Source organism: Escherichia sp. R1 (assembly GCF_003000935.1).
GTDB classification, from domain to species: Bacteria; Pseudomonadota; Gammaproteobacteria; order Enterobacterales; family Enterobacteriaceae; genus Escherichia; species Escherichia coli.
Window position 1 is genome coordinate 1 of record NZ_PSRU01000005.1, and the last position, 230,686, is coordinate 230,686.

Here is a 230,686-nt window from a genome sequence, read left to right on the forward strand (position 1 = left end):
AGGTGTGGTGCGGTGATGTGACCTATATCTGGACGGGTAAGCGCTGGGCGTACCTCGCCGTTGTTCTCGACCTGTTCGCAAGAAAACCAGTGGGCTGGGCCATGTCGTTCTCGCCGGACAGCAGGCTTACCATGAAAGCACTGGAAATGGCATGGGAAACCCGTGGTAAGCCCGTCGGGGTGATGTTCCAAGCGATCAAGGCAGTCATTATACGAGCAGGCAGTTCCGGCAGTTACTGTGGCGATACCGGATCAGGCAGAGTATGAGTCGGCGTGGAAACTGCTGGGATAACAGCCCAATGGAGCGCTTCTTCAGGAGTCTGAAGAACGAATGGGTGCCAGCGACGGGCTATGTAAGCTTCAGCGATGCAGCTCACGCAATAACGGACTATATCGTTGGATATTACAGCGCACTAAGACCGCACGAATATAATGGTGGGTTACCACCAAACGAATCAGAAAACCGATACTGGAAAAACTCTAACGCGGAGGCCAGTTTTAGTTGACCACAACAGACTACCTGAAGGGAGCCGCGGTCGCCTGGCAGTTGCAGTAGCAGGAGATCATCCAGCCGCAGTACAGGTCACGATGACTCTGGTTAATGATACCGGCTTTGACCCCGTATTTTCCGGCTCTATCGCTGAATCATGGCGTCAGCAGCCGTGCACACCATCCTATTGTTGTGACTGGGAGGCTGCCACCATGCTTCGCGCTTTCCCTCTGGCGAAAAAGGGAGAAGGACGGGCCCGTCTGCCTTCACTTTATGCCAGCTTCGGTAAGCTGGGTGAGACACCGACTCATGAAGATATCATTGATAACAATCGATCCATCAACTGGCCTGTATAACGTGGCTGCCGGTGATTAAGAAAGCTGCACCTACCTAAGTAGTAGCAAACGCACACTTTTTAGAAAAATCGATGGTCAGAAACTGGATTAGCAATTCCGTTCCAGGGTTGCTTTTGATTTACGTTGGCGTCTGATCATTGATTTATCCTCAAAAGCCCAACCTCATTGGTAATGAACCAGCTCCGTGAATGTCCGCTCTGGCACAGAGCGAAATTTTTTGATCTCCCCCCTGAAATCTAAACTTAGTCATGTCACGTTTTTGGGTTTCTAAAATTTTAACTTCGCGTTTTTCGTTGCCGTAAGGGTTATACAGAAATGTCCGTTAAGCAGAGTTCAAAATTGATTGCCGTGATCACGACTGGTTTGAAAGCCGCGCCCAAGCCTGTACAGCTCTGGTTTGCGTTGATTATGAACCTGTCAGCCTAAAGCAAGCGGATGGACGATGAGTATTGGTAATCTTTCAGAGTCCGGAAAAGTTCAGCCCCAGTCTGAACAGGCTTGCTGGCGCCAGTCCAGTTTCATTCAGTCGTGGTTTGGTTCTTACGGCCTGTGCAATCTACCTCATTAGGCACATCGGCCTGCCAGATACCGGCTCGGGGTGTATTTCCGCTTCCACGCTGAATACTGTTCTCAGCAATCCTGGGGTCATCACCTCTTCTGGTGTGCCTTGCGCCATAACATGTCCGTTTGCCATTACCACCAGTTGATCGCAGTACCGGCTAGCCTGATTAAGGTCGTGCAGCACAGCGACCACCGTTTTCCCCTGAGTCCGGAGTTCGCCCATCAACCGCATCAGGTCCACCTGGTGATTGATATCAAGATAGGTGGTTGGCTCATCAAGTAATACAACGGGCGTATTCTGGGCCAGGACCATTGCCAGAAATGCGCGCTGGCGCTGACCGCCGGAAAGCTCGGTTAACCGACGAACGGCAAGATGATTGATCCGGGTCTGGTTCATGGCGACATTAACTCGTGCATTGTCTTCAGCGGAGAGACGCCCCCAGAGTGACAGCCAGGGATTACGACCATACGAAACCAGCTCCTGGACTGTGATCCCCTCTGGCGTTAAATGGTGCTGAGGCAGCAGCGAAAGCCTGCGGGCCAACTGGCGCGATGAGAGCATATTTATGGGATTATCGCCGAGAAATACGGTGCCAGACTGCGGCATTAAAAGCCGCGAAAAACAGTTTAACAGCGTCGATTTCCCGCAACCGTTAGGACCGATCAGGGCGGTGATCTTCCCCGTTGGCAGTGAGAGTGAAACGTCGTTAAGTACCTTGTCTGTCCCGTAACTGACCGTCAGATTTTCAGTTCGTAAAGTCATTTATCGCATTCTCACAAGCAACCAGACAAACCACGGCGCACCGATAATGGCGGTCAGCACGCCAACCGGGAGCTCCAGTGGGGGATGAATAATTCTCGCCAGCAGATCGGCAACCACCAACAGCAACGCACCTGTCAGGGCCGAAACAGGCAGCAGTCTGCGGTGACGTCCACCGGTGATGCTACGCATCATATGCGGCACCACGAGACCAATAAAGCTAATCGGGCCGCAGGCGGCCACGCCGGTAGATGTCATGGCGACAGCTAGTAACAAAGCCCAGAATCGGGTATGGGGCACCGACACACCGAGCGTGGTGGCGCGCGCATCGCCGAGTGCAAGGAGGTCGAGATCGCGGCAAAAACTCAGGCTCAGCGGCAGAAATAAAATCATCAGCGGGATGGCAATCTTCACAAAGCTCCAGTCACGGCCCCATAAGCTGCCGGTCAGCCACAGCAGGGCGTTGTTCACATCCTGCGGGCGCGAGAGCATCAGATAATCCGTCAGGCTGGCCCAGCATGCAGAAAGCGCCACGCCGGTGAGCGCCAGCTTCATCGGCTGGTGGGTCTTTGCCAGCATCTTCAGCAATATCAACCCCGCCATGCCGCCCGCAAAGGCCAGCAGCGGCAGCACCATCACGGGCAGTGACGGCATAAGAAGTAGAGCCCCCACAGAGGCCAGGCTGGCGGCATGGTTAACACCGAGAATATCCGGTGATGCCAGAGGGTTGCGCACAATCCCCTGTATCAGCACGCCCGCCACGGCGAGGGCTGCACCGACAAACAGTGCCAGCAGCAAGCGCGGCAGTCGGTACTCCATCAATACATAATAATGCTCGCGTCCGGCCTGCCAGTCGGTCAGCAGCGCGCGCCACGGCACGGGGATCACTCCCATATGGAGTGATAACAGCGCACAGCCCGCCAGGGCAAGGGTGATGAAAATAACCAGCGCAATTTTCATCCTCGCCTCCTCACAAGCCAGACAAAGCAAGGGCTGCCAATCAGCGCCAGCACTGCGCCTGCGGGCAGATCTCCGGGGAAGGCCAGTGCGCGTGCGAGTACATCTGCCAGCAGCATCAGCGTGGCCCCCAGCAGCATGCTCACTGGCAGTACGTTGCGCTGATCGAAGCCTGCCCAGAAGCGCGCCAGATGTGGCACCAGCAGACCGATAAACGCCACCGGACCTGCCACGCTGACGCACGCACCAACCAGAAGCAGCACTAACATATTGATGACCAAACGTAGCCTCGTCAGGTTCACTCCCAGCGTATGGGCGGTGCTGTCGCTGAGGTTGAGCAGGTTCAGTTGATTCGCCAGCAGCAACACGACAGGGACTGCAGTGACCACCACCGGCAAGAGCTGCCAGACATCCTGCCAGCGGGCGTGGGACACTCCGCCTGCCAGCCAGTAAAAGATGCCGTAAGCATGATCTTCGGCCAGCAGCAGGGTGATGCGGGTAAGGCCCATACAAAAGGCCGACAGCGCGATACCCGCGAGGATCAGTTTGTTTCTGTCATGGGTATGACGAAATCCGCCTCCTGCGGTCATGACCAGCAGCCAGCTCACGCCGCCCCCGCATGCCGCGATGAACGACAGAGAATAGCCTGCAATCGGCGTCGGACTCAGCGCGCTGGTAAGCGCCATAGCCAGCGCCGCGCCGCTGTTAATGCCGAGCAGTGAAGGAGAGGCCATTGGGTTGTGGGTCAGGGTTTGCAGCAGCGTGCCCGCGAGCGCCAGGCTTGCGCCGATCAGAACGGCGACCAGGCTTCGTGGCAAACGAAGGTTTTGCACCAGCGCTTCTGGTAGCGTTGGCGTGTGTCCAGGCAGCAGGGCGCGGGTTGCATCTGCTCCGGAAACAGGAATGGCCGAGTAGCAAAACAGACTCAGCCAGAAAATAATAATAAGTGCTGCAACGGGAAGCCCCCACAGCAGCACCGGGTGTTTTATCGCGGTCATTTCACAACGGTAAGCGGCTGATGGTGGAAGATTTTTACCGTGTCAGCGGCAATACGCTCTGCAGCAAAAATACCGCGCATCCGCGCCCAGGTGTTACTGTCGACCGAAGCAACCTGCTGCTTCTGCGCGGCGGTTAACATCTGCCAGAGCGGATCTTGTTGCCAGCGTTTAACAATGCTCTCTTCGCGATAGTGGGCAACCAGCAGCCAGGCAGGATTGACCGCCAGCAGTTGCTCCAGGCCGATGGACGGCATGGACGCACCCGCCATCGCAGCGGGAACGTTCAGCCCCAGAGAGGCCAGCACGCTGCCGGTCCAGGTCTCCTGAGTATGCAGGTTGAATTGCTGTTCGCGTGATGTGCCAAAGGCCACGCGTGTCCCTTTGGGAAGCTGGCTGGCCCACTGCGCCATCCTCTCTTTATGTTGTTCCAGGCGTGCCTGCATCTCTCGCTTTTTACCCACCATTTCGCCGATGATAGCCGCAGATTGCAAATTTTCAGCGTAGGTTTCGTTGCGGGACTTAAGCAGCAGTACCGGCGCGATTTGCTGCAAGGCGATGTAAACCCCCGCATGGCGACTGCTGTCGGCAATGATCAGGTCTGGTTTCAGAGCGGCAATGGCTTCCAGGCTCGGCTGCGCGCGCGTTCCGACGGACTGCCACGGTTTCAGGTGCGCACGCACTTCGGGCAGGATGCGTTTTGCATCGTTATCGTCGGCAATACCGATCGGGCTGACGTCCACGGCGGCCAGCGCATCGGCGAACGAGAGTTCCAGCACCACAATCCGTTGTGGCGTTTTTTCGAGTGTAAACGTGCCGTGTTCGTCCTGAACCGTGGCGGCAAAGGCGTGGCTGATCACCAGCAGCAGGCCTGCAAAAACAAAACGGATAAATGCCAACATAATCACATTCCAGCTAAAAGCCCGGCAAGCCGGGCGTTAACACATCAGAACTTCAACGACCCCTGCATATACAGCGTGCGCGGCTGGCCTGCATAGATGCCTTTGTTGTTGTCGTCATAAGAGCGGATGAAGTAGTCCTGGTCGAAGATGTTTTTCACACCGAATGCCAGGTTCAGATCTGCCATCTGCGGGCCAAAGTCATACGCCACGCGTGCGCCCCAGAGCATGAAGCCGGGAATGCGGCCGGTACTGCCGTCGGCGCTCTCTTTCACCGTATTGGCGTTATCCGCAAACTGGCTGGACTGGAAATCGCTGTTCAGATTGAACGTCCAGTTTCCTGGCTTGTAGTCCACGCCCAGCGTGCCTTTATGTTTCGGGGAGAATGGTACCAGATTGCCGTAGGTGTCGCCTTTCTCGCGGATTTCCGCGTTCACATACGCATAGCTGGCGTAGATGGAAACGTTATCAAGCGTTGGCGTTAGCGTACCCAGATCGTAACGTGCCTGCGTTTCCAGCCCGGTATGGCGCGTTTTGCCACGTGCAGTGACGGTGTCGTTGGTCTGGTTGGAGTCGTACTGATTGTTAAAGTTAATCAGGAACAGCCCCATTTCCGCCGTCAGCGCGCCGTCGTCGTAGCGGGTACCGAGTTCCCAGGTTCGCGCTTTTTCCGGTTCCACATTGCCGCTTTGCACAGCCTTGCCAATCTGGCTGTACTGTACGGTGCCGAACGAGCCTTCAGTGTTTGCATAAAGATTCCAGCTGTCAGTCAGGTGATAGAGCACGTTCAACGCCGGAAGCGGTGCGTTATAGCTCACTTCTTCGTGCGTGCCTGTGATGGCGTTGTTCTGGTATGACTCGATATGTTCGAAACGCATACCCGGCGTGATGGTCCAGTTGCCGATGTCGATTTTGTCATCCAGATACCAGGCGTGCGCCTCGGTGCCGGAACGCGTATCGCGGTCGTAAGGGCTTGAGCCGGACGGCAACTGCCCGCTGCTGGTGGCGGTGTAGTAACGCATTTCATGCGTTGATTCATTCACATAGCGATAGCCCACGCCCACTTCGTGCGCGGAAGGGCCGATCATAAAGATCTGGCTGTAGCGTGGCTCAATACCGCGCACCCAGTAGTTACGCGGCGAGAGGGTGATGCGTTTGCCTTGCTCCAGGTAGCCGCTGCGCAGGGTTTGGGTGTAGAACCCCTGAATGTTGAATTTATGCTGGCTGTCTGGCTGGAACTGGTAGCCCAGGCTCGCCAGCTTGCGACGACCCCAGAAGCGGTCATACGGGCGGGTGGATTGCCAGCGATCGGCGTCGTAATCCGCGCGAGACAGGCCACCGGGCATGTCGGCTTCACCGTCGTAATATTGCAGCAGGCTGTTGAAGGTGTGCACCTCATCCGGCGCATATTTGCTTTTCAGCATCAGGTCGTCGATGCGGGTGGCGCTGTGCTCGCGCCAGTCACTGCCGCGCGTGCCGGAGTAGAGCAGCGCGGTGCCAAAACCGTTGTCCGCTGTGCCGCCCACCATCAGGTTGTGCGTCTCTTTCGGGTTGTTTTGTGAAGAGGTTGGGCTGAGCTGACCTTCCACGCCCGCCTCGATACCAAAGTCCTGCGGAATGGCACGGGTAACAAAGTTCACCACGCCGCCCACGCTCTGCGGTCCGTAACGCACCGCACCACCACCGCGTACCACGTCAATGGCATCCATGTTGCCGAGCGAAACGGGAGCCAGTGAAAGCTGCGGCTGACCGTAAGGGGCGAAGGGGACGGGGATGCCGTCCATCAGGACGGTCGAGCGGCTGGTGAGGCGCGGGTTCAGGCCCCGGATGCCAAAGTTCATCGCCAGGTCGTGGCTGCCGGTGCCGTTGTTTTCCGGCGCGCTGACGCCAGGGATGCGGTTAAGTACCTCACGCATGGTGGTTGCGCCGGTTTTGGCGAAATCCTCACGGCGGATCACGTCACGCGCGCCAGCATGTTCAAATACGTCGTTTTCACGCGCATCACCCAGCCAGTCGCCGACCACGGTCAGGGCATCTTCTTTTGGTGCGGGCGCGGGCTCCAGCGTCCAGCTATTATTTCCCAGCGGTTTTACCTGCAGTCCGCTGCCGTCCAGCAGTTGTTGCAGGCCGCTCTCGACGTCGTAATCGCCGTGCAGGCCGTTGCTCTGCTTGCCGCGCGTCAGGCTGGCGTCAACCGAGAGGGTAAATCCGCTGTGTGCGGCATACTGATTGAGCGCTTTATCGAGCGATCCCGGTGCGATATTAACCTGTGCAGCAAAAGCGGAAAACGAGAGACCGGCCAGCGGCAGCAGGCTCAGGCGAATGGCGTTAACCAAAGGTGTTGTTTTACGAAAAACGCGTAACGGCGTCATACCTTCCCCATCATCATTTTTGTTGTGTTCAGCTATGAGTCGAACGAGAAGGGTAAAAAGGACAATCGAAATAAGAATTATTTTCCTTACAGTGGTGAAATGTTTATCCAGTACCGCGTAATAGACTGAATTTTAACGGGAAGCGTTTGCGCGATAACGTTCAGGATCGCATCGGTATTTTTCAGCGGGAACGTCCCGCTCAGGCGCAGCCCGGCAACGGCGGGATCGCAGCGCAGCACGCCGTTGCGGTAACGGGTTAGCGTGGCTATCACCTCACCCAGTGGTTTATCGCTGAAGCTCAGGATGTCCTTCGTCCAGCTTGTACTCTCGTCATCCAGCGGTTTCACTGCGCCAAACTCAGAGGCGCTGAACTGCAGGCTTTCACCAGCGTTCACGATGCGTTTTTGCGCGGGGGCACTGGCGAGAAGCACTTCCACAGCGTGCTGCTGAACGTCAAGCTGCGTGAAATTATCCTGCTGGCGGACGGTAAATTCTGTCCCTAAAGCAGTGAGCTGGCCCTGACGGGTCAGGACACGGAAGGGGCGTTGCAGGGCATCTTTCGCGGTAGTAATGGCGATTTCACCGTACCAGAGCCGGACGGTGCGCTGATGCGCATCAAAACGCACATCCGCCGCGCTTTGGGTATTCAGCGTGAGCAGGGAGCCATCTTCCAGTTGCTGACGGCTGACTGTGCCTTTGGCGGTGCGGTAATCTGCCCGCAGACCTTCGCCGGTTTCCGACTGCCAGAGCTGCCAGCCTCCGCCAGCGCCGAGCAACAGCAGTAATCCTTTCATCACGTGACGGCGGGTGAGGCGGGTATCGTGCAACGCCCGGCTGGCAACGTCGCCAGGCACACCGCCAAGCTGGTTGCGCAGGTTTTCAACCTGCTGCCAGGCCCACTGGTTATCCTGATCCTGTTCATACCACTGTTGCCAGCGCGCTTCCTGTTGTGGGCTGACGCGCTCGCCGCTTAGCACGGCATACCAGTGGGAAGCTGAACGCAGCGCCTGACGGCGGGAATCGGTTAACAAAGGATTCATAACCCATACTCCAGACGGAACAGCAGGCAGTGCTCGACGGCTTTCGCCACGTATTTTTTCACGGAGCTGATGGAAACACCGAGTTTGTGCGCAATCTCGCTGTATGTCAGACCATCCAGTTGCGAAAGCAGAAACGCTTCACGTGTTTTGCCGTTTAGCCCGTCCAGCATGCTGTCGAGGAGTTGTAGGGTCTCGAGTTGGCTTTCGCGTTCCTCAGGTGAAGGCGCTCCCCCCTCCGGCATAAGCGCCAGCATCTCCAGATACGCTTTTTCCAGCGCGTTTCGGCGAAACAGGTCCACCATCACGCGTTTGGCGATAGTGCAGAGGAAGGAGCGAGGATCGCGGATCGTCGAGAGCGTTTCGCTGACCATTACCCGCAAAAAAGTGTCCTGGGCAATGTCATCTGCATCAAAAGCAGACTGGAGTTTGCGCGTCAGCCAGCTTTTCAACCAGCCGTGATGTGTGCCATAAAGCGACTCGAACGTTAAGGAAGCTGTGGTAGTGGCGCGGTCAGACATGCGGAGTGCATCAAAAGTTAATTATCACGTAGTCATATTAATATGAGAATGGTTATCATTACAATTGGAAATAAAATTGTTTCCAATAGACATTTTTAACATGTTGTTTTTCTAAGTGTTATAAGGTAGGTATAAAATGGGATGGAGCCTCTGCTTCTGGCATGTGTCGGTCAGAATGACTCATGATGTGGTCTGCTATTATTGACATCCTCACTGCCCTAAAGGATGGGGATTTCGGTAATGCTGCCAACTTACTGATTTAGTGTATGATGGTGATTTTAAGGTGCTTGCGTGGCTTCCATTTCCATCAGATGTCCTTCCTGCTCCGCTACTGAAGGCGTGGTGCGTAACGGCAAAAGCACTGCCGGACATCAGCGCTATCTCTGCTCTCATTGCCGTAAAACATGGCAACTACAGTTCACTTACACCGCCTCTCAGCCCGGTACGCACCAGAAAATCATTGATATGGCCATGAATGGCGTCGGATGTCGCGCCAGTGCACGCATTATGGGCGTTGGCCTCAACACGGTTTTACGTCACTTAAAAAACTCAGGCCGTAGTCGGTAACCTCGCGCATACAACCGGGCAGTGATGTGATTGTCTGCGCTGAAATGGACGAACAGTGGGGCTACGTCGGTGCTAAATCACGTCAGCGCTGGCTGTTTTACGCGTATGACAGGATACGGAGGACGGTTGTGGCGCACGTCTTCGGTGAACGCACTCTGGCCACACTGGAGCGTCTTCTGAGCCTGCTGTCGGCCTTTGAGGTCGTGGTATAGATGACGGATGGCTGGCCGCTGTATGAATCACGCCTGAAGGGAAAGCTGCACGTTATCAGCAAGCGTTACACTCAGCGCATTGAGCGACATAATCTGAATCTGAGACAACATCTGGCAAGGCTGGGACGGAAGTTACTGTCGTTCTCAAAATCGGTGGAGTTGCATGACAAGGTCATCGGGCATTATCTGAACATAAAACACTATCAGTAAGTTGGAGTCATTACCTCCTCCCGAACTCAAAGCTATCATACAGATAATTACTGGTTAACCCTATATAGGGCATTTTAAAGTGTTGTGATCTTACCCAGCAATAGTGGACACGCGGCTAAGTGAGTAAACTCTCAGTCAGAGGTGACTCACAAGACAAAACAGTTTCAACCAGTAAAAAAACGTAAACACCATTCGCATGAATTTCGTAGTTAAGATCTGAAGCTTGCAGAATGCATCGGTGTTACTGCCGGAGTCCGTGAACTTAGTCTGCATTAATCACCACAGCTTTACATCTGTCGCAGTAAACAGCAAAATCAGCAAACTTACTTAATTATATCGAGTGCGATTACAATCGCTGGCGATGGTACAGTTGGTGTGGCGGTCTCAGTCCGGAACAATTTGAAAATCAGAATCTCACTTAAAACGGCATCCATTTTACAAAAGATGGCCGTCTGTGTATTTATAATGAATACCTTCTACATGTTTAGAGTGCATAATCCACGACAAGGCGATATCCTAAAAATTAGCTAGCAGGCAACTTTGATGGCATAGATAATGTTTTTAGTAAAAAAGAGTTGACTGAATATAATACAGCCTCTTCCTACATAAGAAGGAATGTGCTCACAAAAAAAACCATTAGTCTGCTTCCTGTTCTTACAATAATCAGTATTATGTATTTTATTTATATAGCAAAATATGCTTGTTACACCTGTCATAATTAGGCATGGTAAAATTATTGACTGAACCCTGGGGGAGAAAGATGCACAGTGATTATTATAATATGGTTTTTGGTGAAAAATTGGCCAATATTTTATATGAAGCTAACTCTCAATTTTTTTACGAGAGAAATGTCATAGAAGAGGCAGTCAACGCTTTATTCTGTGAGCGTGAAATAATAAACAACAAGAACATAATAAAGAAGCTGATGTTCTTTTTGTCAGATGTTAATCACACCAAGAAAGATGTTGTTCAGAGCGCACTTAATATTATCATTGACATTACATCAGGTGATATTTGAGATTTTACATAAAAGATAATCTCTCAAGGAGTCTTATCTGAAAACGAAATATATAGTCCCTCTCGTTTTGTAATATCGATTGGCTTTGTTGAATCGGTTACGTACCCCGGAGCCGGTCATATTTTCAGGTAATACACACGCTTTCAGACATTTCGGCTTTCGTCATTTTGGTATCATGGGCATAGCTTCTGCTACCTGACCATCATAATCACGCAGCTTCAGTGAAGCAGTGACCACCTGTTTAACCCGGTGTATCGTTATGATCTTATCCAGCAATAATGGACACGCGGCTAAGTGAACCGCCCCGGGTTTCCTGGAGAGTGTTTTATCTGTGAACTCAGGCTGCCAGATCATCGTTTCCGATGGAAGCATAATAAGCTTTTTCTGCTTCTGCCGGTGGGATATGGCCCTGCCTTTCCAGCAATCGTCGATTGTTATACCAGTCCACCCACGTGAGTGTGGTCAGCTCATCATACTGACACGTGCATTACCCCTACCGCGATAATGCAACCGTACAATATAGGGCGTTTCCTAAACGCAGCCCTCATCACTCCAATCCAACAAGACACAGCATTTTTGATCACGAAGAAAGACAAATAATTTCCGTAAATGTTTCCGTTGTTACAAATAACAACAGTGTTTTACATTTCTTTGGCCTCAGGCCCGCGCATGTTGCCATTCGATGTCATTTTCCTGACTCGTTTCTTCTTTATGGTGTAGTGTGATCTTCACTTTATGGATGCTAACAATATGAAAAGAAAAATTATTCCCGTGCTAATCGGTTGTACGCTCTCTTTCTCTGCCCTGGCGGCACAACCTACGGCTGAGCGCTATGTCGTCAGTTTTCCAGAAGGCACGCACGTGAACTACGCCGGCGCATTTGCCAGTGCATTCCCGAACGGCCTTCCGGTTGGGATAGGTTCTGGCCTGCTGTTCACCGGTAAACAGGGCGATGCCCTGACATTCGCAACCATTACCGATCGCGGTCCGAACGCGGATTCACCGAAAGAGGGGAAAAACGAAACTAAAATTTTCGTTACGCCAGATTTCGCGCCGCTGCTGATGACGATTCGTGTACAAAACGGCAAAGCGGAGGCCATCGATCCCCGTCCTCTGCATGACGATAAAGGCGCGATCAACGGTCTGCCGCTGGCAAGCGACGTGATTGGCTCCACCAATGAAGTGGCCTTCAGCGACACGTTACATAGACTGAAGGGGGATAATCGCGGGCTGGATACGGAAGGGATCACTCCGGATGGTAAAGGAGGTTACTGGCTGTGCGATGAGTATGGCCCGTTCCTGATTAACATCGACAGTAAAGGGAAAATCCTGGCAATCCACGGTCCGCAGGCGGCGGAAGGGGAAAAAGCGATTGCGGGCGGTTTGCCAAATATCCTCAAATGGCGTCAGGCGAACCGCGGCTTTGAAGGCCTCACCCGTATGCCGGACGGGCGTATTATTGTCGCCGTGCAAAGTACGCTGGATATCGACGCTAAGAGCAAGAAAAAGGCGCTGTTTACGCGTCTGGTGAGCTTCGATCCGGCAAGCGGAAAAACCGCGATGTACGGTTATCCTATCGACAGCGCGGCCTACAGCAAAAACAGCGACGCTAAAATCGGAGACATCGTGGCGCTCGATAACCAGCACATCCTGCTGATCGAACAGGGAAGAGATAAAAACAACAGAATGCGTAACCTGATTTACGAGGTCGATCTCAATAAGGCGAGCGACCTGTCAGGCTTCGACAAGCCGGGTGAGTATCCGGAGTTTGATGATGAGAAAACCCTGTCACAGCGCGGCATTACCCTTGCGCAGAAAACGCAGGTTGTTGATCTGCGCTCCTTGGGCTGGCAGCAGGAGAAGGCTGAAGGGTTGGCGCTGATCGACAGCAAAACGCTGGCGGTGGCGAACGATAACGACTTTGGCGTGAAGGTGGCGATGCAACATCCGGTCGAGGGCAAGACATTCAAGGATTATCGGGTGAACGCGGAAGGAAAGCTGACGCTTGACGACAAGCAGGTTGAAACGACCCTCAGAGTGAAGCCACTGGAGAAACCGGAGTCTGACAGTGAACTGTGGATTGTGACGCTGCCGGAAGCGTTGAAATAAGTTTATAAGGTACGGACAGCAGTATCGCTTAGTTTTTCAAATTCATGTATGTGAACAATATTGGGGTTCCGGCGTATACCCCCAATGAAAGCGTCACCACGTGAAAACATGCCTGCACGGTTTACACGTCATCTCATGGTGGCAGCCGGTTAACTTTCCTGCTACACCAGTGGAAAAAGGCCATAAGCAGTCCGAACAAAAGTAAGCGTACAGCGAGGGCCGTATTGACGGGGATGTGTTATTCAGCTGGCAGTGCTATGCGCCACGGAAGCAGTTCGCTGACCCGGTTGACCGGCCAGTCTGCTATGACGCCAGGCACATGGCGAAGGTAGCTTTCTGGATCCACGTCATTCAGTTTGCACGTCCCGATCAGGCTGTACAGTAGCGCTCCCCGCTCACCACCATGGCCAGAGCCGAAGAACAGGGTCTTCATCTTTTCACGCAACCAGCTTTCCAGGGATTTCAACAGCGGTTTCGTTTTTCGCTGACGTTCAGCAAGCCGCTGCTCTGCCGGCATTCCCCTTATATCCGCCTCTATGGCGTACAACTGACCGATCTGCTCTAGGGCTTCTTCCGTCAGTGCTGACGGGATGCGGACGTGCACATCGTGGATCTTTCGGCGGGCATGAGCCCAGCAGGCAGCTTCCGTTATCCCACCATTGCGATACAGCTCGTTGAACCCGGCGTACGCATCCGCTTGCAGCACACCGCTGAAGCAAGCAAGATGAGTCTGCGGATGGATGCCTTTTCTGTCCGGGCTGTAAGCGAACCACACTGCAGGTGCCAACGCTGACCCGGCATTGCGGTCATCACGAACATACGCCCACAACCGCCCGGTCTTCGTCTTCTTATTACCCGGCAGCAGTACCTGGACCGGGGTATCATCGGCATGGAGTTTGCCGTCAGTCATGACATAGCCATGAAGCGCCTCTTCCAGCGGAGACAGCAGCCGGCAGCATGCATCCACCCAGCCCGACAGCAGTGAACGGCTCAGCTCCACACCTTGCCGGCCGTATATTTCTGACTGGCAATACAGCGGGGTGTGCTCTGCATACTTCGAGGTCAGCACGCGGGCCAGCAGCCCCGGTCCGGCGATACCCCGCTCGATGGGCCGCGAAGGTGCAGGTGCCTGCACGATGGCATCGCACTGAGTACAGGCATGTTTTTCCCGTACCGTCCGGATAACCCGGAAGGCGCTACGCATCAACTCCAGCTGTTCGGCGGTATCAGTCTCCTCCTCGCCAGGAACGGGCTGACTCACTGTAACCACCTCCGAAAACAACTCTGCAATTATCAGAACGCTAGTTTTCCCCTTGTCTCACGAAAGTCCTCCCTCCTTTATCGCGCGTGCGTGCGGAAGCATCTTTTCGCAACAACCCCCCGGGATTCCGCTACGGCTCTGCCATCGCAATCCCCCCGTTTATCTCCGGACAGCCACATTCCCGATTATTTTTTACGTTTCTCCCCGGTTGTTATGCCAGTGAAGGTGGCGCGCTGTTTTCATGACCACACCGGCTGGTTTAACAACATCCGGAGGAACATTCTCATGGCTACCCCTGTTTCGCTGATGGATGACCAGATGGTCGACATGGCGTTTATCACTCAACTTACCGGCTTAACCGATAAGTGGTTTTACAAACTCATCAAAGATGGGGGCTTTCCTGCCCCCATCAAAATGGGGCGCAGCTCCCGCTGGCTGAAAAGTGAAGTGGAAGCCTGGCTGCAGGCGCGTATTGCACAGTCCCGTCCGTAATTTCTGACCGTTATCCGTTCACCCGCAGCAGACGTAATCTCCGGCCTGCCGGCGGCATTCTGCTGCCTGTTATATCCCCGTGAGGAATATGAAAATGAAACAACAGTATCAGACCCGCTACGAATGGCTCCACGAAAGCTACCAGAAATGGCTGACCGGCTTCACCCGGCACGCCGTATTCTGGGGCGTGTGTCATCCGAATATCTACTACTTCCATAATCTGACGCCCGGTTGGGTGTCATTCAATGGTGAAAAACCGGAGATTGCCATCGTACCCCAGAGCCTGCACCGGCTGATTTATGGCCCTGACAAACGGGCCACACCGCCCCTGGATGATGATCTGATAGTGAATTTATGCACCAGTGAACATCTGCTGGTTCATCATCCGATGCTGGAAGGCATTCTCCTGTCTGAATGTGAACGTCTGAGGCAGCGTTCTCTGGCAAATAAACTGATCAGCCTCTTCCGTCAGTTTGGTGGCACGGAGTTGCGCCTCAAACTGGTCTGGCTTTGCTGGCTTGATTTAATGACCGGAAACTGCCTTGACGACTGGACGGAGAATCTGAAACGGAAATCAGAAAAAGAGCTGGAGGAATGGATCATCAACCGTCAGAAGCAGAGCGCAGCACTGACGGATCTGATGGATCAGTACGTGCTCCTGTCATACCGCACAACGGTTGACGATAAGCGCACCTGATGCCAGTTGTTTCAGGGAAGCTGGTATCCGGGCAGGGTGCCAGGGCTGACTGAACGGCCTGTCTGCCTGCCGTTTCGCTCTCCGTGCGTTCTGTCACACGCTGCACCTGAACGCCGGACTGCGGGCACGCAGACAGGAAAGTCGCAGGCTGGAACTTCTGACCGGCGGGTATCAGTTATATGCCTGTTGATTCATCACCACCACGCAGCTCCTGAGCTTTAGTTCATCACCGATATTCATACATCTGAATATCGGTGATGAAATCCCCATAATAATCAATCATCTAAGTCTGAAGCATAATGGAGAAAAACTGCTCACCGGTTACTTCGCTCTCAGCTTATTGTAGTGATAACCCGAGGTAAAAATACCAGAGACATCAGACAACTTTAAACTGGCTATCTGGGGAAGCAGAACATACATGGTTTTTCCTTCCGGCACGACAGAAAGCCTGAACTGAGATTCAAGAATGTTCAGCAATGCGTTCAGTTTTTTCCTGTTTCTGAACCGGCCCGGGCCACACTGGAGAATATAATTTTTCCTGACACGGGGCGGGCATTCTCCGCGGCACTCCTCAATGAGCCAGTCGAACAGCTCCTCGGCGTCCTTCTGCTGCAGTTCAGATTCATCAGGTAACGCAAATAATTTTTTATATTCATCTGTGTACCACGAACTTATTACGACAGCAGACGTCATGATATCGGCAGAGATTTTCCCTTCACCATAGCTGAAATACTGAAATAACGCTGCAATTCTTGCAATGTTTTCTGTTTTTTTTGAAACATGTCCCCGAAACGGGCTTAAGGGTCCGGAAGGGGATAAATCCTGCTCCAGAACATTATAGTGCTCAATAAATATTTTTTGCGCTTCAGGCGAAAAATGCAGACAATACCGTTCATCCTCACTGGATTTTTCAATACTGCCTCTGGCCAGTTCCATTAATCGTTCATGAAATGCCGTTAATGATCCTCCCGGAATCACAGCTCCGTTAATAAAGCGTTTCCCCTGCGTGGTTGCAGGTTTACTGATAAGACAACGGGCAAGAAAACCACTGTCCCTGGCAACAGAACCTTTTCGCTCCATATATCGGTCAAAAAGACCGGGTTGCACCATGAGGGATAACGTCATTCTGGCATTTTCAATCATCTGTTCGGGTTCATTCTTTCTGTCCACAGACAATACAGAGCCATCCCACATTTTGTTAATAAAAGGCAACTCAGACAGGGTATATCCATCAAATATAATACCGGCTTCATCTGACATAATACCAACTGAACGCCATTTACCACAAAGCTGATTCTTAATTGCCGCAGTCGTGGCATCATTAAAAATGAATTTATACCTCACAGGTTCTTCCGCACTGTTTTTCTGAAGTACTTCCAGTTGTCTGAGGGTTTCTGACTCATCCGCGCCTTTGCGGAGTTCTTTATTCAGTTTTGACAACAATGCTTTTTTCTGAGCCTTTAAAAGCTCTTCCTTGTTTTTCCAGACAGCCAGTTCACTTTTGTATCTGGAATATAACTGCATCTCCTGCTGGTACAGGGGCTTCATTAATAATTTGTCCACTGCGGTTTTTCGTTCTCCGGACTCGGCAAGCGTCAGGAAAAAAAGAGAGACCGGCCCCCGCAGTGTATTCAGTCTGCAGACATCAATCAGATTCTGGCAGACAAGTGAAACAGCGCCCAGGGCAGACGCTGCCACAAGCCCAAGGGGAGCCTGCGTAATTTGCTGAGCTTCAATAACGGCATCACGAATGAGTGGAGGCAGCGAACTCAGGGGAAACTCATCACAAGGCTGACCGAATGACATAGTAACCTCACTATACACAGATATAAAAGCACTGCAATTCTGTCTATTAATAGCAAAAATAGCAGTCAAATCAATATGAGGTAAAATTTTTTGTTGATTTAATGGTTAAATAATAACCACAGTGTATTTTGCTGCTGAAGAAAGACAAAATGAATCTGTGTGTCCCCTCCTTCCCTTCGGAGCACATCCACTATTCAAATTTTACACAACCACGTACGAACAAAAAGCATCATCCCGGGTATTGCAGATACCGGTTTCCTGCCGGGAAGAATCATAAACAGAACACCGGGAATAACGCCTTCAGGAATCACCCCCCCTCCTGAAGAAGAATAAAATAAAGAAGACTACAGTTCCTGCACTGAATGCTGAGTACAATATTTTATGGACAGGATGACATTTTTATAAATAACAAAAACCATTTAATACTGATACATCAATAAAATACTTCTTCCCTGCTGACACAGATAAAATGCACCATTTTTTCTTCAAATACTTCTGTATAATCGCCAGCCAATGATGAGAATGGATTAAAATAACACTTCTTCGACAAACACAAAAACAGCCTTCATTTTACATCATCATCCAGTTTCAGTTAACCCCGGACGAGCGACAGTGTTTCAGTACAGGAATTAAAAGTCAGCTTTTGCTCAGTAAAACACACTCAACTAATAATATCTCAGCAGATATTATCCTGACCAGGACACCTCACATTACTGAATTCTCTTCCGACAGTATCACTGCACAAATAAAAAGAACGGGATAAATATTCAGACCGGAAGAATGGTGTCACAAAAGCATTTAATCATTACGCATGACCAGGAAGGGAAACACTTAACCACATGGTATCAACAGATATCATTACGTGTGCACTCTTATAAAAAACACACAGAAGAAGTAAGATAATTATAAACGTAAATTTAATATCTCCCACTGACATCTCCCCCACAATACACTAAAAAATACTCACAGCAGTAAACACAGATACACCTGATAATCATACAGCCGATAAATATTTTCCCCTTTACGGAGAAATCAGCCTGCTGTTTAACAATAACGGCGTATTTTCATGGAAGGAGATCACCCAGTAACGGATAAGTCCTGATCTCCTTCATGTTAATACGCAACAATCCCATCGATTCAAAACAATTTCAGACAGATATTATCTCCGTGAATCCCCCGCCACCTTTCCGGTGCGCGGGGTTTTGTCTTTTTTCACCGGGAATACATGTATGAATCCGTCTGATGCCATTGAGGCAATTGAAAAACCGCTCTCCTCCCTGCCTTACTCACTTTCCCGTCACATCCTGGAACATCTGCGCAAACTCACCAGTCACGAACCCGTGATTGGCATTATGGGTAAAAGCGGGGCCGGTAAATCCTCACTCTGTAATGCACTGTTTCAGGGGGAGGTCACCCCGGTCAGTGATGTTCACGCCGGCACCCGGGAAGTACGGCGCTTCCGTCTGAGTGGCCACGGTCACAGCATGGTTATCACTGACCTGCCCGGGGTGGGCGAGAGCCGGGACAGGGATGCAGAGTATGAAGCCCTGTACCGTGACATTCTGCCCGAACTGGACCTGGTGCTGTGGCTGATTAAAGCCGATGACCGCGCCCTGTCTGTGGATGAGTATTTCTGGCGACACATCCTGCACCGGGGACATCAGCAGGTGCTGTTTGTGGTGACGCAGGCCGACAAAACGGAGCCCTGCCATGAATGGGATATGGCCGGCATTCAGCCTTCTCCCGCACAGGCACAGAACATTCGGGAGAAAACGGAGGCGGTATTCCGTCTGTTCCGGCCCGTACATCCGGTTGTTGCCGTATCGGCCCGCACCGGCTGGGAACTGGATACGCTGGTCAGTGCGCTAATGACAGCACTTCCCGACCATGCCGCCAGTCCCCTGATGACCCGCCTGCAGGACGAGCTGCGCACGGAATCTGTCCGCGCTCAGGCCCGTGAACAGTTTACCGGTGCGGTGGACCGGATATTTGACACGGCGGAGAGCGTCTGTGTTGCCTCTGTTGCCCGTACGGTTCTGCGTGCCGTCCGTGACACGGTGGTCTCTGTTGCCCGCGCTGTATGGAACTGGATTTTCTTCTGAACAGTCCGCCAGGGAAATGCCTGATAACATTACGTTAACCAACTGAAAACATGACACAAACCCCTCATACTCCTCCTGTTTCTCTTGCGTGACCGCCTTGTCGTTAATAGAATAAAACGATCGATAAAACAGGTATCGATCGTTACTATCGATCGTTTATAGTGGTTAATGGTCTGCGAAAAGGCAGCTGAATCTCTTCATCATGCAGAACGGAATTGCACACAACGGACTGATACTTCTCTGGCGGATGAGAGAGGGGAAGCATTTATGTCCGGGAAAAACCACTTTATCTGAGCATGCTGTTTTGTACCTGCCGGTATCCACATTTGTGGGTACCGGCTTTTTTATTCACCCTCTGTAAGGAAAAGCTGATGAAACGACATCTGAACACCAGCTACAGGCTGGTATGGAATCACATTACGGGCACCCTGGTGGTGGCCTCCGAACTGGCCCGCTCACGGGGAAAACGCGCTGGTGTGGCGGTTGCGCTGTCTCTTGCTGCTGTCACATCAGTCCCGGCACTGGCTGCTGACAAGGTTGTACAGGCGGGAGAAACCGTGAACGACGGAACACTGACAAATCATGACAACCAGATTGTCCTCGGTACGGCCAACGGAATGACCATCAGTACCGGTCTGGAGTATGGGCCGGATAACGAGGCCAATACCGGCGGACAATGGATACAAAATGGCGGTATCGCCAACAACACTACTGTCACCGGTGGTGGTCTTCAGAGAGTGAATGCCGGAGGAAGCGTTTCAGACACGGTTATCAGTGCCGGAGGCGGACAGAGCCTTCAGGGGCAGGCAGTGAACACCACTCTGAACGGCGGTGAGCAGTGGGTACATGAAGGCGGGATTGCAACGGGTACCGTCATTAATGAGAAGGGCTGGCAGGCCATCAAATCCGGCGCAGTGGCAACCGACACGGTTGTGAATACCGGCGCGGAAGGGGGACCGGATGCGGAAAATGGTGATACCGGGCAGACCGTCTACGGAGATGCCGTACGCACCACCATCAATAAAAATGGTCGTCAGATTGTGGCTGCTGAAGGAACGGCAAATACCACTGTGGTTTATGCCGGCGGCGACCAGACTGTACATGGTCACGCACTGGATACCACGCTGAATGGGGGGTACCAGTATGTGCACAACGGCGGTACGGCGTCTGGCACTGTTGTAAACAGTGACGGCTGGCAGATTGTCAAAAACGGGGGTGTGGCCGGGAATACCACCGTTAATCAGAAGGGCAGACTGCAGGTGGACGCCGGTGGTACAGCCACGAATGTCACCCTGAAGCAGGGCGGCGCACTGGTTACCAGTACGGCTGCAACCGTTACCGGCATAAACCGCCTGGGAGCATTCTCTGTTGTGGAGGGTAAAGCTGATAATGTCGTACTGGAAAATGGCGGACGCCTGGATGTGCTGACCGGACACACAGCCACTAATACCCGCGTGGATGATGGCGGAACGCTGGATGTCCGCAACGGTGGCACCGCCACCACCGTATCCATGGGAAATGGCGGTGTACTGCTGGCCGATTCCGGTGCCGCTGTCAGTGGTACCCGGAGCGACGGAAAGGCATTCAGTATCGGAGGCGGTCAGGCGGATGCCCTGATGCTGGAAAAAGGCAGTTCATTCACGCTGAACGCCGGTGATACGGCCACGGATACCACGGTAAATGGCGGACTGTTCACCGCCAGGGGCGGCACACTGGCGGGCACCACCACGCTGAATAACGGCGCCATACTTACCCTTTCCGGGAAGACGGTGAACAACGATACCCTGACCATCCGTGAAGGCGATGCACTCCTGCAGGGAGGCTCTCTCACCGGTAACGGCAGCGTGGAAAAATCAGGAAGTGGCACACTCACTGTCAGCAACACCACACTCACCCAGAAAGCCGTCAACCTGAATGAAGGCACGCTGACGCTGAACGACAGTACCGTCACCACGGATGTCATTGCTCAGCGCGGTACAGCCCTGAAGCTGACCGGCAGCACTGTGCTGAACGGTGCCATTGACCCCACGAATGTCACTCTCGCCTCTGGTGCCACCTGGAATATTCCCGATAACGCCACGGTGCAGTCGGTGGTGGATGACCTCAGCCATGCCGGACAGATTCATTTCACCTCCACCCGCACAGGGAAGTTCGTACCGGCAACCCTGAAAGTGAAAAACCTGAACGGACAGAATGGCACCATCAGCCTGCGTGTACGCCCGGATATGGCACAGAACAATGCTGACAGACTGGTCATTGACGGTGGCAGGGCAACCGGAAAAACCATCCTGAACCTGGTGAACGCCGGCAACAGTGCGTCGGGGCTGGCGACCAGCGGTAAGGGTATTCAGGTGGTGGAAGCCATTAACGGTGCCACCACGGAGGAAGGGGCCTTTATCCAGGGGAATAAGCTGCAGGCCGGTGCCTTTAACTACTCCCTCAACCGGGACAGTGATGAGAGCTGGTATCTGCGCAGTGAAAATGCTTATCGTGCTGAAGTCCCCCTGTATACATCCATGCTGACACAGGCAATGGACTATGACCGGATTCTGGCAGGCTCCCGCAGCCATCAGACCGGTGTAAACGGTGAAAATAACAGCGTCCGTCTCAGCATTCAGGGCGGTCATCTCGGTCACGATAACAACGGCGGTATTGCCCGTGGAGCCACGCCGGAAAGCAGCGGCAGCTATGGCTTCGTCCGTCTGGAGGGTGACCTGCTGAGAACAGAGGTTGCCGGTATGTCTCTGACGACAGGGGTGTATGGTGCCGCAGGCCATTCTTCCGTTGATGTTAAGGATGATGACGGTTCCCGCGCCGGCACGGTCCGGGATGATGCCGGCAGTCTGGGCGGATACCTGAATCTGGTACACACGTCCTCCGGCCTGTGGGCTGACATTGTGGCACAGGGAACCCGCCACAGCATGAAAGCATCATCGGACAATAACGACTTCCGCGCCCGGGGCTGGGGCTGGCTGGGCTCACTGGAAACCGGTCTGCCCTTCAGTATCACTGACAATCTGATGCTGGAGCCACAACTGCAGTACACCTGGCAGGGACTCTCCCTGGATGACGGCCAGGATAACGCCGGTTATGTGAAGTTCGGGCATGGCAGTGCACAACATGTGCGTGCCGGCTTCCGTCTGGGCAGCCACAACGATATGAACTTTGGTAAAGGCACCTCATCCCGTGACACCCTGCGCGACAGTGCCAAACACAGTGTGCGTGAATTGCCGGTGAACTGGTGGGTACAGCCTTCTGTTATCCGCACTTTCAGCTCCCGGGGTGACATGAGCATGGGTACAGCCGCCGCCGGCAGTAACATGACGTTCTCACCGTCCCGGAATGGCACGTCACTGGACCTGCAGGCCGGACTGGAAGCCCGTGTCCGGGAAAATATCACCCTGGGCGTTCAGGCCGGTTATGCCCACAGCGTCAGCGGCAGCAGCGCTGAAGGTTATAACGGTCAGGCCACGCTGAATGTGACTTTTTGATAATCAGGTCACTCTCCTTCAGGCCCCGGTCATCATGACCGGGGCTTTTTACTTTCAGGGAGCAACAGATATGCCGGGTTGTACATCTCGTTTATTGCCCGAAGGCCCTTTCTCACGCGAACAGGCTGTTGCCGTCAAAACAGCTTACCGCAATGTGTTTACTGAAGATGACCAGGGAACATATTCCCGGCTGGTTATCCGTAATGCTGAAGGTCAGTTGCGCTGGTGATGCCGGAACACAGCTTAATACTCAGCTCGCCAGTTAAGGGCTTCTCAGACAATAAACGTCATTCATTTCATCTGTCAGGCCGCGTCTTCTCCGGGAGACGTGGCTTTTTCATTTATTACACCAGTAAATCGTAACCACCGATAAGGAGCAAATTATGCGACTAGCCAGTCGTTTTGGTTATGCGAACCAGATACGCCGTGACCGTCCGCTGACACACGAAGAACTGATGCACTATGTTCCCAGTATTTTCGGTGAAGACCGGCATACTTCCCGCAGTAAACGATATGCGTACATTCCCACCATCACCGTACTGGAAAGCCTGCAGCGGGAAGGCTTTCAGCCATTCTTCGCCTGCCAGACCCGTGTGCGCGACCCGGGCCGCCGGGGATACACAAAACACATGCTGCGTCTGCGGCGGGCCGGAGAGATAAACGGAGAACATGTCCCTGAAATCATTCTGCTCAACTCCCATGACGGTACCTCCAGCTACCAGATGCTGCCGGGTTACTTCAGGTTCGTCTGTCAGAACGGATGCGTCTGTGGTCAGTCTCTGGGGGAAGTGCGTGTTCCGCACCGGGGAAATGTGGTGGACAGATTCATTGAAGGGGCTTACGAGGTGGTGGGCGTGTTTGACCGGATAGAGGAGAAGCATGATGCCATGCAGTCGCTGGTCCTGTCGCCACCGGCACGCCAGGCGCTGGCACAGGCGGCACTGACTTACCGTTATGGTGACGAACATCAGCCAGTCACCACCGCTGACATTCTGACACCACGACGCAGGGAGGGTTACGGTCAGGACCTGTGGAGCGCATATCAGACCATCCAGGAGAATATGCTGAAAGGCGGAATTTCCGGCCGCAGTGCAAAAGGAAAACGTATCCACACCCGTGCCATTCACAACATCGACACCGATATTAAGCTCAACCGCGCATTGTGGGTAATGGCAGAAACGCTGCTGGAGAGCCTGCGCTGATGCAGCATGTCCCTGAAAGCGTGATTCAGGCACCAGAATCACCCGACGCCCCGGAGGCGCTGCCGGGGTGTCGTTCCATTTCTGATGATGACCTGTGCGCCTGGTGTACCCGTCTGCTTTACCGTCCCGGAGAAATCAGTCTGTGCAGACTGAGTATACAGGCAATGGCATCTGGCCATCCGTCTGTGACCGGAACGGTTACGCGTACGGCTGTCCGGAATTTCAGCCGAATATCATTCATCCCTGATATTACCGGGTCATCACGGTCAGTGATGAACGTGATGTTGCCAGCTCCCGACCTTTACTCCCTCTCATTTATTCACATTACAAGGATTTCATACATGAAAACATTGTCTCAGAACACCACCTCTTCGGCCTGTGCACCGGAGACTGACCTGCAAAAACTGGTAGCCACTCCCGTCCCTGATGAACGGCGCATCAGCTTCTGGCCGCAGCACTTTGGCCTCATTCCACAGTGGGTGACCCTGGAGCCCCGTATCTTCGGCTGGATGGACCGTCTGTGTGAAGACTACTGCGGTGGTATCTGGAATCTGTACACCCTGAACAACGGCGGGGCATTTATGGCACCCGAACCGGATGACGATGATGACGAAACATGGGTACTGTTCAATGCCATGAACGGTAACCGCGCTGAAATGAGCCCGGAAGCCGCCGGCATTGCTGCCTGTCTGATGACGTACAGTCATCATGCCTGTCGTACGGAGTGTTATGCCATGACGGTCCATTATTACCGGCTGCGGGATTACGCCCTGCAGCATCCGGAATGCAGCGCCATTATGCGCATCATCGACTGAATGGAGAGAAGTACAATGCAACAGCTTTCCTTTCTGCCCGGAGAGATGACGCCCGGCGAGCGCAGCCTCATTCAACGGGCCCTGAAAACCCTGGACCGCCATCTTCATGAACCCGGCGTGGCCTTCACCTCCACCCGTGCGGCACGAGAATGGCTGATTCTGAACATGGCGGGACTGGAGCGTGAAGAGTTCCGGGTGCTGTATCTGAACAACCAGAATCAGCTGATTGCCGGTGAAACCCTCTTCACCGGCACCATCAACCGCACGGAAGTCCATCCCCGGGAAGTGATTAAACGCGCCCTGTATCACAATGCCGCTGCTGTGGTGCTGGCACACAATCACCCGTCCGGTGAAGTCACACCCAGCAAGGCAGACCGCCTTATCACGGAACGTCTGGTACAGGCACTGGGCCTGGTGGATATCCGGGTGCCGGACCATCTGATAGTCGGTGGCAGCCAGGTTTTCTCCTTTGCCGAATATGGTCTGCTTTAACCCGTCACAACCACATCACACCTGTTTTCACTTTTATCTTCTGTCTTCAGAGGTATCCCACTATGAAAATCATCACCCGTGGCGAAGCCATGCGTATTCACCGTCAGCATCCGGCATCCCGTCTTTTTCCGTTCTGTACCGGCAAATACCGCTGGCACGGCAGTGCTGAAGCGTATACCGGTCGTGAAGTGCAGGATATTCCCGGTGTGCTGGCCGTGTTTGCAGAACGCCGTAAGGACAGTTTTGGTCCGTATGTCCGGCTGATGAGCGTCACCCTGAACTGATGTTCCGTCACCCGGAAAACGAGTACGACTGGCAGAGCTCAGACGCCGCTGTGGATGAGGTCCTGCTCATCAACGAATACACCTTTACCGAAGCCGGTCTGCGCGCCGGCTGACCCGTCATCGTTAAACTATCATTCACCGATTTTCTGTGAGGATTTTATCGTGTCAGACACACTTTCCGGGACAACGCATCCCGATGACAATGACGACCATCCCTGGTGGGGACTACCCTGCACAGTGACGCCCTGTTTCGGCGCCCGTCTGGTGCAGGAGGGTAACCGGTTGCATTACCTTGCCGACCGTGCCGGTATCAGAGGCCGGTTCAGAGATGCGGATGCGTACCCTCTGGACCAGGCCTTTCCGCTGCTGATGAAACAACTGAAATTAATGCTCACCAGTGGTGAACTGAATCCCCGCCATCAGCATACCGTGACACTGTATGCGAAGGGGCTGACCTGTGAAGCCGACACCCTCGGCTCCTGTGGTTACGTTTATCTGGCTGTTTATCCGACACCTGAAACGAAAAAGTAAACCACCAGAATAACCTTCTGCTCCGGCCTGGTGTTTTCACCACGCCACTGTCCCATTTTTTATCTCTGCATATCAGGAAAATCTTCAGTATGAAAACATTACCCGACACGCATGTACGGGAGGTATCGTGCTGCCCGTCTCCAGTCACCATCTGGCAGACACTGCTCACCCGGTTACTGGACCAGCATTCCCTGATTTCCTCATCGATATCGAATAAGCACTCGTCGCAGAATTCTTTATCGAGTGAGAGCCTCTGTTCAAGGACGCTTCTTTTTTTTGTTGCAACGTGCACATCCCTTCATCTTTCCGCGCCTTTGTGACCTCGTGATTTGGGGTACATGGAAAATGGGCGTAGCAAGCCTCAGCTAGATAACTAACCGTAATAAAAGGGCTTTTCTGCGAGCAATGTAAGAGAAGGATAACTAGGCAGGTTGCAAGAAAGATAATCGTTTTGATAGATCAGTTTATCGATATTGATCGTTAGTGCCGATCGATAAGAAGTGCGGAAACGTTAGACTCACCTCTGTTGCTCCATCATGATGATGGGGCTGTTGGCCCTCGAATCTATCTGTCTATTAGCATCGGCATGACAAACACCATTTGTTTCCACAACAAAAGACAATAGAAAAGTACATATGTACAAAAAGTGTGATTTATTCTGTCACTTCAGTACTTCCTTTCGCCTAAGTTTGCCCGTAATAATTCCCCGTGCAGTACTATTGTTGCGACATAACAACATGAATTACATGGTAATAATAGATGTTTTCCTCTGCTGATTCCTGTAAGGATCATGACTCCATACGACATCATTTTTAATTTTATACAGTTCAAAAAATCTACATGTGTCACAAATAATTTTACATTTGATAATGTATAGTTGTCACATGACAAGTTGATTATCATTCTGTGTAGACAAGGAGAACTGTTATGACGGATTCAATTCCATCAGGTTACAAGCCGCTGACATGTGACACGCTGCCGGGTTATCTCTCGTCCAGACTGACCCCTTCATGCGAACCGGGAGGGTTACCTGAAGAGTGGAAAGTTTCAGAAGTGGGGGACGGAAACCTGAACATGGTGTTTATCGTTGAGGGGACACATAAAACCATCATTGTAAAACAAGCTCTGCCCTGGCTTCGTGCCGGGGGCGAAGGATGGCCTTTATCTCTGAGCCGTGCGGGCTTTGAGTACAACGTCTTATGTCAGGAAGCCAAGTACGCGGGTCACACACTGATTCCGCAGGTCTATTTTTACGACCCGGAAATGGCGCTGTTTGCCATGGAGTATCTGACTCCTCACGTGATTCTGCGTAAGGAACTGATTAACGGTAAAAAATTCCCTAAACTAGCTGAAGATATCGGCAGATTTTTAGCACAGACTCTCTTCAATACGTCTGACATTGGCATGTCAGCAGAACAGAAAAAAGCGCTTACTGCCGAGTTCGCGTTGAATCATGAGCTGTGCAAAATTACGGAAGATCTGATCTTCACAGAGCCCTATTACAACGCTGAACGGAATAACTGGACTTCTCCTGAGCTGGACGATGCCGTCCATAAGGCCTGGGCTGATGTAGAGATGATCCAGGTTGCCATGCGTTATAAGTACAAATTTATGACAGAAGCGCAGGCATTGTTACATGGCGACCTTCATTCAGGCTCAATCATGGTGACCGACACGGATACCAAAGTGATTGATCCGGAGTTCGGTTTCATGGGGCCAATGGCGTTTGATATCGGCAACTATATTGGCAACCTCCTGCTGGCGTACTTCTCACGCCCTGGGTGGGATGCGAATGAGCAACGTCGCGCTGACTATCAGGAATGGCTGCTTCAGCAGATTGTCCAAACCTGGTCCGTTTTCACCCGGGAGTTCCGCCAGCTCTGGGACAACAAAACACAGGGCGACGCGTGGTCGACAGAAATGTATCAACAGAACAGGGCCGCTCTTGAGGACGCACAGGATCAGTTTTTTGCCACGCTGCTTGAAGATTCCCTGGTGAATGCCGGCATGGAAATGAATCGCCGGATCATTGGTTTTGCTGGCGTTGCCGAGCTGAAACAGATTGAAAATACAGAGCTTCGCGCAGGATGTGAACGACGTGCATTGACCATGGCGCGCGATCTTATCGTCAATGCCCGCCAGTTTAAAAATATGGATTCCGTCATCCAGTCTGCGAAGGTTAAGTAAGAGGTCATTATGAATATTAAAGGTAAACACTATCGTACGGTCTGGGTTTCCGGGGATGGAAAAGCGGTAGAAATCATCGATCAGACTAAGTTGCCTTTTAAGTTCGAGGTGGTGGCGCTTACCTCTGCGGAAATGGCCGCTACGGCTATTCAGGATATGTGGGTTCGTGGCGCTCCGCTTATTGGTGTCGTTGCAGCCTATGGCATCGCGCTGGGAATGAATCACGATGCCAGTGACATGGGTCTGCAGCGTTACTATGACCTTCTTATCAAAACCCGACCAACGGCAATTAATCTCAAATGGGCCCTCGACAGGATGATAGACACACTGAAGGATCTCTGTGTATCAGAGCGCAAGGATGTGGCCTGGGCGCTGGCGGCAGAAATTGCCGAGGAAGATGTCGCGTTGTGTGAACAAATTGGATTACATGGTGCAGAAGTCATCCGCGAAATAGCCCAGAAAAAACCGGCCGGGAGTGTGGTCAATATCCTGACACATTGTAACGCAGGCTGGCTGGCGACTGTAGACTGGGGAACCGCGCTTTCTCCCATCTACAAAGCGCATGAAAACGGAATCCCTGTTCACGTCTGGGTGGATGAAACGCGGCCACGTAATCAGGGCGGACTCACGGCATTTGAACTGGGCTCACACGGTATTCCTCACACCCTGATCGCCGACAACGCGGGTGGCCACCTGATGCAACACGGTGACGTTGATCTCTGCATTGTTGGGACCGATCGAACCACGGCCAGAGGGGATGTCTGTAATAAAATTGGTACCTATCTTAAGGCGCTGGCGGCCCATGATAACCATGTTCCCTTCTACGTCGCGTTACCTTCTCCCACTATTGACTGGACTATCGAGGACGGAAAAAGCATTCCGATTGAGCAACGTGACGGAAAAGAGCAGTCCCATGTCTATGGGATAAACCCTCAGGGAGAATTGAGCTGGGTCAATACCGCCCCTGAAGGAACCCGTTGTGGGAACTACGCTTTCGACGTCACGCCTGCCCGATACATTACCGGCTTCATTACTGAGCGGGGAGTCTGTGCTGCCAGTAAGTCAGCGCTGGCGGATATGTTTGCTGACCTGAAGAGTAAAGCACTCCAGGGGGAACAGCATTAAAACAGCGGCCATTGCTATTAAGGATCAGGAATGGAACGGATTAAGTTAGCAGAAAAAATCATTTCCACTTGTCGGGAAATGAATGCGTCAGGTCTTAATCAAGGAACATCAGGTAATGTGAGTGCCAGGTATACCGGTGGCATGTTGATTACGCCGAGTGGGATCGCTTATTCAAAGATGACGCCGGACATGATTGTCTTTGTAGACGATAAGGGAAAACCTGAAGCGGGTAAAATACCATCAAGTGAATGGTTAATTCATCTGGCGTGTTATAAAGCCAGACCAGAATTGAATGCTGTCATACATACGCATGCGGTGAATTCCACGGCGGTGGCAATACATAATCATTCAATTCCGGCCATTCATTATATGGTGGCGGTATCGGGGACGGATCATATTCCCTGTATTCCCTATTATACCTTTGGCAGTCCTGAACTGGCCGACGGTGTATCTAAAGGAATCAGAGAAAGTAAGTCCTTGCTGATGCAGCACCACGGTATGCTGGCCATGGACGTCACGCTGGAAAAGACGTTGTGGCTGGCGGGTGAAACCGAGACGCTGGCTGATTTATACATCAAATGTGGCGGATTACATCACGATGTTCCCGTGCTGTCTGAAGCCGAAATGACCATCGTCCTTGAAAAATTCAAAACGTATGGTTTGAAAGCGTAATTACAGCTTTATTTTAATTAATAACATATGACAGCCATTCGCAGAATGGCTGCTATTCCCTCTGTCCACAACGATTGATTATAACTACCACAAGGAGTTATTTATGTTTATCGTGGAATCGTATGCTGTCGCCATAATAATGTGTTTTATTACCATGATTTGCTGGGGTTCATGGGCGAATACAACTAAACTTGTCAGCAATAAAAAATGGGAGTTCCCTCTATTCTATTGGGATTATTCAATTGGATTATTGCTGTGTTCTTTGTTATTTGCCTTCACGCTGGGTTCTATGGGCGAAGCCGGTCGCAGTTTTATACCTGATATTCAGCAGGCGAGCAGCAGTAGTCTGATGTCGGCAATACTGGCAGGGATTATCTTCAATATTTCCAATATTCTTCTGGTCGCTTCTATTAATCTTGCCGGTATGGCGGTAGCTTTTCCTGTGGGTGTGGGGCTGGCACTGGCTCTGGGTGTGATCACCACCTATATCGGCAATCCGCAGGGCGATCCGCTCATTCTGTTCCTCGGTGTCGTCTGCGTTGTGATCGCCATTATTTTTACCGCGATAGCCTATGGTCGTGTCACGCAGGAGGCGGATAAATCTCGCCGTAATAAAGGTCTCATTACTGCCATTCTGGCGGGTATCATCATGGGATGGTTTTTCCGCTTCCTGGCGGACTCCATGTCTGACAATTTCAGCCAGCCTGCCAGCGGTCTGATGACGCCTTACTCAGCACTTGTTCTGTTTGCCGTGGGGCTGTTTTTGTCGAACTTTGTCCTTAACAGGCTGGTCATGAAAAAACCTATTTCAGGAGAACCGGTCAACGGGAAAATGTATTTTTCCGGGAGTTTACGGGATCATGTTTGCGGCTGGCTGGGCGGTATGATTTGGTGTGTCGGTCTGGCATTCAGTCTGATTGCGTCTGGTCAGGCGGGGTATGCCATTTCCTACGGTCTGGGACAGGGGGCCACAATGATTGCCGTGATCTGGGGAGTCTTCATCTGGAGAGAATTTGCCAGTGCGCCAGCCGGAACCAATAAACTGCTGCTGACCATGTTTATTTCATACATTGTGGGTATTGTTCTTATTATCGCCGCTAATCAATAAAATCCTGCCCCATATCTACATGGGGCAGTTGTTCATTCTTTTAGTGTGGTAATTCACACGCCAGCAAAAACTCTGCCGTTCCTTCATCAACAATCAGGTCCGTGACATATCCTCCCAGCAGGGCACCCAACGTTGCGTCATAGCCTCTTTCCCCACCAGCAAGGAAGATCTTCCGTTCAATCTGCCTTAGCTGAGCCAGACTGATTCCCAGAATACGCTGGTCAACATCAGCCACGACGGGCATCCCTTCCTTGTCATAGAAGCGACCACAAATGACACCTACTGCGCCTAAATCCCGATACGTCTGCATTTCCTTCTTATTCAGCACGCCCACCCGAATCAGGGGATTTTCATCAAGCGCGTTACCCACGACAAAAAAGGCTTTCGTACAGCGAGTCAGAACGTCAAAATTCGATCGAATAATAGGCTCTGCCTGTAACTCCATGGCCAGTCTGGCGCTTGATACCACGGCGGGCACGTGCAGCGAGGCGACACGGCCTGAAAGCTTGTAGGCGATTTGCGATGAGGATTCAATGATCGTCAGGTCTGGCTGAGATGGCATGGAACCGAGCATCTGTATAACGGTGACATTTTTACATGACTTCGGCGTCATGGTTTTGCTCATCTGATGGATTGTTCTTCCCCAGGCAACCCCCAGCACATCACCATTCTCAATCACCTGATTCAGATACATGCCACCGGCACGTGAAAGGCGAGTCCGCATCAGCTTTGTATCATCACGTTTTCCGGCATGTTCGCCATCCGGCACGATGATCACTCTCTGGAGATTGAATTTATCGCGAATTTGCAAAGCAGCGTCGATAGAGCCAAAGACATTCACATCCAGGTTGATATGAACCAGTCCATTTTCCCGGGCTGTTTGCAGGTATTTGACAACCGTGACGCGGGACACCCCCATGATAGCTGCAACTTCAGTCTGGCTTTTACCTTCCTGATAGTACAGCCATGTTGCATGAAGTACGGGATCATCATTGAACAGGCTGCTGTTTGTTTGATCTCTATCCACTTTTGTATACCTGTATTAAACCGGGGAAATGCTCATCTTAACCCTGTTTACCCGGAGAGTTGATGCAGATTGCCAGTGGCATGATTTTATAGAGATATTTTATTCTTTTACATGAAATAAACCAGCATACCATTTGAGCGATCGCCCGCTGTTCCCCCATACTGTAAAGCCGGAGACATGCTCCGGCTTTACAGTATTACTGAGAATACACCCATCAAGCATAATCGAAGGTTCAATATCGCCCCTTTTTGATCGCCAGCGATTCGTCACCGTGCAGACGGTTGCCGTCACTCACTAAATTATGGGGGACAGTGAACAACAGGTTGGCTCACTGGCAAGAACCCGATTATAAAACTAAGCTGGCGAGCAGAATAAAAATCAGCCCACTGATGGATAAGAGTGTGGACATCAGCGTCCAGGATAACAGCGTTTCTTTGGTGGTCAGGCCAAAAAAGTCTTTAATCATCCAGAAACTGGCATCGTTAACGTGAGAACAAATACAGGATCCGGCACCGGTAGCCAGCGTAATCAAGGCCAGGTTGGTATTGGGATGTACTGCCAACAATGGGATGACCAGACCGGCGGTAGAGATCGCCGCGACGGTGGCTGAACCCAGACAAATACGCAGGAATGCGGCCACGCCCCAGGCCATCAGGATCGGGTTAATATCCATACCCGAAACCAGGGTGGAAATATACTGACCAACGCCAGAGTCGATGAGAACTTGCTTGAATGCACCACCACCACCGATAATCAGCAGCAGACCGGCAATACCCGCGATAGCTTTTCCGCAAGAATCCATCAGGTCAGGGATTGTTTTCCCGCGCCCCAGGCCCATGGTATAGATCGCGAATAGCAGTGAAATCAGCATGGCGATCGTTGAATTACCTAAGAACAGTATCACGTTGTAAAATAAGCCTGAATCCGCGGCACTTTTGGCATGAGTCATCTGGATGATGGTGACAACCGCCATCAGGATCACCGGCAGCATTGCCGTGAGAAAACTGATCCCAAAGCCTGGCATTTCGCTTTCGCTGAATCGGCGGGTCGCGCCGAGAGAGGCTATATTCCCCTCTTTTTTAAAGGCGTCCGGAATAATGCGCTGGCAGAATTTATTCAATACCGGGCCGCAAAGAATAAAGGTTGGAATGCCGACAATGATACCGTATATCAGTACCAATCCTACATCAGCGCCATATTCCCTGGCGATAACAGTCGGGCCGGGGTGCGGCGGCAAAAAACCGTGTGCGACCAGCAAACCAGAAAGCATCGGCACACACATAAACATCGGTGATATTTTTGCTTCACGGGCAATAGCGAATAAAATAGGTACCAGAAGAATTAAACCGACTTCGAAAAAAAGTGCGATACCGACAATAAACGCCGAACAGACCACTGCCCAGTCAAGTTTATTTTTCCCGAAATAATTCAGCATGGTCAGCGCTATTCGCTGCGCACCACCCGCATCGGCCAGCAAGCGACCGAGCATAACACCGAAGCCAAATATCAAACCAATATGGCCCAGCGTACCGCCAAGTCCGGATTCGACTGAGGTGACGACTTTACTCAAATCCATACCACTGGCGATGGCGACAGCAATCGAGACAATAATTAACGAAACAAACGTATTAAGCTTAATTTTTATGGTTAAAAGCAGGAGTAAAGCAATCCCTGCCACAACGATAATTAGTGGCATAACGTCCTCTCATAACAGGGTAGCGACCCATCATTATCCGACTGAGCAAATAACGAATGATGCAGAGTCGGATAATTCAGGTGTCTGGATGTTTTTATTTATGCTTTCAGTTTTTATTCATAAAATCGCGCAAAGCCGCGCCAATTTTGTTTACATCATAAATACAACCGGTCCATGTCCCACCACTCACGGCCTGAAGCATTGCCCATAGCCGGGTATCATCTGGCAATTCAGGATCGGGAAGTAAATCCTGATGGCTGGGTCTGGCATTTAATATTGCAGTTGCCTCCTCCTGTGAAGGTAATTGTTCATCGCTACGGGTTCCGAGGAAATTGACTTCGCCGTGAAGCTCGCGACAATCAATTTTAATTTCAATTAAATCCCCGGTGCGTAATTTACCGATGGGGCCTCCGGCCAGCGCTTCTGGCCCCACATGGCCGATGCACGCGCCAGTAGAAACGCCCGAGAAACGTGCATCGGTGATTAACGAAACATGCTTACCGTATGACAGATGCTTCAGGGCACTGGTAACCTGGTAGGTTTCTTCCATCCCTGTACCTGAAGGTCCAACGCCAATAATGACCAGAATATCGCCCGCCTTGATCTTGTCATGTTTGATATCGTAAATCGCACTTTTCTCGGACAGATAAACCTTCGCCACACCTTTATGGTAATAGATACCTTGCTCATCAATCATCGAGGGGTCAATGGCGGTGGATTTGATCACCGAACCTTCTGGCGCAATATTGCCCACCGGGAAGGTGATAGTTGAGGTTAATCCGCGCGCTTTTGCTTGCTGCGGAGACATGATCACTTCGTCAGCGTTGATTTGTTCCTGATCGAGCAGGAGTTGCTTGAACCGCTGACGCCGTTCGGAGTGCTCCCACCAGTCGAGGTTTTCTTTCAGCGTGCTGCCGGTAACCGTCATAACGTCTTCATGCAACAATCCGAGGCTGCGCAGATGCAACATGACTTCCGGCACACCACCTGCCATAAAGGCATTGACCGTTGGATGATAAACCGGGCCATTAGGCAGTACGCTCACCAGTCGGGGCACGCGCTTGTTGATGCGGATCCAGTCATCAACGGTCGGGATATGGCAACCTGCCTGGTGAGCAATTGCCGGGATGTGTAACAGCAGGTTTGTTGAACCACCGAACGCGGCATGGACCGTCATCGCATTCTCTATCGCTTTATCGGTGAGAATTTCCCGGGTGGTGATGCCTTTTTGACTCAGGTTCAGCGCAGCTCGCGCGGAAGCTCTGGCGATCTCCCGCCACACAGGCTCACCGGAAGGGGCCAGGGCTGAATGTGGGATTGCCAGTCCCAATCCTTCGGCCACCACCTGAGATGTCCCGGCAGTGCCCAAAAATTGACAGCCGCCGCCGGAAGAGGCACAGGCTTTACAGCCCGCACGGCGTGCGTCCTGTAGAGATAATTCGCCATTGGCGAAGCGTGCGCCAATGGTTTGCACCTTGCCGTTGTCTTCTCCATCCTTTGCGGGCAGCGTCGCGCCGCCGGGGACCAGCACGGTTGCGATGTTGTGCTGCGCGGCGAGTGCCATCATGGTGGCCGGAAGCCCCTTATCGCAACTCGCCACACCAATAACTGCTTTCGCGTCGGGCAGAGAGCGAATAAGGCGGCGCATTACCATCGATGCGTCATTTCGGTATGGTAGCGAATCAAACATCCCCGTTGTACCCTGAGTACGCCCGTCACAAGGATCGGAGACGTACACGGCATAGGGCAGGGCATGGTTGGCTTTAATAACCTCGGCCGCCGCTTTCATCTGGATGTCCAGTTCGTAATGCCCCTGGTGCAACGCCAGCGCCACGGGTTTACCGTCTGCGCCGCGTAAGCCACCGAGTGTACTGAGCAGTAAAATACCGTCCCGATCCAGCTCGTCCGGAGACCAACCCATTCCGGCATTCATGGTCATACCGAACAGATCCCCGCTCGGGCGGTTGATAAGCATCTCTGCGGTTAATGGGAGTTCGCCGTCCGGGCCATCGGCGTGCGTTCTGACGGTGTAAATATCGTGGCTCTCGTCAGCAAAAATATTGCGAACAGACATGAGTTTCTCCTCAGACTGGTAAAATGCCCTGCGCGGTAAGCAGCACGTGGACTTTATCTTTTGCTTCTTCAGATGCTTCAAGAATCGGTGGTAAGCAATATGTCTCTACAGGCAGCCCGACACACTGCATGCTGTATTTGATCAGTGAGACAAACGGTGTTTCGAGGGCGTAAATAGCGGGCAGTTGTAGTAGTTTTTTATTCAGCGTCGCAGCGGTCGCCAGATCGCCTTCACGCCAGGCGCGGTAGATGCCGACGGAGAGTTCCGGAGCAAAGTTAGCGCTGGCGGTTATCGCACCGTCGCCGCCCAGCAGCATCGTATTCAGCAAATGATCATCGTAACCGCAGAATACCGAAAACGACGGGCGTACCGACTTAACTGTGTTGATCATCGTACGCAAGTGACCAACGCTGTCGATGGTGTCTTTGATGCCAACGATATTCTCGTTTTGCAGAGCCAGACGCGTCACGGTTTCCGGGGTTAAGTCCTGACCCGTCAGATCCGGAAAGTTGTACAGGATCACCGGTAGGGTGACGCTACGGGCGATCTGCTGGTAATAGTCGTCAAGATTTCGTGGTGCGACTTTCCAGTAGTAGGGGTTGATGGCGACGATACCATCAGCGCCGTAGGCTTGCGCATGCTGCGCCAGTTTGACCGCTTCGTCAGTGGAAGGGGAACCGACGCCAATCAATACCGGCACTCGCCCGTCGACAATGGTTACAGCTTCTTCGGCGAGTGCCATGCGCTGGGCTGTATTCATTTGGCTAAATTCACCACCGGTACCCAGATAAAACAGCCCGTCGACCCCTTTATTAATCAGGAAGTCGGCAACTTCGCGCATTGCCTTTTTATCAAGGGTTCCGTCACGATGAAACGTGCTGGATACCGGTGGAATAATGCCGCTGAATTTTTTCATTACCTCAGTTTCCTTTTCGTAAGTGCTCATTTTCGTTTCTGTATCCCAGCCCATATGATATTTGCTCAGCGCATTTCCGGAGCAATTCCAGATAGCTGTCTATCTTATTTCCTGAATAAACTACCGGATCGCCAGAAAGTGAGATTGCATAGTTAACTCTGTTATACATATTGAATACCGGCATACTTAAACATACCGCCCCATAGGTTGATTCTTCGTTGTCTATGGCCCATCCCCGAAGGCGTGTTTTTTGTAATTCTTCCAGAAACAATTTTTTATCGGTAAATGTATTGCGCGTATGTGGAGTTAACGTGAGTGCTTCTAAAAAATAATCCAGTTCTTCTCGTGTCTTCCAGGCTAATAATGCCTTACCCAACGCGGTAATATGCAACTCAAGTTTTTTGCCAATCCAGCTTTTGCTCGTCGGTACAGAGTCCGGACTTTCGATCTTGTCGAGATAGATAGCCGAAATGCTCTCCATCGCCCCAAGATGACAAACCAGTCCACTTTTCAGCGACAACTCCTGCATTGGCCGCTTAGTCACCTCAAATATATTTTGACGGTGTAACGCCTGACAACCCAATTCGTAGTTTTTTATTCCCAGTGAATAGTAGCCGTTTTTGTTTTTAATTAAGAAACCACAATCCACCATTACATTCAATAAATTAAGCAGGCTGCTTTTGGGGTACTGGAATTTATTTAATAACTCCATATAACTTGCCATACCAACCCATGCAATGTGGGTTAATATTTTTTCAGCACGGACTAATGAATTACACCCTTTGCGAACCATAATGGCTCCTCCTTGCTCATGGAATAAATGGTATCGGCATTACATAGTGGAAAATATGCTTTGTTCAGCATGCTGAACCGTAATGATGTGATTAAATGTGATCTTGTACACACTTTGAATAATGAATCCAGAACAGCCACATTTAGTGAATGAGAATAAAAAGTAGATGGCGTGTTGTTGCAACATCGTAGTGTGTGGATTGCGCCTAGAGCTTCTTTATTCGTTCGAGCGCATCGCCAATATTTTCTATTGGGTGCCATTGATTATTTTTGCTTGAAATCCCTCTCGAATGAACTTACTTATCACTTTATTGAATGAGGTAAAAACAACTGACATCCGGCTCGCTGATAACGCTGTGCAATAGTCTCAGGTAACCCGCTGTCACTGATGATCGTTTTAATACATGATAGTGTTGCTACAGCATGCGGCTCAACGGCATCAAATTTTGAGTGATCGGCCATGAGAATAACTTCACGCGAGCGTTGAATAATCCGTGTTTTCACCCCGACCTCAAACATGGTGGCATTGGTGATCCCCGTCTCCAGCGACAGCGCATCGCAGGAGATAAACGCACGTTCTACGGAAAAGGCATTGATCATCTCCAGCGCCAGACTCTCTCCTACCGAAAAATAACCTGGGCGAATCAGTCCTCCGATAATGTAACTTTCCACATGGGGAAAACAGCCCAGTTCATTGGCGATTTTAATGTCGTTGCAGATGACCTTTACCCGCGCATCGGCCAGGCATTTCGCCAGTTCGAGGCAGGTTGAGCCGGAGTCGAGAAAAAAGCAGTCGCCATCTTTGATCATTGTTCGGGCAAGGGCAGCTATTTCTCTTTTCGCCACAGATTGCAATGTACGTTTCACGTCGAAGACGTACTCTTTGTCGTCTGTACTGTCGTCGAAGTCCAGGCAACCGTGACCGCGGATCATGCCTGGATACTGGTTGACAATATACTGGAAATCACGACGGACAGTCGCTTCCGCATAGCCAAAAAGCTCCATGGCCTGCTGTGTGGAGAGGTGACGATGTTGCCACAGGTAGTGCAGCATCTGTTTGATACGGTCAGGTCTCTGTTGGCTCATCAGAAACAATCTCCTCTTACAGGGTGGCGAATTGAGCTAAGGTCGCGCGATAGTCAGATGAAGAGAACAGGGCGCGCCCAATCACCATATGTTGCGCCCCAGCTGCTGCCAGTTGCTGTGCAGCTGCCAGCGTAATTCCACCGTCGGCCCAGCACTCGGTCTGAGGAAAAGCCGTGCGTACTTTTTGGATTTTCTCGCACATGGAGGGAATAAACCGCTGTCCCTGCCCATCGGGCTCACTGGTCATCACCATCACTCCGTCCAGCTCAGACGCCAGATATCGCCAGGCGTCGATCGGGGTTGCCGGATTAAATACCAGTCCGGCTCGTGCGCCGGTATGGCGGATCTCAGTTAACGTTTCCGAAGGATAGTCCAGCGTTTCTGCATGAACGAAGATCCACGCGGGTCTGATTTCAGCCAGCGCGTTAAACCAGCGCTGTGGCCGGGCAAGCATGAAATGAAAGGACAAGGGATGAGGCGTCTGTCTGGCGACGGCCTGCACCGTTTTCATCCCAAACGTAATGTTGTTAATGAAGCTGCTGTCCTCAATATCCAGATGCAGGCTCCCAAAATCCAGATTGTCCAATGCCGTCAGCTCACGACCATAGTGCAGAGGATTTGCGCTGGCGAGAGAAGGGTGCAGGATCATAAGCGCCTCCGTTAACCTGATACCAGCGCAAACAGTGCATCGTCTGTGCTGGCATTTCCCACTGCCGTTAAGCGTTGTGGCGAATCAATAAACTGGCTGATGCGCTGAATGGTCAAAATATGTGCGTTGGCATCCGTGGCGCTGACGCAGAGAAGCAGCCAGACGGGGTCGCACTCCTCGTTACCAAAGGCGACCGGGGTGCGTAGCGTGGTGATACTGACCTGATTATAGTTTGCGCCTTGCTCTGGTCGGGCGTGAGGCAAGGCGATTCCTGGGGCTATCAGATAATAAGGCCCCCAGTTAAGGGTATTTTCGATGATCCCATTAACGTAGCATGGCTGCGCGGCACCATAGGCTACCAGCGGGCGGGTGGCGATTTCCACGGCCTGACGCCAGTCGGTGGCTTTACGTTGTGCCTGTACCCATTTAATATCGTTAATCATCCGTCGTTGACTCCATGCCGATTCGGGTTAATCTGGTAGCGATCCCCGTCGATACTTTTGACGAAGGCGGCAGGGATCGCAGAAGGGTTATTGCTCTTTGCCGGGGATAAGCGCTCTGCTTATCCCCATCTTATCGGCGTATATGATGCACTTTCTCCATAAACTGACTGACTCGCGCCTGGTCAACGAAATTGGCAAAAACGCCGTCCTTTTTAAAGGTGGTTGCGGTCACACAGCCATCGGCGATACTGAGTTGTTCCTCCACGTTTTCCAGGCAGACGCCCGTGTTGGCCAACACGACGGTGTCAGGCACCGTTTCTTTGACCCGTTTTAACAGCGCGCTGTCGGTACGCGTCCCGGCGGTCAGGCCAGAAACACAGAGCGCATCAGGATGGTTGTTAAATACTGTCGATTTAGCAATAGAACAGATATCGCGATTGCCCAGATACACGGCGGCCTCTGGGACGATATTGAACAAGGTTTTCACTTCGCCTGCACCAATCCGGTGTTGATGACGGATGGTCTCACCGACGTTAGTGTCCCAGACGCCAAAGTCGCTGGCATAGGCACCGGTAAATATCTCGCGGATAAACTTAGCGCCGGTAGCCATCGCCAGGTCGAATGAGGCGACCGGATCCCACAGAACATTCACGCCAAACGGGATGCGGATATCGCTCATTAATTGCCCGATGATTCGTGCCATTGCCGCAGTGGTTTCCGGACGCACCTTCGTGAGATAGGGAAGACTAAACTCGTTGGAGAACATGACTGCATCCACCCCACCATTTTGGAGCGCCATCAGATCGTCCCAGGCTTTGTCGATAACCCAGTTCATCCCCAACTGCGCATCAAAACTCGGGTCGCCGGGCAATGCACGTAGATGGCACATGGCGATGACCGCTTTTTCCGTCCCAATAACCTCTTTCAGCCAACTCATTGAAAGTACTCCTTATTCCGATAATTCACGTTTACGTAAGAACAGCACGACGCTGGCGACAATACCGACCGCCACGACAACGCCAATAATCCCAAGCGACATCAATTCAGAAATCGACCAACCGAACATATTGCCCACGGACAACGCTGAGATTTGCGCACTTTCACCGGCAAAACTGAAACCGCCTTTGAGCGCCATTTCAGTGAAGTAAGGCGCGAACTGGGTGGCGATCAGCAGGACGGTAATCATCACGATGACCCCGCTTATCAACGTCCTGACCAGGTCTCCGCGGTGGATAACCGTAGCCATACAGATAAAGAACGGTGCTACCGGCAGGTCTGCGAGGGGTAACACTTTGTTGCCCGGTAAAATGCTGGCCAGAATTAACATAATGGGTATCAGTAGCAGACCGACAGCAATGGTGGTTGGATGCCCCAGCGTCACAGCAGTATCCAGACCGATATACACTTCACGTCCTTTGAAATATTTCTGGAAGAACTTTCTTGCACCGTCGGAGATGGGCAGCAGGCCCTCAACAATCAGGCGGATCATGCGCGGGAACAACACCATGATTGCCGCAACGGTAATCATCAGACTGGCGCAACCTTTAAAGCCTTCACCAGCCGCTAGGCCAAAAATCAGACCGAGCACTACGCCGATAATCACCGGATCGCCGACCATGCCGTAGCGTTTCTGGATCTCCTGAGCATCGATATTGCGTCCCTTCATGAAAGGGATTTTTTCATAGATAGCATCAAGTAGAACGAAAAGCGGTACTGAACTGGAACCGTAGCCTTGCGGTATCGAAATACCTTCCAGCCCGACGATGTTCTGTACCCGTTTTGCCGTCCAGTCGGCCATTTTTAACGATAGCGCCGCATGGCAGATTGCCCCCAGCACACCATAAATCAGGCTACCGGTCATAAGCTGGACCACCGTACCCGTAATGGCGTAGTGCCAGTAATTGTAAATATCGACGTTCATCGTTTTGGTCAGACGGGTGACCAGCATGGCGACATTGAGAAGAAAAATAACTGGGATAATCATGGCGCCAATGGCTGTCGCATAACCAACGCCGGAGGCAGGGCCTGCGCCAACGTCAAAGACATGCAGGGCTAGGCCGAAACGCTCAATCATCACTTTGATAGGGGGACTGAGGCTGTCGATCGCCATGACGATCACCAGTCCCATACCGACAAAACCAATCCCAACCGTTACCCCTGCCTTAATCGCCTGCAGCCAGGGGATGCGGAAGATAAGGCCAATCACGATCATGATGATAGGGACGAAAACGGTACCGCCGAGAGACAGGATGTAATCAAACATAATGCCTCCTTTTATTGAGTTAACAGAGCCTTGATTTGTTGTTTTAACGCGTCGTCGTTGATCCCTGTGAGCAGGGCGGCGCCATTAAGCGTAGGGATGCCGTAATCACTGTTGGTTCGCATGGAGGTTACAATAAGGTCCATACCGTTACAGTTAAGAGGGATCTCATTCAGACAGCATTGGGCGGTAGTGGCTGAAATGCCCTGTTCAGTCAGGAACTCTTGCAGCTTGTGTGCAATCATGGTTGAAGTCGACATGCCGGTACCGCATGCCACAAGGATCTTTTTCATAATGGATGTGCCTCTTGTGTAGTGCCTGAATCAGGCTCAACGGGGAAATGTGCTGCTGACATACCTGCCAGAGCGGTCAATAGGCGGATGCAATCAGTCAAATCACGCAGGCTGGCAACCTCCGCCGGAGAATGGGTATAGCGACAAGGAATAGAGAGACTGGCGCAGGGAATACCATCCTGCTCAACCTGGATATAACCGGTTTCTGTTATCACGCCGGGAGCCACTTCTCGCTGCACCGGAATGTTGTGTTCAAGAGCCGTCTGTTCCAACATCCGTATCAGGCGAGGAGGCGTGATTAATCCGGCCAGCGTTCCCCGACCATGGTAGTTCAGGCAGGTGATCCCAACGCCCTGATTAATCCTGACCTCGGAATAATCGTGTAAATCAGGGGTGTCACACGATGGAGTGATATCAATACCAATCGCCAGGTCAGGTTTTACACGGCGTAATACGGGAACAATGCCGCGGATATTAAATTCTTCCTGTACCGAAGCCACCAGATAAACGGCGATATCAAGCTCCATAGTACTGATAGCATCCGCTACACCGAGCAGGGCAGTACAGCCTAGACGATCGTCTAGTGCTTTACTGCACACCAGATCGTTTGCCAGGAGTTGCGGCGGGTTATACAGAGTGACAGGCGTACCGACCTGAATGCCCATCCGTATAGCGTCGTCTTTGTCTTTGGCACCAATATCAATCCACAGTTTGTCGACAGAAGGTGACTGCGTGCGCTCGTCGCCTTTGGCAAAGTGGTAGGACTTAATGCCGATACACCCCATGACTGGCCCTTTGTCCCCGGTGAGGGTGACGATGGAACCAGCCATAGTGACCTGCGCAGGACCGCCTACGCGTTCAAAGCGTAAAAATCCAGACGGCTCTATTTTGCGCACCATAAAACCGACTTCATCCATATGCGCAAAAATCATCAGTCGCAGCGCATCGGGTTTATCACTACCGTAGCGCGCGACGACATTCCCAAGCCTGTCTCGCCAGACCTCTTTTGCCTGACGCCTGAATTCGCACAGCATGACGTCAGCGACAGCGTTTTCGTGTCCTGAAATCGCATTGTGCTGCAAAAGCGAGAACAGGGTTTCCTGCACAGAAAATGACATAGCTATCTCCGTAGACCGTAAAACAATCACTCGTTGAGCGTTTTATAGGCGCAGACTGGTCGAATAATTGTGAGAACGTTCACGTGAAAACGCGCAAAGCTGAACAAATAAAAAATTATGTGAGCCGAGTGGAATAAAAGCGCTCAACGTTTGTGAAAGTTACGGGCTGGAGAGACCAGTGATTATGGTTGAAATAATGAGGATGAATAAAACGCGGTAACTGTTATAGCACCACTTTGTTGCAGGACGCTCCCTCTTCATTACGTCCTGCACGTGGATACCCCAGCATCTCCATCAGCGGATCTTAGAATGTAATGGCGCGTGGCAGGTCGTTGGTTCCCAGCATAATGTAAGAAAACATCGGATCTCCTGAATAGATTCAGAGGGAGTATAGATAATCAGCTCAAATCACTCTCCGCTTTATGAGCCCAGGCTGGCATTGCCGTCAGATAACGTTTTGCACGCTTATGTGCTTCCTCCGGGCCGACTTTTTGCCAGGAATCAAGGAAGCTGGCTAAACCTGATACCGCTTCTTCCCAGGGTTTGAGATTGCCGTTGCTGTCGCTGCATTACGCACAATATTGATCACTGGCACTGTGTGCATCTGGTGCCGACATCGGCATTCCGCAAGCCTGACAGAACTGTTCATGTTGTGACATATGATGCTCCTTATGGTGACATCTTGATTAATAAACATACTGAATATGTATTGTGCAGGTGATACATCAGATCAAAGCAAAGGTAAAGCCTCGATATTTCCAGCCAGAAATACCGGGAACCTGTTGTTACCGGGCGATGAGTGCGAACACGCCCCAGCCAAAGCATTCCCGCGCGTAGGTCACGTAGCGTTTCGGCGCGATGTTTAGTTCGGCCCTGACTTCGGCGGCGAAGTCATCGTCAGGATTCGCTTCCAGCCAGCGGCGCATGGTCAGCCATTTTGCGGCTTCATACCGGTCCCAGCCTTCCTGGTCTGCCAGTACCATTTCCACCACGTCATAGCCGAGATCGTCGAACGCTCCGACAAGTCCTGGCAGCGTCAGGAAATCGCTTGTCGAGCTGACGCCGCAGGCCTGGGCTATTTCTTCTGTTGCTGGTAGCTGACGCCAGTAGGGTTCGCCGATAAGCATGATCCCGCCCGGTTTCAGGCTTTGCGCTAGCAGCTCCTCCGCCCCGGCAAACCCACCGGCAATCCATGTCGCGCCGACGCAGGCCGCCACGTCACATTTTTCATTTGCGACGTAACCGGCCGCATCGTTATGAATAAAATGTACGCGTTCGCTGACGCCGAGTTCTTCCGCGCGACGCTTTGCCTGCGCGGTGAAGAGCGAACTCATGTCGATGCCAGTCCCCGTAATGCCATGATCCCTGGCCCAGGTGCAGAGCATCTCGCCCGAGCCGCTGCCGAGGTCAAGAATGCGGGTGCCCGGCTTCATGCGCAGCACGCGACCCAGCGTGGCGTACTTCTCTTCGGTGAACGGGTTATGGATGCGGTGTTCACTTTCGCTGATGGTAAAAATACGTGGGATATCCATTATTTAATTCCTGTTATTGGGTTAAGCCTTAAAAAGGACACAACAAGATTGTTATTCACGTCAGTGCTCCGGTTTCATCAGGGTCTGCGCACCGGATGTGGCCGGTCAGGGTCATGGGCTGAGCGGTGAGTGATTGCATCATCCAGCAGGCTTTGTGCTCCTCCGGGATGGGATAAGGTGCCGGATAGCCTTTGTCTCCGGCACAGGGTTCGAACCCATGTCGGGGGTAATAGGTGGCGTGGCCGAGAACAAAAACCGTCTGGCAGCCCATCAACCTCAGGTGCTCGATGCCAGTGCGTATCAACCGTCCTCCCACGCCCATCCCTTGGTATTCCGGTATGACCGCCAGGGGAGCGAGGATGTGCATCAACGGTGAATCCATTTCTCCTTTGAAGGTTGCCCGGGTAAATAAAATATGCCCGACGGCTTTGCCTTCATACCGGGCTAGCAGCGATAACGCGGGGCGCGCGCTTTCATCCTCAAGTAAAGAGGCCACTAAATCGGCTTCTTTGCCGAAGCCAAATGCGCGGGTTTCGACTTCCCGGATATCACTGGCATCACTTTTATCTGTGATATGAAAAGTGAAGTGGTGTACTGTCATAGAAACTCTCCTTAGCGATTATCGAGCTGAGCGCGAACTTTATTCAGCTCGGTGGTGTTGATTCGATAGGGCTGGCCATTGACGGACTTGATAAGTTTTTTGGTTTTGAGTTTTTTGAAGACGGCGAGCGTGCAGTCGGTCAGCAACAGCCCTTCGCGGCTGTAGCATTCAACGGAAGTGACGCGGCCTGAAGAATCGCGGACGTGCGCAATACGTCTACCTTTAGCGAGAACGTGTAAGGTATGTTGTTCCTGACGGGATAAATTCATACTGAAGAACCTATTTAATCATCATGTGCAAAACGTGCAAACACACCGCGGTGTCCGCATTCGATTTCGGCGCATTGATAATCAGTCCGGCCTGAAAAGGTCGGGGAACTGATTATCGGATGATTACATTCTCCAGCATCAAAGCCTCGGGTTGAGTTGAAAGGTATTTACGGAGCGAATATTAACACGTAGTTATAGGAGGGATATGTTTCAGTAGAAAAAGTGTGATGTACTTTGGAAATTGAATGCCAACCCATTTACTGGAAAAGGCAGATGACACTGACGAATGCATGTTGAAGTACGCCTGAAATGGCCTCATCGGCTTTTCCCTTCGGGAGATTATTCTCCTTTTGTTAAATCCAGAACATAAATATGCTCACCCATCTTCGATGCTTGAAAAATTGAAGCCAATCCTGATAAGTAATTTTTTTGAAAGGGTATTTTCCGGATTCACACCGGCTTTGATGAGTGAAAAACCGTTCTCTTTTATTCAGTCAATCGTGGCGGTAATTGCTTCAATTGCATATCCCTGGCGAGCATAAGCGGGACTGATGGTATAGCCGAGCCAAAACACATCGCATTGCTGACGTAAATAGATATCACCAATCAAAACCTGCGTCATTTGTTGACAATGGCCAATTGAATATCGCGAGCAAGTGTAAGAACTCCCAGCAAGACCCTGTAAATAATTCTGTGTAACTGCCCACGATTAAAGGTGGCCGCTCAGGCGGTCACCGTATTCGATAATAAATGGGTCTGGAAAAAGTGCAGCATCTGGCAGCGTAATGCAGGTAGCCCAGTTCAACTCTCACTACCAGTATGATCCCAAGTTCGAGCGCGGAATGTATCTGTATGAGCATCGTCGCTGTTTCAATAACATCATCGACTACTGTAACTCACTTTGCTATCACGGTAAGTTGCAGCCTAAAAGAGGGATGGAAAAAGGACGATTTTCCCCGCAATGGGATATTTACATATTGATGGTAGAGGCATGAAGCCAAATGGAGGGAGCCGTCATAACCCTCTTGAAGCTGAAACAATAGCAGCATGGCTGGTGGCACATAAGGATGATATAGAGCGCCATTACGGGGAACCACTGTACAAAGTTGTTGGTGTTGTGACGCCATTTTCGGCGCAGGTTAATGCTATCAAAATGTCATTGCGTAAGCTGGAAATTAATGGCAAAGACGAGCAGGGTTTACTGACAGTGGGGACTGTGCACTCCTTGCAGGGGGCGGAAAGGGCGATTGTTCTCTTTTCTCCTGTCTACTCAAAACATGAAGATGGCAGGTTTCTTGATAGCAACAGCACTATCCTCAATGTTGCTGTCTCACGCGCTAAAGATAGTTTTCTGGTATTTGGCGATATGGACCTTATCGAGATGCAGCCCGCATTTTCGCCGCGAGGGTTATTGGCAAAATATCTCTTTTCTTCAGATAATAATGCGTTGCAATTTGAGTTTCAGAAACGACAGGATTTAATTTCCGCACATACACAAATTTCAACGCTGCATGGTGTGGAGCAGCATGATGAATTTTTGAACAAGACTCTTGCCGGAGCTCAAAAGAAAATAACGATTATTTCCCCTTGGTTATCCTGGCAAAAAGTGGAGCAAACGGGATTTCTGGCATCAATGGCTTTGGCCCGTTCCCGGGGCATTGATATTACCGTGGTGACGGATAAAAACTGCAATATAGCGCATGTCGATGATGATAAGCGTCAGGAGAAACAACATCTGCTGAATGATGCTGTTGAAAAGCTCAATAAGATGGGTATCGCTACGAAATTGGTTAATCGTGTTCACAGCAAAATTGTGATTGAGGATGAAGAACTGCTGTGTGTCGGATCTTTTAACTGGTTCAGTGCTACACGGGAAGATAAGTATCAACGATACGATACGTCTTTGGTGTACCGTGGTGAAGGCGTAAAAAATGAAATAAAGGCAATATATGGTAGTCTGGATCAACGTCAGCTTTAAATGTGATGAGCCGTTCATGATACAGGAGTAGTAAAGGGCATATTTTACCAATGTTAAGGCGACTTTCCGTTTTATTGTGAGTCGCCTTTCCTGATTATAAATCTTATTGTTTACCTAATCATTTTCCTTTGCATAATGCGCCTGGGATTAATGGCGGGTGCTTTTAGGAATGAAAGAAAATGCAAGCAATAATATAATAATGGCCTAATTTCTTTGAACATCATTAAGCATATCATCATCGTCTATTTGCCAGAATCCGTCGACTTATAATCGCCAGAACGGCATATCAGGACGGTGCTGCGAACGCTGTGGCCCAAAACGTTCCAGTAAACTGTGTAGATGTTCGTAGATTTCCGAGCCATAATCGAAAAGGCGCGGATGTCTATTAAGGCATCCGGCTAATCTGTAAGCAATAACAACGGTTTATGCGGTGCGCGTTTTTCACCCTTGTGCCAGATTATTATATTGGCAATTGCCTGCTGTTCGAGCCCGCAAGTGAAGAGATATTACCTTGATCTCATTTGTTTTTTGTTGTCTACTCTGAGAACGAACAAGGACATCCCCCATGAATAAACTCCCCGCTCACCTTTCGCGCCAAAACTGCAAAATTGCTTCTACAAATCTGTCAGAAATAATCCCCCGACGGGCTGCAGTGCTGAAATGACTGCTTCGCAGTGCCGTCGTCCAGTTCTCCGGTGACCGGTACGCTGAACCGTAATATCCCGTGCTTAAATCGTCCGGGTCTTCATCAGGCGCGTTCGTCAGTCCTCTTTCACCTTGTTGCTGGAAGTCGACGAAAATAATATTGGCTAAAACATTATTTTGATAATTGCCATAAATAGCTTCATACGAATGCGGGAAATTTTCTTTCCAGTACCAGGTGGTATCGCCGCAAAACCACGGCGCGTCAGTAATATTATTAAGCTGAGAATGGTATTGTTTTAGATCCCTACGAAAGGCTTCAACCATATGATTAAAGTGTTGAGGGTGTGACGCGTAGTCACTGGTCATTAAGTCAAATTCGCCTTGCATCCAGCATGCGCCGAGGAATTTGTTCTGCGGATTTTTTGCCAGTGCGGCTCGCGTTCTGCTGACTAAATCCTGGTACAGCGGAGTATCCGTTCCCCAACGACAAGCATCATGGCTGGCTCCGTGCCGTTCTGAATATGTCCCTTCGCTGCCCGCGGTAAAAGCCGATCCGCCACGGCAACACGGAACGATAAGAATCCCTGCATTATCAGGAATGAAGGGCAGTAATTTCCGTGCAATATGCAGTGCCTGGCCAACGGTGCCGTACTGTGTTTGATGATTCGTTGCCAGAGGATGGTGATAACCCTGCATATCCTGAACATCGTGTGGGCAGTGAGTCAGTGGAATAATGTCGTTAAAGTGACATGGCGGGCCTCCGGGATGCGTATGCGCAAATCTCGCTAATTGTTTAATTCTGGGATGAGGCGCATCTTCCCTGTCCGGTAATGGCAGTCCTTCGCCATACGCCATGGCATTAGACTGACCAGCAACGGTAAGAACATAGTAATAATCGGGCGATATTATTGCGTTCATATAAATTTCGCGTAATTGAAATGACAAATTGATAGCAGGGCCCCTTTACCGGGGCCCTGAAGCGTTAGTTTTGTACTGTGACTTTATTATCCTTCACAGTGATCAAAACTGAATCCGTCACCGCTTTGCCGCCTGCAGTTTCACCGCCAATAATCAATAGACTATTATTCCAGGGCAATGATACTCCGTAGGCCCGACCTTGCGATAATTCACCCGATTTATCCCATTTCCCGTTATGCCAAAGATGAATATCAGTGCTATATGATTTTTTCAGGCCTTCATGCGCATAGTTCTTACCGTTCTGGTAATTTTCTCGTGAACCTTTGAATCCGGCCCCTCCGGCAAATATAAGAGAATCATTGCTTATCCCCGCAAAACCGCCAGCTACGCCATCTGGTGATGAGACGGGAGCAAGCTTATTCCATTTTAAATTATTACCGGTGAAATCAAGTTCAAATACGGCATCCGTTCGCAATCCTGGTTTGGCTTCGCCATTAATAAGCCAGGTTTTATCACCTTTATTCACAACCGCCGCACCAGCCGTTCCGTACCAGGGCGATTCGCCAGCGTAACTCCATTGCTGTGTTGAGGGATCAAAAGACAACAGAAACTTATTGAAGAAATAATCTTCTGCTTTTTTGTCAAAATAGTGAGCATTGATTTTATCTATAGCGGTTGAATCTTTTCCAGCCTCGTTGAGATCTTCAAAATAGCCATTGAAGATATTCTGGTTAACACCACCAGTAACATAAGCCTTGCCGTTGTGTACAAAAGTCACATGGCCCGCCATGCCCATCGGCGCGTGCGACATCAATTTAACCCAACTATTGGTTTTGGGGTTGTATTTGTGTACGTCATTAAATACCTGAGTCAAGCCCTCGCTGTTTTTGCCAATGCCGCCAAACACATACAGATTGCCATTAATAAATGCAGAGGTTGCTTGATCTCTTGGTCCGCCAGGGAATGCAGCTAACGCTGTCCATTTTTTATCTTTGGCCTGTGTATCCAGCTTGTACCATGCCGTACCTGCGCTACCTAAACCAATGTAGACAGTGTCGTTATCAATTGCTCCGGTACCACTTTTAAATGGCACAGGAGTTTCCGGTAATACAGACGCGTTTGCGGCAAATGAAGCCATCATGATAGCAAGCGCCGTTATTGTTTTATTCATTGTGACTGTCTCCTGTCTACTACAGTTTAAATGACACACCAATGCGATAACTGTTTTCCGATAAATTATCTCTGCCGTTGTAAACACCCTGACGGTCAAGGTAGTCATATTCTATGTATGGCGTAATATCGGGCGTCATATGGTATTGTAGAACAAATGCATTTTCCGTCGCCCATTTCTTATGGTTTGCATAGCGATAATCGTTCTGTTTGCTGTATAGCGTCGTTTGCCATGCGAAGGTGAAATCACTATTAATATGGTAAGTGACATATCCATCCCAACGATGAACGTTATCACGAGACATATCACCGGATAAGTCTTGTTGTCGGTAAGCTTTCCAGTCGTAACGATAGCGAATGCCAAAATTAAGATCTTTTGTCGCGTCCCAGGACAGTTTTACGTAGGGTCCGTAGCGTGTGCCGTTGCTGCTAAAATGCGTTAACATTCCCGGGCGCACCGTCCATTGATCATCAAGTTTAATCGCGTAATTAACTTCAACCTGAACATCATTGAGTGCGGCATTTTCCTTTTTATTATCATGAATGGTATTCCAGGTATTACTTTCCATGCTTGCCCACCATCCATTTTGCCATCCCTCACTGACTTTGAGTCGAGTCTCATAGGCGTGGCTTCCACTACGATATCCACCACGTACGTCCAGTGTCGCAGCCTGAGAAATTAATGGGGACGAAAAGCACAGTAATAATACGCCAGAAAGTATTTTAGCCTTTTTCATAAATTTCACTCATTTGTAGGATACAGAAAGCAATACAAAGCCCGCATAAACAATTAGCATTTATGTTGTGTAATATTTTTTTGCCAGGCTTATAGTGTCTTTGGCAACCGGTAGCTGTATTTTATATTTTTTTGTATAAGGTCTCCTGTGAAAAATCTCTTTTCACATTATTTAAATAAACAGAGAACCAGATTAAATACCTGAGTATAAAATCTCTTCTGATGTTTAATTGATTTGAATGTTCGTAAGCTATATCACTTACTCAATCCATTTTACCCAGAGTCATAAAATAGAATGTCTGTTGATCTCATTTTCATATTCCTTTCAGACTGAAGTGCGTTTTCATCACCCGATGAGAAAGAACTGAAGTGATGTTTGCCATAGATTGCGAGATGCCCTGTCTCATTGACTATCTTGGTGCACCTTTATACCTGTTATACCAGATCAAAAATCACGCAATCCATACAACAAAACCAGATTTGCAATTCGTGTCACAAAATATGTCGATCTTTTTCTAAGAGGAAGATGCCATGTGAAGCCAGACGAACACTTGCGGTGGTCTTCAAAAACTAAAGATCTTAGTTTAACTATTTGTTTTATAAATAATTTGTTTAGAGTCTAAACAAGGGGAGCTTTGCAAGCTAACTCAGTGAGCTTGGTGAAAATCAGTGTTTACCCGCCATCAGGCTGAGCATAATTCTCATCATGAAATATGTTTCCTGGTTTGTGGCTTGTAACTGGTCACTTCTGAAGTCGATCTGGAGAGGCTTGTTGATGTTGGTGTTTTCAGGATGATGTTTCACTTAGTTTGTTTGCCGTATCGCCCGGCGAATGGCTGTGATTGAGGAAGGTTTAAGTCGTAGTGACCAAAGCTATATTTACCAACGAATGTAGATGAAAAAATCATCTCCTGCGTTCCCCCATATCTCCAGGATAAAAAGGAATGTAACAATCTCATGGCGTAAGCTGACGAATCAGCAGGAATAATCGCTAGGGACCTAAGAATTAGCATGATAATAGCCACTAAGAAATTACTGCGCTCCATGAAATAGCCATTTTGTGGCAAATGGAGTTGACTAATAATGTCATATGTGAGACGGCTAGTTGAACGAATATTAAATTTTGCTGAATTTTTTATGTTGATTTTACTTGTTACAGAACATATCACATGATATATAGATAAGATTAGTTGCATTAATGATGAGGGTTATTATTAGATTCGTATCCGATTGATAAATATATAAAGGTACATAGCATGCAAGAGCATGGCGTTTGTATGGCAACGTTATTATAATTAACAGTTGCTACTCCATTTAAGTTCACTCAGAAGAACTGGTCCACTTACGTTAGTTATTAAGCAAACGTTCGCTTTTATAAACATAATCAGGATAAAAATGTTGGATTATTTCTAACCCAGCACAGCTAGTGCGCGTCTGTAATTATAAGGGAAAAACGATGAAGAATAAGGCTGATAACAAAAAAAGGAACTTCCTGACCCATAGTGAAATCGAATCACTCCTTAAAGCAGCAAATACCGGGCCTCATGCAGCACGTAATTATTGTCTGACTTTGCTTTGTTTTATTCATGGTTTCCGGGCGAGTGAAATTTGTCGATTGAGGATTTCGGATATTGATCTTAAGGCAAAGTGTATATATATCCATCGATTAAAAAAAGGCTTTTCAACAACGCACCCGCTATTGAATAAAGAAGTTCAGGCTTTAAAAAACTGGTTGAGTATCCGTACTTCGTACCCGCATGCTGAGAGCGAGTGGGTATTTTTATCACGTAAGGGGAATCCGCTTTCTCGGCAACAGTTTTACCATATTATCTCGACTTCCGGTGGTAATGCCGGGTTGTCACTGGAGATTCATCCGCACATGTTACGCCATTCGTGTGGTTTTGCTTTGGCGAATATGGGAATAGATACGCGACTTATCCAGGATTATCTTGGGCATCGCAATATTCGTCATACTGTCTGGTATACCGCCAGCAATGCAGGGCGTTTTTACGGCATCTGGGATAGAGCCAGAGGACGACAGCGTCACGCTGTTTTATAGAGATAGTTGAGATACCAGGGATGGTGTTAAAAACTACATTATTCTTACGATATATCAAAAATGATTAACCATTTATTAATTGATGTTATTGTAAGTGTGATTCTTAATTATCATAATAAACATTAAGTTAACCATATCCATACAAAATACAATGGTTTATGTTCTTCAAAATAAATAAACAAAATCATTCATAAATTTACACATCACTTAAAATCTCCTGTTTCCGCACTTTTTTCTTTATTTTTTAAGCAACTGGAAGTTAATCCACTGCAATCTATTGTTATATTGAATCAAATCAATGAAAATAGATGTTGTCACATCAGTGATATTTTATTTTTGTATGATATTTAATGTAATTGACTGATAGCCACATCACTCCGTGTGTGGTTATCTTTTTATCTATTGGGCTAATTTTGACCGATTGAGGTTTCCTATAGGTATTCATTCAAATATATCTCAGTTAGGAGTACTACTATTGTGAGTAAACGTCGTTATCTTACCGGTAAAGAAGTTCAGGCCATGATGCAGGCGGTTTGTTACGGGGCAACGGGAGCCAGAGATTATTGTCTTATTCTGTTGGCATATCGGCATGGGATGCGTATTAGTGAACTGCTTGATCTGCATTATCAGGACCTTGACCTTAATGAAGGTAGAATAAATATTCGCCGACTGAAGAACGGATTTTCTACCGTTCACCCGTTACGTTTTGATGAGCGTGAAGCCGTGGAACGCTGGACCCAGGAACGTGCTAACTGGAAAGGCGCTGACCGGACTGACGCTATATTTATTTCTCGCCGCGGGAGTCGGCTTTCTCGCCAGCAGGCCTATCGCATTATTCGCGATGCCGGTATTGAAGCTGGAACCGTAACGCAGACTCATCCTCATATGTTAAGGCATGCTTGCGGTTATGAATTGGCGGAGCGTGGTGCAGATACTCGTTTAATTCAGGATTATCTCGGGCATCGAAATATTCGCCATACTGTGCGTTATACCGCCAGTAATGCTGCTCGTTTTGCCGGATTATGGGAAAGAAATAATCTCATAAACGAAAAATTAAAAAGAGAAGAGGTTTGATTTAACTTATTGATAATAAAGTTAAAAAAACAAATAAATACAAGACAATTGGGGCCAAACTGTCCATATCATAAATAAGTTACGTATTTTTTCTCAAGCATAAAAATATTAAAAAACGACAAAAAGCATCTAACTGTTTGATATGTAAATTATTTCTATTGTAAATTAATTTCACATCACCTCCGCTATATGTAAAGCTAACGTTTCTGTGGCTCGACGCATCTTCCTCATTCTTCTCTCCAAAAACCACCTCATGCAATATAAACATCTATAAATAAAGATAACAATAGAATATTAAGCCAACAAATAAACTGAAAAAGTTTGTCCGCGATGCTTTCCTCTATGAGTCAAAATGGCCCCAAATGTTTCATCTTTTGGGGGAAAACTGTGCAGTGTTGGCAGTCAAACTCGTTGACAAAACAAAGTGTACAGAACGACTGCCCATGTCGATTTAGAAATAGTTTTTTGAAAGGAAAGCAGCATGAAAATTAAAACTCTGGCAATCGTTGTTCTGTCGGCTCTGTCCCTCAGTTCTACAGTGGCTCTGGCCGCTGCCACGACGGTTAATGGTGGGACCGTTCACTTTAAAGGGGAAGTTGTTAACGCCGCTTGCGCAGTTGATGCAGGCTCTGTTGATCAAACCGTTCAGTTAGGACAGGTTCGTACCGCATCGCTGGCACAGGAAGGAGCAACCAGTTCTGCTGTCGGTTTTAACATTCAGCTGAATGATTGCGATACCAATGTTGCATCTAAAGCCGCTGTTGCCTTTTTAGGTACGGCGATTGATGCGGGTCATACCAACGTTCTGGCTCTGCAGAGTTCAGCTGCGGGTAGCGCAACAAACGTTGGTGTGCAGATCCTGGACAGAACGGGTGCTGCGCTGACGCTGGATGGTGCGACATTTAGTTCAGAAACAACCCTGAATAACGGAACCAATACCATTCCGTTCCAGGCGCGTTATTTTGCAACCGGGGTCGCAACCCCGGGTGCTGCTAATGCGGATGCGACCTTCAAGGTTCAGTATCAATAACCTACCCAGGTTCAGGGACGTCATTACGGGCAGGGATGCCCACCCTTGTGCGATAAAAATAACGATGAAAAGGAAGAGATTATTTCTATTAGCGTCGTTGCTGCCAATGTTTGCTCTGGCCGGAAATAAATGGAATACCACGTTGCCCGGCGGAAATATGCAATTTCAGGGCGTCATTATTGCGGAAACTTGCCGGATTGAAGCCGGTGATAAACAAATGACGGTCAATATGGGGCAAATCAGCAGTAACCGGTTTCATGCGGTTGGGGAAGATAGCGCACCGGTGCCTTTTGTTATTCATTTACGGGAATGTAGCACGGTGGTGAGTGAACGTGTAGGTGTGGCGTTTCACGGTGTCGCGGATGGTAAAAATCCGGATGTGCTTTCCGTGGGAGAGGGGCCAGGGATAGCCACCAATATTGGCGTAGCGTTGTTTGATGATGAAGGAAACCTCGTACCGATTAATCGTCCTCCAGCAAACTGGAAACGGCTTTATTCAGGCTCTACTTCGCTACATTTCATCGCCAAATATCGTGCTACCGGGCGTCGGGTTACTGGCGGCATCGCCAATGCCCAGGCCTGGTTCTCTTTAACCTATCAGTAATTGTTCAGCAGATAATGTGATAACAGGAACAGGACAGTGAGTAATAAAAACGTCAATGTAAGGAAATCGCAGGAAATAACATTCTGCTTGCTGGCAGGTATCCTGATGTTCATGGCAATGATGGTTGCCGGACGCGCTGAAGCGGGAGTGGCCTTAGGTGCGACTCGCGTAATTTATCCGGCAGGGCAAAAACAAGTGCAACTTGCCGTGACAAATAATGATGAAAATAGTACCTATTTAATTCAATCATGGGTGGAAAATGCCGATGGTGTAAAGGATGGTCGTTTTATCGTGACGCCTCCTCTGTTTGCGATGAAGGGAAAAAAAGAGAATACCTTACGTATTCTTGATGCAACAAATAACCAATTGCCACAGGACCGGGAAAGTTTATTCTGGATGAACGTTAAAGCGATTCCGTCAATGGATAAATCAAAATTGACTGAGAATACGCTACAGCTCGCAATTATCAGCCGCATTAAACTGTACTATCGCCCGGCTAAATTAGCGTTGCCACCCGATCAGGCCGCAGAAAAATTAAGATTTCGTCGTAGCGCGAATTCTCTGACGCTGATTAACCCGACACCCTATTACCTGACGGTAACAGAGTTGAATGCCGGAACCCGGGTTCTTGAAAATGCATTGGTGCCTCCAATGGGCGAAAGCACGGTTAAATTGCCTTCTGATGCAGGAAGCAATATTACTTACCGAACAATAAATGATTATGGCGCACTTACCCCCAAAATGACGGGCGTAATGGAATAACGCAGGGGGAATTTTTCGCCTGAATAAAAAGAATTGACTGCCGGGTGATTTTAAGCCGGAGGAATAATGTCATATCTGAATTTAAGACTTTACCAGCGAAACACACAATGCTTGCATATTCGTAAGCATCGTTTGGCTGGTTTTTTTGTCCGACTCGTTGTCGCCTGTGCTTTTGCCGCACAGGCACCTTTGTCATCTGCCGACCTCTATTTTAATCCGCGCTTTTTAGCGGATGATCCCCAGGCTGTGGCCGATTTATCGCGTTTTGAAAATGGGCAAGAATTACCGCCAGGGACGTATCGCGTCGATATCTATTTGAATAATGGTTATATGGCAACGCGTGATGTCACATTTAATACGGGCGACAGTGAACAAGGGATTGTTCCCTGCCTGACACGCGCGCAACTCGCCAGTATGGGGCTGAATACGGCTTCTGTCGCCGGTATGAATCTGCTGGCGGATGATGCCTGTGTGCCATTAACCACAATGGTCCAGGACGCTACTGCGCATCTGGATGTTGGTCAGCAGCGACTGAACCTGACGATCCCTCAGGCATTTATGAGTAATCGCGCGCGTGGTTATATTCCTCCTGAGTTATGGGATCCCGGTATTAATGCCGGATTGCTCAATTATAATTTCAGCGGAAATAGTGTACAGAATCGGATTGGGGGTAACAGCCATTATGCATATTTAAACCTACAGAGTGGGTTAAATATTGGTGCGTGGCGTTTACGCGACAATACCACCTGGAGTTATAACAGTAGCGACAGATCATCAGGTAGCAAAAATAAATGGCAGCATATCAATACCTGGCTTGAGCGAGACATAATACCGTTACGTTCCCGGCTGACGCTGGGTGATGGTTATACTCAGGGCGATATTTTCGATGGTATTAACTTTCGCGGCGCACAATTGGCCTCAGATGACAATATGTTACCCGATAGTCAAAGAGGATTTGCCCCGGTGATCCACGGTATTGCTCGTGGTACTGCACAGGTCACTATTAAACAAAATGGGTATGACATTTATAATAGTACGGTGCCACCGGGGCCTTTTACCATCAACGATATCTATGCCGCAGGTAATAGTGGTGACTTGCAGGTAACGATCAAAGAGGCTGACGGCAGCACGCAGATTTTTACCGTACCCTATTCGTCAGTCCCGCTTTTGCAACGTGAAGGGCATACTCGTTATTCCATTACGGCAGGAGAATACCGTAGTGGAAATGCGCAGCAGGAAAAACCCCGCTTTTTCCAGAGTACATTACTCCACGGCCTTCCGGCTGGCTGGACAATATATGGTGGAACGCAACTGGCGGATCGTTATCGTGCTTTTAATTTCGGTATCGGGAAAAACATGGGGGCACTGGGCGCTCTGTCTGTGGATATGACGCAGGCTAATTCCACACTTCCCGATGACAGTCAGCATGACGGACAATCGGTGCGTTTTCTCTATAACAAATCGCTCAATGAATCAGGCACGAATATTCAGTTAGTGGGTTACCGTTATTCGACCAGCGGATATTTTAATTTCGCTGATACAACATACAGTCGAATGAATGGCTACAACATCGAAACACAGGACGGAGTTATTCAGGTTAAGCCGAAATTCACCGACTATTACAACCTCGCTTATAACAAACGCGGGAAATTACAACTCACCGTTACTCAGCAACTCGGGCGCACATCAACACTGTATTTGAGTGGTAGCCATCAAACTTATTGGGGAACGAGTAATGTCGATGAGCAATTCCAGGCTGGATTAAATACTGCGTTCGAAGATATCAACTGGACGCTCAGCTATAGCCTGACGAAAAACGCCTGGCAAAAAGGACGGGATCAGATGTTAGCGCTTAACGTCAATATTCCTTTCAGCCACTGGCTGCGTTCTGACAGTAAATCTCAGTGGCGACATGCCAGTGCCAGCTACAGCATGTCACACGATCTCAACGGTCGGATGACCAATCTGGCTGGTGTATACGGTACGTTGCTGGAAGACAACAACCTCAGCTATAGCGTGCAAACCGGCTATGCCGGGGGAGGCGATGGAAATAGCGGAAGTACAGGCTACGCCACGCTGAATTATCGCGGTGGTTACGGCAATGCCAATATCGGTTACAGCCATAGCGATGATATTAAGCAGCTCTATTACGGAGTCAGCGGTGGGGTACTGGCTCATGCCAATGGCGTAACGCTGGGGCAGCCGTTAAACGATACGGTGGTGCTTGTTAAAGCGCCTGGCGCAAAAGATGCAAAAGTCGAAAACCAGACGGGGGTGCGTACCGACTGGCGTGGTTATGCCGTGCTGCCTTATGCCACTGAATATCGGGAAAATAGAGTGGCGCTGGATACCAATACCCTGGCTGATAACGTCGATTTAGATAACGCGGTTGCTAACGTTGTTCCCACTCGTGGGGCGATCGTGCGAGCAGAGTTTAAAGCGCGCGTTGGGATAAAACTGCTCATGACGCTGACCCACAATAATAAGCCGCTGCCGTTTGGGGCGATGGTGACATCAGAGAGTAGCCAGAGTAGCGGCATTGTTGCGGATAATGGTCAGGTTTACCTCAGCGGAATGCCTTTAGCGGGAAAAGTTCAGGTGAAATGGGGAGAAGAGGAAAATGCTCACTGTGTCGCCAATTATCAACTGCCACCAGAGAGTCAGCAGCAGTTATTAACCCAGCTATCAGCTGAATGTCGTTAAGGGGGCGTGATGAGAAACAAACCTTTTTATCTTCTGTGCGCTTTTTTGTGGCTGGCGGTGAGTCACGCTTTGGCTGCGGATAGCACGATTACTATCCGCGGCTATGTCAGGGATAACGGCTGTAGTGTGGCCGCTGAATCAACCAATTTTACTGTTGATCTGATGGAAAACGCGGCGAAGCAATTTAACAACATTGGCGCGACGACTCCTGTTGTTCCATTTCGTATTTTGCTGTCACCCTGTGGTAATGCCGTTTCTGCCGTAAAGGTTGGGTTTACTGGCGTTGCAGATAGCCACAATGCCAACCTGCTTGCACTTGAAAATACGGTGTCAGCGGCTTCGGGACTGGGAATACAGCTTCTGAATGAGCAGCAAAATCAAATACCCCTTAATGCTCCATCGTCCGCGCTTTCGTGGACGACCCTGACGCCGGGTAAACCAAATACGCTGAATTTTTACGCCCGGCTAATGGCGACACAGGTGCCTGTCACTGCGGGGCATATCAATGCCACGGCTACCTTCACTCTTGAATATCAGTAACTGGAGATGCTCATGAAATGGTGCAAACGTGGGTATGTATTGGCGGCAATATTGGCGCTCGCAAGTGCGACGATACAGGCAGCCGATGTCACCATCACGGTGAACGGTAAGGTCGTCGCCAAACCGTGTACGGTTTCCACCACCAATGCCACGGTTGATCTCGGCGATCTTTATTCTTTCAGTCTTATGTCTGCCGGGGCGGCATCGGCCTGGCATGATGTTGCGCTTGAGTTGACTAATTGTCCGGTGGGAACGTCGAGGGTCACTGCCAGCTTCAGCGGGGCAGCCGACAGTACCGGATATTATAAAAACCAGGGGACCGCGCAAAACATCCAGTTAGAGCTACAGGATGACAGTGGCAACACATTGAATACTGGCGCAACCAAAACAGTTCAGGTGGATGATTCCTCACAATCAGCGCACTTCCCGTTACAGGTCAGAGCATTGACAGTAAATGGCGGAGCCACTCAGGGAACCATTCAGGCAGTGATTAGCATCACCTATACCTACAGCTGAACCCGAAGAGATGATTGTAATGAAACGAGTTATTACCCTGTTTGCTGTACTGCTGATGGGCTGGTCGGTAAATGCCTGGTCATTCGCCTGTAAAACCGCCAATGGTACCGCTATCCCTATTGGCGGTGGCAGCGCCAATGTTTATGTAAACCTTGCGCCCGTCGTGAATGTGGGGCAAAACCTGGTCGTGGATCTTTCGACGCAAATCTTTTGCCATAACGATTATCCGGAAACCATTACAGACTATGTCACACTGCAACGAGGCTCGGCTTATGGCGGCGTGTTATCTAATTTTTCCGGGACCGTAAAATATAGTGGCAGTAGCTATCCATTTCCTACCACCAGCGAAACGCCGCGCGTTGTTTATAATTCGAGAACGGATAAGCCGTGGCTGGTGGCGCTTTATTTGACGCCTGTGAGCAGTGCGGGCGGGGTGGCGATTAAAGCTGGCTCATTAATTGCCGTGCTTATTTTGCGACAGACCAACAACTATAACAGCGATGATTTCCAGTTTGTGTGGAATATTTACGCCAATAATGATGTGGTGGTGCCTACTGGCGGCTGCGATGTTTCTGCTCGTGATGTCACCGTTACTCTGCCGGACTACCCTGGTTCAGTGCCAATTCCTCTTACCGTTTATTGTGCGAAAAGCCAAAACCTGGGGTATTACCTCTCCGGCACAACCGCAGATGCGGGCAACTCGATTTTCACCAATACCGCGTCGTTTTCACCTGCACAGGGCGTCGGCGTACAGTTGACGCGCAACGGTACGATTATTCCAGCGAATAACACGGTATCGTTAGGAGCAGTAGGGACTTCGGCGGTGAGTCTGGGATTAACGGCAAATTATGCACGTACCGGAGGGCAGGTGACTGCAGGGAATGTGCAATCGATTATTGGCGTGACTTTTGTTTATCAATAAAGAAATCACAGGACATTGCTAATGCTGGTACGCAATATTACCTGAAGCTAAAAACCTGCACGTTAGCCCTTTGTAGGCCAGATAAGACGCGTCAGCGTCGCATCTGGCATAAACAAAGCGCACTTTGCTGGTCTGTTCCCCTCACCCTAACCCTCTCCCCGGAGGGGCGAGGGGACTGTCCGGGCACATTTTTAGACTTTGTCATCAGTCTGAGCCTGCCATTGGCAGGCTCTGGTGTCCTTTTACGCTACCATGCTAATAATCAGCACAATAATCAGCCCAACCACGGAGTTGACCAGCTCCAGCAGACCCCAGGTTTTCAACGTGTCTTTTACTGACAGGTCAAAGTAACCTTTGAACAACCAGAAAGATGCATCGTTAATGTGGGTGAGGGTGTTGGAACCCGCAGCCGTCGCCAGTACCAGCAGCGCCGGATTCACGCCAACCAGCTGACCAGTTGCTGGATCTAGGATTGCAGCACTGATAATCCCGGCGGCGGTCATCGCCGAAACGACACCCTGACCCGTCGCCAGACGAATTAGCACAGTGATCAGCCATGCCATGATGTAGGGCGAGATATTGCCGTGGGACATCAACATGCCGATGGTGTCGCCAATGCCGGTGTCGATGATGGTCTGCTTCAGCACGCCACCCGCACCGATGATCAGAATCACCATTGCAATACTCTTCACCGCGCTTTCAAAAGCGTTCATCACCCACTGCATGTCATGACCACGTGCGGTGCCAAAGAGTACGAATGCAACCACCATCGCAATAAACATTGCAATCGGCGAGGAACCGATAAAGTTAACCACTTCCCAGGCAGGGGTATCTTTTACCAGCCAGATATTGGCGATGGTGGTAGAGATCATAATGATCGCCGGGATCAGCGGCACCAGAATCGAAACGCCGAAAGAGGGCAGATTATTCATATCTACCGGTTGATCTGCTTTCAGGAATGATGGCGTTGGGCGCTCAAGATTGCCGAGGAACTTCGGCAGGATCAGACCTGCGCAGATTACACTTGGGATCGTCACCAGTACGCCATAGATATAAACCATCCCCATATCCGCGCCATAAGCATTCACCAGCGCCACCGGACCCGGCTGCGGTGGGAACAGTGAATGTGCGGTAGTGGCAGCTGCTACTGCCGGGATCGCCAGTTTCAGGAACGGAATTTTAGCTTCGGCGGCAATAACAATAACCAGCGGCGCTAACATGATAAAGGCCACTTCATAGAACATCGCCAGACCAAAAATCAGGCCGATGATAATCACCGACAGCTGTACATAGCGCAGACCGAGACGCGCCAGCAGCGTATGCGCTATCTGGTGAGCCGCGCCGGAGTCGACCATCAATTTACCGATGACCGCACCGAACACCACGATGATAGCCAGTTCCCCCAGCGTGTTGCCGAAGCCCGCTTTCATAGTGTGCAGCAGCGACATCAAATCCATGCCCGCCAGCATCCCGACGGACAGCGCCGCCACCAACAAAGCCACCATTGAATTGATTTTGAACTTCAAATTCAGTACCAGCATCAGACCAATGCCGAATACCACCCAGAGAATGTTAAGCACATGCATAACGTTTTACCTTACCTGGTTGAACCGTTGTTATTTTGGGCGATATGTTATGTAAATTGGTCAACCATTGTTGCGATGAATGTCACATCCTCTGATCAATAACCATCGATTACCCTTTGCTGCAATTTGCAGCAACAACCATGAGAGTGAAATTCTTGTGATGTGGTTAACCAATTTCAGAATTCGGGTTGACATGTCTTACCAAAAGGTAGAACTTATACGCCATCTCATCCGATGCAACGCCACGGCTGCGGTCTGGTTGTTCATCCGGATACCTAAACAACTCCAGGGTTCCGCGTCTCTTTGCTGTGGAACCCACTATGTGAAAGAGGAAAAATCATGGAACAGACCTGGCGCTGGTACGGCCCAAACGATCCGGTTTCTTTAGCTGATGTCCGTCAGGCGGGCGCAACTGGCGTGGTTACCGCGCTGCACCATATCCCGAACGGCGAAGTATGGTCCGTTGAAGAGATCCTCAAACGCAAGGCGATCATTGAAGACGCAGGCCTGGTGTGGTCTGTCGTAGAAAGCGTGCCAATTCACGAAGATATCAAAACCCACACTGGCAACTATGAGCAGTGGATCGCTAACTATCAGCAGACTCTGCGCAACCTGGCGCAGTGTGGCATTCGCACCGTGTGCTACAACTTCATGCCGGTGCTCGACTGGACCCGTACTGACCTCGAATACGTGCTGCCAGACGGCTCCAAAGCTCTGCGCTTCGACCAGATCGAATTCGCTGCATTCGAAATGCATATCCTGAAACGCCCAGGCGCGGAAGCGGATTACACCGAAGAAGAAATTGCTCAGGCAGCTGAACGCTTCGCCACTATGAGCGATGAAGACAAAGCGCGTCTGACCCGTAACATCATTGCTGGTCTTCCGGGCGCGGAAGAAGGCTACACCCTCGACCAGTTCCGTAAACACCTGGAGCTGTACAAAGATATCGACAAAGCGAAGCTGCGCGAAAACTTTGCCGTCTTCCTGAAAGCGATTATTCCAGTTGCTGAAGAAGTCGGCGTGCGTATGGCTGTTCACCCGGACGATCCGCCGCGCCCGATCCTCGGCCTGCCGCGCATTGTTTCCACCATTGAAGATATGCAGTGGATGGTTGATACCGTAAACAGCATGGCAAACGGTTTTACCATGTGCACCGGTTCCTACGGCGTGCGTGCTGACAACGATCTGGTTGATATGATCAAGCAGTTCGGTCCGCGTATTTACTTCACCCATCTGCGCTCCACCATGCGTGAAGATAACCCGAAAACCTTCCACGAAGCGGCGCACCTGAACGGTGACGTTGATATGTACGAAGTGGTGAAAGCGATTGTTGAAGAAGAACACCGTCGTAAAGCGGAAGGCAAAGAAGACCTGATCCCGATGCGTCCGGACCACGGTCATCAGATGCTGGACGACCTGAAGAAGAAAACCAACCCAGGTTACTCCGCAATTGGTCGTCTGAAAGGCCTGGCCGAAGTTCGCGGTGTCGAACTGGCGATCCAGCGCGCTTTCTTTAGCCGTTAATATCCACCGGCATGGCTGCGCGCCGTGCCGGTTCCTTCTTCCTTGCCGTCACTCTTTGAAGACGGATTCTGGAGTTTACGATGACTACTATTGTTGACAGCAATCTGCCGGTTGCCCGCCCGTCATGGGATCATTCTCGTCTGGAATCACGCATTGTGCATCTCGGTTGCGGGGCGTTTCACCGCGCGCACCAGGCGCTGTATACCCATCATCTGCTGGAAAGCACCGACAGCGACTGGGGCATCTGCGAAGTTAACCTGATGCCAGGCAACGACCGCGTGCTGATCGAAAACCTGAAAAAACAGCAACTGCTGTACACCGTAGCGGAAAAAGGCGCAGAGAGCACCGAGCTGAAAATTATCGGTTCGATGAAAGAAGCGCTGCATCCGGAAATCGATGGCTGCGAAGGTATTCTCAACGCGATGGCGCGTCCGCAAACGGCGATTGTCTCTCTAACGGTCACGGAAAAAGGCTACTGCGCTGATGCGGCAAGCGGTCAACTGGATCTCAATAACCCGCTGATCAAGCACGATCTGGAAAACCCGACTGCGCCGAAGTCCGCGATTGGTTACATCGTCGAAGCGTTGCGTCTGCGTCGTGAAAAAGGGTTGAAAGCGTTTACGGTGATGTCCTGCGATAACGTGCGTGAAAACGGTCATGTGGCGAAGGTCGCGGTACTGGGGCTGGCTCAGGCGCGTGACCCGCAGCTGGCGGCATGGATTGAAGAAAATGTCACCTTCCCGTGCACCATGGTTGACCGCATCGTTCCGGCGGCGACGCCAGAAACCATACAGGAAATTGCTGACCAGCTGGGTGTTTACGACCCGTGCGCCATTGCCTGCGAACCGTTCCGTCAGTGGGTGATTGAAGATAACTTCGTTAATGGTCGCCCGGATTGGGATAAAGTGGGCGCACAGTTCGTTGCAGACGTTGTGCCGTTCGAAATGATGAAGCTGCGTATGCTGAACGGCAGCCACTCTTTTCTGGCGTACCTCGGTTACCTCGGCGGCTATGAAACCATTGCCGACACCGTGACTAACCCGGCTTATCGCAAAGCGGCCTTTGCCCTGATGATGCAGGAACAAGCGCCAACGCTGTCGATGCCGGAAGGTACAGACCTGAACGCCTATGCGACGCTGCTGATCGAGCGTTTCAGCAACCCGTCTCTGCGTCACCGTACCTGGCAGATTGCGATGGACGGCAGCCAGAAGTTACCGCAGCGTCTGCTGGACCCGGTGCGTCTGCACCTGCAAAACGGCGGCAGCTGGCGTCACCTGGCGCTGGGCGTGGCTGGCTGGATGCGTTACACCCAGGGCGTGGATGAGCAGGGTAATGCCATTGACGTGGTCGACCCGATGCTGGCGGAGTTCCAGAAGATCAACGCGCAGTATCAGGGCGCAGACCGCGTGAAAGCGCTGCTGGGCCTGAGCGGTATTTTTGCCGATGATCTGCCGCAGAATGCCGACTTTGTTGGCGCAGTGACGGCGGCATATCAGCAGCTGTGCGAACGCGGTGCGCGCGAGTGTGTGGCTGCGCTGTAACTAACTGATTACCCTACAGACTTACTGGTCAATCAAACTGATATTTGGTTGACCAGTTTTCGTTTTTTTGCCCACCTGTACGTGCCAACTTCCAGTGCTAATGGTATAGTTTGATATTAACGGGGGCCGTAAAATTGCCCGTTGTAGGCCGGATAAGGCGTTCACGCCGCATCCGGCAAAAATTTGATTAACCGCACCTAACGGACACAACACCATGAAATCTGCCACCTCTGCGCAAAGACCTTACCAGGAAGTCGGGGCGATGATCCGCGATCTGATCATAAAGACGCCGTACAATCCTGGCGAACGGCTGCCGCCGGAGCGTGAAATTGCAGAAATGCTTGATGTCACGCGGACGGTGGTACGTGAAGCGCTGATCATGCTGGAGATCAAAGGGCTGGTGGAAGTACGCCGGGGTGCCGGTATCTATGTTCTTGATAACTCAGGCAGCCAGAACACAGACAGTCCGGATGCCAACGTCTGCAACGATGCCGGTCCTTTTGAGCTGTTACAGGCGCGGCAGTTATTGGAGAGCAACATCGCCGAGTTTGCCGCTTTGCAGGCTACCCGCGAAGATATCGTCAAAATGCGTCAGGCATTGCAACTGGAAGAGCGTGAACTGGCTTCCAGTGCGCCGGGCAGCAGCGAAAGCGGTGACATGCAGTTCCATCTCGCTATTGCCGAAGCAACGCATAACAGCATGCTGGTGGAGCTGTTCCGTCAGTCCTGGCAGTGGCGGGAAAACAATCCAATGTGGATCCAGTTGCACAGCCATCTGGATGACAGCCTGTATCGCAAAGAGTGGTTGGGCGATCACAAACAGATCCTCGCCGCGTTAATCAAAAAAGATGCCCGAGCGGCGAAGCTGGCAATGTGGCAGCATCTGGAAAACGTTAAGCAACGTCTGCTGGAATTCTCGAACGTTGACGATATTTATTTTGATGGCTATCTGTTTGATTCATGGCCGCTGGATAAAGTCGACGCCTGACTTATTATAATAAGCGCAAGGGTAAACGTTCCTTGCGCTTTCTTAAATTAAGAAGTCGCAATGAGTATTACTTTGTAAATTGCAGGGTATTGTTTAGCTATCTGTATAACCTGAATGTTAGTACTCATTCTTCCTGGTAGTTATTTACCAATATAATTCCATTCACCATTTTTTAATTCAAACAGTTCTGGAAGAGATGACGGTTGCAGAGTCATACGTTTGAGTGGTGCATTTTCATCACCCGGGATAACTTTATATCCCATTTTTGCATGGATCTCCGCGGTACCGGGATAGGCTTCTATACCAATTATTGGGTCATTACCCAACTCAATATTAGCATTAAGTAATGCGGCAAGGGCGAATCCGGAAGAATTTGCTACCCCTGTTACCGTCATTATCTGATCAATATAGATATCAATCCTTGGCTGCTCATTGGTCCATCTTTTTGCCTGAGAAGCTGGAAGGGTTGAAATATATCCTATCGTGGTTCCGGCATAACCAGGAACATTGCAACCAGGGCCTAATGTTATTTCATGAACTGTATAGTCCTCAACAGGATCGAAAGGGCTCTTCATAAATAAATTTAGCCGTAAACCTTCTGCTAACTCTGTGGTAGCATGCGCCTTTTTACATATGCCACCATATATTTCGTCTAAAGCTGAGGTGATTTTCAAGTTCCGATAGAGCATACGTCCTGTTGTTGTAATACCATCGGATTCTCTGCATGCTCCTGTCACATAATTAAATGGCCAAGGCTCTTTACTAATATCAAGTTTTCTAATTTCGACAACGCTTTTTCCATCGTAATTATGGTTATTGCCACGAGTAAGAGGCGGAAGATAGATGTTTTCCGAATCCATGCGTGCATATTTTAATTTACGTGTAAACTCACTGTCGACTATTGGGTGATGAAGGAAGTGAGCATCTGTAATAATTTGACTCTGAAGGGCATTGCTTAATGGCATAGACATAATAGTTACCTTTTATGAGTATTTCACTGATGTTTAGAAAAATAGATAAATTTTTCTGTAGTAAAAAGAGAAGTAAACAAATGACATGCATGTTTCTGTTGTAGTGATATCAACTCTACACGGTGATATTAAAGGGTAGGAAACACTCTAAAGTATCAAAAAAACGCTCATTTAAAATTATTTGCATGCAATTTAAAAGCATATCTTATTACTAATTGGAATTTGATGTTGCTATATTGAGGTCTATATTAATAATGCCTGTGAATGGTATTTTTGATGTATTTGATATGTTATCAATTTATATTATTTACAAACTAATTGTTTCAAATAATACATGGCTGATTATGCGGAAATAAATAATTTCCCACCGGAATTAAGTAGCAGCGGTGACAAGTATTTTCATCTACGTAACTATTCGGAATATTCAGAATATACTAGCGGTTTTTTTTTGAGTTTGATGATTTTTATCAAATCATGACTTTTTTCCTGAAAAGTCAGTAGATATTCATAGGCAAGTAAGGTTTTATACTTTGCTGACAGGATTCAGGCCTGTCTCAGACTGACATGGATGTAATGAACAAAAGGGAATGGCTATGGAAAATGAGCATCAATACAGTGGTGCCCGGTGTTCAGGGCAAGCCGCATATGTTGCTAAACGTCAGGAGTGCGCAAAATGATGCGACAATCACTTCAGGCTGTTTTACCTGAAATTTCAGGCAATAAAACGTCATCGCTGCGTAAATCGGTATGCAGCGATCTCCTCACTCTTTTTAATTCTCCTCATTCGGCATTACCGTCATTACTTGTTTCAGGCATGCCCGAGTGGCAAGTGCATAACCCGAGCGACAAACATCTCCAGAGCTGGTATTGCCGTCAGCTGCGTTCTGCACTGTTATTTCATGAGCCACGGATTGCGGCGTTGCAGGTTAATTTGAAAGAAGCGTACTGCCACACTCTGGCGATCAGCCTTGAGATAATGCTGTACCACGACGATGAACCGCTAACGTTTGATCTGGTCTGGGATAATGGCGGTTGGCGCAGTGCGACGCTGGAGAATGTCAGCTAAGCACAATCTCCAGCTCGCGCAGTTCACGCCAGAAGCGTTCGGCAACGGGATTCATGCGGGTATTCATCCGGTATGCATAGGCCTGAATCGGGATCACCAGTTCGTCCCGATTCAGTACAACGAGCTTCCCGCTGCGAATTTCTTGTTGGATGGCGTACTCCGGCAGCCAGGCAATCCCACAGCCGTCGAGGGCAACCTGCTTTAAAAGCTCGCTCATCGAAGAGACAAAAAAGGTGCTGAAACTTAACTCACTGTGGCGCGTCAGGGTGCGATTAATCAATCGCCCCATGTAGGAGTTGCGGCTGTAATTCAGTAACGGAAAGTGTGGCTGCGCGAGGTTAAAAAGTGCTTCTCCGTGTTCGTCACTGGCGCAGACAGGGAACAATTGAGATTCAAATAAGCGAATGTGGTCAAACGGCGCTTCCAGCAAATCTTCGTCGTGAAAGGAAAAAATACAGTCACTTTGCCCTTCACGCAGTTTATCGACCGCTTCATCGACATCAATAGCTTCAATTGCCCAGGTAAAGAGCGGTGGCATCTGGCTGATAATGGACGGTAACAGCCCGAGGGAAAGAGAGTGTGCAGCGGCTATCTTGATTTTTCGTTGCGCGTAATCGCTGCCGCCACGCAGCTCTGCCAGATTGCTCTCTAACTGTTGCAACAGATGGCGGATCTGCGAATGGAAGATTTTCCCTTGTTCTGAGAGTTGCAGCGGCGTTACCTGGCGGTTAAACAATTCAACACCAATCGCCTGTTCCAGCGCACGGATGCGGCGGCTGAATGCCGGTTGCGAGACGTTGCGACTGACTGCCGCCTGGGAAAAATTGCGGCATTTTTCCAGGGTCAGAAAATCATAAAGCCATTTGGTTTCAATATTATGCAAAATCGCACCACAGTCATCCATTACGTTTTACTCTGTCAGCCGCCCTTGCGGGCATTCTACGTCCATTCGGGCGGCTGACAACCGTTTAAGCCGTTTCAAACGTTCCTTTCACGCAGGCTTTGCCGTCTTTGACCATCAGTTTGCCGCGAGCGTATACCTGCTCAATGCGCAGTTCTGGCGTCATGACCAGCAAGTCAGCATCATTGCCTGGCAGAATTTCGCCTTTCCCGGTCAGGTTAAGGAAACCGGCTACGCTACTGGTGAGCGGGCGCAGGGCATCGCTGATACTGAAATCATAGTCTTTGACCAGCACCTGCACGGTTTCCAGCAACGTTTCAAAACCGGCAACACCGATATGGGTTAAATTCCCTTCGTCATCGAAGAACGGCTGGCTACCGTTGCCGTCGGAGCTGAGGGTGACGCGTGCCAGCGGAATACCCGCCTGAACGGCGCGGGCAATACCTTCGGCAGGGGCGACCGGTTCGTCAATGCTGCTGGTGATATCGATGGTGCCGCCTTTGCGCGCGAACTCCAGCGCCTGCTCAAACAACGGTACGTTGCGGTTAACGTGGGTCGGCAGCAGCTTGCTGATCGGCACATCGCAGTTTTCCAGCAGGTCATAAATAGGCTGTAACGCCTTTTTACTGTCGCCCATGTGGAACACGGTGACGCCAGGTTTACCGCCGAGCAAACCGCCAACGCGGGATTCTGCCGCCATATTGGCCAGGTGATAAACGTCCGGTGCGGCAGAACGGTGATCAGAGATGGCGCATTTCACGCCAATCACACGATCGATAATCGCCACGTCTTTTTCCACGGAACCCGTAATGGTGCGGGAAGGGACATGATAAGCGCCGGTCAGCATCCAGGCGCTGATGCCTTCTTCATTGAGCGCACGGGTCTTGGCGAGCAGGGATTCCGGGTGGCGAGAGATAGAGTCGGTGCCCAGCAGACCAACCACTGACGTGACGCCCGCTTCCGTCAGGCGACTTAGCGCCACTTCCGGCGTGCGCGTCGTGGGACCTGCTTCGCCGCCACCGCCAATCAAATGGACGTGTTGATCAATAAAACCTGGGCAGAGGATCTGCCCACTGAGATCGACAACCGTGCAGTTCGGTACAATGTCAGAAGGGATATTGCTGGCAACGGCGATAATTTTGCCGTTAGCGACGAGGACATCGCAAATTCCCCGATCTTCCGGCGCATACAAATGCGCTCCCTGCAGCAGGGTAAAACCGGCTGCGGTATAATCAATCATGGTAACTCCTTGTTAAACAATAAGCTGCATAACCCAGATCGACAGCAATGCGTTAATCACGCAGACCGTAATGATATGCGGGTAATATTTGGCATTCACTTCGGCTGTCCCCAGGCAGCGACCGACATTTTGCACCGGGTTGCCCATTAAATACATCGCGGGCAGTAAAACGGTGACATCGTGACCGGTTAATGCGCCAGCGGTTGCCAGACTGGCGGCAACACCGACTGCGCCACCCATACTCATTAATGCGGCTAAAAGGACGGTTGCCGCTTCACCGGGTAATCCCCACAGCGCCATTACGGGTTCACAGATATGCCCCACCCAGTCGAGCAGGCCGGTAATTTTCAGCGCCTGAATGATGACAAACGCCATCACCACGTTTGGCAGCAGGTTGGTCGTGGCGATAGTAAAGCCACGGCGCGCGCCATCGATAAACATATCCATGACGTTTTTGCGGACCTGAGTTGTCATGCTTGCGCTCCTTGCGTTGGGTTGCGACGTTCTTCGAAGTTAAGCCAGACGCGCAAAATGTTGGCTCCGACAAATTTAAACACCAGGATGACGGCTAAAGGTACGATTACGGACGTGCCCAGAAAGGCAAACACCGCGACGCCGGAAGAGAAGTAGTTGGTGATGATGGCGCTACCGCTGGTTTGATATGCGGCGAAAATCACTTTATCGCGTTCGGTAATTTCACCTTCCTGCGCCAGCTCTTTGGTCATACCGGCGGCGGCATCGGTGTTTTGCAGGTTAGCGATCAGCGCCAGCGAGCAGATCCCTGGAATGCCCAACAACGGTTTTAGCACAGGTGTCATTAACTGCTGCGCGGCGCGTAATCCACCAAGACCATCGGTAATTGAAATAATCCCCAGAGAGAGAATGACTGACGGTGCCAGCTCCAGCGCAAAGAGAAAGCCATCTTTAGCCCCCGCGCCACCCGCGCCGCGAAATGAGGTGGTGGCTCCGTTCGCACCAGGCAGTTGCCCAAACGATCCGTTCAGAACGGAAAAATCAAAAACGCGCCACCAGCTGTCTGTTCCGGAAAAAACACCGGAAAAAAAGATTATGGTGAGAAAAAAGGCCAGATACCCTTTAATGCCCACTTTTTCTGTCGCCAGCTCCCCGGCTACAGCATCCCCTTGTTGTGTCATAACAATCCCCATTGTTTTTTTGTGTTTGTGTGTTGCTTGAGCCAGGAAAATTCCTGGAACTGAAAAACCTTATCAGCCATGTGGGTATGGGGAAAATGCAAGTATGTTTCTGGCTATGCGTTTTTTGCATAGCGGAAAAATTACGCTGTGTGGAAAAGGCTCTGCGCAGGATTGAGTTGCAGAAAATTCATAAACCAAGTGACAATGACATCAGTAAATAAAAACAGAAAATCCAGGGACGAAAACGAGATGGCAAAGTACAACGAAAAAGAGCTGGCGGATACGAGCAAGTTTTTAAGTTTTGTCCTCCGACACAAACCGGAGGCGATTGGTATCGTACTGGACCGTGAAGGATGGGCGGATATCGATAAGCTCATACTTTGTGCCCAAAAAGCGGGCAAGCGGTTAACCCGTGCATTGCTGGATACTGTGGTTGCCACCAGCGATAAAAAGCGTTTTAGTTATTCCAGTGATGGTAGGTGCATCCGCGCGGTTCAGGGGCATTCGACTTCGCAGGTCGCTATTTCCTTTGCCGAAAAAACACCGCCACAGTTTCTCTACCACGGTACGGCAAGCCGTTTCCTTGACGAGATAAAAAAACAGGGGCTGATTGCAGGTGAGCGTCACTACGTACATCTCTCTGCTGATGAAGCAACGGCACGCAAAGTGGGAGCAAGACACGGATCGCCGGTTATTTTAACCGTCAAAGCACAGGAAATGGCGAAACGAGGCCTCCCTTTCTGGCAAGCGGAAAACGGGGTCTGGCTGACATCAACGGTTGCGGTTGAGTTTCTTGAGTGGTAAGGGAAACTTCCCTCATGAAGTGACCACTTGTAGCTTAAATAATTGCACTGTGCTGATAAGCGCAGCAATAAACAACGCCGCCGCGCCGCAGAGAGTGGCGCTGGCAAGCGCCGATGTTCCATTGCTGAGCATACTGGTCAGCGCCGGGCCGAGGATTTGCCCAATGCCGTAAATGAGCGTCACAAAGCCTAAAAGATTGAGATTTCCCGGTACGCTCAGTTGGCGGGCGATAGTCATCACCAGAGATGTCGTGCCCATAAAGGTACCGCCAAAACCAAGACTGCTGATGATAAGCAAGAGAGGCGAGTCGCTGGCGAGAGTAAGCAGCACACAGATAGCCTGCACCAGCAAATTCGCCGTCAGGCAGGGCAAAGCCCCCCAACGTTTTGCTGCCCATAGCCAGCCAAAGCAACCAGGCACAATTGATAAGCCGACTAACGTCCAGAGATGGGCGGTTAACAATGGTGAGCCTGCATCTTTCGCCATGAGCGGCAGGTAAGTCGCGACGATGATATAACCAAATCCCGCCAGGCCGTACAGAATAGCCAGTAACCACCAGCTCATTATCTGTTGCTCCGTTTTTGCCAATGGCATTGGTGTGATGGCGTGTTTTTTCGAGGGCATTAAAAGCGTAAGTGCAATCAGCATCATGCCAGAAAGCGCCCCGGCGCCTTGCCATAACGTTTGCGAGGAGAGGTCAAAATGCAGGCCTGCCAGAACATATTCATTGCCCAGTGCGATGCCAATGCCAACGCCAGAAAACAAAGCTGCCAGCACAAAAGGATGGCGCGTGTGCTGCATAATCAGCGTCGAACCAAAAATCAGCATACCGGCGCTGGCGACACCCGCCAGGACGCGAATCAATAACACCAGAATAAATGGCGGCAACCATGCCATTGCGAGGATCAACAACCCGCTCGCCAGGGCAGAAGCCAACAGAAATGGGCGCAGGCGCGATGGCTGGTGAAATGCGCCAAAAGAAAATAGCAGACTGCCAGCCAGATACCCCGCATAGTTGCCGCTGGCAATCCACGAGAGCTGGCTAAATGAAAACGATCCTTCCGCCATCATGACGGGCAACATAGGCGTATAAAGGAAGCGGCCTAAACCCATACCTAAGGTCAGAACCAGCATCCCGAAAAGCGCGGTGCTGAAAGAAAAGCGTTCTACGGGATGCGTGGACGAAGGCATGTTTAACCTTGTTTGTCATTTTTGTTGTTAACAAGTTAATAACAAAAAGGTGAAGCATGCCAGCCTGTTAATGCGATGATTGAGGGGTAAAGCGATAAAAACGATTTGGTTCGCTAACGATATAAATATTACCAGAGGCATCCATCGCAACCCCTTCGGCCTGTTTGATGTTATGCGACAAACCTCGACTGCCTTTGGTTAGTGACATTTCACCGATAACCTCGCCAACCAGGGTTACTTCCTGGAGTGCGCGAGATTCATGAGACAGCACCAGAAGCGTATTTTTTTGCTGGTTAAATTCTGCGCCGGACACATCATCTAAAGTAAATTGCCGTTGTAGTGCCTCGTCTTTGCTGATGTGTAATTCATTGCTACTTAACAGCCCGTTAACTTTGTAGACCTCAATCGGATTTTTCTCTTTAAAAAACCAGAAAGTGTGATCCTGGCGAGAATAAGCCAACCCTTCAAAACCGCAATTGGTTGGGGAGTCTTGCAGCGGGATTTTTATTTTTTTGAGGATTTTTACTTCCGAGTTTGGGGTCAGTGAAATCACATAAATGGCGTAATCGCGCTCATCGCTAATGACAAACTGATTATCGCCAATGTATTCGATCGTCTCGAGATCCTTAACAAAATCCAGAGGAATTGTGCGGATAAAATCACCATTGGTGGTCATTTCAACAATGGCGGCAGGTTTGTTGATAGTGCTAAAAAGAGTATTGCTTTGTGCCGACCAGGTCAGCGAAGAGATATTATTCGTTATGCCTGCAATTTCTTTGCCGTCAATGGTGGCGTGGTAATTCTGAAATGATGCTGCATGATTGCTTTTACGGGCGCAAGATTGCACGAAGAAAGTACACACTGCCACAATGGCAAAAAGAATCACAATAACGGAGATGCGTTTACTTAACGAAATACTTTTTGTCACGGTAATCCCTTTAAGGCAAATCAATAAGATATCGAGAAGTATACGTAGCGACCTTAATGAATCCTTAACGCGGAGAAACCCCGTAATGTGCAATGCAGCGCCAGACACCATCCTGCTGGCAATAAATTGACTCAGTCAGCCCAGGGATCACCCATTGTATTTCCTCGCCGGGGGGACAGGTCAGCCAAATGCATAACCCGCAGCCGCCGCGTAAATCACGGGGAATATCGCTGACGCGAAAAGTCATGCCCGCTGCCTGCAACGCTTTGCGGGTTTGTATGACGCCGACCGTGGAGTGAAATAAAAATAAAAACTCTTTCATCGGCGTGTCCTCACTCGTTGACCAATTACCGCCGCGCCAATTGCGCCAGCAAATTGCGCATCAGGATGGGTATTTACCGGCATTCGCAGGTGAGATTCCAGCATCCGGGCAAACTTCTGGCAATGACTAACGCCACCAGTAAACAGAATCGGCGCTTCACAGGAGAGACGAGCAATGAAATTGGCACTCCTCCGCGCCATCGCGTTAATCACTCCGGCGAGAATCGCTTCTGGCGCGACGCCCGCTGAGCGCAGGCTGATCGCTTCTGATTCAGCAAACACTGTGCACATACTCGTGATGGCGTGCGGCGTGACATTTTCGGTAATGCTGTCGAGTTGCTCGACGCTGGTGCCAAGCGTGCGCGAGATCACCTCCAGGAAACGCCCGGTGCCCGCCGCGCATTTGTCATTCATCAGGAAATCGCACAGGTTACCGTCATCATCAAGCTGAATCACTTTGCTGTCCTGACCACCGATGTCGATTACCGCGCGCGTTGCTGGCGCAAGAAACCGTGCGCCCAGCCCGTGACAGGAGATTTCCGTTACCTGTTTATCGGCAAAATCCACCAGTTGCCGCCCGTAGCCGGTGAGCGTCAGAAACGGCGTTGTCTCTAACCCTTCGCGCAGAGTTTCCCTGGCTTCAGTAATTGCTGTTGCCGGGCGAAAGGGGGTTGGAACGAGGAAACGGCGCGTAATCACGCCGTCTGCCAGTAAGATCCCTTTGGTGGCGGTTGAGCCGGAATCAATGCCAATCGAATATGCCACTGCCACTCCTTACAGCATCTCAATAAAGGCCGCGACACGGGTACTGAGCTGCCCGACATCCGAGGTGGAGTAGTCTGTTTCAATAGCGATATAAGGAATGTTGTGCTGCTGGCGCACATGACGTTTAATCGCCAGCGATTCCACCGCGTAGGTATGGCACGCCTGCAAAATCACATCAACTACGCCATCGACCTGATATTCCTCCACCATCTGGCTGAGCATTTTCAGGCGCTGATCGTTCGGCGAAACACAGGAGCAGCCAATCGCCAGATATTTATCCGCCAGCGCGTCGTAGACATCGCCCGTTTCTGCCACGCATTGCTCGGTCGCTTTCGCCCCGGTGCAGTTTTCATAACCGACAACCCAGCCGCCATTCTCTTCAATCGCGCGCACCACTTTTTCTGCTGCGCCGCCAATCGGGCAGCCGGTGATTAAAATGCGCGGACGCGGGTCCAGTCGCTGGCCTTCTTCCCACTGCTGACGAACGCGGGCGGTCATTGCATCCAGTTCATTGATCAACGCCTCTTTATCGAACCGGAAGGTTGCGCCGTAAACCACTTTCAGAATGTCGCTGCCGCTAAGCGCCGGAGGATTTAACTGCCCAAGATGATAAAAGTTGGCCAGTGCGCGACGTTCGCGGTTTTTCAGCGCAATGGCATCGCGCAGAGCATCTTCGCTAATCTCGTGCCCAAAACGTTCTTCTACCGTTTTTTGCAAGCGCAGCATCTCGGCTTTCCATAATGCACGCGAGGCATCGTCCTTAACGCTGTTTGGCAACTGCATCACATGAACGGGCTTAAATTCTGCCATGTATTCATACATTTTCTTTTTGCCGTCGCAGGTGGTTTCACCGACCACCAGATCAGAAAAGTAGAAGTAGGGGCATTTATCGGTTTTGCCGAAGCCGTAGCTGCTTTTAATCAGCGGGCAGAGGTTGCGCGGCAGATCTTTCTCGGCTTCTTCAATGGTTTCATCAGAGGTGGAACATAGCGAAACCACAACCGCACCGGCTGCCATCGGGATCTCTTGCGGCATAAAGGTGCAGTAGGTGCCAACCAGCGGAATGCCGCGCTCCTTGAGATCCATGACGGTGAGAAAGCCTTTCTGGCGAGCTTCAGAGAACTGATCGAAAATGGCGGGTAGATCGGTGACAAGTGACATGATTTTCCTTCCCCGTACCACGGGAGATAATGAAAAGAGGCCACATTATTACCATTCTTTTAGTGTGGTTTATTTGATCTCTCTCGCGGTTAGCCACTTAGTTTTTCATGGATTTCTATAAATTGCCGAGGGGGAACAAGGCCGGGAGCTGCGACAGCAAATACAAAATAAGTCCAATACAACCGCCAACCAGCGTACCGTTGACACGGATAAACTGGAGATCTTTGCCGATATTTAACTCGATTTGCCGCGACATATCCCGTGCGTCCCAGCTTTTTACCGTGTCGCTGATATGGCGAGTCAGGAATGCGGAAAACTCAGGCGCAATGCGGTGTGCGGCTTGTTCCAGATGACCATTTAACGACGCCCGCAAGGCATCATCGGCAATTAACGTTTCGCCAAACCATTGACCCGCCCGCGCGATACGTTCTTTCACACGAGAATCTTCACTGTTGATATCCGCATTCAGCCATTCCCGTAAATCCCCCCACAATTCACTGAGATAGCGGTTAAAAGCTTCATCTTCTTTCAGATAGCTTTTTACGGCATCGGCTCGCGCTGCCATTTCCGGATCGTTTTTCAGCTTGTCGATCAGGGCAAAAGTGGCGCGATCAAACGCATGGCGGATCTGATGCGCACGATCGCGGCTGATATCATCAAGCAAAGAATTCACCGCGTCAGAAACCAACTCCGCGCTATGTTCGCCCAGCCATTCAGTGGGCAAAATTTTGGCTTTCAGTGGATGCTCGCTCTCCAGCCAGCGAACAATTTGCTGGGCGATAAACTTGCGCGATTTATCGCGCTGGAGAAGGGCGATCAACTGTGCGATCAGCGTATCGAGCAGCACCTGATGACGATCGTTTCTGGTCATGCTCTCCAGAATCAGTGCGCTGGTGCCGGAAAGATCGACCTTATCGATCGCCCGGTGGACCGCGCGCTTAAGCAGGCGCTGAATACGCGCATCATCGGTCAGTTCGAGAAAACCGCTCATGATCTGTAACAGATGCTGACCAACGCGGCGGGCGTTCTCCGGCTGACTAAACCAGTTGCCAATCAACAACGCCGGTTCGTGACGTCGAATCAATGCCACCAGCGATTGGGTATCGAGAAATTTTTCCTGCACGAACTGGCCGAGATTTTCGCCAATCCGGTCTTTATTACGCGGGATAATCGCCGTATGACGAGAAATGATCGGAATCGGCACGCGGCGAAACAGCGCCACCACCGCAAACCAGTCCGCCAGTGCGCCGACCATCGCCGCTTCAGCAATCGCCTTCACGCCGCTCACCCAAAAATTGGGCGGCAAAAACAGCGTAACGACAAAGGTAGCAGCGGCGATAAGCAGTAAAGAGAGCGCCAACATTTTGGCGCGTCTGAGTTCAATGAGTTTATTCATATCGTAAGAATAGAGCCTGACGGTAAGAAAACGCAAAAAGCGAGATATCTTCCATAAAAATGTATCGTTTGCAGAAGAATAAAAATAGCCTGGAAACCGCCTCGGGGAATAGGAAATAGCCAGGTGTGAATGGCTTTGTTAGTCGCTAAAGTTGGGCCATCTTATCTACAGGTGACGGATCGCCATGACAAACTTTACGACCAGCACGCCGCATGACGCATTATTTAAATCCTTTCTCACACACTCTGACACCGCGCGGGATTTTATGGAGATCCACTTACCCAAAGATTTACGTGAACTGTGCGATCTCGATAGCTTAAAACTGGAATCCGCCAGTTTTGTCGATGAAAAATTGCGGGCGCTACATTCCGATATTCTGTGGTCGGTAAAGACCCGTGAAGGCGATGGCTATATTTATGTAGTGATTGAACATCAGAGCCGTGAGGATATTCATATGGCCTTTCGTCTGATGCGATATTCCATGGCGGTGATGCAGCGCCATATCGAACATGATAAACGCCGGCAGCTACCGCTGGCCATCCCGATGCTGTTTTATCACGGTAGCCGTAGCCCTTATCCCTGGTCTTTGTGCTGGCTGGACGAATTTGCCGACCCGACTACCGCACGGAAGCTTTATACCGCCGCGTTCCCGCTGGTGGATATCACTGTCGTGCCAGACGACGAGATTGTGCAGCATCGCAGAGTCGCCCTGTTGGAGTTGATCCAAAAGCATATTCGCCAGCGCGATCTGATGGGGCTTATTGACCAACTGGTAGTATTACTGGTTACAGAGTGTGCTAATGACAGCCAGATAACTGCGCTGTTAAATTACATTTTACTGACTGGTGATGAAGCGCGTTTTAATGAGTTTATCAGTGAAATTACCCGTCGACTGCCACAACAAAGGGAGCGAATAATGACGATTGCAGAGCGAATTCATAATGATGGATATATAAAAGGGGAACAGCGCATTCTTCGATTGTTTTTGCAGAATGGGGTAGATCCTGAATGGATACAAAAGATTACCGGACTTTCGGCAGAGCAAATACAGGCATTAGAGCAGCCCTTGCCTGACCGTGAGCACGATTCATGGCTCGAGAGCTAATCAGAGACGGATGACAAACGCAAAGCTGCCTGATGCGCTACGCTTATCAGACCTACATTATCTCTGCAATCTATTGAATTTGCGCGGTTTGTAGGCCGGATAAGGCGTTCACGCCGCATCCGGCATGAACGAAGCACACTTTACGTGGCGATGATAGTGACCTTCCTGCACCAACGTTGCCGCCGCCATTTATGTGAACGGTACATTAACGCTGCTGGTGGCAGCAAATGCAGACCCGGTGCGTGTTACAGCAGGTGAGAGATGAACGGTTAAAGGATATTGGGTTATGCAGGGAGGATGTGGTGTAATGGAGAGAGTCCTTCACGAAACGATGGGATTTATATGTCACCTCGTCAGATAAGGGGTTATTATTGCGAAATCATCGCTTCACGGAAAGACGTCAGAATGAAAGCTACAGAAGCCCGCCTACTCGATTTTTTAAAATGTTCGCAGCAGTTTGTTATTCCCATTTATCAACGCACCTATTCATGGACCGGGCAACAATGTCGTCAACTTTGGGACGATATCATTCGGGCCGGAAAGCGTGACGATATATCAGCACATTTTATCGGTTCGGTTGTTTATATTGAGCAGGGGTTGTATCAGGTTTCTGGTATCTCTCCGCTACTGGTCATTGATGGTCAACAGCGGCTGACGACCGCAATGTTGCTGATTGAGGCTTTATCACGCCATCTTGGCGAAGAAGAAGTTTTTGATGGCTTCTCGGCAATGAAATTGCGTAATTATTATTTGCTCAATCCTTATGAGTCCGGCGAGAAAGGATATAAATTATTGCTGACTGAGACTGATAAAGACAGTTTGCTGGCGTTAATAAAACAAAGACCAATGCCAGAAAACTATTCCCATCGAATAATGGAAAACTTTACTTTCTTTGATGAGCAAATTGCCAAACTCGGTGATGACTTGATCCCCTTATGTCGTGGGTTAGCAAAGTTATTAATTGTCGATGTGGCGCTTAATCGTGGTCAGGATAATCCGCAACTGATTTTTGAAAGTATGAACTCTACTGGTAAGGCGTTAAGTCAGGCCGATCTGGTGCGCAATTTTATTCTGATGGGTCTCGAACCAGAGCATCAAACCCGGTTGTATGAAGATCACTGGCGTCCAATGGAAGTCGCTTTTGGTCAGCAAGGTTACAGCGAATATTTTGACAGTTTTATGCGTCATTATCTGACGGTAAAAACGGGGGAGATCCCTCGGACAGATGAAGTCTATGAGGCATTTAAACTGCATGCTCGTAGCCCGAGTGTTGCCGAAAAAGGTGTGGATCGGCTGGTTGAAGATATTCACATCTACGCGGAGTATTACTGTGCAATGGCATTGGGTAAAGAAAGTGACAAATCGCTTGCCACGGCTTTTCAGGATTTGCGCGAGTTAAAGGTCGATGTGGCGTATCCTTTCTTACTGGCGCTTTATCATGACTATAAAAATGGCGTTTTGTCTCAAGAAGATTTCCTGAACATAATTCGTTTAATTGAATCTTATGTTTTCCGCCGTGCAGTGTGTGCGATTCAGACAAATTCTCTGAACAAGACGTTTGCCACTTTTTATAAGGTCATTAATAAAGAAAAATATCTGGAAAGCATTCAGGTACATTTTATGAACCTGCCTTCATATCGTCGTTTCCCCAACGATGATGAATTTAAACGGGAATTAAAAGTTCGCGATCTCTATAACTTCCGCAGTCGCAGCTACTGGTTACGACGCCTGGAAAACGATAAACGCAGAGAGCGCGTGGAAGAGTTTACGATTGAGCATATTATGCCGCAGAACGAAAATTTGTCGGCTAAATGGCGTGAAGAGCTGGGAAGTGACTGGCAACGCATTCATAAAGAACTGTTGCATACGTTGGGGAATCTCACATTAACGCGCTATAACTCCCGCTACAGTGACAGACCTTTCGCGGAAAAACGCGATATTGAAGACGGCTTTAAACATAGCCCGCTCTATTTGAATATCGGTCTTGGACAGTGCGAAAAATGGGATGAAGCAGCCATTCGCGCCCGTGCAGATCGTCTGGCCGATCTCGCGGTTCAGGTCTGGCAAGCGCCTGCTCTTCCTGAAGAGGTTTTAGCTGTTTATCGGGCGCAGCCGGAGAACAAAACCAGTTACAGCCTGAGTGATTATCCTTTTCTTGCTGATGGTTCGCATAGCCGGGTGTTATTTGATCATCTTCGCGATGAAGTTATGCGCCTGGACGCAGGGATCACGCAGGAAGTTTTAAAGCTCTATATTGCGTTTAAAGCTGAAACGAATTTTGTTGATGTTGTACCGCAAAAAAGCCGACTGCGGTTGTCGCTTAATATGCAGTTTCATGAACTGGTCGATCCGAAAGGTATTGCCAAAGATGTGACAAATGTTGGGCGATGGGGCAATGGTGATGTGGAAATTGGTTTCAGTGACCTCGCACAACTTCCTTACATTATGGGATTAATTCGTCAGGCATTTGAAAAACAGATGGAGAGCGCGTTGGTATAACGTGGCGAATAATACCCGGTAGCACTGGCGCTACCGGGTCAATGTATCAGGCGACTTTCTGTTTACCCGCAATCACCCCAATAAACTCCTGCACCTGCCTTTGTTTACGCGCCGACAGCTTGCACACCTGGCGCAGCGACTGCATCAGTTCGCTCTCGGCGGCGGCGGGTGGTTGGGCGGTGAGGACAATACAGCCTTCCATTACTTTGACATCTACCGCAGTGCCGGTGGCAAAACCGGCGGCTTCCAGCCACTGACCTTTCAGGGTGATGGCGGGAATACGGCTGTAATCCGGGTAGCGACTCGCATAACTCACGGTTAATTGACGGTTATTTGCCGGGGAGACTTCTGCTTCGAACGGTTGTGCAATAGAATGCGTGTCAGTCATAACTGCTATTCCCTATAAATAGTGATTGTGATTAGCGGTGCGGGTGTGTTGGCGCACATCCGCACCGCGCTAAATACCTGGACATATCATCAGTAAATACAGGGAAAGTCCAGCTAAAAATTAATGAAAATAAGATGAAAATTAGCGTGAAATATAATTTTTGCTGATGTGAATAAAGCGGCTATTGAGCCGCTTTATTGCTTTTTTGAGGGCGGGAAAATTAGTTTATCGCCGCGTTAGTCAGTGCGTCTGCAAGGTGCAGTTGGGTTTGTTGGGCGGATTGAAGTCCTAAAAATAAAAATCTACATTTTTCCATAAGGATACTAACTTTATTAACTATATTCCTTTGTTCCGCCAATGGAGGGGTAGGGAATAGAAATTTACTAATTTCTCCAAGATATAGGCATGGTTGAGCTCCGCCTCGTTTATGAGAGTGAATCATTGACTGTAATAACTTCGAGTCCATTGCAAGTTTTAAATACTCAGGTTCGATTAATAATGGTTTTATAATCGCTACGCTCCTTACGAGTGCGAAATCAGAACAGTCCTTAATTAAAGAAGATCTACCAATTGTTCCACCAACCGAAACAATTAATAAGTCACCTTTTTCAGGTAAGCATCGCTCACGGGATTTTTCATAGTCAATCGCTGAGATATAATCACAGTTATTGTAGTCTAAATAACCGTCACGGATATTTTTTGCTGAAAGTAATTTATACCCTTCGGCAATACGAGGTGGTGTTTTATGATCTCCATCAGTAATTTTAGATGAAATATCATTTAAACGACACCACTCCCACCCTTCCGGAAGTTCAAACGGTTTTTCCTCATCGCTAATCGGGGGCAACGGTTTTTGTTTTTTTATTTTCCCTTCTTTCACCAATTGAGCTTTTTCCTGCGCAATTCGTTTGAGCAGTTCAGAGGCTGGTTCGTCATTCGGATCCTGCAGCACAAGTTTACCCATTACGGCCAGTTGCAGAATGGTCTGTTTTAACGCATCCACGCTGGCTTCGGTGGTAAATAGTGTGTCGAAATGCTCGCTAATACGCGCCCAGTTTTCAGCCAGTTCCTCGGCGTTTTGGCTGTGTGTAAGCGTTCCCAACAGTGTTTCAACCAGTTGCTGATGTGCGTCCAGACTGGTCAGGGATTGCTGTTCTAGTTGGTCGCATAGGGACATGAGTTCATTCATCTTTTTAACAATATGAATTTGCTCTTTAGCTGGAGGAATACATACTGGTAATGGGTTAAGTTTTGCTAACGATATATTAGCAATATTTGTAGTTTGACTTGCTGATTCAATTAACTGTGATTTATAAGTTTCGCATCTGAGTAAGGCCATTAAATAAATTTCATTAACAACTAATGGTCTCAATACACTCAAGAATCCGCCAAATGTAAATTTGCTATTATCAGGTAGAGAAGCTAGGGCGACTTTACCAACCAATTCACGACTATTTGCCATAGACATGACTATATCGTGTTCTTGGAGGTATTGATCATCTCGCTTTACAAAACTATCAGATATATATATTAAATCATCCCAATCTATTTGTTCTTGCACGTTCGCTGTTCGTAAACAAGCTATTTTACCTGGGGCTTGAAATTGAGACTTCTCATTTCCTGGAAAAGTTATGCCACGAATGATATTGGTAAAGTCACCCAATCGCACCCACTCCCACCCCTCCGGCAATTCAAATGGCTTCTCTTCCTCGCTAATTTCCGGCAGTGGTTTTTGCTTTTTAATTTTCCCCTGTTTCACCAGCTCTGCTTTTTCCGCCGCAATACGCTTCAGCAGCTCCGACGCCGGTTCATCATTCGGATCCTGCGGCACCAGTTTACCGCGCACAGCCAGTTCCAGAATCAGCTCACGTAATTTCTTAATGCCATATAAATCAATTTTTCCGGAACTGCCGCGCCCGGCGGTGGAACGGGTTTGCAACGCCGAGGTCCAGGTTTCCATATGATCAACGATCAGCTTTTCCACACTCATTAGTTAACCTCCTTGCCAGACAGCGCAGCGCCAAGAATATCGCGCAGTTGATTACGCAGCGTCTGGATCTCCGCCTGCTGTTTTGCATACTGCGCTAACAGTTCGTCCGGATCATGGCTAACGGTTTCCGCCTGATGTGGGTTTTTAATATCCAGATTGAAGTTGCGCGCAATGACATCATCAATGCTGACTTTCCACGCCTGCTCATTCTCGACGCGGCTGGCAAAACCATCGGCCTCGTTACCCCACCAGTCGATCTCCGCCTGAAACTCTTCAAACTTCATCGGCTTGGTTTTACTGTAATTTTTCACGCCCGCCGGATACGGATGCTCATAGAACCAAATCTCTTTGGTTGGCTGACCTTTGGTAAAGAACAACAGGTTGGTTTTAATGCCGGTATAGGGGTTAAACACACCATTCGGTAAACGCACGATGGTATGCAGATTGCACTCTTCGGTAAGCAGCTTTTTGATTTTGGTTTTAACGCCTTCGCCAAATAGCGTGCCATCCGGCAATACCACCGCCGCACGACCGTTTTTCGCCAGTACTTCCACAATCAGTTGCAGGAACAAATCCGCCGTTTCGCGGGTTTGCATCTCTGCTGGAAAGTTCTTCTCAATACCGTCTTCTTCCGTGCCACCAAACGGCGGGTTGGTAACAATGACATCCAGTTGCTCATCCCAGGAGGAAAGCGGTTTGTTCAGAGTGTTGTCGTGACGAATTTGCACTGGCACTTCAATGCCGTGTAGCAGCATATTGGTGGTCGCCAGCAGGTGCGGAAGCTGTTTTTTCTCAACACCGTGGATCTGTTGTTGCAGCGTCTGATGATCGGCGACGCTCTTCACGTATTTGTTCTTTACATGATCAAATGCGCAGGCAAGAAAACCGCCCGTACCGCAGGCCGGGTCCATAATGGATTCGCCGAGTTTCGGATCAACGCGATCCACCATAAAGCGAGTGACGGCGCGTGGAGTATAGAATTCGCCCGCATTGCCCGCAGATTGCAGATCTTTAAGGATCTGTTCGTAAATATCACCAAACAGATGCCGTTCGCTGGCGCTGGTAAAGTCAATTTCGTTCAGCTTGTTGATCACCTGACGCAGTAGCGTACCGTTTTTCATGTAGTTATAGGCATCGCTGAACGCCTGCTTTACCACGTAGCCGCGTGGGTTTTTATCGATAGGCGCAGTGAGGTTTTTTAACGCCGGGAACAGATCATCATTAACGAATTCCAGCAGGGAATCACCGGTAATGCCCTGAGCGTTTGCGGCCCAACTGCGCCATAAATAACGCTGTGGGATCGGATATTGATAGTTATCCTGCTCCAGTTCCAGCGCCTCTTCCTGGGCATCGAAGATTTTCAAAAACAGTAGCCAGGAGAGCTGACCGAGACGCTGCGCATCGCCGTCCACACCGGCATCTTTGCGCATAATATCTTGTAATGATTTGATTACTGAACTGATAGACATATTGTATTCCATGAAAAACAAGGCCTTCTGCAACACGATGGTTGCAGAAGGCGCAAAAGAGAGTTGTTAAGCAGAGCGGGGCGGTAATTGGTAGATTTCGTTTTCCAGCTCGCTGAGCGCCTGATTATACCCGTTACGGTCGCCAAATCCGGTTTTAATAATCTCCGGTAAGGTGCCCATGCTGTCGAATGGTTTAAGTTTCAGCACCTGAATACTTTCGATCTCCTGTACGCCCGCATCGGCGTATTTATCCAGCAGATTATCGAGCACGGCTTGCGCTGCTTCAGAGTATTTTGTGAAGTAGTTCCGCTTGCGCACGTTCTCGGCGCGCTCTTTGCGGGTTAACGGCGGCTGACCATACACTACGTGGCAAAGCATGTCGAACGGGTCGAGATCTTTACCGACTTCTTCTGCCAGTACTTCCCAGATGATCCCCTGTTGCTCCAGCTCGTGAATGATCGCTTCTTTGCGATCGGCGTCCTGCCACTTGCGGGTAAAGTCATTCAGCGAGGCATATTCTTTGAGCAGTGTTTTGCGGGTGTAATCTTTAAAAGATTCGGTAACCAGTTTACCGTCGGCATCGTAATACTGAACACGCTGCGCAATAACACCCACCGCCACGCCATTGACGTGAAACTTGCGGATTTTCTTCTCGTCTTCTTCCGGAAGTGGGCCAACATCATCGGTATCGGTAACCTGGTATGGCGGCGCAGGCGGTTCATCAACGCCTGTCACCTGCTCTTCGTCGTGTTCGCTGATTTCTTCGAGTTTCTCTTCAAAATCAGATTCTGGATCGGCGATATCCTCTGGTGTGGTATCCATAACTTTTTCGGGAATGCCATCGAAACGCTCATCGGCAAACAGTTCGGTGGCTTTTTTAAAGTCGAGGATGGTAAACCAGAGTTTGCCGTAACGCTCGTCGATGCGTGTACCACGACCGATAATTTGCTTGAATTTGGTCATCGACTGGATGTTCTGGTCCAGTACTACCAGTTTGCAGGTTTTAGCATCCACACCGGTGGTCATCAGCTCTGAAGTGGTCGCGATAACCGGGTACGGTTTTTTTGGGTTGATGAAGTTATCCAACTGAGCTTTGCCAATTTCATCATCGCCGGTGATTTTCATGACGTATTTGTCGTTCTTTTTCACCTGCTCCGGGTTGAGATTCACCAGGGCGCGGCGCATACGTTCTGCATGATCGATGTCGTTACAGAAGACGATGGTTTTATCCATCGGGTTGGTGCGCTTGAGGTAGTCGGTAATGGTTCTGGCAACCAGTTCTGTGCGTTCGTCGATTACCATCGTGCGATCGAAATCTTTCTGGTTATAGATACGATCGTCGATCACTTCGCCGTTTAAGTCAGTTTGCCCTTTGGTTGGGCGCCAGCCTTGCAGATCAACATCAATATCAACACGGACAACTTTATAAGGGGCGAGGAAGCCGTCTTCGATCCCTTCTTTTAGTGAGTAGACGTAAACCGGATCGCCGAAGTAATCCGTGCTGGAGACTTCATGCGTCTCTTTTGGCGTGGCGGTTAAGCCAATTTGGGTGGCGGAACTGAAATAATCAAGGATCTCTCGCCAGGCGCTGTCTTCGGATGCGCTGCCGCGATGGCATTCGTCGATCACGATCAGATCGAAGAAATCTGGTGCGACTTGTTTAAACGCTTTTTGGTCTTCCTCCGGGCCAGTTATAGCCTGATAGAGCGCGAGGTGAATTTCATAAGCGGGATCAATGGTGCGTCCGCTGACTTTGGTCATTGCCGTACCAAATGGCTGGAAATCATTATTTTTGGTTTGGTCGACCAGAATGTTGCGATCGGCAAGGAACAAAATGCGTTTTTTATTTTTTGATTTCCACAGGCGCCAGATGATCTGGAATGCGGTATAGGTTTTCCCTGTTCCGGTCGCCATGACCAGCAGAACGCGGTTTTGCCCGTTGGAGACGGCTTCAATGGTTTTGTTGATTGCCTGAAGCTGGTAATAACGTGGCGATTTACCGCTGCCATCGTCGTAATAGTCCTGAGTAATCACCGGAAGCTGAGCTTGTGTGTATCCTTTCCAGAGGCAGAATTTTCGCCAGAGTTCAGCGGGGGAGGGGAAGTCATCCAGCGTTATTTGCTTTTCAAGGCATTCACCTTCGGCTGCGGTGGCATCGCGGAAGATAAAGCCATCCCCGTTGGTGGCAAAAACAAAAGGAACGTCCAGCAGGCGCGCATATTCAATGCCCTGTTGCATCCCTTTGCCAATTTCATGTTTGTTGGCTTTTGCTTCAATCACGGCTAAGGGAATGCCTGGTTTGTGATACAGCACGATGTCAGCAGATTTTACCGTTCTGCGTGCCGCAACTTTACCACGTACGATGACTTTACCGTCCCGGAGTTTGACCTCCTGTCTGATTTGCGTTGTGTTGTCCCAGCCTGCATTGAGAATGGCTGGCATAACGCATTTGGTAATGATGTCTGCTTCCGTCAGGTTACTTAGGTTCAGTTCCGCCATGGGGTGTTCTCATCTAAATGCGATGCGCAAATTCTACACAGAAAAATAGATGAATTCATCTGTTCAAAGAGTATTATCAGCGTTAATTCACTGTTTTAAAGGTATTCTTGAGTTTCATCAATAGCTGGATAAGGATTCATATGGGGAATGTTCGGTTCTTGCAAGGAGTGAAAAAATATTTTTGTACTAAGGCATTAGATGTCATTCTGCTAATTTATCTACTCCTTGGTTTTATACTTCTCCCTTATAAATATCTGTGGAAAGATATTATTTTATCTCTGTGCTTTGTTGGTATTCTTCTTTATGCATTAGTGGAAGAAAATCGCATTACAGAATATATGGGGTATTTTGTTAAGTTCAGTAATAAAAACAGGTTGAATAGTTGTGCTGCTTGGTGTTCACTTATTGCATGGTTTATATTTTTGTTCTTTGTGCTTTCAATTAATATTTTTCCAGTCAGTGCCTCTGTATATATTTTTAGTGCTTTTTCATTATTTGTTTTTCTGGGAGGTATTTTTATTATATTAGAGTTAGAGTTTAAAGAAAATAAAAAATTAATGATTATTAGGTCTGTGACTATAGCAGTCATGCCAATTATATATTTATTCACAAGTAGTTATGCTTCCAGTTTGTTTTTAAGTTTGAGTAATCTAAACATCACGCTAACTCCATGGGTTGAGTATTTCTGGAAAGGGATGGCTTTTATGTTGCTTTTCTTCATGTTAATGCAACTTATTATCTATTTTGCTTTTTTAACTCTGGTGACTAAATTAAATGTGTATAGGTTATTTATACTTGCCGGAGCATTTATCGTATCTACTATTTTAGTGGCTTTTGCTTCAAAAAATGTAGAAGGTATTTCGTACTACGTTTTAAAAAGCACCATAGATTTTGAATGGCGTAATCAGATTAAATGTGGCCAGTTGAATATTTCACGTTCGAATGAAAAGTATTTTGGGTTTAATACTGATAAATATACTGTATTTTATTCCAATAGAGAGGGTAAATGGGGTTTTGATGAGTTGAAATGTAAGAAAGGTTCTGACAGGAGAGATGCATATTCCATTGAGAATGTCTCAGAATATAACGTGCCTGGATGGCTGAAATAATTCATCTTTATAAATTATATAGTAAAGGTTCTGGTCATAAATGAGCATGGTTAAACATAAACGGGGCACACTCTACACACTTGATGTGCATCAAGAAGCTGAACTTAAAGCTTTGGTTAATAAATCCGACGAACATATTGATTACAGCGACATTCCTGCGTCTGGTAGCGAAGCATGGGCTGACGCCACACGCGGCAATTTTTTGCCAGATCCAGGTATTCACGCGCAATAAAACTTAGCGGAGGGGAGCACGTCGTTCTGTTTCCCCCTCACTGCTAAGTGGGGCATTGGGTTGCTTTACACTCAACCTTTCACGATTACTTCCTCAACCCCGCAAACGCTGCCCGAATCTCTTCCTCTGGCAGCTGAATCCCGATAAACACCATCGTACTATGCGGTTTTTCATCGCCCCACGGGCGGTCCCAGTCGGCGCTGTAGAGGCGTTGGACGCCCTGGAACAGCAGGCGGTTAGGTTCGCCGTCAATCCATAGCATCCCTTTGTAACGCAGTAGTTTATCCGCCGACTCCAGCAGCAGGTTTTCCATCACGCGGGAAACTTCGCTGATATCTACCGGGTAATCCAGTTCCACCACAATCGACGAAATATCGTTTTGTTTGTCCGCGATAAAGTGAAAACGTGGCTTGGTGCTGACGACGTTCTCTTCCAGCATAAAACCGTTGGTGTTGAACAGCAGGCCCAGGTCGATGTCGCCGTGGGTGACGGTGTAGACCGGTGCACGGGCGTTGATGCGCGCCAGACGTTCACGCAGTTTTTCTGCTTCGCCTGCGACGTCGGTTTTAGTCAGCAGAATACGGTCGGCGTAGCCAACCTGTGACTGGGCGATGGTGAACTGGTTCATCTGCTCATCGGCATGTACCGCATCCACCAGCGCAATCACGCCATCCAGCAGGTAACGCTGGCATAAAATCTCATGGGAGAAAAAGGTCTGAATAATCGGGCCGGGATCGGCCATGCCGGTGCATTCAATGACCAGACGGTCGAACTGAATATTGCCCTTGTCGAGATTATCCAGCAGGTCGAGTAGGGCGTCTTCCAGCTCGTTGGAGCGCGAACAGCAGATGCAGCCGTTGGTCAGCGTTTTGATCTGCGTGGCGCGATCGCCAATCAGTTGATCATCAACGGAGACTTCGCCGAATTCGTTTTCAATCACGGCAATCTTGTAGCCGTGTTGTTCATTAAGAATATGGCGCAGCAGGGTGGTTTTGCCTGCGCCTAAAAAACCGGTGAGTAGGGTAACTGCAATCGGGTTCATGCTCTCTCCATTAACAACAGCGCATACCGCCTTTACCATCGCCGCCGTAGCGCGCGTTCTGGCGTTCGCGGAAGAATTCTTCATAGCTCATGTACGGCTTGTCGGGATGGTTGGTCTTCATATGCTCGACGTAGTTGTCGTAGTCTGGAATGCCAATCAACATCTTCGCCGCCTGGCCGAGATATTTTTTTGCCTGTCCTAAGTTACCAAACATTTTGCCTTCCAGATATGCGTAAAGCCCGGAAGGTCCGGGCTGGGGATTTGCCGGATGCGGCGTAAACGCCTTATCCGGCCTACGATAGACATTTTGTAAGCCGGATAAGGCAACCGGTTAGTGGTGCGAAGAGATCTTCACGCCGCCTTCCGGGATTGGAACGTACGGTGTTTCTTTGTCAGTACGTTTGTCGCTGTTACGCACCTTCAGCCAGGTTTTGAAACCGTAGAAGATGATGCTGTACACCACAATCAGGAACAGAATACTCAGGCCTGCGTTGGTGTAGTTGTTCACAACGATGTGGTTCATGTTGGCAATCTGCTGCGCCGTCAGGTCAGTACCGTTAGCAATCTTCTCTTTGTACTGGCTTGCCATGTAGAAGAAGCCTTCCATCTGCGGGTTGGTGCTGAACAGTTTCAGGCCCAGCGCCCAGGTGGTGCAGATAAGCAGCCATACAGCCGGAACAACAGTTACCCAGATGTATTGGGTGCGCTTCATCTTAATCAGTACAACGGTGCCCAGTACCAGCGCCACGGCTGCCAGCATCTGGTTGGAGATACCGAACAGCGGCCACAGGCTCTTAACGCCGCCCAGCGGATCGACCACGCCCTGATACAGCAGGTAGCCCCACAGACCCACACAGCCCGCAGTACCGATGATACCGGCAACCAGAGAGTCGGTTTTTTTCAGGAACGGGATGAAGTTACCCAGCAGGTCTTGCAGCATAAAGCGGCCAGAACGGGTACCCGCATCCAGCGCGGTCAGGATGAACAGGGCTTCGAACAGAATACCGAAGTGATACCAGAAGCCCATGTCAGCCATCGGCAGCACTTTGTGGAACACGTGAGCGATACCTACCGCCAGCGTTGGCGCACCACCTGCACGGTTCAGGACAGAAGGCTCACCAATGTCTTTCGCGGTTTGCAGGATCTGCTCTGGCGAAATCACGAAGCCCCAGGAGCTGACGGTCGCTGCCGCGTGTGCGGTAACGTCTTTCAGCTGTGCCATGATGATCGGCGCGTTCTCGCCACCCATTTCATGCAGGTTAGGCATGGTGATGCCAAGGCCAGCAGGCGGGGTGTTCATCGCGAAGTAAAGACCCGGTTCGATGATGGACGCAGCAACCAGCGCCATAATCGCCACGAAGGACTCCATCAGCATTGCGCCGTAGCCGATGAAACGCGCGTCGGTTTCATTAGCCAGCAGTTTCGGCGTCGTACCGGAAGAGATCAGCGCGTGGAAGCCAGATACCGCACCACAGGCGATGGTGATGAACAGGAACGGGAACAGAGCGCCTTTCCACAGCGGGCCAGTACCGTCAATGTACTGGGTCATGGCAGGCATTTTCAGTTCCGGGTTCAGCACCACGATACCCAGCGCCAGGCCGACGATAACGCCGATTTTCAGGAAGGTTGCCAGATAGTCGCGCGGTGCGAGGATCAGCCACACTGGTAGCAGTGCGGAGACAAACGCATAGCCAATCAGCGCGAAAGTAATGGTGGTATCTTTAAAGGTCAGTGCCGGACCCCAGTACGGATCGTGAGCAATCACGCCACCGAAGTAGATAGAGGCAACCAGCAGCACGATACCAATGACAGAGACTTCACCCACACGCCCCGGACGAATAAAGCGCATGTAGATACCCATAAACAGCGCAATCGGTACGGTTGAGCAAACGGTGAAGACCCCCCACGGACTTTCGGCCAGGGCTTTAACCACAATCAGCGCCAGAACGGCGAGGATGATGATCATGATTAAGAAACAGCCAAACAGCGCGATAGTCCCCGGTACTGGTCCCATCTCTTCTTTGATCATCTCACCGAGAGATGCGCCGTTACGGCGAGAGGAGATAAACAGCACCATAAAGTCCTGAACCGCACCGGCCAGCACGACCCCCGCCAGCAGCCACAGCGTGCCAGGCAGGTAGCCCATCTGCGCGGCGAGAACCGGACCCACCAGCGGACCAGCACCGGCGATAGCGGCGAAGTGGTGACCAAACAACACGTAACGGTTGGTCGGAACGTAGTTCAGACCGTCGTTGTTAATAACCGCAGGCGTCGCGCGCGTGGGGTCGAGTTTCATCACCTTCTGGGCGATGTACAGACTGTAGTAGCGATACGCCACCAGATACACCGACACAGAGGCGACCACGATCCACAGGGCGCTGACGTGCTCCCCCCGACGTAATGCAACTACCGCGAGGCAGAATGCACCGATGATTCCGAGAATCACCCAGGGTATGTGCTTGAATATCTTTTTAGTATCCATAGTAAAACCTGGCATGTATTGATTAATAGTTGGCCGAAGCCGTTCTAGGTTTGCGTTGCGTTTGAGGAGGTAAATTGACCGCTATCCTGCAGTGATGTTGCCAGAGTTACGCGCGCGTAAAGTAAGGTAAATAACTGAGTGGTTATTTTAGGGACGTAAGCGGTCAGGAATGGCGGTGAGCGGCAAAGGCGTCGTTTAAGTAACCATAAATATGTGATTTATATCACATATTTATATTGCGAATAATTTATGTAAATAATGGCTTTTTAAATTCAGGGGGTGAATAAAATTACTCGATGTCATCTCCGCGGGATTTTCATAAAGTTTTTCCTTTCCAGGCCGAAAATCTTGCATCGGTCCACAGGAAAGAGAAACCATGTTAAAACGTATCAAAATTGTGACCAGCTTACTGCTGGTTTTGGCCGTTTTTGGCCTTTTACAACTGACTTCAGGCGGTCTGTTCTTTAATGCCTTAAAGAACGACAAAGAAAATTTCACTGTTTTACAAACCATTCGCCAGCAGCAATCCACGCTGAATGGCAGCTGGGTCGCGTTGTTGCAGACGCGTAACACCCTCAACCGCGCGGGTATCCGCTACATGATGGATCAGAACAATATTGGTAGCGGTTCAACCGTTGCTGAGTTGATGCAGAGTGCCAGTATTTCGCTGAAACAGGCGGAAAAAAACTGGGCGGATTACGAAGCGTTGCCGCGTGACCCGCGTCAGAGCACCGCCGCAGCGGCAGAGATCAAACGTAATTACGATATTTATCACAATGCGCTGGCGGAGCTGATACAACTGTTAGGTGCAGGCAAAATCAACGAGTTCTTTGATCAGCCGACCCAGGGATATCAGGACGGTTTCGAGAAGCAGTATGTGGCTTACATGGAGCAAAACGATCGGCTCTATGATATCGCCGTCAGCGATAACAATGCCTCCTACAGCCAGGCGATGTGGATTCTGGTAGGCGTGATGATCGTCGTACTGGCGGTCATCCTCGCCGTCTGGTTCGGTATTAAAGCCTCGCTGGTCGCGCCAATGAATCGCCTGATTGACAGCATTCGTCATATTGCAGGCGGCGTTCTGGTGAAACCGATTGAGGTGGATGGCTCTAATGAGATGGGGCAACTGGCAGAGAGTTTGCGCCATATGCAGGGAGAGCTGATGCGTACCGTCGGTGATGTGCGCAACGGGGCCAATGCCATCTATAGCGGTGCCAGCGAAATCGCCACCGGCAATAACGATCTCTCTTCGCGCACCGAGCAACAGGCCGCTTCGCTGGAAGAGACGGCAGCCAGCATGGAGCAACTGACCGCAACGGTGAAACAGAATGCCGAAAATGCGCGCCAGGCCAGCCATCTGGCGTTAAGTGCTTCCGAAACGGCGCAACGCGGTGGCAAAGTGGTGGATAACGTGGTGCAGACCATGCGCGATATCTCCACCAGTTCGCAGAAAATCGCCGATATTATCAGCGTAATTGACGGTATTGCCTTCCAGACCAATATTCTGGCTTTGAACGCGGCGGTTGAGGCTGCGCGTGCGGGTGAGCAAGGACGTGGTTTTGCGGTGGTCGCGGGAGAAGTGCGTAATCTGGCCCAGCGTAGCGCTCAGGCTGCGCGTGAAATTAAAAGCCTGATTGAAGACTCGGTGGGGAAAGTGGATGTTGGCTCTACGCTGGTCGAAAGCGCCGGGGAAACAATGGCGGAGATTGTCAGTGCCGTGACCCGCGTGACGGACATTATGGGCGAAATTGCTTCTGCTTCTGATGAGCAGAGCCGTGGTATCGATCAGGTTGGCTTAGCGGTTGCTGAGATGGACCGGGTAACTCAACAGAACGCCGCGCTGGTGGAAGAATCTGCCGCCGCCGCCGCCGCGCTGGAAGAGCAGGCCAGTCGCCTGACCGAAGCAGTGGCAGTGTTCCGGATTCAGCAACAGCAGCAACAGCAGCGTGAAGCATCGGCTGTGGTAAAAACCGTGACGCCAGCTACGCCGCGCAAAATGGCCGTGGCAGATAGCGAGGAGAACTGGGAAACGTTTTAACGTAATGATGCCGGATGAGTATTTCATCCGGCGTTTTTATTATTAAACCAGGAACAGTGAAATCGCCGGGATATATGTCACCAGCATTAGCATTAACAGTAGAGCCGCCAGTAGGGGCAGGGATTGTTTAAAGAAATTTCCCACCGAAACTTGCGTGATATTACATACCAGCAGCATCACGGTACCTACCGGTGGCGTGAATGCGCCAATCGACAGGTTGAAGATCATGATGATGCCAAAATGCACCGGATCGATGCCAAAGTGTTCGACCACCGGTTTTAATAGTGGTACCAGGATCAGCAAAATGGCGTTTCCTTCCAGAAACATCCCCAGCGTCAGTAGCAATATGTTGATAATCAACAGGAACATGTATTTGTTTTCGGTCAGCGAAGTCACAAAATTCGCCACTGCGACACCAGCATGTTCCATTGAGAAAATCCATCCCAATGCGGCGCTGGCCATGATTACCAGCATCACCGATGCGGTTGCGCGTGCCGTTTCGCCCAATGCTTTGACGACATGAGAAATCCGCATTTCACGATAGATAAAAAAGCCAATCGCCAGCACGATTAGCACCGCTGCTGCACCTGCTTCTGTTGGGGTGAAAATGTTAGCGCGAATACCACCCACCACAGCAAAAATGAGGAACAGCGCAGGCCAGGCCTGTCCCAGCGAGAACACCACCTCTTTGCCCGTAGGCCAGCTTTCACGCGAGGGTTTAGCGTTAGTTTTGCGGGCGACAAGGTAGACGGTAAACATCAGTACGACTGCGCATAGCAAACCAGGTACCAGTCCGGCGATAAACATTTTTCCGATAGAGACGTCGGCAACCAGACCGTAAATAATCAGGGCTATTCCAGGCGGTATGATCGGGGTGACTAACGAGCCACCAGCGGTAATGGCGGCGGCAAACGCGCGATTGTAGCCTTTACGCTCCATCTCCGGCACCATCATGCGCGACAGCATCGCCGCGTCAGCAAGGTTAGAGGCGCTGACGCCGCCCATCATGGTGCTGACGAGAATGTTTGCCACGCCCAGTCCGCCGCGCATTTTCCCCACCAGAACGTTGGCAATGTGCAGGATGCGTTCGGCAATGCCGGTGTAGCTCATTAGTGTGCCGAGCAAGATAAAAAACGGAATTGCCAGCAATGATGGGCTTTGCGTTGGCGCGATTAGTCTTTGCACGGCAATTTCAATCGGTACGCTGGAGAAGAATAAAAAGTAAGCGATGATGCCAATAAACATCGCCAGATAGACCCGAATGTTGAGAAACAAACAGACGATCATTAGCGGAATAATCAATAACCAACTCATTGCATTTTGTCTCCGCTATCGGATTGTTTTGTATCGTTTATTAACCAGTAGAGGGTATAAATAGCCGTTGCCAGTGCGCCGACAGGGACCGCCAGATCGATCCAGAACCAGGAAACCTTCAGAATTTGTGTCACTTTAAACTGCGCCATTTCGGCTAGTCGGTAGCCAAGCCAGGCCATATAAAGCAGCAGTGCGATGGAGAGAAGGGCGACCAGTACTGCAATAACACGCCTGAGTTTGCCTGGAAGCATCTCCATCAGGAAGGGAATGGTCAGGTGCGCCCTGTCACGTTCCGCCACCACTCCACCTAACATCACCACCCAAATCATCAGCATTCCCGACATTTCTTCTGTCCATTGAAGCGGTTGGCCGATGAAATAACGCATAAATACCGCTCCAATTGTCACCACAACCAGAACGAATAGCGCAAAGGCAGCACTAAATTCTGCCACTTTGCCAAAAAGACGCATGAAACCTCCTGTTAGTGCGTGTCCTGCCTAAGAGAGATGAGGCAGGACGCTGAGCATTAATGCTTATTGCAGTTGCTGTTGAATGGTTTCGTACAGACCTGGTGTCCATTCCGGGAATTGAGAGTAAACTTCGCGTGCTTTCTTCTGGAATGGTCCAGTATCGGGATAGATCACTTCGACGCCGGCTGCCTGCATGGTTTTCAACATTTCGGCATCACGCTCAAGAGTGAGTTTCTGGCTATAGACACCCGCTTCATAGCCGGTCTGGTGGAGCATCTCCAGTTGTTCTGGTGAAAGGGTGCCAAAGAAGGCTTCACCACCTATCCACACTGAGGTATTTGTCAGGTAGTTAACTATTGTCAGATATCTTGCCTGCTCATACAGTTTTTGCCCTTGCAGCACTGAAATTGGGTTTTCTACGCCGTCAATAACGCCCTGGGTTAATGCGGGATAAACTTCGCCTAATGGCATGGGAGTTGGTGTTGCCCCCATCGCCTGAATGGCTTTTATTTGCATGACGTTATTAGGAACGCGAATTTTTAAACCTGCGAGATCGTCAACGGTGCGAATGGGTTTTTTCGAAATAATCTGTCGAGTGCCATAGAGATAATTATTCATTACCACATGAATTCCCTTTTTCTTCAGACTTTCATTTTTTTGTTTAAACCAGTCGCTTTCATATATTTTGAACAGTTTTTGCGGATCGTCAGTCAGATACGGTCCAAACAAAATCCCCAAATCGGGTTCATAATCGGCAAGAAAAGCCACATCACTCAAGGTTATGACATTCATGCCCATCATGGCTTGCTCGGTGACATCCTGTTTTGATCCCAATTGGGAGCTGGGATAGAGCGCAAGTGTTATTTCGCCATTACTTTTTTTATTTAATAGGTCTGCCCAGTAACGCATGACCACATCCAGGGGTTCTCCAGGGTTATTTTCATAGGCAACTTTTATTGAAATAGGTTTTGCCTGGATTATTGACGGTAAAAAAAGGGTACTGACAGTAATTAGCATCGCTATTATTTTGCTCATCTTTACTTACTCCATGCTAAGGAAATAAAACTCCAACATTGTTGTCGGGAGTGAAACCTTATGAAAAAGCAGTCATTACTGAAAAGTAGTCAGCGAATAGCAGAATGGCTGCAGATGTATCATAAATTCGTGCACCGGGTAATACTTTGCTGCTTTTAATCGGTTTTTAATGCATTTTTTGATTGTATATCTTAAAGTTATGTAATGCATGACGTTACAAGGAACACCCTCTGATGAGTTTAGTTATCGCTGATAAGATCTCTTATTCGGTTGATGATTTATTAAAAATAAAATCATTAATTTGGCTGCGGTTATTTTTAATTGTCAATACAGATAAAAACTAAGTGTTGACGCAGAATGGTGGTATCCATTAAATTTATTTAGTGCTGATTTAATACATTTGCTAAACGTATAATTCATGCTGATGTTAAAAGAAAGCCGTCATTCACTAAATAACTTGTTCGGCAAGGAAATCAGAGAGTAACGGATGATTCGTTACAACGGGGAAAGGTAGTAAATATTCACATGGTGAATTTGTTATCAACTTGAAAACTTATTTTACTGGGTTCCTTCTGATCATGTGAGTGAACGCAGTGATTAATGATTAACGTTAAGTGCTAACCAGAGCGCTTTTTATGAAGTTAAATTAATAATATCCATTATTTATGAATGAGGAAGCCTGTTTATTATATGGAAATACTTTTAACAATTTTAATTCTTACGTTGGTAGTATCATTAACCAGCGTGCTTACACGTCTGTCTCCTGTCCAGATACCACTTCCTTTAATCCAGATTGCCGCTGGCGCAGTACTGGCCCAGCCTATATTTGGTCTGCATGTGGAATTCAATCCTGAACTTTTTCTCTTATTGTTTATACCCCCCCTGTTGTTTGCTGAAAGTTCAAAAATACAACCTAAAGAATTGATCAAGCACAGCCGGGAAATTATCAGCCTGGCACTTGTGTTGGTACTAATCACTATTTTTGGTGTCGGCTATGTGATTCATTTACTCTTACCGAATGTGCCGCTCATCGCTGCTTTCGCATTAGCCGCCGTGTTGTCGCCTACCGATGCCGTGGCGTTGCTGGGGATTGTCGGGAAAGGGCGTATCAGCAAAAACATCCAGGAAGTGCTCGAAGGCGAAGCGTTGATGAATGATGCTTCCGGCCTGGTGGCGTTGAAATTTGCTGTTGCAGTGACGATGGGAACGATGGAATTCAGCGTTCATGGCGCAACCATTGCGTTTTTTGTCGTTGCGTTGGGCGGTATTGCCGTGGGGATCGCTGTTACCTGGTTATATGGTAAAGGGCTGCTGTTGATCAGCCGATATGCTCACGATGAACCTTCCATTCAGATTGTATTGATGCTTCTGTTGCCGTTTATTGTTTATCTGGTTGCGGAACATTTTGGCTTATCTGGCATTCTTGCCGCTGTCGCCGCGGGGTTAACAACCAGTCGCATTGGCGTAGTCCACCACGCGCCTATTCGCCTGAGAATTAAAGCTAAAAGTAGCTGGTCGATGCTTGAATATGTCTTTAACGGCATGGTGTTTCTGATTTTAGGCTTACAACTGCCGGGCATTATTTCGGAATCACTGATCCGTGCAGAAAACGATCCACTGGTGGACACCGGATCGCTGCTCCTTGATGTCATTTGGATCTACCTGGCGTTAATGGTTGTGCGCCTGGGCTGGCTTTGGCTGATGCGTCTGTATAGCCGTAAACGACCCGGCAAACATCCGATGCTGTTTGCTGGATATAAAACGCGTCATATGCTGCTGGCGACCTTTGCGGGGGTGCGCGGAGCTATCACGCTTGCGGGGGTGCTTTCTATCCCGTTATTGCTGCCGGATGGCACACCTTTTCCCGGGCGTTACTTGCTGGTATTTCTCGCCACAGGTGTGATCCTCTTTTCGCTGGTTTGCGGCATTATTATTCTGCCGTTATTACTGGGGAAAAATGTGGGGATTTTCAGCGATAACCGACAAAAAGAAGAGGAAGCTGCCGATCTGTTTATGGCTAAAATGGCCATACTGAGTGTGCAAAAGACCGAGCAACGTTTGCTGCGCGCCAGAACAGAAAACCTCGATAACGAGTTGATTATGGAAACGGGGGCCAGAGTTATCGGTTATATGCGACATAGTGAAGAGGATATGTCGCCTAATGATAATTCCCTGCATATGCAGCGTGCGAAGCTGGAAAGAACATTTAATCTGGCGGCGTTAAATGCCAAACGCGCGGCTATTTACCAGATGCGCGCAAGGCAAGAAGTCAGTGATGAAACACTGGCAAAAATAGTCAGTGAATTAGATGTGCTGGAAACGTTAATCATGGATAGCCGATAATTTTATCGCTGCCAGTAATAGGGAATTAAATGATGGCTGAGAGTAATACTTCCAGCATCGTTTATTCCCTATGTATTTCCTTATGGGCAGAACAATCGCCTGGATTAATACTGCATTAATACAACATAGTGATATAAACCAAGAATCAATGTTTTTAATCTGTACTTAATTTATCGGTGATGTTGCCTGATGGAACGAATCATTGATTGTTTGGCGGTATCCAGATGGTTTCGCAACGCCGTTATTGCATCTAAATCGCTACGGCAAATCAGGGCGCTGAGAATGGTCATATGTTCATCAACAGCAATGATATTGCGCTGTTTGAGATCGCTTTCATCCCATTGATAGTGAAAATGAAAGATCACCGATATAATTTCAAGTGATTGATTAAAAAAGATGTTGTCAGCAGCGGATAACAGCATGGCATGAAAATCACGGTCTAATTGAGAAAACATTCGAAAGTTGCTGCCAATGCTGTCGCGCAGCGTCCGGTGGCGTTCGAGCATGGTTTTTGCTTGCAGCCAGCGAGGGTCATCATCGGGAAGGTTGAGAAAGTGTTGCAGGGAATGTGTTTCGAGCATTTCGCGTAGCTCAAACAGCTGCTCGGCGTAGGATTGATCGAACTGCTTCATGCTCCATTGGCCGCGCTTTTCGCTTTGAATAAGATTATAACGACCGAATTTCAAAAGATATTCTCGTACCACTACCGGACTGACACTTGCCGCTCGCGCCAGCTGAAGTTCGGAAAAGCTTTCTCCGGCGCGTAACTGGCGCAGGTTAATCATGGTGAAAAATGCCTGCTCGAAAAGACGGTTTTGCTCTTTCAGCGAGGCCGTGATGCAATCAAATCCATCGTTCTGTTCGGGTTTGCGGGCGATAACATAATTTTTCCCCACCAGGGTGAGCACGCCACATGCGCTTAAATGCTGGAGTATGTGGCGTACCGTAGTGCGACTGATGTTATACATTTCTGCCAGTCCGCTTTGTGAAGGCAGCGGAGAAGGAATATTGCCCCTCGCCATATCTTCAATCACCTGATTTATGACGCTATGACGTAAATTCTGCGAACGACTCATTCTTCCCTCCAGTCCGGCATTAAAAGCCGATTTAAAACATTTTTATGCGCGATCATCCGCATATTTTATGGGTAAATTCAGGCGCTCTTATAAATTCGACGATATCTGAAAGTCATAAAATAAAAGGAGCGGTGAATCATGTCCACAATGAAAGTATTAATTTGTCAGGAAATAAAGAATTTAGTATGGGAAGTCCGGGAAAGACCGGTGCCAGGCGATAATGAAGCATTAATTAAAATTAAAACTGTCGGGATTTGCGGTACAGATATTCATGCCTGGGCGGGCAATCAGCCATTTTTTAGTTATCCACGCGTTTTAGGCCATGAAATATGTGGGGAGATTATTGAATCAGGAAAAAACATTCACAATTTTAATATCGGACAGCAAGTTGCGGTAATTCCGTATATTTCTTGTCAGCAATGCCCGGCGTGTAAAAGCGGTCGTACCAATTGCTGTGAAAAAATTTCAGTCATTGGCGTGCATCAGGATGGCGGTTTTAGTGAGTATTTGAGCGTGCCGGTGGCGAACATTTTGCCCGCAGACGGTATTGACCCGCAGGCGGCAGCATTGATTGAACCTTTCGCTATTAGCGCTCATGCGGTGCGTCGTGCAGCTATTGCACCCAGCGAGCAGGTGCTGGTGGTCGGGGCGGGGCCAATCGGTCTGGGCGCGGCGGCAATCGCTAAAGCCGATGGCGCGCAGGTGGTGGTGGCGGATACCAGTCCGGCGCGCCGTGAACATGTGGCAACGCGTCTGGAATTACCTGTTCTGGACCCGTCAGCCGAAGATTTTGACGCGCAGCTGCGGGCGCAGTTTGGTGGTTCGCTGGCGCAGAAAGTGATTGACGCGACAGGTAATCAACATGCGATGAATAACACCGTAAATCTGATTCGTCACGGCGGCACGGTGGTATTTGTCGGCCTGTTTAAAGGTGAGTTGCAGTTCTCCGATCCGGAATTCCATAAAAAAGAAACGACGATGATGGGCAGCCGCAACGCCACGCCGGAAGATTTCGCTAAAGTCGGTCGATTGATGGCGGAAGGGAAAATCACTGCCGACATGATGTTAACCCACCGCTATCCGTTCGCCACGCTGGCAGAAACCTACGAGCGCGATGTGATTAACAATCGTGAGTTGATTAAGGGCGTAATTACTTTCTGATAAGGCGAGATTATTAAAGTTGCCATGCAGCGTCCGGGGAAGTGTTGGGCGCTGTTTTTTTTCTGTTTCTCAATAATGTTTTGTAGGCCGGAGAAGGTGTGTAGGTCGCACCTTATGCGACCTACACATCAGTCAGGAATTACCCTTCACGTTCCACCACTTTAATTTCCACCATGCCGATCCCGAGCTTACGCGGCGAGTGTCCGAGGATATTCCCTTCGTTGGTTGAGACAGGTTCCGGCGGCACAATTACCAGTGTGTCGGCATCGGTTGGGTTATCGAAATGCAGTGTGGTGGTGGTCACTTCATTGCCCAGCACAAGGGTTTGTTCTTCATTGCCTACGCGTACCGGAATAGGACGGCTGGCGTTATTGCCGTATGCTTTGGCGGTAATCACCAGGTCAAATTTCTTCGGCAGCGGATGCTTGTACTCGATTTTTACTTCATCACCCAGCTGTGCGTTGGACCAGCGACCCCACGACTCTGGACGAGAAATCCCGCTAAACTGTTTCACCTCTTCTGGCGCACCAGCGACGTTAAAGATGAAACTGTCGGCTTTGTAGCGAATATCGTTATCAACAATCTTTAGCGTATCGACATTGCCTTTGTAACGCGCCATGTCGATGACCGTATCTTTAAATGCCGTTTTGCCCTTCCATATTGCTTTGTCAACATGCTGAACAATTTGCTGACCGCCAAGCTGCCCTTGCGAGACACACCAGTCGGTGGAGAGTGCCAGTTCCGGAGCCCAGAGTTGTGCCATCTTGTAGCAACGGTCAACCCAGACGAAATTGTCGCGTGGAGCGAAATCTGCCAGCTGGAAACGCAGCGGTGCTGAGTATTCGCTTTCCGGCAGCGGTTCCACGCGTTTGTCTGAAACCCGCAACAGCAGCGGCAAACGGAAATGGCTACCTGAGAAGGCAATCATGTTTTTCTGCTGGTCGATGGTGAACTCTTTCATCTCTTTAGGGAATTTCCACAGGCGGATGATATCCGGCTTCCACGCCAATGTTTTCTCTTTGATATTGAGGAAGATTTCCGACATCGACTGCCCGGATAAACTGCTACGGCCAAGTCCGAGATAGTTATCGCCACCGAGAATGTCCAGCACCGTCGCGCCGTTATCCATCGTATTACGCTTCACTGCCAGCGTCTCTTGCTGCGGCTTGTCGCCACGGATGACAAAAAACAGGTTATTGCGATCCTGCTTATTAAGGTATTTCCACGCCGTATTGTTCATCGCTAAATGGTCAGAAGAGACGACGATGACGGTATCTTTAAACCACGGTGACGCTTTGATTTTGTTGATAAACGTCGCAATATTCTCCTGGCTGCAGCTTACCGCGCTGAATGACTGATTCGGCTTACCGTCAAAATCATATTTTTTGCGGTTACAGGTGCGCGAGATAAAACCATCCGGGTGATGGGTATCGACTGTCAGGGTAAACAGTGAGAATCGCTGACCTGAGCGGGAAAGCTCTTCAAATTTTTTCCACGCTTCATCGAGAACGGTATCGTCGTAGAATCCCCAGTCGTTACGATAGTGCGGGTCGGCCACCACACTTTTCAGCTCTTCTGAGCCGTATAAGTGGTCGAAGCCATGCGACTTCAGGAACACATCTTTACCGGCAAAACGCAGATTCGCGCCCTGCACGAAATAGTTCTGATAACCCGAGTTTTTCAGGATATCGCCCAGACAGATGTTCTGCGGGAAGAAGCTGGAGACAGAGGCGGAGGCGTTGCCTTCAAATGGGGCAAACAGCGGTATGCCGCACTGAGAAGCCACCATGCCCGCAATCGTGTAATCCGTTCCTGGCAGCTGCTGCGTGTGGCTGAAATCCAGGCCTTCATTTTTCAACGCGCCCAGTTCAGGCGTGAGATCCGGGAAAGCCTCGTTATCAAAATAGGTCCGCTCGAGACTTTCGCCGTAGATATAAACCAGGTTGAGTTTCGGGTCAGGGATAGTTTTCGACGGCTCTTTATAATAAGCCGCAAAGTCCGGGTCGCCGTCGCGTGACTGGGATTTCACCAGTTCCGTTATCTGACGAAATGCCGGGCTGGCATCCACTGAACCCAGCGCCAGTAAGAGTGCCAGCAGGCTGTAACCAAAATGGTGCGGATGATGACGACGACGGCGCAGGATCCAGCCCAGCGCACCGAACACCGCCGCCAGCCCCAGCACAATGCCGATACCAGGCAGGATGTATTTGCTGACACCAGCACCGGTCAGGCTGTTGGTTAAGGTATAGAGAACCGCGTCGTTAATACCATCGCCAGTAAAATAGTCGCTGGCAAACAGGGTGATATTTAAAACGACAAATAGCCCCAGTACCGTTAATGTGGCCGCAAACCACCAGGTGTTACGTCCCGCTTTCCATGCGTAAATCAGCACAGAGGCGAGAAAAAGGGCGAAAGAGAGTAGTTCTGACAACGGGCGATCCTCACTAAACCGGGCCGTTTAGCCAACGTTTAAGTTTTTTGAGAAGCACAATGTAATGGCGTCGCCATATTGCTGCAATTCTAGTGTCAAAAAAATGCGATGTTGTTAGGAATTAGTTTATAAACAGACTTTTTTGATCGCGGTCGCTTCCCGTGTAACAGGGGTAAAACCGTCCAGGAGCAGGGAAAAGGGCAGGAGAGAGCCGCGTCAGCCGGGTAACAGCTAAAACGCGGCGTTTCGCGGTTCAGGAAATGAAGTTCAGCCCCTGCTTTAACACCAGATCGCAGGCTTTGGTTTTCACCTTTTCTGCCAGCGGAGTCGTTCCAATATTATCCAGATTGAGTTGCTGACCATCTTTGGTTTTCAGCAAACCCTGAATGCCATCCAGATAGTTGGTGTCTTCTTTTTGCTCTTCACTGTTCAGGCCCAGTTTTTCCAGTACCTGATTCTTGATGTTTTCGGCATCGGTTACCGAAGCCAGCTTTTGCTTCGCGCAGTATTGCAGAATGCCTGCGGCGTTGTTCATGTTATCTGCGCTTAAGGCCTGGTTCCCGCTGCTAAGCAAGTTAGTTAATGACGCGAGCGACCAACCGCCTTCCTGTGTCGTGTTGTTTTGGTTGCCAAGTTCGCTGGCGGCGCTGGAGAGCGCATCTTTCCAGGACGCAGCATGCACCCCGGTGGAAATTAATGCGCTGGCGGCAATGGCACAGCACAGAAGATGTTTAATAGTTTTCATCATCATTACTCAAGGTTGAATTGTGTCGCAGTATACCGCCAGAAACGGGGATTAATACTCTTTACCTGTTACACGGCTACGGTAGCTATCCCAGTTGAAGATCACCCACAAACTGTTACCCAGGCGCATACGGTCCATCACGCGTTCGCCCAGCAACTTGGTCATCTCTTCCATATTACTGTTGGTCAGCATCCCGGTTGGGCGTTTGGAAGAAGAGCGGCGATCGACGATCTGGTTGATGATCACTTTTTCGTATTTCGATTCGGTCTGCACGCCGATCTCATCGATCACCAGCAGATCAACGTTACTCAGATCGTTAAGCAGTTGTTCTTCGCTGGTACCGCTATTCCTGAAGGTATCTTTCATCGCCGACATAATATCGGCCACGGTGATGATCAATACGGATTTACCGCGTAGCAGCAGCTCGTTGCAGATTGCCGCCGCCAGATGGTTTTTGCCGGTTCCTGGCTTACCAGAAAAGATGAAGCTGGCGATGTTGCCGTCAAACTCCTCGACATACTGGCGCGCTTTGCTTAACGCATTCATTTGTCCTTCACACTCAACGCGATAGTTCTCAAAGGAGCAGTTCTGATGCAGTGGACGAATACCGGAGCGGTTAAAGGTGCGCTGCATTTTCATCGCCCGATTTTCACGTTCGAGAGCGGCGGAGCGGATCGCCCCTTGTTCTTTCTGCCAGGCCAGTAATTCTTCACCCGTTTTGAACGCAGGTTTGATATGGGCAGGCATCATTTTTTGCAGGCGTTGCATCAGGTCGCCAACGTTTTTCATCGTTACCCTCTGAATCCTGGTGGAATTTGGCTGTCAGGTTCACTGACCGTATTCACATCTCGTTTCGGCAGTCCGCCGTTGCTGGCACGACCGATTTGCAGGCTGCGCGCCAGTTTTTGTTGCCACTGCACATGGTGAAAGACTTTGCCTTCCGCCTGCCAGTAGGCAATGAATGACGCCAGTTCTTCGGCGGTCACCGGCTCTCTTAGTGCCACGCCCCATAGCGCCGCCAGGCGGATAAAGTCGGCATCGGGTTGCCAGTCCGGATACATGGCAAATTTCCCCATTGGTACAGCAACGGGAGCGGCTTGCGGTTCCTGATAGAGTTGATCGTCCAGAGCGACATCGCTTCCCGGACGCGCCAGTTTTTCTTCCAGCGCCAGCAGTTCAGCCAGGCGTGCAGGCGTGACGGCATAAAACGCCGGGGCATTGTTAGCAAATACGGCAACCACACCGCCTTCAGCTTTTGCCAGAACGGTTTGGTGATCGTGTACCAGGGCGTCAATACCAACGACGTCCGGGGTCAAAACTCTGGAAGACATACTGTTTCTCAAATATGGAACGATGAACGAGAAGGGAGATAACTTTTATAGTAACACACGGAGGAGAGGAGGCTGTCTCTCATCCGCGTGCTTTAAGTGAGGCAATTTTATACGCGAGGGCGCTTGCGGTACAACCATAATCCAGGAATGGAAAGACCGATGGATAACGCACCAACAATCGATGAAGCTGTAAGAAAGTTGGTTAACAGGGTAATCATCAACGGTTCGCTGTAACCTAGCTGGCTGATTTTTACCGCCGAAATCATTGCGGTATAAGCTGATATGCCAGGGAACATAGGGATAACAGCCGCCACGGTAAACACTTTCGGATGCGCCAGATACCAGCGCGACCATTGAATACCAATGGTGCCGACCAGCATAGAGGCCATAAAGGTTGACCATTCAATATTCAGCCCGCTGGTCATTAAGATCATTCGGGAACCATGACCTATCGCACCAAGCAGCGCACACCAGCGTAACGCTCGAACGGGAACGTTGAACACCATCGCAAAGCCGACCGCAGGAATGGCGGCGAGGATCATATCCTGCGCCAACGCTAACAGAAATTCGATCACACCCATCCGCGTAGCCCCCAAATCGTCAGTGCCATTACTACGCCGACACAGGTAGCCAGTGTCAGCAGACTGGCGATTGCCCAGCGTGCCAGTCCGGTATTGATGTGGCCTTTAAACATATCGGCGACGGCATTTATCAACGGAAAGCCCGGCACCAGCAGCAGAACGCTGGCGGCCATCGCAATGGTGGGGGTATTGCTGAAAGTGGGAAGTTGCAAAAGCAATCCGGAAATGGTGGTGGCGGCGAAAGCGGTGAGGCAAAAGTTGATCTGTGGATGAAGATGACGTTGTGCCAGCAGCTGGCGGATATACATCGCGGCCGTACTGGCCAGGAAGGTGATGACGGCACCATCCCAGCCACCTTTATTGAGTTTACAGAAACAGGCGCAGGAAAGGCCAACCATTAAGGCTACCAGCCATCTTGGGTAACGTAATGGCTGAATTTGGCTAAATCGTTTCTCTACGCCTTTGTAATCCAGCAGATGATGCTCCGCCAGAATTACAATGTGCTGGACTTCAGTCACCACATGCATATTAATGCCGCGATCGTGATTTTTACGTGTCGATGTCAGGCATTGCCCATCTTTAATGGTTGTCAGCACTATGGCGTTCGAAGAGATAGAACTCTCGACGCTGTCCATTCCCAACGCCCGACCCAGTCGTGAGGAAAGCTCATCAACCAACGCGCTTTCCGCACCATGTTGCAAAAGAAATAATCCACACTGGATACAAAGCCGTGTTACGGCTCGCTGTTGCTCAGTTTGCATAACTCGCCCTTTGTCATAGACGTGCTGCGTATTGTTCAGATAATGAGAATCCATTTGTATCATGAAGCACGGTTGTTTTGCGGTAGGTTAAGATCAAAATTGCGCTGATTAATCCTGGTTATCGGGAGATGCTCGGTGATAAAAAGCGAATTATCTCTCGCCGTAAACAAACTATCGCATGAATATTATCACTATAATGAATTTGTTATTTGGCCTTTACGAGTCAGGATAATAGATAGCTGGGCGCGTTTTTTTATGTTAACAAGTTAAAACCATCAGATTTTATTGAATAAATATTGATTGTGTGATTCCCGCACTCTGCGGGAAGAGATATTATTTAATTATAAATTAAATGAATGAGATTTCTGTTTTTCATTAAGTATTTCTAACAACTTAATGTAGATATTTTAAATGTCTCCAGGCTATTTCACCAGGTTATCATTTGATGCTAACCTTCTGACACATGCAGTGGAGTTGTTGTGCAGCAGGAGTATGCTGATATGAAAGTGAATGCTAAGGATAATTTATTCGCTTAATCTATTAATTTGCTGGAAATATTTAAGGAATGAATGCCTTGAATAAACCATCATGATTTTTAGACAGTGGATGTGGAGGAAATATGTTGCCAGGATGCTGCAAAAATGGAATTGTTATCAGTAAAATACCTGTTATGCAAGCAGGGTTAAAAGAGGTCATGAGGACTCACTTCCCTGAATATGAAATAATATCCAGCGCCTCTGCGGAGGACCTTACCTTATTACAATTACGTCGTTCCGGATTAGTCATTGCTGATTTGGCCGGTGAAAGTGAAGATCCACGTTCCGTTTGTGAGCATTATTACTCTTTAATCTCACAATATCGGGAAATTCACTGGGTTTTCATGGTGTCACGCTCCTGGTATTCCCAGGCAGTAGAATTGCTCATGTGCCCTACGGCGACGTTATTGTCTGATGTTGAACCCATTGAGAATCTGGTCAAGACCGTACGTTCCGGCAATACGCACTCAGAGCGTATCAGCGCCATGCTGACCTCTCCGGCAATGACTGAAACTCATGATTTTAGCTATCGCTCCGTCATTCTCACTCTTTCAGAGCGCAAGGTACTGCGGCTATTAGGTAAAGGATGGGGCATCAACCAGATAGCTTCATTGCTTAAGAAAAGTAATAAAACTATTAGCGCCCAAAAAAAACAGTGCGATGCGTCGACTGGCAATTCACAGCAACGCTGAAATGTATGCATGGATAAATAGCGCGCAGGGTGCAAGAGAACTTAACTTGCCTTCTGTTTATGGAGATGCCGCAGAATGGAACACAGCCGAATTAAGAAGAGAAATGTCGCACTCATAGAAAAATGCGTCATGAGTCGTATCGGTATTGAGAGTTTATTCAGAAAGTTTGCGGGTAACCCTTATAAGCTCCATACCTATACCAGTCAGGAGTCATTTCAGGATGCCATGTCGCGGATCTCGTTTGCAGCGGTCATTTTTTCTTTTTCTGCCATGAGAAGTGCGCGCAGAGAGGGATTATCCTGCCTGACTGAACTGGCGATTAAGTTTCCGCGTACCCGGCGTTTAGTTATTGCGGATGATGATATTGAAGCTCGGCTGATTGGTTCATTATCGCCATCACCGCTGGACGGTGTATTAAGTAAAGCGTCAACGCTGGAGATTTTTCATCAGGAACTCTTTTTGTCATTAAATGGTGTACGTCAGGCGACCGATCGACTGAACAATCAGTGGTACATTAACCAAAGCCGGACGTTAAGCCCGACGGAGAGAGAAATATTGCGCTTTATGTCGCGTGGCTACTCAATGACACAAATTGCCGAGCAGCTTAAACGCAATATCAAAACGATCCGTGCACATAAATTTAATGTGATGTCGAAACTGGGCGTCAGTTCTGATGCAGGGTTGTTGGAGGCCGCAGATATTCTGTTATGTATGCGGCATTGCGAAACAAGTAATGTGTTGCATCCTTATTAATCCGCATGATGCCGGGTTTACTTCCCCGGCAGTGCTTTCATTTCAGCGTACAATCGCCACATTGCTGCACATCCGGTAAGCGATAACGCTGGCAGCAAGTGCGGCGCACCAGCAGGCCGTCGCGTAGCACCACGGTACGCCAGAGTGGATTATCTTCACCGGTAGTAAGCGTTTTCTCAAAAAAGAGGGCATAGCGCAGCGATTCAACCGTCGCCTCGCCGAGCAGCTGTTTCATCTCAGTCAGATACCAGTTGATCAAATAACCGGTATTGCTCCAGATAAGTTTGCCGTTAATCTCTCCCGTTGCTTCTAGTGCCTGCACAACCGGAACCAGCGCCTGGCTGATTAACGTTTCCATTCGCTGCTGCGGCGAATGTAGTGTTGCGTTTTTATCTTCACACACATCGACCCAGAAACAGGCGGCGCGTCCGGTTTCGTGAAACTCAACGTGGACATGTTCCGGCGACACATCTAATGCTTTTTCCTGAGTCAGCAGCGCCAGCATTAATGGTGGTACCATCAGGCCGATATACCATTGCGCCCACAGTGAGATCAGCGGTTTGTTTTCGCGGATCATCAAAGGTTGGTTGCGGTAGATATGATCGGAATAGACCGCGAGTAGAGAACTTAGCGCATTAGGTGATGACCATTGCGCCAGCGTCATGGCGTTAAGTGGGGCGGGTTCATCCAGGCGGATAAACTCCAGCAAATGTTCACGATGTTCGGCGATCGTCGCCCGCACGGCTTGTGCAAGCCCAGCATCCTGCGGCTGGAGATGCGTTCGCCAGATAACATCTTCATAGAGCGGTGCGGAACGATAGGCCATAATCGTGATAGTAATCTAAATGATAATTATTGCTAATCCTATCGATAGGTTTACCCGATAGCAAGGGATTTCTCTGGCTTGCAAATGATAAAAATTATCATATGATATTAGTTATCATTATCAATGAAAGAGATGAAACCATGTTGCAACGTACGCTGGGCAGTGGCTGGGGAGTGTTGCTGCCGGGATTGCTGATTGCAGGGCTGATGTATGCGGATTTATCGCCGGATCAATGGCGGATTGTCATTCTGATGGGATTGGTATTGACGCCGGTGATGTTGTATCACAAACAGTTACGGCATTACGTTTTGCTACCATCGTGCCTGGCGCTTATTGCTGGCATCATGCTGATGATAATGAATTTGAATCAGGGGTGATAAAACAGTGAAGAGACAAGAAAAGAAGTAAAGATAATTGGTGCGAGGGGGGGGACTTGAACCCCCACGTCCGTAAGGACACTAACACCTGAAGCTAGCGCGTCTACCAATTCCGCCACCTTCGCACAGTCATCTTACTTTTTTTGATATCGCCTCGTTTGGTGCGAGGGGGGGGACTTGAACCCCCACGTCCGTAAGAACACTAACACCTGAAGCTAGCGCGTCTACCAATTCCGCCACCTTCGCCCAGTGCGAGCAATATCAACGTGGTTTTTGGTGCGAGGGGGGGGACTTGAACCCCCACGTCCGTAAGGACACTAACACCTGAAGCTAGCGCGTCTACCAATTCCGCCACCTTCGCATACCATCAATTCTTAAAAAGAATTGCTACCACGGAGGCGCATTCTAGTGGTTTTCAGCTTTTCGTCAATAGTTAATTATCGACAGCGGTGTAATTGCTGGAAAAATGTCCATCAGCGAATTGTGGATAATTCGTTTGTCGGTCAGAGAAGGCGTGTACGCCGCATCCGACACGGTATGCGGCGACATATATCAGATACTCAACCTTTCTTCGCCTGGCGGGTCATAATGGCGCGATACACCTTGAAGCGCCCGGTTTGCGCAATCACTTCGTGGAAACCAAATGTCTCATCCAGCACGTCCGGGTAAGGCAGGAAGGCGTTCGCTACAATTCGCAACTCGCCGCCGCTGTTCAGATGACGCACCGCGCCGCGAATCAGCGTTTGCGCGGCATCCAGGCTGGTTTGCATCCCATCGTGGAACGGCGGGTTGGAGATTATCATATCAAAGCGACCTTTCACCTCGGAAAAGACGTTACTGGCAAAGACTTCACCTTCAACACCGTTGGTCGCAAGTGTTGCGCGACTGGCTTCTACCGCTGGTGCAGAAACATCACACAGAGTGAGGCGGATCTTCGGTGAATGGCGCGCAAAAGCAACGGAAAGCACTCCCGCGCCGCAGCCGACATCCAGCACTTTACCTTTCGTGTATGGAGTTAGCGTCGAGAGCAGCAACTGACTGCCGACATCCAGACCGTCGCGGCTAAACACGCCCGGCAGCGTTTTGACCGTCAAGCCATCGACGCTGTATTCGCCCCAGAATTTATTGGCATCAAATACCGGCTGCTTTTCCAGACGACCAAAATAGAGGCCGCAGCGACGGGCGCTGTCTACCTTATTCAACGGCGCATAATCGGCCAGCATCTGCTCGGCGCTGCGCACGCCGCTGCGGTTCTCGCCAACGACAAAAATATCCGTGCCCACCGGAAGCAGAGAAAGTAAATTCATCAACTGGAACTGGGCTTCCGGTTTGTTCTTCGGCCAGTAGTAAATCAAAGTATCGCAATCAGCGACATCATCCGCCGTGGCGACCAGGCTAAAACGGGCGTTATCCCCCATCTGGCGGCTTAACACCTGCCAGTGGTGGAATTGCTGGGTATGAGCACGGCTGGCCGCGGTATCTAAACGCGCGGGCAGGTCATCCTGTAAGTCTCCGGCAAACAGAATACGGCTTTGTTCGAAATCATCACTGTGACGCAGCAAGACTTCACTTGCCGGGGTAAATGCAGACATGGAATGCTCCTCAATTGATACTGGCGGCGATTATAGCCATATGTTGGCGCGGTATCGACGAATTTGCTATATTTGCGCCCCTGACAACAGGAGCGATTCGCTATGACATCCCGACGAGACTGGCAGTTACAGCAACTGGGCATTACCCAGTGGTCGCTGCGTCGCCCTGGCGCGTTGCAGGGGGAGATTGCCATTGCGATCCCGCCACACGTCCGTCTGGTGATGGTGGCAAACGATCTTCCCGCCCTGACCGATCCTCTGGTGAGCGATGTTCTGCGTGCGTTAACCGTCAGCCCCGATCAAGTGCTGCAACTGACGCCAGAAAAAATCGCGATGCTGCCGCAAGGCAGTCGCTGCAACAGCTGGCGGTTGGGTACTGACGAACCGCTATCACTGGAAGGCGCTCAGGTGGCATCACCGGCGCTCACCGAATTACGGGCAAACCCAACGGCACGCGCCGCGTTATGGCAACAAATTTGCACATATGAACACGATTTCTTCCCTCGAAACGACTGATTTACCAGCGGCTTACCACATTGAACAACGCGCCCACGCCTTTCCGTGGAGTGAAAAAACCTTTGCCAGCAACCAGGGCGAGCGTTATCTCAACTTTCAGTTAACGCAAAACGGCAAAATGGCGGCGTTTGCGATTACGCAAGTGGTGCTGGATGAAGCTACATTGTTCAATATTGCGGTCGATCCTGACTATCAGCGTCAGGGACTGGGAAGGGCGCTGCTGGAACATCTGATCGACGAACTGGAAAAACGCGGCGTGGCGACGCTATGGCTGGAAGTCCGTGCCTCAAATGCTGCCGCCATTGCCCTGTACGAAAGTTTAGGCTTTAACGAGGCGACGATTCGCCGCAATTACTACCCCACCACGGACGGTCGCGAAGACGCCATCATCATGGCGTTACCAATCAGTATGTAAGACAAGGTGGAATAATGAAGTGGGACTGGATTTTCTTTGATGCCGATGAAACGCTGTTTACCTTTGACTCATTCACCGGCCTGCAGCGGATGTTTCTTGATTACAGCGTCACCTTTACCGCTGAAGATTTTCAGGACTATCAGGCCGTTAACAAGCCACTGTGGGTGGATTATCAAAACGGCGCGATCACTTCATTACAGCTTCAGCACGGGCGGTTTGAGAGCTGGGCCGAACGGCTGAACGTCGAACCGGGTAAACTCAACGAGGCCTTTATTAATGCGATGGCGGAAATCTGTACGCCGTTGCCGGGGGCGGTTTCCCTGCTTAACGCCATTCGTGGCAACGCCAAAATCGGCATCATCACCAACGGCTTTAGCGCCTTGCAACAGGTACGTCTGGAACGCACGGGCCTGCGTGATTACTTCGATTTGCTGGTGATTTCCGAAGAAGTTGGCGTTGCCAAACCGAATAAGAAAATTTTCGATTATGCGCTGGAACAAGCGGGCAATCCTGACCGTTCACGCGTGCTGATGGTTGGTGACACTGCCGAGTCCGATATTCTCGGTGGCATCAACGCCGGGCTTGCGACCTGCTGGCTGAATGCGCACAATCGCGAGCAACCAGAAGGCATCGCGCCCACCTGGACCGTTTCTTCGTTGCACGAACTGGAGCAGCTCCTGTGTAAACACTGATTGCCTCCCCCCCGTTGATGGGTAAAATAGCCGCAATTTTTCGTTTTCAACAAGCGCGGCGCGATGCCGCTTACTCAAGAAGAAAGAATTATGACGTTGTCTCCTTATTTGCAAGAGGTGGCGAAGCGCCGCACTTTTGCCATTATTTCTCACCCGGACGCCGGTAAGACTACCATCACCGAGAAGGTGCTGCTGTTCGGACAGGCCATTCAGACCGCCGGTACAGTAAAAGGCCGTGGCTCTAACCAGCACGCTAAGTCGGACTGGATGGAGATGGAAAAGCAGCGTGGGATCTCCATCACTACGTCTGTGATGCAGTTTCCGTATCACGACTGCCTGGTTAACTTGCTCGATACCCCGGGGCACGAAGACTTCTCGGAAGATACCTATCGTACCCTGACGGCGGTGGACTGCTGCCTGATGGTTATCGACGCCGCAAAAGGTGTAGAAGATCGTACCCGTAAGCTGATGGAAGTTACCCGTCTGCGCGATACGCCGATCCTCACCTTTATGAACAAACTTGACCGTGATATCCGCGACCCGATGGAACTGCTCGATGAAGTTGAGAACGAGCTGAAAATCGGCTGCGCACCGATCACCTGGCCGATTGGCTGCGGCAAGCTGTTTAAAGGCGTTTACCACCTTTATAAAGATGAAACCTATCTCTATCAGAGCGGTAAAGGCCACACCATTCAGGAAGTCCGCATTGTTAAAGGGCTGAATAACCCGGATCTCGACGCTGCGGTTGGTGAAGATCTGGCACAGCAGCTGCGTGACGAACTGGAGCTGGTGAAAGGCGCGTCTAATGAGTTCGACAAAGAGCTGTTCCTTGCGGGCGAAATCACCCCGGTATTCTTTGGTACTGCGCTGGGTAACTTCGGCGTCGATCATATGCTGGATGGCCTGGTGGAGTGGGCGCCTGCGCCGATGCCGCGTCAGACCGATACCCGTACCGTAGAAGCGAGCGAAGATAAATTTACCGGCTTCGTATTTAAAATTCAGGCCAACATGGACCCGAAACATCGCGACCGCGTGGCGTTTATGCGCGTGGTATCCGGTAAATATGAAAAAGGCATGAAGCTGCGCCAGGTGCGCACCGCGAAAGATGTGGTGATCTCCGACGCGCTGACCTTTATGGCAGGCGACCGTTCGCACGTTGAAGAAGCGTATCCGGGCGATATCCTCGGCCTGCACAATCACGGCACCATTCAGATCGGCGATACCTTTACCCAGGGTGAGATGATGAAGTTCACCGGTATTCCGAACTTCGCGCCAGAACTGTTCCGTCGTATCCGCCTGAAAGATCCGCTGAAGCAAAAACAGCTGCTCAAAGGGCTGGTACAGCTTTCCGAAGAGGGGGCGGTGCAGGTGTTCCGTCCGATCTCCAACAACGATCTGATCGTTGGCGCGGTTGGTGTGCTGCAGTTTGATGTGGTGGTAGCGCGCCTGAAGAGCGAATACAACGTTGAAGCAGTGTATGAGTCAGTCAACGTTGCCACCGCCCGCTGGGTAGAATGTGCGGACGCGAAGAAATTCGAAGAGTTCAAGCGTAAGAACGAAAGCCAACTGGCGCTTGATGGCGGCGATAACCTCGCTTACATCGCTACCAGCATGGTCAATCTGCGCCTGGCGCAGGAACGTTATCCGGACGTTCAGTTCCACCAGACCCGCGAGCATTAATTCTAGCCTCCAGGGCGCGGTAGCCGCTGCGCCCTGTCAATTTCCCTTCCTTATTAGCCGCTTACGGAATGTTCTTAAAACATTCACTTTTGCTTATGTTTTAGCTGATATCCCGAGCGGTTTCAAAATTGTGATCTATATTTAACAAAGTAATGACATTTATGACGGCGTTAAATACCGTTCAATGCGTAGATATCAGTATCTAAAGCCGTCGATTGTCATTCTACCGATATTAATAACTGATTAAGAGGCTGTAATGGTCGTTATTCATCACCCATCGCTTTTGTGATGGCGACCATTGACTTCTGTAGAGGGTGAAGTCTCTCCCTATTCAGCAATGCAACCTCGTGTTGCCAGGCTCAAATTACGAGCAAACATACAGGAATAAATCGATGACTATGACAAGACTGAAGATTTCGAAAACTCTGCTGGCTGTAATGTTGACCTCTGCCGTCGCGACCGGCTCTGCCTACGCAGAAAACAACGCGCAGACTACCAATGAAAGCGCAGGGCAAAAAGTCGATAGCTCTATGAATAAAGTCGGTAATTTCATGGATGACAGTGCCATCACCGCGAAAGTGAAGGCAGCCCTGGTGGACCATGACAACATCAAGAGCACCGATATCTCTGTCAAAACCGATCAAAAAGTCGTGACCCTGAGCGGTTTCGTTGAAAGCCAGGCTCAGGCCGAAGAGGCGGTGAAAGTGGCGAAAGGTGTTGAGGGCGTGACCTCTGTCAGCGACAAACTGCACGTTCGCGACGCTAAAGAAGGCTCTGTGAAAGGCTACGCGGGTGACACCGCCACTACCAGTGAAATCAAAGCCAAACTGCTGGCAGATGACATTGTCCCTTCCCGTCATGTGAAAGTTGAAACCACCGATGGCGTGGTCCAGCTCTCCGGTACCGTAGATTCTCAGGCACAGAGCGACCGTGCTGAAAGTATCGCCAAAGCGGTAGATGGTGTGAAAAGCGTTAAAAATGATCTGAAAACTAAGTAATTCGTCGTAATTCGACCTCCCGAACTTTGTCGGGAGGCGCGATGTGCACCACACTAAAAATATCGCATTGAGTGATTTTCACGCTCATATCAAGCGGTGACATTAACTATGGTAAAGGAGACGCTTATGTTTCGTTGGGGCATCATATTTCTGGTTATCGCGTTAATCGCCGCCGCACTTGGGTTTGGTGGTCTGGCCGGTACTGCTGCAGGCGCAGCTAAAATTGTCTTTGTCGTCGGGATTATTCTGTTCCTGGTGAGTTTGTTCATGGGCCGAAAACGACCCTAGATTTCAGACCATTAAGAAAATTTTATCCAAAGCCAGTCCAGCGGACTGGCTTTTGCGGTTTTAGCGAATAATAAATTGCGTTACTTTGTCATTCTTTCACAACAAAAACAGGAAGGCAGAGGTGGGGCAGCGAATACCTGTAACGCTTGGTAATATTGCGCCGTTGTCGCTAAGGCCGTTCCAGCCTGGACGGATTGCTCTGGTGTGCGAAGGCGGCGGACAACGTGGAATTTTCACGGCTGGCGTGCTGGATGAGTTTATGCGCGCGCAGTTTAATCCTTTCGATCTTTATCTCGGCACATCTGCCGGGGCGCAGAACCTCTCGGCGTATATCTGCAATCAGCCCGGTTACGCGCGCAAAGTCATCATGCGTTACACCACAAAACGCGAATTTTTCGATCCATTGCGCTTTGTCCGTGGAGGAAATCTTATCGATCTCGATTGGCTGGTGGAGGCCACCGCAAGCCAGATGCCGTTGCAAATGGATACCGCAGCGCGGTTATTTGACAGCGGCAAATCGTTTTATATGTGCGCCTGTCGTCAGGATGACTATGCGCCGAATTACTTTTTGCCAACTAAACAAAACTGGCTGGATGTGATTCGCGCCTCCAGTGCGATACCTGGCTTTTATCGTAGCGGAGTGTCGCTGGAAGGTATTAACTACCTGGATGGTGGGATCAGTGATGCGATCCCGGTTAAAGAGGCGGCAAGGCAGGGAGCAAAAACGTTGGTCGTCATCCGCACTGTGCCGTCACAAATGTACTACACGCCGCAGTGGTTCAAACGCATGGAACGCTGGCTGGGTGACAGTAGCCTGCAGCCGCTGGTCAATCTGGTGCAGCATCATGAAACAAGCTATCGTGAGATTCAGCAATTTATTGAGAAACCACCGGGCCAGCTGCGGATATTCGAAATTTATCCGCCGAAGCCATTGCATAGTATCGCGCTCGGCAGTCGGATTCCGGCGCTGCGTGAAGACTATAAACTTGGACGTTTATGCGGGCGTTATTTTCTGGCAACGGTCGGTAAATTATTGACTGAAAAAGCGCCGCTGAGCCGCCATCTGGTGCCGGTGGTGACGCCGGAGTCGATCGTTATTCCGCCTGCGCCAGTCGCCAACGATACGCTGGTTGCCGAAGTGAGCGATGCTCCGCAGGCGAACGACCCGACATTTAACAATGAGGATCTGGCTTGATTTGCCGTTTTATCGACACCCACTGCCATTTTGATTTCCCGCCGTTTAGTGGCGATGAAGAGGCCAGCCTGCAACGCGCGGCACAAGCGGGCGTAGGCAAGATCATTGTTCCGGCGACAGAGGCGGAAAATTTTGCCCGCGTGCAGGCGTTAGCGGAAAAATATCAACCGCTGTATGCCGCATTGGGCTTGCATCCTGGTATGTTGGAAAAACATAGCGATGTGTCTCTTGATCAGCTACAGCAGGCGCTGGAAAGGCATCCGGCGAAGGTGGTGGCGGTGGGGGAGATCGGTCTGGATCTCTTTGGCGACGATCCGCAATTTGAGAGGCAGCAGTGGTTACTCGACGAACAACTGAAACTGGCGAAACGCTACGATCTGCCGGTGATCCTGCATTCACGACGCACGCACGACAAACTGGCGATGCATCTTAAACGCCACGATTTACCGTGCACTGGCGTGGTTCATGGTTTTTCCGGCAGCCTGCAACAGGCCGAACGGTTTGTGCAACAGGGCTACAAAATTGGCGTAGGCGGGACTATCACCTATCCACGCGCCAGTAAAACCCGCGATGTCATCGCAAAATTACCGCTGGCATCGTTGTTGCTGGAAACCGACGCACCAGATATGCCGCTCAATGGTTTTCAGGGGCAGCCTAATCGCCCTGAACAGGCCGCCCGTGTTTTTGCCGTGCTTTGCGAGTTACGACCGGAACCGGCGGATGAGATTGCCGAAGTGTTGCTTAATAACACCTATACGTTGTTTAACGTGCCGTAGGCCGGACAAGGCGTTTACGCCGCATCCGGCCGTTGGCGCACAATGCCTGATGCGACGCTGACGCGTCTTATCATGCCTACAAGTCTGTGCCGAACCGTAGGCCGGATAAGGCGTTCACGCCGCATCCGGCAGCTGGCGCACAATGCCTGATGCGACGCTTGACGCGTCTTATCATGCCTACAGGTCTGTGCCGATCCGTAGGCCGTATCCGGCATGTCACAAATATAGCGCCGGAAATATTAACCGGCTCACCCCGCGCTCCCATAACGCATCAGCCAGTTGTTCCACATCCTCCGGCGTGGCGCTCGGCCAGCTTTGCGCCTCGCCATACACGCCGTGGGCATGAAACGCGTTCAGGCGTACCGGAACATCGCCAAGTCCCTTGATTAACGCCGCCAGTTCTTCGATGTGTTGCAAATAATCCACCTGGCCAGGGATTACCAGCAAACGCAGTTCCGCCAGCTTACCGCGCTCTGCCAGCAAACAGATGCTGCGCTTGATCTGCTGATTATCGCGTCCGGTTAATTGCTGATGACATTCGCTCCCCCACGCTTTGAGATCGAGCATTGCGCCGTCACACACCGGGAGCAATTTTTCCCAGCCGGTTTCGCTCAACATGCCGTTACTGTCCACGAGGCAGGTGAGATGGCACAGTTGCGGATCGTTTTTGATGGCAGTAAACAGCGCCACCACAAACGGCAACTGGGTCGTGGCTTCGCCGCCGCTTACCGTTATCCCTTCAATAAACAGAACCGCTTTGCGGACATGGTTAAGCACCTCGTCCACGCTCATGGATTGCGCCATTGGCGTAGCATGTTGCGGACACATCTTCAGGCAGGTATCACATTGCTCGCAGACAGCCGCGCTCCACGCCACTTTGCCGTCGACAATCTGCAACGCCTGATGCGGACACTGCGGCACGCACTCTCCGCAATCATTACAGCGCCCCATCGTCCACGGATTGTGACAGTTTTTGCAGCGCAGATTGCAGCCCTGCAAAAACAGAGCCAGACGACTGCCTGGCCCGTCAACGCAGGAGAAGGGGATAATCTTACTGACTAAAGCGCATCTGCTGTTCATGGCTTATCACGCGCGGCTGGCGTTCCAGAATACGAGTGTTGCGTGCGGCTTCTTCTCCCAGCCAGGTAGTGTTGGTGCGTGAACCTTCGGCGCGATATTTTTCTAAATCCGACAAACGCACCATATAACCGGTAACGCGAACCAGATCGTTACCGCTGACATTGGCGGTAAATTCACGCATTCCGGCTTTAAAGGCACCGAGGCAAAGCTGTACCAGCGCCTGCGGATTACGTTTGATGGTTTCGTCGAGCGTCAGAATGTCGCTGATGCCGGAATAATAATAAGCATGATGCGGGGCGACAGTTTGCAGATGGGTAATCGGATCTGGCTCATCACCATACGGCAAGCGTGCGCCAGGCGTGGTACCGATATCGGAACTGATCCCCGACTGTGCGTGTAGCATGGCGCGTTTTTGCCAGCCATATTTCACGGGGGTATTGGCGACAAACTCCGCCAGTTGTGCGCTGATGCGATAACCCACTTCATTTGCAGCGGCTTCTTTACCGTAACGTGCGACAATTCCTTCTTTCTCACACAGCAAGTTAACCGCTTCCGCCAGCCCATACATGCCAAACATTGGCACAAAACGTTCAGGGTTAATCAGCCCTTCTTTCACCAGGAAGCTATTCTCAAAGAAGTGTGATTGTTGATAGAGGAATTCACACCGCGCATCGATGATGGCGATCTGCTGCTGGCAGTAGTGCGGTAGAGTGCGCGTAAAGAAGTCATCCAGCGATTCGCTGCGCTCGGCAATGGCTTTCAGGTTAAGGCGTACCAGCGTGCTGCCACCACCCGCCAGCGGCAGTGAGTTGTAACAGCTCACAATCCCGTAGCCCCCTTTTGTGAAAATTTTATCATGCACCGGACCGTTGGCGATGTGCGGTTTGCTACATTCACAGATGTTTTTCGCCACTTCCAGCAGCAGGTCATCAGGGGTGATATCAGGATCGTAGATAAAGGTCAGGTTCGGTGAAACCTGCTTCAGCTCTGCATCTGCACGTAAGATCGCGCGGGTAATGGGCGAATCAGACGGGCCGATGTTGGCGTGCATAAAGGCGTCTGGCAGGGTTCTGTCGAGGTAACGCCAGAAACGTTTTATTCGAATATCGATCTCGTCTTGTGTTAGAATTCTAACATACGGTTGCAGCAACGCATCCAGTTGCCCCAGGTAGACCGGCATCGATGTGACCGACGGTACATGGTGGTAAAGAATGGTCAGCAGAGAGAGTGCGTCATCAAGGTCTTTCGCGCCTTCCAGCTCCAGCCATTCGGAACCGTGCGCCAGAAAACGGGCGTAATCGGGTAAGACATAGCGCGGTTTGTACGGCGCATGACCTTCAAACATATCGCAGATTACCCCCTCATCCAGCGCGCGGCGGGCTTCGGCAGGCAGCTGTGGGTAAGGCAGATTATTTTCTGCTTCCAGTGCCAGAAAATGGCGCTTCTGCTCCGGGCTAAGTACCGGGCTGGTGACAATTTGCTGGCAACGTTGTTGCAGTGCATTTTCATGAGAAGTGGGCATCTTCTTTTCCTTTTATGCCGAAGGTGATGCGCCATTGTAAGAAGTTTTGTAATGTTCACTTTGATCCTGATACGTTTGCCACCTCTGACGCATTCATTTGAAAGTGAATTATTTGAACCAGATCGCATTACAGTGATGCAAACTTGTAAGTAGATTTCCTTAATTGTGATGTACATCGAAGTGTGTTGCGGAGTAGATGTTAGAATACTAACAAACTCGCAAGGTGAATTTTATTGGCGACAAGCCAGGAGAATGAAATGACTGATCTGAAAGCAAGCAGCCTGCGTGCACTGAAATTGATGGACCTGACCACCCTGAATGACGACGACACCGATGAGAAAGTGATCGCCCTGTGTCATCAGGCCAAAACTCCGGTCGGCAATACCGCCGCTATCTGTATCTATCCTCGCTTTATCCCGATTGCTCGCAAAACTCTGAAAGAGCAGGGCACCCCGGAAATCCGTATCGCTACGGTAACTAACTTCCCACACGGTAACGACGACATCGACATTGCGCTGGCAGAAACCCGTGCGGCAATCGCCTACGGTGCCGATGAAGTTGACGTGGTGTTCCCGTACCGCGCGCTGATGGCGGGTAACGAGCAGGTTGGTTTTGACCTGGTGAAAGCCTGTAAAGAGGCTTGCGCTGCGGCGAACGTACTGCTGAAAGTGATTATTGAAACCGGCGAACTGAAAGACGAAGCGCTGATCCGTAAAGCGTCTGAAATCTCCATCAAAGCGGGTGCTGACTTCATCAAAACCTCTACCGGTAAAGTGGCTGTGAATGCGACGCCGGAAAGCGCGCGCATCATGATGGAAGTGATCCGCGATATGGGCGTAGAAAAAACCGTTGGTTTCAAACCGGCGGGCGGCGTGCGTACTGCGGAAGATGCGCAGAAATATCTCGCCATTGCAGATGAACTGTTCGGTGCTGACTGGGCTGATGCGCGTCACTACCGCTTTGGTGCTTCCAGCTTGCTGGCAAGCCTGCTGAAAGCTCTGGGCCACGGCGACGGTAAGAGCGCCAGCAGCTACTAAGGCTTGATTTGCCGGATGATGCAGCGATGCTCATCCGGTTCCCCGATTACCTCGTCTCTTTTCCACGGGAGGTTACCTTGTTTCTCGCACAAGAAATTATTCGTAAAAAACGTGATGGTCATGCGCTGAGTGATGAAGAAATTCGTTTCTTTATCAACGGCATTCGCGACAACACTATCTCCGAAGGGCAGATTGCCGCCCTCGCGATGACCATTTTCTTCCACGATATGACAATGCCTGAGCGTGTCTCGCTGACCATGGCGATGCGAGATTCAGGAACCGTTCTCGACTGGAAAAGCCTGCATCTGAATGGCCCGATTGTTGATAAACACTCGACCGGCGGTGTCGGCGATGTGACTTCGCTGATGTTGGGGCCGATGGTCGCTGCCTGTGGCGGCTATATTCCGATGATCTCCGGTCGCGGCCTCGGTCATACTGGCGGTACGCTCGACAAACTGGAATCCATCCCTGGCTTCGACATTTTCCCGGATGACAACCGTTTCCGCGAAATTATTAAAGACGTCGGCGTGGCGATTATCGGCCAGACCAGCTCATTGGCTCCGGCGGATAAACGTTTCTACGCGACCCGCGATATTACCGCAACCGTGGATTCAATCCCGCTGATCACCGCCTCTATTCTGGCGAAGAAACTGGCGGAAGGTCTGGACGCGCTGGTGATGGACGTGAAAGTGGGTAGCGGCGCGTTTATGCCGACCTACGAACTCTCTGAAGCCCTTGCCGAAGCGATTGTTGGCGTGGCTAACGGCGCTGGCGTGCGCACCACCGCGCTGCTCACCGATATGAATCAGGTACTGGCCTCCAGTGCAGGTAACGCGGTTGAAGTTCGTGAAGCGGTGCAGTTCCTGACGGGTGAATATCGTAACCCGCGTCTGTTTGATGTCACGATGGCACTGTGCGTGGAGATGCTGATCTCCGGCAAACTGGCGAAAGATGACGCCGAAGCGCGCGCGAAATTACAGGCGGTGCTGGACAACGGTAAAGCGGCAGAAGTCTTTGGTCGTATGGTAGCGGCACAAAAAGGCCCGACCGACTTCGTTGAGAACTACGCGAAGTATCTGCCGACAGCGATGCTGACGAAAGCAGTCTATGCTGATACCGAAGGGTTTGTCAGTGAAATGGATACCCGCGCGCTGGGGATGGCAGTGGTTGCAATGGGCGGCGGACGCCGTCAGGCATCTGACACCATCGATTACAGCGTCGGCTTTACTGATATGGCGCGTCTGGGCGACCAGGTAGACGGTCAGCGTCCGCTGGCAGTTATCCACGCGAAAGACGAAAACAGCTGGCAGGAAGCGGCGAAAGCGGTGAAAGCGGCAATTAAACTTGCCGATAAAGCACCGGAAAGCACACCAACTGTCTATCGCCGTATCAGCGAATAACGGTATACTGATCCGATCATTTAAATTTGAAGCACTGAGTACGGAGAACATATGAAACGTGCATTTATTATGGTGCTGGACTCATTCGGCATCGGCGCTACAGAAGATGCAGAACGCTTTGGTGACGTCGGGGCTGACACCCTGGGTCATATCGCAGAAGCTTGTGCCAAAGGCGAAGCCGACCACGGTCGTAAAGGCCCGCTCAATCTGCCAAATCTGACCCGTCTTGGGCTGGCGAAAGCACACGAAGGTTCTACCGGTTTCATTCCGGCGGGAATGGATGGCAACGCTGAAGTTATCGGCGCGTACGCATGGGCGCACGAAATGTCATCCGGTAAAGACACCCCGTCTGGTCACTGGGAAATCGCCGGTGTCCCGGTTCTGTTTGAGTGGGGATATTTCTCCGATCACGAAAACAGCTTCCCGCAAGAGCTGCTGGATAAACTGGTTGAACGCGCTAATCTGCCGGGTTACCTCGGTAACTGCCACTCTTCCGGTACGGTCATTCTGGATCAACTGGGCGAAGAGCACATGAAAACCGGCAAGCCGATTTTCTATACCTCCGCTGACTCCGTGTTCCAGATTGCCTGCCATGAAGAAACCTTTGGCCTGGATAAACTCTACGAGCTGTGCGAAATCGCCCGTGAAGAGCTGACCAACGGCGGCTACAACATCGGTCGTGTTATCGCTCGTCCGTTTATCGGCGACAAAGCTGGTAACTTCCAGCGTACTGGTAACCGTCACGACCTGGCTGTTGAGCCGCCAGCACCGACCGTGCTGCAGAAACTGGTTGATGAAAAACACGGCCAGGTGGTTTCGGTCGGTAAAATTGCAGACATCTATGCCAACTGCGGTATCACCAAAAAAGTGAAAGCGACCGGGCTGGACGCGCTGTTTGACGCCACCATCAAAGAGATGAAAGAAGCGGGTGATAACACCATCGTCTTCACCAACTTCGTTGACTTCGACTCTTCCTGGGGCCACCGCCGCGACGTCGCCGGTTATGCTGCGGGTCTGGAACTGTTCGACCGCCGTCTGCCGGAGCTGATGTCTTTGCTGCGCGATGACGATATTCTGATTCTCACTGCTGACCACGGTTGTGACCCGACCTGGACCGGTACTGACCACACGCGTGAACACATTCCGGTACTGGTTTACGGCCCGAAAGTGAAACCAGGTTCGCTGGGGCATCGTGAAACCTTCGCGGATATCGGCCAGACTCTGGCAAAATATTTTGGTACTTCTGATATGGAATATGGCAAAGCCATGTTCTGATGGATTTGGGCGGAGCAGTGACTCCGCCTTTAATATGTCACAAAAAGGATAAAACGATGGCTACTCCACACATTAATGCAGAAATGGGCGATTTTGCTGACGTAGTTTTGATGCCAGGCGACCCGCTGCGTGCGAAGTATATTGCTGAAACTTTCCTTGAAGATGCCCGTGAAGTGAACAACGTTCGCGGTATGCTGGGCTTCACTGGTACTTACAAAGGCCGCAAAATTTCCGTAATGGGCCACGGTATGGGTATCCCGTCCTGCTCCATCTACACCAAAGAACTGATCACTGATTTCGGCGTGAAGAAAATTATCCGCGTTGGTTCCTGTGGCGCTGTTCTGCCGCACGTAAAACTGCGCGACGTCGTTATCGGTATGGGTGCCTGCACCGATTCCAAAGTTAACCGCATCCGTTTTAAAGACCATGACTTTGCCGCTATCGCTGACTTCGACATGGTGCGTAACGCGGTAGACGCGGCAAAAGCACTGGGCGTTGATGCTCGCGTTGGTAACCTGTTCTCCGCTGACCTGTTCTACTCTCCGGACGGCGAAATGTTCGACGTGATGGAAAAATACGGCATCCTCGGCGTGGAAATGGAAGCGGCTGGTATCTACGGCGTCGCTGCAGAATTTGGCGCGAAAGCCCTGACCATCTGCACCGTGTCTGACCACATCCGCACTCACGAGCAGACCACTGCCGCTGAGCGTCAGACCACCTTCAACGACATGATCAAAATCGCGCTGGAATCCGTTCTGCTGGGCGATAAAGAGTAATTGTGTTTTGCTGAAAGGCGATTGTCGTGTGAAGCCGGAGTGGGAGACTGCTCCGGCTTTTTAGTATTTATTCATCAATAGCAACTGATTTATAGATTTACTATTATTTTTCATATGGATAGAAAATAAAATCCATTCAAGTATCTATTCACGAATCTATTCATTTATGTTCAGCAGTCATCCAGGAAGGGCATATCAGCAACTCTGGTGGACAACCATAAATTCCTGCCATTTTGCTTTTGATGTTTGAACTAAGCCGTTCCGTCTTTTCGATCTGTTTTAGAGAATTAATGGAGATACCTAACATTTTACTTACTTCAGCAAGTGATATTTTATGCCTGATACGCACGGCGGTTAGCCAGGATATACCCTGGCTGAACATTAAATTGATAATCTCCCGTTCCTGGTTTTCCAGATCGATCATATTTCCTTCCCTGGATATTTTAATCAGCGAGTTACCTTACCGCCCCTGCCATCCACGCTGACAACTCCCGTAGCTCTTTTTCCTGTTCCGGGAAGTCAACCAGCAGCGCTTCGCACTCCTGTTGCAGCATATCCGCGCGGTACAGACAGCCTTGCAGTCGCCCGGCGAGGGCTTCCAGCGGCGCGGGGTTGAGACTGTCGGTAAACACCTGGGCGCGGGTGATATGGCCTTTTTCAACGTCGAAATGCAGTTCCACGCCGCCCCAGGTAAAGCGTTCATCCAGCAGATGCGAGAATGCCGGAGCCTGACCGAAGTTCCATTCCCAGCTACTCTGGCGGGCAAAGGTTTCGGCGAAGTTTGGCAAGTCTGGCGTTTTGTCCGGGGAGATGATTTCCGCTTCCACGCGCTCGCCATAATGGGCGAAAAAGGCCTCGGTTATGGCCTCGCAAACCTGCTCATGGGTGATCCCCGGTAGCAATTCGGTCAGATTGGTCACGCGGGAACGCACTGAGGTAATGCCTTTCGCCGCCAGTTTCTTTTTATCCGGATTGAGATAGTTTGCCAGGCGGCTAAGGTCGGAATTGAGCAGCAAAGTGCCGTGGTGGAAGCCACGATCTTTGGTTTCGCGATAGGCCGAGCCTGAGACTTTGCGATCGCCTTCGGCGGTTTTCACCACCAGATCGTTACGCCCGGAAGCTTCGGCGCTGACGCCGAGCGCGTTCAGCGCATTGAGCACAATCGACGTGGAGATGGTTTTATCGTACTCCGGCTTGCCAGCCATAAAGGTAAAACAGGTATTGCCGAGATCGTGGAACACTGCGCCGCCACCGCTACTGCGCCGCGCCAGGCGGACGTTATCTTCTTCCATCCGCCGGGTATTACACTCTTTCCACGGGTTCTGCGCGCGACCAATCACTACCGTGTCGGCATTGCGCCAGAGAAACAGAACGCGCTGCGTAGCCGGCATCTGGCGAAAAATACACTCCTCTACCGCCAGGTTAAACCACGGGTCGTAAGAGTCAGAGATGAGCAGGCGTAATGTGGACATAACGATTTCCTTTCTTGTAGTAATGGGTCACTCTTTTTTCTCGCTTTCTTCCTCTTCCGGCACCGGTTTACTGGCGGTTAACAGGAAGGGCGATTGCTGCCAGCGGGTGCGTTTACCCTGTAGCAGCGTGCGGGTCAGCACTACGCCGATTGCCAGCGAGAGCAGCAACATCAGGCGTAAAATGTTAGTGGTGTTATCCACCTGTTGGGCTTCGGTGGCGAGCGTATGGGTGTCGAGCGTCAGGCGCAGATAGCCGAGCGGTCCGTTTTTACCCGCAATGGGTTCGACAATCTGCTGGTTAAAATAGCCGCCCGCTTTTTTGCCGTCGAGCGCCAGCCGGTCGCGCACGTCGACGCTTTCGCCAGAACGGGCGATAAGATCGCCTTGCTCATCATATACGCCTGCGTCGAGAATGCGGCTTTCATCCGTTAACTGATCGAGGATCGCCTGAATGCGTTTTTCATCCGGTGAGTCGGTACGCATCAGCGGTGCAACGTTTAGCGTCACCTGCCGCGCCAGGGTGCGGGCCAGTTCTTCCAGTTGCGGATTACGCTGTCGCTGGTGGTTTTGACTAAACCATGACGCCCCCTGCATCAGCGCCACTAACAAGGCAAGACAGAACAGGACAATCACTGCCCGATGCAGCCGGAATTTCAGTTTTGTGCGAGCCATCTTCCACCCTTTGAAAATTTGAGACTTAATGTTGCCAGAAGCAATGGATACAAGGTAGCCTCATGCGTTATTTTCCCTGCTTCGAACGATTTTACAGGAGCCTTAATGCCTAACATTACCTGGTGCGACCTGCCTGAAGATGTCTCTTTATGGCCTGGTCTGCCTCTTTCATTAAGTGGTGATGAAGTGATGCCACTGGATTACCACGCAGGTCGTAGCGGCTGGCTGCTGTATGGTCGTGGGCTGGATAAACAACGTCTGACCCAATACCAGAGCAAACTGGGCGCGGCTATGGTGATTGTTGCCGCCTGGTGCGTGGAAGATTATCAGGTGATTCGTCTGGCAGGTTCACTCACTGCGCGGGCTACGCGCCTGGCCCATGAAGCGCAACTGGATGTCGCGCCGCTGGGGAAAATCCCACACCTGCGCACGCCGGGGTTGCTGGTGATGGACATGGATTCCACCGCCATCCAGATTGAATGTATTGATGAAATTGCCAAACTGGCCGGAACGGGCGAGAGGGTGGCGGAGGTAACCGAACGGGCGATGCGCGGCGAACTCGATTTTACCGCCAGCCTGCGCAGCCGCGTGGCGACGCTGAAAGGCGCTGACGCCAATATTCTGCAACAGGTGCGTGAAAATCTGCCGCTGATGCCAGGCTTAACGCAGCTGGTACTCAAGCTGGAAACGCTGGGCTGGAAAGTGGCGATTGCCTCCGGCGGCTTTACTTTCTTTGCTGAATACCTGCGCGACAAGCTGCGCCTGACAGCCGTGGTAGCCAATGAACTGGAGATCATGGACGGTAAATTTACCGGCAATGTGATCGGCGACATCGTTGACGCGCAATATAAAGCGAAAACCCTGACCCGCCTCGCGCAGGAGTATGAAATCCCGCTGGCGCAGACCGTGGCGATTGGCGATGGAGCCAATGACCTGCCGATGATCAAAGCGGCAGGGCTGGGGATTGCCTACCATGCCAAGCCAAAAGTGAATGAAAAGACGGAAGTCACCATCCGTCACGCTGACCTGATGGGGGTATTCTGCATCCTCTCTGGCAGCCTGAATCAGAAGTAATTGCCCGCCCGTCATCCTGCGGGCGGCACAGCATTAACGAGGTACATCGTGGCAAAAGCTCCAAAACGCGCCTTTGTTTGTAATGAATGCGGGGCCGATTATCCGCGCTGGCAGGGGCAGTGCAGTGCCTGTCATGCCTGGAACACCATCACCGAGGTGCGTCTTGCAGCGTCGCCAACGGTGGCGCGTAACGAGCGTCTCAGTGGCTATGCCGGTAGCGCCGGAGTGGCAAAAGTCCAGAAACTTTCCGACATCAGCCTTGAAGAGCTGCCGCGTTTTTCCACCGGATTTAAAGAGTTCGACCGCGTATTAGGCGGCGGCGTGGTGCCGGGAAGCGCCATTCTGATTGGCGGTAACCCTGGTGCGGGGAAATCCACGCTGTTGCTGCAAACGCTGTGCAAACTGGCGCAGCAGATGAAAACGCTGTATGTCACCGGCGAAGAGTCGCTGCAACAGGTGGCAATGCGCGCTCATCGCCTTGGCCTGCCGACTGACAATCTTAATATGCTGTCGGAAACCAGCATCGAGCAGATCTGCCTGATTGCCGAAGAAGAGCAACCGAAGCTGATGGTAATTGACTCCATCCAGGTGATGCATATGGCGGATGTACAATCATCACCTGGCAGCGTGGCGCAGGTGCGTGAAACGGCGGCTTATCTGACGCGCTTCGCCAAAACGCGCGGTGTGGCGATTGTCATGGTCGGGCACGTAACCAAAGATGGCTCGCTGGCTGGCCCTAAAGTGCTGGAACACTGTATCGACTGTTCGGTGCTTTTGGATGGTGATGCCGACTCACGTTTTCGCACCTTACGCAGCCATAAAAACCGCTTCGGCGCGGTGAATGAGCTGGGTGTCTTCGCAATGACCGAGCAGGGGCTGCGTGAAGTCAGCAACCCTTCGGCAATTTTCTTAAGTCGCGGCGATGAAGTGACCTCCGGTAGCTCAGTGATGGTAGTGTGGGAAGGAACGCGTCCGCTGCTGGTGGAGATTCAGGCGCTCGTCGATCACTCGATGATGGCGAATCCACGCCGCGTGGCAGTCGGGCTGGAGCAAAACCGTCTGGCAATCCTGCTGGCGGTGCTTCACCGTCACGGTGGTCTACAAATGGCCGATCAGGATGTGTTTGTTAACGTGGTCGGTGGCGTGAAGGTGACGGAAACCAGTGTCGATTTAGCGTTACTGCTGGCGATGGTTTCCAGCCTGCGTGACAGACCGCTACCGCAGGATCTGGTGGTGTTTGGTGAAGTCGGGCTGGCAGGGGAGATCCGCCCGGTGCCCAGCGGCCAGGAACGAATCTCAGAAGCGGCGAAACACGGTTTTCGCCGGGCAATTGTTCCGGCAGCTAACGTGCCGAAAAAAGCGCCGGAAGGGATGCAGATTTTTGGCGTTAAAAAACTCTCCGACGCGCTTAGCGTGTTCGACGACTTATAATGAGAGATACGGAGGGAGATATGTCGTCATTTGATTACCTGAAAACTGCCATCAAGCAACAGGGCTGCACGCTACAGCAGGTAGCTGATGCCAGCGGTATGACCAAAGGGTATTTAAGCCAGTTACTGAATGCCAAAATCAAAAGCCCCAGCGCACAAAAGCTGGAGGCATTGCACCGTTATTTGGGACTTGAATTTCCCCGGCAGAAGAAAACGATCGGTGTCGTATTCGGTAAGTTTTACCCGCTGCATACTGGACATATCTACCTTATCCAGCGCGCCTGTAGCCAGGTTGACGAGCTGCATATCATTATGGGTTTTGACGATACCCGCGACCGCGCATTGTTCGAAGACAGCGCCATGTCGCAGCAGCCAACCGTGCCGGATCGTCTGCGCTGGTTATTGCAGACCTTTAAGTATCAAAAAAATATCCGCATTCATGCTTTTAACGAAGAGGGCATGGAACCGTATCCACACGGCTGGGATGTGTGGAGCAACGGCATCAAAAAGTTTATGGCCGAAAAAGGCATTCAGCCGGATCTTATCTACACCTCAGAAGAAGCCGATGCGCCGCAGTATATGGAACATCTGGGGATCGAGACGGTGTTGATCGATCCGAAGCGTACCTTTATGAGTATCAGCGGTGCGCAGATCCGCGAAAACCCGTTCCGCTACTGGGAATATATTCCTACGGAAGTTAAGCCGTTCTTTGTGCGTACCGTGGCGATCCTTGGCGGCGAGTCGAGCGGTAAATCCACCCTGGTAAACAAACTTGCCAATATCTTCAACACTACCAGTGCATGGGAATATGGTCGCGATTATGTCTTTTCACACCTTGGCGGTGATGAGATTGCGTTGCAGTATTCCGACTACGATAAAATCGCGCTGGGACACGCGCAATATATTGATTTTGCAGTGAAATATGCCAATAAAGTGGCGTTTATCGACACCGATTTTGTCACTACCCAGGCGTTCTGCAAAAAGTACGAAGGGCGTGAGCATCCGTTCGTGCAGGCGTTGATTGATGAATACCGTTTCGATCTGGTGATCCTGCTGGAGAACAACACGCCGTGGGTGGCGGATGGTTTACGCAGCCTCGGCAGTTCGGTGGATCGCAAAGAGTTCCAGAACTTGCTGGTGGAGATGTTGGAAGAGAACAATATCGAATTCGTGCGGGTTGAAGAGGACGATTACGACAGCCGTTTCCTGCGCTGCGTGGAGCTGGTGCGGGAGATGATGGGGGAGCAAAGATAATCATCTTTATAAGATGTTGAGTGGGATTACTGATTTAAAAGTGTACTTAGTACTCCATTTAGGTGTACAATGTACCTGCCAGGGAGGGGGAATGGGTAAGGCGATAATATTTATAGAGACGCCAATGTTTACGCGTCAGATCAAGCAGATTGCAACCGATGATGAATTAAAGGAATTACAAAAAGAACTCATCGGAACTCCCGATAAAGGTGATCTCATTCAGCAGACTGGTGGATTGCGTAAAGTCCGAATGGCTGCGGGTTCACAGGGAAAAAGTGGCAGTGTCAGAATAATTTACTTTCTGGCGACGGAAGAGATTATTTATTTGATTATGGCCTATCCGATAAATGCCAAAGATAGTCTGACAGATACGGAAAAAGCTCAACTAAAGAAGTTGACGAAACTGCTCAAAGGCGAGATATAAAATGAGTTTTTTTGATGAGTTGAAAACCTCTCTGGAAGAGGCTGTCGAGATTAAACAAGGTTTAAAAGAACCTGCACGGGTGACCCGCTACGAAATTGCGGATGTTAAAGCTATTCGTGAGCAACTCAACGTTTCTCAAAGTGAGATGGCAAAAGCTCTGGGAACCAGTGTGGATACCATTAAAAGCTGGGAATCGAAGCGAAGAAATCCTACGGGATTGGCTGCAAAAGTACTTGCCACAATTAAAGAAAATCCTGCCTTTTTCCGGGAACTTGCTTCCCATTAATCATTTAACTAATACCGGATGCGATGCTGGTGCGCCGCATCCGGCATTTTACGCATTACTTCGCAATACGCTTGTACTTGATACGCTTCGGCTCCAGCGCGTCTGCGCCCAGCGTGCGTTTCTTGTACTCTTCGTACTCGGTAAAGTTACCTTCGAAGAACTCAACTTTACCTTCATCCTGGTAATCCAGAATGTGGGTGGCGATACGGTCGAGGAACCAACGGTCGTGCGAGATAACCATCGCGCAGCCCGGGAACTCCAGCAGGGCGTTTTCCAGTGCGCGCAGGGTTTCGATATCCAGGTCGTTGGTTGGTTCGTCGAGCAGCAGCATGTTGCCGCCAACCTGCAGCAGCTTCGCCAGATGCAGACGACCGCGCTCACCGCCGGAGAGTTCGCCAACGCGTTTACCCTGATCAACCCCTTTAAAGTTAAAGCGGCCAACGTAGGCGCGGCTTGGCATCTCGGTGTTGCCGATCTTCATGATATCCAGCCCGCCGGAAACTTCTTCCCAAACGGTTTTGCTGTTATCCATTGAGTCACGGAACTGATCAACCGACGCCAGTTTCACCGTTTCACCCAAAGTGATGGTGCCGCTGTCCGGCTGTTCCTGACCAGAGATCATACGGAACAGCGTCGATTTACCCGCACCGTTCGGACCGATGATCCCGACGATCGCTCCTTTCGGGATCGAGAAGCTCAGGGAGTCAATCAGCAGACGATCACCATAGGATTTACGCAGGTTGCTGACTTCCAGCACTTTATCGCCCAGACGCGGTCCAGGTGGAATAAACAGTTCGTTGGTTTCGTTACGTTTCTGATATTCGGTGCTGTTGAGTTCTTCAAAGCGCGCCAGACGTGCTTTACCTTTTGACTGACGGCCTTTAGTTCCCTGACGTACCCACTCCAGCTCTTTCTCGATCGACTTACGACGCGCCGCTTCTTGTGAAGCTTCCTGCGCCAGACGCTGATCTTTCTGCTCCAGCCAGGAGGAGTAGTTACCTTCCCACGGAATACCTTCACCGCGGTCAAGTTCGAGGATCCAGCCCGCAACGTTATCGAGGAAGTAACGGTCGTGGGTAATCGCCACCACGGTGCCTTCGAAGTCGTGCAGGAAGCGTTCCAGCCACGCTACGGATTCCGCATCCAGGTGGTTGGTCGGTTCGTCGAGCAGCAGCATGTCTGGTTTTTCCAGCAGCAGGCGGCACAACGCCACGCGACGACGCTCACCACCGGAAAGGTTAGCGATTTTCGCGTCCCAGTCCGGCAGACGCAGCGCATCCGCCGCACGCTCCAGCTGAACGTTCAGGTTGTGACCGTCGTGAGCCTGAATGATCTCTTCCAGACGGCCTTGTTCAGCGGCCAGCTTGTCAAAATCGGCATCCGGATCGGCATACAGCGCATACACTTCATCCAGGCGTTTCAGGGCGTTAACCACTTCAGAAACCGCTTCTTCAATGGACTCACGAACGGTGTGTTCCGGGTTCAGCTGCGGTTCCTGCGGCAGATAACCAATCTTGATGTCTGGCTGCGGACGTGCTTCACCTTCGATGTCTTTATCAATGCCCGCCATAATGCGCAGCAGGGTGGACTTACCCGCGCCGTTCAGACCCAGGACACCAATTTTTGCCCCAGGGAAGAAACTCAGAGAGATGTTTTTCAAAATATGACGTTTCGGCGGAACAACTTTGCCGACACGATGCATGGTATAAACGAATTGAGCCACGTTGGACTTCGCCTCTATGTTTATCGTGATGATGAGTTTTCAAAGGCGAAGTGTAGCCTGTTTCCCTGTCTAATCCCAGCCAGTCGATCACCCCGTAAAAGTAAAAAAGTGTCCGTAACGTGGCGTAAACGGCAATGACTGGTTAGCATAAATCTATTACGCGGCATGACGCTGCATTGATGTATTGACACTTAGAGGATGCGCTTGTGGAAAAAGCCAAACACGTTACCTGGCGGCTGTTGGCTGTCGGTGTCTGTCTGCTGACGGTCAGCAGCGTGGCGCGAGCCGACTCACTGGATGAGCAGCGTAGTCGTTACGCGCAAATCAAGCAGGCCTGGGATAATCGACAAATGGATGTGGTCGAACAAATGATGCCTGGACTGAAAGATTACCCACTTTATCCCTACCTGGAATACCGCCAGATCACTGATGACCTGATGAATCAACCGGCGGTGACGGTCACTAACTTTGTTCGCGCTAACCCCACGCTTCCTCCCGCTCGCACGCTGCAATCTCGTTTCGTCAATGAACTGGCGCGGCGTGAAGACTGGCGTGGCTTGTTAGCCTTTAGCCCGGAAAAGCCCGGAACTACCGAAGCGCAATGTAATTACTACTATGCGAAATGGAACACCGGGCAGAGTGAAGAAGCCTGGCAAGGGGCGAAAGAGCTGTGGCTAACCGGCAAGAGCCAGCCTAACGCCTGTGACAAGTTATTTAGCGTCTGGCGTGCGTCAGGTAAACAAGATCCGCTGGCGTATTTAGAGCGTATCCGTCTGGCGATGAAAGCGGGTAACACCGGCCTGGTAACAGTGCTGGCAGGGCAGATGCCTGCCGATTACCAGACTATCGCTTCGGCAATCATTTCACTGGCGAACAACCCTAATACGGTACTGACCTTCGCGCGTACAACCGGCGCGACCGATTTTACCCGTCAAATGGCGGCGGTGGCGTTTGCCAGTGTGGCGCGGCAGGATGCTGAAAATGCACGGCTGATGATCCCGTCGCTTGCTCAGGCACAGCAGCTTAATGAAGATCAGATTCAGGAGCTGCGCGATATTGTCGCATGGCGTTTGATGGGCAACGATGTCACCGACGAGCAGGCGAAATGGCGCGATGACGCGATTATGCGTTCGCAATCTACTTCGCTTATTGAACGCCGTGTGCGAATGGCGCTTGGCACCGGCGATCGTCGCGGCCTGAATACCTGGCTGGCGCGTCTGCCTATGGAAGCGAAAGAGAAAGATGAATGGCGTTACTGGCAGGCGGATTTATTGCTGGAACGCGGACGTGAAGCTGAAGCAAAAGAGATTTTGCATCAACTCATGCAACAGCGTGGTTTCTACCCGATGGTTGCTGCACAACGCATCGGCGAAGAGTATGAGCTGAAGATTGATAAAGCGCCGCAGAATGTTGACAGCGCCCTGACTCAGGGGCCGGAGATGGCGCGCGTGCGCGAGTTGATGTACTGGAATCTCGATAACACCGCGCGTAGCGAGTGGGCCAATCTGGTGAAGAGCAAGTCAAAAACAGAGCAGGCTCAACTGGCTCGGTATGCTTTCAATAACCAATGGTGGGATCTTAGCGTTCAGGCAACGATCGCCGGGAAGCTGTGGGATCATCTGGAAGAGCGATTCCCGCTGGCTTACAACGATCTTTTCAAACGCTACACCAGTGGTAAGGAGATCCCGCAAAGCTATGCGATGGCGATTGCCCGTCAGGAGAGTGCCTGGAATCCGAAAGTGAAATCACCGGTAGGGGCCAGCGGCCTGATGCAGATTATGCCTGGTACCGCGACCCATACGGTGAAGATGTTCTCTATTCCCGGTTATAGCAGCCCTGGGCAATTGCTGGATCCGGAAACAAACATCAACATTGGCACCAGTTACCTGCAATATGTTTATCAGCAGTTTGGCAATAACCGTATTTTCTCCTCAGCAGCTTATAACGCCGGACCAGGGCGGGTGCGAACCTGGCTTGGCAACAGCGCAGGGCGTATCGACGCAGTGGCATTTGTCGAGAGTATTCCATTCTCCGAGACGCGCGGTTATGTGAAAAACGTGCTGGCTTATGACGCTTACTACCGCTATTTCATGGGGGATAAACCGACGTTGATGAGCGCCACGGAATGGGGACGTCGTTACTGATCCACACGTTTATGATATGCTATCGTACTCTTTAGCGAGTACAACCGGGGGAGGCATTTTGCTTCCCCCGCTAACAATGGCGACATACTATGGCCCAACAATCACCCTATTCAGCAGCGATGGCAGAACAGCGTCACCAGGAGTGGTTACGTTTTGTCGACCTGCTTAAGAATGCCTACCAAAACGATCTCCATTTACCGTTGTTAAACCTGATGCTGACGCCAGATGAGCGCGAAGCGTTGGGGACTCGCGTGCGTATTGTCGAAGAGCTGTTGCGCGGCGAAATGAGCCAGCGTGAGTTAAAAAATGAACTCGGCGCGGGCATCGCGACGATTACGCGTGGATCTAATAGTCTGAAAGCCGCGCCCGTCGAGCTGCGCCAGTGGCTGGAAGACGTGTTGCTGAAAAGCGATTGATTTTGTAGGCCTGATAGGACATGGCGCATCAGGCATCGTGCACCGAATGCCGGATGCGGCGTGAACGCCTAATCAGGCCTGCAATGGCTGATACACGGCATTATGAAACGGACTCAGCGCCAGGATCACCGCCTGGTGATAGACGCTGGTGCGAGTGAGTTTCCCGGCGGTAAACACGCCGATCGCCCCTTCCTTACGACCAATCTCATCAATACCGGTATAACGCGACATCACGGGACCAAGCACCTCACCTTCACGCACTTTTTCCAGAATCACCGCAGGCAACGGCAAAGTAGCCGAACGCGCCTCGCCGCGCTGGCTGGCGTTTTCTATCACCACCCAACTGAAAGTGCTGTCACCATCGATGCCAGCTTCAATCGCCACCCAAAAATCAGCCTCAGGAAGTAAACGGCGGGCATTGGCTACCCTATTTCGTGCGCCAGCGCGCGTTTCCTCACTGCCAAAGGGCTGTTCCGGTACACCGCTCTCGACGGCAACGGATGCAATATGGCAGGATCCTTCGCCGAAGATCTCGTGAAATGCCTGCAGAATGGCCTGAATTTTAGCGGGATTGGTGGTCGCACAGACAACTTGGTGCATAATCAGCATTACTCAGAAAATTAACGTTACAGCAGTATACGGAAAAAAAGCATGTTACAGGTATACCTAGTCCGCCACGGTGAAACGCAGTGGAACGCCGAGCGACGTATTCAGGGCCAGTCTGACAGCCCGCTGACCGCCAAAGGTGAGCAACAGGCGATGCAGGTGGCAACCCGTGCCAAAGAGCTTGGCATTACGCATATCATCAGTAGCGATTTAGGACGCACCCGGCGCACGGCGGAAATCATCGCCCAGGCCTGCGGTTGTGACATCATCTTTGATTCTCGCCTGCGTGAATTAAATATGGGTGTACTGGAAACAAGAAATATCGATTCACTCACCGAAGAAGAAGAGAACTGGCGTCGGCAACTGGTCAATGGCACCGTTGACGGGCGTATTCCTGAAGGTGAGTCAATGCAGGAGCTCAGCGATCGCGTTAATGCGGCACTGGAATCTTGCCGGGACTTACCGCAGGGAAGCCGACCGCTACTGGTGAGCCATGGTATTGCACTGGGATGCCTGGTGAGTACGATTCTCGGATTACCAGCATGGGCAGAGCGCCGCTTACGTCTGCGTAACTGTTCTATTTCGCGCGTGGATTATCAGGAAAGCTTGTGGCTGGCGTCTGGCTGGGTGGTTGAAACCGCAGGGGACATCTCGCATCTGGACGCCCCTGCATTAGATGAGCTGCAGCGTTAACGACGGATCGGAATCAGCAGTTCACAGCGCAGATTAATTGGGCGATCTCCCGCTTTGGCATCTTCTGCCGGGTAGTATCGCTCAATATCCTGACCTTTACGGCGCGTCAGGTTAAGCATTGGCATGCACGTTCCGTATACCGTCAGGATAAACTCCTGCACGCCGGTTCCCAGACCTTCATAGGTAAACATCACATATTCGCCGCCCTGCAACATCACCGGATGCCCAGTCAGTACATAGCCATCTGCCTGATCCTGAGCTAACGCGGTGGTGTAGAACACCTCTTGTTCGTCGTCTTTATCCTGGCTCGGACGTGTTTCGTTCAAACCGTAAAGCACTGGTGGAATGGTTGGCGAGTTGCCGAGAAAATCGTGCCAGAACTGGTAGCGCATTTCATGGCGGAAATCAGAGATTTGCTCCAGCGAACAGGAGTAGCTCTGGGTAACACCAATCAGCGGCGTATCTTCCAGAGTGACAAATTTGTGCTCTGGCATAGTGAATTCACCCAGACGTAGCGGCGGGCGAATACCAAAGGCGCTCCATTCAGGAGAACGGCGGTAAAGTGCAGGAGTCTGGGCAAACTGCTTCTTGAAAGCGCGGGTAAATGTCTGTTGAGAGTCGAAGCGGTATTGCAGCGCGATGTCCAGAATCGGACGCGCAGTCAGGCGTAGTGCGACCGCCGATTTCGACAAACGACGAGCACGAATATACGCGCCAATAGCATGGCCAGTGACATCTTTAAACATTCTCTGTAAGTGCCACTTGGAATAACCTGCTTTCGCCGCTACATTGTCGAGCGACAGGGGATGATCCAGATGACCTTCCAGCCAGATTAAAAGGTCGCGAATAATGCCGGCCTGATCCATAAAATATCCTCATCCTTTCAACAACGAGCACCTGACATCAGGTAATTGGATAATAGCATTTTTTGCTGTTTTAGCATTCAGTGTTTTTTTCTTAGTCGAGTATGTTTTAGGTCTTGACGGAAATAAAAGTATTGAGATTTTGTTCTTAATCAATATGTTATTTACCGTGACGAACTAATTGCTCGTGTAATAGATAAAAATGGTAACGATATGAAATACAAGCATTTAATCCTGTCTTTAAGCCTGATAATGCTGGGGCCATTGGCTCATGCAGAAGAGATTGGTTCGGTCGACACCGTATTTAAAATGATCGGCCCGGATCACAAAATTGTTGTTGAAGCCTTTGACGATCCCGATGTGAAAAATGTCACCTGTTATGTGAGCCGGGCGAAAACCGGTGGTATTAAAGGGGGATTGGGCCTGGCAGAAGATACCTCCGATGCGGCCATTTCTTGTCAACAAGTCGGGCCGATTGAACTATCGGATCGTATTAAAAACGGCAAAGCTCAGGGCGAGGTAGTATTCAAAAAACGCACGTCCCTGGTCTTTAAGTCGTTACAGGTCGTGCGCTTTTATGACGCTAAACGCAACGCGCTCGCTTATCTGGCTTACTCCGACAAAGTTGTAGAAGGTTCGCCGAAAAACGCGATTAGCGCGGTTCCTGTCATGCCGTGGCGGCAATAACAGAGGCGATTTATGCAACGGGAAACGGTCTGGTTAGTCGAAGACGAGCAAGGGATAGCCGATACGCTGGTCTACATGTTGCAACAGGAAGGTTTTGACGTCGAGGTCTTTGAGCGAGGCTTGCCTGTGCTGGATAAAGCTCGCCAGCAGGTTCCCGATGTCATGATTCTCGATGTTGGTTTGCCTGATATCAGCGGCTTTGAATTGTGCCGCCAGTTACTGGCGCTCCATCCGGCGTTACCTGTACTGTTCCTGACGGCCCGAAGTGAAGAGGTCGATCGCCTGCTTGGGCTGGAAATTGGCGCTGACGACTACGTGGCTAAACCGTTTTCACCTCGCGAAGTGTGCGCCAGAGTGCGCACCTTACTGCGTCGGGTGAAGAAGTTCTCGACGCCGTCTCCCGTTATCCGTATTGGTCATTTTGAATTGAATGAACCTGCGGCGCAGATCAGCTGGTTTGACACGCCATTAACGCTGACGCGGTATGAGTTTTTATTGCTGAAGACGTTACTCAAGTCGCCGGGCCGCGTCTGGTCCCGCCAGCAACTAATGGATAGCGTGTGGGAAGATGCGCAGGACACCTACGATCGCACCGTCGATACCCACATTAAAACGCTGCGTGCCAAGCTGCGCGCCATCAACCCCGATCTTTCACCGATTAATACTCATCGCGGCATGGGATATAGCCTGAGGGGCCTGTAATGCGTATCGGCATGCGGTTGTTGCTGGGCTATTTTTTACTGGTGGCGGTGGCGGCCTGGTTCGTTCTGGCTATTTTTGTCAAAGAAGTTAAACCGGGCGTGCGAAGAGCAACCGAGGGGACGTTAATCGACACCGCAACGTTGCTGGCGGAGCTGGCGCGTCCCGATTTGCTCTCTGGGGACCCAACGCATGGGCAACTGGCGCAGGCGTTTAATCAGCTACAACATCGCCCGTTTCGCGCCAATATCGGTGGCATTAACAAAGTGCGCAACGAATATCATGTCTATATGACCGATGCGCAGGGCAAAGTATTGTTCGATTCGGCAAATAAAGCCGTTGGACAGGATTATTCGCGCTGGAATGACGTCTGGCTAACGTTGCGTGGTCAGTATGGTGCGCGCAGCACGTTGCAAAATCCTGCCGATCCCGAAAGTTCTGTGATGTATGTTGCCGCGCCGATTATGGACGGCTCGCGGCTTATTGGCGTTTTGAGCGTAGGCAAACCGAACGCGGCGATGGCTCCGGTCATTAAGCGTAGCGAGCGGCGAATTTTATGGGCCAGCGCCATTTTGTTGGGGATTGCACTGGTGATTGGCGCAGGCATGGTTTGGTGGATCAACCGCTCTATTGCCCGGCTCACTCGCTATGCTGATTCCGTCACTGACAATAAGCCCGTTCCTCTCCCCGATCTCGGTAGTAGCGAGTTGCGTAAACTCGCGCAGGCGCTGGAAAGTATGCGCGTGAAGCTGGAAGGGAAAAACTATATTGAGCAGTATGTTTATGCGTTAACTCATGAGCTAAAAAGCCCACTGGCGGCGATTCGTGGCGCGGCGGAAATTTTACGCGAAGGTCCGCCGCCGGAAGTGGTGGCTCGTTTTACCGACAACATTCTGACGCAAAATGCGCGAATGCAGGCACTGGTGGAAACGTTACTACGCCAGGCAAGACTGGAGAATCGTCAGGAAGTCGTTCTGACTGCTGTTGATGTGGCGGCATTATTTCGCCGCGTCAGCGAAGCGCGCACCGTGCAGTTGGCAGAAAAAAACATCACTTTGCATGTTATGCCTACTGAGGTTAACGTTGCTGCTGAACCGGCGTTACTGGAGCAGGCGCTGGGGAATTTACTGGATAACGCCATCGATTTTACTCCCGAGAGCGGTCGCATAACGCTAAGCGCCGAAGTGGATCAGGAATACGTCACCCTTAAGGTGCTGGATACCGGTAGTGGGATTCCTGACTACGCGCTGTCACGTATTTTTGAACGCTTTTACTCTTTGCCGCGTGCAAATGGGCAAAAAAGCAGCGGTCTGGGGTTGGCGTTTGTCAGTGAGGTCGCCCGTTTGTTTAACGGCGAAGTCACGCTGCGCAACGTGCAGGAAGGTGGCGTGCTGGCCTCGCTTCGACTTCACCGTCACTTCACATAGCTTCAAATTCTTCCCACATAGCCTTCGTATCCTGCTGCCATTGCAAAGGAGAAGACTATGTTGAAATCCCCCCTGTTCTGGAAAATGACCACCTTGTTTGGTGCAGTATTGCTGTTGTTGATTCCGATAATGCTGATTCGGCAGGTGATTGTCGAACGTGCCGATTACCGTAGCGATGTGGAAGATGTGATTCGCCAAAGTACCAGCGGGCCGCAAAAACTCGTTGGGCCGCTCATCGCTATTCCTGTGACCGAGCTTTATACGGTGCAGGAAGACGATAAAACCGTGGAGCGGAAACGAAGTTTTATTCATTTTTGGTTACCTGAGTCATTGATGGTTGATGGCAATCAGAATGTGGAAGAACGCAAGATAGGCATCTATACCGGTCAGGTCTGGCACAGTGATTTAACGCTAAAAGCCGATTTCGATGTTTCGCGTCTTAGCGAACTCGACGCGCCAAATATCACCTTAGGCAAGCCATTTATTGTGATTAGCGTCGGGGATGCGCGTGGTATTGGTGTGGTGAAAGCGCCTGAAGTTAACGGTACGGCGCTGACCATTGAACCCGGCACCGGGTTAGAGCAAGGCGGGCAGGGCGTGCATATCCCTTTACCCGAAGGGGACTGGCGCAAGCAGAACCTGAAGCTGAATGTGGCGCTGAATTTAAGCGGTACCGGCGATCTTTCTGTGGTGCCTGGCGGGCGTAATAGCGAAATGACCTTAACCAGCAACTGGCCGCATCCCAGTTTTTTAGGTGATTTTCTACCAGCCAAACGGGAAGTTAGCGAGTCAGGTTTTCAAGCGCAATGGCAAAGTAGCTGGTTTGCTAATAATCTCGGTGAGCGTTTTGCTTCAGGCAATGATACCGGCTGGGAAAACTTCCCCGCGTTTAGCGTCGCAGTGACGACGCCAGCCGATCAATACCAATTAACGGACCGGGCGACTAAGTACGCCATTCTGCTGATTGCGCTGACTTTTATGGCATTCTTTGTTTTTGAAACGCTCACCGCGCAACGTTTACACCCAATGCAATATTTGCTGGTGGGGCTGTCATTGGTGATGTTTTATTTGCTCTTGCTGGCGCTTTCTGAACATACCGGTTTTACTGTGGCATGGATAATCGCCAGTCTGATTGGGGCGTTAATGAACGGTATTTATTTGCAGGCGGTATTGAAAGGCTGGCGTAATAGCATGTTGTTTACCCTCGCGCTGTTGTTGCTGGATGGTGTGATGTGGGGACTGCTCAACTCTGCCGATAGCGCGCTGTTGTTGGGAACCAGTGTGCTGGTGGTGGCGCTGGCCGGCATGATGTTTGTGACCCGTAATATCGACTGGTATGCGTTTTCACTGCCGAAAATGAAAGCCAGTAAAGAAGTTACAACGGACGATGAATTACGTATCTGGAAATAAGGTTGAAAAATAAAAACGGCGCTAAAAAGCGCCGTTTTTTTGACGGTGGTAAAGCCGATTAATCTTCCAGATCACCGCAGAAGCGATAACCTTCACCGTGAATGGTGGCGATGATTTCCGGCGTATCCGGCGTAGATTCGAAATGTTTACGAATACGGCGGATCGTCACGTCTACAGTACGGTCGTGCGGTTTCAGCTCACGGCCGGTCATTTTCTTCAGCAGTTCAGCACGGGACTGAATTTTGCCTGGGTTTTCACAGAAGTGAAGCATGGCGCGGAACTCGCTGCGCGGCAGCTTGTACTGCTCGCCATCAGGGCCGATCAACGAACGGCTGTTGATGTCCAGTTCCCAACCATTGAACTTGTAGCTTTCAACGCTACGACGTTCTTCGCTGACAGTACCCAGATTCATGGTACGGGACAGCAGGTTGCGTGCACGAATAGTCAGTTCACGCGGGTTGAACGGTTTGGTGATGTAGTCATCTGCACCGATTTCGAGGCCGAGAATTTTATCGACTTCGTTGTCACGGCCAGTCAGGAACATCAACGCAACATTCGCCTGCTCGCGCAGTTCACGCGCTAACAGAAGACCGTTTTTACCCGGCAGATTGATATCCATGATCACCAGGTTGATGTCATATTCAGAGAGGATCTGATGCATTTCCGCGCCATCTGTCGCTTCGAAAACATCATAGCCTTCCGCTTCGAAAATACTTTTCAACGTGTTGCGTGTTACCAACTCGTCTTCAACGATAAGAATGTGCGGGGTCTGCATGTTTGCTACCTAAATTGCCAACTAAATCGAAACAGGAAGTACAAAAGTCCCTGACCTGCCTGATGCATGCTGCAAATTAACATGATCGGCGTAACATGACTAAAGTACGTAATTGCGTTCTTGATGCACTTTCCATCAACGTCAACAACATCATTAGCTTGGTCGTGGGTACTTTCCCTCAGGACCCGACAGTGTCAAAAACGGCTGTCATCCTAACCATTTTAACAGCAATATAACAGGCTAAGAGGGGCAGGACACCCAATAAAACTACGCTTCGTTGACATATATCAAGTTCAATTGTAGCACGTTAACAGTTTGATGAAATGATCGTATCTAAATGCTAGCTTTCGTCACATTATTTTAATAATCCAACTAGTTGCTTCATACAACTAATAAACGTGGTGAATCCAATTATCGAGATTTATTTTTTATAAAATTATCCTAAGTAAACAGAAGGATATGTAGCATTTTTTAACAATTCAATCGTTAGTACAGTCAGGAAATAGTTTAGCTTTTTTTAAGCTAAGCAAAGGGCTTTTCCTGCGACTTACGTTAAGAATTTGTAAATTCTCAACGCGTAATAAGTTGACAATGATCACCCTGTTCGCGGTTATTTGGTCAAGAAGAGTGGCAATATGCGTATAACGATTATTCTGGTTGCACCCGCCAGAGCAGAAAATATTGGGGCAGCGGCGCGGGCAATGAAAACGATGGGTTTTAGCGAACTGCGGATTGTTGATAGTCAGGCACACCTGGAGCCAGCCGCCCGTTGGGTCGCACATGGATCTGGTGATATTATTGATAATATTAAAGTTTTCCCGACACTAGCTGAATCGTTACACGATGTCGATTTCACTGTTGCCACCACTGCGCGCAGTCGGGCGAAATATCATTACTACGCTACGCCAGTAGAACTGGTGCCGCTGTTAGAGGAAAAATCTTCATGGATGAGCCATGCCGCTCTGGTGTTTGGTCGCGAAGATTCCGGGCTGACTAACGAAGAGTTAGCGTTGGCTGACGTTCTTACTGGTGTGCCGATGGTGGCGGATTATCCTTCGCTCAATCTGGGGCAGGCAGTGATGGTCTATTGCTATCAATTAGCAACATTAATACAACAACCGGCGAAAAGTGACACAACGGCAGACCAACATCAACTGCAAGCTTTACGCGAACGAGCCATGACATTGCTGACGACTCTGGCAGTGGCAGATGACATAAAACTGGTCGACTGGTTACAACAACGCCTGGGGCTTTTAGAGCAACGAGACACGGCAATGTTGCACCGTTTGCTGCATGATATTGAAAAAAATATCACCAAATAAAAAACGCCTTAGTAAGTGATTTTCAGCTTTTCATTCTGACTGCAACGGGCAATATGTCTCTGTGTGGATTAAAAAAAGAGTGTCTGATAGCAGCTTCTGAACTGGTTACCTGCCGTGAGTAAATTAAAATTTTATTGACTTAGGTCACTAAATACTTTAACCAATATAGGCATAGCGCACAGACAGATAAAAATTACAGAGTACACAACATCCATGAAACGCATTAGCACCACCATTACCACCACCATCACCATTACCACAGGTAACGGTGCGGGCTGACGCGTACAGGAAACACAGAAAAAAGCCCGCACCTGACAGTGCGGGCTTTTTTTTCGACCAAAGGTAACGAGGTAACAACCATGCGAGTGTTGAAGTTCGGCGGTACATCAGTGGCAAATGCAGAACGTTTTCTGCGGGTTGCCGATATTCTGGAAAGCAATGCCAGGCAGGGGCAGGTGGCGACCGTCCTCTCTGCCCCCGCCAAAATTACCAACCATCTGGTAGCGATGATTGAAAAAACCATTAGCGGCCAGGATGCTTTACCCAATATCAGCGATGCCGAACGTATTTTTGCCGAACTTCTGACGGGACTCGCCGCCGCCCAGCCGGGATTTCCGCTGGCACAATTGAAAACTTTCGTCGACCAGGAATTTGCCCAAATAAAACATGTCCTGCATGGCATCAGTTTGTTGGGGCAGTGCCCGGATAGCATCAACGCTGCGCTGATTTGCCGTGGCGAGAAAATGTCGATCGCCATTATGGCCGGCGTGTTAGAAGCGCGTGGTCACAACGTTACCGTTATCGATCCGGTCGAAAAACTGCTTGCAGTGGGGCATTACCTCGAATCTACCGTTGATATTGCTGAATCCACCCGCCGTATTGCGGCAAGCCGCATTCCGGCTGACCACATGGTGCTGATGGCTGGTTTCACTGCCGGTAATGAAAAAGGCGAGCTGGTGGTGCTTGGACGCAACGGTTCCGACTACTCCGCTGCGGTGCTGGCGGCCTGTTTACGCGCCGATTGTTGCGAGATCTGGACGGATGTTGACGGTGTTTATACCTGCGACCCGCGTCAGGTGCCCGATGCGAGGTTGTTGAAGTCGATGTCCTACCAGGAAGCGATGGAGCTTTCCTACTTCGGCGCTAAAGTTCTTCACCCCCGCACAATTACCCCCATCGCCCAGTTTCAGATCCCTTGCCTGATTAAAAATACCGGAAATCCTCAAGCACCAGGTACGCTCATTGGTGCCAGCCGTGATGAAGACGAATTACCGGTCAAGGGCATTTCCAATCTGAATAACATGGCAATGTTCAGCGTTTCCGGCCCGGGGATGAAAGGGATGGTTGGCATGGCGGCGCGCGTCTTTGCAGCGATGTCACGCGCCCGTATTTCCGTGGTGCTGATTACGCAATCATCTTCCGAATACAGTATCAGTTTCTGCGTTCCGCAAAGCGACTGTGTGCGAGCTGAACGGGCAATGCAGGAAGAGTTCTACCTGGAACTGAAAGAAGGCTTACTGGAGCCGTTGGCGGTGACGGAACGGCTGGCCATTATCTCGGTGGTAGGTGATGGTATGCGCACCTTACGTGGGATCTCGGCGAAATTCTTTGCCGCGCTGGCCCGCGCCAATATCAACATTGTCGCCATTGCTCAGGGATCTTCTGAACGCTCAATCTCTGTCGTGGTCAATAACGATGATGCGACCACTGGCGTGCGCGTTACTCATCAGATGCTGTTCAATACCGATCAGGTTATCGAAGTGTTTGTGATTGGCGTCGGTGGCGTTGGCGGTGCGCTGCTGGAGCAACTGAAGCGTCAGCAAAGCTGGTTGAAGAATAAACATATCGACTTACGTGTCTGCGGTGTTGCTAACTCGAAGGCACTGCTCACCAATGTACATGGCCTTAATCTGGAAAACTGGCAGGAAGAACTGGCGCAAGCCAAAGAGCCGTTTAATCTCGGGCGCTTAATTCGCCTCGTGAAAGAATATCATCTGCTGAACCCGGTCATTGTTGACTGTACTTCCAGCCAGGCAGTGGCGGATCAATATGCCGACTTCCTGCGCGAAGGTTTCCACGTTGTTACGCCGAACAAAAAGGCCAACACCTCGTCGATGGATTACTACCATCAGTTGCGTTATGCGGCGGAAAAATCGCGGCGTAAATTCCTCTATGACACCAACGTTGGGGCTGGATTACCGGTTATTGAGAACCTGCAAAATCTGCTCAATGCTGGTGATGAATTGATGAAGTTCTCCGGCATTCTTTCAGGTTCGCTTTCTTATATCTTCGGCAAGTTAGACGAAGGCATGAGTTTCTCCGAGGCGACCACACTGGCGCGGGAAATGGGTTATACCGAACCGGACCCGCGAGATGATCTTTCTGGTATGGATGTGGCGCGTAAGCTATTGATTCTCGCTCGTGAAACGGGACGTGAACTGGAGCTGGCGGATATTGAAATTGAACCTGTGCTGCCCGCAGAGTTTAACGCCGAGGGTGATGTCGCCGCTTTTATGGCGAATCTGTCACAGCTCGACGATCTCTTTGCCGCGCGTGTGGCGAAGGCCCGTGATGAAGGAAAAGTTTTGCGCTATGTTGGCAATATTGATGAAGATGGCGTCTGCCGCGTGAAGATTGCCGAAGTGGATGGTAATGATCCGCTGTTCAAAGTGAAAAATGGCGAAAACGCCCTGGCCTTCTATAGCCACTATTATCAGCCGCTTCCGTTGGTACTGCGCGGATATGGTGCGGGCAATGACGTTACAGCTGCCGGTGTCTTTGCTGATCTGCTACGTACCCTCTCATGGAAGTTAGGAGTCTGACATGGTTAAAGTTTATGCCCCGGCTTCCAGTGCCAATATGAGCGTCGGGTTTGATGTGCTCGGGGCGGCGGTGACACCTGTTGATGGTGCATTGCTCGGAGATGTAGTCACGGTTGAGGCGGCAGAGACATTCAGTCTCAACAACCTCGGACGCTTTGCCGATAAGCTGCCGTCAGAGCCACGGGAAAATATCGTTTATCAGTGCTGGGAGCGTTTTTGCCAGGAGCTTGGCAAGCAAATTCCAGTGGCGATGACTCTGGAAAAGAATATGCCGATCGGTTCGGGCTTAGGCTCCAGCGCCTGTTCGGTGGTCGCGGCGCTGATGGCGATGAATGAACACTGTGGCAAGCCGCTTAATGACACTCGTTTGCTGGCTTTGATGGGCGAGCTGGAAGGGCGTATCTCCGGCAGCATTCATTACGACAACGTGGCACCGTGTTTTCTTGGTGGTATGCAGTTGATGATCGAAGAAAACGACATCATCAGCCAGCAAGTGCCAGGGTTTGATGAGTGGCTGTGGGTGCTGGCGTATCCGGGGATTAAAGTCTCGACGGCAGAAGCCAGGGCTATTTTACCGGCGCAGTATCGCCGCCAGGATTGCATTGCGCACGGGCGACATTTGGCAGGCTTCATTCACGCCTGCTATTCCCGTCAGCCTGAGCTTGCCGCGAAGCTGATGAAAGATGTTATCGCTGAACCCTACCGTGAACGGTTATTGCCTGGCTTCCGGCAGGCGCGGCAGGCGGTTGCGGAAATCGGCGCGGTAGCGAGCGGTATCTCCGGCTCCGGCCCGACCTTGTTCGCTCTGTGTGACAAGCCGGATACCGCCCAGCGCGTTGCCGACTGGTTGGGTAAGAACTACCTGCAAAATCAGGAAGGTTTTGTTCATATTTGCCAGCTGGATACGGCGGGCGCACGAGTACTGGAAAACTAAATGAAACTCTACAATCTGAAAGATCACAATGAGCAGGTCAGCTTTGCGCAAGCCGTAACCCAGGGGTTGGGCAAAAATCAGGGGCTGTTTTTTCCGCACGACCTGCCGGAATTCAGCCTGACTGAAATTGATGAGATGCTGAAGCTGGATTTTGTCACCCGCAGTGCGAAGATCCTCTCGGCGTTTATTGGTGATGAAATCTCGCAGGAAATCCTGGAAGAGCGCGTACGTGCGGCGTTTGCCTTCCCGGCTCCGGTCGCCAATGTTGAAAGCGATGTCGGTTGTCTGGAATTGTTCCACGGGCCAACGCTGGCATTTAAAGATTTCGGCGGTCGCTTTATGGCACAAATGCTGACCCATATTGCGGGCGATAAGCCAGTGACCATTCTGACCGCGACATCCGGTGATACTGGAGCGGCAGTGGCTCATGCTTTCTACGGTTTACCGAATGTGAAAGTGGTTATCCTCTATCCACGAGGCAAAATCAGTCCACTGCAAGAAAAACTGTTCTGTACATTGGGCGGCAATATCGAAACTGTTGCCATCGACGGCGATTTCGATGCCTGTCAGGCGCTGGTGAAGCAGGCGTTTGATGATGAAGAACTGAAAGTGGCGCTGGGGTTAAACTCAGCTAACTCGATTAACATCAGCCGTTTGCTGGCGCAGATTTGCTACTACTTTGAAGCTGTTGCGCAGCTGCCGCAGGAAGCGCGCAACCAGCTGGTAGTCTCGGTGCCAAGCGGAAACTTCGGCGATTTGACGGCGGGTCTGCTGGCGAAGTCACTCGGTCTGCCGGTAAAACGTTTTATTGCTGCGACCAACGTGAACGATACCGTACCACGTTTCCTGCACGACGGTCAGTGGTCACCCAAAGCGACTCAGGCGACGTTATCCAATGCGATGGATGTTAGCCAGCCAAACAACTGGCCGCGTGTGGAAGAGTTGTTCCGCCGCAAAATCTGGCAACTGAAAGAGCTGGGGTATGCAGCCGTGGATGATGAAACCACGCAACAGACAATGCGTGAGTTAAAAGAACTGGGCTATACCTCGGAGCCGCACGCTGCCGTAGCTTATCGTGCGCTGCGTGACCAGTTGAATCCAGGCGAATATGGCTTGTTCCTCGGCACCGCGCATCCGGCGAAATTTAAAGAGAGCGTGGAAGCGATTCTCGGTGAAACGTTGGATCTGCCAAAAGAGCTGGCAGAACGTGCTGATTTACCCTTGCTTTCGCATAACCTGCCCGCCGATTTTGCTGCGTTGCGTAAATTGATGATGAATCATCAGTAACATCTATTCATTATCTCAATCAGGCCGGGTTTGCTTTTATGCAGCCCGGCTTTTTTATGAAGAAAATATGGAGAAAAACGACAGGGAAAAAGGAGAAATTCTCAATAAATGCGGTAACTTAGAGATTAGGATTGCGGAGAATAACAACTGCCGTTCTCATCGCGTAATCTCCGGATATCGACCCATAACGGGCAATGATAAAAGGAGTAACCTGTGAAAAAGATGCAATCTATCGTACTCGCACTTTCCCTGGTTCTGGTCGCTCCCATGGCAGCGCAGGCTGCGGAAATTACGCTAGTCCCGTCAGTAAAATTACAGATAGGCGATCGTGATAATCGTGGCTATTACTGGGATGGCGGTCACTGGCGCGACCACGGCTGGTGGAAACAACATTATGAATGGCGAGGCAATCGCTGGCACCCATATGGACCGCCGCCATCGCCGCGCCACCATAAGAAAGCTCCTCATGATCATCACGGCGGTCATGGTCCAGGCAAACATCACCGCTAAATAACAAATGCCGGGTAACTATCCGGCATTCAGCGCCTGATGCGACGCTGGCGCGTCTTATCAGGCCTACGTGAATTCTGCAATATATTGAATCTGCATGCTTTTGTAGGCCGGATAAGGTGTTCACGCCGCATCCGACATTGACTACAAACTTAACGCTGCTCGTAGCGTTTAAACACCAGTTCGCCATTGCTGGAGGAAGCTTCATCAAAGAAGTAACCTTCGCTATTAAAACCAGTCAGTTGCTCTGGTTTGGTCAGCCGATTTTCAATAATGAAACGACTCATCAGACCGCGTGCTTTCTTAGCGTAGAAGCTGATTATCTTAAATTTGCCGTTCTTCTCATCGAGGAACACTGGCTTGATAATCTCGGCATTCAATTTCTTCGGCTTCACCGATTTAAAATACTCATCTGACGCCAGATTTATCACTACATTATCGCCTTGTGCTGCGAGCGCCTCGTTCAGCTTGTTGGTGATGATATCTCCCCAGAATTGATACAGATCTTTCCCTCGGGCATTCTCAAGACGGATCCCCATTTCCAGACGATAAGGCTGCATTAAATCGAGCGGGCGCAGTACGCCATACAAGCCGGAAAGCATTCGCAAATGCTGTTGGGCAAAATCGAAATCGTCTTCGCTGAAGGTTTCGGCCTGCAAGCCAGTGTAGACATCACCTTTAAACGCCAGAATTGCCTGGCGGGCATTCTCCGGTGTGAAATCTGGCTGCCAGTCATGAAAGCGAGCGGCGTTGATACCCGCCAGTTTGTCGCTGATGCGCATCAGGGAGCTAATCTGCGGGGGCGTCAGTTTCCGCGCTTCATGGATCAGCTGCTGGGCGTTGTCTAACAGCTCCGGCAGCGTATAGCGCGTGGTGGTCAACGGGCTTTGGTAATCAAGCGTTTTCGCAGGTGAAATAAGAATCAGCATATCCAGTCCTTGCAGGAAATTTATGCCGACTTTAGCAAAAAAAGAGAATGAGTTGATCGATAGTTGTGATTACTCCTGCGAAACATCATCCCACGCGTCTGGAGAAAGCTGGCGACCGATCTCCGGATAACGCAACGGATCAAACACCGGGCGCACGCCGAGTTTACGCTGGCGTAGATAATCACTGGCAATGGTATGAACCACAGGCGAGAGCAGTAATATGGCGGTCAAATTGGTAATAGCCATGCAGGCCATAATGATATCTGCCAGTTGCCACATCAGCGGAAGACTTAGCAAGGTGCCGCCGATGACCGTTGCGAAGGTGCAGATCCGCAGACACCAGATCGCTTTAGGGTTGTTCAGGCGTAAAAAGAAGAGATTGTTTTCGGCATAAATGTAGTTGGCAACGATGGAGCTGAAGGCAAACAGAATAACCACGAGGGTAACAAACTCCGCACCCCAGGAACCCATTAGCACCCGCATCGCCTTCTGGATAAGCTGAATACCTTCCAGCGGCATGTAGGTTGTGCCGTTACCCGCCAGTAATATCAGCATGGCGCTTGCCGTGCAGATGACCAGGGTGTCGATAAAAATGCCAATCATCTGGACAATTCCTTGCGCTGCCGGATGCGGAGGCCAGGACGCAGCTGCCGCTGCCGCGTTTGGCGTCGACCCCATTCCCGCCTCATTGGAAAACATACTGCGCTGAAAACCGTTAGTAATCGCCTGGCTTAAGGTATATCCCGCCGCGCCGCCTGCAGCTTCCTGCCAGCCAAAAGCACTCTCAAAAATAGACCAAATGACGTGGGGAAGTTGCCCGATATTCATTACGCAAATCACCAGGCAGGTCAGTACCCAGATTATCGCCATCAACGGGACAAACCCCTGCATGAGCCGGGCGACGCCATGAAGACCGCGAGTGATCGCCAGCATAGCAAAGACAGCGAGAATAATACCTGTCACCAGCGGGGGAAAATCAAAAGAAAAACTCAGGGCTCGCGCAACGGCGTTCGCCTGAACTCCGCTGAAAATTATGGCGTAGGCGATGAGCAAAAAGACGGCGAACAGAACGCCCATCCAGCGCATCCCCAGCCCGCGCGCCATATACCATGCCGGTCCGCCACGAAACTGCCCATTGGCATCACGTTCTTTATAAAGCTGTGCGAGGGAACATTCGGCAAACGAGGTCGCCATGCCGATAAATGCGGCAACCCACATCCAGAAGACGGCTCCAGGTCCACCGGCGGTAATTGCCAGCGCAACGCCGGCCAGGTTGCCGCTACCCACGCGCGCTGCAAGACTGGTACACAATGACTGAAATGAGGTTAAACCGCCTGGCTGTGGATGAATGCTATTTTTAAGACTTTTGCCAAACTGGCGGATGTAGCGAAACTGCACAAATCCGGTGCGAAAAGTGAACCAACAACCTGCGCCGAAGAGCAGGTAAATCATTACCGATCCCCAAAGGACGCTGTTAATAAAGGAGAAAAAATCTGGCATGCATATCCCTCTTATTGCCGGTCGCGATGACTTTCCTGTGTAAACGTTACCAATTGTTTAAGAAGTATATACGCTACGAGGTACTTGATAACTTCTGCGTAGCATACATGAGGTTTTGTATAAAAATGGCGGGCGATATCAACGCAGTGTCAGAAATCCGAAACAGTCTCGCCTGGCGATAACCGTCTTGTCGGCGGTTGCGCTGACGTTGCGTCGTGATATCATCAGGGCAGACCGGTTACATCCCCCTAACAAGCTGTTTAAAGAGAAATACTATCATGACGGACAAATTGACCTCCCTTCGTCAGTACACCACCGTAGTGGCCGACACTGGGGACATCGCGGCAATGAAGCTGTATCAACCGCAGGATGCCACAACCAACCCTTCTCTCATTCTTAACGCAGCGCAGATTCCGGAATACCGTAAGTTGATTGATGATGCTGTCGCCTGGGCGAAACAGCAGAGCAACGATCGCGCGCAGCAGATCGTGGACGCGACCGACAAACTGGCCGTAAATATTGGTCTGGAAATCCTGAAACTGGTTCCGGGCCGTATCTCAACTGAAGTTGATGCGCGTCTTTCCTATGACACCGAAGCGTCAATTGCGAAAGCAAAACGCCTGATCAAACTCTACAACGATGCAGGTATTAGCAACGATCGTATTCTGATCAAACTGGCTTCTACCTGGCAGGGTATCCGTGCTGCGGAACAGCTGGAAAAAGAAGGCATCAACTGTAACCTGACCCTGCTGTTCTCCTTCGCTCAGGCTCGTGCTTGTGCGGAAGCGGGCGTGTTCCTGATCTCGCCGTTTGTTGGCCGTATTCTTGACTGGTACAAAGCGAATACCGATAAGAAAGAGTACGCTCCGGCAGAAGATCCGGGCGTGGTTTCTGTATCTGAAATCTACCAGTACTACAAAGAGCATGGTTATGAAACCGTGGTTATGGGCGCAAGCTTCCGTAACATCGGCGAAATTCTGGAACTGGCAGGCTGCGACCGTCTGACCATCGCACCGGCACTGCTGAAAGAGCTGGCGGAGAGCGAAGGGGATATCGAACGTAAACTGTCTTACACTGGTGAAGTGAAAGCGCGTCCGGCGCGTATCACTGAGTCCGAGTTCCTGTGGCAGCACAACCAGGATCCAATGGCAGTAGATAAACTGGCGGAAGGTATCCGTAAGTTTGCTGTTGACCAGGAAAAACTGGAAAAAATGATCGGCGATCTGCTGTAATCATACTTAGCGTGACCGGGAAGTCGGTCACGCTACCTCTTCTGAAACCTGTCTGTCACTCCCTTCGCAGTGTATCATTCTGTTTAACGAGACTGTTTAAACGGAAAAATCTTGATGAATACTTTACGTATTGGCTTAGTTTCCATCTCTGATCGCGCATCCAGCGGCGTTTATCAGGATAAAGGCATCCCTGCGCTGGAAGAATGGCTGACATCGGCGCTAACCACGCCGTTTGAACTGGAAACCCGCTTAATCCCCGATGAGCAGGCGATCATCGAGCAAACGTTGTGTGAGCTGGTGGATGAAATGAGTTGCCATCTGGTGCTCACCACGGGCGGAACTGGCCCGGCGCGTCGTGACGTAACGCCCGATGCGACGCTGGCAGTAGCGGACCGCGAGATGCCAGGCTTTGGTGAACAGATGCGCCAGATCAGCCTGCATTTTGTACCAACTGCGATCCTTTCGCGTCAGGTGGGGGTGATTCGCAAACAGGCGCTGATCCTTAACTTACCCGGTCAACCGAAGTCTATTAAAGAGACGCTGGAAGGTGTGAAGGACGCTGAGGGTAACGTTGTGGTGCACGGTATTTTTGCCAGCGTACCGTACTGCATTCAGTTGCTGGAAGGGCCATACGTTGAAACGGCACCGGAAGTGGTTGCAGCATTCAGACCGAAGAGTGCAAGACGCGAAGTTAGCGAATAAAAAAATCCCCCCAAGCGGGGGGATCAGACTGATGACAAACGCAAAACTGCCTGATGCGCTACGCTTATCAGGCCTACGATCTTCTTGCAATATATTGAATTTGCACGATTTTGTAGGCCGGATAAGGCGTTCACGCCGCATCCGGCATAAACAAAGCGCACGTTGTTAACAATCTTATCCCTTCGAGCGGGGGGAGCTTAATAATTAGTGAGACTCACCAATCGGCAGAACGGTGCGACCAAACTGCTCGTTCAGCACTTCACCCATCGCCAGATAGATTGCACTGGCACCGCAGATAAGACCAATCCAGCCGGCAAAGTGGATGATCGCGGCGTTACCGGCAATGTTACCGATCGCCAGCAGGGCAAACAGCACGGTCAGGCTAAAGAAAACGAATTGCAGAACGCGTGCGCCTTTCAGCGTGCCGAAGAACATAAACAGCGTAAATATGCCCCACAGACCCAGGTAGACACCAAGGAACTGTGCATTTGGCGCATCGGTCAGCCCCAGTTTCGGCATCAGCAGAATTGCAACCAGCGTCAGCCAGAAAGAACCGTAAGAGGTGAATGCGGTTAAACCGAAAGTGTTGCCTTTTTTGTACTCCAGCAGACCGGCAAAAATTTGCGCGATGCCGCCGTAGAAAATGCCCATGGCAAGAATAATACCGTCCAGAGCAAAATAACCCACGTTGTGCAGGTTAAGCAGAATGGTGGTCATGCCGAAGCCCATCAGGCCCAGCGGTGCCGGATTAGCCAACTTAGTGTTGCCCATAATTCCTCAAAAATCATCATCGAATGAATGGTGAAATAATTTCCCTGAATAACTGTAGTGTTTTCAGGGCGCGGCATAATAATCAGCCAGTGGGGCAGTGTCTACGATCTTTTGAGGGGAAAATGAAAATTTTCCCCGGTTTCCGGTATCAGACCTGAGTGGCGCTAACCATCCGGCGCAGGCAGGCGATTTGCAGTACGGCTGGAATTGTCACGCGATAGGCACTGCCGCTGACCGCTTTAACCCCATTTAATGCTGCGCCCACAGGGCCTCCCAGACCCGCGCCGCGCAGCAAACCATGCCCAAGCACGCTCATTGCTGCGTGGGTGCGTAAAATGCGGGTCAATTGGCTGGAAAGCAAATGCGACACACCTTTTGCCAATAATTTGTCTTTCATCAGCAGCGGCAGCAGCTCTTCCAGCTCATTCACCCTGGCATCGACCGCGTGCAGAAACTCCTGCTTATGTTCCTCGTCCATTTTCTTCCAGGTATTACGCAGAAATTGTTCCAGTAACTGTTGCTCAATTTCAAACGTAGACATCTCTTTGTCGGCTTTCAGCTTCAATCGCTTTGAAACATCGAGCAAAATGGCGCGATACAATTTACCGTGTCCGCGCAGTTTGTTGGCGATACTATCGCCACCAAAATGCTGAAATTCTCCGGCAATCAGCTGCCAGTTGCGGCGGTGTCGCTCGGGATGTCCTTCCATCGATTTAAACAGTTCGTTGCGCATCAGTACGCTGGAGAGGCGAGTTTTGCCTTTTTCATTATGGGTGAGCAGCCGGGCGAAATTTGCCAACTGTTCCTCACTACAATGCTGGAGAAAATCCAGATCTGAATCATTCAGGTAATTAACATTCATTTTTTGTGGTTTCTATATTCTGGCGTTAGTCGTCGCCGATAATTTTCAGCGTGGCCATATCCGATGAGTTCACTGTATGACCGGAAAAGGTGATTTTTGAGACGCAGCGTTTGTTGTCGTTATCGCTGTTAATGTTGATCCAGTCAGTGGTTTGCTCTTCTTTTATTTCTGAAGGAATATTCAGGGTCTGACTGGCGCTTCGGGTGGCTTTGAAATAAATCGATGCACCGCTTAACTGCAAATCGCCATGGTCGGCTGAGAGTTGTATGCGTTTAACAATGCGACAAACAGGAAGTTTCAGCGCCAGATCGTTGGTTTCGTTTCGCGGCATTGCAATGACGCCGAGGATTTTATGGTCGTTTGCCTGCGCCGTGCAGCACAGCATCAGGCTAATCGCCAGGCTGGCGGAAATCGTAATAACGGATTTCATAAGGATTCTCTTGGTGGGGAGGGGTAAGGGGATGAAACTAGTTTACTGCTGATAAAGAGAAGTTTCAGGTACGTAATATTTTCTTTTTATTACAATTTTTTGATGAATGCCTTGGCTGCGATTCATTCTTTATATGAATAAAATTGTTGTCAGTTTCACGTCTTGTCCTGCCATATCGCGAAATTTCTGCGCAAAAGCACAAAAAATTTTTGCATCTCCCCCTTGATGACGTGGGTTACGACCCCATTTAGTAGTCAACCGCAGTGAGTGAGTCTGCAAAAAAATGAAATTGGGCAGTTGAAACCAGACGTTTCGCCCCTATTACAGACTCACAACCACATGATGACCGAATATATAGTGGAGACGTTTAGATGGGTAAAATAATTGGTATCGACCTGGGTACTACCAACTCTTGTGTAGCGATTATGGATGGCACCACTCCTCGTGTACTGGAGAACGCCGAAGGCGATCGCACCACGCCTTCTATCATTGCCTATACCCAGGATGGTGAAACTCTGGTTGGTCAGCCGGCTAAACGTCAGGCAGTGACGAACCCGCAAAACACCCTGTTTGCGATTAAACGCCTGATTGGCCGCCGCTTCCAGGACGAAGAAGTACAGCGTGATGTTTCCATCATGCCGTTCAAAATTATTGCTGCTGATAACGGCGACGCATGGGTCGAAGTTAAAGGCCAGAAAATGGCACCGCCGCAGATCTCTGCTGAAGTGCTGAAAAAAATGAAGAAAACCGCTGAAGATTACCTGGGTGAACCGGTAACTGAAGCTGTTATTACCGTACCGGCATACTTTAACGATGCTCAGCGTCAGGCAACCAAAGACGCAGGCCGTATCGCTGGTCTGGAAGTAAAACGTATCATCAACGAACCGACCGCAGCTGCGCTGGCTTACGGTCTGGACAAAGGTACTGGCAACCGTACTATCGCGGTTTATGACCTGGGTGGTGGTACTTTCGATATTTCCATTATCGAAATCGACGAAGTTGACGGCGAAAAAACCTTCGAAGTTCTGGCAACCAACGGTGATACCCACCTGGGTGGTGAAGACTTCGACAGTCGTCTGATCAACTATCTGGTTGAAGAATTCAAGAAAGATCAGGGCATTGACCTGCGCAACGATCCGCTGGCAATGCAGCGCCTGAAAGAAGCGGCAGAAAAAGCGAAAATCGAACTGTCTTCCGCTCAGCAGACCGACGTTAACCTGCCGTACATCACTGCAGACGCGACCGGTCCGAAACACATGAACATCAAAGTGACTCGTGCGAAACTGGAAAGCCTGGTTGAAGATCTGGTAAACCGTTCCATTGAGCCGCTGAAAGTTGCACTGCAGGACGCTGGCCTGTCCGTATCTGATATCGACGACGTTATCCTCGTTGGTGGTCAGACTCGTATGCCAATGGTTCAGAAGAAAGTTGCTGAATTCTTTGGTAAAGAGCCGCGTAAAGATGTTAACCCGGACGAAGCTGTAGCCATCGGTGCTGCTGTTCAGGGTGGTGTTCTGACTGGTGACGTAAAAGACGTACTGCTGCTGGACGTTACCCCGCTGTCTCTGGGTATCGAAACCATGGGCGGTGTGATGACCACGCTGATCGCGAAAAACACCACTATCCCGACCAAGCACAGCCAGGTGTTCTCTACCGCTGAAGACAACCAGTCTGCGGTAACCATCCATGTGCTGCAGGGTGAACGTAAACGTGCGGCTGATAACAAATCTCTGGGTCAGTTCAACCTGGATGGTATCAACCCGGCACCGCGCGGCATGCCGCAGATCGAAGTTACCTTCGATATCGATGCTGACGGTATCCTGCACGTTTCCGCGAAAGACAAAAACAGCGGTAAAGAGCAGAAGATCACTATCAAGGCTTCTTCTGGTCTGAACGAAGATGAAATCCAGAAAATGGTACGCGACGCAGAAGCTAACGCCGAAGCTGACCGTAAGTTTGAAGAGCTGGTACAGACTCGCAACCAGGGCGACCATCTGCTGCACAGCACCCGTAAGCAGGTTGAAGAAGCAGGCGACAAACTGCCGGCTGACGACAAAACTGCTATCGAGTCTGCGCTGACTGCACTGGAAACTGCTCTGAAAGGTGAAGACAAAGCCGCTATCGAAGCGAAAATGCAGGAACTGGCACAGGTTTCCCAGAAACTGATGGAAATCGCCCAGCAGCAACATGCCCAGCAGCAGACTGCCGGTGCTGATGCTTCTGCAAACAACGCGAAAGATGACGATGTTGTCGACGCTGAATTTGAAGAAGTCAAAGACAAAAAATAATCGCCCTATAAACGGGTAATTATACTGACACGGGCGAAGGGGAATTTCCTCTCCGCCCGTGCATTCATCTAGGGGCAAATCAAAAAAGATGGCTAAGCAAGATTATTACGAGATTTTAGGCGTTTCCAAAACAGCGGAAGAGCGTGAAATCAAAAAGGCCTACAAACGCCTGGCCATGAAATACCACCCGGACCGTAACCAGGGTGACAAAGAGGCCGAGGCGAAATTTAAAGAGATCAAGGAAGCTTATGAAGTTCTGACCGACTCGCAAAAACGTGCGGCATACGATCAGTATGGTCATGCTGCGTTTGAGCAAGGCGGCATGGGCGGCGGCGGTTTTGGCGGCGGCGCAGACTTCAGCGATATTTTTGGTGACGTTTTCGGCGATATTTTTGGCGGCGGACGTGGTCGTCAACGTGCGGCGCGCGGTGCTGATTTACGCTATAACATGGAGCTCACCCTCGAAGAAGCTGTACGTGGCGTGACCAAAGAGATCCGCATTCCGACTCTGGAAGAGTGTGACGTTTGCCACGGTAGCGGTGCAAAACCAGGTACACAGCCGCAGACCTGTCCGACCTGTCATGGTTCTGGCCAGGTGCAGATGCGCCAGGGTTTCTTTGCCGTGCAGCAGACCTGTCCACACTGTCAGGGCCGCGGTACGCTGATCAAAGATCCGTGCAACAAATGTCATGGTCATGGTCGTGTTGAGCGCAGCAAAACGCTGTCCGTTAAAATCCCGGCAGGGGTGGACACTGGAGACCGCATCCGTCTTGCGGGCGAAGGTGAAGCGGGTGAACACGGCGCACCGGCAGGCGATCTGTACGTTCAGGTTCAGGTTAAACAGCACCCGATTTTCGAGCGTGAAGGCAACAACCTGTATTGCGAAGTCCCGATCAACTTCGCTATGGCGGCGCTGGGTGGTGAAATCGAAGTACCGACCCTTGATGGTCGCGTCAAACTGAAAGTGCCTGGCGAAACCCAGACCGGTAAGCTGTTCCGTATGCGCGGTAAAGGCGTCAAGTCTGTCCGCGGTGGCGCACAGGGTGATTTGCTATGCCGCGTTGTTGTCGAAACACCGGTAGGTTTGAACGAGAAGCAGAAACAGCTGCTGCAAGAACTGCAAGAAAGCTTTGGTGGCCCAACCGGCGAGCACAACAGCCCGCGTTCAAAGAGCTTCTTTGATGGCGTGAAGAAGTTTTTTGACGACCTGACTCGCTAACCTCCCCAAAAGCCTGCCCGTGGGCAGGCCAGGGTAAAAACCAGGGTGCGTTGAAGATATGCGAGCACCTGTAAAGTGGCGGGGATCACTCCCCGCCGTTGCTCTTACTCGGATTCGTAAGCCGTGAAAACAGCAACCTCCGTCTGGCCAGTTCGGATGTGAACCTCACAGAGGTCTTTTCTCGTTACCAGCGCCGCCACTACGGCGGTGATACAGATGACGATCAGGGCGACAATCATCGCCTTATGCTGCTTCATTGCTCTCTTCTCCTTGACCTTTCGGTCAGTAAGAGGCACTCTACATGTGTTCTGCATATAGGGGGCCTCGGGTTGATGGTAAAATATCACTCGGGGCTTTTCTCTATCTGCCGTTCAGCCAATGCCTGAGACAGACAGCCTCAAGCACCCGCCGCTATTATACTGCGCTTTTAATTCACTTCTGTTTTATCAATTCTTTTTCTGAAGACGCCTCGCATTTTTGCGGAATAATATTTCAATACATCAATTTATTTAACTTAAATATATCCAGGGATTCACAAAAAAAGGTGTTTTCCTCTATCAAAAGTGAATGGCTAAAGGAAATTAATTATTAAAGGTTACTGTAATACTATAGAGAGACAAAGAAATACGTTCAGCAGCTAATGCTAAGTTCATCATGAAAAATGCCTATAAATCAAAGGGTGATGTTTAAAACAGACACATTTTCTGAAACACGATATCCCTCCGCCCGTTCGCAAAAGTAATCTGCGATCTTCATCACGCTTCGATAGTCATCTTTAAATATACTGGCCTGGTCATTCTTAATAAAAATGAATTGTCTGGTGTATTAATTCCTATGGAATCATAAAAACAATGAATGGAGAACATATTATATGTCTGCCAAAAGACGACTTCTTATTGCGTGTACCTTGATAACAGCTATCTATCATTTTCCTGCATATTCTTCATTAGAATATAAAGGAACCTTTGGTTCAATAAATGCGGGTTATGCAGACTGGAATAGTGGATTTGTAAACACTCACCGTGGTGAAGTATGGAAAGTGACTGCGGATTTTGGGGTAAATTTTAAAGAAGCAGAATTTTACTCATTTTATGAAAGTAATGTACTCAATCATGCTGTAGCAGGGAGAAATCATACGGTTTCAGCAATGACGCATGTCAGACTCTTTGACTCTGATATGACATTCTTTGGCAAAATTTATGGCCAATGGGATAACTCATGGGGTGACGATCTGGACATGTTTTATGGATTCGGTTACCTCGGCTGGAACGGCGAGTGGGGCTTTTTTAAACCGTATATTGGATTGCATAATCAATCTGGTGACTACGTATCAGCTAAATATGGTCAAACGAATGGTTGGAATGGTTATGTTGTTGGCTGGACAGCAGTATTACCATTTACGTTATTTGACGAAAAATTTGTTTTATCTAACTGGAATGAAATAGAACTGGACAGGAACGATGCTTACACGGAGCAGCAATTTGGCCGGAACGGGTTAAATGGCGGTTTAACTATTGCCTGGAAGTTCTATCCTCGCTGGAAAGCAAGTGTGACGTGGCGTTATTTCGATAATAAGCTGGGCTACGATGGCTTTGGCGATCAAATGATTTATATGCTTGGTTATGATTTCTAATTTTTATCAGGGAATAATTATGCAGAAAACGTTAATGGCCAGTTTGATCGGCCTTGCTGTTTGCACAGGGAATGCTTTTAGTCCTGCCTTAGCCGCAGAGGCTAAACAACCTAATTTAGTCATTATTATGGCGGATGATTTAGGTTATGGCGATTTAGCAACATATGGTCATCAGATCGTTAAAACACCTAATATCGACAGGCTTGCCCAGGAAGGGGTCAAATTTACTGACTACTATGCCCCCGCTCCTTTAAGTTCACCTTCACGCGCAGGGCTATTAACCGGCCGGATGCCATTTCGTACTGGAATTCGCTCATGGATTCCTTCAGGCAAAGATGTTGCCTTAGGGCGTAACGAACTCACGATTGCTAATCTACTCAAAGCGCAAGGGTACGACACGGCAATGATGGGTAAGCTGCATCTGAATGCAGGCGGCGATCGCACCGATCAGCCACAAGCACAAGATATGGGCTTTGATTACTCACTGGCTAATACGGCGGGCTTTGTTACCGACGCCACGCTGGATAACGCTAAAGAACGCCCGCGTTATGGCATGGTTTACCCGACAGGCTGGCTACGTAATGGGCAACCCACTCCACGAGCCGATAAAATGAGCGGTGAGTATGTCAGTTCGGAAGTCGTCAACTGGCTGGATAACAAAAAGGACAGCAAGCCTTTCTTCCTCTATGTTGCTTTTACCGAAGTGCATAGCCCCCTGGCTTCGCCCAAAAAATACCTCGACATGTACTCACAATATATGAGCGCGTATCAGAAGCAGCATCCTGATTTATTTTATGGCGACTGGGCAGACAAACCCTGGCGTGGTGTGGGGGAATATTATGCCAATATCAGCTATCTGGATGCACAGGTTGGAAAAGTGCTGGATAAAATCAAAGCGATGGGTGAAGAAGATAACACAATCGTTATTTTTACCAGTGATAACGGTCCGGTAACGCGTGAAGCGCGCAAAGTGTATGAGCTGAATTTGGCAGGGGAAACGGATGGATTACGCGGTCGCAAGGATAACCTTTGGGAAGGCGGAATTCGTGTTCCAGCCATTATTAAATATGGTAAACATCTACCACAGGGAATGGTTTCAGATACACCCGTTTATGGTCTGGACTGGATGCCTACTTTAGCGAAAATGATGAACTTCAAATTACCTACAGACCGTACTTTCGATGGTGAATCGCTGGTTCCTGTTCTTGAGCAAAAAGCATTGAAACGCGAAAAGCCATTAATTTTCGGGATTGATATGCCATTCCAGGATGATCCAACCGATGAATGGGCGATCCGTGATGGTGGCTGGAAGATGATTATCGATCGCAATAATAAACCGAAATATCTCTACAATCTGAAATCTGATCGTTATGAAACACTTAATCTGATCGGTAAAAAACCAGATATTGAAAAACAGATGTATGGTAAGTTTTTAAAATATAAAACTGATATTGATAATGATTCTCTAATGAAAGCCAGAGGTGATAAACCAGAAGCGGTGACCTGGGGCTAACCTGATAATCATAATAAATGTAATGTATGCCATTTAGGGCTATGCCCGCCTGATTCAGTGCTACGCATTGAATCAGGTTCTTTTCGCGTTGAACAATATCAAGATACGGCTATTCGCAGGGAGTGGATATGTTTACCAACGTAAACGTTGATTGTTGCAAAACACCAGGATGTAAAAACCTGGGGTTGCTGAATAGCCAGGATTATGTCGCACAGGGTAAAAATATTTTATGCCGTGAATGTGGTTACTTGTTTCCAGTGATATCTGAACAGTCGCTTAATATTTATCGTAATATTGTGAATCACTCCTGGAGAGGTTTGATTTGCCAATGTTCAACTTGCGGAGGCACGTCCCTCAAAAAATATGGATATTCTGCACAAGGCCAGAGAAGAATGTATTGCCATCATTGTGAGAAAACATTTATCACTCTGGAACATGTAATTACCACACCACGAGGAGCCCAGTTAGCATTGATGATTGAGCAAGGGGAGGCACTTGCGGATATCAGAAAGTCATTACTTCTTAACAGCACTGGACTTAGCCGTGAACTGTTAAAATTAGCGCGTGAAGCAAACTATAAAGAAAGTCGACAGTGTTTCCCAGCTTCTGATATTACCCTGAGTACCCGCGCTTTTCGCGTCAAGTATAATGGTAGCAATAACTCTCTTTATGCTCTTGTTACCGCAGAAGAACAAAGCGGCAGGGTGGTTGCCATCTCAACCAATTACTCCTCATCTGCCGTAGAGCAACATTATCAATACACATCGAACTATGAAGAGCGTATGTCTCCAGGGACGCTGGCACATCATGTCCAGCGCAAAGAGTTACTTACTATGCGGCGGGATACCTTGTTTGATATTGATTACGGCCCGGCAGTTTTACATCAAAACGATCCGGGAATGTTGGTAAAACCGGTTCTTCCGGCATATCGTCATTTTGAACTGGTCAGAATACTGACCGATGAGCATTCCAACAACGTTCAGCATTACCTTGATCACGAATGCTTTATATTGGGCGGCTGCCTGATGGCTAATTTGCAGCATATTCATCAAGGTCGCTGCCATATTTCCTTTGTCAAAGAGCGCGGTGTGGCACCCGCCACCATTGATTTTCCACCGCGATTATTCCTTAGTGGTGGGGTACGAAATAATGTCTGGCGTGCATTTTCTAACCGCAATTATTCAATGGCTGTATGCAATCTCACTGGCAGTAAGAAAGTCCGCGAGATGCGGCATGCAACATTGAACAGTGCGACGCGTTTTATCCACTTTGTGGAGAACCATCCTTTCCTTATATCATTGAACCGAATGTCTCCTGCGAATGTCGTTTCTACATTAGATATCCTCAAACATCTGTGGAATAAAAAACTAGAGCATGGAACAATTTAATTATTACTTTTCCGAATAATTTCTTCAGAAATCTTGACATTAGACTATGATTAATGGGGTTTAAGGTCATCAGCCGCCGCTTTCGGGCATCAAAAACTCATCTCTCGCTGATGGCGCAATTCTTTTAATAGATCGTAAAAAGCGAGCTATTCCTACACTATAATCTGATTTTAACGATGATTCGTGCGGGGTAAAATCGTGAAAACGATCTATTCACCTGAAGAGAAATAAAAAGTGAAACATCTGCATCGATTCTTTAGCAGTGATGCCTCGGGAGGCATTATTCTCATTATTGCCGCTGTATTAGCGATGATTATGGCCAACAGCGGTGCAACCAGTGGATGGTATCACGACTTTCTTGAGACGCCGGTTCAGCTCCGGGTTGGGACACTTGAGATCAACAAGAACATGCTGCTATGGATCAATGACGCTCTGATGGCGGTATTTTTCCTGTTGGTTGGTCTGGAAGTTAAACGCGAGCTGATGCAAGGTTCGCTGGCCAGTCTGCGCCAGGCGGCATTTCCTGTTATTGCCGCAATCGGCGGGATGATTGTCCCGGCATTGCTCTATCTGGCTTTTAACTATGCCGATCCGATTACCCGCGAAGGCTGGGCAATCCCGGCGGCGACTGACATTGCCTTTGCACTTGGTGTGTTGGCGCTGTTGGGAAGTCGTGTTCCGTTAGCGCTGAAGATCTTTTTGATGGCTCTGGCTATTATCGACGATCTTGGGGCCATCATTATCATCGCATTGTTCTACACTAATGACTTATCGATGGCCTCTCTTGGCGTCGCGGCTGTAGCAATTGCGGTACTCGCGGTATTGAATCTGTGTGGTGTACGCCGCACGGGCGTTTATATTCTGGTTGGCGTGGTGCTGTGGACAGCGGTGTTGAAATCGGGGGTTCACGCAACCCTGGCTGGCGTCATTGTCGGCTTCTTTATTCCTTTGAAAGAGAAGCATGGGCGCTCTCCGGCTAAACGTCTGGAGCATGTTTTGCATCCATGGGTGGCGTATCTGATTTTGCCGCTGTTTGCATTTGCTAATGCTGGCGTTTCACTGCAAGGTGTCACGCTGGAAGGTTTGACCTCCATTCTGCCATTAGGGATCATCGCTGGTTTGCTGATTGGCAAGCCACTGGGTATTAGTCTGTTCTGCTGGTTGGCGCTGCGTTTGAAACTGGCACATCTGCCAGAGGGAACGACTTACCAGCAAATTATGGCGGTTGGTATCCTGTGCGGTATCGGTTTTACTATGTCTATCTTTATTGCCAGCCTGGCATTTGGTAGCGTAGATCCAGAACTGATTAACTGGGCAAAATTAGGCATCCTTGTCGGTTCAATTTCTTCGGCGGTAATTGGATATAGCTGGTTACGCGTTCGTTTACGTCCATCAGTTTGACAGGACGATGTACTGGGGAGCCATAAACGGCTCCCTTTTCATTGTTATCAGGGAGAGAAATGAGCATGTCTCATATCAATTACAACCACTTGTATTACTTCTGGCATGTCTACAAAGAAGGTTCTGTGGTTGGCGCAGCGGAGGCGCTTTATTTAACACCACAAACCATTACCGGGCAGATCCGGGCGCTGGAAGAGCGCCTGCAAGGGAAACTATTTAAGCGTAAAGGACGTGGTCTGGAACCCAGCGAACTGGGAGAACTGGTCTATCGCTATGCCGATAAAATGTTCACCTTAAGCCAGGAAATGCTGGATATCGTCAACTATCGCAAAGAGTCCAACTTATTGTTTGATGTTGGTGTGGCAGATGCACTTTCCAAACGTCTGGTCAGCAGTGTTCTGGATGCCGCAGTTGTGGAAGACGAGCAGATCCATCTACGCTGTTTCGAATCGACGCACGAGATGCTTTTAGAGCAGTTGAGTCAGCATAAACTGGATATGATCATCTCTGACTGTCCGATCGATTCCACTCAGCAGGAAGGGCTGTTTTCCATGAAAATTGGCGAATGTGGTGTCAGTTTCTGGTGCACTAACCCACTACCAGAAAAGCCGTTTCCTGCCTGTCTTGAAGAGCGTCGTTTACTTATTCCGGGGCGTCGCTCAATGTTGGGGCGTAAACTATTAAACTGGTTTAACTCCCAGGGCTTGAACGTCGAAATTTTGGGTGAGTTTGATGATGCTGCGTTGATGAAAGCCTTTGGGGCGACGCATAACGCTATTTTCGTTGCACCTTCGCTTTACGCTAATGATTTCTATAACGATGACTCGGTTGTGGAGATAGGCCGTGTTGAGAACGTGATGGAAGAGTACCACGCGATTTTTGCCGAAAGGATGATTCAGCACCCTGCAGTACAGCGTATCTGCAATACAGACTATTCTGCGCTGTTTACTCCAGCTTCAAAATAAACATTTGTACTTTGCAGGCCGAATTTTGGCCTGCAGATGGATATAAAAAAACCCGCCAGAGCGGGTTTTTTTACAAAGCTGACAACAACAGGCAATTAAGCCAGTTTGTTGATCTGTGCAGTCAGGTTAGCCTTATGACGTGCAGCTTTGTTTTTGTGGATCAGACCTTTAGCAGCCTGACGGTCCACGATTGGTTGCATTTCGTTAAATGCTTTCTGTGCAGCAGCTTTGTCGCCAGCTTCGATAGCTGCGTATACTTTCTTGATGAAAGTACGCATCATAGAGCGACGGCTTGCGTTGTGCTTACGAGCCTTTTCAGACTGAATGGCGCGCTTCTTAGCTGATTTGATATTAGCCAAGGTCCAACTCCCAAATGTGTTCTATATGGACAATTCAAAGGCCGAGGAATATGCCCTTTTAGCCTTCTTTTGTCAATGGATTTGTGCAAATAAGCGCCGTTAATGTGCCGGCACTCGTTACGTAGTGATGGCGCAGGATTCTACCAGCTTGCGGGGTGTGAATACAGCTTTTCCGCGAGAAAAATTGCAGCAGGCGGTCAGTTTCTTCCCATGATTTGCGCCATAGCAATGAAAAGCCACTTCTTTCTGATTTCGGTACTCAATCGCCGGTTAACCTTGACCGCTGTACAAGGTATACTCGGACGATTTTCACTGTTTTGAGCCAGACATGAAGCTGATACGCGGCATACATAATCTCAGCCAGGCCCCGCAAGAAGGGTGTGTGCTGACTATTGGTAATTTCGACGGCGTGCATCGCGGTCATCGCGCGCTGTTACAGGGCTTGCAGGAAGAAGGGCGCAAGCGCAACTTACCGGTGATGGTGATGCTTTTTGAACCTCAACCACTGGAACTGTTTGCTACTGATAAAGCCCCGGCACGGCTCACCCGGCTGCGGGAAAAACTACGTTATCTTGCAGAGTGTGGTGTTGATTACGTGCTGTGCGTGCGTTTTGACAGGCGTTTTGCGGCGTTAACCGCGCAAAACTTCATCAGTGATCTTCTGGTGAAGCACTTGCGGGTAAAATTTCTTGCCGTAGGTGACGATTTCCGCTTTGGCGCTGGTCGTGAAGGCGATTTCTTGTTATTACAGAAAGCGGGCATGGAATACGGCTTCGATATCACCAGCACGCAAACTTTTTGCGAAGGTGGCGTGCGTATCAGCAGCACCGCCGTGCGTCAGGCGCTTGCGGATGACAATCTGGCTCTGGCAGAAAGTTTACTGGGGCACCCGTTTGCTATCTCCGGGCGTGTAGTCCACGGTGATGAATTAGGGCGCACTATAGGTTTCCCGACGGCGAATGTACCGCTACGCCGTCAGGTTTCCCCGGTGAAAGGGGTTTATGCGGTAGAAGTGTTGGGCCTTGGCGAAAAGCCGTTACCCGGCGTTGCAAACATCGGAACACGCCCAACGGTTGCCGGTATTCGCCAGCAACTGGAAGTGCATTTGTTAGATGTTGCAATGGACCTTTATGGTCGCCATATACAAGTAGTGCTGCGTAAAAAAATACGCAATGAGCAGCGATTTGCATCGCTGGACGAACTGAAAGCGCAGATTGCGCGTGATGAATTAACCGCCCGCGAATTTTTTGGGCTAACAAAACCGGCTTAAGCCTGTTATGTAATCAAACCGAAATACGGAACCGAGAATCTGATGAGTGACTATAAATCAACCCTGAATTTGCCGGAAACAGGGTTCCCGATGCGTGGCGATCTCGCCAAGCGCGAACCGGGAATGCTGGCGCGTTGGACTGATGATGATCTGTACGGCATCATTCGTGCAGCTAAAAAAGGCAAAAAAACCTTCATTCTGCATGATGGCCCTCCTTATGCGAATGGCAGCATTCATATTGGTCACTCGGTTAACAAGATTCTGAAAGACATTATCATTAAGTCCAAAGGGCTTTCTGGATATGACTCGCCGTATGTGCCTGGCTGGGACTGTCATGGTCTGCCAATCGAGCTGAAAGTAGAGCAAGAATACGGTAAGCCGGGGGAGAAATTCACCGCCGCTGAGTTCCGCGCCAAGTGCCGCGAATACGCTGCGACCCAGGTTGACGGTCAGCGCAAAGACTTTATCCGTCTGGGCGTGCTGGGCGACTGGTCGCACCCGTACCTGACCATGGACTTCAAAACTGAAGCCAACATCATCCGCGCGCTGGGCAAAATCATCGGCAACGGTCACCTGCACAAAGGCGCGAAGCCGGTGCACTGGTGCGTTGACTGCCGTTCTGCACTGGCAGAAGCGGAAGTTGAGTATTACGACAAAACTTCTCCGTCCATCGACGTCGCTTTCCAGGCGGTCGATCAGGATGCGCTTAAAACGAAATTTGGCGTAAGCAATGTTAACGGCCCAATTTCGCTGGTTATCTGGACCACCACGCCGTGGACGCTGCCTGCTAACCGCGCAATCTCCATTGCACCTGATTTTGATTATGCGCTGGTGCAAATCGACGGTCAGGCCGTGATCCTCGCGAAAGATCTGGTTGAAAGCGTAATGCAGCGTATCGGCGTTAGCGATTACACCATTCTTGGCACGGTGAAAGGTGCCGAGCTGGAACTGTTGCGCTTTACCCATCCGTTTATGGACTTCGATGTTCCGGCAATTCTCGGCGACCACGTTACGCTGGATGCCGGTACCGGTGCCGTTCATACCGCGCCAGGCCACGGTCCGGACGACTATGTGATCGGTCAAAAATATGGTCTGGAAACCGCTAACCCGGTTGGCCCGGACGGCACTTATCTGCCGGGTACTTACCCGACTCTGGATGGCGTTAATGTCTTCAAAGCGAACGATATTGTCATTGCGTTGTTGCAGGAAAAAGGCGCGCTGTTGCACGTTGAGAAAATGCAACACAGCTATCCGTGCTGCTGGCGTCATAAAACGCCGATCATCTTCCGCGCGACGCCGCAGTGGTTCGTCAGCATGGATCAGAAAGGTCTGCGTGCGCAGTCACTGAAAGAGATCAAAGGCGTGCAGTGGATCCCTGACTGGGGCCAGGCGCGTATCGAGTCGATGGTTGCTAACCGTCCTGACTGGTGTATCTCTCGTCAGCGTACCTGGGGCGTGCCGATGTCACTGTTCGTGCACAAAGACACAGAAGAACTGCATCCGCGTACTCTCGAACTGATGGAAGAAGTGGCAAAACGCGTTGAAGTTGACGGCATTCAGGCGTGGTGGGATCTCGATGCGAAAGAGATCCTCGGCGACGAAGCTGACCAGTATGTGAAAGTACCGGATACGCTGGATGTATGGTTTGACTCCGGATCTACCCACTCTTCCGTTGTTGATGTGCGTCCGGAATTTGCCGGTCACGCAGCGGACATGTATCTGGAAGGTTCTGACCAACACCGTGGCTGGTTCATGTCTTCCCTGATGATCTCTACCGCGATGAAGGGCAAAGCGCCATATCGTCAGGTACTGACTCACGGCTTTACCGTGGATGGTCAGGGTCGCAAGATGTCTAAATCCATCGGTAACACCGTTTCGCCGCAGGATGTGATGAATAAACTGGGTGCGGATATTCTGCGTCTGTGGGTGGCATCAACCGACTACACTGGCGAAATGGCCGTTTCTGACGAGATCCTGAAACGTGCTGCCGACAGCTATCGTCGTATCCGTAACACCGCGCGCTTCCTGCTGGCAAACCTGAACGGTTTTGATCCGGCAAAAGATATGGTGAAACCGGAAGAGATGGTGGTACTGGATCGCTGGGCCGTAGGTTGTGCGAAAGCGGCACAGGAAGACATCCTCAAGGCGTACGAAGCATACGATTTCCACGAAGTGGTACAGCGTCTGATGCGCTTCTGCTCCGTTGAGATGGGTTCCTTCTACCTCGACATCATCAAAGACCGTCAGTATACCGCCAAAGCGGACAGCGTGGCGCGTCGTAGCTGCCAGACTGCGCTGTATCACATCGCAGAAGCGCTGGTTCGCTGGATGGCACCAATCCTCTCCTTCACCGCTGATGAAGTGTGGGGTTACCTGCCGGGCGAACGTGAAAAATACGTCTTCACCGGCGAGTGGTACGAAGGCCTGTTTGGTCTGGCAGACAGTGAAGCAATGAACGATGCGTTCTGGGACGAGCTGTTGAAAGTGCGTGGCGAAGTGAACAAAGTCATTGAGCAAGCGCGTGCCGATAAGAACGTGGGCGGCTCGCTGGAAGCGGCAGTAACCTTGTATGCAGAACCGGAACTGGCGGCGAAACTGACCGCGCTGGGCGATGAATTACGATTTGTCCTGTTGACCTCCGGCGCTACCGTTGCAGACTATAACGACGCACCTGCTGATGCCCAGCAGAGCGAAGTCCTCAAAGGGCTGAAAGTCGCGTTGAGTAAAGCCGAAGGTGAGAAGTGTCCTCGCTGCTGGCACTACACCCAGGATGTCGGCAAGGTGGCGGAACACGCAGAAATCTGCGGCCGCTGTGTCAGCAACGTCGCCGGTGACGGTGAAAAACGTAAGTTTGCCTGATGAGTCAATCGATCTGTTCAACAGGGCTACGCTGGCTGTGGCTGGTGGTAGTCGTGCTGATTATCGATCTGGGCAGCAAATACCTGATCCTCCAGAACTTTGCTCTGGGGGATACGGTCCCGCTGTTCCCGTCGCTTAATCTGCATTATGCGCGTAACTATGGCGCGGCGTTTAGTTTCCTTGCCGATAGCGGCGGCTGGCAGCGTTGGTTCTTTGCCGGTATTGCGATTGGTATTAGCGTGATCCTGGTAGTGATGATGTATCGCTCGAAGGCCACGCAGAAGCTAAACAATATCGCTTACGCGCTGATTATTGGCGGCGCACTGGGCAACCTGTTCGACCGCCTGTGGCACGGCTTCGTTGTCGATATGATCGACTTCTATGTCGGCGACTGGCACTTCGCCACCTTCAACCTTGCCGATACTGCCATTTGTGTCGGTGCGGCACTGATTGTGCTGGAAGGTTTTTTACCTTCTAAAGCGAAAAAACAATAATAAACCCTGCCGGATGCGATGCTGACGCATCTTATCCGGCCTACAGATTGCTGCGAAATCGTAGGTCGCATCCGGCAAAAATCCTCAAAATATAAGAGCAAACCTGCATGTCTGAATCTGTACAGAGCAATAGCGCCGTCCTGGTGCACTTCACGCTAAAACTCGACGATGGCACCACCGCTGAGTCTACCCGCAACAACGGTAAACCGGCGCTGTTCCGCCTGGGTGATGCTTCTCTTTCTGAAGGGCTGGAGCAACACCTGCTGGGGCTGAAAGTGGGCGATAAAACCACCTTCTCGCTGGAGCCAGATGCGGCGTTTGGCGTGCCGTCACCGGACCTGATTCAGTACTTCTCCCGCCGTGAATTTATGGATGCAGGCGAGCCAGAAATTGGCGCAATCATGCTTTTTACCGCAATGGATGGCAGTGAGATGCCTGGCGTGATCCGCGAAATTAACGGCGACTCCATTACCGTTGATTTCAACCATCCGCTGGCCGGGCAGACCGTTCATTTTGATATTGAAGTGCTGGAAATCGATCCGGCACTGGAGGCGTAACATGCAGATCCTGTTGGCCAACCCGCGTGGTTTTTGTGCCGGGGTAGACCGCGCTATCAGCATTGTTGAAAACGCGCTGGCCATTTACGGCGCACCGATATATGTCCGTCACGAAGTGGTGCATAACCGCTACGTGGTCGATAGCCTGCGCGAGCGTGGGGCTATCTTTATTGAGCAGATTAGCGAAGTACCGGACGGCGCGATCCTGATTTTCTCCGCACACGGTGTTTCTCAGGCGGTACGTAATGAAGCGAAAAGCCGTGATTTGACGGTATTTGACGCCACCTGTCCGCTGGTGACCAAAGTGCATATGGAAGTCGCCCGCGCCAGCCGTCGTGGTGAAGAATCTATTCTCATCGGTCACGCCGGGCACCCGGAAGTGGAAGGGACGATGGGCCAGTACAGCAACCCGGAAGGGGGAATGTATCTGGTCGAATCGCCAGACGATGTGTGGAAACTGACGGTCAAAAACGAAGAGAAGCTCTCCTTTATGACCCAAACCACGCTGTCGGTGGATGACACGTCTGATGTGATCGACGCGCTGCGTAAACGCTTCCCGAAAATTGTCGGTCCGCGCAAAGATGACATCTGCTACGCCACGACTAACCGTCAGGAAGCGGTACGCGCCCTGGCAGAGCAGGCGGAAGTAGTACTGGTGGTTGGTTCGAAAAACTCTTCCAACTCCAACCGTCTGGCGGAACTGGCCCAGCGTATGGGCAAACGCGCGTTTTTGATTGACGATGCGACAGATATCCAGGAAGAGTGGGTGAAAGAGGCGAAATGCGTCGGCGTGACTGCTGGCGCATCAGCTCCGGATATTCTGGTACAGAACGTAGTCGCACGTTTACAGCAGCTTGGCGGTGGCGAAGCCATTCCGCTGGAAGGCCGCGAAGAAAATATCGTTTTCGAAGTGCCGAAAGAGCTGCGAGTCGATATTCGTGAAGTCGATTAAGTCATTAGCAGCCTAAGTTATGCGAAAATGCCGGTCTTGTTACCGGCATTTTTTATGGAGAAAACATGCGTTTACCTATCTTCCTCGATACAGACCCCGGCATTGACGATGCCGTTGCCATTGCCGCCGCGATTTTTACCCCCGAACTCGATCTGCAACTGATGACCACTGTCGCGGGTAATGTTTCGGTAGAGAAAACGACCCGCAACGCCCTGCAACTGCTGCATTTCTGGAATGTGGATATTCCGCTTGCCCAGGGCGCTGCCGTACCACTGGTTCGTGCGCCGCGCGATGCGGCATCTGTACACGGTGAATCGGGAATGGCTGGCTATGACTTTGTTGAACACAACCGTCAGCCACTGGGTATACCGGCGTTTCTGGCAATTCGTGATGCCCTGATGCGTGCGCCAGAGCCCGTTACCCTGGTGGCCATCGGCCCGTTAACCAATATTGCGCTGTTACTTTCACAATGCCCGGAATGTAAGCCGTATATTCGCCGTCTGGTGATCATGGGCGGTTCTGCTGGTCGCGGCAACTGCACACCAAACGCCGAGTTTAATATCGCTGCCGATCCAGAAGCGGCAGCCTGTGTCTTCCGTAGCGGCATCGAAATCGTCATGTGTGGTCTGGATGTCACCAATCAGGCAATATTAACCCCTGACTATCTCGCTACTTTGCCGGAGTTGAATCGCACCGGAAAAATGCTACACGCCCTGTTTAGCCACTACCGTAGCGGCAGTATGCAAAGTGGACTACGTATGCACGATCTTTGCGCTATCGCCTGGCTGGTGCGCCCGGAATTGTTCACTCTCAAACCGTGTTTTGTCGCGGTAGAAACTCAAGGCGAATTTACCTCAGGCACGACGGTAGTTGATATCGACGGTTGCCTGGGCAAACCAGCCAATGTACAGGTGGCATTGGATCTGAATGTAAAAGGCTTCCAGCAGTGGGTAGCTGAGGTGCTGGCTCTGGTGCCGTAACCTGTCACATGTTATCGGCATGCAGTCATTCATCGACTCATGCCTTTCACTGATATCCCTCCCTGTTTATCATTAATTTCTAATTATCAGCGTTTTTGGCTGGCGGCGTAGCGATGCGCTGGTTACTCTGAAAACGGTCTATGCAAATTAACAAAAGAGAATAGCTATGCATGATGCAAACATCCGCGTTGCCATCGCGGGAGCCGGGGGGCGTATGGGCCGCCAGTTGATTCAGGCGGCGCTGGCATTAGAAGGCGTGCAGCTGGGCGCGGCGCTGGAGCGCGAAGGATCTTCTTTACTGGGCAGCGACGCCGGTGAGCTGGCGGGTGCAGGAAAAACAGGCGTTACTGTGCAAAGCAGCCTTGATGCGATAAAAGATGATTTTGATGTGTTTATCGATTTTACCCGTCCGGAAGGTACGCTGAACCATCTCGCTTTTTGTCGCCAGCATGGCAAAGGGATGGTGATCGGCACTACGGGGTTTGACGAAGCCGGTAAACAGGCGATTCGTGACGCCGCCGCCGATATTGCGATTGTCTTTGCCGCCAATTTTAGCGTTGGCGTTAACGTCATGCTTAAACTGCTGGAGAAAGCAGCCAAAGTGATGGGGGACTACACCGATATCGAAATTATTGAAGCACATCATAGACATAAAGTTGATGCGCCGTCAGGCACCGCACTGGCAATGGGAGAGGCGATCGCCCACGCTCTGGATAAAGATCTGAAAGATTGCGCGGTCTACAGTCGTGAAGGCCATACCGGTGAACGTGTGCCTGGCACCATTGGTTTTGCCACCGTGCGTGCAGGTGACATCGTTGGCGAACATACCGCGATGTTTGCCGATATTGGCGAGCGTCTGGAGATCACCCATAAGGCATCCAGCCGCATGACATTTGCTAACGGTGCGGTAAGATCGGCTTTGTGGTTGAGTGGTAAGGAAAGTGGTCTTTTTGATATGCGAGATGTGCTTGATCTCAATAATCTGTAACCACAAGATATTTATGGTGATGCAAAAATAACACATTTAATTCATTGAATATAAAGGGCTTTAATTTTTGGCCCTTTTATTTTTAGTGTTATGATTTTAAATCTAATGCAAATGCTGAAAATTACATGTTTTGTATTCTGTTTTTGTTGTTTTAATGTAAATTTTGACCATTTGGTCCACTTTTTTCTGCTCATTTTGATTTCATGCAATCTTCTTGCTGCGCAAGCGTTTTCCAGAACATGTTATATGATCTTTTTGTCGCTTAATGCCTGTAAAACATGCATGAGCCACAAAATAATATAAAAAATCCCGCCATTAAGTTGACTTTTAGCTCCCATATCTCCAGAATGCCGCCGTTTGCCAGAAATTCGTCGGTAAGCAGATTTGCATTGATTTACGTCATCATTGTGAATTAATATGCAAATAAAGTGAGTGAATATTCTCTGGAGGGTGTTTTGATTAAGTCAGCGCTATTGGTTCTGGAAGACGGAACCCAGTTTCACGGTCGGGCCATAGGGGCAACAGGTTCGGCGGTTGGGGAAGTCGTTTTCAATACTTCAATGACCGGTTATCAAGAAATCCTCACTGATCCTTCCTATTCTCGTCAAATCGTTACTCTTACTTATCCCCATATTGGCAATGTCGGCACTAATGACGCCGATGAAGAATCTTCTCAGGTTCATGCCCAAGGTCTGGTGATTCGCGACCTGCCGCTGATTGCCAGCAACTTCCGTAATACCGAAGACCTCTCTTCTTACCTGAAGCGCCATAACATCGTGGCGATTGCCGATATCGATACCCGTAAGCTGACGCGTTTACTGCGTGAGAAAGGTGCTCAGAATGGCTGCATTATTGCGGGTGACAACCCGGATGCGGCGCTGGCGTTAGAAAAAGCCCGCGCGTTCCCAGGTCTGAACGGCATGGATCTGGCAAAAGAAGTAACCACCGCAGAACCCTATAGCTGGACACAAGGGAGCTGGACACTGACCGGCGGCCTGCCAGAAGCGAAAAAAGAAGACGAGCTGCCGTACCACGTCGTGGCCTACGATTTCGGTGCCAAGTGCAACATCCTGCGTATGCTGGTGGATAGAGGCTGTCGCCTGACCATCGTTCCGGCGCAAACTTCTGCGGAAGATGTGCTGAAAATGAATCCAGACGGCATCTTCCTCTCCAACGGTCCTGGCGACCCGGCCCCGTGCGATTACGCCATTACCGCTATCCAGAAATTCCTCGAAACTGATATTCCGGTATTCGGCATCTGCCTCGGTCATCAGCTGCTGGCGCTGGCGAGCGGTGCGAAGACCATCAAAATGAAATTTGGTCACCACGGCGGCAACCATCCGGTTAAAGATGTTGAGAAAAATGTGGTGATGATCACCGCCCAGAACCACGGTTTTGCGGTGGATGAAGCAACATTACCTGCAAACCTGCGTGTCACACATAAATCCCTGTTCGACGGTACGTTACAGGGCATTCATCGTACCGATAAACCGGCGTTCAGCTTCCAGGGACACCCGGAAGCCAGCCCTGGTCCACACGACGCCGCGCCGTTGTTTGACCACTTTATCGCGTTAATTGAGCAGTACCGTAAAACCGCTAAGTAATCAGGAGTAAAAGAGCCATGCCAAAACGTACAGATATAAAAAGTATCCTGATTCTGGGTGCGGGCCCGATTGTTATCGGTCAGGCGTGTGAGTTTGACTACTCTGGCGCGCAAGCGTGTAAAGCCCTGCGTGAAGAGGGTTACCGCGTCATTCTCGTGAACTCCAACCCGGCGACTATCATGACCGACCCGGAAATGGCTGATGCAACCTACATCGAGCCGATTCACTGGGAAGTGGTACGCAAGATTATTGAAAAAGAGCGCCCGGACGCGGTGCTGCCAACCATGGGGGGGCAGACGGCGCTGAACTGTGCGCTGGAGCTTGAGCGTCAGGGCGTGCTGGAAGAGTTCGGCGTCACCATGATTGGTGCCACTGCCGATGCGATTGATAAAGCCGAAGACCGCCGCCGTTTCGACGTAGCGATGAAGAAAATCGGTCTGGAAACTGCGCGTTCCGGTATCGCTCATTCAATGGAAGAAGCGCTGGCGGTTGCCGCTGAAGTTGGCTTCCCGTGCATTATTCGCCCATCCTTTACCATGGGCGGTAGCGGTGGCGGTATCGCTTATAACCGTGAAGAATTTGAAGAAATTTGCGCCCGCGGTCTGGATCTTTCTCCGACTAAAGAGCTGCTGATTGATGAGTCGCTGATCGGCTGGAAAGAGTACGAGATGGAAGTGGTGCGTGATAAAAACGACAACTGCATCATCGTCTGCTCTATCGAAAACTTTGATGCGATGGGCATCCACACCGGTGACTCCATCACTGTCGCGCCAGCCCAAACGCTGACCGACAAAGAATATCAAATCATGCGTAACGCCTCGATGGCGGTACTGCGTGAAATCGGCGTTGAAACCGGTGGTTCCAACGTCCAGTTTGCGGTGAACCCGAAAAACGGTCGCCTGATTGTTATCGAAATGAACCCACGCGTGTCTCGCTCCTCTGCGCTGGCGTCGAAAGCCACTGGTTTCCCGATTGCCAAAGTGGCGGCGAAACTGGCGGTGGGTTACACCCTCGACGAGCTGATGAACGACATCACCGGTGGGCGTACTCCGGCCTCCTTCGAGCCGTCCATCGACTATGTGGTTACTAAAATTCCTCGCTTCAACTTCGAGAAATTCGCCGGTGCTAACGACCGTCTGACCACTCAGATGAAATCGGTTGGCGAAGTGATGGCGATTGGTCGCACGCAGCAGGAATCCCTACAAAAAGCGCTGCGCGGCCTGGAAGTGGGCGCAACTGGCTTCGATCCGAAAGTGAGTCTCGACGACCCGGAAGCGCTGACTAAAATCCGCCGCGAACTGAAAGATGCTGGCGCAGAGCGTATCTGGTATATCGCTGATGCCTTCCGCGCGGGCCTGTCTGTAGACGGTGTATTTAATTTGACCAACATTGACCGCTGGTTCCTGGTACAGATTGAAGAGCTGGTGCGTCTGGAAGAGAAAGTCGCAGAAGTGGGCATCACTGGCCTGCACGCTGAATTCCTGCGCCAGTTGAAACGCAAAGGCTTTGCCGATGCGCGTCTGGCTAAACTGGCGGGCGTGCGCGAAGCGGAAATCCGCAAGTTGCGCGACCAGTATGATCTGCACCCGGTTTACAAGCGCGTGGATACTTGTGCGGCAGAGTTCGCCACCGACACCGCTTACATGTACTCCACTTATGAAGAAGAGTGCGAATCCAACCCATCTGACCGTGACAAAATCATGGTCCTCGGCGGCGGCCCGAACCGTATCGGTCAGGGTATCGAATTCGACTACTGCTGTGTACACGCCTCGCTGGCGCTGCGTGAAGACGGTTACGAAACCATTATGGTTAACTGTAACCCGGAAACCGTCTCCACTGATTACGACACTTCCGACCGCCTCTACTTCGAGCCGGTAACTCTGGAAGACGTGCTGGAAATTGTGCGTATTGAGAAGCCGAAAGGCGTTATCGTCCAGTACGGCGGTCAGACCCCGCTGAAACTGGCGCGCGCGCTGGAAGCTGCTGGCGTACCGGTTATCGGTACCAGCCCGGATGCCATCGACCGTGCGGAAGACCGTGAACGCTTCCAGCATGCGGTTGAGCGTCTGAAACTGAAACAACCGGCGAACGCCACCGTTACCACCATCGAAATGGCGGTTGAGAAAGCGAAAGAGATTGGCTACCCGCTGGTGGTGCGTCCGTCTTACGTTCTCGGCGGTCGGGCGATGGAAATCGTCTATGACGAAGCTGACCTGCGTCGCTACTTCCAGACAGCGGTCAGCGTATCTAACGATGCGCCAGTGTTGCTGGACCACTTCCTTGATGACGCAGTAGAAGTTGACGTGGATGCCATCTGCGACGGCGAAATGGTGCTGATTGGCGGCATCATGGAGCACATCGAGCAGGCGGGCGTGCACTCCGGTGACTCCGCATGTTCGCTGCCAGCCTACACCTTAAGTCAGGAAATTCAGGATGTGATGCGCCAGCAGGTGCAGAAACTGGCCTTCGAATTGCAGGTGCGCGGCCTGATGAACGTGCAGTTTGCGGTGAAAAACAACGAAGTCTACCTGATTGAAGTTAACCCGCGTGCGGCGCGTACCGTTCCGTTTGTCTCCAAAGCCACCGGCGTACCGCTGGCAAAAGTGGCGGCGCGTGTGATGGCTGGCAAATCGCTGGCTGAGCAGGGCGTAACCAAAGAAGTTATCCCGCCGTACTACTCGGTGAAAGAAGTGGTGCTGCCGTTCAATAAATTCCCGGGCGTTGACCCGCTGTTAGGGCCAGAAATGCGCTCTACCGGGGAAGTCATGGGCGTGGGCCGCACCTTCGCTGAAGCGTTTGCCAAAGCGCAGCTGGGCAGCAACTCCACCATGAAGAAACACGGTCGTGCGCTGCTTTCCGTGCGCGAAGGCGATAAAGAACGCGTGGTGGACCTGGCGGCAAAACTGCTGAAACAGGGCTTCGAGCTGGATGCGACTCACGGCACGGCGATTGTGCTGGGCGAAGCGGGTATCAATCCGCGTCTGGTGAACAAGGTGCATGAAGGCCGTCCGCACATTCAGGACCGTATTAAGAATGGCGAATATACCTACATCATCAACACCACCTCAGGTCGTCGTGCGATTGAAGACTCCCGCGTGATCCGTCGCAGTGCGCTGCAATATAAAGTGCATTACGACACCACCCTGAACGGCGGCTTTGCCACCGCGATGGCGCTGAATGCCGATGCGACCGAAAAAGTAATTTCGGTGCAGGAAATGCACGCGCAGATCAAATAATAGCGTGTCATGGCGGATATTTTTCATCCGCTAATTTGATCGAATAACTAATACGGTTCTCTGATGAGGACCGTTTTTTTTGCCCATTAAGTAAATCTTTTGGGGAATCGATATTTTTGATGACATAAGCAGGATTTAGCTCACACTTATCGACGGTGAAGTTGCATACTATCGATATATCCACAATTTTAATATGGCCTTGTTTAATTGCTGCAAAACGAGTCATAGCCAGTCTTTTAATTTGTGAAACTGGAGTTCGTATGTGTGAAGGATGTGTTGAAAAACCACTCTATTTGTTAATCGCCGAATGGATGATGGCTGAAAACCGGTGGGTGATAGCAAGAGAGATCTCTATTCATTTCGATATTGAACACAGCAAGGCGGTTAATACCCTGACTTATATTCTGTCGGAAGTCACAGAAATAAGCTGCGAAGTTAAGATGATCCCTAATAAGCTGGAAGGGCGGGGATGCCAGTGCCAGCGACTGGTAAAAGTGGTTGATATCGATGAGCAAATTTACGCGCGCCTGCGCAATAACAGCCGGGATAAATTAGTCGGCGTAAGAAAGACGCCGCGTATTCCTGCCGTTCCGCTCACGGAACTTAACCGCGAGCAGAAGTGGCAGATGATGTTGTCAAAGAGTATGCGTCGTTAATGTCATTTCGTTGATACCGTGCGACCTGGTCGCTGGATGCGATGCTGGCGCATCTTATCCGGCCTACGGTTGCTTTACAGCCAGGTCGGATAAGGCGTTTATGCCGCATCCGACGATGTTACCGTTTCGGCGTCACATCCGTCGTCCCCTGCAAACGGGGGCGATTTTCCTCCATTTGCCTCAGTGGCTGCGTTTCATGTAACGCTGCATGACAGCGCCCGACAAGATCCTGATACTCTTTGGTATTCAACCGTTTCCAGTGTAACTCGTCGTCACTCACGCTGCGTACAGCGCGGGCTGGCGTACCCATCAACAACTGGCGTTTCTCGCCGCGAAAGCCCGCTTTGACAAAGCTCATAGCGGCAACAATGCTCTCTTCGCCAATGACCGCGCCATCCATAATCACGCTGTTCATCCCGACCAGTGCATCGCGACCAATCACACAACCATGCAGGATCGCTCCGTGCCCGATATGACCGTTTTCCCCAACGATGGTGTCAGTGTCGCAGTAGCCATGCATAATGCAGCCATCCTGAATATTGGCTCCCGCTTGCACGATCAACCGCCCGTAGTCACCACGCAGTGAGGCGAGTGGGCCGATGTAGACACCGGCTCCCACAATCACATCGCCAATCAATACTGCACTGGGATGGACAAACGCCGTCGGGTGAACAACCGGAATTAACCCCTCAAAGGCGTAATAGCTCACGGTTGTTAACGTCCTTTCCACACTGGATCGCGCTTCTCGGCAAACGCCAGCGGCCCTTCAATGGCATCCTCCGAATGCAGAACCGACGGATAGTGTTTCAACACGCCGCTGCGAATATAGCGATACGCTTCTTCTACCGGCATTTCACTGGTGGTGCGGTAGATCTCTTTCAGCGCCGCAATCGCCAGCGGAGCGCTGTTAACCAGCTGCTGCGCCAGTTCGCGGGCGTTATCCATCAGTTCCGCCTGGCTAACCACGCGGTTGACTACCCCCCAACGCAGCGCCTCTTCTGCGCCCATTCGTCTGCCGGTCATCACCATTTCATTGACGATGGCAGGCGGCAGGATCTTCGGCAGACGCAGCACGCCGCCGCTGTCAGGAACGATGCCCAGTTTGGCTTCCGGTAGGGCGAAGCTGGCGTTATCGGCACAAACAATAAAATCTGCCGCCAGCGCCAGTTCAAAGCCGCCGCCAAAGGCATAGCCGTTCACAGCGGCGATGACCGGTTTGTCGAGATTGAAAATTTCGGTTAATCCCGCAAAACCTCCCGGGCCAAAGTCAGCATCCGGTGCTTCGCCTTCTGCTGCCGCTTTTAAATCCCAGCCCGCGGAAAAGAATTTCTCTCCGGCACCGGTAATAATGGCGACACGTAATTGCGGATCGTCACGGAAATTTAGAAATACTTCGCCCATTTCAAAGCTGGTTTTTGCATCAATAGCATTCGCTTTTGGACGATCAAGGGTAATTTCCAGAATTGATCCATTGCGGGTCAGATGTAATGATTCACTCATTCCTTTTCTCCATTTTTGCTTTTTCAGGGACGACAACATCCCTGCAAAAAATGCATATTGTTTTAGAGCGTGATTATTAGCTGACAGGGTAGTTCCCTGCCGTTTCATTTATTTCAGATTCTTTCTAATTATTTTCCCCGAGCAATTACGTGGCAGATCTTTTCTGATCTCCAGATAAGAGGGCACTTTAAATTTCGCCATATTCTGTTCACAGAAGCAGAAGAATTCCTCTTCGCTCAATGTTTCACCTTCATTCAGCACCACAAATGCTTTGATGGCTTCATCGCGAATCGAATCTTTAATACCCACAACCACGATATCCTGAATTTTTGGATGGGTGGCGATGATATTTTCGAGCTCCACGCAGGAGACATTCTCGCCACCGCGTTTGATCATATTGCAGCGGCGATCGACGAAATAAAAAAAGCCCTCTTCGTCGCGGTATCCGGTATCGCCGGTATGTAGCCAGCCATCGGCTTCCAGCACTTTCGCAGTGGCTTTCGGGTTGAGAAAATACTCTTTGAAGATGGTTTTCCCTGGTACGCCTTTAATACAGATTTCACCGAGCTCACCAGCCGGGAGGGGACGATTGTGATCGTCGCGGATCTCCGCTTCGTAGCAAAAGCCCGCCCGACCAATCGACGGCCAGCGCCGTTTATCGCCAGGGCGATCGCCGATAATGCCCACAATGGTTTCCGTCATCCCATAAGACGTCAGCAAGCGAACGCTGAAGCGTTCACAAAACGCGTCTTTTTCCTGCTCCGACAGGTTGAGATAAAACATCACTTCCCGCAGGCGGTGTTGCTGATCGTTCGCTGAAAGCGGCTGCACCATCAACGTACGAATCATCATCGGAATACATTCGGTAATGGTGGCGCGGTACTTCTGCACCTGTCCCCAGAAGGCGCGGGCGCTGTATTTCTCGACCAGCACAAAGGTGGCCCCGGCAGAAAACGCCGCCATCGCCGCAGTACACTGGCAATCGATATGAAACGCAGGCATTACCGTCAGGTAGACGTCATCGTCACGCAGTGCACACTGCCAGGCGGAGTAATATCCAGCGAAGCGCAGGTTGTAATGAGTTATCACCACCCCTTTCGGTCGGGAGGTGGTGCCGGAGGTGAAGAGAATTTCCGCCGTATCGTCAGTCGATAGCGGCGGTGCATAGCACAAGGTGGCAGGTTGTTGATTTTTCAGTTGAGTAAACGAACTCACGCCATCATCAGCGGGAAGTACCATATCTGTCAGGCAAATGTGCCGCAACTGAGAGGCATCTTCCTGCTGAATCTGTTGATACATAGGATAAAATTGCGCACTGGTCACCAGCAGGCACGCCTGGCTATTTTGCAGGATCCACGTGCTTTCTTCGCGCAACAGGCGGGCGTTAATCGGCACCATAATCGCGCCAATTTTTGCCAACCCGAACCAGCAAAAGATAAATTCCGGGCAGTTGTCGAGATGTAGAGCAACCTTGTCGCCTTTGCGAATCCCCAGCGTATAAAACAGGTTTGCCGTGCGGTTAATCTCCTGATTTAACTCAAGATAACTATACCGGTTAACGACTCCGCTGCTGGATTCACAAATCAGCGCCGTTTTATGACCGTAAACGTCCGCCAGATCGTCCCACATTTGACGTAGATGTTGTCCGCCAATGATATCCATTGCACCTCTATCCATTTTGTTCGTTTGTTATTGGGCGGGCGCTAGTCAGGCAAGTTGACTGACGCCACGCGTTTAGTCCTCAACTTTGGCCAGACCTTTGCTGACCAACTCCTGAATGTCGTTTTCGCTGTAGCCGATATTTTTCAAAATGGCAGCCGTGTCCATGCCATGTGAGGGCATTCCGCGCCAGATTTGTCCGGGGTTATTTTTGAATTTCGGCATGATATTCGGCCCTTTGCAGGTGCGACCATCCATCGTTTGCCACTGAGTGATTGATTCGCGAGCCACATACTGTGGATTGCTTTCCAGTTCCGGCACGGTCAGTACTTTGGCACAGGCGATATTCAGTTCGGCAAAGCGTTCTTTAACTTCTGCGATGGTATGTGCCGCCAGCCAGGCATCGAGTTTCTCTTCTACCAGTGGGCCGTAAGGGCATTCGATACGGTGGATAAGCTGAGTGCCTTCCGGGATTTCCGGCGTACCGAGCAGGTGTGCGAGGCCAATATCTTTAAAGCACTCTGCAATTTGAGTAATGCCCACCAGTTCCATCACGATGTAGCCGTCGGCGCATTTATACAGACCGCAACCGGCGTAGTAGGGATCTTTACCTTTGGTCATGCGCGGGCACATTTCGCCGCCGTTGAAGTAATCCATCATGAAGTACTGGCCCATACGCAGCATCACTTCATACATGGCGATGTCGATGCTTTCGCCTTTGCCGGTTTCACGCACTTTATGCAGTGCTGCCAGCGCCGCCGTGGTGGCAGTCAGGCCAGAAAAGTAATCGGCGGTATACGGGAAGGCAGGCATTGGCTGGTCAACATCACCGTTCTGAATCAGGTAACCACTGAAGGCCTGGGCGATAGTGTTATAGGCCGGAAGATTGGTGTACTCCTCGGTGCCGTACTGACCAAAACCGGACAGATGAGCGATAACCAGTTTTGGGTTGTGCTGCCACAGGACTTCATCGGTAATGCCACGACGGGCAAAGGCCGGACCTTTACTGGCTTCGATGAAGATATCGGTGGTTTCCATTAATTTCAGAAACGCTTCGCGCCCTTCATCTTTGAAAATATTTAACGACAGCGCGTGCAAATTGCGGCGGGAGAGCTGCGGGTAGTTCGGTTGAACGCGAATGGTGTCGGCCCAGGCGACGTTCTCGATCCAGATAACTTCCGCGCCCCATTCTGCGAACATTTGTCCGGCAAACGGTCCGGCGATTTCGATACCGGAGAAGACAACGCGCAATCCGGCCAGCGGTCCGAATTTCGGCATGGGTAGATGATCCATTATTAGCTCCTGAAAAATTTATGTAGCGCATGACTGCCGGATGCGGCGTAAACGCCTTATCCGGCCTACCGTCGGCCTGATAAGACGCGTCAGCGTCGCATCAGGCAGCGCACGGACTTAGCGGTATTGCTTCAGCACCGCGCGACCCAGCGTCAGGATCTGCATTTCGTCAGATCCCCCGGAGACGCGGTCTACACGCAGGTCACGCCAGAAGCGGCTGATGCGGTGGTTGCCCGCAATCCCGACACCGCCCAGCACCTGCATTGCGCTATCCACAACTTCAAATGCCGCATTGGCGCAGAAGTATTTGCACATCGCTGCATCGCCAGAGGTGATGGTGCCGTTGTCTGCTTTCCACGCTGCTTCATACAGCATGTTTTTCATGGAGTTTAATTTGATCGCCATGTGGGCGAATTTTTCCTGAATCAACTGGAAACGACCAATAGCCTCGCCAAACTGCACGCGCTGGTTGGCGTAGCGCGCCGCATCTTCAAAGGCGCACATCGCCGTACCGTAGTTGGTCAGGGCTACCAGGAAACGTTCATGGTCGAACTCTTCTTTGACGCGGTTAAAGCCGTTACCTTCCCGACCGAACATGTCTTTCTCGTCCAGTTCCACGTCGTCAAAAGTGATTTCACAGCAGCTATCCATACGCAGACCGAGCTTTTCAAGTTTGGTCACTTTGATGCCCGGTTTGCTCATATCAACAAACCATTCGGTGTAGACAGGTTTGTCCGGAGAAGCCCCGTCGCGCGCCATCACCACGATGTACGGGGTGTAGGCGCTACTGGTAATAAAACACTTACTACCATTAAGATAAATCTTACCATTTCTACGGGTATAAGTCGTTTTCAGGCTACCCACGTCGGAGCCTGCGCCCGGTTCGGTAATCGCTGAGTTCCACATCTGCTTACCGGTGCCGCGGAAAGCCATGATCTTGTCGATCTGCTCTTGCGTACCTTCACGCAGGAAGGTGTTAAACCCGCCCGGTAACTGATACAGCACGTAAGTTGGCGCTCCCAGACGACCCAGTTCCATCCACACGGCGGCGAGAGTAACAAACCCCGCGTCCAGACCACCGTGTTCTTCCGGGATCAGCAGACTGTCGATACCCATATCCGCCAGGGCTTTGACAAAACGTTCCGGGTAGACGCTGTCACGGTCGCACTCGGCAAAATAGGCCTCCCAGTTTTCGCTGGCCATCAGTTCGCGGATACCGGCGACAAACAGTTCCTGCTCATCATTTAAATTAAAATCCATCTTTCAACCTCTTGATATTTGGGTGGTTAATTAATCTTTCCAGTTCTGTTTCGCGTCTTTAATAAAGGAGAGCGTCACCATGATGTTGACGAAGAACAGCGGGCATCCTCCGGCGATAATGGCGGTTTGAATCGGTTTCAGGCCGCCGAGCGCCAGCAGAACAATGCCGATAATGCCAACCAGAACTGACCAACCAATGCGCACTAGCAGCGGGGGTTCTTCGCCGTCACGCACTTCGCGGCAAGTGGACATCGCCAGGGTATAAGAGCAGGCGTTAACCAGCGTAACGGTGGCAATAAAGCAGAGGATGAAGAAGCCCCACATGGTGGCGGTGCTGAGTGGCAGAGCGGCCCAGGTTTCGATGATGGCGCGCGCCACACCGTACTGTTCGATCAGATTTGGAATGTTGATGATGTTTTTATCTATCAACAGCAGAGTGTTACTACCGAGTACAGTCCACAGGATCCAGGTTGACGCTGTCAGCCCCAGCACCATGCCGAAGCACAGTTCACGCACGGTACGACCACGGGAGATGCGGGCGAGGAAGATGCTCATCTGGATAGCGTAAATCACCCACCATGCCCAGTAGAACACGGTCCAGCCCTGCGGAAAGCCGCCTTTAGCGATGGGATCGGTATAGAACAACATGCGCGGCAGATACATCAGTAACATCCCCACCGAATCGGTGAAGTAGTTCATGATGAAGCTGGCACCGCTGACGATGAACACCCAACCCAGCATCAGGAAGCTCAGGTAACTACGCACGTCACTGGCGATACGTACCCCTTTTTGCAGACCGCAAGCGACGCAAATGGCGTTGAGGATAATCCAGCAGGTAATGATGATAGCGTCCAGTTGCAGGGTATGCGGAATGCCAAACAACCATTGCATACACTCGGTCACCAGCGGCGTGGCAAGGCCCAGACTGGTACCCATCGCGAAGATCAAGGCGACGAGATAGAAGTTGTCGACGATAGTGCCGAACAACCCTTTGGCGTGTTTTTCACCTACCAGCGGCACCAGGGTGGAGCTGGGGCGAATCACTTCCATTTTGCGGACAAAGAAGAAGTAAGCGAAGGCGACTGAAAGGAAGCTGTAAGTGGCCCACGGCAGAGGTCCCCAGTGGAACAAGCTGTAAGCCAGCCCCAACTCTTTCGCGCCTGTTGAGTTCGGTTCTAAGCCAAACGGCGGGGTGGAGATGTAGTAGTAGATCTCAATCGATCCCCAGAACAGTACGGCAGCAGACGTACAGGAGGCGAACATCATAAAGATCCAACTGGCGGTACTAAATTCTGGTGGTTCGTTACCTAAACGCTTTTTGGCATACGGGCCAAACACCAGCCAGAACCAGCCGAAAAGCATCACCACCATATACCATTCAAATGCCCATCCCCATACATTGGTGACGTAACTGAATACAGCATTAATAACGACATTCGCCGCATCCAGATCTCTGACTGTAAGCCAACAAAGTATGCCGACGATTATTAACGGCGGAAAGAAAACCTTCGGTTCTATTCCCGTTTTTCTCTTTTCATTCTTCATGAGTTAATTCCACTGTGAAAACGAATATTTATTTTGCGTTCCCGTTTGTTTTATTTTTGTTAACATTTAATATAATTATTATTAACCTCGTGGACGCGTTAATGGCTAACTCATAATGGGTATTCAATAAGCTGCATTCTGTGATTGTTATCACATTTTTGTTTCGGGTGAATAGAGGGCATTTTTTCGTTAATTTTGATTATTAATCAGTTTGTTATGTTCTGTTGTGAGTAAAAAAATAGCATCTGACTTTCAATATTGGTGATCCATAAAACAATATTGAAAATTTCTTTTTTCTACGCCATGTTTTCAATATTGGTGAGGAGCTTAACAATATTGAAAGTTGGATTTATCTGCGTGTGACATTTTCAATATTGGTGATTAAAGTTTTATTTCCAAATTAAAGGGCGTGATATCTGTAATTAACACCACCGATATGAACGACGTTTCCTTCATGATTTCTGGAGATGCAATGAAGATTATTACTTGCTATAAGTGCGTGCCTGATGAACAGGATATTGCGGTCAATAATGCTGATGGTTCGTTAGACTTCAGCAAAGCCGATGCCAAAATAAGCCAATACGATCTCAACGCTATTGAAGCGGCTTGCCAGCTAAAGCAACAGGCAGTAGAGGCGCAGGTGACGGCCTTAAGTGTGGGCGGTAAAGCCCTGACCAACGCCAAAGGGCGTAAAGATGTGCTATCGCGCGGTCCGGATGAACTGATTGTGGTGATTGATGACCAGTTCGAGCAGGCACTGCCGCAACAAACGGCGAGCGTACTGGCTGCTGCCGCTCAGAAAGCAGGCTTTGATTTGATCCTCTGTGGCGATGGTTCTTCCGACCTTTATGCCCAGCAGGTTGGTTTGCTAGTAGGCGAAATCCTTAATATTCCGGCAGTTAACGGCGTCAGCAAAATTATCTCCCTGACGGCAGATACCCTCACCGTTGAGCGCGAACTGGAAGATGAAACAGAAACCTTAAGCATTCCGCTGCCTGCGGTTGTTGCTGTTTCCACTGATATCAACTCCCCACAAATTCCTTCGATGAAAGCCATTCTCGGCGCGGCGAAAAAGCCAGTCCAGGTATGGTCGGCGGCGGATATCGGTTTTAACGCAGAGGCAGCCTGGTCAGAACAACAGGTTGCCGCGCCGAAACAGCGCGAGCGTCAGCGCATCGTGATTGAAGGCGACGGCGAAGAACAGATCGCCGCATTTGCTGAAAATCTTCGCAAAGTCATTTAATTACAGGGGATGCTATGAACACGTTTTCTCAAGTCTGGGTATTCAGCGATACCCCTTCTCGTCTGCCGGAACTGATGAACGGTGCGCAGGCTTTAGCTAATCAAATCAACACGTTCGTCCTCAATGATGCCGACGGCGCACAGGCAATCCAGCTCGGCGCTAATCATGTCTGGAAATTAAGCGGCAAACCGGACGAGCGGATGATCGAAGATTACGCCGGTGTCATGGCTGACACTATTCGCCAGCACGGCGCAGACGGTCTGGTGCTGTTGCCAAACACCCGTCGCGGCAAATTACTGGCGGCGAAACTGGGTTACCGCCTTAACGCGGCGGTGTCTAACGATGCCAGCGCTGTTAGCGTGCAGGACGGTAAAGCGACAGTGAAACACATGGTTTACGGCGGTCTGGCGATTGGCGAAGAACGCATTGCCACGCCGTATGCGGTTCTGACCATCAGCAGCGGCACGTTCGATGTGGCTCAGCCAGACGCGTCACGCACTGGCGAAACGCACACCGTGGAGTGGCAGGCTCCGGCTGTGGCGATTACCCGCACGGCAACCCAGGCGCGTCAGAGCAACAGCGTCGATCTCGACAAAGCCCGCCTGGTGGTCAGCGTTGGTCGCGGTATTGGCAGCAAAGAGAACATTGCGCTGGCAGAACAGCTTTGCAAGGCGATAGGTGCGGAGTTGGCCTGTTCTCGTCCGGTGGCGGAAAACGAAAAATGGATGGAGCACGAACGCTATGTCGGTATCTCCAACCTGATGCTGAAACCTGAACTGTACCTGGCGGTGGGGATCTCCGGGCAGATCCAGCACATGGTTGGCGCTAATGCGTCGCAAACCATTTTCGCCATCAACAAAGATAAAAATGCGCCGATCTTCCAGTACGCGGATTACGGCATTGTTGGCGACGCCGTGAAGATCCTTCCGGCACTGACCGCAGCTTTAGCGCGTTGATCCACTCTGGCAGGGCTGCATTTTGGCCCTGCCGCTGACAGGGAGCTCTTATGTTCGAAGATATCTTTGACGCCATCATCGTCGGTGCAGGGCTTGCCGGTTCGGTTGCCGCACTGGTGCTCGCCCGCGAAGGTGCGCAAGTGTTAGTTATCGAGCGAGGCAATTCCGCAGGTGCCAAGAACGTCACCGGCGGGCGTCTCTATGCCCACAGTCTGGAACACATTATTCCTGGTTTCGCTGACTCCGCCCCCGTAGAACGCCTGATCACCCATGAAAAACTTGCGTTTATGACGGAAAAGTCAGCGATGACTATGGACTACTGCAATGGCGACGAAACCTCGCCATCCCAGCGTTCTTACTCCGTTTTACGCAGTAAATTTGATGCCTGGCTGATGGAGCAGGCCGAAGAAGCGGGCGCGCAGTTAATTACCGGGATCCGCGTCGATAACCTCGTACAGCGCGATGGCAAAGTCGTCGGTGTAGAAGCCGATGGCGATGTGATTGAAGCGAAAACGGTGATCCTTGCTGATGGGGTGAATTCCATCCTTGCCGAAAAGCTGGGGATGGCAAAACGCGTTAAACCGACGGATGTGGCAGTTGGCGTGAAGGAACTGATCGAGTTACCGAAGTCGGTTATTGAAGACCGTTTTCAGTTGCAGGGTAATCAGGGCGCGGCTTGCCTGTTTGCGGGATCACCCACCGATGGCCTGATGGGAGGTGGCTTCCTTTATACCAATGAAAATACCCTGTCGCTGGGGCTGGTTTGTGGTTTGCATCATCTGCATGACGCAAAAAAATCGGTGCCGCAAATGCTGGAAGATTTCAAACAACATCCGGCCGTTGCACCGCTGATCGCGGGCGGCAAGCTGGTGGAATATTCCGCTCACGTAGTGCCGGAAGCGGGCATCAACATGCTGCCGGAGCTGGTCGGTGACGGCGTATTGATTGCTGGTGATGCCGCCGGAATGTGTATGAACCTCGGTTTTACCATTCGCGGTATGGATCTGGCGATTGCCGCCGGGGAAGCAGCAGCAAAAACTGTGCTTTCAGCGATGAAAAGCGACGATTTCAGTAAGCAAAAACTCGCGGAATATCGTCAGCATCTTGAGAGTGGCCCGCTGCGCGATATGCGCATGTACCAGAAACTACCGGCGTTTCTTGATAACCCACGCATGTTTAGCGGCTACCCGGAACTGGCGGTGGGCGTGGCGCGTGACCTGTTCACCATTGACGGCAGTGCGCCGGAACTGATGCGCAAGAAAATCCTCCGCCACGGCAAGAAAGTGGGCTTCATCAATCTGATCAAGGATGGCATGAAAGGAGTGACCGTTTTATGACTTCTCCCGTCAATGTGGACGTCAAACTGGGCGTCAATAAATTCAATGTCGATGAAGAGCATCCGCACATCGTTGTGAAGGCCGATGCTGATAAACAGGCCCTGGAGCTGCTGGTGAAAGCGTGCCCCGCAGGTCTGTACAAGAAGCAGGATGACGGCAGTGTGCGCTTCGATTACGCCGGATGTCTGGAGTGCGGCACCTGTCGCATTCTGGGGCTGGGGTCGGCGCTGGAACAGTGGGAATACCCGCGCGGCACCTTTGGTGTGGAGTTCCGTTACGGCTGATGTTGGTTTGATACGTAATGCCGTACTGACTCTCATTGCAAAAAAACAGGAATAACCCATGCAACCGTCCAGAAACTTTGATGATCTTAAATTCTCCTCTATTCACCGCCGCATTTTGCTGTGGGGAAGCGGTGGTCCGTTTCTGGATGGTTATGTACTGGTAATGATTGGCGTGGCGCTGGAGCAACTGACTCCGGCGCTGAAACTGGACGCTGACTGGATTGGCTTGCTGGGCGCGGGAACGCTCGCCGGGCTGTTCGTTGGCACATCGCTGTTTGGCTATATCTCCGATAAAGTCGGACGGCGCAAAATGTTCCTCATTGATATCATCGCCATCGGCGTGATATCGGTGGCGACGATGTTTGTCTCATCCCCCGTCGAACTGTTGGTGATGCGGGTACTTATCGGCATTGTTATCGGTGCGGATTATCCCATCGCCACCTCAATGATCACCGAGTTCTCCAGTACCCGTCAGCGGGCATTTTCCATCAGCTTTATTGCCGCGATGTGGTATGTCGGCGCGACCTGCGCCGATTTGGTCGGCTATTGGCTTTATGATGTGGAAGGCGGCTGGCGCTGGATGCTGGGTAGCGCAGCGATTCCCTGTTTGTTGATTTTGATTGGTCGATTCGAACTGCCTGAATCTCCCCGCTGGTTGTTACGCAAAGGGCGAGTAAAAGAGTGCGAAGAGATGATGATAAAACTGTTTGGCGAACCGGTGGCTTTCGAGGAAGAGCAGCCGCAGCAAACCCGTTTTCGCGATCTGTTTAATCGCCGCCATTTTCCTTTTGTTCTGTTTGTTGCCGCCATCTGGACCTGCCAGGTGATCCCAATGTTCGCCATTTACACCTTTGGCCCGCAAATCGTTGGTTTGTTGGGATTGGGGGTTGGCAAAAACGCGGCGCTGGGGAACGTGGTGATTAGCCTGTTCTTTATGCTCGGCTGTATTCCGCCGATGCTGTGGCTAAACACTGCCGGACGGCGTCCATTGTTGATTGGCAGCTTTGCCATGATGACGCTGGCGCTGGCGGTTTTGGGGCTGATCCCGGATATGGGGATCTGGCTGGTGGTAATGGCGTTTGCGGTGTATGCCTTTTTCTCCGGTGGGCCGGGTAATTTGCAGTGGCTTTATCCTAATGAACTCTTCCCGACGGATATCCGCGCCTCTGCCGTGGGCGTGATTATGTCCTTAAGCCGTATTGGCACTATTGTATCGACCTGGGCACTGCCGATCTTTATCAATAATTACGGTATCAGTAACACGATGCTAATGGGGGCGGGTATCTCGCTATTTGGCTTGTTGATTTCCGTAGCGTTTGCCCCGGAGACTCGAGGGATGTCACTGGCGCAGACCAGCAATATGACGATCCGCGGGCAGAGAATGGGGTAATTTGTTCAGATTTCTCTCTTTTCTGAATCAATATTATTGACTATAAGCTGCGTGAATATATGACTACACTTTGTGGGAAAACAAAGGCGTAATCACGCGGGCTACCTATGATTCTTATAATTTATGCGCATCCATATCCGCATCATTCCCATGCGAATAAACGGATGCTTGAACAGGCAAGGACGCTGGAAGGCGTCGAAATTCGCTCTCTTTATCAACTCTATCCTGACTTCAATATCGACATTGCCGCCGAACAGGAGGCGCTGTCTCGTGCCGATCTGATCGTCTGGCAGCACCCGATGCAGTGGTACAGCATTCCTCCGCTCCTCAAACTTTGGATCGATAAAGTCTTCTCGCACGGCTGGGCTTACGGTCACGGCGGCACGGCGCTGCATGGCAAACATTTACTGTGGGCGGTGACGACCGGCGGTGGGGAAAGCCATTTTGAGATTGGCACGCATCCGGGGTTTGATGTGCTGTCGCAGCCGCTACAGGCGACGGCAATCTACTGCGGGCTGAACTGGCTGCCACCGTTTGCCATGCACTGCACCTTTATTTGTGACGACGAAACCCTCGAAGGGCAGGCGCGTCACTATAAGCAACGTCTGCTGGAATGGCAGGAGGCACATCATGGATAGTCATACCTTGATTCAGGCGCTGATTTATCTCGGTTCGGCGGCGCTGATTGTACCCATTGCAGTACGCCTCGGTCTGGGATCGGTACTTGGCTACCTGATAGCAGGCTGCATTATTGGCCCGTGGGGGCTGCGACTGGTGACCGATGCCGAATCTATTCTGCACTTTGCCGAGATTGGCGTGGTGCTGATGCTGTTTATTATCGGCCTCGAACTCGATCCACAAAGGCTGTGGAAGCTGCGTGCGGCAGTGTTCGGCGGTGGCGCATTGCAGATGGTGATTTGCGGCGGCCTGCTGGGGCTGTTCTGCATGTTACTTGGGCTGCGCTGGCAGGTAGCGGAATTGATCGGCATGACGCTGGCGCTCTCCTCTACGGCAATTGCCATGCAGGCGATGAATGAACGCAATCTGATGGTGACGCAAATGGGCCGCAGTGCCTTTGCGGTGCTGCTGTTCCAGGATATCGCGGCGATCCCGCTGGTGGCGATGATCCCGCTACTGGCGGCGAGCAATGCCTCGACGACGATGGGCGCATTTGCTCTCTCGGCGTTAAAAGTGGCGGGTGCGCTGGTGCTGGTGGTATTGCTGGGGCGCTATGTCACGCGTCCGGCGCTGCGTTTTGTAGCCCGCTCTGGCTTGCGGGAAGTGTTTAGTGCCGTGGCGTTATTCCTCGTGTTTGGCTTTGGTTTGCTGCTGGAAGAGGTCGGCTTGTCGATGGCGATGGGCGCGTTTCTGGCGGGCGTACTGCTGGCAAGCTCGGAATACCGTCATGCGCTGGAAAGCGATATCGAACCATTTAAAGGTTTGCTGCTGGGGCTGTTTTTCATCGGCGTTGGCATGTCGATAGACTTTGGCACGCTGCTTGAAAATCCGTTGCGCATTGTTATTTTGCTGCTCGGCTTCCTCATCATCAAAATCGCCATGCTGTGGCTGATTGCCCGACCGTTGCAGGTGCCAAATAAACAGCGTCGCTGGTTTGCGGTGCTGTTAGGACAGGGCAGTGAGTTTGCCTTTGTAGTATTTGGTGCGGCGCAGATGGCGAATGTGCTGGAGCCAGAGTGGGCGAAATCGCTGACCCTGGCGGTGGCACTGTCGATGGCGGCAACGCCGATTCTGCTGGTGATCCTCAATCGCCTTGAGCAATCTTCTACTGAAGAGGCGCGTGAAGCCGATGAGATCGACGAAGAACAGCCGCGGGTAATCATTGCCGGATTCGGGCGTTTTGGGCAGATAACCGGACGTTTACTGCTCTCCAGCGGGGTGAAAATGGTGGTGCTCGATCACGACCCGGACCATATCGAAACGCTGCGTAAATTCGGTATGAAAGTGTTTTATGGCGATGCCACGCGGATGGATTTACTGGAATCTGCCGGAGCGGCGAAAGCGGAAGTGCTGATTAACGCCATCGACGATCCGCAAACCAACCTGCAACTGACGGAGATGGTGAAAGAACATTTCCCACATTTGCAGATTATTGCCCGCGCCCGCGATGTCGACCACTACATTCGTTTGCGTCAGGCAGGCGTTGAAAAGCCGGAGCGTGAAACCTTCGAAGGTGCGCTGAAAACCGGGCGTCTGGCACTGGAAAGTTTAGGTCTGGGGCCGTATGAAGCGCGAGAACGCGCCGATGTGTTCCGCCGCTTTAATATTCAGATGGTGGAAGAGATGGCAATGGTTGAGAACGACACCAAAGCCCGTGCGGCGGTCTATAAACGCACCAGCGCGATGTTAAGTGAGATCATTACCGAAGACCGTGAACATCTGTCATTAATTCAACGACATGGCTGGCAGGGAACCGAAGAAGGGAAACATACTGGCAATATGGCGGATGAACCGGAAACGAAGCCCTCATCCTAATAAAGAGTGACGTAAATCACGCTTTACAGCTAACTGTTTGTTTTTGTTTCATTGTAATGCGGCGAGTCCAGGGAGAGAGCGTGGACTCGCCAGCAGAATATAAAATTTTCCTCAACATCATCCTCGCACCAGTCGACGACGGTTTACGCTTTACGTATAGTGGCGACAATTTTTTTTATCGGGAAATCTCAATGATCAGTCTGATTGCGGCGTTAGCGGTAGATCGCGTTATCGGCATGGAAAACGCCATGCCGTGGAACCTGCCTGCCGATCTCGCCTGGTTTAAACGCAACACTTTAAATAAACCCGTGATTATGGGCCGCCATACCTGGGAATCCATCGGTCGTCCGTTGCCAGGACGCAAAAATATTATTCTCAGCAGTCAACCGGGTACGGACGATCGCGTAACGTGGGTGAAGTCGGTGGATGAAGCCATTGCGGCGTGTGGTGACGTACCAGAAATCATGGTGATTGGCGGCGGTCGCGTTTATGAGCAGTTCCTGCCGAAAGCGCAAAAACTGTATCTGACGCATATCGACGCGGAAGTGGAAGGCGACACCCATTTCCCGGATTACGAGCCGGATGACTGGGAATCGGTATTCAGCGAATTCCACGACGCTGATGCGCAGAACTCTCATAGCTATTGCTTTGAGATTCTGGAGCGGCGGTAATTTCGTATATTAGAATTCCGGCATCACTGATACGTGCAGATATCCGTGTATACTAGACGTATAAATTGTACAGGAGCACGAGATCATGACTGCAAAACGTACCACACAAAGTGTGACCGTCACCGTCGACCGTGAGTTAGTCAATCGCGCTCGTGATGCAGGCTTAAATATGAGCGCCACCCTTACGGTTGCGCTCAATGCTGAACTTAAAAAACATGCAGCAACACGTTGGCGTGAAGAGAACACAGAAGCTATCGCTGCGTTAAATCAATTGGCTGATGAAACCGGATGTTTCTCTGATGAGTACCGGAGCTTCTAGCGATGCAATTTACGGTATACCGCAGTCGCGGCAGGAACGCCGCGTTTCCCTTTGTTATTGATGTTACCAGCGACATTATTGGTGAGATTAATCGCCGTATCGTTATTCCATTAACACCTATTGAACGATTTAGCCGTATTCGCCCACCAGAACGGCTTAACCCAATCCTTTTACTGGTAGACGGCAAAGAATATGTGCTCATGACGCATGAGACTGCAACTGTTCCAGTTAACGCGCTGGGAACGAAATTTTGCGATGCCAGCGCGCACCGAACGTTGATTAAAGGAGCATTAGATTTTATGCTCGACGGGATTTAAGACGCTACCGCCTCTCCCTCACTCAAATCCTTATGCCGGTTCGACGGCTGGACAAAATACTGTTTATCTTCCCAGCGCAGGCAGGTTAATGTACCACCCCAGCAGCAGCCGGTATCCAGCGCGTAAATACCTTCCGGCGTACCTTTGCCTTCCAGCGATGCCCAGTGACCAAAGGCGATGTTGTACTCTTCAGCGACGGGGCCAGGAATCGCAAACCACGGTTTCAGTGGGGCAGGGGCCTCTTCCGGCGATTCTTTGCTGTACATATCCAGTTGACCGTTCGGGAAGCAAAAACGCATACGGGTAAAGGCGTTGGTGATAAAACGCAGTCTTCCCAGCCCCCGCAATTCCGGTGACCAGTTATTTGGCATATCGCCGTACATGGCATCAAGAAAGAAGGGATAGGAGTCACTCGACAGCACCGCTTCTACATCGCGCGCGCACTCTTTGGCGGTCTGCAGATCCCACTGCGGCGTGATCCCGGCGTGGGCCATCACCAACTTTTTCTCTTCGTCGATTTGCAGCAAAGGCTGGCGACGCAGCCAGTTAAGCAGCTCGTCGGCATCCGGCGCTTCCAGCAGCGGTGTCAGGCGATCTTTCGGTTTATTGCGGCTGATCCCGGCAAATACCGCCAGCAGATGCAGATCGTGATTACCCAGCACCAGACGTACGCTGTCGCCTAAGGATTTCACATAGCGCAGAACATCCAGCGAACCCGGGCCGCGCGCGACCAGATCGCCCGTCAGCCAGAGGGTATCTTTCCCAGGGGTAAATTCTACTTTATGCAGCAATGCGATCAGTTCATCGTAACAACCATGAACGTCGCCAATAAGGTATGTCGCCATATTCTTTTAATGAATGAGTGTGGGAACGGCGAGTCGGAATACGGGAATGTCGATGCTGAAAGGGACGCCATTTTCATCGATCATTTCGTAGTGACCCTGCATGGTGCCCAGCGGGGTTTCAATGATTGCACCGCTGGTGTACTGGTACTCTTCGCCAGGCGCGATAAGTGGCTGGACGCCAACCACTCCTTCGCCCTGGACTTCGGTTTCACGGCCATTGCCATTGGTGATCAGCCAGTAACGCCCCAACAACTGCACTGGCGCTCGCCCCAGATTGCGTATGGTTACGGTATAAGCAAAAACGTAACGTTCATTATCAGGTGAAGATTGTGCCTCAATGTAGACGCTTTGAACCTGAATACACACTCGGGGCGAATTGATCATCGTTAACTCTCCTGCAAAGGCGCGTTCTCCGCCAGATAGTTCGCCATCTGGCAATATTGCGCGACAGAGATATTTTCCGCTCGCATCGCCGGGTCGATCCCCATTCCCGTTAACACCTCGACGCTAAACAGGTTGCCGAGGCTGTTACGAATGGTTTTACGACGCTGGTTAAAGGCTTCGGTGGTGATGCGGCTCAACACGCGAACATCTTTAACCGGGTGAGGCATCGTTGCATGAGGAACCAGGCGCACGACGGCGGAATCCACTTTGGGTGGTGGTGTAAAGGCTGACGGCGGTACTTCCAGCACCGGGATCACGTTGCAATAGTATTGCGCCATGACGCTTAATCGACCATACGCCTTGCTGTTCGGTCCTGCAACCAGACGATTCACCACTTCTTTTTGCAACATAAAGTGCATGTCGGCAATGGCATCAGTATAGCTAAACAGATGGAACATCAACGGCGTGGAGATGTTATAAGGCAGGTTGCCGAAAACACGCAGCGGCTGGCCCATTTTCGCGGCCAGTTCGCCAAAGTTAAAGGTCATCGCATCCTGCTGATAAATCGTCAGTTTCGGGCCTAAGAATGGATGCGTTTGCAGACGTGCCGCCAGATCGCGGTCAAGTTCGATGACCGTCAGCTGGTCCAGACGTTCGCCGACCGGTTCGGTCAATGCCGCCAGACCGGGACCGATTTCGACCATCGCCTGGCCCTTCTGCGGGTTAATGGCAGAAACAATGCTGTCGATCACGAACTGATCGTTGAGAAAGTTTTGCCCGAAGCGTTTACGGGCTAAGTGGCCCTGGTGGACTCGATTATTCATTGGGTGTTAACAATCATTTTGATGGCGAGATTAAGCGCCGTAATAAAACTGCCGACATCGGCTTTACCACGTCCCGCCAGTTCAAGCGCGGTACCGTGGTCCACTGATGTGCGAATAAAGGGCAGGCCCAGCGTAATGTTCACACCGCGCCCGAAGCCCTGGTATTTTAGCACGGGAAGACCCTGATCGTGGTACATCGCCAGCACCGCGTCGGCGTTATCAAGATATTTCGGCTGAAACAGGGTATCGGCAGGCAGCGGCCCGTTGAGTTTCATCCCCTGCGCCCGCAGCTTGTCGAGCACCGGAATAATGGTGTCTATCTCTTCCGTACCCATATGACCGCCTTCGCCCGCGTGTGGATTCAGCCCGCAGACCAGAATGCGCGGTTCGGCAATACCAAATTTGGTGCGCAAATCGTGATGCAAAATAGCAATCACTTCGTGCAAAAGCGCAGGGGTGATAGCATCTGCGATATCGCGCAGCGGTAAATGCGTCGTTGCCAGCGCCACGCGAAGTTCTTCGGTTGCCAGCATCATCACCACTTTTTTCGCCTGCGAACGCTCTTCGAAAAACTCGGTATGACCGGTAAACGGAATGCCTGCGTCGTTAATGACGCCTTTATGCACGGGGCCTGTGATCAGCGCAGCAAATTCACCGTTCAGACAGCCATCACACGCTCGCGCCAGCGTTTCCACCACATAATGCCCATTTTCAACCGCTAACTGCCCCGCAGTGACAGATTCACGTAGCGCGACAGGAAGTAGCGTTAATGTGCCCGCAGTTTGCGGTTGTGCAGGGGAGTTGGGGGAATAAGGACGGAGGGTGAGCGGCAAACCGAGCATCGCTGCCCGGTCGGTAAGGAGAGTGGCATCGGCACAAACAACCAGTTCGACTGGCCACTCACGCTGTGCAAGCTGGACAATTAAGTCCGGGCCAATCCCGGCGGGCTCGCCGGGAGTGATCACAACACGTTGGGTTTTAACCATTAGTTGCTCAGGATTTTAACGTAGGCGCTGGCACGTTGTTCCTGCATCCAGCTTGCTGCTTCTTCCGAGAACTTACGGTTCATCAGCATGCGGTATGCACGATCTTTCTGTGCCGCGTCGGTTTTATCGACATTACGGGTATCCAGCAGTTCGATTAAATGCCAGCCGAATGAAGAGTGAACCGGTGCACTCATTTGACCTTTGTTCAGGCGGGTCAGGGCGTCACGGAAGGCCGGATCGAAAATATCTGGTGTAGCCCAGCCGAGATCACCGCCCTGGTTAGCAGAGCCTGGATCCTGAGAGAACTCTTTCGCTGCGGCAGCAAAAGTCGTTTTACCACTCTTGATATCGGCAGCAATCTGTTCCAGTTTCACGCGGGCCTGTTCGTCAGTCATGATCGGCGACGGTTTCAGCAGAATATGGCGAGCATGAACTTCGGTCACCGAGATATTTTTGCTTTCGCCGCGCAGGTCGTTAACTTTCAGAATATGGAAGCCAACGCCGGAACGAATCGGGCCAACAATGTCGCCTTTCTTCGCGGTGCTTAATGCCTGGGCGAAGATCCCCGGCAACTCCTGAATACGGCCCCAGCCCATCTGTCCGCCGTTCAGCGCCTGCTGGTCGGCAGAATGAGCAATCGCCAGCTTACCGAAATCAGCGCCGTTACGCGCCTGATCGACAATCGCGCGCGCCTGGCTTTCCGCTTCGTTCACCTGATCAGAGGTCGGGTTTTCCGGCAGTGGGATCAGGATGTGGCTCAGGTTCAGCTCAGTGCTGGCGTCGTTTTGGTTACCCACTTGCTGCGCCAGGGATTCGACTTCCTGCGGCAGGATGGTGATGCGACGACGCACCTCGTTGTTACGCACTTCAGAGATAATCATCTCTTTGCGGATCTGGTTACGATAGGTGTTGTAGTTCAGACCATCGTAAGCCAGACGGCTGCGCATCTGATCCAGCGTCATGTTGTTCTGTTTCGCGATGTTAGCAATCGCCTGATCCAGCTGCTCATCGGAGATTTTCACTCCCATTTTCTGCCCCATCTGCAGGATGATTTGATCCATGATCAAACGTTCCATGATTTGGTGGCGCAGCGTCGCGTCATCAGGAAGTTGCTGCCTTGCCTGAGCAGCGTTCAGTTTTACCGACTGCATTAATCCATCAACGTCGCTTTCCAGCACGACGCCGTTATTGACGACGGCTGCGACTTTATCGACTACCTGGGGGGCAGCGAAACTGGTATTCGCGATCATGGCGATACCGAGAAGCAGCGTTTTCCAGTTCTTCATACTTTTTCCATTTCAATTAACCGCACTGCGGATTACGTGGTAAATCAACAAATCACAAAGTGTTTTGATACGGCAGAATGTTCGAACGCAGCATCTCTTGCGTACCCAGACCGTAGTTGGAGCTCAGGCCGCGAAGTTCGATGTTAAAGCCGATTGCGTTGTCATATACCGCATGTTGTTTATCGTTATCCCAACCGTTCAGCTTCCGCTCGTAACCGACGCGAATCGCATAGCAGCAGGAGCTGTATTGCACACCTAACATAGAGTCGGCTTGCTTGTTCGCATTGGTGTCGTAGTAGTAGGCCCCAACAATGGACCAACGATCGGCAATTGGCCAGCTGGCGACGGCACCTACCTGCGAAATACCATTCTTATATTGCTCAGCAGTGGAATAGTACTTAGGCAGCGTTGCCTGAATATATTCCGGGCTGGCGTAACGGTAATTCAGCTGTACCAGACGGTCTTCATCCCGACGGTATTCAATGCTGGAGTTACTGGCCGCTACGTTATCCAGACGTGTATCGTACTGAATCCCGCCACGCAATCCCCAACGATCAGAGATGCGCCAGTAAGTATCGCCTGCCCATACCAGTGAGCCCGTTTTGTCGTCATTCTCCCATGTTATGTTGTCATCGCCAGTGCGAGACTCCGTGAAATAGTAGATTTGACCAACGGAAATATTAAAACGTTCAACGGCAGCATCATCATATATGCGAGATGTGACACCGGTCGTCACCTGGTTAGCGGAGGCAATACGGTCAAGACCGCCGTAAGTCCGGTCCCGGAACAGGCCGGAGTAGTCAGATTGCAGCAGCGACGAGTCGTAGTTATAGATTTTGCTCTGATCGCGATATGGCACATACAGATACTGCGCGCGTGGTTCCAGTGTCTGGGTATAGCCCGGCGCCAGCATTTCCATATCACGCTCGAAGACCATTCTACCGTCTACCTTGAACTGCGGCATTACACGGTTAGCGGACTCTGCCAGCCTGGTCGTGTTTCTGGAGTTATACCAGTCAAGATTGGTTTGCTGATAATGGGTTGCCAGCAACTTCGCTTCAGTATTGATGCTGCCCCAGTTATTAGAGAGCGGCAGATTGATGGTCGGTTCCAGGTGAACACGAGTCGCCTCTGGCATGTCATCTCTGGTGTTAACAAAGTGCACCGCCTGGCCGTAAATTCGCGTATCGAAAGGACCGACATCGTTTTGATAGTAGTTAACGTCTAACTGCGGTTCTGCCGAGTAGCTACTGGTGTTCTGCTCGCTGAAGACCTGGAACTGCTTGGTTGAAACGGTGGCATTGAAGTTTTGCACCGCATAGCCAACGCTGAATTTTTGCGTTGCGTAGCCGTCGGTACTGGAACCGTACTTGTTATCGAAATCATTGAAGTAGCTAGGATCGCTGACCTTGGTGTAGTCGACGTTGAAACGCCACACCTGATCCATGACCCCGGAGTGGTTCCAGTAGAATAACCAACGACGTGAACTGTCATCGTTCGGGTGTTCATCTTTATAGACTTTATCTGAAGGCAGATAGTCCAGTTCCATCAAGCCAGCGCCCGCCTGGGAGAGGTAGCGGAATTCGTTCTCCCACATGATATTGCCACGACGATGCATATAATGCGGCGTGATGGTGGCATCCATATTTGGCGCGATGTTCCAGTAATATGGCAGGTAGAACTCAAAGTAGTTGGTGGTGGTGTACTTGGCGTTCGGGATCAAGAAACCAGAGCGACGTTTGTCACCCACCGGCAACTGCAAATAGGGGCTATAAAAGATCGGTACCGGACCCACCTTAAAGCGGGCGTTCCAGATCTCCGCAACTTGTTCTTCGCGGTCATGAATAATTTCGCTACCTACCACGCTCCAGGTGTCAGAACCCGGCAGACAGGAGGTAAAGCTACCGTTATCCAGAATGGTATAGCGGTTTTCGCCACGTTGTTTCATCAGGTCCGCTTTACCGCGGCCCTGGCGACCCACCATCTGGTAATCACCCTCCCAGACGTTGGTATCTTTGGTGTTCAGATTCGCCCAGCCTTTCGGCCCTTTGAGGATCACCTGGTTATCGTCGTAATGGACATTACCGAGCGCATCAACGGTACGTACCGGCTCCGGTTGTCCTGGTGCCTCTTTTTGATGGAGCTGCACTTCGTCGGCCTGCAGACGGCTGTTACCCTGCATGATATCCACGCTGCCAGTAAACACGGCGTCATCCGGGTAGTCCCCTTTCGCGTGGTCAGCATTGATAGTCACGGGTAAGTCATTGGTATCGCCCTGTACCAGAGGACGGTCATAGCTTGGCACGCCCAACATGCACTGTGAGGCGAGGTCGGCTGCCAGTCCCTGTTGACTATAAAGGGCGGTGGCAATCATGGTGGCCAGGAGAGTGGGGATACGTTTTTTCATACGTTGATTTTATTGTTCCATCATCGGTAACGTTGCGCGTGACAAACGGTCAGAGACTAACGTACTCGTCATCTCTACGCTAGTGTTAATCCTGTCCGAATAGCGTCTGTGGTGTTAGGCACGGCATTGAATGACAGGTATGATAATGCAAATTATAGGCGATGTCTCACAATAGACCGCAGCCAGAAATGGGTAAAAGCGCCTTTATATTGTGGGAGATAGCCCTGATATCCGTGTGTCGATTTGGGGAATATATGCAGTATTGGGGAAAAATCATTGGCGTGACCGTGGCCTTAATAATGGGCGGCGGCTTTTGGGGCGTAGTATTGGGCCTGTTAATTGGCCATATGTTTGATAAAGCCCGTAGCCGTAAAATGGCGTGGTTCGCCAACCAGCGTGAGCGTCAGGCGCTGTTTTTTGCCACCACTTTTGAAGTGATGGGGCATTTAACCAAATCCAAAGGTCGCGTCACGGAAGCTGATATTCATATCGCCAGCCAGTTGATGGACCGAATGAACCTTCATGGCGCTTCCCGTACTGCGGCGCAAAATGCGTTCCGGGTGGGAAAATCAGACAATTACCCGCTGCGCGAAAAGATGCGCCAGTTTCGCAGTGTCTGCTTTGGTCGTTTTGACTTAATTCGTATGTTTCTGGAGATCCAGATTCAGGCGGCGTTTGCTGATGGTTCACTGCACCCGAATGAACGGGCGGTGCTGTATGTCATTGCTGAAGAATTAGGGATCTCCCGCGCTCAGTTTGACCAGTTTTTGCGCATGATGCAGGGCGGTGCACAGTTTGGCGGCGGTTATCAGCAGCAATCTGGCGGTGGTAACTGGCAGCAAGCGCAGCGTGGCCCGACGCTGGAAGATGCCTGTAATGTGCTGGGCGTGAAGCCGACGGATGATGCGACCACCATCAAACGTGCCTACCGTAAGCTGATGAGTGAACACCATCCCGATAAGTTGGTGGCGAAAGGTTTGCCGCCAGAGATGATGGAGATGGCGAAGCAGAAAGCGCAGGAAATTCAGCAGGCCTATGAGCTGATAAAGCAGCAGAAAGGGTTTAAATAAGTTTCAACGTGTAGGCCTGATAAGACGCGGCCCGCGTCGCATCAGGCAATCGGCGCAAAATTGCCGGATGCGGCGTGAACGCCTTCTCCGGCCTACCGAACTTCGCCAGCGTGACTATTAAAAATCCGCTGGTGCTTTAAATGTCATACTATTACCATACGCCGGATGGGTAATCGTCAGCATCTCTGCATGTAGCAACAAACGCGGTGCCATTGCTCTCGCTTCTGGTGATGCATAAAAACGATCGCCGAGAATCGGATGACCCAGCGCCAGCATATGCACACGCAGCTGATGCGAACGCCCGGTAATCGGTTTTAACACCACTCTTGCCGTGTTATCCGCCGCATATTCCACCACTTCATACTCCGTCTGCGCAGGTTTACCTGTTTCGTAACAGACTTTCTGTTTCGGGCGGTTTGGCCAGTCGCAAATCAGCGGCAGATCCACCAGACCTTCCGCAGGGGATGGATGCCCCCAGACGCGGGCCACATACTGTTTTTTCGGCTCGCGCTCGCGGAACTGGCGTTTTAACTCCCGCTCCGCGGCTTTGGTCAGCGCCACTACAATCACGCCGCTGGTAGCCATATCCAGACGATGCACCGATTCTGCCTGCGGATAATCACGCTGAATGCGCGTCATCACGCTGTCTTTGTGCTCTTCCAGACGACCCGGCACAGACAACAAACCGCTCGGCTTGTTGACCACCATAATATGGTCATCCTGATACAGGATAACCAACCAGGGTTCCTGCGGTGGATTGTAGTTTTCCATCCCCATTTTCGGCTCCGTTACTGATGCGTTACAACGATCAAACGCAGGGCATCCAGACGCCAGCCTGCCTGATCCAGGCTTTCCATTACCTGCTGACGGTTGCTCTCAATGGCGGTCAGTTCGTCGTCACGAATGTTCGGGTTAACTGCACGCAGCGCTTCCAGACGAGACAGCTCGGCAGACAGTTTTTCGTCGGCTTCGTTACGCGCTGCATCAATCAGTGCACGGGCAGATTTCTCGATCTGCGCTTCCCCCAGCTGAAGGATAGCGTGAACATCCTGCTGCACCGCGTTAACCAGCTTGCTGCCGGTGTGACGGTTAACCGCGTTAAGCTGGCGGTTAAAGGTTTCAAACTCTACCTGCGCCGCCAGGTTGTTGCCGTTTTTATCCAGCAGCATACGTACCGGCGTCGGTGGCAGGAAGCGGTTGAGCTGCAACTGCTTCGGAGCCTGGGCTTCAACCACATAAATCAGTTCCACCAACAGCGTACCTACCGGCAACGCTTTGTTTTTCAACAGTGAAATCGTGCTGCTACCGGTATCGCCAGAAAGGATCAGATCCAGACCGTTGCGGATCAGCGGATGCTCCCAGGTAATAAACTGTGCATCTTCACGCGCCAGCGCCACTTCACGGTCGAAGGTGATGGTGATGCCATCTTCCGACAGGCCAGGGAAGTCCGGCACCAGCATATGATCGGACGGCGTCAGCACGATCATGTTGTCGCCGCGATCGTCCTGATTGATACCGATAATATCGAACAGGTTCATGGCGAAGGCGATCAGGTTGGTATCGTCATCCTGCTCTTCAATGCTTTCTGCCAGTGCCTGGGCTTTTTCGCCACCGTTGGAATGGATTTCCAGCAGGCGGTCACGACCTTGTTCCAGCTGTGCTTTCAGCGCTTCATGTTGCTCGCGGCAGTTTTTGATCAGATCGTCAAAGCCTTCGGTCTCATCCGGCGAGGCCAGATAGTTAATCAAATCGTTGTACACGCTATCGTAGATAGTGCGTCCGGTCGGGCAGGTGTGCTCGAATGCATCCAGACCTTCGTGATACCAGCGCACCAGCACCGACTGAGCCGTTTTTTCCAGATAAGGCACATGGATCTGAATATCGTGCGCCTGACCGATACGATCCAGACGCCCAATACGCTGCTCCAGCAGATCCGGGTTGAATGGCAGGTCAAACATCACCATGTGGCTGGCGAACTGGAAGTTACGTCCTTCAGAACCGATTTCCGAGCACAGCAGTACCTGCGCACCGGTGTCTTCTTCAGCAAACCAGGCGGCAGCGCGGTCACGTTCGATTATCGACATGCCTTCGTGGAACACCGCGGCGCGAATACCTTCACGTTCGCGCAGTACTTGCTCCAGTTGCAGCGCAGTGGCAGCTTTGGCGCAGATCACCAGCACTTTCTGAGAGCGATGGCTGGTCAGGTAGCCCATCAGCCACTCAACGCGCGGATCGAAGTTCCACCAGGTGGCGTTATCGCCTTCAAATTCCTGATAAATACGCTCCGGATAGAGCATATCGCGAGCGCGATCTTCCGCACTTTTACGTGCGCCCATAATGCCGGAGACTTTAATAGCGGTCTGATACTGCGTCGGCAGTGGCAGCTTAATAGTGTGCAGCTCGCGTTTCGGGAAGCCTTTCACACCGTTACGGGTGTTACGGAACAGCACGCGGCTGGTACCGTGGCGATCCATCAGCATCGAAACCAGTTCCTGACGGGCGCTCTGGGCATCTTCGCTGTCGCTGTTTGCTGCTTGCAACAGCGGCTCGATATCCTGCTCGCCGATCATCTCACCGAGCATGTTCAGTTCGTCATTGCTCAGTTTGTTACCTGCCAGCAGCATGGCAACGGCGTCCGCAACCGGACGATAATTTTTCTGCTCTTCAACGAATTGCGCAAAGTCGTGGAAACGGTTCGGGTCCAGCAGACGCAGACGGGCGAAGTGGCTTTCCATCCCCAGCTGTTCCGGGGTTGCGGTCAGCAGCAGAACGCCCGGCACGTGCTCTGCCAGTTGTTCAATGGCCTGATATTCACGGCTCGGCGCATCTTCGCTCCACACCAGGTGATGCGCTTCATCGACCACCAGTAGATCCCACTCGGCTTCACAGAGATGTTCCAGACGCTGTTTGCTACGACGGGCAAAATCCAGCGAGCAAATCACCAGCTGCTCGGTATCGAACGGGTTGTAAGCATCGTGCTGAGCTTCGGCATAACGCTCATCATCAAACAGAGCAAAGCGCAGGTTGAAACGGCGCAGCATTTCTACCAGCCACTGATGCTGTAAGGTTTCCGGGACGATAATCAGCACACGTTCAGCAGCGCCAGAGAGCAGTTGCTGATGCAGGATCATCCCGGCTTCAATGGTTTTCCCTAAACCCACTTCGTCAGCCAACAGGACGCGCGGCGCGTGGCGGCGACCAACATCATGAGCGATGTTGAGCTGGTGCGGGATCAGGCTGGTACGCTGACCGCGCAGGCCGCTGTACGGCATACGGAACTGTTCGCTGGAATACTTACGCGCGCGATAACGCAGCGCAAAGCGGTCCATACGGTCAATCTGCCCGGCAAACAGACGGTCCTGCGGTTTGCTGAACACCAGTTTGCTATCAAGGAAAACTTCACGCAGGGCCACGCCGGACTCTTCAGTATCAAGGCGAGTACCGATATAGGTCAGCAAGCCATTTTCTTCTTTTACTTCTTCGACTTGCATCTGCCAGCCGTCATGGCTGGTAATGGTATCACCAGGGTTGAACATCACGCGGGTCACGGGGGAATCACTGCGTGCGTACAGACGGTTTTCACCAGTAGATGGGAAAAGTAAAGTGACAGTTCGCGCATCCACCGCGACAACGGTTCCAAGTCCCAATTCGCTTTCTGTATCGCTGATCCAGCGTTGACCAAGTGTAAAAGGCATATGTGTTCGGCTCTATATCTTTAATTGCAGGCAATAACCACCCGCTACCGTGCTTATGAGGTAGTGGTGTTATTCAGGTCCAGGAATGGAAAGGGCGCTATGGTACTGGATGGCAAAGCATTCGTCACGCATCAAAATGGTATCTGGCGAACTCTTTTTTTTGCTCAAAATAGCCCAAGTTGCCCGGTCATAAGTGTAGCAAAATTATCCTCAATAAAAGGGAGTATTCCCTCCGCCACGGGTTGTAGCTGGCGGGTCAGATAGTGTTCGTAATCCAGTGGTGAACGTTGGTAGTCCAGCGGCTCCGGGCCGTTGGTGGTCCATACGTACTTAATGGTGCCGCGGTTCTGATATTGCAAGGGGCGACCGCGCTTATGGTTTTCTTCATCGGCAAGGCGAGCGGCGCGTACATGAGGCGGCACATTACGCTGATACTCGCTCAGCGGACGGCGAAGGCGTTTACGATAAACCAGCCGCGCATCCAGTTCACCCGCCATCAGTTTGTCGATGGTTTCGCGGACGTATTCCTGATATGGCTCGTTACGGAAGATACGCAGGTAAAGCTCCTGCTGAAACTGCTGGGCCAGCGGCGTCCAGTCGGTGCGCACGGTTTCCAGCCCTTTAAACACCATCCGCTGTTTATCGCCCTCCTGAATCAGCCCGGCATAACGCTTTTTACTACCGGTATCGGCTCCGCGAATGGTTGGCATCAGAAAACGGCAGAAATGGGTTTCATACTCCAGTTCCAGTGCGCTGGTCAGCCGTTGTTTTTGCAGCGTTTCTGCCCACCAGGCGTTAACGTGCTGCACCAGTGCACGACCGATTTTCGCCGCTTCTTCTTCTGAATGTGCACCTTTCAGCCAGACAAACGTTGAGTCGGTATCGCCGTAGATCACGTCGTAGCCCTGCGCTTCAATCAACGCTTTGGTTTGCCGCATGATCTGATGGCCACGCATGGTGATCGACGATGCCAGGCGTGGATCGAAGAAACGGCAGGCGGTGGTGCCGAGCACACCATAAAAGGCATTCATAATGATCTTCAGCGCCTGCGAAAGCGGCTTATTACCCTGACGTTTGGCTTCATCGCGTCCGTGCCAGATGTTAGTCACAATCTCCGGCAGGCAATGTTTCTCCCGTGAGAACCAGGCATCGAGAAAACCTTCGGTACTGTGCTCTGGATCAGGCTGCGCCATGCCTTCCACCAGCCCGACGGGATCAATCAGAAAGGTGCGGATGATCGACGGGTACAGGCTTTTGTAGTCCAGCACCAGCACCGAATCATAAAGCCCAGGTCGCGAATCCATCACGTAGCCGCCAGGGCTGGCGTGCGGCGGCACTTCGCCGAGATTAGGCGCGACATAACCAGCGCGATGCATACGGGGAAAATAGAGATGACCAAACGCTGCCACCGAACCGCCGTGTCGATCTACCGGCAGGCCGTTCACCGTCGCCCGTTCGAGCAAAAACGGCATGATTTCAGTTTTGTGGAAGATCTGCGTCACCAGCTCGCAATCTTTCAGGTTATAAGTTGCCAGCGCAGGCTTATCTTCGGCGAAACGGCGGTCAATTTCGTCCATTCGATCCCACGGGTTATCGATAGATTTTCCTTCGCCTAATAACTCCTGAGCGACGGTTTCCAGCGAGAATGAAGAGAAATTCCAGAACGCGGATTTCAGCGCCTCGATACCGTCGATAATCAGTCGCCCTTTGGCCTGAGCAAAAAAGACGCCGTTTTTCAAGCCGTGCTCGCGCCACTCCAGCTCGCTGTTATCACGCCCCAGACGCAGCGGAATACGGTAACGCTCGGCATGTTTTTGCAGCATTCGCAGATCGAACTGCACCACGTTCCAACCGATGATCACATCAGGATCATGAGTCGCAAACCAGGCGTTAAGTTTTTCCAGTAGCAGCGGGCGGCTGGCGACGTATTCCAGTTCAAAATCGAGCGCGGAGGCGTCGCCATTCTCTGGCCCCAGCATATAAACGATACGCTGCCCGCAACCTTCCAGGCCGATGCAGTACAGCTCACCGTGGCGGGTGGTTTCAATATCAATAGAAACCCACTTGAGCGGCGGACGATAGTCGGGATGCGGTTTCAGACGGGCATTAACGATAGCGCCGTTGCGCATATCACCCTCGACCCACACTGGCGAGGTGATAAACCGCTCCATCAGATAGCGTTCTGGCGGGCGCACATCGGCCTCGTAGACGGTAACGCCACCTTCACGCAGGCGCTTTTCGTAATTCATCAACTGGCGATGGGCGCGACAGTAAAGGCCATACACCGGCTGGCGATGAAAATCCTTTAACGCCAGCGGCGTCAGGCAAAAGCCTTGCTCACCCTGCAAAATATGCTGGGCGCGGGGAACCTGATCGGCGGGAATAAACGCCACGGACTCTTGCGGTGCAAGCGTAACCTGCAACGGCCCGCTGTCCGTCGCCAGCCAGAAGGAGACTTCTGTACCTTGTGGGGTGTCCCGCCAGTGTCGGGTTAAGATAAAACCTGCCTGCGCCACGCTGAAAATCCAATAAAAAACCAGGCTTGATTATAGCCTGGTTTCGTTTGATTGGCTGTGGTTTTATACAGTCATTACTGCCCGTAATATGCCTTCGCACCATGCTTACGCAGATAGTGTTTATCCAGCAGCGTTTGCTGCATATCCGGTAACTGCGGCGCTAACTGACGGCAGAATATCCCCATATAAGCGACCTCTTCCAGCACGATGGCGTTATGCACTGCATCTTCGGCATTTTTGCCCCATGCAAATGGGCCGTGAGAATGGACCAGGACGCCGGGCATTTGCGCCGCATCGATACCCTGTTTTTCGAAGGTTTCTACGATGACGTTACCGGTTTCCCACTCATATTCACCGTTGATTTCTGCGTCGGTCATTTTGCGGGTGCAGGGAATGGTGCCGTAGAAATAGTCGGCGTGGGTGGTACCGGTTGCTGGAATCGACTGACCCGCCTGCGCCCAGATGGTGGCGTGGCGCGAGTGTGTGTGCACAATGCCGCCAATGGACGGGAATGCCTGATAGAGCAGCCGGTGAGTTGGCGTGTCGGAGGAGGGCTTTTTCGTTCCTTCAACCACTTCACCGGTTTCGATGCTAACCACGACCATATCGTCGGCGGTCATGATGCTGTAGTCGACGCCGGAAGGTTTGATCACCAGGACGCCGCGCCCGCGATCAACGGCGCTGACATTGCCCCAGGTGAGCGTGACCAGGTTGTGTTTTGGCAGCGCCAGGTTGGCTTCTAATACCTGGCGTTTGAGATCTTCTAACATGTTGACTCCTTCGTGCCGGATGCGCTTTGCTTATCCGGCCTACAAAATCGCAGCGTGTAGGCCTGATAAGACGCGTCGGCGTCGCATCAGGCGGTGAATGCCGGATGCGCTTTGCTTATCCGGCCTACAAATCCGGAACGCGTAGGCCTGATAAGACGCGCCAGCGCCGCATCAGGCGGTGAATGCCGGATGCGCTTTGCTTATCCGGCCTACAAAATCGCAGCGTGTAGGCCTGATAAGACGCGTCAGCGTCGCATCAGGCGTTACATACCTGATTCGGCTACTTAGCGACGAAATCCGTAATACACTTCGTTCCAGCGCAGCGCGTCTTTAAACGCTGGCAGGCGGGTGTCGTTATCAATCACCGTGATTTCAATGTCGTGCATCTCGGCGAACTGGCGCATATCGTTGAGGTTCAGCGCATGGCTGAAAACGGTATGGTGCGCGCCACCAGCGAGGATCCACGCTTCGGAAGCAGTTGGCAGATCCGGTTGCGCTTTCCACAGCGCATTCGCCACCGGCAGTTTCGGCAGGGAGTGCGGTGTTTTCACCGTGTCGATGCAGTTAACCAGTAGACGGTAACGATCGCCGAGATCAATCAAGCTGGCGACAATCGCTGGGCCGGTTTGGGTATTGAAAATCAGGCGGGCAGGATCGTCCTTACCACCAATACCGAGATGCTGAACGTCGAGGATCGGTTTCTCTTCTGCGGCGATCGACGGGCAGACTTCCAGCATATGGGAGCCGAGCACCAGGTCATTGCCTTTCTCGAAGTGATAGGTGTAGTCCTCCATAAAGGAGGTGCCGCCCTGCAGACCGGTTGACATCACCTTCATGATGCGAAGCAGGGCGGCAGTTTTCCAGTCGCCTTCGCCCGCAAAGCCGTAACCCTGCTGCATCAGACGCTGTACGGCCAGACCAGGAAGCTGTTTCAGACCGTGCAAATCTTCAAAGGTGGTGGTGAACGCGTGGAAGCCACCTTGTTCCAGGAAGCGCTTCATCCCCAGCTCAATACGCGCCGCTTCCAGCACGTTCTGGCGTTTTTCGCCGTGGATTTGTGTGGCAGGCGTCATGGTGTAGCAGCTTTCGTACTCATCGACCAGCGCGTTAACATCGCCGTCGCTGATGGAGTTCACCACCTGCACCAGATCGCCAACCGCCCAGGTATTGACGGAGAAACCGAACTTGATCTGTGCGGCAACTTTATCACCATCGGTGACCGCCACTTCACGCATGTTATCGCCAAAACGGCAGACTTTCAGATGACGGGTATCCTGTTTAGAGACCGCCTGACGCATCCAGGAGCCAATACGCTCATGTGCTTGTTTATCCTGCCAGTGACCGGTAACCACGGCATGTTGCTGACGCATACGCGCGCCGATGAAGCCGAACTCACGACCGCCATGTGCAGTCTGGTTCAGGTTCATAAAGTCCATATCGATACTGTCCCACGGCAGCGCCGCGTTAAACTGGGTGTGGAATTGCAGCAACGGTTTGTTGAGCATAGTCAGGCCGTTGATCCACATTTTGGCCGGGGAGAAAGTGTGCAGCCACACTACCAGGCCAGCGCAACGATCGTCGTAATTCGCGTCACGGCAAATAGCGGTGATTTCATCCGGCGTGGTGCCCAGCGGTTTCAGCACCAGTTTGCAGGGCAGTTTCGCTTCCGTATTCAGCGCATTAACGACGTGCTCGGCATGTTGGGTGACCTGACGCAGGGTTTCCGGGCCATACAGATGTTGGCTGCCAATTACAAACCACACTTCATAATTATCAAAAATCGTCATTGTCGTGTCCTTATAGAGTCGGAACGGCCTGGGCAGCCTGTGCCGGGGCGGAAGTTGGAAGATAGTGTTTTTCGGCGCTCATCGCCCATTGCTGATAGCGGCGATAAAGCTGTTCAAAGCGTTGTGCCTGTTCGCTGCACGGTTGCAGGGTTTTCTCTACCGCACTGGCCATTTTTTGCTGGGCTGATGGGATGTCTGCGTGCACTTTCGCGGCGACGGCAGCGAAAATCGCCGCACCGAGCGCACAGCACTGGTCAGAGGCAACAATTTGCAGCGGGCGATTCAGCACGTCGCAGCAGGCCTGCATAATGACCTGGTTTTTCCGCGCGATGCCGCCCAGTGCCATCACGTTATTGACGGCGATCCCCTGATCGGTGAAGCACTCCATAATTGCGCGTGCGCCAAAGGCGGTGGCGGCAATTAAACCGCCGAACAGTAGCGGAGCGTCGGTAGCGAGGTTCAGATCGGTAATCACCCCTTTCAGGCGTTGGTTAGCGTTTGGCGTGCGACGACCGTTAAACCAGTCGAGTACTACCGGCAGGTGATCCAGAGACGGGTTTTTAGCCCATGCTTCGGTCAGCGCCGGAAGCAGTTGTTTCTGGCTGGCGTTGATTTGATCTTTCAGTTCCGGATGCTGGGCGGCAAGCTGTTCCAGCGGCCAGCCGAGTACGCGACCGAACCAGGCGTAGATATCGCCAAACGCCGATTGGCCTGCTTCCAGACCGATAAATCCAGGCACCACGCTGCCATCAACCTGACCGCAAATACCTTTCACTGCCCGCTCGCCAACGCTCTGTTTGTCGGCAATCAGAATGTCGCAGGTCGAAGTACCGATAACTTTTACCAGTGCGTTAGGCTGTGCGCCTGCACCAACTGCGCCCATATGGCAGTCAAACGCGCCGCCGGAAATCACCACGCTTTCAGGCAGGCCGAGACGCTGCGCCCATTCCGGACATAACGTGCCCACCGGAATATCGGCAGTCCAGGTATCAGTGAACAGCGGGGAAGGCAAATGGCGATTGAGGATCGGGTCCAGTTCGTCAAAGAAACTGGCTGGCGGCAGGCCGCCCCAGCTTTCATGCCATAGCGACTTATGTCCGGCGCTGCAACGTCCGCGACGAATATCCTGCGGGCGGGTGGTACCGGAAAGCAGAGCTGGTACCCAGTCGCACAGCTCAATCCACGATGCGGCAGATTGCGCCACGGCGCTGTCCTGGCGAGTCACATGCAGGATTTTTGCCCAGAACCATTCGCTGGAATAAATACCGCCAATATAGCGGGAGTAGTCAACGTTGCCCGGCGTGTGACATAAGCGGGTTATCTCTTCCGCTTCTTCAACCGCGGTGTGGTCTTTCCACAATACGAACATCGCGTTCGGGTTTTCGGCAAACTCCGGGCGCAGCGCCAGCACGTTACCGTCGGCGTCAATCGGTGCGGGCGTCGAGCCGGTTGTGTCAACGCCAATCCCGACCACAGCTGCGTGCTGTTCGACGCTAAGCTCTGCAAGCACAGTTTTCAGCGCCGCTTCCATTGACTCAATGTAGTCACGCGGATGATGACGGAACTGGTTATTCGGGGCATCACAAAATTGCCCGTTCTGCCAACGGGGATACCACTCTACGCTGGTGGCGATCTCTTCACCGGTGGCGCAGTCCACCGCCAAAGCTCGCACAGAATCACTGCCAAAATCGAGGCCAATTGCAATCGCCATCGTTTCACTCCATCCAAAAAAACGGGTATGGAGAAACAGTAGAGAGTTGCGAAAAAAAGCGTCAGGCTGGATCCGCTAATCTTATGGATAAAAATGCTATGGCATAGCAAAGTGTGACGCCGTGCAAATAATCAATGTGGACTTTTCTGCCGTGATTATAGACACTTTTGTTACGCGTTTTTGTCATGGCTTTGGTCCCGCTTTGTTACAGAATGCTTTTAATAAGCGGGGTTACCGGTTGGGTTAGCGAGAAGAGCCAGTAAAAGACGCAGTGACGGCAATGTCTGATGCAATATGGACAATTGGTTTCTTCTCTGAATGGCGGGAGTATGAAAAGTATGGCTGAAGCGCAAAATGATCCCCTGCTGCCGGGATACTCGTTTAACGCCCATCTGGTGGCGGGTTTAACGCCGATTGAGGCCAACGGTTATCTCGATTTTTTTATCGACCGACCGCTGGGAATGAAAGGTTATATTCTCAATCTCACCATTCGCGGTCAGGGGGTGGTGAAAAATCAGGGACGAGAATTTGTCTGCCGACCGGGTGATATTTTGCTGTTCCCGCCTGGAGAGATTCATCACTACGGTCGTCATTCGGAGGCTCACGAATGGTATCACCAGTGGGTTTACTTTCGTCCGCGCGCCTACTGGCATGAATGGCTTAACTGGCCGTCGATATTTGCCAATACCGGTTTCTTTCGCCCGGATGAAGCGCACCAGCCGCATTTCAGCGACCTGTTTGGGCAAATCATTAATGCCGGACAAGGGGAAGGGCGCTATTCGGAATTGCTGGCGATAAATCTGCTTGAGCAATTGTTACTGCGGCGCATGGAAGCGATTAACGAGTCGCTTCATCCGCCGATGGATAATCGGGTACGCGAGGCTTGTCAGTACATCAGCGATCACCTGGCAGACAGTAATTTTGATATCGCCAGCGTCGCACAGCATGTCTGCCTGTCGCCGTCGCGTCTGTCGCATTTGTTCCGCCAGCAGTTAGGGATTAGCGTATTAAGCTGGCGCGAGGACCAGCGCATCAGTCAGGCGAAGCTGCTTTTGAGCACCACCCGGATGCCTATCGCCACCGTCGGTCGCAATGTCGGTTTTGATGATCAACTCTATTTCTCGCGAGTATTTAAAAAATGCACCGGGGCGAGTCCGAGCGAGTTTAGGGCAGGTTGTGAATAATAAGAAAGAAGGGGGGGAACCCCCTTGCTTTCTTCATCTGACGTTATTTATATATTTCACGGGGGATTAATTTTAGTTATTTTTAGTTGAATCGTTTTACCTGAATTATTTTTTTCTTGATAAAATATCGACAACGATTTCTTTTTGTAAAAATAAAACGAAGGCTTATGTATCGGGATACCCATCATGAACATATTGTCCGGTTGCATCAGGAGAATATATCAAGCGGTTTGTTCATCGTAGGAACACCACATTGAGCGGTTATGGCAGGCACTTCACGCCACCATAAATGCCGTTCGATGTGGCAGTTGTTGAAAAAAGTACGGCATTCTATGAAAAACGCCAGTTACTCCTTCAGAGGAGAACATGGTCTGGCAAAAGTGTAGCGGCATCAGGCGCAGCTATCTTTGTAAATTCATTCATAAAATGAATTGTATACAAAAAAATATTGAAAAATAATATTTTTCCTTATTGATATTATTTGCTATACGTTTTTTTTGAGGGGAGATTGTGATGAGCAAACGTAACGATATTACTGATGGAATATTTGCAACAACGAAAAAGTATGGATTAGTTTATACCGAAGAGTTAGGTTGGATCGATTTGGGGCATGCTCAGGGACAAGATGCCAGAATATTAAAAAGAAAATTGGAGCAAGAACATTTTTCAACATATTACGATGAATTTCATGATTGGTATTTTCCTGTTGATTATCATCAGGAAATGGGAATTCGGAAAAAAATATTAGGAGTAGATCTTACATTTCATACCGGTGTTTATACGAAGGTTATGGTTCGTTCATGTCTTTCACCCACTCTTAAAGCAAGAGTTGCCTTAACGTTAATGTATGGAACTGCGAAGAGGTTTGAAGCATGGCAAAACTCATTTATTTTTAACTGGTATACTGATAGCGGATTTAGTGCAGAAGATTTAGTCTCAGACTTGATTGGTTTTTATCGTGTATTTGGAACAGGCCCCGATCCACTTTTATTGGCAAAACCTTTATCTTACACAAAAGCCTTACAAATATGGGATACATATGGAGCGCCAGGGAATTTTAAAAATACTGAGTTTACGCCATTCTTATTTACAACCCATCCTCCTTTTAAAAAAAATCAACTAATAAAAAAGAAGCTTCCAGAATGGTTAAATTATATAAAGCCATTAGATGAGTCTTTTTCAACATTGTTATATAATCAATATAATAATAGACCTGTTACTAATTATTATAAAGATAAAAACAGAATAAATCATGAGTTGTATAGTTCATTATCAAGTTCGGGAGCTATAAAGTTTTCAGAATCTCCCTTTGAAAGACCGCTTTTTCTTTTCTTAAACCCTCATTATCCGCACAGGTCGTGAGTAGAGATGTCAAAATATATTTATATTTTATTATCATTTTTAGTTTTATTCTTTATATTTTTCTATGCTTATATCTCATTGATGTCAAAGGAACATCACTATACACAGCATGAACTTTCCCCATTTTTCCTTTATACGCCAGAGAGTTTGCGAAATTTGCCAAACATATCAAACGTAGCCGAGTATAGCTATTACTATAATGTTGATGATATGCAAACAAGAGTGATTGTTACATGGCGAAATATAGATAACATTTTTCTTCAGAAAGCAAAGCTAATAGATTTTTTGAAAAGAATGGGACCGAGTCTACAAAACGATTGTATATGGTTTTTTCATGATAAAAGTGATTATGCAAATAATTTCCAGCGTTATTGCATCATTGAGCACCGTGATTCTCTGCAGGTGGAATATTTTGAGACTATCGAATGATAGGCAGAGGGTGTCTTTTGTGCCGGTTGTGAAGAAAAAGTGAATGATGTAGCCGTCAAGTTGTCATAATTGGTAACGAATCAGATAATTGACGGCTTGACGGAGTAGCATAGGGTTTGCAGAATCCCTGCTTCGTCCATTTGACAGGCACATTATGCAAGCATTGCTGGAACACTTTATTACCCAATCTACCGTGTATTCATTGATGGCGGTGTTATTGGTGGCCTTTCTGGAGTCGCTGGCGCTGGTCGGTTTGATTCTACCCGGTACGGTGCTGATGGCGGGGCTGGGAGCGCTGATTGGTAGCGGTGAGTTAAGTTTCTGGTATGCCTGGCTGGCGGGGATTATTGGCTGCCTGCTGGGCGACTGGATCTCCTTCTGGCTGGGCTGGCGTTTTAAAAAGCCGTTGCATCGCTGGTCATTTCTGAAGAAGAACAAAGCATTACTCGATAAAACCGAACATGCGCTGCATCAGCACAGCATGTTCACCATTCTGGTCGGTCGTTTTGTCGGCCCGACGCGTCCGCTGGTGCCAATGGTGGCGGGAATGCTGGATCTCCCGGTGGCAAAATTTATTACGCCGAATATTATCGGCTGCTTGCTGTGGCCACCGTTTTACTTCCTGCCGGGGATTCTGGCGGGTGCGGCGATCGATATTCCTGCCGGGATGCAGAGCGGTGAGTTTAAATGGTTGCTGCTGGCAACAGCGGTGTTTTTGTGGGTTGGAGGCTGGCTGTGCTGGCGGTTATGGCGCAGCGGTAAAGCGACTGACCGTTTGAGTCATTATTTGTCCCGCGGTCGTTTGTTGTGGCTGACGCCGTTGATTTCTGCCATCGGCGTGGTGGCGCTGGTGGTGTTAATTCGCCACCCGTTGATGCCGGTGTATATCGATATTTTGCGTAAAGTGGTTGGGGTTTAGGGGATAGCCTTGTGCGGGTTGCCTGATGCGACGCTTGCCGCGTCTTATCAGGCCTGCAAAACGCACTACCCGTAGGTCGGATAAGGCGTTCACGCCGCATCCGACAGTGCATATTAACCTTTAATTCCCAACAGCGCCGAAGCACTCGCCTTACCGCTCAACAACTCATCGGTCTTACCCTGCCAGGCGATACGCCCGTCGGCGACCACCACCGAGCGCGTGGCGATCCGCGCCGCATCTTCCACACTGTGCGACACCATCAAGAGCGTCATTTTTTGCTGTTGGCAGCTCGTGCTCACCAGCGTCAGCATCTCCTGACGTAGCGCCGGATCGAGCGCGGAAAACGGTTCATCGAGCAATAAAATGGGCTGTTCGCGTACCAGACAACGCGCTAACGCCACGCGCTGTCGTTGACCGCCGGAAAGCTCGCCAGGTAACCGCGCCATTAAATTATCAATCCCCATCTGGTGGGCAATCGCGTGCATTTTCTTCTGCTGCGCCGCATTTAGTTTCAACCCCGGATTTAGCCCCAGCCCGATGTTCTGCGCGACCGTCAGGTGGCTGAACAGGTTGTTCTCCTGAAACAGCATCGACACCGGACGGCGTGACGGCGGCGTCGTGGTGTGATCAACGCCGTCGATAGTCAGCAAACCGCTGGCTGGCGTCAGAAAACCGGCGATCAAATTAAGCAGGGTACTTTTACCTGCGCCGCTTGGCCCGAGGATCGCCACCTGCTCGCCGCGTTCCACCGTTAAGCTAAAACGCATCGGCAAATGGTGGTAAAGCCAGGTGATATCAGTCAGTTTTAACATTTCGCCCCGGTATATTTTCAATCACGGTAAACAGCAGAAAACAGAGCAGCAGCAGAATTAACGCGGTGACCGCGCCGTCCTGGCTGCGATAGGAGCCAATTTGCTGGTAGAGATAAAACGGCAGGGTACGGAAATCATCGTTACCAAACAATGCCACCACGCCAAAATCACCAATCGACAGCACACAAGCAAAGGCCAGCGCCTGCGCCAGTGGACGTTTCAGGGCGCGCAGCTCCACCACTTTTAAGCGTGACCAGCCTTCAATGCCCAGCGACTGACACAACATGCTGTAGCGGGCGGTGATATCGCGCATCGGGTTTTCCAGTACTTTCAGCGCATAAGGGATTGCCATTAACGCATTGGTGAAAATCACAATGCCGTCAGCAGATTGTGGCAGGCCGATAGTGTTGTTGAGCAGTAAAAAGAAGCCCGTAGCCAGCACAATCCCCGGCATGGCGAGGATCAACATGCCGCTCATCTCCAGCGCCTGACCCGCCAGCATTTTCTGCCGCGCCCGAAGTTCGCGACTGCTCCATAGCAGCATCATGGTCAGCACTACGCACAATACGCCTGCCGCCAGCGCAATACGCAACGAGGTCCACAGCGCCTGCCACAGCACCGGTTGTGCCAGCACTTCCGGCAACTGGCGATTTACCCCATCGACGATCACCGCCAGTAACGGTGGCAGCAACAGCAGCAGCGCCAGCACAATTAACGCCGTGTCGCAAATGCGACTATGCAGACGATCGTCCGGGTCGCGCCAGCCTTGCAGCAGTGTGGTACCAGGCGCAATGGCCTTACTCAATCGCTGACTCAACAGCACCAGCCCGAGGCAGCACACCATCTGGATCAGCGCCAGCATTGCCGCGCGGGCAGGATCGTAGTCGTAACTCAGTGCCTGATAGATTGCCAGCTCGATAGTGGTCGCCTGCGGACCGCCGCCCAGCGATAGCACGGTGGCGAAGCTGGCGAAACAGAGCATAAAGATTAGTGCGGCAACCGGCGGGATTTGTCGCCGTAACCACGGCCATTCGACGAAACGGAAAAAATGCCAGCCGCGCATCCCAAGTTGGGCGGCAAGCTGACGTTGTTCGCCGGGAATGTTTTCCAGTGCCTGGAGTAATAAACGGCTAGCCATCGGCAGATTAAAAAACACATGGGCCAGCAAAATGCCTTGCAGGCCGTAGGGCGAAAAGGTCCACTCCAGACCAAGTGATTGCCAGAGCGAGGCCAGCCAGCCCTGGCGACCATAGACGCTAAGAATGCCAAAAACAGCAACCAGCACCGGGAGGATCAAGGTCATTGCGCACAGACGCAACAGCATCTGTCGCCCAGGAAAGCGCCTGCGATAGAGGGCGCGGGCGAGGAATATTGCGGGTACGACAGAGAGCAGCGCCGAGAGAAACGCCTGCCAGAAGGAGAAGCGCACCACATGCCACAGGTAGCTGTCCTGCCAGACTGCCACCCAGTCACCCTGCGGCGCGTTCCACCACAGGGCGAGAAACGCCGCCAGTGCAACCGCCACCACCAGCGTGGCGGCGCTTACGCCTGGAATTAACCAGCCGGGAATTAACGGCTGACGGCGCGTTGCCATTCGCTAATCCATGCCTGACGTTGTGCCGCCACTTCGGCGGGTGTGAACTCTAGCGTGGTGGCTGGTTTGGTCAATTGTTCAAATCCTGCAGGCAGAGTGACGTTTGCTACCGGATACATCCAGTTGCCGGTTGGGATCGCATTCTGAAAAGCCGGAGAAACCATAAACTGGAGGAATTTTTGCGCCAGCTCTGGCTGCTTGCTGGCAGCGGTGCGGGCGGCGACTTCCACTTGCAAATAGTGACCTTCGCTGAAGTTCGCGGTGGCGTAGTTATCTTTCTTCTCTTCGAGAATGTGATAAGCCGGAGAGGTGGTGTAACTCAGGACCAGATCGCTTTCACCTTTTAAAAACAGGCCGTAGGCTTCGCTCCAGCCTTTGGTGACCGTGACCGTTTTCTTCGCCAGTTTCTGCCAGGCTTGCGGGGCGTTATCGCCATAGACTTTTTGCATCCATAGCAACAGACCCAGCCCCGGTGTACTGGTACGTGGATCTTCATAAATCACCCGCCAGTTTTGAACGCTCTCAACCAATTCTTTCAGGCTTTGCGGCGGATTTTTCAGTTTGTTCTTGTCATAGACGAAGGCGAAATAGCCGTAATCAAACGGTACGAAAGTGTCATTATTCCAGCCGCCAGGAACGTTAACGGCTTCCGCTGCCACACCGCTTTTAGCAAACAGCCCGGTTTTGCTGGCGGCGTCTAACAGATTGTTATCCAGCCCCAGCACCACATCGGCTTTGCTGTTTTTGCCTTCCATCCGTAGACGGTTGAGCAGCGAAACGCCATCTTCCAGCGCCACCAGTTTCAGTTCGCAATTACAGTCTGCTTCAAAGGCTTTTTTGACTACCGGACCAGGTCCCCAGTCAGCGGCAAAGGAATCGTAGGTATAAACAGTCAGAACAGGTTTAGCGAAAACAGGCGCTGTGCACAGCAACAGCAGGGGAAGACATTTTTTTAACACTTTGCACCTCACAAAAGAGTGGCAAAGGACTTGAGAAGGAGCCTCAAATCCCTTCGCCGGCGTTATCCGGATCAGGTTCGACGGGTATTTTCTCAGCGCACGCGGCTGCGTGGCACCCCGTTGAGAACGGCGTTAGTGTAGTGATTTTGTTATCAACCAGCAATCATGGATCCGGTGGTGCAAACCACGCTGATTTAAAATCGAACCAGCCGAGGGTGTTCATGCGCAGGCCGCGCATACTACGTTGCCCCTGAATGATCAGCCAGTGGTGGATAAGCGGCACCATTGCTTTGCTGGCGACCAGTTGCTGGCACCAGTTCGCCAGGTTCATTTCGCCATTGCGCCAGCGGGCGGCGTCGGCTTGCCAGTCGATCGGAATACAGTGTTGGAGCAGCGGCACCTCGCACAAGTGCGCGAACAGCGAAAAATCCAGCGGCAGCGTAAAGTTGGCGCTGTTAAGCCAGATATCGCTCTCGATCTCTCCTTCATGCCACTGATCGTAGCTGATCTCTTTGATTTTCATCGTGACCTGGTGACTTGCCAGAATCTGCTGCATGATCCCGGCAATCACCCGATGCTCGCTGTGATCCTGATAAAAGGTCAGGGTGAGGCTTTCCAGACCAGCCGGTTTTTCGCTCTTTATGGTGCGGGCATGGTGCCAACGGGGGAGCAGTCCATAAGCCGGGAACCACAGTTGCTGGTATTGTTCCTCGGCGAAATAGACCAGATTCGTCGGAGAAAGCACATAGCTTACCCAGTCTCTGACTTGCTGATTCGCCCCTCGATGGGTGCGGCTGTCGAACAGTAAATAGTAGCAACCTTCCTCCAGGCGGCTTTCAATCTCTTTTTCCTCGCCCTGTGGACCTTTTAGCATCAGCCCTCCGGCTGGCTCGTCGGCAATTTCCGGCAGAACCCAGACGTTAACTTCGTCGATTAATGCCCGGTAACCGAAGAAGTCATCGAATGCCTGAATTTTCAGTTGATTGGTGCTGTTGCGGATCACCGCATACGGACCGGTGCCGATGGGATGGCTGGCAAAGTTACTGAGGGTTTCCCATTCGCGCGGCAGGATCATTGCCGGAACTTGCCCCAGCAGTAACGGCAACCAGCGGTCCGGTTGCGTGAGATGGATATCCAGTGTCCAGGGCGTCGGCGACACAATGTCAGCAATATGCGAATAGAGCGGAAGCGTATTGATTCGTTTTAAAGAGGCGATCACATCGTCCATTTCCAGTTCACGACCATGGTGAAAATGGACTCCTGGACGCAAAAAGAAACGCCAGTGAAGCGGTGATATTTGCTGCCAGTGGTGGGCGATGTCTGCTTCCAGTTCCCCATTTTCCTCATTTATGCGCGTTAGCGAACTGAAGATTTGCCGGGCGATATGGGTTTCAGAACGGCGCAATGCGCTGCCAGGTAGCAGATTACGCAACGGACGATAGTAGAGCACGCGCAGGATGTGCCGCCCCTGGCGGAAGCTGCGGCCCAGATGAGAAACCAGCATTTGCCGCACAGTCGCTTTGTCGCCAACCAACTGCACTAGTTGGTCGATACGATCCTGCTCCAGCAGGTCTTCCGCCCGCTGTTGCTGAAGCGCCAGCCCGGTATAGAGGAATGTCAGACGCGAGCGTTTACCGCGCCCGACTTCCGCTTCCCACGTCAGCCAGCCGCGATCCTGCATGGTGCTGAGCAGGGTGCGCATATGACGACGCGAGCAACTCAGTAACGCTGCCAGTTCGTTGAGCGTGGTCTCCTGAGATTTACCCTCGCAGCATTGCCACAGGCGGATGAACTGTTGTTGCAGACGAGCAGATGGCATAAAAGGGGAACTCCTGCGCAAAAGACAGCAATTTTATTTTCCCTATATTAAGTCAATAATTCCTAACGATGAAGCAAGGAGGTGCCCCATGCGTCAGTTTTATCAGCACTATTTTACCGCGACAGCGAAGTTGTGCTGGTTGCGTTGGTTAAGCGTCCCACAACGATTAACCATGCTTGAAGAACTGATGCAATGGGAGGGGAGTCATTCTGACTACTGATTTGCGGACATCATGTGTGACTGAGTATTGGTGTTAATCGCCACGCCAGCAGTGATTATCTGCTGGCTTTTTTCTTTTTGGCGATTGAGTGCCGGACGGTGTACAAACTAACGCATAAACGCCGGTTGCTTCTCTTCATAAGACGCAATTGCGTCGTCGTGCTGCAGAGTCAGGCCGATGCTGTCCAGACCGTTCATCATGCAGTGGCGGCGGAAGGCATCGATGGTAAAGCGATAAGTTTTCTCTCCCGCTTTCACCTCTTGCGCTTCCAGGTCTACATCAAAATGAATCCCCGGATTGGCTTTCACCAGCGCAAACAGCTCATCCACTTCTGCATCGCTTAATTTCACCGGCAGCAGCTGGTTGTTAAAGCTATTGCCGTAGAAGATGTCAGCAAAACTCGGCGCAATCACCACCTTAAAACCGTAATCGGTCAATGCCCACGGCGCGTGCTCACGCGAGGAACCGCAGCCGAAGTTTTCTCGTGCCAGCAAAATGGAAGCGCCCTGATACTGCGGGAAGTTCAGCACGAAGTCCGGGTTTGGCTGTTGGCCTTTTTCATCCAGAAAACGCCAGTCGTTAAACAGATGCGCGCCAAAACCCGTACGGGTCACTTTCTGCAAAAACTGTTTCGGGATGATTGCATCGGTATCGACATTGGCGGCATCCAACGGAACCACCAGGCCTGTGTGTTTGATAAATTTCTCTGCCATGGTGTGCTCCTTATTTAATGTTGCGAATGTCGGCAAAATGACCGGTCACAGCCGCGGCGGCAGCCATTGCCGGGCTGACCAGATGCGTGCGCCCGCCGCGTCCCTGGCGGCCTTCAAAGTTACGGTTGCTGGTGGAGGCGCAACGTTCGCCCGGATTCAGGCGGTCGTTGTTCATCGCCAGACACATTGAACAACCTGGCAAGCGCCATTCAAAACCAGCTTCGATAAAAATTTTGTCCAGACCTTCCGCTTCCGCCTGGGCTTTAACCGGACCGGAACCGGGAACCACCAGCGCTTGTACGCCTGGCGCGACTTTCCGGCCTTTGGCGATTTCCGCTGCTGCACGTAAATCTTCAATACGCGAGTTAGTACAGGAACCAATAAACACTTTGTCGATAGCCACTTCTGTCAGCGGAATACCCGGTTTCAGCCCCATATAGGCCAGCGCTTTTTCTGCCGACGCGCGTTCAACCGGATCGGCAAACGAAGCCGGATCGGGAATATTGTCGTTCACAGAAATCACCTGGCCCGGATTGGTGCCCCAGGTGACCTGCGGCGAAATCTCTTCTGCTTGCAGAGTGACAACGGTATCGAAAGTTGCTCCTTCGTCGGTTTGCAGGGTTTTCCAGTAGGCAACGGCGTCGTCGAAATCTTTGCCTTTCGGCGCATGCAGACGGCCTTTAACATAGTTAAAGGTGGTTTCGTCCGGTGCAACCAGACCGGCTTTTGCGCCCATTTCGATTGCCATATTGCACAGGGTCATACGACCTTCCATGCTTAAATCACGGATTGCTTCGCCGCAAAATTCCACCACATGCCCGGTACCGCCTGCGCTGCCGGTTTTACCAATAATTGCCAGCACGATATCTTTTGCGGTAATGCCCGGCGCGGCTTTGCCCTGGACTTCAATTTTCATGGTCTTCGCCCGGCCCTGTTTCAGGGTTTGCGTTGCCAGTACGTGTTCAACTTCGGAAGTGCCGATACCAAAGGCCAGTGCGCCAAACGCGCCGTGGGTGGCGGTATGTGAGTCGCCGCAGACAATGGTCATCCCCGGCAAGGTCACGCCCTGTTCCGGCCCCATTACGTGGACGATCCCCTGATACGGGTGATTCAGGTCATACAGCTCGACGCCAAATTCTTTGCAGTTTTTGATCAGCTCCTGCATCTGGATGCGCGCCATTTCACCGCAGGCATTAATGTCTTTCGTCTGGGTAGAGACGTTGTGATCCATGGTGGCGAAGGTTTTGCCCGGCTGACGTACCGAGCGACCGTGGGCGCGCAGACCATCGAACGCCTGCGGTGAGGTCACTTCATGCACCAGGTGGCGGTCGATATATAACAGCGGGGTTTCGTTTTCGGCTTCGTACACTACGTGAGCGTCGAATAATTTTTCGTATAACGTCTTAGCCATGATTACACCCCTTCTGCCACATAGCGGGCAATGATATCGCCCATTTCATCGGTACTAACGGCGGCAGCGCCACGGGCTAAATCCCCGGTGCGAATGCCTTCTTCTAATGCGCGGTTAATGGCGCGTTCAATGGCGGAAGCCGCATCATCGGCATCCAGGCTGTAACGCAGCAGCAGCGCCAGCGACAGAATTTGTGCAATCGGGTTGGCGATATTTTTACCTGCGATATCGGGTGCCGAGCCGCCCGCCGGTTCATACAGACCAAAACCTTGCTCGTTCAGGCTGGCGGAAGGCAACATCCCCATTGAGCCAGTGATCATTGCGCACTCATCAGACAGAATGTCGCCAAACAGGTTGGAGCACAGCAAGACGTCAAACTGTGATGGATCTTTAATCAGCTGCATGGTTGCGTTGTCGATGTACATATGCGCCAGTTCGACGTCCGGGTATTCCGTGGCGATCTCGTTAACGATCTCCCGCCATAAAATAGAGGATTGCAGCACGTTGGCTTTGTCGATTGAGGTGACTTTGTGGCGACGCTTGCGGGCAGATTCAAATGCGATGCGGGCAATACGCTCGATCTCAAAACGGTGGTACACCTCGGTATCAAACGCTTTTTCATATTGTCCGCTACCTTCGCGGCCTTTTGGCTGACCGAAATAGATGCCGCCGGTCAGTTCGCGCACACACAGGATGTCAAAGCCGTTTGCGGCAATGTCAGCACGCAGCGGACAGAATGCTTCCAGCCCCTGATACAGTTTTGCCGGACGCAGATTGCTGAATAATTTGAAGTGCTTACGCAAAGGCAGCAGTGCGCCGCGTTCTGGTTGCTGGTCTGGCGGCAAATGTTCCCACTTCGGACCACCTACCGAGCCAAACAACACGGCATCGGCTTGCTCGCAACCTTCAACTGTCGCAGGCGGCAGTGGCTGCCCGTGGTTATCAATGGCGGCGCCGCCTACATCGTAATGGCTGGTGGTGATACGCATCGCAAATCGGTTGCGCACGGCATCCAGCACTTTCAGCGCCTGGGTCATCACTTCCGGACCAATACCGTCCCCCGGCAATACGGCAATATGGTAATTCTTCGACATCACACGGTTTCCTTGTTGTTTTCGTTGTGTTGAGCTTTGCGTTGCAACTCTTTTTCGACTTCTGCGGCACGCCAGATATTGTTCAGTACGTGCACC

The 230,686-nt window shown here is 50.9% G+C and carries 211 protein-coding genes, 3 tRNA genes, 17 pseudogenes, 1 riboswitch and 1 other annotated feature (1 of these 233 cut by a window edge); of the genes and pseudogenes, 121 read left to right on the top strand and 110 right to left on the bottom strand.

What is annotated here, in order from left to right; translation table 11 throughout:
* Both C4F37_RS07375 and C4F37_RS27315 read left to right on the top strand, forming a co-directional pair.
* Nucleotides 1–505 (top strand): annotated as a pseudogene (locus C4F37_RS07375) (IS3 family transposase); the annotation flags it as partial.
* Nucleotides 506–587: 82 nt separating this feature from the next.
* Nucleotides 588–845 (top strand): hypothetical protein, encoded by a 258-nt coding sequence (locus C4F37_RS27315; protein WP_000177057.1) that lies wholly within the window; start codon nucleotides 588–590, stop codon nucleotides 843–845.
* 556 nt (nucleotides 846–1,401) lie between these two features.
* Here the strand turns inward: C4F37_RS27315 and fecE are convergent.
* The 7 genes from fecE to fecI all read right to left on the bottom strand — a co-directional run bounded on the left by fecE (nucleotide 1,402) and on the right by fecI (nucleotide 8,947).
* Nucleotides 1,402–2,169, bottom strand: coding sequence for a Fe(3+) dicitrate ABC transporter ATP-binding protein FecE (fecE, locus tag C4F37_RS07385; RefSeq protein WP_000175457.1), 768 nt, complete (start codon nucleotides 2,167–2,169; stop codon nucleotides 1,402–1,404).
* Nucleotides 2,170–3,126, bottom strand: a complete 957-nt coding sequence (gene fecD / locus C4F37_RS07390; protein ID WP_000684856.1) for a Fe(3+) dicitrate ABC transporter permease subunit FecD — start codon at nucleotides 3,124–3,126, stop codon at nucleotides 2,170–2,172.
* Nucleotides 3,123–4,121 (bottom strand): iron-dicitrate ABC transporter permease FecC, encoded by a 999-nt coding sequence (fecC, locus tag C4F37_RS07395; RefSeq protein ID WP_000125187.1) that lies wholly within the window; start codon nucleotides 4,119–4,121, stop codon nucleotides 3,123–3,125. Before fecC ends, fecD begins: the two co-directional genes overlap by 4 nt.
* The gene (fecB, locus tag C4F37_RS07400) at nucleotides 4,118–5,020 is read right to left on the bottom strand and encodes a Fe(3+) dicitrate ABC transporter substrate-binding protein FecB (protein WP_000879164.1); all 903 of its coding nucleotides are present in this window, start codon (nucleotides 5,018–5,020) and stop codon (nucleotides 4,118–4,120) included. Before fecB ends, fecC begins: the two co-directional genes overlap by 4 nt.
* A 44-nt stretch (nucleotides 5,021–5,064) precedes the next feature.
* The gene (gene fecA / locus C4F37_RS07405; RefSeq protein ID WP_000188262.1) at nucleotides 5,065–7,389 is read right to left on the bottom strand and encodes a TonB-dependent Fe(3+) dicitrate receptor FecA; all 2,325 of its coding nucleotides are present in this window, start codon (nucleotides 7,387–7,389) and stop codon (nucleotides 5,065–5,067) included.
* 86 nt (nucleotides 7,390–7,475) lie between these two features.
* Nucleotides 7,476–8,429: a ferric citrate uptake sigma factor regulator FecR gene (fecR, locus tag C4F37_RS07410; protein WP_001068910.1), complete on the bottom strand. Its 954-nt coding sequence runs from the start codon at nucleotides 8,427–8,429 to the stop codon at nucleotides 7,476–7,478.
* The gene (gene fecI / locus C4F37_RS07415) at nucleotides 8,426–8,947 is read right to left on the bottom strand and encodes an RNA polymerase sigma factor FecI (RefSeq protein WP_001283626.1); all 522 of its coding nucleotides are present in this window, start codon (nucleotides 8,945–8,947) and stop codon (nucleotides 8,426–8,428) included. Before fecI ends, fecR begins: the two co-directional genes overlap by 4 nt.
* Nucleotides 8,948–9,083: 136 nt before the next feature.
* Here fecI and ykiE point away from each other — a divergent pair, with 136 nt between their 5' ends.
* Both ykiE and C4F37_RS07425 read left to right on the top strand, forming a co-directional pair.
* Complete coding sequence (gene ykiE / locus C4F37_RS27735) at nucleotides 9,084–9,152, top strand: protein YkiE (protein WP_211180522.1); 69 nt, start codon at nucleotides 9,084–9,086, stop codon at nucleotides 9,150–9,152.
* A gap of 86 nt (nucleotides 9,153–9,238) precedes the next feature.
* Nucleotides 9,239–9,936, top strand: a pseudogene (locus C4F37_RS07425) (IS1 family transposase).
* A gap of 10 nt (nucleotides 9,937–9,946) precedes the next feature.
* Here the strand turns inward: C4F37_RS07425 and C4F37_RS28355 are convergent.
* Nucleotides 9,947–10,018: pseudogene (locus C4F37_RS28355) on the bottom strand (hypothetical protein); the annotation flags it as partial.
* A 235-nt stretch (nucleotides 10,019–10,253) separates the two neighbouring features.
* Between C4F37_RS28355 and C4F37_RS07435 the strand changes: the two are divergent.
* Nucleotides 10,254–10,358, top strand: a pseudogene (locus C4F37_RS07435) (IS3 family transposase); the annotation flags it as partial.
* A gap of 302 nt (nucleotides 10,359–10,660) precedes the next feature.
* On the top strand, nucleotides 10,661–10,954 hold the full coding sequence (locus C4F37_RS07445) for a biofilm development regulator YmgB/AriR family protein (RefSeq protein ID WP_000239862.1): 294 nt from the start codon (nucleotides 10,661–10,663) through the stop codon (nucleotides 10,952–10,954).
* A 124-nt stretch (nucleotides 10,955–11,078) separates the two neighbouring features.
* Here C4F37_RS07445 and C4F37_RS28360 read toward each other — a convergent pair.
* Nucleotides 11,079–11,209: pseudogene (locus tag C4F37_RS28360) on the bottom strand (IS5/IS1182 family transposase); the annotation flags it as partial.
* 82 nt (nucleotides 11,210–11,291) lie between these two features.
* Nucleotides 11,292–11,423, bottom strand: a pseudogene (locus tag C4F37_RS07455) (IS3 family transposase); the annotation flags it as partial.
* A 281-nt stretch (nucleotides 11,424–11,704) separates the two neighbouring features.
* Between C4F37_RS07455 and C4F37_RS07460 the strand changes: the two are divergent.
* Nucleotides 11,705–13,063: an esterase-like activity of phytase family protein gene (locus tag C4F37_RS07460; protein WP_000823243.1), complete on the top strand. Its 1,359-nt coding sequence runs from the start codon at nucleotides 11,705–11,707 to the stop codon at nucleotides 13,061–13,063.
* 238 nt (nucleotides 13,064–13,301) lie between these two features.
* Here the strand turns inward: C4F37_RS07460 and tnpC are convergent.
* Nucleotides 13,302–14,291: pseudogene (gene tnpC, locus C4F37_RS07465) on the bottom strand (IS66 family transposase); the annotation flags it as partial.
* Between the two features lie 318 nt (nucleotides 14,292–14,609).
* Between tnpC and C4F37_RS07470 the strand changes: the two are divergent.
* Both C4F37_RS07470 and C4F37_RS07475 read left to right on the top strand, forming a co-directional pair.
* Nucleotides 14,610–14,816, top strand: coding sequence for a helix-turn-helix transcriptional regulator (locus C4F37_RS07470; protein ID WP_000235217.1), 207 nt, complete (start codon nucleotides 14,610–14,612; stop codon nucleotides 14,814–14,816).
* A gap of 94 nt (nucleotides 14,817–14,910) precedes the next feature.
* Nucleotides 14,911–15,513 carry a hypothetical protein gene (locus C4F37_RS07475; protein ID WP_001350784.1) on the top strand — a complete coding sequence of 201 codons (603 nt, stop codon included), beginning with the start codon at nucleotides 14,911–14,913 and terminating at the stop codon, nucleotides 15,511–15,513.
* Between the two features lie 321 nt (nucleotides 15,514–15,834).
* Here C4F37_RS07475 and C4F37_RS07490 read toward each other — a convergent pair whose 3' ends face one another.
* Nucleotides 15,835–17,319: a YfjI family protein gene (locus tag C4F37_RS07490; RefSeq protein WP_001297234.1), complete on the bottom strand. Its 1,485-nt coding sequence runs from the start codon at nucleotides 17,317–17,319 to the stop codon at nucleotides 15,835–15,837.
* Between the two features lie 1,229 nt (nucleotides 17,320–18,548).
* Between C4F37_RS07490 and C4F37_RS07495 the strand changes: the two genes are divergently transcribed.
* The 13 genes and pseudogenes from C4F37_RS07495 to C4F37_RS07565 all read left to right on the top strand — a co-directional run bounded on the left by C4F37_RS07495 (nucleotide 18,549) and on the right by C4F37_RS07565 (nucleotide 31,328).
* On the top strand, nucleotides 18,549–19,421 hold the full coding sequence (locus C4F37_RS07495; RefSeq protein WP_001069760.1) for a GTPase family protein: 873 nt from the start codon (nucleotides 18,549–18,551) through the stop codon (nucleotides 19,419–19,421).
* Nucleotides 19,422–19,792: 371 nt separating this feature from the next.
* The gene (gene agn43, locus C4F37_RS07500; protein ID WP_000820499.1) at nucleotides 19,793–22,912 is read left to right on the top strand and encodes an autotransporter adhesin Ag43; all 3,120 of its coding nucleotides are present in this window, start codon (nucleotides 19,793–19,795) and stop codon (nucleotides 22,910–22,912) included.
* Nucleotides 22,913–22,982: 70 nt separating this feature from the next.
* Nucleotides 22,983–23,178, top strand: a pseudogene (locus tag C4F37_RS07505) (DUF905 family protein).
* 117 nt (nucleotides 23,179–23,295) lie between these two features.
* A complete protein-coding gene (locus tag C4F37_RS07515) occupies nucleotides 23,296–24,114 on the top strand; it encodes a DUF932 domain-containing protein (RefSeq protein WP_001234655.1) in 819 nt (272 codons plus the stop codon).
* A 341-nt stretch (nucleotides 24,115–24,455) separates the two neighbouring features.
* Entirely contained in the window at nucleotides 24,456–24,929 is a 474-nt protein-coding gene (locus C4F37_RS07525) for an antirestriction protein (protein WP_001350782.1), read from the top strand.
* 15 nt (nucleotides 24,930–24,944) lie between these two features.
* Nucleotides 24,945–25,421 (top strand): JAB domain-containing protein, encoded by a 477-nt coding sequence (locus C4F37_RS07530; RefSeq protein ID WP_001186775.1) that lies wholly within the window; start codon nucleotides 24,945–24,947, stop codon nucleotides 25,419–25,421.
* Nucleotides 25,422–25,483: 62 nt separating this feature from the next.
* Nucleotides 25,484–25,705: a DUF987 domain-containing protein gene (locus tag C4F37_RS07535; RefSeq protein WP_000692345.1), complete on the top strand. Its 222-nt coding sequence runs from the start codon at nucleotides 25,484–25,486 to the stop codon at nucleotides 25,703–25,705.
* A 162-nt stretch (nucleotides 25,706–25,867) separates the two neighbouring features.
* Complete coding sequence (locus C4F37_RS07540; protein ID WP_001295723.1) at nucleotides 25,868–26,236, top strand: type IV toxin-antitoxin system YeeU family antitoxin; 369 nt, start codon at nucleotides 25,868–25,870, stop codon at nucleotides 26,234–26,236.
* A gap of 89 nt (nucleotides 26,237–26,325) precedes the next feature.
* Nucleotides 26,326–26,424 (top strand): annotated as a pseudogene (locus C4F37_RS07545) (TA system toxin CbtA family protein); the annotation flags it as partial.
* A 739-nt stretch (nucleotides 26,425–27,163) separates the two neighbouring features.
* On the top strand, nucleotides 27,164–28,423 hold the full coding sequence (gene mtnK, locus C4F37_RS07550) for an S-methyl-5-thioribose kinase (protein ID WP_000132327.1): 1,260 nt from the start codon (nucleotides 27,164–27,166) through the stop codon (nucleotides 28,421–28,423).
* Nucleotides 28,424–28,432: 9 nt separating this feature from the next.
* Nucleotides 28,433–29,548: an S-methyl-5-thioribose-1-phosphate isomerase gene (gene mtnA, locus C4F37_RS07555; protein ID WP_001022014.1), complete on the top strand. Its 1,116-nt coding sequence runs from the start codon at nucleotides 28,433–28,435 to the stop codon at nucleotides 29,546–29,548.
* Between the two features lie 30 nt (nucleotides 29,549–29,578).
* A complete protein-coding gene (locus C4F37_RS07560; protein WP_000439687.1) occupies nucleotides 29,579–30,220 on the top strand; it encodes an L-fuculose-phosphate aldolase in 642 nt (213 codons plus the stop codon).
* Nucleotides 30,221–30,323: 103 nt separating this feature from the next.
* Entirely contained in the window at nucleotides 30,324–31,328 is a 1,005-nt protein-coding gene (locus tag C4F37_RS07565) for a GRP family sugar transporter (protein ID WP_000471147.1), read from the top strand.
* A 40-nt stretch (nucleotides 31,329–31,368) separates the two neighbouring features.
* Here the strand turns inward: C4F37_RS07565 and C4F37_RS07570 are convergent, their stop codons facing one another.
* From C4F37_RS07570 to C4F37_RS27745, 18 genes and pseudogenes are all read right to left on the bottom strand, one after another.
* Nucleotides 31,369–32,355, bottom strand: coding sequence for a sugar-binding transcriptional regulator (locus C4F37_RS07570; protein ID WP_000373366.1), 987 nt, complete (start codon nucleotides 32,353–32,355; stop codon nucleotides 31,369–31,371).
* Between the two features lie 346 nt (nucleotides 32,356–32,701).
* A complete protein-coding gene (locus C4F37_RS07580) occupies nucleotides 32,702–34,051 on the bottom strand; it encodes a GntP family permease (protein ID WP_001128363.1) in 1,350 nt (449 codons plus the stop codon).
* Nucleotides 34,052–34,157: 106 nt separating this feature from the next.
* Nucleotides 34,158–36,125, bottom strand: coding sequence for a xylonate dehydratase YjhG (yjhG, locus tag C4F37_RS07585; RefSeq protein ID WP_000116326.1), 1,968 nt, complete (start codon nucleotides 36,123–36,125; stop codon nucleotides 34,158–34,160).
* Between the two features lie 10 nt (nucleotides 36,126–36,135).
* Entirely contained in the window at nucleotides 36,136–37,041 is a 906-nt protein-coding gene (locus C4F37_RS07590; protein ID WP_000714563.1) for a dihydrodipicolinate synthase family protein, read from the bottom strand.
* A gap of 4 nt (nucleotides 37,042–37,045) precedes the next feature.
* Nucleotides 37,046–37,834, bottom strand: coding sequence for an IclR family transcriptional regulator (locus C4F37_RS07595; protein ID WP_000251798.1), 789 nt, complete (start codon nucleotides 37,832–37,834; stop codon nucleotides 37,046–37,048).
* A 302-nt stretch (nucleotides 37,835–38,136) separates the two neighbouring features.
* Nucleotides 38,137–38,919, bottom strand: a complete 783-nt coding sequence (locus C4F37_RS07600) for a DeoR/GlpR family DNA-binding transcription regulator (RefSeq protein ID WP_000082780.1) — start codon at nucleotides 38,917–38,919, stop codon at nucleotides 38,137–38,139.
* A gap of 16 nt (nucleotides 38,920–38,935) precedes the next feature.
* Nucleotides 38,936–39,568, bottom strand: coding sequence for a ribulose-phosphate 3 epimerase family protein (locus tag C4F37_RS07605; protein WP_000600622.1), 633 nt, complete (start codon nucleotides 39,566–39,568; stop codon nucleotides 38,936–38,938).
* Nucleotides 39,569–39,579: 11 nt separating this feature from the next.
* On the bottom strand, nucleotides 39,580–40,011 hold the full coding sequence (gene sgcA, locus C4F37_RS07610) for an SgcA family PTS sugar transporter subunit IIA (protein WP_000606406.1): 432 nt from the start codon (nucleotides 40,009–40,011) through the stop codon (nucleotides 39,580–39,582).
* Between the two features lie 130 nt (nucleotides 40,012–40,141).
* Nucleotides 40,142–40,948 carry a BtpA family protein SgcQ gene (gene sgcQ / locus C4F37_RS07615; RefSeq protein ID WP_000118626.1) on the bottom strand — a complete coding sequence of 269 codons (807 nt, stop codon included), beginning with the start codon at nucleotides 40,946–40,948 and terminating at the stop codon, nucleotides 40,142–40,144.
* 12 nt (nucleotides 40,949–40,960) lie between these two features.
* Nucleotides 40,961–42,274: a PTS sugar transporter subunit IIC SgcC gene (gene sgcC / locus C4F37_RS07620; protein WP_000460843.1), complete on the bottom strand. Its 1,314-nt coding sequence runs from the start codon at nucleotides 42,272–42,274 to the stop codon at nucleotides 40,961–40,963.
* An 11-nt stretch (nucleotides 42,275–42,285) separates the two neighbouring features.
* The gene (gene sgcB, locus C4F37_RS07625) at nucleotides 42,286–42,564 is read right to left on the bottom strand and encodes a PTS sugar transporter subunit IIB SgcB (RefSeq protein WP_000722973.1); all 279 of its coding nucleotides are present in this window, start codon (nucleotides 42,562–42,564) and stop codon (nucleotides 42,286–42,288) included.
* Nucleotides 42,561–43,682 (bottom strand): M42 family metallopeptidase, encoded by a 1,122-nt coding sequence (locus C4F37_RS07630; RefSeq protein WP_000010829.1) that lies wholly within the window; start codon nucleotides 43,680–43,682, stop codon nucleotides 42,561–42,563. The genes sgcB and C4F37_RS07630 overlap by 4 nt, the downstream gene beginning before the upstream one ends.
* A 244-nt stretch (nucleotides 43,683–43,926) precedes the next feature.
* Nucleotides 43,927–44,043: pseudogene (locus tag C4F37_RS27515) on the bottom strand (VOC family protein); the annotation flags it as partial.
* Between the two features lie 37 nt (nucleotides 44,044–44,080).
* A pseudogene (locus tag C4F37_RS07635) lies at nucleotides 44,081–44,299 on the bottom strand (hypothetical protein).
* Between the two features lie 168 nt (nucleotides 44,300–44,467).
* Nucleotides 44,468–45,214, bottom strand: coding sequence for an SAM-dependent methyltransferase (locus tag C4F37_RS07640; protein ID WP_000354251.1), 747 nt, complete (start codon nucleotides 45,212–45,214; stop codon nucleotides 44,468–44,470).
* Between the two features lie 55 nt (nucleotides 45,215–45,269).
* Entirely contained in the window at nucleotides 45,270–45,815 is a 546-nt protein-coding gene (locus C4F37_RS07645; RefSeq protein WP_001540600.1) for a GNAT family N-acetyltransferase, read from the bottom strand.
* 11 nt (nucleotides 45,816–45,826) lie between these two features.
* A complete protein-coding gene (locus C4F37_RS07650; protein WP_001054376.1) occupies nucleotides 45,827–46,084 on the bottom strand; it encodes a YjhX family toxin in 258 nt (85 codons plus the stop codon).
* A gap of 490 nt (nucleotides 46,085–46,574) precedes the next feature.
* Complete coding sequence (locus C4F37_RS27745) at nucleotides 46,575–46,706, bottom strand: hypothetical protein (protein WP_001309182.1); 132 nt, start codon at nucleotides 46,704–46,706, stop codon at nucleotides 46,575–46,577.
* Between the two features lie 115 nt (nucleotides 46,707–46,821).
* Here C4F37_RS27745 and yjhR point away from each other — a divergent pair.
* A pseudogene (gene yjhR, locus C4F37_RS07670) lies at nucleotides 46,822–48,062 on the top strand (helicase YjhR); the annotation flags it as partial.
* A gap of 267 nt (nucleotides 48,063–48,329) precedes the next feature.
* Here the strand turns inward: yjhR and C4F37_RS27750 are convergent.
* Nucleotides 48,330–48,535 (bottom strand): annotated as a pseudogene (locus C4F37_RS27750) (phosphorothioated DNA-binding restriction endonuclease); the annotation flags it as partial.
* Nucleotides 48,536–48,627: 92 nt separating this feature from the next.
* Here C4F37_RS27750 and C4F37_RS28365 point away from each other — a divergent pair.
* Complete coding sequence (locus tag C4F37_RS28365) at nucleotides 48,628–48,726, top strand: protein YthB (protein WP_211180523.1); 99 nt, start codon at nucleotides 48,628–48,630, stop codon at nucleotides 48,724–48,726.
* Nucleotides 48,727–49,010: 284 nt separating this feature from the next.
* Here the strand turns inward: C4F37_RS28365 and C4F37_RS28370 are convergent.
* From C4F37_RS28370 to nanC, 3 genes and pseudogenes are all read right to left on the bottom strand, one after another.
* Nucleotides 49,011–49,625, bottom strand: a pseudogene (locus tag C4F37_RS28370) (sialate O-acetylesterase); the annotation flags it as partial.
* Between the two features lie 64 nt (nucleotides 49,626–49,689).
* Nucleotides 49,690–50,796 (bottom strand): N-acetylneuraminate epimerase, encoded by a 1,107-nt coding sequence (nanM, locus tag C4F37_RS07680; RefSeq protein WP_001774143.1) that lies wholly within the window; start codon nucleotides 50,794–50,796, stop codon nucleotides 49,690–49,692.
* Nucleotides 50,797–50,815: 19 nt separating this feature from the next.
* Complete coding sequence (nanC, locus tag C4F37_RS07685; RefSeq protein ID WP_001295734.1) at nucleotides 50,816–51,532, bottom strand: N-acetylneuraminic acid outer membrane channel NanC; 717 nt, start codon at nucleotides 51,530–51,532, stop codon at nucleotides 50,816–50,818.
* Nucleotides 51,533–52,987: 1,455 nt separating this feature from the next.
* On the opposite strand from nanC, the gene fimB reads away from it, so the two are divergent.
* From fimB to fimH, 9 genes are all read left to right on the top strand, one after another.
* The gene (gene fimB, locus C4F37_RS07700) at nucleotides 52,988–53,590 is read left to right on the top strand and encodes a type 1 fimbria switch DNA invertase FimB (protein WP_000790583.1); all 603 of its coding nucleotides are present in this window, start codon (nucleotides 52,988–52,990) and stop codon (nucleotides 53,588–53,590) included.
* Nucleotides 53,591–54,067: 477 nt separating this feature from the next.
* On the top strand, nucleotides 54,068–54,664 hold the full coding sequence (gene fimE / locus C4F37_RS07705; protein ID WP_000044711.1) for a type 1 fimbria switch DNA invertase FimE: 597 nt from the start codon (nucleotides 54,068–54,070) through the stop codon (nucleotides 54,662–54,664).
* Between the two features lie 481 nt (nucleotides 54,665–55,145).
* Nucleotides 55,146–55,694 carry a type 1 fimbrial major subunit FimA gene (fimA, locus tag C4F37_RS07715; RefSeq protein ID WP_001774144.1) on the top strand — a complete coding sequence of 183 codons (549 nt, stop codon included), beginning with the start codon at nucleotides 55,146–55,148 and terminating at the stop codon, nucleotides 55,692–55,694.
* A 64-nt stretch (nucleotides 55,695–55,758) separates the two neighbouring features.
* Nucleotides 55,759–56,298, top strand: a complete 540-nt coding sequence (locus C4F37_RS07720; RefSeq protein ID WP_000824114.1) for a fimbrial protein — start codon at nucleotides 55,759–55,761, stop codon at nucleotides 56,296–56,298.
* Between the two features lie 36 nt (nucleotides 56,299–56,334).
* Nucleotides 56,335–57,060 carry a type 1 fimbria chaperone FimC gene (fimC, locus tag C4F37_RS07725; protein WP_000066560.1) on the top strand — a complete coding sequence of 242 codons (726 nt, stop codon included), beginning with the start codon at nucleotides 56,335–56,337 and terminating at the stop codon, nucleotides 57,058–57,060.
* A gap of 66 nt (nucleotides 57,061–57,126) precedes the next feature.
* A complete protein-coding gene (fimD, locus tag C4F37_RS07730; protein ID WP_000121002.1) occupies nucleotides 57,127–59,763 on the top strand; it encodes a fimbrial usher FimD in 2,637 nt (878 codons plus the stop codon).
* Between the two features lie 9 nt (nucleotides 59,764–59,772).
* Nucleotides 59,773–60,303 (top strand): type 1 fimbria minor subunit FimF, encoded by a 531-nt coding sequence (fimF, locus tag C4F37_RS07735; protein ID WP_001244827.1) that lies wholly within the window; start codon nucleotides 59,773–59,775, stop codon nucleotides 60,301–60,303.
* Nucleotides 60,304–60,375: 72 nt separating this feature from the next.
* A complete protein-coding gene (locus C4F37_RS07740) occupies nucleotides 60,376–60,819 on the top strand; it encodes a fimbrial protein (protein ID WP_077897989.1) in 444 nt (147 codons plus the stop codon).
* A gap of 19 nt (nucleotides 60,820–60,838) precedes the next feature.
* Nucleotides 60,839–61,741, top strand: coding sequence for a type 1 fimbria D-mannose specific adhesin FimH (fimH, locus tag C4F37_RS07745; RefSeq protein WP_001774145.1), 903 nt, complete (start codon nucleotides 60,839–60,841; stop codon nucleotides 61,739–61,741).
* A 242-nt stretch (nucleotides 61,742–61,983) separates the two neighbouring features.
* Here fimH and gntP read toward each other — a convergent pair whose 3' ends face one another.
* Entirely contained in the window at nucleotides 61,984–63,327 is a 1,344-nt protein-coding gene (gntP, locus tag C4F37_RS07750; protein ID WP_000558251.1) for a gluconate permease GntP, read from the bottom strand.
* Nucleotides 63,328–63,666: 339 nt separating this feature from the next.
* Between gntP and uxuA the strand changes: the two genes are divergently transcribed.
* The 3 genes from uxuA (at nucleotide 63,667) to uxuR (ending at nucleotide 67,380) form a co-directional block, all read left to right on the top strand.
* Complete coding sequence (uxuA, locus tag C4F37_RS07760) at nucleotides 63,667–64,851, top strand: mannonate dehydratase (protein ID WP_000438562.1); 1,185 nt, start codon at nucleotides 63,667–63,669, stop codon at nucleotides 64,849–64,851.
* Nucleotides 64,852–64,931: 80 nt separating this feature from the next.
* Nucleotides 64,932–66,392: a fructuronate reductase gene (locus tag C4F37_RS07765; RefSeq protein ID WP_000208176.1), complete on the top strand. Its 1,461-nt coding sequence runs from the start codon at nucleotides 64,932–64,934 to the stop codon at nucleotides 66,390–66,392.
* A 214-nt stretch (nucleotides 66,393–66,606) separates the two neighbouring features.
* Nucleotides 66,607–67,380: a Uxu operon transcriptional regulator gene (gene uxuR / locus C4F37_RS07775; protein WP_000833679.1), complete on the top strand. Its 774-nt coding sequence runs from the start codon at nucleotides 66,607–66,609 to the stop codon at nucleotides 67,378–67,380.
* Between the two features lie 140 nt (nucleotides 67,381–67,520).
* On the opposite strand, the gene C4F37_RS07780 is transcribed toward uxuR, so the two are convergent.
* Nucleotides 67,521–68,351, bottom strand: a complete 831-nt coding sequence (locus C4F37_RS07780; RefSeq protein ID WP_000062552.1) for a YjfZ/YjiC family protein — start codon at nucleotides 68,349–68,351, stop codon at nucleotides 67,521–67,523.
* Between the two features lie 287 nt (nucleotides 68,352–68,638).
* Between C4F37_RS07780 and C4F37_RS28375 the strand changes: the two genes are divergently transcribed.
* From C4F37_RS28375 to iraD, 4 genes are all read left to right on the top strand, one after another.
* Nucleotides 68,639–68,707 (top strand): hypothetical protein, encoded by a 69-nt coding sequence (locus tag C4F37_RS28375; protein WP_418267939.1) that lies wholly within the window; start codon nucleotides 68,639–68,641, stop codon nucleotides 68,705–68,707.
* Nucleotides 68,686–68,829, top strand: a complete 144-nt coding sequence (gene ytiD, locus C4F37_RS28230; RefSeq protein WP_001301448.1) for a protein YtiD — start codon at nucleotides 68,686–68,688, stop codon at nucleotides 68,827–68,829. The genes C4F37_RS28375 and ytiD overlap by 22 nt, the downstream gene beginning before the upstream one ends.
* Nucleotides 68,830–68,944: 115 nt before the next feature.
* The gene (gene idlP / locus C4F37_RS27320; RefSeq protein ID WP_120795393.1) at nucleotides 68,945–69,028 is read left to right on the top strand and encodes an iraD leader peptide IdlP; all 84 of its coding nucleotides are present in this window, start codon (nucleotides 68,945–68,947) and stop codon (nucleotides 69,026–69,028) included.
* Nucleotides 69,025–69,417: an anti-adapter protein IraD gene (iraD, locus tag C4F37_RS07790; protein ID WP_001309187.1), complete on the top strand. Its 393-nt coding sequence runs from the start codon at nucleotides 69,025–69,027 to the stop codon at nucleotides 69,415–69,417. Before idlP ends, iraD begins: the two co-directional genes overlap by 4 nt.
* Here the strand turns inward: iraD and hypT are convergent.
* The 4 genes from hypT to C4F37_RS07810 all read right to left on the bottom strand — a co-directional run bounded on the left by hypT (nucleotide 69,410) and on the right by C4F37_RS07810 (nucleotide 72,712).
* The gene (gene hypT, locus C4F37_RS07795) at nucleotides 69,410–70,321 is read right to left on the bottom strand and encodes a hypochlorite stress DNA-binding transcriptional regulator HypT (RefSeq protein ID WP_000340740.1); all 912 of its coding nucleotides are present in this window, start codon (nucleotides 70,319–70,321) and stop codon (nucleotides 69,410–69,412) included. The genes iraD and hypT overlap by 8 nt on opposite strands.
* 64 nt (nucleotides 70,322–70,385) lie before the next feature.
* Nucleotides 70,386–71,558, bottom strand: coding sequence for a beta-aspartyl-peptidase (gene iadA / locus C4F37_RS07800; RefSeq protein WP_000568432.1), 1,173 nt, complete (start codon nucleotides 71,556–71,558; stop codon nucleotides 70,386–70,388).
* Nucleotides 71,559–71,570: 12 nt separating this feature from the next.
* A complete protein-coding gene (locus C4F37_RS07805) occupies nucleotides 71,571–72,032 on the bottom strand; it encodes a YjiG family protein (protein WP_000211971.1) in 462 nt (153 codons plus the stop codon).
* Nucleotides 72,029–72,712, bottom strand: coding sequence for a nucleoside recognition domain-containing protein (locus C4F37_RS07810; protein WP_001295597.1), 684 nt, complete (start codon nucleotides 72,710–72,712; stop codon nucleotides 72,029–72,031). Before C4F37_RS07810 ends, C4F37_RS07805 begins: the two co-directional genes overlap by 4 nt.
* Nucleotides 72,713–72,961: 249 nt before the next feature.
* On the opposite strand from C4F37_RS07810, the gene kptA reads away from it, so the two are divergent.
* Nucleotides 72,962–73,516 carry an RNA 2'-phosphotransferase gene (gene kptA, locus C4F37_RS07820; RefSeq protein ID WP_001151855.1) on the top strand — a complete coding sequence of 185 codons (555 nt, stop codon included), beginning with the start codon at nucleotides 72,962–72,964 and terminating at the stop codon, nucleotides 73,514–73,516.
* A gap of 12 nt (nucleotides 73,517–73,528) precedes the next feature.
* On the opposite strand, the gene C4F37_RS07825 is transcribed toward kptA, so the two are convergent.
* The 6 genes from C4F37_RS07825 to C4F37_RS07850 form a co-directional block, all read right to left on the bottom strand.
* Nucleotides 73,529–74,707: an MFS transporter gene (locus C4F37_RS07825; RefSeq protein WP_001141220.1), complete on the bottom strand. Its 1,179-nt coding sequence runs from the start codon at nucleotides 74,705–74,707 to the stop codon at nucleotides 73,529–73,531.
* Nucleotides 74,708–74,774: 67 nt separating this feature from the next.
* Complete coding sequence (locus C4F37_RS07830) at nucleotides 74,775–75,635, bottom strand: SdiA-regulated domain-containing protein (RefSeq protein ID WP_001318795.1); 861 nt, start codon at nucleotides 75,633–75,635, stop codon at nucleotides 74,775–74,777.
* Between the two features lie 64 nt (nucleotides 75,636–75,699).
* Nucleotides 75,700–75,957, bottom strand: a complete 258-nt coding sequence (locus tag C4F37_RS07835) for a DUF3343 domain-containing protein (RefSeq protein WP_000657675.1) — start codon at nucleotides 75,955–75,957, stop codon at nucleotides 75,700–75,702.
* Nucleotides 75,954–76,721 (bottom strand): putative 2-hydroxyacyl-CoA dehydratase activator YjiL, encoded by a 768-nt coding sequence (gene yjiL, locus C4F37_RS07840; RefSeq protein ID WP_001774147.1) that lies wholly within the window; start codon nucleotides 76,719–76,721, stop codon nucleotides 75,954–75,956. Before yjiL ends, C4F37_RS07835 begins: the two co-directional genes overlap by 4 nt.
* A 9-nt stretch (nucleotides 76,722–76,730) precedes the next feature.
* On the bottom strand, nucleotides 76,731–77,882 hold the full coding sequence (locus C4F37_RS07845) for a double-cubane-cluster-containing anaerobic reductase (protein ID WP_001299707.1): 1,152 nt from the start codon (nucleotides 77,880–77,882) through the stop codon (nucleotides 76,731–76,733).
* Between the two features lie 115 nt (nucleotides 77,883–77,997).
* Nucleotides 77,998–79,278 carry a DUF445 domain-containing protein gene (locus C4F37_RS07850; protein WP_001338077.1) on the bottom strand — a complete coding sequence of 427 codons (1,281 nt, stop codon included), beginning with the start codon at nucleotides 79,276–79,278 and terminating at the stop codon, nucleotides 77,998–78,000.
* A 184-nt stretch (nucleotides 79,279–79,462) separates the two neighbouring features.
* Here C4F37_RS07850 and C4F37_RS07855 point away from each other — a divergent pair, with 184 nt between their 5' ends.
* The 4 genes and pseudogenes from C4F37_RS07855 (at nucleotide 79,463) to C4F37_RS27760 (ending at nucleotide 82,882) form a co-directional block, all read left to right on the top strand.
* Nucleotides 79,463–80,383 carry an Rpn family recombination-promoting nuclease/putative transposase gene (locus C4F37_RS07855; protein WP_001513532.1) on the top strand — a complete coding sequence of 307 codons (921 nt, stop codon included), beginning with the start codon at nucleotides 79,463–79,465 and terminating at the stop codon, nucleotides 80,381–80,383.
* A gap of 227 nt (nucleotides 80,384–80,610) precedes the next feature.
* Nucleotides 80,611–80,691, top strand: coding sequence for a hypothetical protein (locus tag C4F37_RS07860; protein WP_020233658.1), 81 nt, complete (start codon nucleotides 80,611–80,613; stop codon nucleotides 80,689–80,691).
* Nucleotides 80,692–80,788: 97 nt separating this feature from the next.
* Nucleotides 80,789–81,442: pseudogene (locus C4F37_RS27755) on the top strand (DUF262 domain-containing protein); the annotation flags it as partial.
* Nucleotides 81,443–81,718: 276 nt separating this feature from the next.
* A complete protein-coding gene (locus C4F37_RS27760) occupies nucleotides 81,719–82,882 on the top strand; it encodes a GmrSD restriction endonuclease domain-containing protein (RefSeq protein ID WP_224153787.1) in 1,164 nt (387 codons plus the stop codon).
* Nucleotides 82,883–82,928: 46 nt separating this feature from the next.
* Here C4F37_RS27760 and symE read toward each other — a convergent pair whose 3' ends face one another.
* The 4 genes from symE to hsdR all read right to left on the bottom strand — a co-directional run bounded on the left by symE (nucleotide 82,929) and on the right by hsdR (nucleotide 89,228).
* A complete protein-coding gene (gene symE, locus C4F37_RS07870) occupies nucleotides 82,929–83,270 on the bottom strand; it encodes an endoribonuclease SymE (protein WP_000132614.1) in 342 nt (113 codons plus the stop codon).
* Nucleotides 83,271–83,490: 220 nt separating this feature from the next.
* Nucleotides 83,491–85,260 carry a restriction endonuclease subunit S gene (locus C4F37_RS07875; protein ID WP_001513535.1) on the bottom strand — a complete coding sequence of 590 codons (1,770 nt, stop codon included), beginning with the start codon at nucleotides 85,258–85,260 and terminating at the stop codon, nucleotides 83,491–83,493.
* Nucleotides 85,260–86,729 carry a type I restriction-modification system subunit M gene (locus C4F37_RS07880; protein WP_001387312.1) on the bottom strand — a complete coding sequence of 490 codons (1,470 nt, stop codon included), beginning with the start codon at nucleotides 86,727–86,729 and terminating at the stop codon, nucleotides 85,260–85,262. The genes C4F37_RS07875 and C4F37_RS07880 overlap by 1 nt, the downstream gene beginning before the upstream one ends.
* A 66-nt stretch (nucleotides 86,730–86,795) precedes the next feature.
* Nucleotides 86,796–89,228, bottom strand: coding sequence for an EcoAI/FtnUII family type I restriction enzme subunit R (gene hsdR / locus C4F37_RS07885; protein ID WP_001513536.1), 2,433 nt, complete (start codon nucleotides 89,226–89,228; stop codon nucleotides 86,796–86,798).
* Nucleotides 89,229–89,368: 140 nt separating this feature from the next.
* Between hsdR and C4F37_RS07890 the strand changes: the two genes are divergently transcribed.
* A complete protein-coding gene (locus tag C4F37_RS07890; protein ID WP_001513537.1) occupies nucleotides 89,369–90,337 on the top strand; it encodes a hypothetical protein in 969 nt (322 codons plus the stop codon).
* A 40-nt stretch (nucleotides 90,338–90,377) separates the two neighbouring features.
* Complete coding sequence (locus C4F37_RS07895; RefSeq protein ID WP_001513538.1) at nucleotides 90,378–90,569, top strand: hypothetical protein; 192 nt, start codon at nucleotides 90,378–90,380, stop codon at nucleotides 90,567–90,569.
* 85 nt (nucleotides 90,570–90,654) lie between these two features.
* Here the strand turns inward: C4F37_RS07895 and yjiA are convergent, their stop codons facing one another.
* The 3 genes from yjiA to btsT form a co-directional block, all read right to left on the bottom strand.
* The gene (gene yjiA / locus C4F37_RS07900; protein WP_001297640.1) at nucleotides 90,655–91,611 is read right to left on the bottom strand and encodes a GTPase; all 957 of its coding nucleotides are present in this window, start codon (nucleotides 91,609–91,611) and stop codon (nucleotides 90,655–90,657) included.
* Nucleotides 91,612–91,621: 10 nt separating this feature from the next.
* On the bottom strand, nucleotides 91,622–91,825 hold the full coding sequence (locus C4F37_RS07905) for a YbdD/YjiX family protein (protein WP_000467859.1): 204 nt from the start codon (nucleotides 91,823–91,825) through the stop codon (nucleotides 91,622–91,624).
* A gap of 117 nt (nucleotides 91,826–91,942) precedes the next feature.
* Nucleotides 91,943–94,093, bottom strand: a complete 2,151-nt coding sequence (gene btsT, locus C4F37_RS07910; RefSeq protein ID WP_001314407.1) for a pyruvate/proton symporter BtsT — start codon at nucleotides 94,091–94,093, stop codon at nucleotides 91,943–91,945.
* 376 nt (nucleotides 94,094–94,469) lie between these two features.
* Between btsT and tsr the strand changes: the two genes are divergently transcribed.
* On the top strand, nucleotides 94,470–96,134 hold the full coding sequence (gene tsr / locus C4F37_RS07920) for a methyl-accepting chemotaxis protein (protein WP_001774148.1): 1,665 nt from the start codon (nucleotides 94,470–94,472) through the stop codon (nucleotides 96,132–96,134).
* Between the two features lie 42 nt (nucleotides 96,135–96,176).
* Here the strand turns inward: tsr and C4F37_RS07925 are convergent, their stop codons facing one another.
* From C4F37_RS07925 to C4F37_RS07935, 3 genes are all read right to left on the bottom strand, one after another.
* The gene (locus C4F37_RS07925; protein ID WP_000118640.1) at nucleotides 96,177–97,448 is read right to left on the bottom strand and encodes a TRAP transporter large permease; all 1,272 of its coding nucleotides are present in this window, start codon (nucleotides 97,446–97,448) and stop codon (nucleotides 96,177–96,179) included.
* A complete protein-coding gene (locus tag C4F37_RS07930) occupies nucleotides 97,445–97,918 on the bottom strand; it encodes a TRAP transporter small permease (RefSeq protein ID WP_001235681.1) in 474 nt (157 codons plus the stop codon). The genes C4F37_RS07925 and C4F37_RS07930 overlap by 4 nt, the downstream gene beginning before the upstream one ends.
* Nucleotides 97,919–97,981: 63 nt before the next feature.
* Nucleotides 97,982–98,953, bottom strand: coding sequence for a C4-dicarboxylate TRAP transporter substrate-binding protein (locus C4F37_RS07935; protein WP_001774149.1), 972 nt, complete (start codon nucleotides 98,951–98,953; stop codon nucleotides 97,982–97,984).
* Nucleotides 98,954–99,643: 690 nt separating this feature from the next.
* On the opposite strand from C4F37_RS07935, the gene C4F37_RS07940 reads away from it, so the two are divergent.
* The gene (locus C4F37_RS07940; RefSeq protein WP_001298060.1) at nucleotides 99,644–101,296 is read left to right on the top strand and encodes a Na+/H+ antiporter; all 1,653 of its coding nucleotides are present in this window, start codon (nucleotides 99,644–99,646) and stop codon (nucleotides 101,294–101,296) included.
* 170 nt (nucleotides 101,297–101,466) lie between these two features.
* On the opposite strand, the gene C4F37_RS07945 is transcribed toward C4F37_RS07940, so the two are convergent.
* The gene (locus C4F37_RS07945; RefSeq protein WP_000091596.1) at nucleotides 101,467–102,372 is read right to left on the bottom strand and encodes a GntR family transcriptional regulator; all 906 of its coding nucleotides are present in this window, start codon (nucleotides 102,370–102,372) and stop codon (nucleotides 101,467–101,469) included.
* Between the two features lie 138 nt (nucleotides 102,373–102,510).
* On the opposite strand from C4F37_RS07945, the gene C4F37_RS07950 reads away from it, so the two are divergent.
* Nucleotides 102,511–103,533, top strand: a complete 1,023-nt coding sequence (locus C4F37_RS07950) for a zinc-binding alcohol dehydrogenase family protein (RefSeq protein ID WP_000106007.1) — start codon at nucleotides 102,511–102,513, stop codon at nucleotides 103,531–103,533.
* A gap of 139 nt (nucleotides 103,534–103,672) precedes the next feature.
* Here C4F37_RS07950 and opgB read toward each other — a convergent pair whose 3' ends face one another.
* From opgB to C4F37_RS07980, 6 genes are all read right to left on the bottom strand, one after another.
* Nucleotides 103,673–105,964 carry a phosphatidylglycerol--membrane-oligosaccharide glycerophosphotransferase gene (gene opgB, locus C4F37_RS07955; RefSeq protein ID WP_001292628.1) on the bottom strand — a complete coding sequence of 764 codons (2,292 nt, stop codon included), beginning with the start codon at nucleotides 105,962–105,964 and terminating at the stop codon, nucleotides 103,673–103,675.
* 253 nt (nucleotides 105,965–106,217) lie between these two features.
* Entirely contained in the window at nucleotides 106,218–106,712 is a 495-nt protein-coding gene (gene yjjA / locus C4F37_RS07960) for a DUF2501 domain-containing protein YjjA (protein WP_001385190.1), read from the bottom strand.
* Nucleotides 106,713–106,760: 48 nt separating this feature from the next.
* Nucleotides 106,761–107,498 (bottom strand): DNA replication protein DnaC, encoded by a 738-nt coding sequence (gene dnaC / locus C4F37_RS07965; RefSeq protein ID WP_000799911.1) that lies wholly within the window; start codon nucleotides 107,496–107,498, stop codon nucleotides 106,761–106,763.
* Nucleotides 107,499–107,500: 2 nt separating this feature from the next.
* A complete protein-coding gene (dnaT, locus tag C4F37_RS07970; protein ID WP_001535806.1) occupies nucleotides 107,501–108,040 on the bottom strand; it encodes a primosomal protein DnaT in 540 nt (179 codons plus the stop codon).
* A 107-nt stretch (nucleotides 108,041–108,147) separates the two neighbouring features.
* A complete protein-coding gene (locus tag C4F37_RS07975) occupies nucleotides 108,148–108,621 on the bottom strand; it encodes a threonine/serine exporter (RefSeq protein WP_000538188.1) in 474 nt (157 codons plus the stop codon).
* Nucleotides 108,612–109,382: a threonine/serine ThrE exporter family protein gene (locus C4F37_RS07980; RefSeq protein WP_001314410.1), complete on the bottom strand. Its 771-nt coding sequence runs from the start codon at nucleotides 109,380–109,382 to the stop codon at nucleotides 108,612–108,614. The genes C4F37_RS07975 and C4F37_RS07980 overlap by 10 nt, the downstream gene beginning before the upstream one ends.
* Before the next feature lie 619 nt (nucleotides 109,383–110,001).
* Here C4F37_RS07980 and C4F37_RS07985 point away from each other — a divergent pair.
* Nucleotides 110,002–110,728, top strand: a pseudogene (locus C4F37_RS07985) (helix-turn-helix domain-containing protein).
* On the top strand, nucleotides 110,686–111,363 hold the full coding sequence (gene bglJ / locus C4F37_RS07990) for a DNA-binding transcriptional activator BglJ (protein WP_001311355.1): 678 nt from the start codon (nucleotides 110,686–110,688) through the stop codon (nucleotides 111,361–111,363). Before C4F37_RS07985 ends, bglJ begins: the two are co-directional and overlap by 43 nt.
* Before the next feature lie 37 nt (nucleotides 111,364–111,400).
* On the opposite strand, the gene fhuF is transcribed toward bglJ, so the two are convergent.
* On the bottom strand, nucleotides 111,401–112,189 hold the full coding sequence (fhuF, locus tag C4F37_RS07995; protein WP_000331596.1) for a siderophore-iron reductase FhuF: 789 nt from the start codon (nucleotides 112,187–112,189) through the stop codon (nucleotides 111,401–111,403).
* Between the two features lie 140 nt (nucleotides 112,190–112,329).
* On the opposite strand from fhuF, the gene C4F37_RS08000 reads away from it, so the two are divergent.
* Entirely contained in the window at nucleotides 112,330–112,566 is a 237-nt protein-coding gene (locus C4F37_RS08000) for a DUF1435 domain-containing protein (protein ID WP_001350368.1), read from the top strand.
* Nucleotides 112,567–112,604: 38 nt separating this feature from the next.
* Here the strand turns inward: C4F37_RS08000 and C4F37_RS08005 are convergent.
* From C4F37_RS08005 to rsmC, 4 genes are all read right to left on the bottom strand, one after another.
* Nucleotides 112,605–112,691: transfer RNA gene (locus tag C4F37_RS08005), tRNA-Leu, on the bottom strand.
* Nucleotides 112,692–112,725: 34 nt separating this feature from the next.
* Nucleotides 112,726–112,812: transfer RNA gene (locus C4F37_RS08010), tRNA-Leu, on the bottom strand.
* 28 nt (nucleotides 112,813–112,840) lie between these two features.
* Nucleotides 112,841–112,927 (bottom strand) — tRNA-Leu (locus C4F37_RS08015).
* 199 nt (nucleotides 112,928–113,126) lie between these two features.
* Nucleotides 113,127–114,158 (bottom strand): 16S rRNA (guanine(1207)-N(2))-methyltransferase RsmC, encoded by a 1,032-nt coding sequence (gene rsmC / locus C4F37_RS08020; RefSeq protein ID WP_001540628.1) that lies wholly within the window; start codon nucleotides 114,156–114,158, stop codon nucleotides 113,127–113,129.
* Between the two features lie 102 nt (nucleotides 114,159–114,260).
* On the opposite strand from rsmC, the gene holD reads away from it, so the two are divergent.
* From holD to C4F37_RS08060, 8 genes are all read left to right on the top strand, one after another.
* On the top strand, nucleotides 114,261–114,674 hold the full coding sequence (holD, locus tag C4F37_RS08025) for a DNA polymerase III subunit psi (RefSeq protein ID WP_000204030.1): 414 nt from the start codon (nucleotides 114,261–114,263) through the stop codon (nucleotides 114,672–114,674).
* Entirely contained in the window at nucleotides 114,643–115,089 is a 447-nt protein-coding gene (rimI, locus tag C4F37_RS08030) for a ribosomal protein S18-alanine N-acetyltransferase (protein WP_001092461.1), read from the top strand. The genes holD and rimI overlap by 32 nt, the downstream gene beginning before the upstream one ends.
* A 14-nt stretch (nucleotides 115,090–115,103) precedes the next feature.
* On the top strand, nucleotides 115,104–115,781 hold the full coding sequence (gene yjjG / locus C4F37_RS08035) for a pyrimidine 5'-nucleotidase (protein ID WP_000870712.1): 678 nt from the start codon (nucleotides 115,104–115,106) through the stop codon (nucleotides 115,779–115,781).
* Nucleotides 115,782–115,871: 90 nt separating this feature from the next.
* Nucleotides 115,872–117,461 carry a peptide chain release factor 3 gene (gene prfC, locus C4F37_RS08040; protein WP_000175940.1) on the top strand — a complete coding sequence of 530 codons (1,590 nt, stop codon included), beginning with the start codon at nucleotides 115,872–115,874 and terminating at the stop codon, nucleotides 117,459–117,461.
* 392 nt (nucleotides 117,462–117,853) lie between these two features.
* Nucleotides 117,854–118,459 carry a molecular chaperone OsmY gene (gene osmY, locus C4F37_RS08045; protein WP_001295748.1) on the top strand — a complete coding sequence of 202 codons (606 nt, stop codon included), beginning with the start codon at nucleotides 117,854–117,856 and terminating at the stop codon, nucleotides 118,457–118,459.
* A 126-nt stretch (nucleotides 118,460–118,585) separates the two neighbouring features.
* Nucleotides 118,586–118,747: a DUF1328 domain-containing protein gene (locus C4F37_RS08050; protein WP_000490275.1), complete on the top strand. Its 162-nt coding sequence runs from the start codon at nucleotides 118,586–118,588 to the stop codon at nucleotides 118,745–118,747.
* A gap of 121 nt (nucleotides 118,748–118,868) precedes the next feature.
* On the top strand, nucleotides 118,869–119,942 hold the full coding sequence (locus tag C4F37_RS08055) for a patatin-like phospholipase family protein (protein ID WP_001298490.1): 1,074 nt from the start codon (nucleotides 118,869–118,871) through the stop codon (nucleotides 119,940–119,942).
* Nucleotides 119,939–120,718, top strand: coding sequence for a metal-dependent hydrolase (locus C4F37_RS08060; RefSeq protein ID WP_001540630.1), 780 nt, complete (start codon nucleotides 119,939–119,941; stop codon nucleotides 120,716–120,718). The genes C4F37_RS08055 and C4F37_RS08060 overlap by 4 nt, the downstream gene beginning before the upstream one ends.
* A gap of 216 nt (nucleotides 120,719–120,934) precedes the next feature.
* Here C4F37_RS08060 and C4F37_RS08065 read toward each other — a convergent pair whose 3' ends face one another.
* Nucleotides 120,935–121,798 (bottom strand): YjjW family glycine radical enzyme activase, encoded by an 864-nt coding sequence (locus C4F37_RS08065; RefSeq protein WP_001088373.1) that lies wholly within the window; start codon nucleotides 121,796–121,798, stop codon nucleotides 120,935–120,937.
* Entirely contained in the window at nucleotides 121,770–123,320 is a 1,551-nt protein-coding gene (locus C4F37_RS08070) for a YjjI family glycine radical enzyme (RefSeq protein ID WP_001540632.1), read from the bottom strand. The genes C4F37_RS08065 and C4F37_RS08070 overlap by 29 nt, the downstream gene beginning before the upstream one ends.
* A 257-nt stretch (nucleotides 123,321–123,577) precedes the next feature.
* Here C4F37_RS08070 and deoC point away from each other — a divergent pair, with 257 nt between their 5' ends.
* The 4 genes from deoC to deoD all read left to right on the top strand — a co-directional run bounded on the left by deoC (nucleotide 123,578) and on the right by deoD (nucleotide 127,808).
* Entirely contained in the window at nucleotides 123,578–124,357 is a 780-nt protein-coding gene (deoC, locus tag C4F37_RS08075; protein ID WP_001298497.1) for a deoxyribose-phosphate aldolase, read from the top strand.
* Between the two features lie 77 nt (nucleotides 124,358–124,434).
* Entirely contained in the window at nucleotides 124,435–125,757 is a 1,323-nt protein-coding gene (gene deoA, locus C4F37_RS08080; RefSeq protein ID WP_000477811.1) for a thymidine phosphorylase, read from the top strand.
* A gap of 51 nt (nucleotides 125,758–125,808) precedes the next feature.
* Nucleotides 125,809–127,032, top strand: coding sequence for a phosphopentomutase (deoB, locus tag C4F37_RS08085; protein ID WP_000816460.1), 1,224 nt, complete (start codon nucleotides 125,809–125,811; stop codon nucleotides 127,030–127,032).
* Between the two features lie 56 nt (nucleotides 127,033–127,088).
* Nucleotides 127,089–127,808 carry a purine-nucleoside phosphorylase gene (deoD, locus tag C4F37_RS08090; RefSeq protein WP_000224879.1) on the top strand — a complete coding sequence of 240 codons (720 nt, stop codon included), beginning with the start codon at nucleotides 127,089–127,091 and terminating at the stop codon, nucleotides 127,806–127,808.
* A gap of 160 nt (nucleotides 127,809–127,968) precedes the next feature.
* On the opposite strand, the gene C4F37_RS08095 is transcribed toward deoD, so the two are convergent.
* From C4F37_RS08095 to C4F37_RS08105, 3 genes are read right to left on the bottom strand one after another with little or no spacing between them, the layout of a single operon-like run.
* On the bottom strand, nucleotides 127,969–128,232 hold the full coding sequence (locus C4F37_RS08095; RefSeq protein WP_001774151.1) for a helix-turn-helix domain-containing protein: 264 nt from the start codon (nucleotides 128,230–128,232) through the stop codon (nucleotides 127,969–127,971).
* Between the two features lie 31 nt (nucleotides 128,233–128,263).
* Nucleotides 128,264–129,280, bottom strand: a complete 1,017-nt coding sequence (gene lplA, locus C4F37_RS08100; RefSeq protein WP_000105872.1) for a lipoate--protein ligase LplA — start codon at nucleotides 129,278–129,280, stop codon at nucleotides 128,264–128,266.
* A gap of 27 nt (nucleotides 129,281–129,307) precedes the next feature.
* Nucleotides 129,308–129,952 carry a YtjB family periplasmic protein gene (locus tag C4F37_RS08105; protein ID WP_000124608.1) on the bottom strand — a complete coding sequence of 215 codons (645 nt, stop codon included), beginning with the start codon at nucleotides 129,950–129,952 and terminating at the stop codon, nucleotides 129,308–129,310.
* 105 nt (nucleotides 129,953–130,057) lie between these two features.
* Here C4F37_RS08105 and serB point away from each other — a divergent pair, with 105 nt between their 5' ends.
* The 5 genes from serB to nadS all read left to right on the top strand — a co-directional run bounded on the left by serB (nucleotide 130,058) and on the right by nadS (nucleotide 134,420).
* On the top strand, nucleotides 130,058–131,026 hold the full coding sequence (gene serB / locus C4F37_RS08110) for a phosphoserine phosphatase (RefSeq protein ID WP_001132964.1): 969 nt from the start codon (nucleotides 130,058–130,060) through the stop codon (nucleotides 131,024–131,026).
* A gap of 48 nt (nucleotides 131,027–131,074) precedes the next feature.
* Entirely contained in the window at nucleotides 131,075–132,457 is a 1,383-nt protein-coding gene (gene radA, locus C4F37_RS08115) for a DNA repair protein RadA (RefSeq protein ID WP_001298501.1), read from the top strand.
* A gap of 20 nt (nucleotides 132,458–132,477) precedes the next feature.
* Nucleotides 132,478–133,710, top strand: a complete 1,233-nt coding sequence (nadR, locus tag C4F37_RS08120) for a multifunctional transcriptional regulator/nicotinamide-nucleotide adenylyltransferase/ribosylnicotinamide kinase NadR (RefSeq protein ID WP_000093832.1) — start codon at nucleotides 132,478–132,480, stop codon at nucleotides 133,708–133,710.
* A gap of 91 nt (nucleotides 133,711–133,801) precedes the next feature.
* Complete coding sequence (locus C4F37_RS08125) at nucleotides 133,802–134,134, top strand: type II toxin-antitoxin system RelE/ParE family toxin (RefSeq protein WP_001298496.1); 333 nt, start codon at nucleotides 133,802–133,804, stop codon at nucleotides 134,132–134,134.
* A gap of 1 nt (nucleotide 134,135) precedes the next feature.
* A complete protein-coding gene (nadS, locus tag C4F37_RS08130; RefSeq protein ID WP_000007436.1) occupies nucleotides 134,136–134,420 on the top strand; it encodes a NadS family protein in 285 nt (94 codons plus the stop codon).
* Nucleotides 134,421–134,475: 55 nt separating this feature from the next.
* On the opposite strand, the gene ettA is transcribed toward nadS, so the two are convergent.
* Complete coding sequence (gene ettA / locus C4F37_RS08135; protein WP_000046754.1) at nucleotides 134,476–136,143, bottom strand: energy-dependent translational throttle protein EttA; 1,668 nt, start codon at nucleotides 136,141–136,143, stop codon at nucleotides 134,476–134,478.
* A 206-nt stretch (nucleotides 136,144–136,349) separates the two neighbouring features.
* Between ettA and sltY the strand changes: the two genes are divergently transcribed.
* Both sltY and trpR read left to right on the top strand, forming a co-directional pair.
* Nucleotides 136,350–138,287: a murein transglycosylase gene (gene sltY, locus C4F37_RS08140; RefSeq protein ID WP_000409429.1), complete on the top strand. Its 1,938-nt coding sequence runs from the start codon at nucleotides 136,350–136,352 to the stop codon at nucleotides 138,285–138,287.
* Nucleotides 138,288–138,376: 89 nt separating this feature from the next.
* Nucleotides 138,377–138,703: a trp operon repressor gene (trpR, locus tag C4F37_RS08145; RefSeq protein ID WP_000068677.1), complete on the top strand. Its 327-nt coding sequence runs from the start codon at nucleotides 138,377–138,379 to the stop codon at nucleotides 138,701–138,703.
* Nucleotides 138,704–138,775: 72 nt separating this feature from the next.
* Here the strand turns inward: trpR and yjjX are convergent, their stop codons facing one another.
* A complete protein-coding gene (yjjX, locus tag C4F37_RS08150; RefSeq protein WP_001350367.1) occupies nucleotides 138,776–139,303 on the bottom strand; it encodes an inosine/xanthosine triphosphatase in 528 nt (175 codons plus the stop codon).
* A 51-nt stretch (nucleotides 139,304–139,354) separates the two neighbouring features.
* Between yjjX and gpmB the strand changes: the two genes are divergently transcribed.
* The gene (gpmB, locus tag C4F37_RS08155) at nucleotides 139,355–140,002 is read left to right on the top strand and encodes a 2,3-diphosphoglycerate-dependent phosphoglycerate mutase GpmB (protein ID WP_000942350.1); all 648 of its coding nucleotides are present in this window, start codon (nucleotides 139,355–139,357) and stop codon (nucleotides 140,000–140,002) included.
* On the opposite strand, the gene robA is transcribed toward gpmB, so the two are convergent.
* Complete coding sequence (robA, locus tag C4F37_RS08160) at nucleotides 139,999–140,868, bottom strand: MDR efflux pump AcrAB transcriptional activator RobA (RefSeq protein WP_000371658.1); 870 nt, start codon at nucleotides 140,866–140,868, stop codon at nucleotides 139,999–140,001. The genes gpmB and robA overlap by 4 nt on opposite strands.
* A 210-nt stretch (nucleotides 140,869–141,078) precedes the next feature.
* Here robA and creA point away from each other — a divergent pair, with 210 nt between their 5' ends.
* The 4 genes from creA to creD are packed head-to-tail and all read left to right on the top strand — an operon-like array spanning nucleotide 141,079 to nucleotide 145,088.
* Nucleotides 141,079–141,552, top strand: coding sequence for a protein CreA (gene creA / locus C4F37_RS08165; RefSeq protein ID WP_000875487.1), 474 nt, complete (start codon nucleotides 141,079–141,081; stop codon nucleotides 141,550–141,552).
* A gap of 12 nt (nucleotides 141,553–141,564) precedes the next feature.
* Nucleotides 141,565–142,254, top strand: coding sequence for a two-component system response regulator CreB (gene creB, locus C4F37_RS08170; RefSeq protein WP_001188687.1), 690 nt, complete (start codon nucleotides 141,565–141,567; stop codon nucleotides 142,252–142,254).
* The gene (gene creC / locus C4F37_RS08175) at nucleotides 142,254–143,678 is read left to right on the top strand and encodes a two-component system sensor histidine kinase CreC (RefSeq protein ID WP_001219585.1); all 1,425 of its coding nucleotides are present in this window, start codon (nucleotides 142,254–142,256) and stop codon (nucleotides 143,676–143,678) included. Before creB ends, creC begins: the two co-directional genes overlap by 1 nt.
* Before the next feature lie 57 nt (nucleotides 143,679–143,735).
* Nucleotides 143,736–145,088, top strand: coding sequence for a cell envelope integrity protein CreD (gene creD, locus C4F37_RS08180; protein ID WP_001540641.1), 1,353 nt, complete (start codon nucleotides 143,736–143,738; stop codon nucleotides 145,086–145,088).
* Between the two features lie 58 nt (nucleotides 145,089–145,146).
* Here the strand turns inward: creD and arcA are convergent, their stop codons facing one another.
* The gene (gene arcA / locus C4F37_RS08185; RefSeq protein WP_001194358.1) at nucleotides 145,147–145,863 is read right to left on the bottom strand and encodes a two-component system response regulator ArcA; all 717 of its coding nucleotides are present in this window, start codon (nucleotides 145,861–145,863) and stop codon (nucleotides 145,147–145,149) included.
* A gap of 95 nt (nucleotides 145,864–145,958) precedes the next feature.
* Here arcA and yjjY point away from each other — a divergent pair, with 95 nt between their 5' ends.
* The 7 genes from yjjY (at nucleotide 145,959) to C4F37_RS08220 (ending at nucleotide 152,738) form a co-directional block, all read left to right on the top strand.
* Nucleotides 145,959–146,099: a protein YjjY gene (gene yjjY, locus C4F37_RS08190; protein ID WP_001295754.1), complete on the top strand. Its 141-nt coding sequence runs from the start codon at nucleotides 145,959–145,961 to the stop codon at nucleotides 146,097–146,099.
* Between the two features lie 399 nt (nucleotides 146,100–146,498).
* On the top strand, nucleotides 146,499–147,185 hold the full coding sequence (locus C4F37_RS08195; RefSeq protein ID WP_001540643.1) for a tRNA/rRNA methyltransferase: 687 nt from the start codon (nucleotides 146,499–146,501) through the stop codon (nucleotides 147,183–147,185).
* 213 nt (nucleotides 147,186–147,398) lie between these two features.
* Nucleotides 147,399–147,464, top strand: coding sequence for a thr operon leader peptide (gene thrL, locus C4F37_RS08200; protein ID WP_001386572.1), 66 nt, complete (start codon nucleotides 147,399–147,401; stop codon nucleotides 147,462–147,464).
* Nucleotides 147,400–147,519: a sequence feature (Thr leader region), on the top strand. Its footprint overlaps the gene before it by 65 nt.
* A 25-nt stretch (nucleotides 147,520–147,544) precedes the next feature.
* Complete coding sequence (thrA, locus tag C4F37_RS08205) at nucleotides 147,545–150,007, top strand: bifunctional aspartate kinase/homoserine dehydrogenase I (protein WP_001264707.1); 2,463 nt, start codon at nucleotides 147,545–147,547, stop codon at nucleotides 150,005–150,007.
* 1 nt (nucleotide 150,008) lies between these two features.
* Entirely contained in the window at nucleotides 150,009–150,941 is a 933-nt protein-coding gene (gene thrB, locus C4F37_RS08210; protein ID WP_000241659.1) for a homoserine kinase, read from the top strand.
* Entirely contained in the window at nucleotides 150,942–152,228 is a 1,287-nt protein-coding gene (gene thrC / locus C4F37_RS08215; protein WP_000781087.1) for a threonine synthase, read from the top strand.
* 213 nt (nucleotides 152,229–152,441) lie between these two features.
* Nucleotides 152,442–152,738: a DUF2502 domain-containing protein gene (locus tag C4F37_RS08220; RefSeq protein WP_001540645.1), complete on the top strand. Its 297-nt coding sequence runs from the start codon at nucleotides 152,442–152,444 to the stop codon at nucleotides 152,736–152,738.
* A gap of 152 nt (nucleotides 152,739–152,890) precedes the next feature.
* Here C4F37_RS08220 and yaaA read toward each other — a convergent pair whose 3' ends face one another.
* Entirely contained in the window at nucleotides 152,891–153,667 is a 777-nt protein-coding gene (gene yaaA, locus C4F37_RS08225) for a peroxide stress protein YaaA (protein ID WP_000906185.1), read from the bottom strand.
* A 69-nt stretch (nucleotides 153,668–153,736) separates the two neighbouring features.
* Nucleotides 153,737–155,167, bottom strand: a complete 1,431-nt coding sequence (locus C4F37_RS08230) for an alanine/glycine:cation symporter family protein (protein ID WP_001540647.1) — start codon at nucleotides 155,165–155,167, stop codon at nucleotides 153,737–153,739.
* A 278-nt stretch (nucleotides 155,168–155,445) separates the two neighbouring features.
* Between C4F37_RS08230 and tal the strand changes: the two genes are divergently transcribed.
* Both tal and mog read left to right on the top strand, forming a co-directional pair.
* Nucleotides 155,446–156,399 (top strand): transaldolase, encoded by a 954-nt coding sequence (tal, locus tag C4F37_RS08235; RefSeq protein WP_001540649.1) that lies wholly within the window; start codon nucleotides 155,446–155,448, stop codon nucleotides 156,397–156,399.
* A 114-nt stretch (nucleotides 156,400–156,513) separates the two neighbouring features.
* A complete protein-coding gene (gene mog / locus C4F37_RS08240; protein ID WP_001094685.1) occupies nucleotides 156,514–157,101 on the top strand; it encodes a molybdopterin adenylyltransferase in 588 nt (195 codons plus the stop codon).
* Nucleotides 157,102–157,305: 204 nt separating this feature from the next.
* Here mog and satP read toward each other — a convergent pair whose 3' ends face one another.
* The 3 genes from satP to C4F37_RS08255 form a co-directional block, all read right to left on the bottom strand.
* Nucleotides 157,306–157,872 (bottom strand): acetate uptake transporter, encoded by a 567-nt coding sequence (satP, locus tag C4F37_RS08245; protein WP_000528533.1) that lies wholly within the window; start codon nucleotides 157,870–157,872, stop codon nucleotides 157,306–157,308.
* Between the two features lie 148 nt (nucleotides 157,873–158,020).
* A complete protein-coding gene (msyB, locus tag C4F37_RS08250) occupies nucleotides 158,021–158,734 on the bottom strand; it encodes an acidic protein MsyB (protein WP_001102391.1) in 714 nt (237 codons plus the stop codon).
* Between the two features lie 25 nt (nucleotides 158,735–158,759).
* Nucleotides 158,760–159,164, bottom strand: coding sequence for a DUF2541 family protein (locus C4F37_RS08255; protein ID WP_000843687.1), 405 nt, complete (start codon nucleotides 159,162–159,164; stop codon nucleotides 158,760–158,762).
* Between the two features lie 371 nt (nucleotides 159,165–159,535).
* On the opposite strand from C4F37_RS08255, the gene dnaK reads away from it, so the two are divergent.
* Together dnaK and dnaJ are read left to right on the top strand one after the other, a co-directional pair.
* Nucleotides 159,536–161,452 (top strand): molecular chaperone DnaK, encoded by a 1,917-nt coding sequence (gene dnaK / locus C4F37_RS08260; RefSeq protein ID WP_000516135.1) that lies wholly within the window; start codon nucleotides 159,536–159,538, stop codon nucleotides 161,450–161,452.
* A gap of 88 nt (nucleotides 161,453–161,540) precedes the next feature.
* Nucleotides 161,541–162,671: a molecular chaperone DnaJ gene (gene dnaJ / locus C4F37_RS08265; RefSeq protein ID WP_001118464.1), complete on the top strand. Its 1,131-nt coding sequence runs from the start codon at nucleotides 161,541–161,543 to the stop codon at nucleotides 162,669–162,671.
* A gap of 104 nt (nucleotides 162,672–162,775) precedes the next feature.
* On the opposite strand, the gene mokC is transcribed toward dnaJ, so the two are convergent.
* A complete protein-coding gene (gene mokC, locus C4F37_RS08270) occupies nucleotides 162,776–162,928 on the bottom strand; it encodes a type I toxin-antitoxin system toxin MokC (protein WP_000809168.1) in 153 nt (50 codons plus the stop codon).
* Between the two features lie 614 nt (nucleotides 162,929–163,542).
* Between mokC and C4F37_RS08280 the strand changes: the two genes are divergently transcribed.
* The 5 genes from C4F37_RS08280 (at nucleotide 163,543) to nhaR (ending at nucleotide 169,571) form a co-directional block, all read left to right on the top strand.
* Nucleotides 163,543–164,304 (top strand): outer membrane protein OmpK, encoded by a 762-nt coding sequence (locus C4F37_RS08280; RefSeq protein WP_001274832.1) that lies wholly within the window; start codon nucleotides 163,543–163,545, stop codon nucleotides 164,302–164,304.
* 19 nt (nucleotides 164,305–164,323) lie between these two features.
* A complete protein-coding gene (locus C4F37_RS08285; protein WP_001774152.1) occupies nucleotides 164,324–165,817 on the top strand; it encodes a sulfatase family protein in 1,494 nt (497 codons plus the stop codon).
* A 128-nt stretch (nucleotides 165,818–165,945) separates the two neighbouring features.
* The gene (locus C4F37_RS08290; RefSeq protein ID WP_000494929.1) at nucleotides 165,946–167,205 is read left to right on the top strand and encodes a hypothetical protein; all 1,260 of its coding nucleotides are present in this window, start codon (nucleotides 165,946–165,948) and stop codon (nucleotides 167,203–167,205) included.
* Between the two features lie 234 nt (nucleotides 167,206–167,439).
* A complete protein-coding gene (gene nhaA / locus C4F37_RS08295) occupies nucleotides 167,440–168,606 on the top strand; it encodes a Na+/H+ antiporter NhaA (protein ID WP_000681384.1) in 1,167 nt (388 codons plus the stop codon).
* Between the two features lie 59 nt (nucleotides 168,607–168,665).
* Nucleotides 168,666–169,571 carry a transcriptional activator NhaR gene (gene nhaR, locus C4F37_RS08300; protein WP_000062878.1) on the top strand — a complete coding sequence of 302 codons (906 nt, stop codon included), beginning with the start codon at nucleotides 168,666–168,668 and terminating at the stop codon, nucleotides 169,569–169,571.
* Nucleotides 169,572–169,666: 95 nt separating this feature from the next.
* Here the strand turns inward: nhaR and rpsT are convergent, their stop codons facing one another.
* The gene (gene rpsT / locus C4F37_RS08305; protein WP_001274021.1) at nucleotides 169,667–169,930 is read right to left on the bottom strand and encodes a 30S ribosomal protein S20; all 264 of its coding nucleotides are present in this window, start codon (nucleotides 169,928–169,930) and stop codon (nucleotides 169,667–169,669) included.
* 102 nt (nucleotides 169,931–170,032) lie between these two features.
* Here rpsT and C4F37_RS08310 point away from each other — a divergent pair, with 102 nt between their 5' ends.
* The 11 genes from C4F37_RS08310 (at nucleotide 170,033) to caiF (ending at nucleotide 183,526) form a co-directional block, all read left to right on the top strand.
* The gene (locus C4F37_RS08310) at nucleotides 170,033–170,251 is read left to right on the top strand and encodes a DUF2575 family protein (protein ID WP_001337277.1); all 219 of its coding nucleotides are present in this window, start codon (nucleotides 170,033–170,035) and stop codon (nucleotides 170,249–170,251) included.
* Between the two features lie 7 nt (nucleotides 170,252–170,258).
* Nucleotides 170,259–171,200 (top strand): bifunctional riboflavin kinase/FAD synthetase, encoded by a 942-nt coding sequence (ribF, locus tag C4F37_RS08315; RefSeq protein ID WP_000767329.1) that lies wholly within the window; start codon nucleotides 170,259–170,261, stop codon nucleotides 171,198–171,200.
* A 42-nt stretch (nucleotides 171,201–171,242) separates the two neighbouring features.
* Complete coding sequence (gene ileS / locus C4F37_RS08320) at nucleotides 171,243–174,059, top strand: isoleucine--tRNA ligase (protein WP_001286825.1); 2,817 nt, start codon at nucleotides 171,243–171,245, stop codon at nucleotides 174,057–174,059.
* On the top strand, nucleotides 174,059–174,553 hold the full coding sequence (gene lspA, locus C4F37_RS08325) for a signal peptidase II (protein WP_000083381.1): 495 nt from the start codon (nucleotides 174,059–174,061) through the stop codon (nucleotides 174,551–174,553). The genes ileS and lspA overlap by 1 nt, the downstream gene beginning before the upstream one ends.
* A 107-nt stretch (nucleotides 174,554–174,660) precedes the next feature.
* The gene (gene fkpB / locus C4F37_RS08330; RefSeq protein ID WP_000004655.1) at nucleotides 174,661–175,110 is read left to right on the top strand and encodes an FKBP-type peptidyl-prolyl cis-trans isomerase; all 450 of its coding nucleotides are present in this window, start codon (nucleotides 174,661–174,663) and stop codon (nucleotides 175,108–175,110) included.
* Between the two features lies 1 nt (nucleotide 175,111).
* Nucleotides 175,112–176,062: a 4-hydroxy-3-methylbut-2-enyl diphosphate reductase gene (gene ispH, locus C4F37_RS08335; RefSeq protein WP_001166403.1), complete on the top strand. Its 951-nt coding sequence runs from the start codon at nucleotides 175,112–175,114 to the stop codon at nucleotides 176,060–176,062.
* A gap of 65 nt (nucleotides 176,063–176,127) precedes the next feature.
* On the top strand, nucleotides 176,128–177,042 hold the full coding sequence (gene rihC / locus C4F37_RS08340; protein ID WP_001239172.1) for a ribonucleoside hydrolase RihC: 915 nt from the start codon (nucleotides 176,128–176,130) through the stop codon (nucleotides 177,040–177,042).
* Nucleotides 177,043–177,208: 166 nt separating this feature from the next.
* Entirely contained in the window at nucleotides 177,209–178,030 is an 822-nt protein-coding gene (gene dapB, locus C4F37_RS08345) for a 4-hydroxy-tetrahydrodipicolinate reductase (RefSeq protein WP_000543585.1), read from the top strand.
* A 455-nt stretch (nucleotides 178,031–178,485) separates the two neighbouring features.
* Nucleotides 178,486–179,634 carry a glutamine-hydrolyzing carbamoyl-phosphate synthase small subunit gene (gene carA, locus C4F37_RS08355; RefSeq protein WP_001540660.1) on the top strand — a complete coding sequence of 383 codons (1,149 nt, stop codon included), beginning with the start codon at nucleotides 178,486–178,488 and terminating at the stop codon, nucleotides 179,632–179,634.
* Between the two features lie 17 nt (nucleotides 179,635–179,651).
* Nucleotides 179,652–182,870 (top strand): carbamoyl-phosphate synthase large subunit, encoded by a 3,219-nt coding sequence (gene carB, locus C4F37_RS08360; RefSeq protein WP_001126336.1) that lies wholly within the window; start codon nucleotides 179,652–179,654, stop codon nucleotides 182,868–182,870.
* 260 nt (nucleotides 182,871–183,130) lie between these two features.
* Complete coding sequence (gene caiF, locus C4F37_RS08370; protein WP_000333104.1) at nucleotides 183,131–183,526, top strand: carnitine metabolism transcriptional regulator CaiF; 396 nt, start codon at nucleotides 183,131–183,133, stop codon at nucleotides 183,524–183,526.
* Between the two features lie 118 nt (nucleotides 183,527–183,644).
* Here caiF and caiE read toward each other — a convergent pair whose 3' ends face one another.
* From caiE to caiT, 6 genes are all read right to left on the bottom strand, one after another.
* On the bottom strand, nucleotides 183,645–184,235 hold the full coding sequence (gene caiE, locus C4F37_RS08375; RefSeq protein ID WP_000122880.1) for a carnitine operon protein CaiE: 591 nt from the start codon (nucleotides 184,233–184,235) through the stop codon (nucleotides 183,645–183,647).
* A 5-nt stretch (nucleotides 184,236–184,240) separates the two neighbouring features.
* Nucleotides 184,241–185,026 carry a crotonobetainyl-CoA hydratase gene (gene caiD, locus C4F37_RS08380; protein ID WP_000004399.1) on the bottom strand — a complete coding sequence of 262 codons (786 nt, stop codon included), beginning with the start codon at nucleotides 185,024–185,026 and terminating at the stop codon, nucleotides 184,241–184,243.
* A gap of 108 nt (nucleotides 185,027–185,134) precedes the next feature.
* Nucleotides 185,135–186,688, bottom strand: a complete 1,554-nt coding sequence (gene caiC, locus C4F37_RS08385; RefSeq protein ID WP_001298634.1) for a crotonobetaine/carnitine-CoA ligase — start codon at nucleotides 186,686–186,688, stop codon at nucleotides 185,135–185,137.
* A 72-nt stretch (nucleotides 186,689–186,760) separates the two neighbouring features.
* The gene (gene caiB / locus C4F37_RS08390; protein ID WP_000349942.1) at nucleotides 186,761–187,978 is read right to left on the bottom strand and encodes an L-carnitine CoA-transferase; all 1,218 of its coding nucleotides are present in this window, start codon (nucleotides 187,976–187,978) and stop codon (nucleotides 186,761–186,763) included.
* 117 nt (nucleotides 187,979–188,095) lie between these two features.
* Complete coding sequence (caiA, locus tag C4F37_RS08395; protein WP_000347117.1) at nucleotides 188,096–189,238, bottom strand: crotonobetainyl-CoA dehydrogenase; 1,143 nt, start codon at nucleotides 189,236–189,238, stop codon at nucleotides 188,096–188,098.
* A gap of 30 nt (nucleotides 189,239–189,268) precedes the next feature.
* On the bottom strand, nucleotides 189,269–190,783 hold the full coding sequence (gene caiT, locus C4F37_RS08400; protein WP_000787104.1) for an L-carnitine/gamma-butyrobetaine antiporter: 1,515 nt from the start codon (nucleotides 190,781–190,783) through the stop codon (nucleotides 189,269–189,271).
* 472 nt (nucleotides 190,784–191,255) lie between these two features.
* Here caiT and C4F37_RS08405 point away from each other — a divergent pair, with 472 nt between their 5' ends.
* The 10 genes from C4F37_RS08405 to C4F37_RS08450 all read left to right on the top strand — a co-directional run bounded on the left by C4F37_RS08405 (nucleotide 191,256) and on the right by C4F37_RS08450 (nucleotide 199,793).
* Nucleotides 191,256–192,026 carry an electron transfer flavoprotein FixA gene (locus tag C4F37_RS08405; protein WP_000692229.1) on the top strand — a complete coding sequence of 257 codons (771 nt, stop codon included), beginning with the start codon at nucleotides 191,256–191,258 and terminating at the stop codon, nucleotides 192,024–192,026.
* 14 nt (nucleotides 192,027–192,040) lie between these two features.
* On the top strand, nucleotides 192,041–192,982 hold the full coding sequence (locus C4F37_RS08410) for an electron transfer flavoprotein subunit alpha/FixB family protein (protein WP_001091515.1): 942 nt from the start codon (nucleotides 192,041–192,043) through the stop codon (nucleotides 192,980–192,982).
* Between the two features lie 50 nt (nucleotides 192,983–193,032).
* Complete coding sequence (locus tag C4F37_RS08415; protein WP_001540661.1) at nucleotides 193,033–194,319, top strand: FAD-dependent oxidoreductase; 1,287 nt, start codon at nucleotides 193,033–193,035, stop codon at nucleotides 194,317–194,319.
* A complete protein-coding gene (gene fixX, locus C4F37_RS08420) occupies nucleotides 194,316–194,603 on the top strand; it encodes a ferredoxin-like protein FixX (protein ID WP_000203741.1) in 288 nt (95 codons plus the stop codon). The genes C4F37_RS08415 and fixX overlap by 4 nt, the downstream gene beginning before the upstream one ends.
* Before the next feature lie 58 nt (nucleotides 194,604–194,661).
* Nucleotides 194,662–195,993, top strand: coding sequence for an MFS transporter (locus tag C4F37_RS08425; protein WP_001183207.1), 1,332 nt, complete (start codon nucleotides 194,662–194,664; stop codon nucleotides 195,991–195,993).
* A gap of 107 nt (nucleotides 195,994–196,100) precedes the next feature.
* Entirely contained in the window at nucleotides 196,101–196,631 is a 531-nt protein-coding gene (kefF, locus tag C4F37_RS08430) for a glutathione-regulated potassium-efflux system oxidoreductase KefF (protein WP_000600732.1), read from the top strand.
* Nucleotides 196,624–198,486, top strand: coding sequence for a glutathione-regulated potassium-efflux system protein KefC (gene kefC, locus C4F37_RS08435; RefSeq protein ID WP_000377109.1), 1,863 nt, complete (start codon nucleotides 196,624–196,626; stop codon nucleotides 198,484–198,486). The genes kefF and kefC overlap by 8 nt, the downstream gene beginning before the upstream one ends.
* Before the next feature lie 191 nt (nucleotides 198,487–198,677).
* Nucleotides 198,678–199,157: a type 3 dihydrofolate reductase gene (folA, locus tag C4F37_RS08440; protein WP_000624375.1), complete on the top strand. Its 480-nt coding sequence runs from the start codon at nucleotides 198,678–198,680 to the stop codon at nucleotides 199,155–199,157.
* An 85-nt stretch (nucleotides 199,158–199,242) separates the two neighbouring features.
* Nucleotides 199,243–199,476 carry a type II toxin-antitoxin system CcdA family antitoxin gene (locus C4F37_RS08445; RefSeq protein WP_000125568.1) on the top strand — a complete coding sequence of 78 codons (234 nt, stop codon included), beginning with the start codon at nucleotides 199,243–199,245 and terminating at the stop codon, nucleotides 199,474–199,476.
* 2 nt (nucleotides 199,477–199,478) lie between these two features.
* A complete protein-coding gene (locus C4F37_RS08450; protein ID WP_001160966.1) occupies nucleotides 199,479–199,793 on the top strand; it encodes a CcdB family protein in 315 nt (104 codons plus the stop codon).
* Here C4F37_RS08450 and apaH read toward each other — a convergent pair.
* From apaH to lptD, 6 genes are read right to left on the bottom strand one after another with little or no spacing between them, the layout of a single operon-like run.
* Nucleotides 199,790–200,638 (bottom strand): bis(5'-nucleosyl)-tetraphosphatase (symmetrical) ApaH, encoded by an 849-nt coding sequence (gene apaH, locus C4F37_RS08455; RefSeq protein WP_000257181.1) that lies wholly within the window; start codon nucleotides 200,636–200,638, stop codon nucleotides 199,790–199,792. The genes C4F37_RS08450 and apaH overlap by 4 nt on opposite strands.
* Nucleotides 200,639–200,644: 6 nt before the next feature.
* Nucleotides 200,645–201,022, bottom strand: a complete 378-nt coding sequence (gene apaG / locus C4F37_RS08460) for a Co2+/Mg2+ efflux protein ApaG (protein WP_000610901.1) — start codon at nucleotides 201,020–201,022, stop codon at nucleotides 200,645–200,647.
* A gap of 2 nt (nucleotides 201,023–201,024) precedes the next feature.
* Nucleotides 201,025–201,846, bottom strand: a complete 822-nt coding sequence (gene rsmA, locus C4F37_RS08465) for a 16S rRNA (adenine(1518)-N(6)/adenine(1519)-N(6))-dimethyltransferase RsmA (protein ID WP_001065363.1) — start codon at nucleotides 201,844–201,846, stop codon at nucleotides 201,025–201,027.
* The gene (gene pdxA / locus C4F37_RS08470; RefSeq protein ID WP_000241225.1) at nucleotides 201,843–202,832 is read right to left on the bottom strand and encodes a 4-hydroxythreonine-4-phosphate dehydrogenase PdxA; all 990 of its coding nucleotides are present in this window, start codon (nucleotides 202,830–202,832) and stop codon (nucleotides 201,843–201,845) included. The genes rsmA and pdxA overlap by 4 nt, the downstream gene beginning before the upstream one ends.
* Nucleotides 202,832–204,118, bottom strand: a complete 1,287-nt coding sequence (surA, locus tag C4F37_RS08475) for a peptidylprolyl isomerase SurA (protein ID WP_000800457.1) — start codon at nucleotides 204,116–204,118, stop codon at nucleotides 202,832–202,834. Before surA ends, pdxA begins: the two co-directional genes overlap by 1 nt.
* Nucleotides 204,119–204,170: 52 nt before the next feature.
* Complete coding sequence (gene lptD / locus C4F37_RS08480; RefSeq protein ID WP_001540666.1) at nucleotides 204,171–206,525, bottom strand: LPS assembly protein LptD; 2,355 nt, start codon at nucleotides 206,523–206,525, stop codon at nucleotides 204,171–204,173.
* A gap of 254 nt (nucleotides 206,526–206,779) precedes the next feature.
* Here lptD and djlA point away from each other — a divergent pair, with 254 nt between their 5' ends.
* Nucleotides 206,780–207,595, top strand: coding sequence for a co-chaperone DjlA (djlA, locus tag C4F37_RS08485; RefSeq protein WP_001200599.1), 816 nt, complete (start codon nucleotides 206,780–206,782; stop codon nucleotides 207,593–207,595).
* A gap of 117 nt (nucleotides 207,596–207,712) precedes the next feature.
* Here the strand turns inward: djlA and rluA are convergent, their stop codons facing one another.
* From rluA to araB, 6 genes are all read right to left on the bottom strand, one after another.
* Nucleotides 207,713–208,372, bottom strand: coding sequence for a bifunctional tRNA pseudouridine(32) synthase/23S rRNA pseudouridine(746) synthase RluA (gene rluA, locus C4F37_RS08490; RefSeq protein ID WP_000525176.1), 660 nt, complete (start codon nucleotides 208,370–208,372; stop codon nucleotides 207,713–207,715).
* An 11-nt stretch (nucleotides 208,373–208,383) separates the two neighbouring features.
* Entirely contained in the window at nucleotides 208,384–211,290 is a 2,907-nt protein-coding gene (rapA, locus tag C4F37_RS08495) for an RNA polymerase-associated protein RapA (RefSeq protein ID WP_001117001.1), read from the bottom strand.
* Nucleotides 211,291–211,454: 164 nt separating this feature from the next.
* A complete protein-coding gene (gene polB / locus C4F37_RS08500) occupies nucleotides 211,455–213,806 on the bottom strand; it encodes a DNA polymerase II (protein ID WP_001556757.1) in 2,352 nt (783 codons plus the stop codon).
* 74 nt (nucleotides 213,807–213,880) lie between these two features.
* Nucleotides 213,881–214,576 (bottom strand): L-ribulose-5-phosphate 4-epimerase, encoded by a 696-nt coding sequence (araD, locus tag C4F37_RS08505; RefSeq protein WP_000888698.1) that lies wholly within the window; start codon nucleotides 214,574–214,576, stop codon nucleotides 213,881–213,883.
* A 284-nt stretch (nucleotides 214,577–214,860) separates the two neighbouring features.
* Nucleotides 214,861–216,363 (bottom strand): L-arabinose isomerase, encoded by a 1,503-nt coding sequence (gene araA, locus C4F37_RS08510; protein WP_000151726.1) that lies wholly within the window; start codon nucleotides 216,361–216,363, stop codon nucleotides 214,861–214,863.
* A 10-nt stretch (nucleotides 216,364–216,373) separates the two neighbouring features.
* Nucleotides 216,374–218,074, bottom strand: a complete 1,701-nt coding sequence (araB, locus tag C4F37_RS08515) for a ribulokinase (RefSeq protein ID WP_001540672.1) — start codon at nucleotides 218,072–218,074, stop codon at nucleotides 216,374–216,376.
* Nucleotides 218,075–218,412: 338 nt separating this feature from the next.
* Between araB and araC the strand changes: the two genes are divergently transcribed.
* From araC to C4F37_RS08540, 5 genes and pseudogenes are all read left to right on the top strand, one after another.
* Nucleotides 218,413–219,258 carry an arabinose operon transcriptional regulator AraC gene (gene araC, locus C4F37_RS08525; protein ID WP_001298645.1) on the top strand — a complete coding sequence of 282 codons (846 nt, stop codon included), beginning with the start codon at nucleotides 218,413–218,415 and terminating at the stop codon, nucleotides 219,256–219,258.
* 246 nt (nucleotides 219,259–219,504) lie between these two features.
* Nucleotides 219,505–219,644 (top strand): annotated as a pseudogene (locus C4F37_RS27765) (IS630 family transposase); the annotation flags it as partial.
* A 127-nt stretch (nucleotides 219,645–219,771) separates the two neighbouring features.
* Entirely contained in the window at nucleotides 219,772–220,620 is an 849-nt protein-coding gene (locus C4F37_RS08530) for a hypothetical protein (RefSeq protein ID WP_000044502.1), read from the top strand.
* A 6-nt stretch (nucleotides 220,621–220,626) separates the two neighbouring features.
* Nucleotides 220,627–221,049 (top strand): hypothetical protein, encoded by a 423-nt coding sequence (locus C4F37_RS08535; protein WP_000049681.1) that lies wholly within the window; start codon nucleotides 220,627–220,629, stop codon nucleotides 221,047–221,049.
* Nucleotides 221,050–221,203: 154 nt separating this feature from the next.
* Nucleotides 221,204–221,968: a DedA family protein gene (locus C4F37_RS08540; RefSeq protein ID WP_001148383.1), complete on the top strand. Its 765-nt coding sequence runs from the start codon at nucleotides 221,204–221,206 to the stop codon at nucleotides 221,966–221,968.
* Between the two features lie 113 nt (nucleotides 221,969–222,081).
* Here C4F37_RS08540 and thiQ read toward each other — a convergent pair whose 3' ends face one another.
* From thiQ to sgrR, 4 genes are all read right to left on the bottom strand, one after another.
* Entirely contained in the window at nucleotides 222,082–222,780 is a 699-nt protein-coding gene (gene thiQ, locus C4F37_RS08545; protein WP_001540674.1) for a thiamine ABC transporter ATP-binding protein ThiQ, read from the bottom strand.
* On the bottom strand, nucleotides 222,764–224,374 hold the full coding sequence (thiP, locus tag C4F37_RS08550; protein WP_001540677.1) for a thiamine/thiamine pyrophosphate ABC transporter permease ThiP: 1,611 nt from the start codon (nucleotides 224,372–224,374) through the stop codon (nucleotides 222,764–222,766). The genes thiQ and thiP overlap by 17 nt, the downstream gene beginning before the upstream one ends.
* Complete coding sequence (gene thiB, locus C4F37_RS08555; protein ID WP_001540679.1) at nucleotides 224,350–225,333, bottom strand: thiamine ABC transporter substrate binding subunit; 984 nt, start codon at nucleotides 225,331–225,333, stop codon at nucleotides 224,350–224,352. Before thiB ends, thiP begins: the two co-directional genes overlap by 25 nt.
* A gap of 30 nt (nucleotides 225,334–225,363) precedes the next feature.
* Nucleotides 225,364–225,463, bottom strand: a riboswitch (TPP riboswitch).
* 33 nt (nucleotides 225,464–225,496) lie between these two features.
* Nucleotides 225,497–227,152: a DNA-binding transcriptional regulator SgrR gene (gene sgrR, locus C4F37_RS08560; RefSeq protein WP_001540680.1), complete on the bottom strand. Its 1,656-nt coding sequence runs from the start codon at nucleotides 227,150–227,152 to the stop codon at nucleotides 225,497–225,499.
* Nucleotides 227,153–227,240: 88 nt separating this feature from the next.
* On the opposite strand from sgrR, the gene sgrT reads away from it, so the two are divergent.
* Nucleotides 227,241–227,372 (top strand): glucose uptake inhibitor SgrT, encoded by a 132-nt coding sequence (gene sgrT, locus C4F37_RS08565; RefSeq protein ID WP_001248768.1) that lies wholly within the window; start codon nucleotides 227,241–227,243, stop codon nucleotides 227,370–227,372.
* Nucleotides 227,373–227,479: 107 nt separating this feature from the next.
* On the opposite strand, the gene leuD is transcribed toward sgrT, so the two are convergent.
* The 4 genes in view from leuD to leuA are tightly spaced (at most 10 nt apart) and all read right to left on the bottom strand, a layout consistent with a single transcriptional unit that may run on beyond the window.
* Nucleotides 227,480–228,085 carry a 3-isopropylmalate dehydratase small subunit gene (gene leuD, locus C4F37_RS08570; protein WP_000818231.1) on the bottom strand — a complete coding sequence of 202 codons (606 nt, stop codon included), beginning with the start codon at nucleotides 228,083–228,085 and terminating at the stop codon, nucleotides 227,480–227,482.
* Between the two features lie 10 nt (nucleotides 228,086–228,095).
* Nucleotides 228,096–229,496 carry a 3-isopropylmalate dehydratase large subunit gene (gene leuC / locus C4F37_RS08575; RefSeq protein ID WP_001540682.1) on the bottom strand — a complete coding sequence of 467 codons (1,401 nt, stop codon included), beginning with the start codon at nucleotides 229,494–229,496 and terminating at the stop codon, nucleotides 228,096–228,098.
* Between the two features lie 2 nt (nucleotides 229,497–229,498).
* The gene (gene leuB / locus C4F37_RS08580; protein WP_000042356.1) at nucleotides 229,499–230,590 is read right to left on the bottom strand and encodes a 3-isopropylmalate dehydrogenase; all 1,092 of its coding nucleotides are present in this window, start codon (nucleotides 230,588–230,590) and stop codon (nucleotides 229,499–229,501) included.
* A protein-coding gene (leuA, locus tag C4F37_RS08585) for a 2-isopropylmalate synthase (RefSeq protein WP_000082846.1) crosses the window boundary here: on the bottom strand, nucleotides 230,590–230,686 show its end. It continues 1,475 nt past the right edge of the window; 97 of the gene's 1,572 nt are visible here — the last part of the coding sequence; its start codon lies beyond the right edge, outside the window; the stop codon is at nucleotides 230,590–230,592. Before leuA ends, leuB begins: the two co-directional genes overlap by 1 nt.

Coding starts and splice junctions, on each gene's coding strand:
- C4F37_RS07490 (WP_001297234.1), bottom strand. CDS start 17,319: ATGTCATTCGGTCAGCCTTGTGATGAGTTTCCCCTGAGTTCGCTGCCT.
- C4F37_RS28365 (WP_211180523.1), top strand. CDS start 48,628: ATGAATAAACTCCCCGCTCACCTTTCGCGCCAAAACTGCAAAATTGCT.
- fkpB (WP_000004655.1), top strand. CDS start 174,661: ATGTCTGAATCTGTACAGAGCAATAGCGCCGTCCTGGTGCACTTCACG.
- rsmC (WP_001540628.1), bottom strand. CDS start 114,158: ATGTCTGCATTTACCCCGGCAAGTGAAGTCTTGCTGCGTCACAGTGAT.
- C4F37_RS08065 (WP_001088373.1), bottom strand. CDS start 121,798: ATGAACAGCAGATGCGCTTTAGTCAGTAAGATTATCCCCTTCTCCTGC.
- yjjY (WP_001295754.1), top strand. CDS start 145,959: ATGACTAAAGTACGTAATTGCGTTCTTGATGCACTTTCCATCAACGTC.
- mokC (WP_000809168.1), bottom strand. CDS start 162,928: ATGAAGCAGCATAAGGCGATGATTGTCGCCCTGATCGTCATCTGTATC.
- C4F37_RS08105 (WP_000124608.1), bottom strand. CDS start 129,952: ATGGCTCGCACAAAACTGAAATTCCGGCTGCATCGGGCAGTGATTGTC.
- fecR (WP_001068910.1), bottom strand. CDS start 8,429: ATGAATCCTTTGTTAACCGATTCCCGCCGTCAGGCGCTGCGTTCAGCT.
- nhaR (WP_000062878.1), top strand. CDS start 168,666: ATGAGCATGTCTCATATCAATTACAACCACTTGTATTACTTCTGGCAT.
- deoB (WP_000816460.1), top strand. CDS start 125,809: ATGAAACGTGCATTTATTATGGTGCTGGACTCATTCGGCATCGGCGCT.
- araC (WP_001298645.1), top strand. CDS start 218,413: ATGGCTGAAGCGCAAAATGATCCCCTGCTGCCGGGATACTCGTTTAAC.
- yjhG (WP_000116326.1), bottom strand. CDS start 36,125: ATGTCTGTTCGCAATATTTTTGCTGACGAGAGCCACGATATTTACACC.
- C4F37_RS07460 (WP_000823243.1), top strand. CDS start 11,705: ATGAAAAGAAAAATTATTCCCGTGCTAATCGGTTGTACGCTCTCTTTC.
- caiF (WP_000333104.1), top strand. CDS start 183,131: ATGTGTGAAGGATGTGTTGAAAAACCACTCTATTTGTTAATCGCCGAA.
- rapA (WP_001117001.1), bottom strand. CDS start 211,290: ATGCCTTTTACACTTGGTCAACGCTGGATCAGCGATACAGAAAGCGAA.
- ribF (WP_000767329.1), top strand. CDS start 170,259: ATGAAGCTGATACGCGGCATACATAATCTCAGCCAGGCCCCGCAAGAA.
- ytiD (WP_001301448.1), top strand. CDS start 68,686: ATGGCTGATTATGCGGAAATAAATAATTTCCCACCGGAATTAAGTAGC.
- C4F37_RS07605 (WP_000600622.1), bottom strand. CDS start 39,568: ATGATCCTGCACCCTTCTCTCGCCAGCGCAAATCCTCTGCACTATGGT.
- fhuF (WP_000331596.1), bottom strand. CDS start 112,189: ATGGCCTATCGTTCCGCACCGCTCTATGAAGATGTTATCTGGCGAACG.
- kefF (WP_000600732.1), top strand. CDS start 196,101: ATGATTCTTATAATTTATGCGCATCCATATCCGCATCATTCCCATGCG.
- fimH (WP_001774145.1), top strand. CDS start 60,839: ATGAAACGAGTTATTACCCTGTTTGCTGTACTGCTGATGGGCTGGTCG.
- C4F37_RS07580 (WP_001128363.1), bottom strand. CDS start 34,051: ATGCCACTAATTATCGTTGTGGCAGGGATTGCTTTACTCCTGCTTTTA.
- sgrR (WP_001540680.1), bottom strand. CDS start 227,152: ATGCCATCTGCTCGTCTGCAACAACAGTTCATCCGCCTGTGGCAATGC.
- C4F37_RS07640 (WP_000354251.1), bottom strand. CDS start 45,214: ATGGATATCCCACGTATTTTTACCATCAGCGAAAGTGAACACCGCATC.
- fimF (WP_001244827.1), top strand. CDS start 59,773: ATGAGAAACAAACCTTTTTATCTTCTGTGCGCTTTTTTGTGGCTGGCG.
- yaaA (WP_000906185.1), bottom strand. CDS start 153,667: ATGCTGATTCTTATTTCACCTGCGAAAACGCTTGATTACCAAAGCCCG.
- fimA (WP_001774144.1), top strand. CDS start 55,146: ATGAAAATTAAAACTCTGGCAATCGTTGTTCTGTCGGCTCTGTCCCTC.
- dnaK (WP_000516135.1), top strand. CDS start 159,536: ATGGGTAAAATAATTGGTATCGACCTGGGTACTACCAACTCTTGTGTA.
- C4F37_RS27760 (WP_224153787.1), top strand. CDS start 81,719: ATGGCATTGGGTAAAGAAAGTGACAAATCGCTTGCCACGGCTTTTCAG.
- thiQ (WP_001540674.1), bottom strand. CDS start 222,780: ATGTTAAAACTGACTGATATCACCTGGCTTTACCACCATTTGCCGATG.
- C4F37_RS07495 (WP_001069760.1), top strand. CDS start 18,549: ATGAATCCGTCTGATGCCATTGAGGCAATTGAAAAACCGCTCTCCTCC.
- rsmA (WP_001065363.1), bottom strand. CDS start 201,846: ATGAATAATCGAGTCCACCAGGGCCACTTAGCCCGTAAACGCTTCGGG.
- creA (WP_000875487.1), top strand. CDS start 141,079: ATGAAATACAAGCATTTAATCCTGTCTTTAAGCCTGATAATGCTGGGG.
- deoC (WP_001298497.1), top strand. CDS start 123,578: ATGACTGATCTGAAAGCAAGCAGCCTGCGTGCACTGAAATTGATGGAC.
- lptD (WP_001540666.1), bottom strand. CDS start 206,525: ATGAAAAAACGTATCCCCACTCTCCTGGCCACCATGATTGCCACCGCC.
- nadS (WP_000007436.1), top strand. CDS start 134,136: ATGAGTTTTTTTGATGAGTTGAAAACCTCTCTGGAAGAGGCTGTCGAG.
- sgcC (WP_000460843.1), bottom strand. CDS start 42,274: ATGTTTGATTACATCCTGTCTCTCGGCGGTACCGTTTTCGTCCCTATC.
- C4F37_RS07905 (WP_000467859.1), bottom strand. CDS start 91,825: ATGTTTGGTAACTTAGGACAGGCAAAAAAATATCTCGGCCAGGCGGCG.
- caiA (WP_000347117.1), bottom strand. CDS start 189,238: ATGGATTTTAATTTAAATGATGAGCAGGAACTGTTTGTCGCCGGTATC.
- arcA (WP_001194358.1), bottom strand. CDS start 145,863: ATGCAGACCCCGCACATTCTTATCGTTGAAGACGAGTTGGTAACACGC.
- leuD (WP_000818231.1), bottom strand. CDS start 228,085: ATGGCAGAGAAATTTATCAAACACACAGGCCTGGTGGTTCCGTTGGAT.
- folA (WP_000624375.1), top strand. CDS start 198,678: ATGATCAGTCTGATTGCGGCGTTAGCGGTAGATCGCGTTATCGGCATG.
- C4F37_RS08415 (WP_001540661.1), top strand. CDS start 193,033: ATGTTCGAAGATATCTTTGACGCCATCATCGTCGGTGCAGGGCTTGCC.
- C4F37_RS07975 (WP_000538188.1), bottom strand. CDS start 108,621: ATGGGTGTGATCGAATTTCTGTTAGCGTTGGCGCAGGATATGATCCTC.
- iadA (WP_000568432.1), bottom strand. CDS start 71,558: ATGATTGATTATACCGCAGCCGGTTTTACCCTGCTGCAGGGAGCGCAT.
- C4F37_RS08070 (WP_001540632.1), bottom strand. CDS start 123,320: ATGCCCACTTCTCATGAAAATGCACTGCAACAACGTTGCCAGCAAATT.
- C4F37_RS08230 (WP_001540647.1), bottom strand. CDS start 155,167: ATGCCAGATTTTTTCTCCTTTATTAACAGCGTCCTTTGGGGATCGGTA.
- C4F37_RS08540 (WP_001148383.1), top strand. CDS start 221,204: ATGCAAGCATTGCTGGAACACTTTATTACCCAATCTACCGTGTATTCA.
- trpR (WP_000068677.1), top strand. CDS start 138,377: ATGGCCCAACAATCACCCTATTCAGCAGCGATGGCAGAACAGCGTCAC.
- caiB (WP_000349942.1), bottom strand. CDS start 187,978: ATGGATCATCTACCCATGCCGAAATTCGGACCGCTGGCCGGATTGCGC.
- fecE (WP_000175457.1), bottom strand. CDS start 2,169: ATGACTTTACGAACTGAAAATCTGACGGTCAGTTACGGGACAGACAAG.
- nanC (WP_001295734.1), bottom strand. CDS start 51,532: ATGAAAAAGGCTAAAATACTTTCTGGCGTATTATTACTGTGCTTTTCG.
- serB (WP_001132964.1), top strand. CDS start 130,058: ATGCCTAACATTACCTGGTGCGACCTGCCTGAAGATGTCTCTTTATGG.
- C4F37_RS07835 (WP_000657675.1), bottom strand. CDS start 75,957: ATGAAAGAGTTTTTATTTTTATTTCACTCCACGGTCGGCGTCATACAA.
- rihC (WP_001239172.1), top strand. CDS start 176,128: ATGCGTTTACCTATCTTCCTCGATACAGACCCCGGCATTGACGATGCC.
- dnaT (WP_001535806.1), bottom strand. CDS start 108,040: ATGTCTTCCAGAGTTTTGACCCCGGACGTCGTTGGTATTGACGCCCTG.
- carB (WP_001126336.1), top strand. CDS start 179,652: ATGCCAAAACGTACAGATATAAAAAGTATCCTGATTCTGGGTGCGGGC.
- yjjG (WP_000870712.1), top strand. CDS start 115,104: ATGAAGTGGGACTGGATTTTCTTTGATGCCGATGAAACGCTGTTTACC.
- C4F37_RS08535 (WP_000049681.1), top strand. CDS start 220,627: ATGTCAAAATATATTTATATTTTATTATCATTTTTAGTTTTATTCTTT.
- rimI (WP_001092461.1), top strand. CDS start 114,643: ATGAACACGATTTCTTCCCTCGAAACGACTGATTTACCAGCGGCTTAC.
- creB (WP_001188687.1), top strand. CDS start 141,565: ATGCAACGGGAAACGGTCTGGTTAGTCGAAGACGAGCAAGGGATAGCC.
- yjjX (WP_001350367.1), bottom strand. CDS start 139,303: ATGCACCAAGTTGTCTGTGCGACCACCAATCCCGCTAAAATTCAGGCC.
- fimB (WP_000790583.1), top strand. CDS start 52,988: ATGAAGAATAAGGCTGATAACAAAAAAAGGAACTTCCTGACCCATAGT.
- C4F37_RS07780 (WP_000062552.1), bottom strand. CDS start 68,351: ATGTCTATGCCATTAAGCAATGCCCTTCAGAGTCAAATTATTACAGAT.
- araA (WP_000151726.1), bottom strand. CDS start 216,363: ATGACGATTTTTGATAATTATGAAGTGTGGTTTGTAATTGGCAGCCAA.
- fecC (WP_000125187.1), bottom strand. CDS start 4,121: ATGACCGCGATAAAACACCCGGTGCTGCTGTGGGGGCTTCCCGTTGCA.
- C4F37_RS07850 (WP_001338077.1), bottom strand. CDS start 79,278: ATGAATAAACTCATTGAACTCAGACGCGCCAAAATGTTGGCGCTCTCT.
- osmY (WP_001295748.1), top strand. CDS start 117,854: ATGACTATGACAAGACTGAAGATTTCGAAAACTCTGCTGGCTGTAATG.
- yjiA (WP_001297640.1), bottom strand. CDS start 91,611: ATGAACCCGATTGCAGTTACCCTACTCACCGGTTTTTTAGGCGCAGGC.
- sgrT (WP_001248768.1), top strand. CDS start 227,241: ATGCGTCAGTTTTATCAGCACTATTTTACCGCGACAGCGAAGTTGTGC.
- tsr (WP_001774148.1), top strand. CDS start 94,470: ATGTTAAAACGTATCAAAATTGTGACCAGCTTACTGCTGGTTTTGGCC.
- C4F37_RS07805 (WP_000211971.1), bottom strand. CDS start 72,032: ATGACAACTCAGGTCCGCAAAAACGTCATGGATATGTTTATCGATGGC.
- C4F37_RS07560 (WP_000439687.1), top strand. CDS start 29,579: ATGGAACGGATTAAGTTAGCAGAAAAAATCATTTCCACTTGTCGGGAA.
- agn43 (WP_000820499.1), top strand. CDS start 19,793: ATGAAACGACATCTGAACACCAGCTACAGGCTGGTATGGAATCACATT.
- C4F37_RS08125 (WP_001298496.1), top strand. CDS start 133,802: ATGGGTAAGGCGATAATATTTATAGAGACGCCAATGTTTACGCGTCAG.
- C4F37_RS27315 (WP_000177057.1), top strand. CDS start 588: ATGACTCTGGTTAATGATACCGGCTTTGACCCCGTATTTTCCGGCTCT.
- C4F37_RS08050 (WP_000490275.1), top strand. CDS start 118,586: ATGTTTCGTTGGGGCATCATATTTCTGGTTATCGCGTTAATCGCCGCC.
- dnaJ (WP_001118464.1), top strand. CDS start 161,541: ATGGCTAAGCAAGATTATTACGAGATTTTAGGCGTTTCCAAAACAGCG.
- nadR (WP_000093832.1), top strand. CDS start 132,478: ATGTCGTCATTTGATTACCTGAAAACTGCCATCAAGCAACAGGGCTGC.
- C4F37_RS07880 (WP_001387312.1), bottom strand. CDS start 86,729: ATGTCTATCAGTTCAGTAATCAAATCATTACAAGATATTATGCGCAAA.
- mtnA (WP_001022014.1), top strand. CDS start 28,433: ATGAATATTAAAGGTAAACACTATCGTACGGTCTGGGTTTCCGGGGAT.
- C4F37_RS07810 (WP_001295597.1), bottom strand. CDS start 72,712: ATGACACAACAAGGGGATGCTGTAGCCGGGGAGCTGGCGACAGAAAAA.
- araB (WP_001540672.1), bottom strand. CDS start 218,074: ATGGCGATTGCAATTGGCCTCGATTTTGGCAGTGATTCTGTGCGAGCT.
- ispH (WP_001166403.1), top strand. CDS start 175,112: ATGCAGATCCTGTTGGCCAACCCGCGTGGTTTTTGTGCCGGGGTAGAC.
- C4F37_RS07595 (WP_000251798.1), bottom strand. CDS start 37,834: ATGGTTCGCAAAGGGTGTAATTCATTAGTCCGTGCTGAAAAAATATTA.
- kptA (WP_001151855.1), top strand. CDS start 72,962: ATGGCAAAGTACAACGAAAAAGAGCTGGCGGATACGAGCAAGTTTTTA.
- djlA (WP_001200599.1), top strand. CDS start 206,780: ATGCAGTATTGGGGAAAAATCATTGGCGTGACCGTGGCCTTAATAATG.
- fimD (WP_000121002.1), top strand. CDS start 57,127: ATGTCATATCTGAATTTAAGACTTTACCAGCGAAACACACAATGCTTG.
- C4F37_RS07930 (WP_001235681.1), bottom strand. CDS start 97,918: ATGCGTCTTTTTGGCAAAGTGGCAGAATTTAGTGCTGCCTTTGCGCTA.
- apaG (WP_000610901.1), bottom strand. CDS start 201,022: ATGATCAATTCGCCCCGAGTGTGTATTCAGGTTCAAAGCGTCTACATT.
- C4F37_RS07515 (WP_001234655.1), top strand. CDS start 23,296: ATGCGACTAGCCAGTCGTTTTGGTTATGCGAACCAGATACGCCGTGAC.
- robA (WP_000371658.1), bottom strand. CDS start 140,868: ATGGATCAGGCCGGCATTATTCGCGACCTTTTAATCTGGCTGGAAGGT.
- prfC (WP_000175940.1), top strand. CDS start 115,872: ATGACGTTGTCTCCTTATTTGCAAGAGGTGGCGAAGCGCCGCACTTTT.
- C4F37_RS08425 (WP_001183207.1), top strand. CDS start 194,662: ATGCAACCGTCCAGAAACTTTGATGATCTTAAATTCTCCTCTATTCAC.
- C4F37_RS07565 (WP_000471147.1), top strand. CDS start 30,324: ATGTTTATCGTGGAATCGTATGCTGTCGCCATAATAATGTGTTTTATT.
- caiT (WP_000787104.1), bottom strand. CDS start 190,783: ATGAAGAATGAAAAGAGAAAAACGGGAATAGAACCGAAGGTTTTCTTT.
- apaH (WP_000257181.1), bottom strand. CDS start 200,638: ATGGCGACATACCTTATTGGCGACGTTCATGGTTGTTACGATGAACTG.
- C4F37_RS07890 (WP_001513537.1), top strand. CDS start 89,369: ATGGGGAATGTTCGGTTCTTGCAAGGAGTGAAAAAATATTTTTGTACT.
- satP (WP_000528533.1), bottom strand. CDS start 157,872: ATGGGCAACACTAAGTTGGCTAATCCGGCACCGCTGGGCCTGATGGGC.
- C4F37_RS07980 (WP_001314410.1), bottom strand. CDS start 109,382: ATGCAAACTGAGCAACAGCGAGCCGTAACACGGCTTTGTATCCAGTGT.
- ileS (WP_001286825.1), top strand. CDS start 171,243: ATGAGTGACTATAAATCAACCCTGAATTTGCCGGAAACAGGGTTCCCG.
- C4F37_RS08255 (WP_000843687.1), bottom strand. CDS start 159,164: ATGAAATCCGTTATTACGATTTCCGCCAGCCTGGCGATTAGCCTGATG.
- thrA (WP_001264707.1), top strand. CDS start 147,545: ATGCGAGTGTTGAAGTTCGGCGGTACATCAGTGGCAAATGCAGAACGT.
- C4F37_RS07935 (WP_001774149.1), bottom strand. CDS start 98,953: ATGAGCAAAATAATAGCGATGCTAATTACTGTCAGTACCCTTTTTTTA.
- C4F37_RS07530 (WP_001186775.1), top strand. CDS start 24,945: ATGCAACAGCTTTCCTTTCTGCCCGGAGAGATGACGCCCGGCGAGCGC.
- symE (WP_000132614.1), bottom strand. CDS start 83,270: ATGACTGACACGCATTCTATTGCACAACCGTTCGAAGCAGAAGTCTCC.
- C4F37_RS07720 (WP_000824114.1), top strand. CDS start 55,759: ATGAAAAGGAAGAGATTATTTCTATTAGCGTCGTTGCTGCCAATGTTT.
- deoD (WP_000224879.1), top strand. CDS start 127,089: ATGGCTACTCCACACATTAATGCAGAAATGGGCGATTTTGCTGACGTA.
- C4F37_RS08285 (WP_001774152.1), top strand. CDS start 164,324: ATGCAGAAAACGTTAATGGCCAGTTTGATCGGCCTTGCTGTTTGCACA.
- gpmB (WP_000942350.1), top strand. CDS start 139,355: ATGTTACAGGTATACCTAGTCCGCCACGGTGAAACGCAGTGGAACGCC.
- fecB (WP_000879164.1), bottom strand. CDS start 5,020: ATGTTGGCATTTATCCGTTTTGTTTTTGCAGGCCTGCTGCTGGTGATC.
- leuC (WP_001540682.1), bottom strand. CDS start 229,496: ATGGCTAAGACGTTATACGAAAAATTATTCGACGCTCACGTAGTGTAC.
- C4F37_RS07855 (WP_001513532.1), top strand. CDS start 79,463: ATGACAAACTTTACGACCAGCACGCCGCATGACGCATTATTTAAATCC.
- C4F37_RS07875 (WP_001513535.1), bottom strand. CDS start 85,260: ATGAGTGTGGAAAAGCTGATCGTTGATCATATGGAAACCTGGACCTCG.
- C4F37_RS08410 (WP_001091515.1), top strand. CDS start 192,041: ATGAACACGTTTTCTCAAGTCTGGGTATTCAGCGATACCCCTTCTCGT.
- C4F37_RS08445 (WP_000125568.1), top strand. CDS start 199,243: ATGACTGCAAAACGTACCACACAAAGTGTGACCGTCACCGTCGACCGT.
- thrC (WP_000781087.1), top strand. CDS start 150,942: ATGAAACTCTACAATCTGAAAGATCACAATGAGCAGGTCAGCTTTGCG.
- hypT (WP_000340740.1), bottom strand. CDS start 70,321: ATGGATGACTGTGGTGCGATTTTGCATAATATTGAAACCAAATGGCTT.
- mtnK (WP_000132327.1), top strand. CDS start 27,164: ATGACGGATTCAATTCCATCAGGTTACAAGCCGCTGACATGTGACACG.
- lplA (WP_000105872.1), bottom strand. CDS start 129,280: ATGTCCACATTACGCCTGCTCATCTCTGACTCTTACGACCCGTGGTTT.
- C4F37_RS07940 (WP_001298060.1), top strand. CDS start 99,644: ATGGAAATACTTTTAACAATTTTAATTCTTACGTTGGTAGTATCATTA.
- fecI (WP_001283626.1), bottom strand. CDS start 8,947: ATGTCTGACCGCGCCACTACCACAGCTTCCTTAACGTTCGAGTCGCTT.
- fixX (WP_000203741.1), top strand. CDS start 194,316: ATGACTTCTCCCGTCAATGTGGACGTCAAACTGGGCGTCAATAAATTC.
- nanM (WP_001774143.1), bottom strand. CDS start 50,796: ATGAATAAAACAATAACGGCGCTTGCTATCATGATGGCTTCATTTGCC.
- msyB (WP_001102391.1), bottom strand. CDS start 158,734: ATGAATGTTAATTACCTGAATGATTCAGATCTGGATTTTCTCCAGCAT.
- leuB (WP_000042356.1), bottom strand. CDS start 230,590: ATGTCGAAGAATTACCATATTGCCGTATTGCCGGGGGACGGTATTGGT.
- C4F37_RS08290 (WP_000494929.1), top strand. CDS start 165,946: ATGTTTACCAACGTAAACGTTGATTGTTGCAAAACACCAGGATGTAAA.
- C4F37_RS07590 (WP_000714563.1), bottom strand. CDS start 37,041: ATGAAAAAATTCAGCGGCATTATTCCACCGGTATCCAGCACGTTTCAT.
- fecD (WP_000684856.1), bottom strand. CDS start 3,126: ATGAAAATTGCGCTGGTTATTTTCATCACCCTTGCCCTGGCGGGCTGT.
- C4F37_RS27745 (WP_001309182.1), bottom strand. CDS start 46,706: ATGACGCAGGTTTTGATTGGTGATATCTATTTACGTCAGCAATGCGAT.
- creD (WP_001540641.1), top strand. CDS start 143,736: ATGTTGAAATCCCCCCTGTTCTGGAAAATGACCACCTTGTTTGGTGCA.
- C4F37_RS08000 (WP_001350368.1), top strand. CDS start 112,330: ATGTTGCAACGTACGCTGGGCAGTGGCTGGGGAGTGTTGCTGCCGGGA.
- araD (WP_000888698.1), bottom strand. CDS start 214,576: ATGTTAGAAGATCTCAAACGCCAGGTATTAGAAGCCAACCTGGCGCTG.
- C4F37_RS07765 (WP_000208176.1), top strand. CDS start 64,932: ATGACTACTATTGTTGACAGCAATCTGCCGGTTGCCCGCCCGTCATGG.
- C4F37_RS08405 (WP_000692229.1), top strand. CDS start 191,256: ATGAAGATTATTACTTGCTATAAGTGCGTGCCTGATGAACAGGATATT.
- uxuR (WP_000833679.1), top strand. CDS start 66,607: ATGAAATCTGCCACCTCTGCGCAAAGACCTTACCAGGAAGTCGGGGCG.
- C4F37_RS07945 (WP_000091596.1), bottom strand. CDS start 102,372: ATGAGTCGTTCGCAGAATTTACGTCATAGCGTCATAAATCAGGTGATT.
- kefC (WP_000377109.1), top strand. CDS start 196,624: ATGGATAGTCATACCTTGATTCAGGCGCTGATTTATCTCGGTTCGGCG.
- rluA (WP_000525176.1), bottom strand. CDS start 208,372: ATGGGGATGGAAAACTACAATCCACCGCAGGAACCCTGGTTGGTTATC.
- C4F37_RS08530 (WP_000044502.1), top strand. CDS start 219,772: ATGAGCAAACGTAACGATATTACTGATGGAATATTTGCAACAACGAAA.
- dapB (WP_000543585.1), top strand. CDS start 177,209: ATGCATGATGCAAACATCCGCGTTGCCATCGCGGGAGCCGGGGGGCGT.
- sgcB (WP_000722973.1), bottom strand. CDS start 42,564: ATGAAAAAGATCCTTGTGGCATGCGGTACCGGCATGTCGACTTCAACC.
- creC (WP_001219585.1), top strand. CDS start 142,254: ATGCGTATCGGCATGCGGTTGTTGCTGGGCTATTTTTTACTGGTGGCG.
- dnaC (WP_000799911.1), bottom strand. CDS start 107,498: ATGAAAAACGTTGGCGACCTGATGCAACGCCTGCAAAAAATGATGCCT.
- uxuA (WP_000438562.1), top strand. CDS start 63,667: ATGGAACAGACCTGGCGCTGGTACGGCCCAAACGATCCGGTTTCTTTA.
- holD (WP_000204030.1), top strand. CDS start 114,261: ATGACATCCCGACGAGACTGGCAGTTACAGCAACTGGGCATTACCCAG.
- C4F37_RS07600 (WP_000082780.1), bottom strand. CDS start 38,919: ATGAGCCAACAGAGACCTGACCGTATCAAACAGATGCTGCACTACCTG.
- C4F37_RS07645 (WP_001540600.1), bottom strand. CDS start 45,815: ATGACAGTACACCACTTCACTTTTCATATCACAGATAAAAGTGATGCC.
- pdxA (WP_000241225.1), bottom strand. CDS start 202,832: ATGGTTAAAACCCAACGTGTTGTGATCACTCCCGGCGAGCCCGCCGGG.
- idlP (WP_120795393.1), top strand. CDS start 68,945: ATGGAAAATGAGCATCAATACAGTGGTGCCCGGTGTTCAGGGCAAGCC.
- fecA (WP_000188262.1), bottom strand. CDS start 7,389: ATGACGCCGTTACGCGTTTTTCGTAAAACAACACCTTTGGTTAACGCC.
- C4F37_RS07525 (WP_001350782.1), top strand. CDS start 24,456: ATGAAAACATTGTCTCAGAACACCACCTCTTCGGCCTGTGCACCGGAG.
- C4F37_RS07950 (WP_000106007.1), top strand. CDS start 102,511: ATGTCCACAATGAAAGTATTAATTTGTCAGGAAATAAAGAATTTAGTA.
- thrB (WP_000241659.1), top strand. CDS start 150,009: ATGGTTAAAGTTTATGCCCCGGCTTCCAGTGCCAATATGAGCGTCGGG.
- C4F37_RS07650 (WP_001054376.1), bottom strand. CDS start 46,084: ATGAATTTATCCCGTCAGGAACAACATACCTTACACGTTCTCGCTAAA.
- C4F37_RS07470 (WP_000235217.1), top strand. CDS start 14,610: ATGGCTACCCCTGTTTCGCTGATGGATGACCAGATGGTCGACATGGCG.
- lspA (WP_000083381.1), top strand. CDS start 174,059: ATGAGTCAATCGATCTGTTCAACAGGGCTACGCTGGCTGTGGCTGGTG.
- btsT (WP_001314407.1), bottom strand. CDS start 94,093: ATGGATACTAAAAAGATATTCAAGCACATACCCTGGGTGATTCTCGGA.
- sgcQ (WP_000118626.1), bottom strand. CDS start 40,948: ATGAGTTGGCTGAAAGAGGTTATTGGGACGGAAAAAGCGGTCATCGCC.
- mog (WP_001094685.1), top strand. CDS start 156,514: ATGAATACTTTACGTATTGGCTTAGTTTCCATCTCTGATCGCGCATCC.
- surA (WP_000800457.1), bottom strand. CDS start 204,118: ATGAAGAACTGGAAAACGCTGCTTCTCGGTATCGCCATGATCGCGAAT.
- C4F37_RS08095 (WP_001774151.1), bottom strand. CDS start 128,232: ATGATCGATCTGGAAAACCAGGAACGGGAGATTATCAATTTAATGTTC.
- C4F37_RS07825 (WP_001141220.1), bottom strand. CDS start 74,707: ATGCCTTCGTCCACGCATCCCGTAGAACGCTTTTCTTTCAGCACCGCG.
- thiP (WP_001540677.1), bottom strand. CDS start 224,374: ATGGCAACGCGCCGTCAGCCGTTAATTCCCGGCTGGTTAATTCCAGGC.
- iraD (WP_001309187.1), top strand. CDS start 69,025: ATGATGCGACAATCACTTCAGGCTGTTTTACCTGAAATTTCAGGCAAT.
- caiD (WP_000004399.1), bottom strand. CDS start 185,026: ATGAGTGAATCATTACATCTGACCCGCAATGGATCAATTCTGGAAATT.
- C4F37_RS07895 (WP_001513538.1), top strand. CDS start 90,378: ATGAGCATGGTTAAACATAAACGGGGCACACTCTACACACTTGATGTG.
- C4F37_RS08310 (WP_001337277.1), top strand. CDS start 170,033: ATGTGCCGGCACTCGTTACGTAGTGATGGCGCAGGATTCTACCAGCTT.
- C4F37_RS07860 (WP_020233658.1), top strand. CDS start 80,611: ATGCAGACCCGGTGCGTGTTACAGCAGGTGAGAGATGAACGGTTAAAG.
- gntP (WP_000558251.1), bottom strand. CDS start 63,327: ATGCATGTGCTTAACATTCTCTGGGTGGTATTCGGCATTGGTCTGATG.
- tal (WP_001540649.1), top strand. CDS start 155,446: ATGACGGACAAATTGACCTCCCTTCGTCAGTACACCACCGTAGTGGCC.
- C4F37_RS08450 (WP_001160966.1), top strand. CDS start 199,479: ATGCAATTTACGGTATACCGCAGTCGCGGCAGGAACGCCGCGTTTCCC.
- C4F37_RS07630 (WP_000010829.1), bottom strand. CDS start 43,682: ATGTCATTTTCTGTGCAGGAAACCCTGTTCTCGCTTTTGCAGCACAAT.
- caiC (WP_001298634.1), bottom strand. CDS start 186,688: ATGGATATCATTGGCGGACAACATCTACGTCAAATGTGGGACGATCTG.
- yjjA (WP_001385190.1), bottom strand. CDS start 106,712: ATGATGAAAACTATTAAACATCTTCTGTGCTGTGCCATTGCCGCCAGC.
- C4F37_RS07475 (WP_001350784.1), top strand. CDS start 14,911: ATGAAACAACAGTATCAGACCCGCTACGAATGGCTCCACGAAAGCTAC.
- hsdR (WP_001513536.1), bottom strand. CDS start 89,228: ATGGCGGAACTGAACCTAAGTAACCTGACGGAAGCAGACATCATTACC.
- C4F37_RS07445 (WP_000239862.1), top strand. CDS start 10,661: ATGGTAAAATTATTGACTGAACCCTGGGGGAGAAAGATGCACAGTGAT.
- sgcA (WP_000606406.1), bottom strand. CDS start 40,011: ATGATTAACGATATTAAATGGGTACAGGCACAACGTAAAGCCACCGAC.
- C4F37_RS07925 (WP_000118640.1), bottom strand. CDS start 97,448: ATGAGTTGGTTATTGATTATTCCGCTAATGATCGTCTGTTTGTTTCTC.
- C4F37_RS07535 (WP_000692345.1), top strand. CDS start 25,484: ATGAAAATCATCACCCGTGGCGAAGCCATGCGTATTCACCGTCAGCAT.
- C4F37_RS07845 (WP_001299707.1), bottom strand. CDS start 77,882: ATGTCACTTGTCACCGATCTACCCGCCATTTTCGATCAGTTCTCTGAA.
- C4F37_RS08280 (WP_001274832.1), top strand. CDS start 163,543: ATGTCTGCCAAAAGACGACTTCTTATTGCGTGTACCTTGATAACAGCT.
- C4F37_RS08195 (WP_001540643.1), top strand. CDS start 146,499: ATGCGTATAACGATTATTCTGGTTGCACCCGCCAGAGCAGAAAATATT.
- bglJ (WP_001311355.1), top strand. CDS start 110,686: ATGGAACACAGCCGAATTAAGAAGAGAAATGTCGCACTCATAGAAAAA.